Annotated in this window: 208 protein-coding genes, 4 tRNA genes, 3 rRNA genes, 3 pseudogenes, 1 CRISPR repeat array and 1 riboswitch (2 of these 220 cut by a window edge); of the genes and pseudogenes, 131 read left to right on the forward strand and 87 right to left on the reverse strand. The window is 41.1% G+C overall.

Annotated elements, in window-relative coordinates:
* The 8 genes from DRF63_RS00790 to mnmA all read left to right on the forward strand — a co-directional run.
* Positions 1–684, forward strand: the 3' portion of a protein-coding gene (locus DRF63_RS00790; RefSeq protein WP_005595864.1) for an NADH:ubiquinone reductase (Na(+)-transporting) subunit B. It extends 549 nt beyond the left edge of the window; the window shows 684 of its 1,233 coding nt (coding positions 550–1,233); its start codon lies off the left edge, out of view; it ends in the stop codon at positions 682–684.
* A gap of 2 nt (positions 685–686) precedes the next feature.
* Positions 687–1,460 (forward strand): Na(+)-translocating NADH-quinone reductase subunit C, encoded by a 774-nt coding sequence (locus tag DRF63_RS00795; RefSeq protein WP_005595866.1) that lies wholly within the window; start codon positions 687–689, stop codon positions 1,458–1,460.
* Positions 1,460–2,083 (forward strand): NADH:ubiquinone reductase (Na(+)-transporting) subunit D, encoded by a 624-nt coding sequence (locus DRF63_RS00800; protein ID WP_005595868.1) that lies wholly within the window; start codon positions 1,460–1,462, stop codon positions 2,081–2,083. The genes DRF63_RS00795 and DRF63_RS00800 overlap by 1 nt, the downstream gene beginning before the upstream one ends.
* Before the next feature lies 1 nt (position 2,084).
* Entirely contained in the window at positions 2,085–2,681 is a 597-nt protein-coding gene (gene nqrE, locus DRF63_RS00805; RefSeq protein WP_005595869.1) for an NADH:ubiquinone reductase (Na(+)-transporting) subunit E, read from the forward strand.
* Positions 2,682–2,691: 10 nt separating this feature from the next.
* Entirely contained in the window at positions 2,692–3,921 is a 1,230-nt protein-coding gene (nqrF, locus tag DRF63_RS00810; protein ID WP_005595870.1) for an NADH:ubiquinone reductase (Na(+)-transporting) subunit F, read from the forward strand.
* Positions 3,922–4,127: 206 nt separating this feature from the next.
* Positions 4,128–5,159, forward strand: a complete 1,032-nt coding sequence (locus tag DRF63_RS00815) for an FAD:protein FMN transferase (RefSeq protein ID WP_005595871.1) — start codon at positions 4,128–4,130, stop codon at positions 5,157–5,159.
* A 12-nt stretch (positions 5,160–5,171) separates the two neighbouring features.
* Complete coding sequence (gene nqrM / locus DRF63_RS00820; protein ID WP_005595875.1) at positions 5,172–5,417, forward strand: (Na+)-NQR maturation NqrM; 246 nt, start codon at positions 5,172–5,174, stop codon at positions 5,415–5,417.
* 228 nt (positions 5,418–5,645) lie between these two features.
* Complete coding sequence (gene mnmA, locus DRF63_RS00825; protein ID WP_005595877.1) at positions 5,646–6,815, forward strand: tRNA 2-thiouridine(34) synthase MnmA; 1,170 nt, start codon at positions 5,646–5,648, stop codon at positions 6,813–6,815.
* A gap of 72 nt (positions 6,816–6,887) precedes the next feature.
* Here the strand turns inward: mnmA and DRF63_RS00830 are convergent, their stop codons facing one another.
* Positions 6,888–8,042 carry a 3-phenylpropionate MFS transporter gene (locus DRF63_RS00830; protein WP_005595879.1) on the reverse strand — a complete coding sequence of 385 codons (1,155 nt, stop codon included), beginning with the start codon at positions 8,040–8,042 and terminating at the stop codon, positions 6,888–6,890.
* Entirely contained in the window at positions 8,039–8,857 is an 819-nt protein-coding gene (gene proC, locus DRF63_RS00835; RefSeq protein ID WP_005595881.1) for a pyrroline-5-carboxylate reductase, read from the reverse strand. Before proC ends, DRF63_RS00830 begins: the two co-directional genes overlap by 4 nt.
* A 173-nt stretch (positions 8,858–9,030) precedes the next feature.
* On the opposite strand from proC, the gene rdgC reads away from it, so the two are divergent.
* Together rdgC and DRF63_RS00845 are read left to right on the forward strand one after the other, a co-directional pair.
* Positions 9,031–9,939: a recombination-associated protein RdgC gene (rdgC, locus tag DRF63_RS00840; protein ID WP_043991710.1), complete on the forward strand. Its 909-nt coding sequence runs from the start codon at positions 9,031–9,033 to the stop codon at positions 9,937–9,939.
* A 9-nt stretch (positions 9,940–9,948) separates the two neighbouring features.
* Positions 9,949–10,554 carry a beta-phosphoglucomutase family hydrolase gene (locus DRF63_RS00845; protein WP_005595891.1) on the forward strand — a complete coding sequence of 202 codons (606 nt, stop codon included), beginning with the start codon at positions 9,949–9,951 and terminating at the stop codon, positions 10,552–10,554.
* Between the two features lie 254 nt (positions 10,555–10,808).
* Here DRF63_RS00845 and nrdD read toward each other — a convergent pair whose 3' ends face one another.
* Together nrdD and nrdG are read right to left on the reverse strand one after the other, a co-directional pair.
* Positions 10,809–12,590, reverse strand: a complete 1,782-nt coding sequence (nrdD, locus tag DRF63_RS00850) for an anaerobic ribonucleoside-triphosphate reductase (protein WP_005595892.1) — start codon at positions 12,588–12,590, stop codon at positions 10,809–10,811.
* A 4-nt stretch (positions 12,591–12,594) separates the two neighbouring features.
* Entirely contained in the window at positions 12,595–13,062 is a 468-nt protein-coding gene (nrdG, locus tag DRF63_RS00855; protein WP_005595893.1) for an anaerobic ribonucleoside-triphosphate reductase activating protein, read from the reverse strand.
* A 381-nt stretch (positions 13,063–13,443) separates the two neighbouring features.
* On the opposite strand from nrdG, the gene rsxA reads away from it, so the two are divergent.
* The 8 genes from rsxA to lpxM are packed head-to-tail and all read left to right on the forward strand — an operon-like array spanning position 13,444 to position 20,804.
* Positions 13,444–14,025, forward strand: coding sequence for an electron transport complex subunit RsxA (rsxA, locus tag DRF63_RS00860; protein WP_005595894.1), 582 nt, complete (start codon positions 13,444–13,446; stop codon positions 14,023–14,025).
* The gene (gene rsxB, locus DRF63_RS00865) at positions 14,025–14,636 is read left to right on the forward strand and encodes an electron transport complex subunit RsxB (RefSeq protein ID WP_005595899.1); all 612 of its coding nucleotides are present in this window, start codon (positions 14,025–14,027) and stop codon (positions 14,634–14,636) included. Before rsxA ends, rsxB begins: the two co-directional genes overlap by 1 nt.
* Positions 14,629–16,806: an electron transport complex subunit RsxC gene (gene rsxC / locus DRF63_RS00870; RefSeq protein WP_005595902.1), complete on the forward strand. Its 2,178-nt coding sequence runs from the start codon at positions 14,629–14,631 to the stop codon at positions 16,804–16,806. Before rsxB ends, rsxC begins: the two co-directional genes overlap by 8 nt.
* Positions 16,799–17,443, forward strand: coding sequence for a trimeric intracellular cation channel family protein (locus DRF63_RS00875; RefSeq protein WP_005595904.1), 645 nt, complete (start codon positions 16,799–16,801; stop codon positions 17,441–17,443). Before rsxC ends, DRF63_RS00875 begins: the two co-directional genes overlap by 8 nt.
* Before the next feature lie 19 nt (positions 17,444–17,462).
* Positions 17,463–18,509 (forward strand): electron transport complex subunit RsxD, encoded by a 1,047-nt coding sequence (gene rsxD, locus DRF63_RS00880; protein WP_005595906.1) that lies wholly within the window; start codon positions 17,463–17,465, stop codon positions 18,507–18,509.
* Complete coding sequence (gene rsxG / locus DRF63_RS00885; RefSeq protein WP_005595908.1) at positions 18,509–19,141, forward strand: electron transport complex subunit RsxG; 633 nt, start codon at positions 18,509–18,511, stop codon at positions 19,139–19,141. Before rsxD ends, rsxG begins: the two co-directional genes overlap by 1 nt.
* 11 nt (positions 19,142–19,152) lie before the next feature.
* Positions 19,153–19,839: an electron transport complex subunit E gene (locus DRF63_RS00890; protein ID WP_005595910.1), complete on the forward strand. Its 687-nt coding sequence runs from the start codon at positions 19,153–19,155 to the stop codon at positions 19,837–19,839.
* A gap of 8 nt (positions 19,840–19,847) precedes the next feature.
* Complete coding sequence (lpxM, locus tag DRF63_RS00895; protein WP_005620549.1) at positions 19,848–20,804, forward strand: lauroyl-Kdo(2)-lipid IV(A) myristoyltransferase; 957 nt, start codon at positions 19,848–19,850, stop codon at positions 20,802–20,804.
* A gap of 59 nt (positions 20,805–20,863) precedes the next feature.
* Here lpxM and DRF63_RS00900 read toward each other — a convergent pair whose 3' ends face one another.
* Positions 20,864–21,850, reverse strand: coding sequence for an amidohydrolase family protein (locus DRF63_RS00900; RefSeq protein WP_005595914.1), 987 nt, complete (start codon positions 21,848–21,850; stop codon positions 20,864–20,866).
* A gap of 276 nt (positions 21,851–22,126) precedes the next feature.
* Positions 22,127–22,223, forward strand: a riboswitch (TPP riboswitch).
* 68 nt (positions 22,224–22,291) lie between these two features.
* On the opposite strand from DRF63_RS00900, the gene thiB reads away from it, so the two are divergent.
* The 4 genes from thiB (at position 22,292) to folK (ending at position 26,128) form a co-directional block, all read left to right on the forward strand.
* The gene (gene thiB / locus DRF63_RS00905; protein WP_005595915.1) at positions 22,292–23,257 is read left to right on the forward strand and encodes a thiamine ABC transporter substrate binding subunit; all 966 of its coding nucleotides are present in this window, start codon (positions 22,292–22,294) and stop codon (positions 23,255–23,257) included.
* 206 nt (positions 23,258–23,463) lie between these two features.
* Positions 23,464–23,913 (forward strand): RNA polymerase-binding protein DksA, encoded by a 450-nt coding sequence (dksA, locus tag DRF63_RS00910; RefSeq protein ID WP_005595916.1) that lies wholly within the window; start codon positions 23,464–23,466, stop codon positions 23,911–23,913.
* Positions 23,914–24,055: 142 nt separating this feature from the next.
* Positions 24,056–25,588 (forward strand): polynucleotide adenylyltransferase PcnB, encoded by a 1,533-nt coding sequence (gene pcnB / locus DRF63_RS00915; RefSeq protein WP_005595917.1) that lies wholly within the window; start codon positions 24,056–24,058, stop codon positions 25,586–25,588.
* A 69-nt stretch (positions 25,589–25,657) separates the two neighbouring features.
* Positions 25,658–26,128 carry a 2-amino-4-hydroxy-6-hydroxymethyldihydropteridine diphosphokinase gene (gene folK / locus DRF63_RS00920; RefSeq protein WP_043991714.1) on the forward strand — a complete coding sequence of 157 codons (471 nt, stop codon included), beginning with the start codon at positions 25,658–25,660 and terminating at the stop codon, positions 26,126–26,128.
* Positions 26,129–26,162: 34 nt separating this feature from the next.
* Here folK and DRF63_RS00925 read toward each other — a convergent pair whose 3' ends face one another.
* From DRF63_RS00925 to DRF63_RS00935, 3 genes are read right to left on the reverse strand one after another with little or no spacing between them, the layout of a single operon-like run.
* Entirely contained in the window at positions 26,163–26,384 is a 222-nt protein-coding gene (locus DRF63_RS00925) for a YnbE family lipoprotein (RefSeq protein ID WP_005595920.1), read from the reverse strand.
* Complete coding sequence (locus tag DRF63_RS00930) at positions 26,381–29,110, reverse strand: YdbH family protein (RefSeq protein ID WP_043991716.1); 2,730 nt, start codon at positions 29,108–29,110, stop codon at positions 26,381–26,383. The genes DRF63_RS00925 and DRF63_RS00930 overlap by 4 nt, the downstream gene beginning before the upstream one ends.
* Positions 29,110–29,934, reverse strand: coding sequence for a hypothetical protein (locus tag DRF63_RS00935; protein WP_043991717.1), 825 nt, complete (start codon positions 29,932–29,934; stop codon positions 29,110–29,112). Before DRF63_RS00935 ends, DRF63_RS00930 begins: the two co-directional genes overlap by 1 nt.
* Before the next feature lie 93 nt (positions 29,935–30,027).
* Between DRF63_RS00935 and gloA the strand changes: the two genes are divergently transcribed.
* The gene (gene gloA, locus DRF63_RS00940) at positions 30,028–30,435 is read left to right on the forward strand and encodes a lactoylglutathione lyase (RefSeq protein ID WP_005606902.1); all 408 of its coding nucleotides are present in this window, start codon (positions 30,028–30,030) and stop codon (positions 30,433–30,435) included.
* Between the two features lie 139 nt (positions 30,436–30,574).
* On the forward strand, positions 30,575–31,231 hold the full coding sequence (rnt, locus tag DRF63_RS00945; protein WP_005595932.1) for a ribonuclease T: 657 nt from the start codon (positions 30,575–30,577) through the stop codon (positions 31,229–31,231).
* A 92-nt stretch (positions 31,232–31,323) separates the two neighbouring features.
* Here the strand turns inward: rnt and DRF63_RS00950 are convergent, their stop codons facing one another.
* From DRF63_RS00950 to pyk, 5 genes are all read right to left on the reverse strand, one after another.
* Positions 31,324–32,601: an NRAMP family divalent metal transporter gene (locus tag DRF63_RS00950; RefSeq protein ID WP_005595934.1), complete on the reverse strand. Its 1,278-nt coding sequence runs from the start codon at positions 32,599–32,601 to the stop codon at positions 31,324–31,326.
* 575 nt (positions 32,602–33,176) lie between these two features.
* Positions 33,177–34,298 (reverse strand): bifunctional chorismate mutase/prephenate dehydrogenase, encoded by a 1,122-nt coding sequence (gene tyrA, locus DRF63_RS00955; protein WP_005595936.1) that lies wholly within the window; start codon positions 34,296–34,298, stop codon positions 33,177–33,179.
* 112 nt (positions 34,299–34,410) lie between these two features.
* Positions 34,411–35,472, reverse strand: a complete 1,062-nt coding sequence (locus tag DRF63_RS00960) for a 3-deoxy-7-phosphoheptulonate synthase (RefSeq protein WP_005600235.1) — start codon at positions 35,470–35,472, stop codon at positions 34,411–34,413.
* A gap of 41 nt (positions 35,473–35,513) precedes the next feature.
* Positions 35,514–36,560: a glycosyltransferase family 9 protein gene (locus DRF63_RS00965; RefSeq protein WP_005595940.1), complete on the reverse strand. Its 1,047-nt coding sequence runs from the start codon at positions 36,558–36,560 to the stop codon at positions 35,514–35,516.
* Between the two features lie 87 nt (positions 36,561–36,647).
* Positions 36,648–38,087, reverse strand: a complete 1,440-nt coding sequence (gene pyk / locus DRF63_RS00970) for a pyruvate kinase (RefSeq protein WP_005618753.1) — start codon at positions 38,085–38,087, stop codon at positions 36,648–36,650.
* Positions 38,088–38,218: 131 nt separating this feature from the next.
* On the opposite strand from pyk, the gene sixA reads away from it, so the two are divergent.
* The 3 genes from sixA (at position 38,219) to fis (ending at position 40,219) form a co-directional block, all read left to right on the forward strand.
* The gene (gene sixA, locus DRF63_RS00975; protein WP_005595945.1) at positions 38,219–38,710 is read left to right on the forward strand and encodes a phosphohistidine phosphatase SixA; all 492 of its coding nucleotides are present in this window, start codon (positions 38,219–38,221) and stop codon (positions 38,708–38,710) included.
* 222 nt (positions 38,711–38,932) lie between these two features.
* The gene (gene dusB / locus DRF63_RS00980) at positions 38,933–39,895 is read left to right on the forward strand and encodes a tRNA dihydrouridine synthase DusB (protein WP_005595949.1); all 963 of its coding nucleotides are present in this window, start codon (positions 38,933–38,935) and stop codon (positions 39,893–39,895) included.
* A gap of 27 nt (positions 39,896–39,922) precedes the next feature.
* On the forward strand, positions 39,923–40,219 hold the full coding sequence (gene fis, locus DRF63_RS00985; protein ID WP_005595953.1) for a DNA-binding transcriptional regulator Fis: 297 nt from the start codon (positions 39,923–39,925) through the stop codon (positions 40,217–40,219).
* Between the two features lie 64 nt (positions 40,220–40,283).
* Here the strand turns inward: fis and DRF63_RS00990 are convergent, their stop codons facing one another.
* The 5 genes from DRF63_RS00990 to DRF63_RS01010 form a co-directional block, all read right to left on the reverse strand.
* A complete protein-coding gene (locus tag DRF63_RS00990) occupies positions 40,284–41,642 on the reverse strand; it encodes a sodium-dependent transporter (RefSeq protein WP_005595955.1) in 1,359 nt (452 codons plus the stop codon).
* Positions 41,643–41,706: 64 nt separating this feature from the next.
* Positions 41,707–42,540 carry a Dam family site-specific DNA-(adenine-N6)-methyltransferase gene (locus tag DRF63_RS00995; protein ID WP_005595957.1) on the reverse strand — a complete coding sequence of 278 codons (834 nt, stop codon included), beginning with the start codon at positions 42,538–42,540 and terminating at the stop codon, positions 41,707–41,709.
* Positions 42,533–43,633 (reverse strand): 3-dehydroquinate synthase, encoded by a 1,101-nt coding sequence (gene aroB / locus DRF63_RS01000; protein WP_005595959.1) that lies wholly within the window; start codon positions 43,631–43,633, stop codon positions 42,533–42,535. Before aroB ends, DRF63_RS00995 begins: the two co-directional genes overlap by 8 nt.
* A gap of 73 nt (positions 43,634–43,706) precedes the next feature.
* The gene (gene aroK / locus DRF63_RS01005; RefSeq protein ID WP_005618763.1) at positions 43,707–44,228 is read right to left on the reverse strand and encodes a shikimate kinase AroK; all 522 of its coding nucleotides are present in this window, start codon (positions 44,226–44,228) and stop codon (positions 43,707–43,709) included.
* Positions 44,229–44,489: 261 nt separating this feature from the next.
* Complete coding sequence (locus tag DRF63_RS01010; protein WP_005595965.1) at positions 44,490–47,057, reverse strand: penicillin-binding protein 1A; 2,568 nt, start codon at positions 47,055–47,057, stop codon at positions 44,490–44,492.
* A 138-nt stretch (positions 47,058–47,195) separates the two neighbouring features.
* Between DRF63_RS01010 and DRF63_RS01015 the strand changes: the two genes are divergently transcribed.
* The 9 genes from DRF63_RS01015 (at position 47,196) to DRF63_RS01055 (ending at position 53,306) form a co-directional block, all read left to right on the forward strand.
* Positions 47,196–47,876 carry a type IV pilus biogenesis protein PilM gene (locus DRF63_RS01015; protein WP_005595967.1) on the forward strand — a complete coding sequence of 227 codons (681 nt, stop codon included), beginning with the start codon at positions 47,196–47,198 and terminating at the stop codon, positions 47,874–47,876.
* Positions 47,858–48,379 carry a hypothetical protein gene (locus DRF63_RS01020; RefSeq protein ID WP_005595970.1) on the forward strand — a complete coding sequence of 174 codons (522 nt, stop codon included), beginning with the start codon at positions 47,858–47,860 and terminating at the stop codon, positions 48,377–48,379. Before DRF63_RS01015 ends, DRF63_RS01020 begins: the two co-directional genes overlap by 19 nt.
* 98 nt (positions 48,380–48,477) lie before the next feature.
* Positions 48,478–48,909: a hypothetical protein gene (locus tag DRF63_RS01025; protein WP_005595972.1), complete on the forward strand. Its 432-nt coding sequence runs from the start codon at positions 48,478–48,480 to the stop codon at positions 48,907–48,909.
* The gene (locus tag DRF63_RS01030; protein ID WP_005595974.1) at positions 48,902–49,306 is read left to right on the forward strand and encodes a hypothetical protein; all 405 of its coding nucleotides are present in this window, start codon (positions 48,902–48,904) and stop codon (positions 49,304–49,306) included. Before DRF63_RS01025 ends, DRF63_RS01030 begins: the two co-directional genes overlap by 8 nt.
* An 11-nt stretch (positions 49,307–49,317) precedes the next feature.
* Positions 49,318–50,616, forward strand: a complete 1,299-nt coding sequence (gene pilQ / locus DRF63_RS01035) for a type IV pilus secretin PilQ (RefSeq protein ID WP_043991718.1) — start codon at positions 49,318–49,320, stop codon at positions 50,614–50,616.
* A 125-nt stretch (positions 50,617–50,741) separates the two neighbouring features.
* Positions 50,742–51,155 (forward strand): transcription antitermination factor NusB, encoded by a 414-nt coding sequence (nusB, locus tag DRF63_RS01040; RefSeq protein WP_005595979.1) that lies wholly within the window; start codon positions 50,742–50,744, stop codon positions 51,153–51,155.
* A 64-nt stretch (positions 51,156–51,219) separates the two neighbouring features.
* The gene (gene thiL, locus DRF63_RS01045; RefSeq protein ID WP_043991719.1) at positions 51,220–52,185 is read left to right on the forward strand and encodes a thiamine-phosphate kinase; all 966 of its coding nucleotides are present in this window, start codon (positions 51,220–51,222) and stop codon (positions 52,183–52,185) included.
* 12 nt (positions 52,186–52,197) lie between these two features.
* Positions 52,198–52,671, forward strand: a complete 474-nt coding sequence (locus DRF63_RS01050) for a phosphatidylglycerophosphatase A family protein (protein WP_005595983.1) — start codon at positions 52,198–52,200, stop codon at positions 52,669–52,671.
* An 8-nt stretch (positions 52,672–52,679) separates the two neighbouring features.
* Positions 52,680–53,306 (forward strand): LysE family transporter, encoded by a 627-nt coding sequence (locus tag DRF63_RS01055; RefSeq protein WP_005595985.1) that lies wholly within the window; start codon positions 52,680–52,682, stop codon positions 53,304–53,306.
* Between the two features lie 58 nt (positions 53,307–53,364).
* Here the strand turns inward: DRF63_RS01055 and DRF63_RS01060 are convergent, their stop codons facing one another.
* Positions 53,365–54,402: a TrmH family RNA methyltransferase gene (locus DRF63_RS01060; protein WP_005595987.1), complete on the reverse strand. Its 1,038-nt coding sequence runs from the start codon at positions 54,400–54,402 to the stop codon at positions 53,365–53,367.
* Positions 54,403–54,567: 165 nt separating this feature from the next.
* On the opposite strand from DRF63_RS01060, the gene suhB reads away from it, so the two are divergent.
* Both suhB and dxs read left to right on the forward strand, forming a co-directional pair.
* A complete protein-coding gene (gene suhB, locus DRF63_RS01065; protein ID WP_005595989.1) occupies positions 54,568–55,380 on the forward strand; it encodes an inositol-1-monophosphatase in 813 nt (270 codons plus the stop codon).
* Between the two features lie 120 nt (positions 55,381–55,500).
* Positions 55,501–57,354, forward strand: coding sequence for a 1-deoxy-D-xylulose-5-phosphate synthase (gene dxs, locus DRF63_RS01070; RefSeq protein WP_005595991.1), 1,854 nt, complete (start codon positions 55,501–55,503; stop codon positions 57,352–57,354).
* Between the two features lie 44 nt (positions 57,355–57,398).
* On the opposite strand, the gene DRF63_RS01075 is transcribed toward dxs, so the two are convergent.
* The 9 genes from DRF63_RS01075 to csy1 all read right to left on the reverse strand — a co-directional run bounded on the left by DRF63_RS01075 (position 57,399) and on the right by csy1 (position 70,455).
* Positions 57,399–58,732, reverse strand: a protein-coding gene (locus tag DRF63_RS01075) for an IS3 family transposase (RefSeq protein ID WP_108744147.1) whose coding sequence is annotated in 2 segments (ribosomal slippage) — positions 57,399–58,279 and positions 58,279–58,732 — 1,335 coding nt in all. Because the reading frame shifts where the segments join, the coding sequence is not laid out codon by codon here.
* A gap of 88 nt (positions 58,733–58,820) precedes the next feature.
* The gene (glyA, locus tag DRF63_RS01080) at positions 58,821–60,086 is read right to left on the reverse strand and encodes a serine hydroxymethyltransferase (protein ID WP_005596003.1); all 1,266 of its coding nucleotides are present in this window, start codon (positions 60,084–60,086) and stop codon (positions 58,821–58,823) included.
* Positions 60,087–60,316: 230 nt separating this feature from the next.
* Positions 60,317–61,204, reverse strand: a complete 888-nt coding sequence (locus tag DRF63_RS01085) for an NAD(+) kinase (RefSeq protein WP_005596005.1) — start codon at positions 61,202–61,204, stop codon at positions 60,317–60,319.
* A 90-nt stretch (positions 61,205–61,294) separates the two neighbouring features.
* Positions 61,295–64,642: a type I-F CRISPR-associated helicase Cas3f gene (gene cas3f, locus DRF63_RS01090; protein WP_005596007.1), complete on the reverse strand. Its 3,348-nt coding sequence runs from the start codon at positions 64,640–64,642 to the stop codon at positions 61,295–61,297.
* Complete coding sequence (cas1f, locus tag DRF63_RS01095) at positions 64,639–65,595, reverse strand: type I-F CRISPR-associated endonuclease Cas1f (protein WP_005596010.1); 957 nt, start codon at positions 65,593–65,595, stop codon at positions 64,639–64,641. Before cas1f ends, cas3f begins: the two co-directional genes overlap by 4 nt.
* Before the next feature lie 36 nt (positions 65,596–65,631).
* Positions 65,632–66,439: a CRISPR direct-repeat array (repeat unit 28 nt; unit sequence TTTCTAAGCTGCCTATACGGCAGTGAAG).
* 141 nt (positions 66,440–66,580) lie between these two features.
* On the reverse strand, positions 66,581–67,150 hold the full coding sequence (gene cas6f, locus DRF63_RS01100) for a type I-F CRISPR-associated endoribonuclease Cas6/Csy4 (protein ID WP_005596012.1): 570 nt from the start codon (positions 67,148–67,150) through the stop codon (positions 66,581–66,583).
* Between the two features lie 2 nt (positions 67,151–67,152).
* A complete protein-coding gene (csy3, locus tag DRF63_RS01105) occupies positions 67,153–68,148 on the reverse strand; it encodes a type I-F CRISPR-associated protein Csy3 (RefSeq protein WP_005596014.1) in 996 nt (331 codons plus the stop codon).
* Position 68,149: 1 nt separating this feature from the next.
* Positions 68,150–69,109 carry a type I-F CRISPR-associated protein Csy2 gene (csy2, locus tag DRF63_RS01110; RefSeq protein ID WP_005596015.1) on the reverse strand — a complete coding sequence of 320 codons (960 nt, stop codon included), beginning with the start codon at positions 69,107–69,109 and terminating at the stop codon, positions 68,150–68,152.
* Complete coding sequence (gene csy1 / locus DRF63_RS01115; protein WP_005596018.1) at positions 69,106–70,455, reverse strand: type I-F CRISPR-associated protein Csy1; 1,350 nt, start codon at positions 70,453–70,455, stop codon at positions 69,106–69,108. Before csy1 ends, csy2 begins: the two co-directional genes overlap by 4 nt.
* A 406-nt stretch (positions 70,456–70,861) precedes the next feature.
* Between csy1 and thrS the strand changes: the two genes are divergently transcribed.
* Complete coding sequence (gene thrS, locus DRF63_RS01120) at positions 70,862–72,793, forward strand: threonine--tRNA ligase (protein WP_005596020.1); 1,932 nt, start codon at positions 70,862–70,864, stop codon at positions 72,791–72,793.
* 57 nt (positions 72,794–72,850) lie between these two features.
* Here the strand turns inward: thrS and DRF63_RS01125 are convergent.
* A protein-coding gene (locus DRF63_RS01125; protein ID WP_108744148.1) for an IS3 family transposase occupies positions 72,851–74,184 on the reverse strand; the annotation gives its coding sequence in 2 pieces (ribosomal slippage) (positions 72,851–73,731 and positions 73,731–74,184; 1,335 coding nt in all).
* Between the two features lie 171 nt (positions 74,185–74,355).
* On the opposite strand from DRF63_RS01125, the gene DRF63_RS01135 reads away from it, so the two are divergent.
* The 9 genes and pseudogenes from DRF63_RS01135 to DRF63_RS01175 all read left to right on the forward strand — a co-directional run bounded on the left by DRF63_RS01135 (position 74,356) and on the right by DRF63_RS01175 (position 80,005).
* Positions 74,356–75,030 (forward strand): CsgG/HfaB family protein, encoded by a 675-nt coding sequence (locus DRF63_RS01135; RefSeq protein WP_005596031.1) that lies wholly within the window; start codon positions 74,356–74,358, stop codon positions 75,028–75,030.
* A gap of 9 nt (positions 75,031–75,039) precedes the next feature.
* The gene (locus DRF63_RS01140; RefSeq protein WP_011848337.1) at positions 75,040–75,387 is read left to right on the forward strand and encodes a DUF4810 domain-containing protein; all 348 of its coding nucleotides are present in this window, start codon (positions 75,040–75,042) and stop codon (positions 75,385–75,387) included.
* An 11-nt stretch (positions 75,388–75,398) separates the two neighbouring features.
* Positions 75,399–76,058, forward strand: a complete 660-nt coding sequence (locus DRF63_RS01145) for a DUF799 domain-containing protein (RefSeq protein WP_005596036.1) — start codon at positions 75,399–75,401, stop codon at positions 76,056–76,058.
* Between the two features lie 214 nt (positions 76,059–76,272).
* A complete protein-coding gene (gene infC, locus DRF63_RS01150) occupies positions 76,273–76,815 on the forward strand; it encodes a translation initiation factor IF-3 (RefSeq protein WP_080515067.1) in 543 nt (180 codons plus the stop codon).
* Between the two features lie 248 nt (positions 76,816–77,063).
* Positions 77,064–77,261, forward strand: a complete 198-nt coding sequence (rpmI, locus tag DRF63_RS01155; protein WP_005596065.1) for a 50S ribosomal protein L35 — start codon at positions 77,064–77,066, stop codon at positions 77,259–77,261.
* A gap of 67 nt (positions 77,262–77,328) precedes the next feature.
* A complete protein-coding gene (gene rplT / locus DRF63_RS01160) occupies positions 77,329–77,682 on the forward strand; it encodes a 50S ribosomal protein L20 (protein WP_005596075.1) in 354 nt (117 codons plus the stop codon).
* Positions 77,683–77,730: 48 nt separating this feature from the next.
* Positions 77,731–78,267 carry a hypothetical protein gene (locus tag DRF63_RS01165; protein ID WP_005596077.1) on the forward strand — a complete coding sequence of 179 codons (537 nt, stop codon included), beginning with the start codon at positions 77,731–77,733 and terminating at the stop codon, positions 78,265–78,267.
* 32 nt (positions 78,268–78,299) lie between these two features.
* Positions 78,300–78,593 carry a hypothetical protein gene (locus tag DRF63_RS01170; protein ID WP_005596079.1) on the forward strand — a complete coding sequence of 98 codons (294 nt, stop codon included), beginning with the start codon at positions 78,300–78,302 and terminating at the stop codon, positions 78,591–78,593.
* Between the two features lie 78 nt (positions 78,594–78,671).
* Positions 78,672–80,005 (forward strand): annotated as a pseudogene (locus DRF63_RS01175) (IS3 family transposase).
* A gap of 47 nt (positions 80,006–80,052) precedes the next feature.
* Here the strand turns inward: DRF63_RS01175 and paeA are convergent.
* Both paeA and DRF63_RS01185 read right to left on the reverse strand, forming a co-directional pair.
* Positions 80,053–81,348: a polyamine export protein PaeA gene (paeA, locus tag DRF63_RS01180; RefSeq protein ID WP_005596081.1), complete on the reverse strand. Its 1,296-nt coding sequence runs from the start codon at positions 81,346–81,348 to the stop codon at positions 80,053–80,055.
* A 43-nt stretch (positions 81,349–81,391) separates the two neighbouring features.
* On the reverse strand, positions 81,392–82,042 hold the full coding sequence (locus DRF63_RS01185) for a TIGR01621 family pseudouridine synthase (RefSeq protein ID WP_005596082.1): 651 nt from the start codon (positions 82,040–82,042) through the stop codon (positions 81,392–81,394).
* Between the two features lie 49 nt (positions 82,043–82,091).
* On the opposite strand from DRF63_RS01185, the gene DRF63_RS01190 reads away from it, so the two are divergent.
* Complete coding sequence (locus tag DRF63_RS01190) at positions 82,092–82,724, forward strand: histidine phosphatase family protein (RefSeq protein WP_005596084.1); 633 nt, start codon at positions 82,092–82,094, stop codon at positions 82,722–82,724.
* Positions 82,725–82,790: 66 nt separating this feature from the next.
* Here DRF63_RS01190 and ruvX read toward each other — a convergent pair whose 3' ends face one another.
* From ruvX to DRF63_RS01210, 4 genes are all read right to left on the reverse strand, one after another.
* A complete protein-coding gene (gene ruvX / locus DRF63_RS01195) occupies positions 82,791–83,204 on the reverse strand; it encodes a Holliday junction resolvase RuvX (RefSeq protein ID WP_005596085.1) in 414 nt (137 codons plus the stop codon).
* A gap of 52 nt (positions 83,205–83,256) precedes the next feature.
* Positions 83,257–83,817, reverse strand: coding sequence for a YqgE/AlgH family protein (locus DRF63_RS01200; protein ID WP_005596086.1), 561 nt, complete (start codon positions 83,815–83,817; stop codon positions 83,257–83,259).
* Positions 83,817–84,548, reverse strand: a complete 732-nt coding sequence (rsmE, locus tag DRF63_RS01205; protein WP_005596087.1) for a 16S rRNA (uracil(1498)-N(3))-methyltransferase — start codon at positions 84,546–84,548, stop codon at positions 83,817–83,819. Before rsmE ends, DRF63_RS01200 begins: the two co-directional genes overlap by 1 nt.
* Positions 84,549–84,723: 175 nt before the next feature.
* Positions 84,724–85,314, reverse strand: a complete 591-nt coding sequence (locus DRF63_RS01210; protein WP_005596088.1) for a YajG family lipoprotein — start codon at positions 85,312–85,314, stop codon at positions 84,724–84,726.
* A 128-nt stretch (positions 85,315–85,442) separates the two neighbouring features.
* Here DRF63_RS01210 and DRF63_RS01215 point away from each other — a divergent pair, with 128 nt between their 5' ends.
* Both DRF63_RS01215 and DRF63_RS01220 read left to right on the forward strand, forming a co-directional pair.
* On the forward strand, positions 85,443–85,754 hold the full coding sequence (locus DRF63_RS01215) for a BolA family protein (RefSeq protein WP_005596090.1): 312 nt from the start codon (positions 85,443–85,445) through the stop codon (positions 85,752–85,754).
* Positions 85,755–85,865: 111 nt separating this feature from the next.
* Positions 85,866–85,955, forward strand: a tRNA-Ser gene (locus tag DRF63_RS01220).
* Between the two features lie 191 nt (positions 85,956–86,146).
* On the opposite strand, the gene DRF63_RS01225 is transcribed toward DRF63_RS01220, so the two are convergent.
* Both DRF63_RS01225 and DRF63_RS01230 read right to left on the reverse strand, forming a co-directional pair.
* On the reverse strand, positions 86,147–86,521 hold the full coding sequence (locus tag DRF63_RS01225) for a copper resistance protein NlpE (RefSeq protein ID WP_005596091.1): 375 nt from the start codon (positions 86,519–86,521) through the stop codon (positions 86,147–86,149).
* A gap of 19 nt (positions 86,522–86,540) precedes the next feature.
* Positions 86,541–86,849, reverse strand: coding sequence for a DciA family protein (locus DRF63_RS01230; protein WP_009875331.1), 309 nt, complete (start codon positions 86,847–86,849; stop codon positions 86,541–86,543).
* A gap of 102 nt (positions 86,850–86,951) precedes the next feature.
* Here DRF63_RS01230 and secM point away from each other — a divergent pair, with 102 nt between their 5' ends.
* The 9 genes from secM (at position 86,952) to DRF63_RS01275 (ending at position 99,801) form a co-directional block, all read left to right on the forward strand.
* On the forward strand, positions 86,952–87,278 hold the full coding sequence (secM, locus tag DRF63_RS01235; RefSeq protein WP_005596093.1) for a secA translation cis-regulator SecM: 327 nt from the start codon (positions 86,952–86,954) through the stop codon (positions 87,276–87,278).
* 108 nt (positions 87,279–87,386) lie between these two features.
* Positions 87,387–90,104, forward strand: coding sequence for a preprotein translocase subunit SecA (gene secA / locus DRF63_RS01240; RefSeq protein WP_005596094.1), 2,718 nt, complete (start codon positions 87,387–87,389; stop codon positions 90,102–90,104).
* A gap of 129 nt (positions 90,105–90,233) precedes the next feature.
* Positions 90,234–91,421 (forward strand): tetratricopeptide repeat protein, encoded by a 1,188-nt coding sequence (locus DRF63_RS01245; RefSeq protein WP_005596095.1) that lies wholly within the window; start codon positions 90,234–90,236, stop codon positions 91,419–91,421.
* A complete protein-coding gene (gene mutT / locus DRF63_RS01250; protein ID WP_005596097.1) occupies positions 91,418–91,816 on the forward strand; it encodes an 8-oxo-dGTP diphosphatase MutT in 399 nt (132 codons plus the stop codon). The genes DRF63_RS01245 and mutT overlap by 4 nt, the downstream gene beginning before the upstream one ends.
* A 234-nt stretch (positions 91,817–92,050) precedes the next feature.
* Positions 92,051–92,995, forward strand: a complete 945-nt coding sequence (gene argC / locus DRF63_RS01255) for an N-acetyl-gamma-glutamyl-phosphate reductase (protein ID WP_043991727.1) — start codon at positions 92,051–92,053, stop codon at positions 92,993–92,995.
* 29 nt (positions 92,996–93,024) lie between these two features.
* Positions 93,025–93,879 carry an acetylglutamate kinase gene (argB, locus tag DRF63_RS01260; RefSeq protein ID WP_005596099.1) on the forward strand — a complete coding sequence of 285 codons (855 nt, stop codon included), beginning with the start codon at positions 93,025–93,027 and terminating at the stop codon, positions 93,877–93,879.
* A gap of 13 nt (positions 93,880–93,892) precedes the next feature.
* Positions 93,893–95,074 (forward strand): aspartate aminotransferase family protein, encoded by a 1,182-nt coding sequence (locus tag DRF63_RS01265; RefSeq protein ID WP_005596100.1) that lies wholly within the window; start codon positions 93,893–93,895, stop codon positions 95,072–95,074.
* Between the two features lie 213 nt (positions 95,075–95,287).
* Positions 95,288–96,997, forward strand: a complete 1,710-nt coding sequence (locus tag DRF63_RS01270; RefSeq protein WP_005596101.1) for a transferrin-binding protein-like solute binding protein — start codon at positions 95,288–95,290, stop codon at positions 96,995–96,997.
* Between the two features lie 14 nt (positions 96,998–97,011).
* Positions 97,012–99,801: a lactoferrin/transferrin family TonB-dependent receptor gene (locus DRF63_RS01275; RefSeq protein ID WP_005596103.1), complete on the forward strand. Its 2,790-nt coding sequence runs from the start codon at positions 97,012–97,014 to the stop codon at positions 99,799–99,801.
* 47 nt (positions 99,802–99,848) lie between these two features.
* Here the strand turns inward: DRF63_RS01275 and rho are convergent, their stop codons facing one another.
* The 4 genes from rho to thrA all read right to left on the reverse strand — a co-directional run bounded on the left by rho (position 99,849) and on the right by thrA (position 105,877).
* Positions 99,849–101,111, reverse strand: a complete 1,263-nt coding sequence (gene rho / locus DRF63_RS01280) for a transcription termination factor Rho (protein WP_005596104.1) — start codon at positions 101,109–101,111, stop codon at positions 99,849–99,851.
* 197 nt (positions 101,112–101,308) lie between these two features.
* A complete protein-coding gene (gene cysK / locus DRF63_RS01285; RefSeq protein ID WP_005596105.1) occupies positions 101,309–102,259 on the reverse strand; it encodes a cysteine synthase A in 951 nt (316 codons plus the stop codon).
* 211 nt (positions 102,260–102,470) lie between these two features.
* Positions 102,471–103,421, reverse strand: coding sequence for a homoserine kinase (gene thrB, locus DRF63_RS01290; RefSeq protein WP_005596106.1), 951 nt, complete (start codon positions 103,419–103,421; stop codon positions 102,471–102,473).
* Entirely contained in the window at positions 103,421–105,877 is a 2,457-nt protein-coding gene (gene thrA, locus DRF63_RS01295) for a bifunctional aspartate kinase/homoserine dehydrogenase I (protein ID WP_005596107.1), read from the reverse strand. Before thrA ends, thrB begins: the two co-directional genes overlap by 1 nt.
* A 409-nt stretch (positions 105,878–106,286) precedes the next feature.
* Between thrA and sodA the strand changes: the two genes are divergently transcribed.
* Positions 106,287–106,928, forward strand: a complete 642-nt coding sequence (sodA, locus tag DRF63_RS01300; RefSeq protein ID WP_005596109.1) for a superoxide dismutase [Mn] — start codon at positions 106,287–106,289, stop codon at positions 106,926–106,928.
* A gap of 87 nt (positions 106,929–107,015) precedes the next feature.
* Here sodA and alr read toward each other — a convergent pair whose 3' ends face one another.
* Positions 107,016–108,140, reverse strand: coding sequence for an alanine racemase (alr, locus tag DRF63_RS01305; RefSeq protein ID WP_005600308.1), 1,125 nt, complete (start codon positions 108,138–108,140; stop codon positions 107,016–107,018).
* Positions 108,141–108,260: 120 nt separating this feature from the next.
* Here alr and recD point away from each other — a divergent pair, with 120 nt between their 5' ends.
* The 6 genes from recD to rrf all read left to right on the forward strand — a co-directional run bounded on the left by recD (position 108,261) and on the right by rrf (position 115,815).
* Positions 108,261–110,198 carry an exodeoxyribonuclease V subunit alpha gene (gene recD, locus DRF63_RS01310; protein WP_005596113.1) on the forward strand — a complete coding sequence of 646 codons (1,938 nt, stop codon included), beginning with the start codon at positions 108,261–108,263 and terminating at the stop codon, positions 110,196–110,198.
* 346 nt (positions 110,199–110,544) lie between these two features.
* A 16S ribosomal RNA gene (locus DRF63_RS01315) occupies positions 110,545–112,086 on the forward strand.
* Between the two features lie 82 nt (positions 112,087–112,168).
* Positions 112,169–112,245 (forward strand) — tRNA-Ile (locus DRF63_RS01320).
* Positions 112,246–112,296: 51 nt separating this feature from the next.
* A tRNA-Ala gene (locus tag DRF63_RS01325) sits at positions 112,297–112,372 on the forward strand.
* Between the two features lie 266 nt (positions 112,373–112,638).
* Positions 112,639–115,540 (forward strand): 23S ribosomal RNA (locus tag DRF63_RS01330).
* Between the two features lie 159 nt (positions 115,541–115,699).
* Positions 115,700–115,815, forward strand: a 5S ribosomal RNA gene (gene rrf, locus DRF63_RS01335).
* The 16S, 23S and 5S rRNA genes sit together here with 2 tRNA genes alongside, the layout of an rRNA operon.
* 357 nt (positions 115,816–116,172) lie before the next feature.
* Here the strand turns inward: rrf and DRF63_RS01340 are convergent.
* Positions 116,173–117,627, reverse strand: a complete 1,455-nt coding sequence (locus DRF63_RS01340; protein WP_005618992.1) for an aminoacyl-histidine dipeptidase — start codon at positions 117,625–117,627, stop codon at positions 116,173–116,175.
* Between the two features lie 172 nt (positions 117,628–117,799).
* Between DRF63_RS01340 and gpt the strand changes: the two genes are divergently transcribed.
* From gpt to tdeA, 3 genes are all read left to right on the forward strand, one after another.
* The gene (gene gpt / locus DRF63_RS01345) at positions 117,800–118,273 is read left to right on the forward strand and encodes a xanthine phosphoribosyltransferase (protein ID WP_005596130.1); all 474 of its coding nucleotides are present in this window, start codon (positions 117,800–117,802) and stop codon (positions 118,271–118,273) included.
* An 83-nt stretch (positions 118,274–118,356) separates the two neighbouring features.
* Positions 118,357–118,977 (forward strand): guanylate kinase, encoded by a 621-nt coding sequence (gmk, locus tag DRF63_RS01350; RefSeq protein WP_005596134.1) that lies wholly within the window; start codon positions 118,357–118,359, stop codon positions 118,975–118,977.
* A 101-nt stretch (positions 118,978–119,078) separates the two neighbouring features.
* Positions 119,079–120,473, forward strand: coding sequence for a toxin/drug exporter TdeA (gene tdeA / locus DRF63_RS01355; protein WP_005596137.1), 1,395 nt, complete (start codon positions 119,079–119,081; stop codon positions 120,471–120,473).
* 47 nt (positions 120,474–120,520) lie between these two features.
* On the opposite strand, the gene DRF63_RS01360 is transcribed toward tdeA, so the two are convergent.
* The 9 genes from DRF63_RS01360 to apt all read right to left on the reverse strand — a co-directional run bounded on the left by DRF63_RS01360 (position 120,521) and on the right by apt (position 128,281).
* Positions 120,521–120,850, reverse strand: coding sequence for an RnfH family protein (locus DRF63_RS01360; RefSeq protein WP_012478312.1), 330 nt, complete (start codon positions 120,848–120,850; stop codon positions 120,521–120,523).
* Positions 120,810–121,244 (reverse strand): type II toxin-antitoxin system RatA family toxin, encoded by a 435-nt coding sequence (locus DRF63_RS01365; protein ID WP_005596141.1) that lies wholly within the window; start codon positions 121,242–121,244, stop codon positions 120,810–120,812. The genes DRF63_RS01360 and DRF63_RS01365 overlap by 41 nt, the downstream gene beginning before the upstream one ends.
* 47 nt (positions 121,245–121,291) lie before the next feature.
* On the reverse strand, positions 121,292–122,347 hold the full coding sequence (modC, locus tag DRF63_RS01370) for a molybdenum ABC transporter ATP-binding protein ModC (RefSeq protein ID WP_005596143.1): 1,056 nt from the start codon (positions 122,345–122,347) through the stop codon (positions 121,292–121,294).
* 3 nt (positions 122,348–122,350) lie between these two features.
* Positions 122,351–123,040 (reverse strand): molybdate ABC transporter permease subunit, encoded by a 690-nt coding sequence (gene modB / locus DRF63_RS01375; protein WP_005596144.1) that lies wholly within the window; start codon positions 123,038–123,040, stop codon positions 122,351–122,353.
* Between the two features lie 59 nt (positions 123,041–123,099).
* Positions 123,100–123,858, reverse strand: a complete 759-nt coding sequence (gene modA, locus DRF63_RS01380) for a molybdate ABC transporter substrate-binding protein (protein ID WP_005596146.1) — start codon at positions 123,856–123,858, stop codon at positions 123,100–123,102.
* 95 nt (positions 123,859–123,953) lie between these two features.
* Positions 123,954–124,715 (reverse strand): ABC transporter permease, encoded by a 762-nt coding sequence (locus DRF63_RS01385; protein WP_005596149.1) that lies wholly within the window; start codon positions 124,713–124,715, stop codon positions 123,954–123,956.
* 3 nt (positions 124,716–124,718) lie between these two features.
* Positions 124,719–125,627: an ABC transporter ATP-binding protein gene (locus DRF63_RS01390; RefSeq protein ID WP_005596150.1), complete on the reverse strand. Its 909-nt coding sequence runs from the start codon at positions 125,625–125,627 to the stop codon at positions 124,719–124,721.
* Positions 125,627–127,693 carry a DNA polymerase III subunit gamma/tau gene (dnaX, locus tag DRF63_RS01395; RefSeq protein WP_005596152.1) on the reverse strand — a complete coding sequence of 689 codons (2,067 nt, stop codon included), beginning with the start codon at positions 127,691–127,693 and terminating at the stop codon, positions 125,627–125,629. The genes DRF63_RS01390 and dnaX overlap by 1 nt, the downstream gene beginning before the upstream one ends.
* A 48-nt stretch (positions 127,694–127,741) precedes the next feature.
* On the reverse strand, positions 127,742–128,281 hold the full coding sequence (apt, locus tag DRF63_RS01400; RefSeq protein ID WP_005596155.1) for an adenine phosphoribosyltransferase: 540 nt from the start codon (positions 128,279–128,281) through the stop codon (positions 127,742–127,744).
* 209 nt (positions 128,282–128,490) lie between these two features.
* Between apt and DRF63_RS01405 the strand changes: the two genes are divergently transcribed.
* The 4 genes from DRF63_RS01405 to DRF63_RS01420 are packed head-to-tail and all read left to right on the forward strand — an operon-like array spanning position 128,491 to position 131,096.
* A complete protein-coding gene (locus DRF63_RS01405; protein WP_005596157.1) occupies positions 128,491–129,123 on the forward strand; it encodes a helix-turn-helix transcriptional regulator in 633 nt (210 codons plus the stop codon).
* On the forward strand, positions 129,123–129,485 hold the full coding sequence (locus DRF63_RS01410) for a RidA family protein (protein ID WP_005596159.1): 363 nt from the start codon (positions 129,123–129,125) through the stop codon (positions 129,483–129,485). Before DRF63_RS01405 ends, DRF63_RS01410 begins: the two co-directional genes overlap by 1 nt.
* 10 nt (positions 129,486–129,495) lie before the next feature.
* Positions 129,496–130,590, forward strand: a complete 1,095-nt coding sequence (locus tag DRF63_RS01415) for a threonine synthase (RefSeq protein WP_005596161.1) — start codon at positions 129,496–129,498, stop codon at positions 130,588–130,590.
* Between the two features lie 14 nt (positions 130,591–130,604).
* Positions 130,605–131,096 carry a YbaK/prolyl-tRNA synthetase associated domain-containing protein gene (locus DRF63_RS01420; protein ID WP_005596163.1) on the forward strand — a complete coding sequence of 164 codons (492 nt, stop codon included), beginning with the start codon at positions 130,605–130,607 and terminating at the stop codon, positions 131,094–131,096.
* Positions 131,097–131,206: 110 nt separating this feature from the next.
* On the opposite strand, the gene DRF63_RS01425 is transcribed toward DRF63_RS01420, so the two are convergent.
* From DRF63_RS01425 to DRF63_RS01440, 4 genes are all read right to left on the reverse strand, one after another.
* Positions 131,207–131,962 (reverse strand): metal ABC transporter ATP-binding protein, encoded by a 756-nt coding sequence (locus tag DRF63_RS01425; protein ID WP_005596165.1) that lies wholly within the window; start codon positions 131,960–131,962, stop codon positions 131,207–131,209.
* Between the two features lies 1 nt (position 131,963).
* The gene (locus DRF63_RS01430; protein WP_005596167.1) at positions 131,964–132,860 is read right to left on the reverse strand and encodes a metal ABC transporter substrate-binding protein; all 897 of its coding nucleotides are present in this window, start codon (positions 132,858–132,860) and stop codon (positions 131,964–131,966) included.
* A 66-nt stretch (positions 132,861–132,926) separates the two neighbouring features.
* Positions 132,927–133,262, reverse strand: coding sequence for a TusE/DsrC/DsvC family sulfur relay protein (locus tag DRF63_RS01435; RefSeq protein ID WP_012478314.1), 336 nt, complete (start codon positions 133,260–133,262; stop codon positions 132,927–132,929).
* A gap of 51 nt (positions 133,263–133,313) precedes the next feature.
* Positions 133,314–133,979: a Bax inhibitor-1 family protein gene (locus tag DRF63_RS01440; RefSeq protein WP_005596172.1), complete on the reverse strand. Its 666-nt coding sequence runs from the start codon at positions 133,977–133,979 to the stop codon at positions 133,314–133,316.
* 181 nt (positions 133,980–134,160) lie between these two features.
* On the opposite strand from DRF63_RS01440, the gene pgsA reads away from it, so the two are divergent.
* The 4 genes from pgsA to DRF63_RS01460 all read left to right on the forward strand — a co-directional run bounded on the left by pgsA (position 134,161) and on the right by DRF63_RS01460 (position 139,608).
* Positions 134,161–134,712: a CDP-diacylglycerol--glycerol-3-phosphate 3-phosphatidyltransferase gene (pgsA, locus tag DRF63_RS01445; protein WP_005618995.1), complete on the forward strand. Its 552-nt coding sequence runs from the start codon at positions 134,161–134,163 to the stop codon at positions 134,710–134,712.
* 119 nt (positions 134,713–134,831) lie between these two features.
* Complete coding sequence (locus DRF63_RS01450) at positions 134,832–136,802, forward strand: TonB-dependent receptor domain-containing protein (protein WP_005596175.1); 1,971 nt, start codon at positions 134,832–134,834, stop codon at positions 136,800–136,802.
* Between the two features lie 152 nt (positions 136,803–136,954).
* Positions 136,955–138,787: an excinuclease ABC subunit UvrC gene (gene uvrC, locus DRF63_RS01455; protein WP_005596177.1), complete on the forward strand. Its 1,833-nt coding sequence runs from the start codon at positions 136,955–136,957 to the stop codon at positions 138,785–138,787.
* A 68-nt stretch (positions 138,788–138,855) separates the two neighbouring features.
* Positions 138,856–139,608, forward strand: a complete 753-nt coding sequence (locus DRF63_RS01460) for a TatD family hydrolase (RefSeq protein WP_005596181.1) — start codon at positions 138,856–138,858, stop codon at positions 139,606–139,608.
* 136 nt (positions 139,609–139,744) lie between these two features.
* On the opposite strand, the gene rep is transcribed toward DRF63_RS01460, so the two are convergent.
* Positions 139,745–141,763, reverse strand: coding sequence for a DNA helicase Rep (rep, locus tag DRF63_RS01465; RefSeq protein ID WP_005596184.1), 2,019 nt, complete (start codon positions 141,761–141,763; stop codon positions 139,745–139,747).
* Positions 141,764–142,096: 333 nt separating this feature from the next.
* Between rep and potA the strand changes: the two genes are divergently transcribed.
* The 5 genes from potA to ruvB all read left to right on the forward strand — a co-directional run bounded on the left by potA (position 142,097) and on the right by ruvB (position 146,597).
* Positions 142,097–143,212, forward strand: coding sequence for a spermidine/putrescine ABC transporter ATP-binding protein PotA (gene potA / locus DRF63_RS01470; RefSeq protein WP_005596185.1), 1,116 nt, complete (start codon positions 142,097–142,099; stop codon positions 143,210–143,212).
* On the forward strand, positions 143,199–144,065 hold the full coding sequence (gene potB, locus DRF63_RS01475) for a spermidine/putrescine ABC transporter permease PotB (protein ID WP_005596186.1): 867 nt from the start codon (positions 143,199–143,201) through the stop codon (positions 144,063–144,065). Before potA ends, potB begins: the two co-directional genes overlap by 14 nt.
* The gene (potC, locus tag DRF63_RS01480; RefSeq protein WP_043991733.1) at positions 144,065–144,832 is read left to right on the forward strand and encodes a spermidine/putrescine ABC transporter permease PotC; all 768 of its coding nucleotides are present in this window, start codon (positions 144,065–144,067) and stop codon (positions 144,830–144,832) included. Before potB ends, potC begins: the two co-directional genes overlap by 1 nt.
* A 136-nt stretch (positions 144,833–144,968) precedes the next feature.
* Complete coding sequence (ruvA, locus tag DRF63_RS01485) at positions 144,969–145,574, forward strand: Holliday junction branch migration protein RuvA (RefSeq protein ID WP_005596191.1); 606 nt, start codon at positions 144,969–144,971, stop codon at positions 145,572–145,574.
* An 18-nt stretch (positions 145,575–145,592) separates the two neighbouring features.
* Positions 145,593–146,597 (forward strand): Holliday junction branch migration DNA helicase RuvB, encoded by a 1,005-nt coding sequence (gene ruvB, locus DRF63_RS01490; protein WP_005596193.1) that lies wholly within the window; start codon positions 145,593–145,595, stop codon positions 146,595–146,597.
* Between the two features lie 56 nt (positions 146,598–146,653).
* Here the strand turns inward: ruvB and ubiG are convergent, their stop codons facing one another.
* A complete protein-coding gene (gene ubiG, locus DRF63_RS01495) occupies positions 146,654–147,358 on the reverse strand; it encodes a bifunctional 2-polyprenyl-6-hydroxyphenol methylase/3-demethylubiquinol 3-O-methyltransferase UbiG (protein WP_005596195.1) in 705 nt (234 codons plus the stop codon).
* Positions 147,359–147,537: 179 nt separating this feature from the next.
* On the opposite strand from ubiG, the gene gyrA reads away from it, so the two are divergent.
* The 9 genes and pseudogenes from gyrA to tcdA all read left to right on the forward strand — a co-directional run bounded on the left by gyrA (position 147,538) and on the right by tcdA (position 161,092).
* Positions 147,538–150,228 (forward strand): DNA topoisomerase (ATP-hydrolyzing) subunit A, encoded by a 2,691-nt coding sequence (gene gyrA, locus DRF63_RS01500; RefSeq protein ID WP_005596197.1) that lies wholly within the window; start codon positions 147,538–147,540, stop codon positions 150,226–150,228.
* Between the two features lie 97 nt (positions 150,229–150,325).
* A complete protein-coding gene (locus tag DRF63_RS01505; protein ID WP_005596198.1) occupies positions 150,326–151,873 on the forward strand; it encodes a type I restriction-modification system subunit M in 1,548 nt (515 codons plus the stop codon).
* 1 nt (position 151,874) lies between these two features.
* Positions 151,875–152,191: pseudogene (locus DRF63_RS11385) on the forward strand (BRO-N domain-containing protein); the annotation flags it as partial.
* A 168-nt stretch (positions 152,192–152,359) separates the two neighbouring features.
* Complete coding sequence (locus tag DRF63_RS01515; RefSeq protein ID WP_005596201.1) at positions 152,360–153,487, forward strand: restriction endonuclease subunit S; 1,128 nt, start codon at positions 152,360–152,362, stop codon at positions 153,485–153,487.
* Positions 153,488–153,637: 150 nt separating this feature from the next.
* Entirely contained in the window at positions 153,638–154,468 is an 831-nt protein-coding gene (locus DRF63_RS11430; protein ID WP_233432336.1) for an AlbA family DNA-binding domain-containing protein, read from the forward strand.
* On the forward strand, positions 154,440–155,096 hold the full coding sequence (locus tag DRF63_RS11435; protein ID WP_233432337.1) for an ATP-binding protein: 657 nt from the start codon (positions 154,440–154,442) through the stop codon (positions 155,094–155,096). The genes DRF63_RS11430 and DRF63_RS11435 overlap by 29 nt, the downstream gene beginning before the upstream one ends.
* Before the next feature lie 138 nt (positions 155,097–155,234).
* Positions 155,235–158,366 (forward strand): type I restriction endonuclease subunit R, encoded by a 3,132-nt coding sequence (locus tag DRF63_RS01525; RefSeq protein WP_005596202.1) that lies wholly within the window; start codon positions 155,235–155,237, stop codon positions 158,364–158,366.
* An 18-nt stretch (positions 158,367–158,384) separates the two neighbouring features.
* Positions 158,385–160,328, forward strand: coding sequence for an ABC transporter ATP-binding protein (locus tag DRF63_RS01530; RefSeq protein WP_005596203.1), 1,944 nt, complete (start codon positions 158,385–158,387; stop codon positions 160,326–160,328).
* Positions 160,328–161,092, forward strand: coding sequence for a tRNA cyclic N6-threonylcarbamoyladenosine(37) synthase TcdA (gene tcdA / locus DRF63_RS01535; RefSeq protein WP_005596204.1), 765 nt, complete (start codon positions 160,328–160,330; stop codon positions 161,090–161,092). Before DRF63_RS01530 ends, tcdA begins: the two co-directional genes overlap by 1 nt.
* Before the next feature lie 78 nt (positions 161,093–161,170).
* Here tcdA and DRF63_RS01540 read toward each other — a convergent pair whose 3' ends face one another.
* The gene (locus DRF63_RS01540; protein ID WP_005596205.1) at positions 161,171–161,503 is read right to left on the reverse strand and encodes a DUF5339 domain-containing protein; all 333 of its coding nucleotides are present in this window, start codon (positions 161,501–161,503) and stop codon (positions 161,171–161,173) included.
* Positions 161,504–161,958: 455 nt separating this feature from the next.
* Here DRF63_RS01540 and DRF63_RS01545 point away from each other — a divergent pair, with 455 nt between their 5' ends.
* From DRF63_RS01545 to DRF63_RS01610, 14 genes are all read left to right on the forward strand, one after another.
* On the forward strand, positions 161,959–163,509 hold the full coding sequence (locus DRF63_RS01545) for a cytochrome ubiquinol oxidase subunit I (RefSeq protein WP_005596207.1): 1,551 nt from the start codon (positions 161,959–161,961) through the stop codon (positions 163,507–163,509).
* Between the two features lie 13 nt (positions 163,510–163,522).
* The gene (gene cydB, locus DRF63_RS01550) at positions 163,523–164,659 is read left to right on the forward strand and encodes a cytochrome d ubiquinol oxidase subunit II (RefSeq protein ID WP_005596209.1); all 1,137 of its coding nucleotides are present in this window, start codon (positions 163,523–163,525) and stop codon (positions 164,657–164,659) included.
* 12 nt (positions 164,660–164,671) lie between these two features.
* Positions 164,672–164,770 carry a CydX/CbdX family cytochrome bd oxidase small subunit gene (locus DRF63_RS01555; RefSeq protein ID WP_005619000.1) on the forward strand — a complete coding sequence of 33 codons (99 nt, stop codon included), beginning with the start codon at positions 164,672–164,674 and terminating at the stop codon, positions 164,768–164,770.
* Between the two features lie 11 nt (positions 164,771–164,781).
* Positions 164,782–165,084, forward strand: a complete 303-nt coding sequence (gene ybgE / locus DRF63_RS01560; protein WP_042655083.1) for a cyd operon protein YbgE — start codon at positions 164,782–164,784, stop codon at positions 165,082–165,084.
* Between the two features lie 142 nt (positions 165,085–165,226).
* Positions 165,227–165,616 carry a tol-pal system-associated acyl-CoA thioesterase gene (gene ybgC / locus DRF63_RS01565; RefSeq protein WP_011848348.1) on the forward strand — a complete coding sequence of 130 codons (390 nt, stop codon included), beginning with the start codon at positions 165,227–165,229 and terminating at the stop codon, positions 165,614–165,616.
* 34 nt (positions 165,617–165,650) lie between these two features.
* Complete coding sequence (gene tolQ, locus DRF63_RS01570; RefSeq protein ID WP_005596212.1) at positions 165,651–166,331, forward strand: protein TolQ; 681 nt, start codon at positions 165,651–165,653, stop codon at positions 166,329–166,331.
* Positions 166,332–166,409: 78 nt separating this feature from the next.
* Positions 166,410–166,850 (forward strand): colicin uptake protein TolR, encoded by a 441-nt coding sequence (tolR, locus tag DRF63_RS01575; protein WP_005596213.1) that lies wholly within the window; start codon positions 166,410–166,412, stop codon positions 166,848–166,850.
* Positions 166,851–166,865: 15 nt separating this feature from the next.
* Complete coding sequence (gene tolA, locus DRF63_RS01580) at positions 166,866–168,137, forward strand: cell envelope integrity protein TolA (protein WP_043991735.1); 1,272 nt, start codon at positions 166,866–166,868, stop codon at positions 168,135–168,137.
* 17 nt (positions 168,138–168,154) lie between these two features.
* The gene (gene tolB, locus DRF63_RS01585; RefSeq protein WP_005596216.1) at positions 168,155–169,435 is read left to right on the forward strand and encodes a Tol-Pal system beta propeller repeat protein TolB; all 1,281 of its coding nucleotides are present in this window, start codon (positions 168,155–168,157) and stop codon (positions 169,433–169,435) included.
* Positions 169,436–169,461: 26 nt separating this feature from the next.
* Positions 169,462–169,920, forward strand: a complete 459-nt coding sequence (gene pal, locus DRF63_RS01590; protein WP_005596217.1) for a peptidoglycan-associated lipoprotein Pal — start codon at positions 169,462–169,464, stop codon at positions 169,918–169,920.
* A gap of 96 nt (positions 169,921–170,016) precedes the next feature.
* Positions 170,017–170,904 carry a DMT family transporter gene (locus DRF63_RS01595; RefSeq protein WP_005596218.1) on the forward strand — a complete coding sequence of 296 codons (888 nt, stop codon included), beginning with the start codon at positions 170,017–170,019 and terminating at the stop codon, positions 170,902–170,904.
* A 79-nt stretch (positions 170,905–170,983) separates the two neighbouring features.
* On the forward strand, positions 170,984–171,844 hold the full coding sequence (gene djlA / locus DRF63_RS01600; RefSeq protein ID WP_005596219.1) for a co-chaperone DjlA: 861 nt from the start codon (positions 170,984–170,986) through the stop codon (positions 171,842–171,844).
* Between the two features lie 84 nt (positions 171,845–171,928).
* Positions 171,929–172,891: a tRNA dihydrouridine(16) synthase DusC gene (dusC, locus tag DRF63_RS01605; protein WP_043991737.1), complete on the forward strand. Its 963-nt coding sequence runs from the start codon at positions 171,929–171,931 to the stop codon at positions 172,889–172,891.
* Between the two features lie 51 nt (positions 172,892–172,942).
* On the forward strand, positions 172,943–173,989 hold the full coding sequence (locus DRF63_RS01610; protein WP_043990870.1) for a YcjF family protein: 1,047 nt from the start codon (positions 172,943–172,945) through the stop codon (positions 173,987–173,989).
* A 196-nt stretch (positions 173,990–174,185) separates the two neighbouring features.
* Here the strand turns inward: DRF63_RS01610 and DRF63_RS01615 are convergent, their stop codons facing one another.
* Entirely contained in the window at positions 174,186–176,102 is a 1,917-nt protein-coding gene (locus tag DRF63_RS01615; RefSeq protein ID WP_005596224.1) for an ABC transporter ATP-binding protein, read from the reverse strand.
* A gap of 160 nt (positions 176,103–176,262) precedes the next feature.
* Between DRF63_RS01615 and DRF63_RS01620 the strand changes: the two genes are divergently transcribed.
* From DRF63_RS01620 to DRF63_RS01635, 5 genes are all read left to right on the forward strand, one after another.
* Entirely contained in the window at positions 176,263–176,505 is a 243-nt protein-coding gene (locus DRF63_RS01620; RefSeq protein ID WP_043991739.1) for a hypothetical protein, read from the forward strand.
* Complete coding sequence (locus tag DRF63_RS11340; RefSeq protein ID WP_005596226.1) at positions 176,505–176,627, forward strand: hypothetical protein; 123 nt, start codon at positions 176,505–176,507, stop codon at positions 176,625–176,627. The genes DRF63_RS01620 and DRF63_RS11340 overlap by 1 nt, the downstream gene beginning before the upstream one ends.
* Positions 176,628–176,692: 65 nt before the next feature.
* The gene (gene moeA / locus DRF63_RS01625; protein ID WP_005596228.1) at positions 176,693–177,934 is read left to right on the forward strand and encodes a molybdopterin molybdotransferase MoeA; all 1,242 of its coding nucleotides are present in this window, start codon (positions 176,693–176,695) and stop codon (positions 177,932–177,934) included.
* A gap of 9 nt (positions 177,935–177,943) precedes the next feature.
* On the forward strand, positions 177,944–178,690 hold the full coding sequence (gene moeB, locus DRF63_RS01630) for a molybdopterin-synthase adenylyltransferase MoeB (protein WP_005596230.1): 747 nt from the start codon (positions 177,944–177,946) through the stop codon (positions 178,688–178,690).
* A gap of 92 nt (positions 178,691–178,782) precedes the next feature.
* A tRNA-Asn gene (locus DRF63_RS01635) sits at positions 178,783–178,858 on the forward strand.
* 225 nt (positions 178,859–179,083) lie between these two features.
* Here the strand turns inward: DRF63_RS01635 and rlmD are convergent.
* Complete coding sequence (gene rlmD / locus DRF63_RS01640) at positions 179,084–180,412, reverse strand: 23S rRNA (uracil(1939)-C(5))-methyltransferase RlmD (protein ID WP_005596231.1); 1,329 nt, start codon at positions 180,410–180,412, stop codon at positions 179,084–179,086.
* 57 nt (positions 180,413–180,469) lie between these two features.
* Here rlmD and DRF63_RS01645 point away from each other — a divergent pair, with 57 nt between their 5' ends.
* The 3 genes from DRF63_RS01645 (at position 180,470) to rluA (ending at position 185,659) form a co-directional block, all read left to right on the forward strand.
* Entirely contained in the window at positions 180,470–181,795 is a 1,326-nt protein-coding gene (locus tag DRF63_RS01645; protein WP_005596233.1) for an anti-phage deoxyguanosine triphosphatase, read from the forward strand.
* Between the two features lie 171 nt (positions 181,796–181,966).
* Entirely contained in the window at positions 181,967–184,876 is a 2,910-nt protein-coding gene (gene rapA, locus DRF63_RS01650) for an RNA polymerase-associated protein RapA (protein ID WP_005596235.1), read from the forward strand.
* 114 nt (positions 184,877–184,990) lie between these two features.
* The gene (gene rluA, locus DRF63_RS01655) at positions 184,991–185,659 is read left to right on the forward strand and encodes a bifunctional tRNA pseudouridine(32) synthase/23S rRNA pseudouridine(746) synthase RluA (protein WP_005619004.1); all 669 of its coding nucleotides are present in this window, start codon (positions 184,991–184,993) and stop codon (positions 185,657–185,659) included.
* 195 nt (positions 185,660–185,854) lie between these two features.
* Here the strand turns inward: rluA and ampD are convergent, their stop codons facing one another.
* Positions 185,855–186,403: a 1,6-anhydro-N-acetylmuramyl-L-alanine amidase AmpD gene (gene ampD / locus DRF63_RS01660; protein WP_005596240.1), complete on the reverse strand. Its 549-nt coding sequence runs from the start codon at positions 186,401–186,403 to the stop codon at positions 185,855–185,857.
* 120 nt (positions 186,404–186,523) lie between these two features.
* On the opposite strand from ampD, the gene DRF63_RS01665 reads away from it, so the two are divergent.
* The 3 genes from DRF63_RS01665 to DRF63_RS01675 all read left to right on the forward strand — a co-directional run bounded on the left by DRF63_RS01665 (position 186,524) and on the right by DRF63_RS01675 (position 189,321).
* Positions 186,524–187,366 (forward strand): 23S rRNA (adenine(2030)-N(6))-methyltransferase RlmJ, encoded by an 843-nt coding sequence (locus tag DRF63_RS01665; RefSeq protein WP_005596243.1) that lies wholly within the window; start codon positions 186,524–186,526, stop codon positions 187,364–187,366.
* Between the two features lie 86 nt (positions 187,367–187,452).
* A complete protein-coding gene (gene pyrE / locus DRF63_RS01670) occupies positions 187,453–188,094 on the forward strand; it encodes an orotate phosphoribosyltransferase (RefSeq protein WP_005596245.1) in 642 nt (213 codons plus the stop codon).
* Between the two features lie 138 nt (positions 188,095–188,232).
* Positions 188,233–189,321: a 5-methyltetrahydropteroyltriglutamate--homocysteine S-methyltransferase gene (locus tag DRF63_RS01675; protein ID WP_005596247.1), complete on the forward strand. Its 1,089-nt coding sequence runs from the start codon at positions 188,233–188,235 to the stop codon at positions 189,319–189,321.
* 76 nt (positions 189,322–189,397) lie between these two features.
* Here the strand turns inward: DRF63_RS01675 and metC are convergent, their stop codons facing one another.
* The 3 genes from metC to nhaB form a co-directional block, all read right to left on the reverse strand.
* Positions 189,398–190,588: a cystathionine beta-lyase gene (gene metC / locus DRF63_RS01680; RefSeq protein WP_005596249.1), complete on the reverse strand. Its 1,191-nt coding sequence runs from the start codon at positions 190,586–190,588 to the stop codon at positions 189,398–189,400.
* 76 nt (positions 190,589–190,664) lie between these two features.
* Positions 190,665–191,204, reverse strand: a complete 540-nt coding sequence (gene dsbB, locus DRF63_RS01685) for a disulfide bond formation protein DsbB (RefSeq protein ID WP_005596251.1) — start codon at positions 191,202–191,204, stop codon at positions 190,665–190,667.
* Between the two features lie 95 nt (positions 191,205–191,299).
* Positions 191,300–192,841 (reverse strand): sodium/proton antiporter NhaB, encoded by a 1,542-nt coding sequence (nhaB, locus tag DRF63_RS01690; protein WP_005596253.1) that lies wholly within the window; start codon positions 192,839–192,841, stop codon positions 191,300–191,302.
* 164 nt (positions 192,842–193,005) lie between these two features.
* Here nhaB and fadR point away from each other — a divergent pair, with 164 nt between their 5' ends.
* Together fadR and DRF63_RS01700 are read left to right on the forward strand one after the other, a co-directional pair.
* The gene (gene fadR / locus DRF63_RS01695) at positions 193,006–193,734 is read left to right on the forward strand and encodes a fatty acid metabolism transcriptional regulator FadR (protein WP_005596254.1); all 729 of its coding nucleotides are present in this window, start codon (positions 193,006–193,008) and stop codon (positions 193,732–193,734) included.
* Positions 193,735–193,742: 8 nt separating this feature from the next.
* The gene (locus DRF63_RS01700; RefSeq protein WP_005596255.1) at positions 193,743–194,813 is read left to right on the forward strand and encodes a PhoH family protein; all 1,071 of its coding nucleotides are present in this window, start codon (positions 193,743–193,745) and stop codon (positions 194,811–194,813) included.
* Positions 194,814–194,862: 49 nt separating this feature from the next.
* Here the strand turns inward: DRF63_RS01700 and DRF63_RS01705 are convergent.
* The 3 genes from DRF63_RS01705 to prfB all read right to left on the reverse strand — a co-directional run bounded on the left by DRF63_RS01705 (position 194,863) and on the right by prfB (position 198,419).
* Positions 194,863–196,196 (reverse strand): IS3-like element ISApl3 family transposase gene (locus DRF63_RS01705; RefSeq protein ID WP_108744149.1). Its coding sequence is split into 2 segments (ribosomal slippage): positions 194,863–195,743 and positions 195,743–196,196, totalling 1,335 coding nucleotides; the frame shifts between segments, so codons are not numbered across the junction.
* Positions 196,197–196,273: 77 nt separating this feature from the next.
* On the reverse strand, positions 196,274–197,320 hold the full coding sequence (locus tag DRF63_RS01710; RefSeq protein ID WP_005596260.1) for an AEC family transporter: 1,047 nt from the start codon (positions 197,318–197,320) through the stop codon (positions 196,274–196,276).
* Positions 197,321–198,419, reverse strand: a protein-coding gene (gene prfB, locus DRF63_RS01715; RefSeq protein WP_100068066.1) for a peptide chain release factor 2 whose coding sequence is annotated in 2 segments (ribosomal slippage) — positions 197,321–198,343 and positions 198,345–198,419 — 1,098 coding nt in all. Because the reading frame shifts where the segments join, the coding sequence is not laid out codon by codon here.
* A gap of 133 nt (positions 198,420–198,552) precedes the next feature.
* Between prfB and DRF63_RS01720 the strand changes: the two genes are divergently transcribed.
* Positions 198,553–199,521, forward strand: a complete 969-nt coding sequence (locus tag DRF63_RS01720) for a helix-turn-helix transcriptional regulator (protein WP_005596262.1) — start codon at positions 198,553–198,555, stop codon at positions 199,519–199,521.
* A 59-nt stretch (positions 199,522–199,580) separates the two neighbouring features.
* On the opposite strand, the pseudogene DRF63_RS01725 reads toward DRF63_RS01720, so the two are convergent.
* Positions 199,581–200,563, reverse strand: a pseudogene (locus tag DRF63_RS01725) (virulence RhuM family protein/type II toxin-antitoxin system death-on-curing family toxin).
* A 239-nt stretch (positions 200,564–200,802) separates the two neighbouring features.
* Between DRF63_RS01725 and DRF63_RS01730 the strand changes: the two are divergent.
* The 3 genes from DRF63_RS01730 (at position 200,803) to DRF63_RS01740 (ending at position 202,952) form a co-directional block, all read left to right on the forward strand.
* A complete protein-coding gene (locus tag DRF63_RS01730) occupies positions 200,803–201,582 on the forward strand; it encodes a hypothetical protein (protein ID WP_005596266.1) in 780 nt (259 codons plus the stop codon).
* Between the two features lie 55 nt (positions 201,583–201,637).
* Positions 201,638–202,357 (forward strand): Sir2 family NAD+-dependent deacetylase, encoded by a 720-nt coding sequence (cobB, locus tag DRF63_RS01735; protein ID WP_005596268.1) that lies wholly within the window; start codon positions 201,638–201,640, stop codon positions 202,355–202,357.
* A gap of 85 nt (positions 202,358–202,442) precedes the next feature.
* Positions 202,443–202,952: a PP2C family protein-serine/threonine phosphatase gene (locus tag DRF63_RS01740; RefSeq protein WP_233432338.1), complete on the forward strand. Its 510-nt coding sequence runs from the start codon at positions 202,443–202,445 to the stop codon at positions 202,950–202,952.
* 58 nt (positions 202,953–203,010) lie between these two features.
* Here the strand turns inward: DRF63_RS01740 and DRF63_RS01745 are convergent, their stop codons facing one another.
* Entirely contained in the window at positions 203,011–203,865 is an 855-nt protein-coding gene (locus tag DRF63_RS01745) for an FtsZ/tubulin family protein (protein ID WP_233432339.1), read from the reverse strand.
* Between the two features lie 17 nt (positions 203,866–203,882).
* Complete coding sequence (locus tag DRF63_RS01750; protein ID WP_233432340.1) at positions 203,883–204,671, reverse strand: FtsZ/tubulin family protein; 789 nt, start codon at positions 204,669–204,671, stop codon at positions 203,883–203,885.
* A gap of 178 nt (positions 204,672–204,849) precedes the next feature.
* On the opposite strand from DRF63_RS01750, the gene selD reads away from it, so the two are divergent.
* From selD to ubiH, 3 genes are read left to right on the forward strand one after another with little or no spacing between them, the layout of a single operon-like run.
* A complete protein-coding gene (gene selD, locus DRF63_RS01755) occupies positions 204,850–205,893 on the forward strand; it encodes a selenide, water dikinase SelD (protein WP_080550252.1) in 1,044 nt (347 codons plus the stop codon).
* A 4-nt stretch (positions 205,894–205,897) separates the two neighbouring features.
* Positions 205,898–206,353 (forward strand): NUDIX hydrolase, encoded by a 456-nt coding sequence (locus DRF63_RS01760; RefSeq protein WP_005596278.1) that lies wholly within the window; start codon positions 205,898–205,900, stop codon positions 206,351–206,353.
* Positions 206,354–206,362: 9 nt separating this feature from the next.
* On the forward strand, positions 206,363–207,562 hold the full coding sequence (gene ubiH, locus DRF63_RS01765) for a 2-octaprenyl-6-methoxyphenyl hydroxylase (RefSeq protein WP_005619895.1): 1,200 nt from the start codon (positions 206,363–206,365) through the stop codon (positions 207,560–207,562).
* A 29-nt stretch (positions 207,563–207,591) separates the two neighbouring features.
* On the opposite strand, the gene DRF63_RS01770 is transcribed toward ubiH, so the two are convergent.
* The 13 genes from DRF63_RS01770 to DRF63_RS01830 all read right to left on the reverse strand — a co-directional run bounded on the left by DRF63_RS01770 (position 207,592) and on the right by DRF63_RS01830 (position 218,958).
* Positions 207,592–208,068, reverse strand: coding sequence for a hypothetical protein (locus DRF63_RS01770; RefSeq protein ID WP_005596280.1), 477 nt, complete (start codon positions 208,066–208,068; stop codon positions 207,592–207,594).
* Between the two features lie 56 nt (positions 208,069–208,124).
* Positions 208,125–208,742: a hypothetical protein gene (locus DRF63_RS01775; RefSeq protein WP_005596281.1), complete on the reverse strand. Its 618-nt coding sequence runs from the start codon at positions 208,740–208,742 to the stop codon at positions 208,125–208,127.
* 80 nt (positions 208,743–208,822) lie between these two features.
* Positions 208,823–209,302, reverse strand: coding sequence for a hypothetical protein (locus DRF63_RS01780; RefSeq protein WP_005596282.1), 480 nt, complete (start codon positions 209,300–209,302; stop codon positions 208,823–208,825).
* Between the two features lie 135 nt (positions 209,303–209,437).
* Entirely contained in the window at positions 209,438–210,619 is a 1,182-nt protein-coding gene (locus tag DRF63_RS01785) for an FAD-dependent 2-octaprenylphenol hydroxylase (RefSeq protein ID WP_005596283.1), read from the reverse strand.
* Positions 210,620–210,701: 82 nt separating this feature from the next.
* Complete coding sequence (rapZ, locus tag DRF63_RS01790; protein WP_005596285.1) at positions 210,702–211,568, reverse strand: RNase adapter RapZ; 867 nt, start codon at positions 211,566–211,568, stop codon at positions 210,702–210,704.
* A gap of 18 nt (positions 211,569–211,586) precedes the next feature.
* Complete coding sequence (locus DRF63_RS01795; protein WP_043991742.1) at positions 211,587–212,099, reverse strand: PTS sugar transporter subunit IIA; 513 nt, start codon at positions 212,097–212,099, stop codon at positions 211,587–211,589.
* 49 nt (positions 212,100–212,148) lie between these two features.
* Positions 212,149–212,874, reverse strand: a complete 726-nt coding sequence (gene lptB, locus DRF63_RS01800; RefSeq protein WP_009874654.1) for an LPS export ABC transporter ATP-binding protein — start codon at positions 212,872–212,874, stop codon at positions 212,149–212,151.
* 9 nt (positions 212,875–212,883) lie between these two features.
* Positions 212,884–213,387 carry a lipopolysaccharide transport periplasmic protein LptA gene (gene lptA, locus DRF63_RS01805; RefSeq protein ID WP_005596292.1) on the reverse strand — a complete coding sequence of 168 codons (504 nt, stop codon included), beginning with the start codon at positions 213,385–213,387 and terminating at the stop codon, positions 212,884–212,886.
* Between the two features lie 24 nt (positions 213,388–213,411).
* The gene (gene lptC / locus DRF63_RS01810; protein WP_005596294.1) at positions 213,412–214,008 is read right to left on the reverse strand and encodes an LPS export ABC transporter periplasmic protein LptC; all 597 of its coding nucleotides are present in this window, start codon (positions 214,006–214,008) and stop codon (positions 213,412–213,414) included.
* A gap of 159 nt (positions 214,009–214,167) precedes the next feature.
* Positions 214,168–216,807 (reverse strand): phosphoenolpyruvate carboxylase, encoded by a 2,640-nt coding sequence (gene ppc, locus DRF63_RS01815; protein WP_043991744.1) that lies wholly within the window; start codon positions 216,805–216,807, stop codon positions 214,168–214,170.
* 214 nt (positions 216,808–217,021) lie between these two features.
* Complete coding sequence (locus DRF63_RS01820; protein WP_005596299.1) at positions 217,022–217,861, reverse strand: TPM domain-containing protein; 840 nt, start codon at positions 217,859–217,861, stop codon at positions 217,022–217,024.
* A complete protein-coding gene (locus DRF63_RS01825) occupies positions 217,858–218,307 on the reverse strand; it encodes a TPM domain-containing protein (protein ID WP_043991746.1) in 450 nt (149 codons plus the stop codon). Before DRF63_RS01825 ends, DRF63_RS01820 begins: the two co-directional genes overlap by 4 nt.
* Positions 218,308–218,373: 66 nt before the next feature.
* Complete coding sequence (locus tag DRF63_RS01830) at positions 218,374–218,958, reverse strand: LemA family protein (RefSeq protein WP_005596303.1); 585 nt, start codon at positions 218,956–218,958, stop codon at positions 218,374–218,376.
* Positions 218,959–219,188: 230 nt separating this feature from the next.
* Between DRF63_RS01830 and DRF63_RS01835 the strand changes: the two genes are divergently transcribed.
* A complete protein-coding gene (locus DRF63_RS01835; RefSeq protein WP_005596306.1) occupies positions 219,189–219,509 on the forward strand; it encodes a hypothetical protein in 321 nt (106 codons plus the stop codon).
* 41 nt (positions 219,510–219,550) lie between these two features.
* Here the strand turns inward: DRF63_RS01835 and DRF63_RS01840 are convergent, their stop codons facing one another.
* From DRF63_RS01840 to fruB, 3 genes are all read right to left on the reverse strand, one after another.
* Positions 219,551–221,212 (reverse strand): fructose-specific PTS transporter subunit EIIC, encoded by a 1,662-nt coding sequence (locus tag DRF63_RS01840; protein ID WP_005596308.1) that lies wholly within the window; start codon positions 221,210–221,212, stop codon positions 219,551–219,553.
* An 81-nt stretch (positions 221,213–221,293) separates the two neighbouring features.
* Positions 221,294–222,241, reverse strand: coding sequence for a 1-phosphofructokinase (fruK, locus tag DRF63_RS01845; RefSeq protein ID WP_005596310.1), 948 nt, complete (start codon positions 222,239–222,241; stop codon positions 221,294–221,296).
* A gap of 14 nt (positions 222,242–222,255) precedes the next feature.
* On the reverse strand, positions 222,256–223,764 hold the full coding sequence (gene fruB, locus DRF63_RS01850) for a fused PTS fructose transporter subunit IIA/HPr protein (RefSeq protein WP_005596312.1): 1,509 nt from the start codon (positions 223,762–223,764) through the stop codon (positions 222,256–222,258).
* A gap of 260 nt (positions 223,765–224,024) precedes the next feature.
* Here fruB and glgB point away from each other — a divergent pair, with 260 nt between their 5' ends.
* The 4 genes from glgB to glgA all read left to right on the forward strand — a co-directional run.
* Positions 224,025–226,358 (forward strand): 1,4-alpha-glucan branching protein GlgB, encoded by a 2,334-nt coding sequence (gene glgB, locus DRF63_RS01855; RefSeq protein ID WP_005596314.1) that lies wholly within the window; start codon positions 224,025–224,027, stop codon positions 226,356–226,358.
* Positions 226,359–226,364: 6 nt separating this feature from the next.
* The gene (glgX, locus tag DRF63_RS01860) at positions 226,365–228,350 is read left to right on the forward strand and encodes a glycogen debranching protein GlgX (protein WP_005596316.1); all 1,986 of its coding nucleotides are present in this window, start codon (positions 226,365–226,367) and stop codon (positions 228,348–228,350) included.
* A gap of 15 nt (positions 228,351–228,365) precedes the next feature.
* On the forward strand, positions 228,366–229,682 hold the full coding sequence (gene glgC / locus DRF63_RS01865; RefSeq protein ID WP_005596318.1) for a glucose-1-phosphate adenylyltransferase: 1,317 nt from the start codon (positions 228,366–228,368) through the stop codon (positions 229,680–229,682).
* A 102-nt stretch (positions 229,683–229,784) separates the two neighbouring features.
* Positions 229,785–230,686: the 5' portion of a glycogen synthase GlgA gene (gene glgA, locus DRF63_RS01870; protein ID WP_005596321.1), read on the forward strand. It continues 535 nt past the right edge of the window; the window shows 902 of its 1,437 coding nt (coding positions 1–902); the start codon lies at positions 229,785–229,787; its stop codon lies off the right edge, out of view.

Genomic DNA, 230,686 nt, shown 5'->3' on the forward strand with positions numbered 1-230,686 from the left:
GTGGTAGTTGCAAAAGAAGTGTTCGGTGGCGTAGGTAAAAACTTTATGAACCCGGCATTAGCGGGTCGTGCGTTTTTATTCTTTGCTTATCCGGCACAGATTTCAGGCGATTTAGTGTGGACGGCCGCAGACGGTTTCTCCGGTGCAACGGCGCTTTCACAATGGGCGCAAGGCGGTCAAGGTGCGCTTAAACACGTGGTAACCGGTCAAGAAATTACTTGGATGGACGCATTCTTAGGTAACATTCCGGGTTCAATCGGCGAAGTATCGACATTAATGTTAATTATCGGTGCGGCGATTATCGTCTTTACACGTATCGCTTCATGGCGAATTATTGCCGGCGTGATGGTGGGTATGGCGGCAACGGCAACCGTATTCAACTTAATCGGTTCGGACACAAATCCGCTATTCTCAATGCCATGGCATTGGCACTTAGTGTTAGGCGGTTTCGCATTAGGTATGTTCTTTATGGCGACAGACCCCGTATCTGCGGCATTTACCAACAAAGGTAAATGGTGGTACGGTGCGTTAATCGGTGTGATGTGTGTTGTTATCCGTGTAGCAAACCCTGCATATCCGGAAGGTATGATGTTAGCAATTTTATTCGCTAACTTATTTGCTCCGATCTTCGACTACTTAGTAGTTCAAGGCAACATCAAACGTAGAAAAGCGAAGGCGGCATAAAAATGGCTAAATTTAATAAAGATAGCGTAAGCGGTACTTTAACCGTTGTTGTGTTATTAAGTTTAATCTGTTCTCTTATTGTAGCGGGTGCGGCAGTATTGCTTAAACCTACGCAAGATATTCAGAAAGTGCTTGATAAACAAAAAAATATTTTACAAGCGGCAGGTTTAATGCAGCCAAATACAAATGTGCAAGAAACCTATGCGAAATTCATCGAGCCGAAAATCGTTGATTTAGCGACCGGCGATTATGTTGAAGGTGTAAAAAACTTTGATGCGAAAGCAGCGGCGAAAGATCCTGCGCAAAACGTAGCGATCAATCCGGCTGACGATAAAGCGAATATCAAAGTACGAGCTAAATATGCGGAAGTTTATTTAGTAAAAGACGAAGCGGGCAAAGTAAACCAAGTGGTACTTCCTATGTACGGTAACGGCTTATGGTCTATTATGTACGGCTTTGTTGCGGTTCAACCTGACGCAAATACGGTAAACGGTATTACTTACTATGAACAAGGTGAAACGGCGGGTCTCGGTGGCGAAATCGCTAACCCTAACTGGCAGAAAAACTTTGTAGGTAAGAAATTATTCAATGCAAACAATGAAGTGGCATTAACCGTAGCTAAAGGTGCTTCGGAAGATAAAGATCACGGTATTGACGGTTTATCGGGTGCGACCTTAACGTCAAACGGTGTGGACGGCTCATTTAAATATTGGTTCGGTGCTAACGGCTTCGGTCCGTATTTAGCGAAATTTAAAGCAGCAATGGGAGCTAACTAATGGCGAGTAACAATCTTAAAAAGTTATTGTTATCTCCAATCGCGGATAACAACCCGATTGCATTGCAGATCTTGGGTATCTGTTCTGCATTAGCGGTAACTACTCAGTTACAAACAGCGGTAGTAATGGCGATTGCGGTAAGTTTAGTTACTGCTTTCTCCAGTATGTTTATTTCAATGATTCGGAACTATATTCCGAATAGTATCCGTATCATTGTACAAATGGCTATCATTGCATCACTTGTAATCTTAGTTGACCAAATTTTACGTGCGTATGCGTATGAACTGTCAAAACAGCTTTCTGTTTTCGTAGGTCTTATCATTACTAACTGTATCGTAATGGGGCGCGCGGAAGCGTTTGCAATGAAATCCGGTCCGGTAGAAAGTTTCGTTGACGGTATCGGTAACGGTTTAGGTTACGGTGCGATGTTAATTATCGTAGCGTTTTTACGTGAACTAATCGGTTCGGGTAAACTTTTCGGCGTAACTATCCTACAAACCGTTCAAGACGGCGGTTGGTATCAAGCAAACGGCTTATTCTTATTGGCACCAAGTGCGTTCTTCATTATCGGTTTTGTGATTTGGGGAATCCGTACCTGGAAACCGGAGCAAGTGGAGAAATAAGATGGAACATTATTTAAGTCTATTTGTTAAGTCCGTATTCATTGAGAATATGGCACTTTCTTTCTTCCTTGGTATGTGTACATTCCTTGCGGTGTCTAAGAAAGTTTCAACTGCTTTTGGTTTAGGTATTGCGGTAATCGTCGTATTAGGTATTGCGGTACCGGCTAACCAATTAGTTTATACTCACGTATTAAAAGACGGCGCACTTGTTGAAGGTGTGGATTTAAGTTTCTTAAACTTCATCACGTTCATCGGTGTGATTGCGGCGCTTGTTCAAATCTTAGAAATGATTTTGGATAAGTTCTTTCCGGCATTATATAGTGCATTAGGGATCTTCTTACCGTTGATTACCGTAAACTGTGCAATCTTCGGTGGCGTATCGTTTATGGTTCAACGTGAATATAACTTCACGGAATCGGTGGTTTACGGTCTCGGTGCCGGTACGGGTTGGATGTTAGCAATCGTTGCGCTTGCAGGTTTAACGGAAAAAATGAAATATTCTGACGTTCCGGCTGGTTTACGTGGTTTAGGTATTACCTTTATCACTGTAGGTTTAATGGCGTTAGGTTTCATGTCATTCTCGGGCATTCAATTATAAGGAGCGTATCGTGGATAGTAATTTTATTTTCGGTATTATCGCATTTACTGCTCTGGTATTAGTGCTTGCGGTGATCATTCTTTTCGCTAAATCAAAATTAGTCGATTCAGGTGATATTACCATCTCGATCAACAACGATCCGGAAAAAGGCATTACGCTTCCGGCGGGTGGTAAATTACTTGGTGCTTTAGCGAGCAAAGGTATTTTCGTATCGTCAGCTTGCGGCGGCGGCGGCTCATGCGGTCAATGTAAAGTACAAGTAAAATCCGGCGGCGGTGAAATTCTTCCAACCGAGTTATCGCACATTTCTAAGAAAGAAGCGAAAGAAGGTTGGCGTTTAGCGTGTCAGGTAAACGTGAAATCTTCAATGGATGTTGAACTTCCGGAAGAAATCTTTGGTGTGAAAAAATGGGAATGTACCGTTATTTCTAACGATAACAAAGCAACCTTCATCAAAGAGCTTAAACTTCAAATTCCTGAAGGCGAAGAAGTACCTTTCCGTGCGGGTGGTTATATCCAAATTGAAGCGGATCCGCATACGGTTAATTATAAAGACTTCGATATTCCGAAAGAATATCACGAAGACTGGGATAAATTTAACTTATGGCGTTATGTATCAAAAGTGGACGAGCATATTATTCGTGCTTATTCAATGGCTTCATATCCGGAAGAGAAAGGCATTATTATGTTAAATGTGCGTATTGCAACGCCTCCTCCACGTAACCCAGATGTTCCACCGGGTCAAATGTCTTCATACATTTGGTCATTAAAACCGGGTGATAAAGTAACGATTTCCGGTCCGTTCGGTGAATTCTTCGCGAAAGAAACCGACAACGAAATGGTGTTTATCGGTGGTGGTGCAGGTATGGCGCCAATGCGTTCGCATATCTTTGACCAATTAAAACGTTTAAAATCTAAACGTAAAATGTCATTCTGGTATGGTGCTCGTTCTAAACGTGAAATCTTCTACCAAGAAGACTTCGACCAATTAGCGGCCGAAAACGATAACTTCGTATGGCACGTAGCACTTTCAGATGCGTTACCGGAAGATAACTGGACAGGTTATACAGGCTTTATTCACAATGTACTTTATGAAAACTATCTGAAAAATCATGAAGCACCGGAAGACTGTGAATACTATATGTGTGGTCCACCGGTGATGAATGCAGCGGTAATCGGTATGCTGAAGAGCTTAGGTGTTGAAGACGAAAACATCTTATTAGATGATTTCGGTGGTTAATACCAAATAGAACAGAGGGTAAATGTACCCTGATTTACAAGCGGTGTGATTTGCAAAGTCTTTTGTAAATCACACCGCTTGAAGTGCTTTAAATTATTAGTGAAAAGGTTTGTTTTTACAGGCTTTTTCAATAGTAATTTTAATTTATAAGGGCGGGCAGATTGACTTGTTTAAAAATCTTACGCACTAAAATAAAGAGGTTTAATTTGAAACTTAAATCTATTTTAATTTTTGCAATATCGGCAATTTTTTTAACCGCTTGTAACAAAGCTCCGGAGCAAATTACCTTAAAAGGTAAAACGATGGGTACCACTTATACGGTTAAATATATTGATAACGGTGAGTTACAAAACCTTCAAAAACCTGAGGAAGTCCAAAAAACATTAGATGATTTGCTTAAGCAAGTTAATAATGAAATGTCCACTTATCAGCCGGATTCGCAAATCAGCCGATTTAATGCGATGCAAGAGGTAAATAAGGCAGTGCAAATTTCGCCTGATTTTGCTAAGGTTGTGCGTGAAGCTATTCGGTTAAATCGGGTAACTGAAGGTGCGTTGGATGTTACGGTTGGTAAGCTGGTCAATTTATGGGGATTCGGTCCGGATAAACGCTTAAATCAATCACCGAGTGCAGAACAGATTGCTGCTCTTGCACCGAGTGTAGGGATTGAGAAATTAAGTGTAAGTGATAACTCACTGATGAAATCAGTGCCTAATTTATATTTAGATCTGTCTTCTATTGCGAAAGGTTTTGGCGTAGATAAATTAGCGGAATATCTCGAAAGCCTCGGTTTAGCCAATTACTTAGTGGAAATCGGCGGCGAGTTGCGTGGTAAAGGGAAAAATTTACAAGGTGTCGATTGGCGTATTGCGATTGAGCAACCGACTTTAGCACAAGGGCAAGCGGCACAAATTACCGTTCCGTTACATAATTTGGGTATGGCGACTTCCGGTAATTACCGCAATTATTTTGAAGATGAACAAGGTAATCGTCTTTCGCACATTATTAATCCGAAAGAATTACGTCCGGTTATTCATAAATTGGCTTCGATTACCGTATTTGCCCCGACCACAATGACGGCGGACGGTTTATCAACCGGTTTATTCGTGTTAGGGCCGGAAAAAGCGTTAGAAGTGGCTGAACGTGAAAAGTTAGCAGTATTTCTGATTATCAAGAACGGCGAGGCATTTGAAACTAAAATGTCTCGTGAATTTGAAAAATTAATTAACCAAAAATAATTGGAGTAAACAATGGAAACATTATTAATTACTTTCGGCTTTTTTATTGCCGTAATTTTTGCGATGTCGATTGGTTTTATCGTAAAAGGAAAAACAATCAAAGGCAGCTGCGGTGGTATTACTGCTTTAGGGATGAAAAAAATGTGTGACTGCGAAGAGCCGTGCGACAATCTGAAAGCAAAAATGGCGGACGGTACGGCGGATCCTGAAGAGGTGGCACGCTTCAGTAAAGAACCGCAATTTTACGAAGTAAAATAATTTTAAAATCTCCCCCATCCCCTCTTTATTAAAGAGGGGCGTTTTCTTTGATTAATGATAGCTTTGTTATCTATTTATGCTCAGTTATAGTCCCCCTCTTTTGAAAAGAGGGGGTAGGGGAGATTCATAGCAAGCGGTGAAAAGCAAAAATTTTTAATTTTTTCACCGCTTGTATTTTATTTAATATTAACCAATGTGCTTCGCCTTAACCGAAGTTACGGGAGAATTATGACAAATCAAACTCAACTTAGCTCAAAAACTTATGATACTCACTTTGCTAAATTAACCGCTGAGCAATTAGCGGAGAATGCGAAAAAGAAAGTGATTATTGGAATGTCCGGTGGCGTAGATTCATCAGTATCTGCCTTTATTTTGCAACAGCAAGGCTATCAAGTTGAAGGCCTGTTTATGAAAAACTGGGAAGAAGATGATGATACCGATTACTGTACTGCTGCAGCGGATTTAGCCGATGCTCAAGCGGTGGCGGATAAATTAGATATGAAGCTGCACAAAATCAACTTTGCTGCAGAATATTGGGACAATGTTTTTGAGCATTTCTTAAATGAATATAAAGCGGGGCGTACGCCGAATCCGGATATTCTGTGTAATAAAGAAATCAAATTTAAAGCATTTTTAGAATATGCGGCGGAAGATTTAGGTGCGGATTATATTGCGACCGGCCATTACGTACGCCGTAGCGGAGATGACAATAACGCACAATTATTGCGTGGTTTAGATGCAAATAAAGATCAAAGTTATTTCCTTTACACACTAAGCCATAAGCAAGTAGGGCAGAGCTTGTTCCCGGTTGGGGATATTGAAAAGCCGATTGTTCGCCAAATTGCCGAAGATCTCGGTTTAGCCACAGCCAAGAAAAAAGATTCGACCGGCATTTGTTTTATCGGCGAACGTAAATTTAAAGATTTCTTAGCACGTTATTTACCGGCACAACCGGGCGAAATCAGAACGGTGGACGGTAAAGTTGTCGGTCGTCATGACGGTTTAATGTATCACACCCTCGGTCAGCGTAAAGGCTTAGGGATCGGTGGTGTGAAAGGCTTGAGCGAAGATCCGTTTTATGTGGTGGAAAAAGACCTGATTAATAATGTGTTAGTCGTAGCACAAGGTCATGATAATTCGGCATTACTTTCAAGCGGTTTAATCGCAACTCAGCTACACTGGGTGGATCGTCAGCCGATTCGTGAAAATCTACGTTGCACGGTAAAAACACGTTATCGCCAAACGGATATCGCGTGTGAAATTCAGCCGATAGATGATGATACGATTCGCGTGATTTTTGATGAACCGCAAATTGCGGTAACCCCGGGACAATCAGCAGTCTTCTATCAAGGCGAAGTGTGCTTAGGCGGCGGTGTTATCGAAGAACAATTAAAATAAGTGATTGTTTACAATACATAAGCGGTCGTTTTTTGTTAGTTTTTAGCAAAAAATGACCGCTTATTTTTTAGATTAACGTAATGTCGTATTAAATTTTTTCGGCACGATAAAAATTGCCGGCACCGCAATAATCGCCATCAGCCAGAAAGCAAAATTCGGCATATCTTGATAGAGCATACCTGATACGAAGGTAAAAATAGCGGTAAAGCCACAATTCGATAACGCAAAATATAAACCTTGTAATTTAGTGATTTTTTCCGGACTTTGGGCGGAAATATAACGAATCATCGCATAGTGCGCCATACCGAACGTGATGGCATGGAACGTTTGTGAGATCACTAATAAAGTAATTTCAGTGGTTGAAGCTAAAATTGACCAACGAATAATCGCTATAACGCTTGCAATCATCATCAAATGTGCAATACGCCATGATTTAAACAAGCGGTTGGAAAATAAGAAAAACAGAATTTCGGTACATACCGCAAAGCCCCATAACAAGCTGCTGGTTTGGGTGGAGATACCGGCAGCCGACCAGTGAATCGTACTATAAGTATAGTAAGCGGCATGTGAGCCAAGAATTAACGACACGGCAAGCATCATACGTAGCGTAGTCGGTTCTTTGAGTATTTGCCAATAGCTGAGATTTGATGAAGATTTCTTATCTTGTTGATTTTCAAAGCTAACTTTAGGTGTAAGTAATTGCCCACAACCTAATAAGATAAAGAAAGAGAACATAATCCAAATAATTGAACCTTCCCCTAGCCAACCGGTTAAATAGCCTGTGCTTAATGAACCGACCACAAAAGCAATTGAGCCGAATAAACGGGCTTTGCCGTAATCAATACCGACTTGTTGTTGCCAAAGCGAAGCGATACTGTCGCCGATTGGCATTGCACCGGCGTTAAAAATATGGAACAGCATTAGGGCAGGGAATAGTAACCAAATCGATTCCGCCGACCACACAATAACAACGATCACAATCAGATTCAGTAATGTGAGAATACGAGCCGTAGGGATTAATTGGTTGGGCGATTTCACTTGCTGTGAAGCTAACATTCCGCCGGCAAAGCGAAACAAATAACCGAAGGAGGCGAGTAAACCAATTATTTCAGTACTGTATCCATACTGTTTTAACCAGACTGGTAGGAATGGTAAAAATACCCCGTAGGCACAAAAGAAGCCGAAGAAATTAAATGCCGACCATTGGAACGGCGTTAGCTTGATCATAGCTGCTGCTCCATTTCCTCCGCACGCTGAATAGCCGCTTGCATTGCTTGATCGACCGTTTCGGTTAATTTGTGCCGTTCAAATACCGCTAAGGCTTGTGCCGTTGTTCCGCCTTTTGAGGTCACGTTCTCTCGTAGTATAGCAAGTGAAGTATTCGGATTTGCTTCGACTAATTTGGCAGCGCCTAACGCCGCTTGTTGCACCAACAAACGTGCATCCGCTTCACTAAACCCCATTTGCATTGCATTTTGTTGCATCGCTTCCATAAAACGGAAGAAATACGCCGGGCTTGAGCCTGTTACGGCAATAATATGATTGATTTGTTGCTCTTGTTCGACCCAATAGCATTTCCCGACTGCGGACATTAGGCTCTCGGCAAATTGACAAGCGGTCGAATTTACCGATTTTTTTGCAAATAACCCGGTCATTCCTTCGCCAATCAGCGAAGGTGTATTTGGCATGGTGCGGATAATATTTTTTGCTGTTGGTAAAAGCTGCTCTAAACGGGCAACTGAAATCCCCGCTGCGACAGAAATCACGGTTTTATTGGAAAAATCCACCGTTGAAAATTCACTACAAACTTCCGCCATCATTTGCGGTTTGACCGCTAACACTACGACTTCCGCCTGTTCAACTGCTTCACGATTGGTAAAATTTGTCGCAATTCCGACCGCTTGTAATTCCGCCCGGCGAGCTAAATTGCTTTTGTTGCAAGCGATAATTTGCGAGGCGGGATAATGGCTTTTGAGTAGGCCTTGAATGATGGCGTATGCCATATTGCCGGTGCCGATAAAGGCAAGTTTTTGATGATTCATTTTTACCCTCATAAAAATCTCCCCCAGCCCCTCTTTATAAAAGAGGGGAGCGGTTCTCCAATCAGCCCTAAAATTCCCTTTTTTAGAAAAAAGGAAGGGGAGATTTGATTAGAGCCCAAAAGAGAAATCTGTTAGAATTTTGCCCATTCTAACACTCTAAAAGGATCATAAAAATGTTCTGGTTCAAAAATGTCATGATTTATCGCCTGACTTCGCCGCTTTCGTTGGAAAGTAGTTCTCTGGAAGAGCAACTGCGACACACCAAATTTAGCCCTTGTTCGCAAAGCGATATGAGTAAATTCGGTTGGTCGAGTCCGCTTTCCGGCTCGGAATTATTACATTTTTCTCAGAGCAAACAGTTTTTGTTGGTTTCGCATAAAGAAGATAAGTTATTACCGGCGAATGTGATTAAAAAAGAAACGGAAGAGCGTATTGCCGTTTTAGAAGAAAAAGAAGCCCGTAAGCTCAAGAAAACCGAAAAACAGGCGATCAAAGATGATGTGGTGGCAGTGTTGTTGCCTCGAGCATTTAGTAAACATCAATTTACCGCAATTTGGTTGGATTTAGATGCCCAGCTCGTTTATGTTGATGCAGGCTCAAGCAAACGAGCGGAGGATACGCTCGCATTATTGCGTAAAACATTAGGATCGTTACCTGTTGTACCTATTTCATTTGCTTTATTGCCAAGTGAAGTGATGACGAACTGGATTGCCAAAGGACATACGCCGAATTGGTTAAATTTATTAGAAGAAGCCGAACTGAAATCGTTTGACACAGACAGCGTAATTCGTTGCAAACGCCAAGATCTGGAAAGCGAAGAGATCGCTCAACATTTACAAGCGGGCAAATTTGTCACAAAACTTGCAATTGATTGGGAGAACCATTTCTCGTGCGTATTAAATGAAGATGCTACGCTTTCCCGTGTGAAATTTGCCGATGAAGTGCGTGAGAAAAATGACGATATTTTAAAAGAAGATATTGCTCAACGTTTCGATGCGGACTTCTTGTTAATGACCGAAGAACTTAAATTATTTACGCAAAAAATGATTGAAGAATTTGGCGGTATTAAAGAACGTATTTAGGAGAAAGCGATGTTAGTCAGTACAGAAATTTTGGATCAGTATCAGGCTCTTATCTTTGATATGGACGGCACTATTATTGATACGATGCCAAGCCATGCGAAGGCGTGGGAGATTACCGGCGAACATTTTGGCTATCAAGTGGATAGCTCGGTAATGTACGAGCTAGGCGGTGCAACCACTTACACCATCGGACGTGAAATTATGCAACGAGCAAATATGCCGATGGAATTGCTGGAAGAAGTGGTGCAAATGAAGCGTAAAATTGCGATGGATCTCACCTATGAACATTCTTCATTGCTACCCGCATTTGAAATTATCCAACACTATTCGGGCAAAAAGCCATTGGCGGTCGGCACCGGCGCTCACCGTATTCAGGCGTATAAATTACTCGATAAATTTAACCTCCGCCCGTATTTTAATGCGATTGTTGATGCGGATGATGTGAAAGAACATAAACCGTCTCCGGAAACTTTTTTACTCTGTGCCGAGCGTTTAGGCGTAGCACCGAAACATTGTCTTGTATTTGAAGACGCAGATCTCGGTATCCAAGCCGCCCTCGCTGGCGGAATGGATGTGTTTGATGTGAGAACCAACCAGATTACAAAAGCACGATAATTTTTTTTCTTATCAAATCTCCCCTAACCCCTCTTTGCTAAGGAGGGGGAATTGTATAAGTATCTCGTTTGTATTATTTCCTCTTAAGCGGTGTTAAGCTTCAAAAAGAAAAGGCACTAGTGAGGACACTGGTGCCAGCATTTCAGTTTTATTTAGTCTTTTGATATTTGTTCGACTATTTCAATAGAAAACACTCTCTCCCCTTGTGGGAGAGAGACAGTAAAAATTGCGTCAGGCAATTTTTGCAGAGAGGGTTAAGCCGCTTCTCTATGATAAAAACGCAAGCTATGTTCTTTTTGTCGGGCGGAGCTGAAGGCGGATACTCGTTTTAAGTAGCCGATCACGCGTGTGCCGTAGTCGATATTTTGTGAACCGCATTTTGAGCAGCTGCATAAGGTGCGTTTATCAATATGTGAACATTCGTTACAAATTGTAATTTTCACGTTGATACAGAAGTAGTTACAGCCGGTTTTTGCTGCAATATCAAGTAATGAGCGATAGCCACTTTGAGTAAGTGCTTCATCTAAATTAAGGTGTAGCGCTGAGCCGCCATCTAGCCACTCAATGAGTTCTTTCCCGTGCAGTAAGAATTTATCCAAAGCATTGGTGTTTTCGTCTTCAACCACATAGAAATAAGAGTTGTAGCAATCACGAGGTACAAAATAGCCGTCCGCTTTATCCCATTTCGCATTTTTTACCCCGAGATTTTCCGCCGGTACAAATTCGGTATTGAATTTCACACCATATTTTTTGGAAGCGGTCTGATTTGCTTCAAAAATGACTTTTAAACGGCTTTGTACAAACCGCATATAATCCGGATTATAACCGACAGTTAGCCCTTGTGATTCGGCTGCTTCCGCCATTCCGTTAATACCGATCGTGAGGAATTGTTTATCTAAAGAAATAAATCCCGCATCATAAACCGGTAGCATTCCCGCTGCTAAATATTCTTCCATTAATTTACGATAAGCGTATTGATATTTATGAATTTTGCCGACTTCTTCTTCTAAGTCACGCCCATCTTGCACTAAACGGTTCATATTAATAGTAATGACGTTAATCGAACCGGTCGCCACACCGCCTGCACCTAATGAATAAGAGAAGGTATGATCTGAAATCTCATTACGTAAACGGCAGCAAGAAGCAAGTGAATCGGGATTATCCGATTGATAAATAAAGAATGAATTACCCTGTGACAACTCTTCCGCCATTTGATCGGCAAATTCGTTGTCTTTGCATTTGCCGTTTTCAGTCAGCATTGCCGCCGTAACCACAGGGAAGGTTAAAATCGCTTTAGTACGCTCTTGGTTAAACCATTTCATAAAGAAAATTTGTAATGCCGCAGTGGTTTCCCAATTCGGGCGTTCAAAATCAGGGAACACAAAATTACCGAACATCGCTTCAAAATAGTGTTTGTCATATAGTGAAATATTCCAAAACACGCTTTGGTAACCACGAGCCGCAGCCGGTTGGTTAATGCTGTAAACCACTTGTTGTAGGTGGTTTTCGATTTCACTGCGGTGGGTTTCGAGATAGTTATCACCAAAATCTTTACGTGCGAAATAGTCGAAATACGTAAGAAATTCAACGGTGGCAACCGCACCAGCAAATTGTGAGCTGACCGCAAACACGAAATTCACAAACGAACCGCAGAATGATGCGAGATGTTTTGGTGCTTTAGATTCACCGCCTAACTTTGTTAAGCCATCACGCAAGAAAGGATACATCGTAACCGATACGCAATAAGGTTTTAGACTGGTTTCATCGTGTACATAAATTTCGTGCGATTCAATTTGGCGTAGATATTCGCCTGCAAGTTCTTCATCAAATAATTCCGCAATTTTATTGCTCACTTTGGCACGATTAATTTGCACAAAGAAGTCTTTCATCATTTCGTTTTCCATTGTCGCAATATTTTTTTGCGTAACATTGGCATTCGCATCCATTTTGGAACCGTCCGCCGCATTTTTGGCGCGCAGATAATGATCGATAAAGCCTAATTTGTCTGAAAGTTGATTAGGTTGTAAGCGAATCATGTAATTAAACTCCCTTGATAAATAAGTGATTGAGATTTTCGCCGGTGCGTAAATCGATAAAACGTTGATTGGTGGTAAGACTGTTTAAACCGCCTCTTTCTGCAATCCAACGCCCTGTTTTTAGGTAGGTTAATTGCGAGAGTAACTCTGCGGAAAGTTCATCTCGTTCAAGCCCGGTATAAAGGCAAGTCTGTAGCCCTCTTTGTTTGCAGTAACTCAGTAGCGGAATCAGTTGTTCGGGTAGCCATTCGCCGCCCATAAAAAGTACGCAGCTGATTAAGCCTTGGTATTTATTTAATTGCTCGGCGAGGTAATTTTTTGTCAAAATTTGACCGCTTCCGACCTTCCAGCTTTCTGTACTATGGCAGCCTTTACAACCTAACGGGCAGCCGGTAATTAAGAAGGCGAGTGAGGTTTCGTGCGGCACTTCTTGCCAAACAATTTGTTCCGAGCAAAATCTGAGGTTTTTCATTTGTTATAAAAATGTTACTATATGTTGTGTCTGTATTTTTTAAATAACACAATATATTGTGAATATTAATTTATTTTTAAAAAAAGAAAATAGAAAAATTTAACGTGAGGGGATTGTAATTTGCTAAGTCACGGAAAAATAAAGCGGATATCGGATTGTAAATTTTTGTGGACCTTGTGCAGATAATTTTCAGTACGGATTCGCTTAGAAAAGTCCATATACCTAATATTTTTTATTGTTAGAACGGCTAAAAAACAGGATAATAACCATCATTTTTATAAATAATTTCTAAAGAATAAGCGGTAGGATTTTGCGGAATTCTTGCAAAATTTTCACTAAAAACAACCGCTTATTTTTATTTTGTCTTTTATTGTGGATACTATGGTCGATTACATTCTTTTAATTATCAGTACCGCACTCATAAATAACTTTGTCCTAGTAAAATTCTTAGGGCTTTGTCCGTTTATGGGGGTGTCTAAAAAAGTGGAAACCGCGATTGGTATGGGGATGGCGACCACTTTCGTGCTGACCGTCGCTTCGTTGTCGGCATATCTCGTCGAAACTTACGTATTAATTCCTTTAGAGGCGCAATTTTTACGTACATTGGTGTTTATTTTAGTTATTGCGGTGATTGTGCAATTAACGGAAATGATCGTCCACAAAACCAGTCCGACTTTATACCGTCTGCTCGGTATTTATCTGCCGTTAATCACGACTAACTGCGCGGTACTCGGTGTTGCGTTATTAAACGTAAATCTTTCCAATAATCTGGTTGAATCGGTACTTTACGGCTTTGGTGCGGCGTTAGGCTTTTCTTTGGTATTGGTTTTATTTGCCGCATTGCGTGAGCGTTTGGCGGCGGCGGACGTACCGCGTCCGTTCCAAGGCGCTTCCATCGCTTTAATTACGGCGGGGCTTATGTCGCTTGCCTTTATGGGCTTCACCGGTTTGGTAAAAATCTAATGTTAGCATTTCCTATTATTGTATATATCCTGATTGCGATTGCCGTGATCGCACTGATTTTCGGTGCGATTTTGGGCTATTCGTCGATCAAATTAAAAGTTGAAGCCGATCCTATCGTCGAGCAAATTGATGCGTTGTTACCGCAAAGCCAATGCGGGCAATGCGGTTATCCGGGATGCAAACCCTATGCGGAAGCGATAGCAAACGGTGATCAAATTACCAAATGTGTGCCGGGCGGTCAGCCGCTGGTGGTAAAAATTGCGGATCTATTGGGTGTCGAAGTACCGGCGATGGACGGCGTTGCCGAGCCGGAAGTAAAGGTGGCGTTAATCCACGAAGATATGTGTATCGGCTGTACCAAATGTATTCAAGCCTGTCCGGTTGATGCGATTATCGGTACCAATAAAGCGATGCACACGGTCATTCCCGATTTATGTACCGGTTGCGAATTATGTGTCGCGCCTTGCCCGACAAATTGTATTGAAATGGTAAAACAACAAACGACAACCAAAACGTGGAATTGGCAATTTGACGAGAATTTAGTCATTCCGGTGGTAAATACGACAGAGTTACAGAAAAAATTGGTGATTGGCGGAGGTAAAAATGAGTAATGCGATAGCAGTATTGGATCGTATTCGCCAAGGCAACCGATCCGGAGAATTATGGCAATTCCCGGGCGGGATTCACCCGATGCAAAATAAAAAGCAATCGAATCAAAAACCGATTCGCAGTTTGCATTTGCCTAAATTTTTCTATGTACCGGTTGTGCAACATTCGGGTTGGGCGGGCGAACTTTTGGTTAAAGTCGGTGATAACGTATTAAAAGGACAGCCGCTGACCAAAGGCGATAACTATCGCCAGTTACCGGTACACGCACCGACATCGGGCACGGTTATCGGTATCGAGCCTTATGTGTCGGCACATCCGTCCGGTTTACCCGAGATTACCGTGATTATTGAAACGGACGGTAAAGACGAATGGATTGAACGCCGACCGATTGACGATTTTTTAACGCTGACAAGCGGTCAAATTATCGAAAAAGTTTACCAATACGGCATTGCCGGTTTGGGCGGTGCGGTATTCCCGACCGCTTCAAAACTCAGCCTAGCGGATAAGCGTTGCAAAGTATTGATTATCAACGGTGCGGAGTGCGAGCCGTATATTACTTGTGACGACCGTTTAATGCAGGATTATACCCACGAGTTTCTTGAGGGGATTCGTATTTTGCGTTACGTGCTACGTCCGGAAGAAGTGGTGTTAGCGATTGAGGATAATAAACCGCAGGCGATCCAAGCGGTAGAAAAAGCCTTAAAAGGTTCGAACGATATTACGTTACGAGTCATCCCGACTATTTATCCGTCCGGTGCAAGCGATCAATTAGTTCAGGTTTTAACCGGTTTGGAAATTCCGCAAGGCAAACGTTCGATTGAAATGGGCATTGTGATGCACAATGTCGGAACGGTGTTTGCGGTTAAACGTGCGGTAATGGACGATGAACCGTTAATTGAACGCGTGGTAACACTAACCGGCGATAAAATTCGCAATAAAGGCAATGTGTGGGCAAGACTCGGAACGCCGATTCAACATTTATTGGAGCAGGTCGATTATCAAGCGGACAGCCGTTTTCCGGTGTTTTTAGGCGGACCGATGACCGGTTTTATTTTGCAATCCTTACAAGCGCCGATTACCAAAACGGCAAACTGTATTATTGCGCCGGATCATTTTGAATACGCGCCGCCGGAGCCTGAGCGCAGTTGTATTCGTTGTTCGAGTTGCTCGGATGCTTGTCCGGTCGGGTTACTGCCGCAACAGCTTTACTGGTATGCACGCTCGGAAGATCACGATAAGTCAAAAGAATACCATTTGGATGCCTGTATCGAATGCGGTGTCTGCGCTTACGTTTGCCCAAGTTATATTCCGCTGATTCAATATTTTCGCCAAGAAAAGGCAAAAATAACGGAAATCGAAGAAAAAGCGAAAAAAGCGGAAGAGGCGAAAGCTCGTTTTGAAGCGAGAGAAGCTCGCTTGCAAAAAGAAAAAGACGCTCGAACCGCACGTATCGCACAAGCGGCGGATAAACGCCGAGAAGAAATAGCAAATTCTGCCGGTGAAGATCCGGTAGCCGCCGCTTTGGCTCGAATCAAAGCAAAAAAAGCGGAAGCACAAACTGCAGAGCCTGTACAAGCTAAAGCAAACGGCGAGCCGGATAATAGCGAATTAATGGCACAACGCCGAGCAAGACGTTTGGCAAAACAGGCTGAAGTTAAAAATGAAGTAAATGACAATCTTTCTATCAATACTGTGCAGCAAGTAGAAGAGACTGATCCTAAGAAAGCTGCGGTTGCTGCCGCATTAGCGCGTGCAAGAGCGAAAAAAGCAGCCCAAGCGCCGGAACAAGCGGTCGAAAATACCGAAAAAGTTGCAACTGCAACAGAAGCGGAAGATCCGCGTAAAGCGGCGGTCGCGGCAGCATTAGCCAGAGCCAAAGCGAAAAAAGCGGCACAACAAGCCGATCAGCAAGAACAGGCGCAAGCGGTTGAAAATACCGGAAAAGTTGCAACCGCAACAGAAACGGAAGACCCGCGTAAAGCAGCGGTCGCAGCAGCATTAGCCAGAGCTAAAGCGAAAAAAGCAACTCAGCAAGAACAGCTACAAGCGGTCGAAAATGCCGAAAAAGTTGTAACGGCAACGGAAGCGGAAGACCCACGTAAGGCGACAGTCGCCGCGGCAATTGCTAGAGCGAAAGCGAAAAAAATGAGTCAAGGGTTATCAAATGACTAACTTATTCGACAGCTTATTGCCGCCTTTTCCTTGGTCATTCTTATTTATTCAAGATTTGATCGGCACGATCGTATTTGCCGTATCCGGGGCAATCGCGGCTCGACAACATAAAATGGATATTTTCGGTATGTTCATTTTAGCGTTTGTGACCGGTGTAGGCGGCGGTACGTTGCGTGATGTGATGATCGGCAGTACGCCGGTTTTTTGGATGAAGCAACCGATTTATGTTTTGATGATCACTCTTGCGGTAATTATCACTGCGGTTTTTAAAAATAATTTCAGTAAAAAAGAGTGGCAAACCGGTTTACTGATTTTCGATGCGATTGGTTTGGGCGTGTTTACCGTTATTGGTGTGCAAAAAGGCTTGGATTTCGGCTTACATCCGTTGATTGCGATTGCATTAGGCGGAATGACCGGATGTTTCGGTGGGGTTATTCGAGATATTTTGCGTAACGAAGTGCCGATTGTGTTACAAAAAGAAGTGTATGTCACGGCAAGTCTTATCGGCGGTGTGATTTTTGTGTTGTTCTATTCCGCCGGCGTTGAAAGCCGCTGGGTGGATATTGCCACGGTCGCTACCGTGATTGTGATACGTTTATTAGCGATTCGATTTAATCTAAATTTACCGAGAATTTAAACGGGAAAGGAATGATTTGATGTTTAAAATGGTGAGTTCTCCCCATACCCATTCGTCCAATTTAACGGCGAAATTTATGCTATGGGTTATGGTTGCAATGTTACCCGCGTTGGGGATGCAAGCGTATTTTTTCGGTTATGGTGTTTTTATTCAAGTTTTTATCGCACTGTTGTTGGCGGTAGCAATTGAAATCGCTATTGCAAAATTGCGTCGAAAACCGACCGCTTTTTATGTTGCGGATTTAAGCGGTGTATTAACTGCGCTGATTTTAGCCATATCGATTCCGCCTTATGCGCCTTATTGGATCATTGTAATCGGGATCATTGTGGCGCTATTACTGGCGAAGCATTCCTACGGCGGTTTAGGGCAGAATTTATTTAATCCGGCAATGGTTGCTTATGCGTTATTATTGGTTTCGTTTCCGGTACAAATGACCGGCTGGCTTGTACCGATTGATTTATTAAACGAACCGCCGACATTCGGCGATGCTATTTCGTTAGTGTTTTCCGGCGTAACCAGTGACGGCTTTAGCGTACATCAATTACTGGGCAGTGTGGACGGTATCGCACAAGCCACGCCGCTCGACAGCGCCAAAACCAGTATGCAGAAATTAGGCGTAGAAGGCGTATTACAATCGCCGATTTTTAGCGGCTTGTTCGCAAACGGTTGGTGGCAAATTAATTTGGCGTTTCTTGCCGGCGGTTTGTTGCTAATTTATAAACGCATTATTCACTGGCAAATTCCGGCGGCGATGTTAGGGATGTTTGCTTTATTGAGCGGGCTAACCGATTTATTGTTACCGCATACTCACTTAAATGTCGTTAGCCAGCTTTTTAGCGGTGCAATGATGTTCGGCGCTTTCTTTATTGCAACAGATCCGGTTACTGCTTCGATTACGCCTCGCGGTAAATTGATTTTCGGCGGTTTAATCGGTTTATTTGTGTACTTAATCCGTTATTACGGCAATTATCCGGATGCGGTGGCGTTTTCGGTATTATTGGCAAATATTTGCGTGCCGTTAATTGACCATTACACTCAACCACGATTATATGGAAGCGGAAGATAATGAATACCTCAAAAATTACCGTTAAGTATGCGTTATTATTAGGCGCGATTGCGCTTATTTGCACTGCCGTTTCGACCGGTGTTTATTTGCTTACTAAAGGGCGGATTGATGAAGTTACGGCGGCTCAACAGCGCCAATTCTTACAAGAAGTTGTGCCTGCGAGCCATTTTGATAATGATTTGCTAGGCTCTTGTAAAATAGTGAACTTACCGAACGCACCTTATTTAAATCGCATTTATATTGCAAAAAAATCGGAAAATTTGACCGCTTATGCCATTCAAGCGACGGCACCGGACGGTTATTCAGGTAATATTGTTTTATTGATGGGCGTTCAACCGGACGGCAAAGTGCTTGGTGTACGAACGTTAGAACATAAAGAAACGCCGGGATTGGGCGATAAAATTGAAACACGTGTTTCAAATTGGATTTTGTCGTTTAGCGGCAAGTTATTTAGCCTAGAAAATGAATCGTTATGGGCGGTAAAAAAAGACGGCGGTCAGTTTGACCAATTTACCGGTGCGACTATTACTCCTCGTGCGGTAGTGAATAATGTGCGCCAAAGTGCAAAATGGGTCGTCACGGAATTAGCAAAATCTCCCGAACAATTAGAAACTTTTGCAAGCTGTAAATAAGAAAGAATTGTATGAATACTGAGAATCAAATTCCGGTGACGGAAATCGATACTACAACGCCGGCGGAACCGTCAATTTGGCGTAATTTACTTGCTGAAGGCGTGTGGAAAAATAACGGTGCTTTAGTGCAGCTGTTAGGGCTTTGTCCGTTATTGGCGGTATCAAATAATGTGACTAATGCGCTCGGACTCGGTTTGGCGACCTTATTAGTGCTGGTTTGTACGAATACTATGGTGTCGTTATTCCGTAAATTTACTCCGAACGATATTCGTATTCCGATTTATGTGATGGTGATTGCCACCGTGGTAACGGCGGTTCAATTATTAATGAATGCCTTTGCTTATTCGGTTTATCAATCGCTTGGGATTTTTATTCCGTTGATTGTGACTAACTGTATCGTCATCGGACGGGCGGAAGCTTTTGCGTCTAAAAACTCGGTAGCGCATTCCGCTTTTGACGGCTTTGCCATGGGGCTTGGCATGACGTTAAGCCTTGTGGCGTTAGGCGCAATGCGTGAACTGATTGGTAACGGTACGTTATTTGACGGCTTGGATTTATTACTGGGCGATTGGGCGAAATCTTTACGAATTGATGTGTTACACTTAGACTCGGGTTTATTACTGGCAATTTTACCTCCCGGTGCATTTATTGGGCTTGGGGTCATTTTGGCTGTGAAGAATTTGATTGATAAGAAATAGAGAACCGAATGACAGAGCGAATTACAGCCCGAGAAGGGTATGAACATAAATTTTTAAAGGAATTTTTGTATCCGAAATATTGGGGCGTATGGCTTGGCGTTTTGGCGCTGGTCGTTCTGGCTTATGTGCCGGCTCGTTTACGTGATAAATTAGCCGTTTTTGTCGGAAGAGTAGTCAAAAATTACTTAAAGAAAAAAGGCAAAAAGCAATATCATCGTGCGGATACAAACTTACGTTATTGCTTTCCGAATTGGTCCGAACAGCAGCGTGAACAAGTGATTGAGCGAATGTTTATTACCGTAACACAAACTATGCTGGGGATTGGTGAAATCGCAATTCGTTCGGTAAAACATTTACAACGGCGTAGTGAATTTTTAGGTTTAGCGCATCTGCAACAAGCTAAACAAGACGGTAAGAATATTATTTTGCTTGTGCCGCATACGTGGGCGATTGACGCTTCAGGTATTATTCTGCATACACACGGAATGCCAATGGTTTCAATGTACAATCCGCACCGTAATGCATTAGTTGATTGGCTTTGGAATGCAACGCGCGAACGTTTTGGTGGCAAAATGCATACTCGTCAAAACGGTATTAAACCGTTTCTAAACGATGTGCGTAAAGGAAATATGGGCTATTTTTTACCTGATGAGGATTTCGGCGAAGAATTAAGCGTTTATGCCGATTTCTTTGCGACGGAAAAAGCCACCCTACCGGGGCTGAATAAAATGGCTCGTGTCGCTAATGCGGAAGTGATTCCGATGTTTCCGATTTACAATGCGGAAAAGAGCCTGTATCAAATGGAAATTTTGCCGGCGTTGGAATTTTCCGGTGACCCGGTGCAATCCGCCCGAGAAATGAATAAAGTGATTGAGTATTTTGTGACGAAAAATCCGGAGCAATACGTATGGATTTTACGTTTACTCAAAACTCGCCGAAACGGTGAAGATATTTATAAACGCTAGTATTGAACGATGATAAAAAACCGAGCGTTTTCGCTCGGTTTTTTTGTCGTATGAGAGGGTTAGAGTAAACCTAATACTTTTCTGCCGTTAATTGAAGCGATATTCGCCATTTCCTCTAAGTTGGTAAAGCGGCAACCGGCGGAAAGTAAGCTCAGTTCTTGCCACATATCGCCTTCACATAACGGCACCATATAGTCGCAGATATTATCGGTACCGATTGCTACGGTAATGCCTTCCGGAATTAATTCGTCCGCCGGTGTAAGTGCGTTGTGGAACGGTTGTAAGTCTTCTTTACGGCCGCTATCAATCCACGCCATAGGGCAAGCGATGACCATCATTTGCGAATCGCGCATTTTTTGGTAGAGCATTTTGCGGTATTCTTTCGGGTGAGCACCGATAGAAATACCGTGAATTGCAACCACTCGACCTTGCATACCGTGTTCAATCGCCTTATCGCATAATTGTTCGGTTTCTTTTTCTTTCGGCGTGTTAAATTGGTCTACATGCACGTGTAACATTTTACCGAGCGATTTGGCTTTATCCATTAAGATATCCATCGCTTCCAAGCCTTTGCCGTAATCCAATTCGTCACGATAAGGTAAACCGCCGATCATATCCACCATTTCGGAACCGATATCAAACCATTTTTTAGCGGTAGGCTCGATAACCCCTTTTAAAGTTTGGTTGGCAAATTTTAAAGCGATATCACTTTTATATACTTCGCGCGCTTTGTGTGCGGCGATAATCGCACGGTCTTCACATACGCCGTCGATATCCACAAAAGTACCGAATGCGGTTACCCCTTGTGAAATCATCAATTCGATAGCTTGAGAAAAACGACGGTAATAGTCATCAACCGTCGAGTTACGTTTCACTTCATCCACTAAGTCCCATTTTTGCTGAAGGTTGGCATTTTGATAAATCGCAATTTTTTCCGGCGTCATAGTAAATGCGCGGTCAGCATGGGCATGAGAATTTACCCAACCGCCTTTTTTAATAATTTCGTCACGAATATGGCTTTTAAGCGTACGAATTAATTGGCTCATGTTAATTTATTCCTCTTTACGACTTGTTTAATTTAGGTAAAAAAAAGATCTCTAGCGAGGAGATCTGTTAAAAATTGAAATGCCAAAAAAAGAGCCAAGCACCATAGCGATATGATGTTTGGCCTAAATGAGTGTTTAAGTATGTTGTAAAGTATTGCATATAAATCTATCTAGTTCCTTTCTGGCACTAGGACTATAGTATAGTCCTTTTATCGGAAGAAAGCAAACGTTTGCCTTTTGAATTTGCATTATGTTTACGCTTGACTTACAATTGATTCGTTCTCATTGGGGTGCTTTACGAAGCTGAGAAATACCATACCCGTAGAACCTGATCTGATTAGTATCAGCGTAGGGATTTGAGATACTTTGATTCTACTTTCTTACAGAAAAAGTATATTTCGCTCAAATCCTTCTATATTATCCGAATTTAGAAGGACATCTATGAAACTCGCCAAAATAGCCGCATTATCGGCTTTCGTTACCGGTGTCACTTATGCGCAACAACCTACTTTAGTCGTTTATACTTACGATTCGTTTTCATCGGATTGGGGACCTGCTCCTAAATTAGAACCGTTATTTGAAGCGCAATGCCAATGTGATGTGAAATTTATGCCGTTTGAAGACGGTATTACCATGCTAAACCGTATTCGTTTGGAAGGAAAAAAAACAAAAGCGGACGTAATGTTGGGCATTGATAATTTCACGATGGCGGAAGCGGAAAAAACCGGTTTGTTTGCAATGCACGATTTAAACCTAGCTCCATTAAATTGGGAGAATAAAACTTTTTATCCGTATGATTATAGCGAGTATGCGTTTGTTTACGATAAAGAAAAATTAGCGAATCCGCCGAAATCGTTAAAAGAATTGGTGGAACGTCAAGATTTGAAAGTGATTTACCAAGATCCTCGTACCAGTACGGTCGGACGCGGTTTATTATTTTGGCTAAATACGGTATATGGCGAGCAAGCCGAACAAGCATGGCAAACCTTAGCCAAACATACGGTAACGGTCGGAAAAGGCTGGTCGGAAACTTATAGTGCCTTTTTAAAAGGGGAGTCGGATTTAGTGTTAAGCTATTCGACTTCTCCGCTTTATCATCAATGGCATGATAAAACCGATAAATACGTTGCCGCTCAATTTGACGAAGGGCATTTGGTGCAAACGGAAGTCGCCGCCATTTTGAATAGCAGTAAACAAAAAGCATTGGCGAAACAATTTTTAGCTTTCTTACACCAGCCGGAAGCGCAGAAAGTTATTTCGTATCATAATGTGATGAAACCGGTGGTTGGATCAGTACCGGATTCCGCTTTTGATAAATTGCCGGCTTATAAGCCGTTAGCCTTTAAAATGCCTGATGCTACGCAGGTAAAAAGCTGGTTGGCGACTTGGACGAAAAGCTGGCAATAAAAGAATTATTCATCTTTTTTCATGGCTAAAGGAATCTTTAGCCATTTTTCTTGTCTGCTAAGCGGTGAAAATTATAAAAATTTTTGCAAATTCTAATTGCCAAAAGGGATTACATTTGCTATTTATACGCCCTTTTAAATTAGCGTAAAAATTTTAGTTTGAATTTACTGAATTTAGGATGAACTCATCCAACAAGGAGTGAAATTATGTCTCAAGTGGCAAACACCACTTCATTAGGTTTATTAGCTTTAGCGGGCGTAACACCTTACCAACCGAAGAAAGATGAAGAATATATGAATGATGCGCAAAAAGAGCATTTTCGTAAAATTCTTCGTGCATGGCATGTGCAAATTATGGACGAAGCTGAGCGTACAAAAAACCAAATGCAGGAAGAAGTCGCTAATTTCGCCGATCCTGCGGACCGCGCCACTCAGGAAGAAGAATTCAGTCTTGAATTAAGAAACCGTGACCGTGAGCGTAAATTGCTTAAGAAGATTGAGCAAACGTTAAATAGCATTGCCGAAGACGAATACGGCTATTGCGAAACTTGCGGTGTTGAAATCGGTTTACGTCGTTTAGAAGCGCGCCCGACCGCGGATATGTGTATCGATTGCAAAACACTTGCGGAAATCCGTGAAAAGCAAATGGGCTTATAAGCTTAATTAAGAATGGATAAACGGCAATGAATATGGACAATGTTACATTGTCCATTATTTTTATGATCATTTAGTTAGTGTCGTTTATCAATCGATTAATTTTATTCCCTTGAGGTGGATTATTTTTAACTATATTAAGTCGTTGTTTTCTCGACAAAAAAAATCAAAAAAACAACCGCTTGCCGAACAAGAAACGCTTAGTGCTAAGCAAGAAAGAAAAGTTAAAGCGGTAGAATTACAACCTAAATCCAAGCGTCCCGCTCCGGCTTTTAACGAACAGTCGGAACGTTCTACGAAGAAACCGAAAAAGCACTCGGATCTTCCTTCCCATTTATTGCACAAAAAATTTACAGTAAATGCCGGACATTATGATATTACGCCGAAAGATTTCCCTAAAAATGCGTTAGCGATTGTTGAAAAATTACAACGTGCCGGTTTTGAAGCTTATGTGGTTGGCGGCTGTATTCGAGATTTATTGCTAGGGCATAAGCCGAAAGATTTTGATGTTGCGACCAATGCAAAACCGGAAGAAATTCAAAAAATATTCGGTCGTCAATGCCGTTTAATCGGACGTCGTTTTCGTTTGGCACATATCGTATTCGGACGTGATATTTATGAAGTGGCGACTTTCCGTGCCGATCACGCCAGCCATAATAGCGATAAGATTTCTAAAGTAAGCGAAGAAGGAATGTTGTTGCGCGATAATGTGTACGGTACCTTACGCGAAGATGCGCAACGCCGTGATTTTAGCGTGAATTCGCTCTATTATGATCCGAAACATAACTTGATTTTCGACTTCTTCGACGGTATTACGGATCTGAAAGCGGGAAAACTGCGTTTAATCGGTGATCCGGTGGTGCGTTATCAAGAAGATCCGGTAAGAATGTTACGCGCGGTTCGTTTTATGGCAAAATTGGATATGTTTTTGGATAAACCGAGCGATACGCCGATTCGTGAATTGGCGCATTTATTGAAAAACATTCCGGCGGCGCGTTTATTTGACGAATCGTTGAAATTATTTCAATCGGGACAAGGTTTTAAAACCTATCAATTAATGCGTCAATACGGCTTATTCGAGCAGTTATTTCCGGTACTTACGCCGTTTTTTACCGAACGTAACGATTCGAATGCGGAGCGTATGTTAAGTAAAGCGCTGAATTCGACCGATGATCGTATCCGTGATAATTTACGGGTGAATCCGGCGTTTTTATTCGCCGCTCTTCTTTGGTATCCGTTACGTGAGAAAATGGAAGTGCTGAAAAACGAAGGCGGTTTAAATAGTCATGATGCGATGATGCTGGCGGCGAATGACGTGTTAGCCGAAAGTTGTAAAGCGATTGCATTACATCGCCGTCATACCTCTGTGATTCGTGATATTTGGGCGTTACAGTTCCAAATGGCCAAACGTTCGGGCAAACGTCCGCAACAGACCTTAGAACACGTAAAATTCCGTGCGGGTTTCGATTTGTTAGTGATGCGTGCCGAGATTGAAGGCGGCGATTTAGTCGAGCTGTCCGCTTGGTGGCACGAATATCAATTCAGTAATGACGCACAACGTGCGGAAATGCTAAAAGCGGTCAGAAATGTGCCGAATTTTGCAGGCGAAGAAAAGAAAAAACGTCGCCGTAAAACATTTAGAAAGAAAAAGCCGGCGAAGAAAGCCTCGGCTGAATAAATTGAAGTATGGCGCAAGTGAGAGCTTGTGCCTTTTCTTTTAGCAAGTTTGACAGAAACGGATATGATGATGAAAACGGTTTATATTGCTTTAGGTTCCAATTTGGATAACCCGCTTGCGCAAGTTAAACAAGCGGTCGAATCTTTAAAAACATTTGCAATTAATTTTGAAATTAGCCCGTTCTACGGTAGTAAGCCGGTCGGGCCGCAAGATCAGCCGGATTATGTGAATGCGGTGGCAAAATTCGATACCGATTTAACGGCGCTGGAATTGCTGGATAAATTACAAAGCATTGAAAACGCCCAAGGAAGAGTGCGAATTCGCCGTTGGGGCGAACGTACGCTGGATTTGGATATTATCTTATACGGCGATGAACGGATTCACAACGAACGTTTAATCGTACCGCATATTGAAATGCAAAATCGTGAGTTTGTGATTGTGCCTATGTATGATCTTAACCCCGATTTAGTGCTGCCAAGCGGTCAAAAATTAGCGGAAATTTACCAACGCTTTAAACATCATCAAATGGTCACATTCTAAGTAAAATGCACGGCAATCCGTGCATTTTTTTAACCTATTCTATCGGAGCTTCAACCACCGCTTCCGATTTCGCCGCTTTATTGTCCGAGGTTTGCAATACGGTGCGCGACTTTTCATCAAATTTCACATCAATGCGGTGATCAACTACCACATTCATATTAATCGTAATTCCTTCCGCCGGTGTTTCAAGCTGTACTTTCGGCGTACAAGCGGTCAAATTCAGGCAAAAAATTGCAAAAAGTAGGCTTTTTCTCATTTTCTTTTATCCAGTTGCTGATAAATAGAATTCTCAAGATTTTGTTCGACATAGGAACCCGAGTTGATCATATGCCAAAGGTTAAAGATATTCTCTTTATGATTATAATTAAAGTTGATTTTAGCTTTTTCTTGTTGATTGAGCTGCATTTTTAATTTGGCGTCCAATACCATTTCGCCGGTTGAACCGACGTTTATTAAACCGCGTAAATCGGTAATTTTCGTATCGTTCAATAGATAAAGCAATAACCGTTCCGAATAACCGCTGGTTTGCGAAATTGCCTTCATTAATTCGGGCTGAATTTTTAAATTGGACTCGACTGCTTGGCTGAGTAAGCCGTCACATACATAGCAAGGTTTACCCTCCAGCCAAAACGGTAAAGTGGCATTCGCTTTGCCTTTTAATTCAATTTGCTGATATTGCACCAATTCCAGAATCTGCTCGAAGTTGATATTCGCCAGTTTTAAATAAGCGATTTGCGTTTGCGGCAAGGCAAATCGCTCGACATTCAATTCTCCGTCTAATAAATTCATCGAAAGCTGTTGGAGCATTAACGGCTTTTTACGGCTATATGGATAATGCCCGAATACTTTTACCCGAATCTTCTCAATCGGTAAGCCAAGATTTAACTGCCCGATTTTGAGATCAATCGGTTGCTTCAAACCGAAGTCGAATTCATTGTCTTGTAAGCGATAGGGCAGGTTAAATTCAATCGCTTTCGCTTCACCGTTCGGCATAGAAAGCGAGGCGTTGCGAATGGCAAAATGCCCGCCGGCAATAATACCTTTTTCAATGCCTGCGCTGAAAGCGGTTTCACCTCGTACCGTGCCGTCGGTAATTAGCCAATGTCGGCGAAACGGAATCAACGGTTGGAACACTTTTGCCGATTGTTCTCGCCAATAGAGTCGCCCGATTAATTCGCTTGCCGTTTTAGCCAGTTTACGGCGGGCAAATAATTTAATCGGCTCGATCTTATCCGCTTGCAGTTCGCCTTTTAGATTTAAGTTTTCAATTTCGCCGTTTACTTGTAATTTTGCCGACGGCGAGGGAATAATACCGCCGTAATCAAAACGCATTTCCGGCGATTTAATTTGGACGCCGCCGTCCAATTGCCATTTTTGATAGGCGAATTTAACCGGCTCAAGCAAGCTTAATTCGGTTTTGGGTATATAGACGCCTTGTTGATGAATTTTGCCTAATTCACCGTTTAATTCGTTGAGTCGGACTAAATTCCGATGCCAATCGCCCCGTCCGCTGATCTTGAGTTTACCGGCGATCGTATGGATATTGGTATCGCCCCAAACTTTCCATTGCCACAGATCTTTGACCGCATTGTTATCCGGCGCATCTTCAAAAAAGTCTAATTGTCCGATTTTGAAGTGCTTCGCAAAACCGTCCAAATGTAGATTGATATTTTTAAAATCGGGGCTTTCGCCTTTGAATACCGCATGCAACCGCCCGTTTACCCCATATTTGTTAATCTGAATACCGGCAAGCGGGAAACGTAAATCGTGGATTGCCAGTAAGCGTTGTTTACCGACTAAACGTAATAATGACTTAGGCTGAAACTTGACATTCAGATCATTAAATTTACCGCTAAATGCCACCGGCACGGTGCTGTACAAAATAAAATCGTCATATTTCACGTTACCGGTAATTTGAAACGGCATATTTAAGCCGTCGGCTTGCAATTCGCCGTCACGACTTTCCAACACGATATTCCCCTTACCGGCGGTTTTACTTTGCGATAACAAGTTAAAACGGAGATAGGTTTTGAGCGGGTAATAATCGCCGTTTGCAAAGCTGTTCGGTGTGAGTTTGGCATTGATAAAACCTTGTAGCGGAAAGTCTTCCAACCAATCCCAATAGAATTTACCCTGTTTAATTTCAAGGGTTTGTCCATCAAAACGGAATGGAAAATTTAAACGATTTTGCGGAGCCGTTTCGGAGGCGAAAGCCCAATCGCCGATCAAGTGATTTTGTTCATCGGTTTGCCAACTAAGTAAAGAACTGCCTTCTCGAATCACTTCATTTGCGATCATTTCTTTCGGTAGAATCCAATGATAATCGCCTTCAAATTGTGACGGAATCGCAAGTAAATCTTTCGGGTTCAAGTGAGTGGAAAACAGTAGATTGTGTTTTTCCTGTTCGCTCGGTTGATAGCTTAAATTGCCGGAAAGCCTTTGATTGGCAAATTCCGCAGTTAATTCGACCGCTTGTTGGCGGACGGAAGCGGTCAATTTTTGCTGAAAAAAGGTAAATTTGCCGTAGCTTGGTGTTTCTAATAATTGAGAGAAGCGAGGATGAAGATCATTGGGTAAATTCAGCCAATGTAACGCTTTAATTTCCGCCTCACCTTCCGGTAACAAAGCTAAAATCGGGGCGAGCGAGAATTTAGAGGGTGATTCGTCCGAAGGGGGTAATTGAGTTAAACATTGATAATTAAGGGTCGCTTTATCAATTGAGACTTGATGCTGACTATGCCAATACACAGCAAGATTATCGACCGTAATTAACGGGCAGTTTTGATAGGTAAGTGAAAATTTGGCTAAATGGGCATTTTCCAAATTCGCTTGAATACCGCCGGCGGGTGTTTGAATTTGCCAGCCGTCCGGTAGAAACCAGTTGCTTACCGTTGCAAGTTGCTTACCTGAAAACAGCGTTGCACCGCCGACAATCAGCAGTGCAACCAAAGTCCCTATAACAAGTAAGCTACGTTTTAGCATTAGATCATATTAGTGAATGGATAAAGCATTGCCAATAAGGTGGCTAACGTCCAACCGAGCGGGTTTTTAATCTGTTTTTCGCCTTTGCCGAGTAATAGCCAAGCGAGCAATGCGAAAATCACAAATTGCACGATAAAATAAACTGCATAAGGCAATAACGCCATATCCGGCATAATTTGCAATTGTTGGTAAAGTACGAAAGCACTCCATAGGTAATTGAATACCAATACGATAAGTGCAAGCTGTACTAATAATTTGAAAAAGACGTCAAGACGGCTTTTCGCCAACATTAAATACCAACCGGCAAGTAAAATACCGAGTAACAGTTGAGCGAAATTATTCGCTCGAATCCCGTTAAACAAAGACGGAAGTTCAATCCAGTAAATGGCCAAATACTGAATCATACCGACTGCCAGAATACCGAAAGCACAGTAAATTAACGTATTTATCGGTTTTTCACGGGCGGTAAACAACCAATAAAAAAGACTAAGCATCAAAGATGCCACGCCGGCAAGTGCCATTGGGTTATGTTTCGGCGTAAAGCCGATTGAATAAATAAAATTGCCGAGAGAAAACAGCATAAAAAATTTCAAGACAAACAACAGCCTACCGGTTTGTCCCAGGCAAATTTCTCCTTTCCATAACACAAAAAAGATAATGAAGTTAGTAATGAAAAAGGCGAGTAAATACGGCGAAATAAAAATAGCGTTTTGCGGGGCAAAATAGTGATTAAGAAACATTTGCACAAACAGCATTAATACCATTGGTAAAAGTGCATGTGTGGCAACCTCATATTTTTTTTCGGAATTGTGATCGTGTGACATAAATTAAACGGATAAGTTAAATTGGAAAATGATTTTGATGTGGAATTATGCCATAATACACGCAGTTTTTTAACTTAAATAAGGAATGAAACTATGCGAATTTTACATACCATGTTACGCGTGGGCGATTTAGAACGTTCAATTAAATTTTATACCGAAGTGTTAGGTATGCGTTTACTTCGTACCAGCGAAAACCCTCAATATAAATATTCATTAGCATTTGTCGGTTATGCGGACGAAAGTGAAAGTGCGGTAATCGAATTAACTTATAACTGGGGCGTAGAAAGTTATGAGTTAGGTACGGCATTCGGTCACGTGGCGTTAGGCGTGGATGACATTTATGCAACGATCGAAAGCGTACGTGCGGCGGGCGGTAAAATTACCCGTGAGCCGGGTCCGGTATTAGGCGGAACAACGGTCATCGCGTTTGCCGAAGATCCGGACGGTTATAAAATCGAGTTTATCGAAAATAAAAATGCACAGGCTGCATTAGGTAACTAATCGTATTTGCCGAAAAATAGAAATCCCTAACTATTTTTATGGCGTAAGCGGTCAAATTTTGAGGAAATTTTGCAAATTCTCTTTAAAATCCGACCGCTTTTTCTTTAGACGGATAGAGATTGTCCGTAATGAACAGACAATGACAGAACAAGTAACAGACTATAATTTCTTAAAAAATCGTTTTCGCGGCTATTTACCGGTCATTATTGATGTGGAAACCGCCGGATTGAATGCGCAAACTGACGCTTTATTGGAACTGGCGGCAATCACGGTCAAAATGGATGAGAACGGTTATTTGGTGCCGGATCAAAAATGCCATTTTCATATTCAGCCGTTTGAAGGGGCGAATATCAATCCCGATTCGCTAAAATTTAACGGCATTGATATTGATAACCCGTTGCGCGGTGCGGTGCCGGAAAATATTGCGATTCCCGAAATGTTTAAAATGGTACGCCGTGCAATGAAAGAGCAAGGTTGCCAGCGCGCGGTGATTGTGGCGCATAATGCAGCCTTTGATCAGGCGTTCGTACAAGCGGCGGTAAAGCGTATCAATGCGAAGCGTGATCCGTTCCATCCGTTTGCAATGTTTGATACCGCAACGCTTGCCGGTTTTATGTTCGGGCAAACCGTCTTAGTCAAAGCCTGCCAAATGGCAAAAATTCCGTTTGACGGCAAACAGGCGCATTCCGCTTTATACGACACAGAAAAAACCACCGAGTTATTCTGTGCGATGGTGAATCGCTTAAAAGGTTTGGGCGGCTTTCCGTTAGTCAGCGATAGCGAATCAAACGTATAATATATTTAAAAAAACAAGCGGTCTATTTTCCTTATTGCTTTGCAAAAAAATCGGAAAATAGACCGCTTGTGTATTTCTATCTGATTTATAACTTAAGAGAGCATACCTAGCTGGTAAGCGATAAATAATAAAGTGAAAGCAGAAAGATAAATTAAACCGACGATAGATAACCAGAACAACCCGCCTTTTACTTTATGCTCGCCTTTCAATACGAGAGAAAGATTTAATGCGGCAAATATCGGGGTTGAAGCGAATGAACAAATCATTGCAAACGAAAGCATTTTTGCTACGTCACTCATAAATACCGTGATGATTAAAATCCCGATTGCAGCGGTAACCGTCATCCAAATGCTCAAACTTGCCACAGAACTTTCTTTTCTATTCAGTAATAAACGTAACGCTTCGTTATTAGCGCGTGAATAACCGTCGATCACGGTAATGGTTGTGCCGAACATACACATAAAAGCGATGAATGCGATCAATAATTTAGACCAATCGCCGATAGCAAACGAGTACATTTTTATTAATTGTGCAATATATTTTACCCCAGCCTGTTCAACCGCTTCGCCCGAGCCGTATTGCACTAACGCACCTAATGCCAAGAATACTAAAGCAAGAATTGCCGTGCCGATAAAACCAACGTTGAAATCGAAAATACCGTCTTCATAGCTGACTTTATTTAAACGACGTTTTGCCACTACCCACATTGAGTTGATTGCCGAAATCTCAATCGGTGCCGGCATCCAACCCATTAACGCCACAATAAAACCGAGTGAGGCTAAATTCCAAGGGCTTGGTTCAATAAAATCCGGTGCGACCTGTATGCCGCCCTTTAACGCCGCCACAATAACGGCGGTTACGGTGGAAACCGTTAGCGCAATCATAATGCCTTTAGAAAGGGTATCTAAAAAGCGATATTTACCTAATAACAGAATGCCCCAAGTAACCGCGATAATAACGGTACTGGCAACCGGAATACTTAGATCAAATTGGATGCCGAGTGCCGAGAAGATAAATTTTAAAATTGCCGCCGTTACAATACCTACTGCCGCCGTGTTGATCATTGCCGCAATCACGTTAAGAATAAAGAATATCCATAAGTAGATTTTGCCTTTTTCTTGATAGCCTTCTAATAAGGTTTTATTCGAACTTAACGTATATTGCACGCCGAAACGGAAAAACGGGTATTTAAATAAATTCGCTAAAATAATAATTAATGCCAATTGCCAACCGTAAATCGCCCCTGCTTGAGTTGAAGCAACAATATGCGAACCGCCTACCGCTGCGGACGCCATTAATATCCCCGGTCCCATTGCTTTTAATTTTGATTGCCAGTTCGAAGCCGGCTCAATTTGTTGTGTTTGTGTCATGTTTTCTTTCCCTTTATTGTATAAAATTTAGTACGGTTTTAGGCATTGTATGCTTAAGTTCCGAATGAAAACAATCGCTTTTTTTCGATTAATTTATTTCGTGAAAAAAATGATAAAAATTTTGTAAGCCGAAATACTTTGTTTAAAGCATAATCGTATAAGGGTGATATGAATTTGGTCATTTATGCTAAATGTTACTTGTTTTAAAGTTTTTTATAAAATTTTAAAAAATAAGAATGATTGTTCGATTATTGTGCTGAATATTGGAATATATTAGGGGTATGGAACTTTTTATAGGAAGGATAGGAGATATGTATTTTTTAGAAAATACTATCGCCTTTTCTAAAGACGGAATTTGATTCACCGTATTTAAGAGAGATATATTTACTGAAGATAAAGATGTCATTCAGCCCGACTACGTTATTTATCCCCAAGTAAATGAAGTATTAAGCGTTCAATTAAATGTACTGAAAACGATACAAAGGCTCCGATAACGGAGCCTTTCGCTTTGCTTTATAAGCGGCCTAATTTTTATTTCTTTTCGCAAAAAAGTATGGAAATTAGACCGCTTGTTATTATTTCCGATTGTCATTTGCTTGTTGCAGTAGGATTCGGCTTTCTTTTAAAAATTGTTCCGAATAATCACCGAACCAATGATGAACGTCTTCAAATGCTTGGATAAAGCCTGCTTTATCGTTGTTTTTAAAGAAATCCAGGCTGCTGGTAAAAGTCTCTTTCAGCGATTCGATCACGGCAAGATTTTCCGGCTTATCCGAAATAATATCCGCATATAAACCGCCGTCTTGTGCAAATAAACGCCCGATCATTGCCAATTCTAACCGGTAAATCGGTGAAGACAGAGCCAAAAGTTGCGATAATTTGACCGATTGTCGAGATAAGTGCAAACCGAAAGTGAAAGTCGAGAAGTGGCGCAATGCTTGAATGTAAGTCATTGCATGATCGTGTTCGTGAGCATCGATTACCTCGATTTTTGCACCCCAAATTTTAATTTGTTCGATAAGCCATTCGTATTTTTCGGAAAAACGTCCGTGGCAGCAGGCTACCACTTGCTTTGCCATTGAAGCGATATCCGGTCCGAACATCGGATGTAAACCGACCACCGGGCCGCTATGCACTTCCAACATTTTTTCAAGCGGTTGCGCTTTAACCGATGTTAAATCCGCTAAGATCATATTTTCGGTTAAAAACGGTTGTAAACGTTCGATCGTTTCCAACGTTTTAACAATCGGTACGCAAACAATAACCAAATCACAATCGCTAAGAATGTGTTCCGCTTGTTCCCAATCTTGACTGCCTAACGTTTCTACTCGATAGCCCGAAAGTGTTAGAAAACGTGCAAATAATCCGCCCAATTTCCCTTTACCGCCGACAATTACGATTTTATGAATATGCGGATTCGTGGTTTTAAAACCGTGTTTGTTTTCATTCACATAAGATTCACGCATTACTCGTCTTAATACGTCTTCGATTAAGTCGGCGGGAACGCCTTGCTTTTCCGCTTCTTGACGGCGGGCGGCTATCATCGCCGTTTCGCGTTCCGGCGCATAAACGGGAATACCGTGTTCCGATTTAACTTTTCCCACCTCGGCGACTAATTTTAAACGTTCGGCAAACAGTCGGATTAATTGTTGATCAACTTGATCGATTTGTTCTCGTAAAGGATTGAGCGGATTCATATAAGGGTCCTTTATGCTATCGAAAGATTCATAAAATAAGCGGTCAAATTTTTAAATTTTTTGGCAAAATGTGCCCGCTTATTCGTTTTATATCGAACCTTTTAGGCTGGTGTTAAGCTCTTAATTTTTCAGCAAAATCGGTTAAGAGATTTTCTGTCGTTTGCCAATCGATACAAGCGTCGGTAATGGATACGCCGTATTGCATTTGATTGAAAGCCTGATCAGAAGATTGGTTACCGGCATTTAAGTGGCTTTCGATCATTAAACCGATAATGGAAGTATTGCCGGCTAATAATTGTGACAAGGCATCTTCCGCAACAAGCGGTTGGCGACGGTAATCTTTATTCGAGTTACCGTGGCTACAGTCAATCATAATCGCTTCCGCTAAACCGGCTTTACGTAGTGCGGCTTCACATTCTTCCACATATTGTTTTTCAAAATTAGGTGTTTTTCCGCCGCGTAGAATCACATGGCTATCCGGATTACCCTTAGTATGCAATAAATTCACCTGACCTTTTTGGTTGATGCCGATAAAGCTATGGCTTTGTGCGGCGGATTGCATTGCATTAATCGCTACGGATAAACTGCCGTCCGTGCCGTTTTTAAAACCGACCGCCATAGATAAACCGGAAGCCAATTCTCGGTGTGTTTGCGATTCGGTCGTTCTGGCACCAATCGCCGACCAACTGAAGAGATCAGCCAAATACTGCGGCGTCATCGGATCAAGTGCTTCGGTTGCTAACGGTAAACCTAATTCGGCGAGGTCCAAACAGAGCTTACGCCCGACACGTAAGCCGGTTTCGACATCGAAAGTCCCGTCAATTTTCGGATCGTTAATCAGCCCCTTCCAGCCCACGGTAGTACGCGGTTTTTCAAAATATACACGCATGACGATGTAAAGTTTATCCGACACGGTATCGGCTAACGCCTTTAATTTTTTGCCGTATTCGATGGCGGCAATCGGATCATGAATAGAACAAGGACCAATCACAATTAATTTACGCTGATCACGTTTATGGATAATATCCGAGATTTCTCGACGCGATGTTTCAATTTGTTTACGTAGATATTCGGGCAAAGGTAATTCGGCTTTTAGCTCGGCCGGGGTGAGTAATACTTTTTCATCAACAATATTCACATTATGCAAACTATCCTGATTAACTACGGTGTTCATTTTTATTTCCTTGTCTGTAAAATTTTAAATACAGTGTTACTTTACAATTTTACAGCAAGCGTTTCAACTATTTTTTTCTTCACATCTTCGACAGAGATTCGTTCCATTAATTTTTCGCCGGATTTACTCTTGGCTTTGGTTGCCCAAGGCAGTTCATACCACGGTTTTCCGTAATAATCTAAGACCGCTTGATCATAAACCGAAACAACATTGTGCCGATCATTATAAGGCGCAGTACGACGAGGATTGTGAATCGCATATAAGCCGATAACCGGCGTGCCTTGCGTAGTCGCAATATGTGCCGCACCGGTATCCGGCGAGATAACCAAATCAACTTGCTTAATTAATGCGGCAAGCTGTTTTAAGCTGGTTTTCCCGGCAATATTGATACAATTCGGCGTAAGTTGTTGAATTTTAGCTGCGGTTTCCGTTTCATAAGCGGAAGGCGAGCCGGCAATAAGCACATTGATATTTTGTGCGGCAAGCCATTTGGCGATTTCCGCATTGTGTTCCGCTCCCCAATCTTTTTCCTGTTTACTGGAACAAGGCGCAATCAGTACGTTTTTCTTGCTTTTATCAATAAAAGCGGCACTGTAATCCAGATCGGACTGACTTACAGGTAGCGACCAACGAGGCGTTAAATCGGTTACACCGATTGCTTTGGCGAACATCATTTGCCCGTCCAAAACGTGCGGAGAAGCGGTCATTTCCACTTTTTCATTAGTAAAAAGCCATTGCATTTCACGCGCGCGATCTCGATTAAAACCGATTTTCTTCGTCGCTTTAATACCTAACGAAATTATTGAGGCACGAAAAGCGGTTTGCATGTTTAGCAAAAAATCGAACCGCTTGTTGGCTAATGTTTTCCAAAGTGTAAATATTCCTTTCCAGCCTGTTTTTTTATCATAAGGAATCAGCTCGATATTTTCCAAACCTTGCATTAGCATTGCTTCGGTTTTACCGATAATCCAACTGATTTTGGCGTCGGGATATTGACGTTGAATCGCCTGTACGACGGCAAGAGTGTGGCATACGTCACCAATGGCGGACAGACGTAAAATACAGATATTAAGCGGTTGTTTTTTCATTAGAATTAGCGATCTTTAAAGTAATTCATTGATAGCGAATAGTAAAAACCCACGCTTTTGCGTGGGTTCGGTCTGATTAAAAAGTGCTTATTCAACTTTTAATAAACGGCTGGTGTTCGTACCGCCTTCTTTTAACTCGTCACCTTGAGTTAATAATACTAAATCGCCAGACATTAAATAGCCTTTCTCTTTTAATAGAGCGATAGCTTTTTTCGCACCTTCGAAAGTACGGCTTTCTTCATCATAGAATACCGGTGTTACGCCGCGATAAAGCGCGGTACGATTTAATGCTTGTTGATTACGAGATAACGCATAAATCGGTAAACCTGAACTGATACGACTCATTAATTTCGCCGTTTCGCCCGAGTGGGTTAAAGCGATAAGCGCAGATACGCCTTCCAAGTGGTTAGCGGTGTACATCGCAGACATAGCAACCGCTTCATCAATCGTTGCGAATGTACCTTCCATACGGTGACGAGAGATGTTGATGCTCGGCATCGTTTCCGCACCTAAACAGACTTCCGCCATTGATTTAACCGTTTCAACCGGATAATCGCCGTTTGCCGTTTCACCGGAAAGCATTACTGCATCCGTACCGTCTAATACCGCATTCGCTACGTCCATAACTTCGGCACGTGTCGGCATCGGTTTTTTGATCATCGATTCCATCATTTGGGTAGCGGTAATGACTACGCGGTTTAATTTACGAGCACGACGAATTAAACGTTTTTGTACGCCGACTAACGCCGCATCACCGATTTCAACACCTAAGTCGCCACGTGCAACCATTACCACGTCAGAACCTAAAATAATGTCATCCATCGCTTCTTCGGTTGCAACGGTTTCCGCACGTTCCACTTTCGCCACGATTTTCGCTTCTAATCCCGCTTCACGTGCCAATTGACGCGCATAGTCTAAATCCGCACTTGATTGCGGGAATGATACCGCTAAGTAATCCACACCGATTTTAGCCGCAAGTTTAATGTCTTCTTTATCTTTTTCCGTTAATGCCGGTGCAGATAAACCGCCGCCTAACTTATTGATACCTTTGTTATTCGATAACGGACCACCGACAGTCACTTCCGTATGCACTTTCACGCCTTCAACCGAAAGAACTTTTAATTGTACGTTACCGTCATCTAATAAAAGAATATCACCCGGTACGACATCGTTCGGTAAGTTTTTATAGTCTAAACCGACCGCATCTTGATGACCTTCACCACGCGGTAAATCCGCATCTAAAGTGAATTTGTCACCGATATTTAAGAAAATTTTACCGTCTTTGAATGTAGAAACACGAATTTTAGGACCCTGTAAATCGCCTAAAATCGCTACAGTTTTACCTAATCTAGCTGCAATTTCACGCACTTTATTTGCACGTTCGATATGATCTTCCGGCACACCGTGCGAGAAGTTCATACGAACCATATTCGCACCTGCAGCGATAACTTTTTCTAAATTATTACCACGATCGGTAGCTGGACCCATTGTACAAACAATTTTTGTTCTTCTGAGTTTTCTAGACATTGATTAGACTCCGTAATTATTGATTATTTAGAAATTGAAAATTCTTTTCATCGGCGGTATTTTAACGCCTTAAACGCAGAGTATTATACGCTTAAATCGTGTTGGTTTAAATACAGTAATGAGGTTTTCCTATGAATATTTGGATTATGCGCCACGGCGAAGCCGGGTTTAATGCGACGACGGATAGCGAGCGCCCTTTAACGGAAAACGGGCGAAAAACGGCTTATAAACAGGGTCAATGGTTGGCAAAACGTTTTCTTGAGCAAAGTATCGTATCGGATAAAGTGATTGTGAGTCCGTATCTGCGTGCGCAACAGACTTTCGAGGCTTTGAACGAAGGGATGCAAGCGGTCGATTTTAAGCGAAATTTGGTAAATTCGTCGATAGAAATTTGGGAAGGCGTTACGCCCGGCGGAGATCCGGAGAACGTTAAAAACTATTTGGATTTCTTACGTGAAGAAGGGGCGAAGAATATTCTAATCATATCGCATTTACCGTTAGTGTATGACTTGGTCGTCAGTTTGACGCAACACCAAGATAGCGTACATTTTTATCCGGCGGTAATTGCGGAAATCGATTGGAAAACAGACTTTGGTAAAGTTTCAGCAATTGAATATCCTTAAATGATAGGTTTTAGGGGGATAAAAAAATTATTTTTATTTTTTTAGAAATTGTCCAATAAATAGGCTTCCCAATTATGTAAAAAGTGCGTATCATACGCACCTCAAAATCAGCTGAAGCTGACATAGATTGATTAAAGAGTACGGTTTTTTAGCCGTACTTTTTATTTGGATAGTTATCTCGTTAAATTTGTTTTAAATTTAATCACTTACGGAAGAAAAAGTATGCGTATAGGACAATATGAATTAAAAAACCGTATTTTCCTCGCGCCGATGGCAGGTATTACCGACCAACCTTTCCGCCGTTTGTGTACTAAACTTGGAGCAAGTTTGACTTTTTCGGAGATGATGTCCACAAACCCTGAGGTATGGCATACGGAAAAATCTCGTTTGAGGCTTGCGCATCATGAGGAGATTGGCATCAATGCCGTACAAATTGCAGGGTCGGATCCAGCGGAAATGGCAATGGCGGCTAAAGTCAATGTTGAGTACGGAGCGCAAATTATTGATATTAATATGGGCTGTCCGGCTAAAAAGGTAAACAAGAAAATGGCGGGATCCGCACTTTTACGCGAACCCGAATTAGTCGCTCAAATTTTAGATGCGGTAGTCAATGCTGTGGATGTGCCTGTAACATTAAAAATTAGAACAGGTTGGGATCAGGAAAATAGAAACTGTTTGGAGATTGCAAAAATTGCCGAAAAGGCAGGTATCTCCGCTTTAACGATTCACGGTCGTACGCGTCATTGCCTTTTTGAAGGTAATGCCGAATACGACAGTATTAAAGCCGTTAAACAAGCGGTTTCTATTCCGATTATTGCTAACGGCGATATAACCTCCGCAGAGAAAGCGAAGTATGTGTTAGATTATACGCAAGCGGATGCGGTTATGATCGGTAGAGGCAGTTTCGGTCGCCCTTGGTTGTTTAAGGAAGTTGAACAATTTTTAGAGAACGGTCGCCTTTTGGATTTGCCTTTGGATGAAAAATGCCGGCTCATGTTTAAGCATATCGAAGACCTTCATCGGTTTTACGGTGAACAAAAAGGTTATCGTATCGCACGTAAACATGTCGGTTGGTATGCGGATCAATTGTCGCCAGACTTAACTTTTAAACGTACTTTCAATGCGTTGGATTCGACAAAAGAACAATTACTCGCATTGGAAGATTTTATGAAATCGATTCGGTAGAATCCTATTTTAGTTGGATAGAGGACAATGTTAGAACAACAACCTGTACAAAACCCATTAACGGTATCAATGTTAAATGCCCAAGCACAACAAGTGAACAAACCACTTCGTGATAATGTAAAAGCGGCATTAAAAAATTATTTATCTCAATTAAACGGTGAAGATCCGACAGAATTATACGAGTTAGTATTATCTGAAATCGAACACCCGATGTTAGATATGGTTATGCAATATACTCGCGGTAACCAAACACGTGCGGCAACCATGTTAGGTATTAACCGCGGTACGTTACGCAAAAAATTAAAAAAATACGGTATGGGTTAATTTTTAACTCATATTTTTTCCATAAAAAAGGCTATTCCGTTGAATAGCCTTTTTTGTATTTTGTTTATAACGAATTAAAGAAAATCACTAAGATAATAACCGGAATCACGAATTTAACGTAATTGAACCAAATATTCGTGAAGACTTTTCCCGCACCCAATTCTTTTTTCGCTTCATCTTTTAACACAAATCCCACAAAAATCGCACTGCCTAATGCGGTAAGAATAAACAGAATATTGCCGCTGATATAGTCGAAAGCGTCAAAAATACTTTTATCCATAATACGAATATGTTGCCAGAGATTGTCGCCTAAGACCGACGGAATATTGCCAATCACAAAAATCGTAGATAACGTAACCGCAATCGCCTTTTTACGGCTCATTTTGGTTTTTTCTTGTAAAGCGGTAATAATTACTTCATAAATCGTTAAGGACGTCGTAAGTGCCGCTACAACGAGTAAACTGAAGAAAATAATGGCAAAAAGTGTTCCGCCCCACATATTAGAGAAGACAATCGGCAAACTTTGGAAAACCAACGTAGGGCCTGAATTCGGTGCCACGCCAAAACTAAATAATGACGGGAAAATCATAAAACCGGCGAGTACCGCAATCAAGGTATTCATAATACCGGTAATGGTAGCGGTTTTAACTAAATTCTCATTTTTATCCAAATAGCTGGAAAGTGTGATTAATACACCGAAACCGAGGCTTAACGCAAAGAATACTTGCCCCAATACGAATACGAAAAGTTTCGGTGTAATTTTAGAAAAATCGGGCATTAGATAAAATGCGATCCCTTCCGCCGCTCCCGGTAGGGTAACATTGCGAATAACCATGACAAGTAAGAAGACAAAGAGTAACGGCATAAGGTATTTAACCGAACGTTCAATACCGTCCACGATCCCTTTACTCAAAATAAAATAGTTTACCAAGACGAATAAAGCGGTATAACCGATAATCGCCATCGGGCTGTTTTGGATGCTTTCCTTATAGTAAGATGCGGTTGTTTCAACCGTAACCGGAGTGGAAAGATCTAAAGTACCGCTAATTAAACTGCTGATATAATTTAATACCCAACCGCCCAGTACCATATAGTAGGCTAAGATACCGAAAGCACCGAGTAAGCCCATATAACCGAGAATTTTCCAACCCGAAGCAATTTTTTTATCGTTTGCCATTCCACCGAAAGCATCGATTGCATTGACTTTAATACGACGACCGATAACGTTTTCAACCAAAATCATCGGAATACCGATCACAATCATCGCAATACAAAATAAAAATACATAGGCACCGCCGCCGTTTTCTCCGACTAAATAAGGAAAACGCCAAGTCGCCCCGAAACCGACGGTCGCCCCTGCAACCGTCATCACATAAGCCAATCTATTTGACCAAGATTGGCGTTCTACAGATTTATTCGCCATTATTACTCCTAAGTTAGGCTATTTCCGCAAAGCAAGCGGTAAGATTTTAAGAAATTTTTGCAAATTATAAGAAGAGTGCAAGCAGTTCATCTACTTTAATACGAGAATCGGCTCGCTGCCCGATAGAACGTTGAACTTTAATTTTTTTGATTTTTGCACCATGGTAGATTTGTCGGGTAAACGCCGTGTCATGGTTTGAAATCAATACGGGAATATTATTTGTCTGCGCCTGTCTTGCGAGCTGAGCTAATTTTTCCTGCTGCACGAGGCTGAACCCGCCGCCGGCATAGTGAGTAAAATTAGTATCTTGTTGCAAGGGGGCGTACGGCGGATCGCAATAAACAATATAATTGTCGGGAGCTTGATACAAGCGGGCAAAAACCTGTTCAAAATCGGCACAGATAAATTCGGCTTTTTGCGCTTTTTCAGCGAAAAAACGTAATTCGTTTTCAGGAAAATAGTGCGTTTTATAAGCTCCGAACGGTACGTTATATTCATGTTTTTGGTTATAGCGGCATAAGCCGTTAAAGCCGAAACGATTCAAATAAAGAAACAGTACCGAGCGCCTGAACTTATCGGACGAACGATTAAATTCTTGGCGGCGAGCGTAATAAAAAGAGGCGGTATTCGCTTCGGAAGCTAAAAAAAGCGTTTTGGTTTCTTTAATATAATGTTCGACATCATGTTTGATGATATTGAATAAATTAATTAAATCGGGGTTAATGTCCGCAAGTAGATAACGTTCGTAATCCGTATTTAAAAAGACGGAACCGGCTCCAACGAAAGGTTCAACGAAACAAGCCCCCTGAGCAGACTTAGGGGGCAAATGTTTACGAATTTCGGTCGTTAAGCGGTATTTTCCTCCCGCCCACTTGAGAAAGGCTCTTTTATTACTCATGAAACTCACGTTGTGTAAATCTTTCAATCGCAGACAAGACTTGTTGCTCCGACGCTTGTGCCGTAACGTAGGCTTTCCCCAGTGATTTTAACAAGACAAGACGTAATTGACCGCCCAGTACTTTTTTATCGCGCCACATATAAGGCAAATATTCGCTAGGTTCCATTCCGTCCGGCGATATTGTCGGCAGTACGGCTTGTGCCAGTAATCTTTCCAGACGAGAAACATCTTGAGCGGATAAATCGCCTAAGATGCGGGATAATTCCGCCGCCTCCAACATCCCTACCGAAACGGCTTCACCGTGTAACCAATTTCCGTATCCGAGATGAGCTTCAATCGCATGACCGAACGTATGCCCTAAGTTGAGTAAGGCTCGGTCACCCTTTTCCGTTTCGTCACGCGCCACCACATCGGCTTTTAACTGGCAACAACGTTGAATACAGTATTCCAATTCATTTTGTTTTAATGCGACTAAATGATGGATATTACTTTCCAACCATTCAAAGAAATGAATATCAAAGATCGCACCGTACTTAATGACTTCGGCAAGTCCCGCACTCACTTCTCGTTTAGGAAGGGTTTGTAAGGTATTCGTATCAATAATCACAGAAATCGGCTGATAGAACGCTCCGATCATATTTTTGCCGAGCGGATGATTAACCGCCGTTTTGCCGCCGACCGACGAATCGACCTGAGCCAGTAATGTCGTTGGGATTTGGATAAAACGAATACCGCGTTGATAAGATGCCGCCGCATAACCCGCAACATCGCCGATCACACCGCCGCCTAAAGCGATAAGCGTGGTGTCTCTGTTATGATTTTTTTCCAATAATGCGGTAAAAATCATATTGAGCGAATCTAAGGTCTTATATTTTTCTCCGTCAGGAATGAGTACGGAATCAACACTACAACCTAATCCGTTAAGCGTATTTGTTACTGTTGCAAGATAATGTGCGGCGACGGTAGGATTTGAAACAATCATCACCTTATCTCCCGCTTTCAGCGAAGAATAGCTGTTCGGATCACCGAGTAAACCCGCTCCGATGGTTATCGGATAACGACGCTCTTTTAATTCGACATTGACTTGCAACATATTTTACTTCCTCATCTCGACACATTTAATGATGTGCGAATTATATTTATAGGGGCGTTTAATCCCGGGTAACTTATTGAAGATTATCAATCAGTTCAATGATGTGTGTCGCAACCAGTTTAGCGCTTTGCTCATCGGTTTGTAGCGTAATGTCCGCAATTTCTTCATAGAGCGGATTGCGTACTTTTGCCAGTGCTTCCAGCGTTTCACGAGGATTCTCCGTTTGCAGCAACGGACGTTTTTTATCGCGTTGCGTTCTCTCGAATTGTTTATCCACCGTAGTTTCAAGGTAGATAACGATACCGCGAGCGGACAAGACGTTGCGATTTTCTTTGGATAACACCGAACCGCCGCCGGTTGATAATACAACACCTTGGTTTTGCGTAAGCTCGTTAATAATACGTTCTTCACGCTTACGAAAACCGGTTTCACCTTCAAGGTCAAAAATCCAATCGATATCTGCACCGGCACGTTCTTCAATTACTGCGTCAGAATCAATAAATTCCATTCCTAGCATTTGAGCGAGCTGACGACCAATGGTGCTTTTACCCGCACCCATAGGACCTATAAGGAAAATATTACGTTTTTCTGCCATCGTTTGTTCTTCTTTTATTTCAATATTATGTGACAAATTCAATTTGTGGAAAAAAACGACCGCTAATGCTCAATTGCTTCGTGTTTTTAGCAACGGCAAGCGGTCTGTTTTACGAAAAATTTTGCAAATGTTTTTTCGATTATGTTTAGTATAAGAAATACCACAAATTGCCCAAAATAATTGGGTATGATTATCGCAAGAAACCATACCCGATTCAACCTCATAGGGAGATAATCCCTAAAATATTTCATAAATTATTTTTTAGAATAACTCGAAGCTACCCGGTGAATTTAATAATTCTTTCGGCGGTAAGCCCAGTCGTTGTTCTAAATGCGGTTTCGCCTCTTGAGGTAATTTATAGGCTTTTTCTACGATATATTTTTTCGTCGGTTCGGTTCCTTTAATAAAGTATTCGGTTAAGTTATTACCGAGGAAACCGCTTACGCTATCGATTTTAGTTTCGATAATATTCGGTGGCATTACCGGCGTTCTTTCTTTTTTATCCGCTAACGCCACTTTCATATATTTAATCCAAGCCGGCATTGCGGTTCTGGCTCCCGCTTCGCCTTTACCCAAATCACGTTTATTATCGTCGAAGCCGACATAGACCGTGGTCACGATATTCGCACCGAAACCGGCATACCAAGTGACTTTCGAATTATTGGTCGTACCGGTTTTTCCGCCGATATCTTTACGTTTAAATTCATTTGCAAGCGCTTTACTGGTTCCGTTCCACGCTTGTCCCGGTTCGCCGTAAATCGCACTGTTTAATGCGCTACGCATCAGGAAGGCGAGTTCGCCGCTGATAACGCGCGGCGCATAACGGGTTTCCGTACCGTTTTGTGCCGCTTCGGTCATTAAACTCGGCGCATCGGATTTTACCGCCGGTTTAATTTCGAGCTCATCGTCATTCTCTGCCGAAGTATCGTTACTTTCATCATTTTCCGAGATTTCCGAGTTTCCTTGTAATTGCGTTTCATCATGAATCTTCACGCCGTCGAAATAGGTCGGTTCAGGATATTTAACGCCGATATTACAATCCATACAAGCAATCGCCGGATTCGCTTTAAATAATTCGTTACCCTGATTATCTAAAATACGTTCAATAATATAAGGTTCGATTAAGTAACCGCCGTTATCAAACACGGCATAACCTCTTGCCATTTCCAGCGGAGTAAATGAAGCTGCGCCTAAAGCGAGCGCTTCGGTCGCTACAAATTGATCTCGATTGAAACCGAAACGTTCAAGATATTCCGCAACGTAATCTACACCCGCCATCTGTAATGTGCGAATGGCAATCATATTTTTAGACTTACCGAGTGCGACACGTAAGCGTAACGGGCCTTCATAACGATTATCCGCATTTTTAGGCGTCCACGGTTTTTGTCCTTTTTTAGTAATGGTAATCGGCGAGTCGCTTAGTGTCGTGGAAAGACTTAAACCTTTATTCATAGCCGCCGCATAAATAAACGGTTTAATCGATGAACCGACTTGCACGAGCGATTGTGTCGCTCGATTAAAACGACTTTGTTCAAAACTAAAACCGCCGACAATCGCTTCAATCGCACCGTTATCGCTGTTTAACGAAACTAATGCCGAATTCACTTCAGGAATCTGACCGAGTTGCCAATCTTTACCGTTTTTATGTTTACGAACCCAAATTTGTTCGCCTACGTTGAGCTTGATTTGTTTGCCGAATACGGCGTTCGATTTTTGTAATTCCTCTTTATCGCCGTTAGGTAACATAATGGTATAGCCGTTTTTTCCGACCGCCATAACAGCCGCACCGATAAACGGATCGGAATTCGGCAATTTACTTAGATGGTCGATAATTTTCTCGTCGTCCCAAGCCTCTTTACCGCTCCAAAGTTTTTCGGCCCCGCGCCAACCGTGACGGCGATCATAATTAATCAAGTTCTCGCTTAATGCGTCTTGCGCCGCTTTTTGGTCGGTTGAAAGCACGGTCGCATACACTTTAAAACCTTTATTATATGCCACGTCCTCACCGTAACGTTTAACCATTTCTTGGCGAACCATTTCGGTAACGTAATCGGCTCGGAATTCCAAAGCGGTACCGTAAAACGTCGCTTTTACCGTTTCCGCTTTCGCTTGATCATATTGCTGTTGAGTAATTTTACCGACTTCTAACATTCGACCCAATACCACATTACGGCGCGCTTCAGCACGTTTTACCGAATAAAGCGGGTTCATGGTCGATGGTGCTTTCGGTAAGCCGGCAATAATCGCCATTTCACCTAAAGTCAGTTGATCGAGGTTCTTACCAAAATAGGTTTTGGCTGCGGCGGCAACGCCGTGTGAACGATAACCTAGATAAATTTTATTGAGGTAAAGCTCAAGAATTTCGTCTTTCGTTAGTACTTTCTCGATTTCAAGCGCAAGAATCGCTTCTTTGAGCTTACGTTCCAAATTACGTTCCGGCGTTAAGAAAAAGTTACGAGCCAACTGTTGGGTAATGGTACTTGCACCTTGGGTATCGCCTTGACTGGAACGCCAAATCGCTCGAACGATCCCTTTCGGATCAATACCTTTATGGTCATAAAAGCGCACGTCTTCGGTCGCAATTACCGCATCAATCAGTGTTTGCGGAATTTCGGCTAATTTCACTGGGATACGACGTTGTTCGCCGACTTCACCGATTAATTTGCCGTCTGCAGTAAAGATCTGCATCGGCTGCTGCAACTCAACCGTTTTTAAGCTAGACACATTCGGCAAACTGTCTCTGATATGTATATAAGCTAAGCCGGCGGCGATGCCACCTAAAATAATAAGTGAAAGTAAGGCACTTAATATTATTTTTGCGATCTTCATCGAAAAATTCTCTTCTGGTAAATGACGGAAATAAAAGTTATTGCCAAGATATAGTTACATTAAAAATATAAGTATAAGCCAAAAATGTTAAAAAAACCGCTTAAAAATCGAATAAAGTTGATTTAAGGAATTAAAATTGTGAAAAAATTCGCCGAATCGTTCAAAAAAGAATCTAAAAATTATTCGATTGGAATCAGTGAAAATCAGGCTTATCGATGCTTTTCCTTTGAATATCAGGAGCAAAGGGAAACTTATTGGCAACTCAAAACGGATGACAATCGCTTTACTTTACCGCAAGCGGTTGAATGTCTTAAAAATCCTGTTTTTATTCGATCCGTTCCTTTTCAATATATTTGGCGAAAATATCTGTTCTTACCGATTAATTATGATCAAGCCATGATTTATCGACAGATTTTACAAGTTTTGCGCCAAGAATTACCGCTTGCAATTGAAGAAGTTTATTTCGATTACCAATGCTTTCCTCTACCGAATGACAATTTAGTTCGAGTAATTATTTATGCATTACGTAAAAATTATGCTGACTCCCTTTTCATTCAACCGAATACGATTCTTGATTGTGAGCTTTATTGCTTTGTTCGCGGTTTCAACTATTTATCAAGTTCGGAATCGGCGCAACAAGACAGAATTTATGCGTTAGAAAATAAAACTTTTAAATTGACGCCTAAAGGCGTTGAATTTAATACGGATCTTACACAAGCAAATTGCCATTTAAAGCAGCTGGAATTACCGGATTCGATAACGGATCCTGTTTTATATTTAACCTCATTAGGGGCGAGTTTATGGAATGGCGAGGAATAAATTTAACCGATTTTCGAGTAAGACAATGGAAAAGTAAGATCTATAAACAATTTTGTTGTTTAGTTTTAATCGTGAGCGTTGCGATAGGTCTTGCCGTCCATTTGCAATTAGCCGCTTTACAAATAAATCAACAAAACAGGCCGCTTGCAAAACAAAATCAGCAATTGAAAACGGAGCGGGATAATTTGCATAGAAAGTTGGAGCAATATCGAAGTTCACCGATACGAGATACCGTTCAAACCTTTACTAAGAGCCAAGTCGGCGCATTTTTAAATCTGTTACAAAGTTTGCCGTTACCGCAAGGCGGGGTAGAAGAAGCTATTTTTGAATATGATGATATGCCAATTATGAAGATAGTCGGGGTTTTAATCAATTCCGATCAATTTGAACGATTAGAAAAATATTTATCCGAGCAAAAGACATTTAAATATTCCTTAGTCAGTTTTCAACTGAATGAACAACAAGAAATCGAATTTGTTTTTAATATTATGTTACGAGAATAATGATGTTGTCACTTAATAGACTTTATTTATTACCTAATAATTATTTGTTTCGTGTTTTATCTTTTATACAAACTTATTTTAAAACCGTTTGCTTAATTATGTTTATTTTAATAATCAGTTATCCGTTATATCGATATTTATACGAGTCTTATTCTCACCAAGAGTTATTACTTAACCGACAACGATTAACGGAAGAAGTCGAACAAGAATATAGGCTTTATCAAAGCGTTTCACAATATCATCAACAGTTGGCGGAGAAAGAACAATACGTTAGCCTGCTTAATCAGCAACTACAAATTATCTTTACAGATAATCAAGTAAAACCGGAACAGCTGCAATGGGAACTGGAACAGGAAAAATCAATTTATTTTTCAGTCACTCATCAAGTGTCGAATATATTTAAATTAATTAGAATACTATCCGAAAATAGTTTGTTAAAGTTTAAAACTATTCATTTGATTAAATTAAAACAAGATAAACAATTACAGTTAAAGGCGAATGTTATCGTAACGGAGGATAAAAATGAGTAAATATATTTGGATCTTATTTATATTCTCATCAATAAGTGTTGCCGATCCGTTTTACGGTGAGAAATTAGCGAGAGAAAACCCAACGTTTTCAGCAGATACGGAAATTGCAATGAATACGGAAAATTTGACCGCTTGTAATATCTCATTACCACAAATTTCCCGTTACTTGCCCGCGAAACTCACGCAGTTAAAATTTATCGGCGTGTTGAAAAAAGAGGATAAATATAAAGCGATTTTGATGGATGCTCAAAAGCAACTGTTTGATTTACAAGTGAATGATTGGCTGGCAGATGAATTAATCCAGATTATAGACATTGATTTAAAATCTATTCGTTATATTAATTGGCAAACAGAGAAAAATTGTGAGTCTCCGACCCCGGTTATCTTAAAATTATAGGTGGAACAAGAATGCGAAAAATGATTTGGTTGCTCCTGTTTATATTAACGCCGGTTATGGCAAATACTTTTTCTCTCTCGCTGAAAAATGCGCCGACTGCGGAAATTTTAAGTTATTTAGCCGAAGAATACGGTAAAAATATCGTGTTAAGCGACAATATTGAGACAAATACTACATTAAGAATTGAAAATAGTGATTTTGACAGCGTATTAAAAAGTATTACTCGGGCGAATAAACTCACGAGTGCATACGAAAAACAGATCTATTTTATCGGGCATAAAAAAGATGAGAAAGCGGCTACGGCAATAGGCGTAAATTCTGATTTATTGAAACCTAAATTGATCACTAAGACAATAAAATTAGATTATGCGAAGGCGGCGGAAGTGATTGAATCTTTAACTAAAGGAAGCGGCCATTTTTTATCGGAAAACGGCTATTTGCATTTTGATGATCGTAGTAACAGTTTGATTATTAAAGACAGTCCGGAATCGATGAAAAATATCGTGCAATTAATCAGAAACTTAGATAAACCGACCGAACAGATTGCAATTGAAGCCAGAATTGTCACGATAAGCAGTGAGAATTTACAAGAATTAGGTGTGCGTTGGGGGATATTTGCTCCTACAAACGGACACCATAAAATTGCCGGTTCGCTTGAAGCGAACGGATTACCGAATACTAATCGTTTAAACGTAAATTTTCCGGTAAATAATGCCGCTTCTATTGCACTACAAGTGGCGAAAATTAATGGGCGAGTGCTTGATTTGGAACTTACCGCTTTGGAACAAGAAAATAATGTTGAGATTATCGCCAGCCCTCGTTTATTAACCACCAATAAGAAGCCGGCAAGCATTAAGCAAGGAACGGAAGTTCCTTATGTGCTGTATAGCCGTAAAGACGAAGTGAAAAATATCGAATTTAAAGAAGCGGTTTTAGGTTTACAAGTGACGCCGCATATTTCAAACGATAAGCAAATTTTGCTCGATTTGGTAGTCACCCAAAACTCACCTAATTCGACCGGTTCAACCCTACAAGGCTTAGTGACGATTGATAAGCAGGAACTGAATACGCAAGTATTTGCTCAGCATGGCGAAACGATTGTGCTAGGCGGTATTTTTCAGCATTTAACCGCAAAAGGTGAGGACAGAGTGCCGATTTTAGGTTCGATTCCGGTACTTAAAAAGTTATTTAGCCATTCTAGTGATAAAATTAGTAAGCGTGAACTAGTGATTTTTGTGACGCCTTACATTGTTAAAAACGGACAACCGCAAATTTCCTCACATTCTTCACAGAAATTAGCGCCAAAATAGAATAACTTGTGCTAAAATCTCTCCTTTAAATTGTAATAAGTTATTTAGTAATTGCATACGAATTTTTATGTGGCGGTTGATTAAAATACCGCCATTTTGCTCTTTATAATAAACTCAGAGGTTTTATGAAAGTTTCTCCACGTCGCCGTGCCAGAGAGTGTGCGGTTCAGGCTCTTTATTCTTGGTATGTTTCGCAAAACAGTGTAGAAGAAGTCGAATTATCATTTGTCACGGACCAAGATATGAACGGTGTTGATTTGCCTTATTTCCGTAAATTATTACGCGGTACGGTTTTATATGTAGAAGCGATTGATAATGATCTTCGTCCGTTTTTAGACCGTGCGGAAGATGAGGTGGATCCGATTGAACGGACCATCTTACGTCTTTCGGCATACGAATTAAAATATGAACTTGATGTACCTTATAAGGTGGTCATCAATGAAGGTATTGAAGTGGCGAAAGTATTCGGTTCGGACGATAGCCATAAGTATATCAACGGTATTTTAGATAAATTAGCACCGGCTTTAGGTCGTAAATAATTTATGGATAAAAAGAAGGTGAGCGTAGGTTTGCCTTCTTTTTTTGTGCTGTTACGGAGGAAAAATGATGGAATTTGAAGTTATTGCACAATATTTTAAACGTAAGAATTTACGTTCGGATGTAGATTTATCCGTAGGAGATGATTGTGCAGTCACCACCTTAAAACCGAATGAGCGTTTAGCCGTTACTACCGATACATTGGTATCGGGAACCCATTTTCTTCCGTCTATTTCCGCTGCGGATCTAGCCTATAAAACTTTAGCGGTCAATTTGAGTGATTTGGCTGCAATGGGAGCTGCTCCTGCATGGGTTTCTTTAGCTTTAACTTTACCGAAAGTTGATCATCAGTGGCTTGCCGAATTTAGCCAAAGTCTATTTGCTGTGTTAGATCGTTATCATGTGGATTTGATCGGTGGTGATACTACCGGTGGGCCGCTTTCGCTAACGCTTACCGCACAAGGTATTTTACCGCAAGATCAGGGATTGTTTCGACATCAAGCGCAAGTCGGTGACTGGATTTTTGTGTCCGGCAGTCTTGGCGATAGTGCGGCAGGTTTATCGCTATTGTTGGATAATTGCAAAATTTCGGATGAATCCGACCGCTATTTGGTACAACGCCATTTACGACCTACACCAAGAGTCGAATTGGGGCTTGCTCTACGAGCGTTTTCCTGTTGTGCGATCGACATTTCTGACGGTTTATTAGCGGATTTAGTTCATATTTTGGAACGCAGTCAAGTTGGTGCCGAAATCGAATTGGATAATATACCGCTTTCTACGCATTTAACGACTAAATATAGTGAGAAAGAAGCGCTTCATTTTGCTTTGACCGGTGGCGAAGATTATGAATTATGTTTTACGGTATCGGATGACAAGCGGTCGGAAATGGAGCGAATTTTACGTTCTCAAGGGATTAAGGTGAGCTGTATCGGTAGGATTACGCCGGCAGCAAGCGGTCTGATTTTACGCCAAAATGGCAAACAGGTTCCGTTACCAACTCAATCCGGTTTTGATCATTTCAAGTCATAATAAAAAATAACGATGAAAAATTTTAACTTAAAAAATCCGATTCATTTATTCGCTTGCGGTTTCGGCTCCGGTTTATTAAAGCCGGCTCCGGGAACTTGGGGTTCGCTTGCCGGTGTTTTGATTGCCGTTTTATTGTGGAATTTGACCGAGAGTTCTCTGTTTTTTATCGGTTTAACTCTTGTGAGCTTTATTGCCGGCTGCCATATTTGCGAAAAAACCAGTCGTGATTTAAACGTGCATGATGACGGCCGTATCGTGTGGGATGAAATTGTGGCAATCTTTCTGATGTTTGCATTTTTGCCTGAATATAATGGGTTAGCTTATACACTAACATTTATTTGTTTCCGTTTTTTTGATGTCTTAAAACCTTATCCGATTCGTTATTTTGATGAAAAATTAGAAACCGGTTTAGGTATTATGTTTGACGATATTCTTGCCGCAATTTATGCGCTAATTGCTTTACATTTCATTTATTGGTTAATTTAGGAGAGTATATGCTTACCATTCTGTTGGTTCATCTAGCAGGCTTAGCCAGCCCCGGTCCGGATTTTTTTTATGTAGTACGCCAATCCGCAAGTCATTCAACTAAAGCGGGCATTTTAGCGGCAATCGGGATTTCATTAGGGATTATTTTTTGGGCGAGTTTTGCCATTTTCGGTTTGGCTTGGTTGAGTAATACGATTGGTACAGTGTTCCAATTTTTAATTATGGTGATTGGCGGCATCTATTTATCTTATATCGGTTCACTTATGGTAAGGGTTACAAAAAATGCAACATTCACGAATGAGCCAACGAATCTTAGAGTACTAGATAATGTGACTGAAATTAAAAAAGGCTTATTGATCAATATCTTTAATGCAAAGGCTGGTGTTTATTTTACAAGTGTTGTTTCAGCATTCCTTGCTCAATTTACTCAAACTTCTGATCTATTTCTTTTATTATTTTTGTTTGTATTTTCAACGCTAATTTATTTTATATTAGTGGCATTGCTGTTTTCTCGCCGACCGATACAAGAATTTTATACAAAATATAGCCGCTATATTGATAATGTTGCCGGTGTGATTTTTATTTTATTCGGGATGATTTTAATTTTTGACGGAATAAAAGGGCTAATAAGCTAACAAAGATCTAAAGTAAAACAGGCTTACGTTTTTGCGTAAGCCTGTTTTAGTTTCGAGATTAGATGATATTCGCTTGATACCATTGGTTAAGTAGGATACCTGTGCTTACCGCCACATTTAAGCCGCTGTTTAACGGGTTTTCAAAAGAAAGCTGTACGGTGGTATCTTCCGGATATTCAATGTCTTGTGCCGGAATTTCACTTAATACGAATACTGTTTTTGCAGCTAATTTGGTTTTTGCCAGTGGCGCAGCTTGTTTATTTCGAGTTAAATGGACGACTTGATAGCCGGCATTACGTAATTGCGTTAGTGCGATTTGTTTATTTTTCGTTTCGAGCGGGCGAACAAATTCTAAACCGCCTTCGGCAACACGTGCCGCAGCGCTTGAATTAAGCGTATCGGCACTTTCGACAATCACACCGTTTACGCCATAGAAAGCACAAGTGCGAATAATACCGCCTACGTTTTGTGCATTGTTTACCGCATCCAGTAAGACTAAACAATCACGTTTACGCGGTACTTGTAAATAGCCTTCTAATGAGAACGGCACAGCTTTTTTGACTAATAAACAGACATCACCGTGGTGTTCCGTGCCGGTGACACGTTCCATTTCGGCACGATCTACCACATGATAAGCTTTTTTGTGTTCGGCTAGGTAGCTAAGCATATCGCCTAACTTTTTCGCGCCTTCTACGGTTGCCCATAAGCGAACAATCGCATCCGGTCTTTGTTTAAACAATGCAATACAAGCGTTTTCGCCGTACACTTTCATTTCTTCCGCACGATTTTTCTTAATTTTCTCCGGTGCGCGAGGAGAAAGCGGGCCGGTTTTTTTCTCTTTCATTGTGTTATTGCCGCCCTTTACGCTAATTTGTACGTTGCCTTCGCCAGCGGCTTTTTTACCGATTGTCGGGTAAATCGCTTCACGAGCCTCTTGGTGATCTTTACGATCAAAGCATGCTTTGTCGCCGCCGAATTTCGGTTTATCAAAACGAGGTTTATCTTCGAATCGGTTTGATTTTGTTTGGAATTTGTTATCTCGGCGCTCTTCAACGGTTTGAAAGCGAGGTTTATTTTCATTAAATTTTGGTTTCATACTATTGTTCCTTAGGGAAAATTTCGGGCTATTATAGTTTATTCGCCTAGTAAAATATCACTTTTTGCAAAAAATTTTGCGAATCGGACCGCTTGTTATTTCTTTATTTATCGAGTTTCTTTATAATCGGTTGTCTTTTTATGTTCTTTAAAATCCGGTGGAATTATGAACCCAATGTTAAACATTGCTATTCGTGCTGCACGAAAAGCAGGCAATATTATTGCGAAAGGCTATGAGCAAGCCGCGAGTGAAATCGAAGTGGCTCAAAAAGGTACAAACGATTACGTAACGGCAATTGATAAAGCGGCGGAAGCGGCGATTATCGAAGTAATCCGTAAATCTTATCCTGATCATGCGATTGTCGGCGAAGAGTCAGGTATTTTGGCAGGCGAAAACGAAAATGTGCAATGGGTGATTGATCCATTAGACGGTACAACTAACTTCGTAAAACGTTTGCCTCATTTTGCAGTATCTATCGCAGTGCGTGAAAACGGTCGTACCACGGTGGGAGTGGTTTACGATCCAATTCGTAACGAACTTTTCACCGCCGTACGCGGCGAAGGTGCAAAACTTAACGAATTCCGCTTACGTGTAGAAACGGAACGTCGCGATTTAAACGGTACCGTACTTGCAACCGGTTTTCCTTTCAAAGCGGCTAAACATCGTCCGGCGCATTTAAATATGCTCGAAGGCTTAATGAATAACGGCGTGGCGGATTTCCGTCGTACCGGTTCCGCGGCACTTGATTTGGCTTATGTTGCGGCAAATCGTGTGGACGGTTACTTTGAAATCGGTTTAAAACCGTGGGATTGTGCGGCGGGTGATTTAATTGTGCGTGAAGCGGGTGCAATCGTGACGAATTTTGTCGGCGGTACGGACTACTTAAAATCAGGTAATGTCGTAGCAGGTCAGGCTCGTGTGGTAAAAGAAATCCTAAATGCGATTCAACCGACATTAACCGAAGATCTTAAAAACTAATTTAAAATTTAAACCATAGATTACACGGATAAGGCAAGTAAGCGGTCGAATTTTCCGCTTATTTTGCAATATCCGTGTTAATTCGTGTGGGACGTGGGTTAAATTAAAAAAGAAAACATTATGCAAAACAAATATCCTCTGTTAAGCCAAATCAATTCTCCGGAAGATTTGCGTTTGCTTGCAAAAGAGCAATTACAGTCTGTGGCGGATGAGCTTCGCGCTTATTTACTCGAATCGGTTAGCCAAACAAGCGGTCATTTAGCCTCCGGTTTAGGCGTGGTGGAACTTACGGTGGCTTTGCATTATGTTTATCAAACCCCTTTTGACCAATTGATTTGGGATGTCGGTCATCAGGCCTATCCGCATAAAATTCTTACCGGTCGTCGTGACCAAATGCATACCATTCGCCAAAAAAACGGTATCCATCCTTTCCCTTGGCGTGAAGAAAGTCTTTATGATGTGTTAAGTGTCGGTCATTCTTCTACTTCAATCAGTGCCGGTGTCGGCATTGCCGTCGCGGCGGAAAAAGAGAATGCCGGGCGTAAAACCGTATGCGTAATCGGCGACGGTGCAATTACCGCCGGTATGGCGTTTGAAGCAATGAATCATGCCGGTGCGTTGCATACGGATATGTTAGTTATTTTAAATGATAACGAAATGTCGATTTCCGAGAATGTCGGTGCGTTAAATAATCACTTAGCACGTATTTTCTCCGGTTCAATCTATACAACTGTGCGTGACGGCAGCAAAAAAGTCCTAGATAAAGTCCCTACCATTAAAAACTTCATGAAGAAAAGTGAAGAGCATATGAAAGGGGTGATCTCGCCGGAAAGCACCCTGTTTGAAGAGCTTGGTTTTAACTATATCGGTCCGATTGACGGTCATAATATTGACGAGTTGGTAAAAACGTTAAGCAATATGCGTGAGTTGAAAGGTCCGCAGTTCTTACATATTCGTACCAAAAAAGGTAAAGGCTACGAACCGGCGGAAAATGATCCGATCGGTTATCACGGCGTACCTAAATTTGACCCGACGTGCGGACAATTACCGAAATCAAAAACGATTCCGACCTATTCGGATATTTTCGGTAATTGGTTATGCGAAATGGCAGAGCAAGACAGCAAGTTAATCGGGATTACACCGGCAATGCGCGAAGGTTCGGGTATGGTTGAATTTTCAAAACGCTTCCCGGAACAATACTTTGATGTTGCGATTGCCGAACAGCATGCGGTCACTTTCGGCGCCGGTTTGGCGATTGCCGGTTATAAGCCGGTGGTGGCGATTTATTCGAGTTTCTTGCAACGTGCTTATGATCAGCTGATTCACGATGTGGCGATTCAAAATTTACCGGTGATCTTTGCGATTGACCGAGCCGGGATTGTCGGTGCGGACGGGCAGACTCACCAAGGTGCGTTTGACGTGAGTTTTATGCGCTGTATCCCGAATATGACGATTATGTGTCCGTCGGACGAAAATGAAATGCGTCAAATGCTTTATACGGCTTATCGTATGAATACGCCGACAGCGGTACGTTATCCGAGAGGTAATGCTCAAGGCGTGGCGTTAGCACCGATGCAAGCGCTTGAAGTCGGTAAAGGTAAACTGATTCAGCAAGGGCAAAAAGTGGCGATCCTAAATTTTGGTCCATTGCTAAATGAAGCGCGTATCGTGGCGGAAAAACATAACTATACGCTGGCAGATATGCGTTTTGTAAAACCGCTTGATGAACAATTGGTAGCGGAATTAGCGGATTCGCATGAATTATTGGTGACTTTGGAAGAAAACGCGATTCAAGGCGGCGCAGGCAGTGCGGTAAATGAATATTTACAAAAAATCGGTAAAATTCGACCGCTTGTTATGCTTGGTATTCCTGATTTCTTCGTGCCACAAGCGACCCAAGCGGAAAGCTATGCGGATTTAGGCTTAGATGCGGCAGGCATTGAGCAGAGAATTCAAGCGGTAGTCAATCAATAAACAAAAAAGCTCATCTTATGATCTGACCCCAAAAGTTAGACTGTTTAATTTAAGGACTGAGTTCTGTATTGTACAGGGCTCAGTCCTTTTAATTTCACTTGAATACGCTCATTGTTGTAATAATGAATGTACTCGTGAATCACTTTCTCAAGTTGTTCGAAAGTTTCAAATCGCTTACCAAAGTAACATTCCGTTTTCAATCGCCCAAAAAAACTTTCCATTGCCCCATTATCCAAGCAATTCGCTTTTCTCGACATACTTTGTTTAATATGATGTTTTCTCAGCATTTCTTGATAGCCTGCCATCCGGTATTGCCAGCCTTGGTCGGAATGTAAAATCGGTTTAGCGTCCTTAGGCAGTTTTGCGACCGCTTGCTTTAGCATCCGCATCACTTGCTCAAAGTTAGGGCTTCTTGCTAAATCATAAGCAAGAATTTCACTATTAAACAAGTCCTTAATAGGCGATAAATAGAGCTTACCTTCCGCACATTTAAACTCGGTGATATCCGTGACGAGCTTTTCATTTGGCGCCGTTGCGTGAAAATCCCGTTGCAATACATTCTCGGCAATTTTACCCACTTCACCTTGATAAGAACGATATTTCCTCTGTTTACATTTCCCTTTTAAATCAAGCTGTTGCATTATCCTTTGAATACGCTTATGGTTAATCGCACCCAAAAAATCACGTAACTTTAACGTAATACGACGATAGCCGTAATTGCCATCATTATCTTGATAAATCTCAATCACTTTCTGCCTAATCACTGCATTTTTATCGATTTTAGGCGGTAAGTGATAAAAGAACGTACTACGTTTTAAACCAGTCAAAGGGAGGAGGATTTCTAAGGGAAAATCCACTCTCAACGTTTTTACGATGGCTGCTTTTGCCGCATTTTTTGTTGGTTGAACTCCCGCAACTTTTTTAGGTAAGCGACCTCCGCTTCCAGCTCTAAAATACGATAACGTAAGCGTTCTTCCTCGGTTTTAGGTGGGGGAGGCATTTTGGGGTATTTCGGTTTCATTGTCGGACGACCTTTGGGCTTGGGTAATAAGCCGTTTATACCTTGTTCTTCAAAGATGTGCAACCATTGGCTAATCGAACCTGAATTAGCAATGCCAAAATGAAGGGAGGCGCTTTCCGCAGAAAATTGCCCCTTTTTGACCGCTTGTATGACGGTTAATTTGAATTCGGGGGAATATTTTTGCTTCTTACCTATCACCGCTAGCCCATTGATTCCGTTATGATTAAATTGAGCAATCCATCGAGTTAAGGTTTTCTTGGATAATTGAAAATGTCGTTGAGTGAATAAACGGTTTTTGTCATTTTGAAGATAAAACTCGATGACTTGTTGTTTGAATAGCGAGTTATATTTAGTCATAAAAAATCTGCACCTTAATCCGTTGGAGGTTTAGTCCAACTTTTGGGGTGCAGATCATTAGCTCGGGGCTTGGTGTTTGTTAGAAATCTTATTTGGCATATACCGGCAAGCGAGCGCAAATATCAAGCACTTTCGCTTTGGTTTCCGCAATTACTTGTTCGTGATTGTCTTTACCGATGCTGTCCAATACGTCGCACATCCAGCCGGCAAGGGCTTGAACGTCCGCTTCTTTGAAACCGCGACGAGTAACGGCAGGCGTACCGATGCGAATACCGGAAGTAATAAACGGTTTTTGCGGATCATTCGGCACGGAATTTTTATTCACGGTGATATTCGCTTGACCCAACGCCGCATCCGCCGCTTTACCGGTTAAGCCTTGTTTTACAAAGCTGACTAAGAATAAGTGGTTTTCGGTACCGTTTGAAATTACTTCATAGCCGCGTTGTTTGAATACTTCTACCATTGCTTTCGCGTTTTTAACTACATTTTGTTGATAGATTTTATATTCAGGCTCAAGCGCTTCTTTAAAGCAAACCGCTTTCGCCGCAATAATATGCACTAACGGCCCCCCTTGGTTTGCCGGGAAAACCGAAGATTGTAGTTTTTTATAAATTTCTTCATCGCCACAAGCGGAAAGAATTAAACCGCCGCGCGGACCGCCTAAAGTTTTATGAGTTGTGGTCGTTACAACGTGAGCGTAAGGAAGCGGGCTTGGGTAAACGCCTGCCGCAATTAAACCGGCAACGTGTGCCATATCGACAAATAAATAAGCACCGACTTCATCGGCGATTTCACGCATTTTCGCCCAATCTACGATTTGAGAATAAGCGGAAAAGCCGGCTACAATCATTTTCGGTTTACATTCTAACGCTTTTTGACGTACATCTTCATAATCAATTAAGCCTTCGGCGGTGATGCCGTAGAGGACAGAATTATAAATTTTGCCTGAGAAGCTCACTTTTGCTCCGTGCGTTAAATGGCCGCCATGTGCTAAGTCCATACCTAAAATGGTATCGTTCGGTTGAATTAATGCGCCGTAAACAGCTGCATTCGCTTGTGAGCCTGAATGCGGTTGGACGTTTACATAGTCTGCACCGAATAACTGTTTCGCACGATCAATCGCTAATTGCTCGACAATATCCGCATATTCGCAACCGCCGTAATAGCGTTTTCCCGGATAACCTTCGGCATATTTATTAGTAAATTGCGAACCTTGCGCCTGCATCACTCGAGGGCTTGCATAGTTTTCCGAAGCAATCAGCTCAATATGTTCTTCTTGACGGCGATTTTCGTTTTCAATCGCCTGCCATAAAATAGGGTCGTAATCTTGAATGTTCATATTTGCTGTAAACATATGGAAGTCCTCTGTTTGATGATAAATAAAGTTGCGCAAACGTTTGCGCAAATGAGTTTAACTGCATTCTACACATTTATTAAACATGATGGTAGCTCTTTTTCGGATAAAATAGCAGCATATTAATTGATAGGAATAATGAAAAAAATTAATTGAAGGGTAAGCGGTTGAATTTTGTGGAATATTTACCGACAAAAGGCACTCGGACAGAGTGCCTAAGCGAAAAGAAATTAAAATAATTTACTTGACCAACCGAGTTTAGAACCCAGCACGGTAAAATAGTTATAATCTTTTAAATGCAGAAGACGTAATTTATTCGGGCTTTTCTCTACAATAATGCGGTCTTCCGGTGTAAAGGGTAAATCGTATTGACCGTCGCAGCTCACTTCCAAGCTAGGCTGATTATATTGTGCGAAACGCAAAGAAATCTGGCTGTCGCCGTCAATGACCAAAGGACGGGATGACAGCGTATGAGGGTGCATCGGCACAAGCGCAATCGCATTCATATTCGGCGTTAAAATCGGACCGCCGGCAGAGAGCGAATAAGCGGTAGAACCGGTCGGCGTACTAATAATTAAGCCGTCCGAACGCTGAGAAAATGCGAATTTACCGTCGATATAAACCTCGAATTCAATAATACGAGCCACTTGAGTCGGATGAATCACCACTTCGTTTAACGCATTATTGGTTGCAATAATTTTACCGTTACGCTCAATACGTGCTTCAAGTAAAAAACGTTCTTCAATCACAAATTCGCCTCGCTCGATACAATTGTGTAATTGTTCAAAAGTAGAATGCGGCGCAATATCGGTTAAAAAGCCTAGGTTACCACGATTAATACCGATAAGCGGCACTTGATATTCGGCTAAACGGCGCGCCATACCTAACATATTACCGTCCCCGCCGATCACAATAACCAAATTCGTTTGTTGTCCGATTTCCTCTAGGCTTCTTGCTTCGGGCAGATTTAATTGCTGTGCGATACTTTTTTCGACTAACACACGATAATGGCGGTCTTTTAACCAATTATAAACCGCCAAATGTGTTTCCAACGCAATCTCATGCCGAGGCTTACCGACAATCGCAATACATTCAAAAAATCGTTCTTCAGGTTTCATCTTTTTCTACTCTCAAAATAAGAATTATTGAATTCTATCCTTTTTTTCATTGATAAGATATGTAAAAAATTCATAAAAAATGACCGCTTGTTATGGCTGCCAAAAACCCAATGTTTCATTAAACTTCCAAATAGGTAATGTTTTGCCGTAATGCTGCAAAGAAACGGTTGCAAAACGTAGCGCCGCTTGAGTTTGATCCGCTTCATCAAGTTGTTCGCATAGCTCGGAAAGCGCTTGGTTTAAAGGTGTGGTAAGCCACGGTGTAATCCAAGGCGATTCACAATTCAGTTTTTGATAGCTTATCTCCGCTAAATAATCATTTTCAAAATATGGGTCTTCCCACGCCTTCTCGCTGGATTTAAACATAAATTCCCAGTGGCTTTCTTCGCTAGGTAAACATACTACCTCTGTTTGCCATTTCCCTTCATTTTTTCTAAAAGAGGTAATCAGCGGCAAGTTGGCATTTAATCTATTCGTTAAATTGTCTTGCCAGTAAGCGTTTACCCGATTAATACCTTTGTTATTTAATAAATCTCCAATCACTTTATGTTCTAAGTCCGCTAAATTAGTTTCAGCTTGTAGCACTAACGGTTTGATAATACGAGGTATTGCGGTGATACTTGCTAAATGTTCTTGCTTGATTAAATCTACCGTTTTATGACTCGTTAATTTATTGGATTGATCTTCAAAACCCGGGCGGCAGAATATCGGTTCCGAGCCGTTATTTTTTGTTTGTAAACCGCGCCAGTTTGTCGGTAGCAATAAAATATTTGCCTGTGTGGCAATTTTTTCAGGACGATGGCGCCATACACGTCCCGCTAGCTGAATAATTGAACGCATTGAAGACGGATCAACAATTGCCCAATCATAATCATGATCTCGCCCGACTTCGGTCACCGGACTGCCCAACACAATAAAAATATGATGAACGGCTTTGTCTTGTGTGAGTGCGCTCATTATTTCCGGCTGGGAAAATAGCGCCTCAGGCTCGCTACGATTCAATATTCTGTCGAGTTTTTCCTCGAGTTTGGAGCGTAATAGCAATAACTGGCGAGAATGGTAACAGCATAAATGAATTTTATAGTCGCTAAATTGGGTATTTAAAGGCGTTTTAAATAAGGTTTCAACGAGCGGAATCATTGGTTTGATATTTGCAAAACGGATTAACCCCATACTGACGAATTTCTTAGAAATAGGATCTTGCTGTGCATATCTTTGGTGTAAAGTAATGGCTTGTTCAATTAAAGAATCGGCAAGCATCGTATAGTTAATGTCTTGATTTTCTACGGAGCTAAAGGGCGGTAACTGGATAATTTCCGCTTTATGTCGAATAGGCGATTGCATTAACTTTTCAGCACGGGATGACGTAAACTGGGCATGGTACTGTTCAAATTCTTTTACTGTTGGGCATTTTTGTTGTTGCTGTTTATATTCATCAATCCAAGCGCAACAAATCGGTAATTCAGGGTTGATACCTTGATGACGATTATAAATCTTACGCCCCGCTTGATAAGCATTAAATAAACCGCTGATCAGATCCGGTGTGAGCGTTGCCGAGGAGAGTAATACTTTACTACCGAACATCCCCGCCAAATGTACTAAACGGCTCAATGCCGGTAGATCACTTTGACTAAAATCATCTGGCTCGTCTAATACCAGATCAGATGTCAATAAACGTAGCAGCGGCACAATATGCTTACCGCCACGGATTGTTTCCGTTGCTTGAATCATATGGTCTAACGTACAACTTACGATAGGTGCATAGAGTAATTTTTTCGCTTTATTATCTGCTAATAAGGTACCGAATTCTTCTTCCGCTATGCCGCTTTCAAGGAAATTCATCCCATAAACTTCATTACCTTCGAACCATTCTTGAACGCTTTCACTACCACTTTGTGCTGATTCATTTTGTAACTCAAATAATTGCTTAGTTGCCGAACCGCCGACTAAAACCGCAAGTTGTTCAGACGATAGCATAAGCTTTTGGCGAAGTGCTAAACCTGTTTGTAGCGTAAGTACACGTAAACCAAGCGCGATAGTAAAGCGTGCTCCGTCCTGGTTGCTCAAGCCGTACATAATTTTGGCATTAGCGAGTGTTTTTCCACATCCTGTACTCGCCATATTTACCCCAAAGAAGCCGGCTTGTTCACTTTCCGATTGCACACTTCGTGCTAACTCAAAGGCACGATTTTGCCATTTAAAGCGATCAAGATTGGTACGTTTAGTAAAAGGGCGATGTTGTTGAATATGCGGTAGTTCTTTTGCAAGTTTAGGAAGCAAGCGGGCAAATTTTGCGCTGGTTTTACAAACACCAAGCAAATGTTCGTCTAATGCTTGTTTCGGCTGTTTGGTTTTTTTATCCGTATTCGCAATTAATTTTTCGAAGAAATTGAGATCTCCCAATTGGCGATCCGCAGGGGCAGAAGAGTAATTATGATCGCCGACAATCAAACACAAACGTGACAAGATCAGTAAGAACGGATCATTTATCGTTTTGTTTAATTGAGATAATTCGCGTAAAGGAGCATGGTTTAAGGCTTTGTTAGCCCAACGCTGCATAGCTTTTTGCCAAGCTTTGCTTTCCATCACTAATGTTTTAAATTGCCAGAAGTTTTCCGGTTGAGGATGCTCACTTTGATTCATGACCCAATGTTCTACCGGTGCTAAAAATCGATAGAATGGTTCTACAGCTGTTTTGAGCATAAAATGTTCACGTAAAATACGTTCCTGATCACTATGACAATCGAGCGTTTTTTGGGTAAAAGGTAATTTGTGATGTGAAAGAATGAGCCACAGTACTACTTTAGCAAGCGGTGGAAAATGAGAAAAATTATGCGGATGATCGCTTTTATCTGCAATCAGAGTTAGGTTCAGTAGCCAATCCGGATTCTCTTCAATGTAATTTTGCCAATTCGCTAAACGAGCGAGCCATTGCTCATCCGTATCGCAGCCGGCGATCATAGCTTCAAACAAACGAGTGGAAATCCACTCATGTCGATAACAATCAGGAAAAAATTTCGCTTTAGGTTTTAGTTTTTGCTGAAATGCGATATTCGCTTTACCAATATCATGTAGCAATGCCGCAATAGCGGTTAAAATTTGAATGGAATATGCGCTTAGCCAACCGTTTTCATCATCGGCACGTAAAATATTACGTTGAGTACGATTAGTCGGTACACGTCCTTCGGCGTTAAATTGACTTTTATCTCCGACAATCCAAAGCAATTCGGTTAAATTTTTACCATGTGTCCAATAACAAGCAACCGCCGTATTTTTACGTGCCGTTTGACGTAACATATTGTGTAGTGTTTCTAGTCCGGCTTGGGTAATGGCGGTTTGCCAGCAACGATCACCACAACGTTCGGCAAATTGATCCAATATACGTCTAGTTTCGGTCAGGGCATTTTTATTGCATTGGCTAATCAATAAGATATTCATATATTGGCACCTTCAGAAGCAAGTTGTTTAAGCGTATTGATGATAATATCCAGCGCTTCAAAGCGAACAAGATTATTAATACAAGCTTGGCGGAATTGTTTCTCATTATCCCCATTCTGTGCGGAAATAAATGCTTGCGGGAGAATAATAGCATCTTTAATAATATCTGCCGCATCAAATACCAAACCGCCACGCCGTGTTTTCCCGTGTAATATCGCCAAACCATGCGGTAAACCGAGCACCCAACAAGCTGTTGCACCTAAACCATAGGCTAAATAATTACCGTGATCCAAAAATTGATTTGCGCCTTCTTTACCGCTTTCTCTTTTAAAACTTTCGTCGTTAAGCGTTGCTTGGTTGGCTAATGCGTATAGTTTTGCGGTTAAACGACCTTCTGCAGCTAATAAAGATTGACTGTCTTTCACATTAGTAAATTCTTCCTGATAATGTTGTACTAATGCCGTTAATTTATCTTGAGCATATTCCCAATCAAACTTATTCCAAGTTCGAAGTAGTAATTGTAACCGTGCCAATTGTAAAGTTTTTGCCGAATTTAACCGCTTGTTATCATCAAACCAAAATCGACACCATTGTTGTAGATATTCGACCGGACGATATTCACTTTGAGGGCTAAAAAAATCACAACCGATTTCCGCTTCCGTCCCATTAAATAGCGGTGTTCCTCCACCACTACAGAAACCGACCATAACCCCTGCTTTTGATAACTCTCGCATTGCCGCTTGAGTTATCGAAGTACCACTTCCCAATAGTAAACAGATGGTATTGGCAATAGGAATATTCCAATAGAGTGATTCATTGCCTTTATCAGTAACATATTCTACACGCCCGCCGTTTAATAATATTCGGCAGTGTTCTAAGTAATAAATATTCGCCCGCTTAGAATGTAAAATCGTCTTTAAATCCGAAGACGGAATATAAGGTGTTTTTTTCATATTATTTTCTCCGATGTTATTTATGGAATACAGTTGATTTGTGGCTGCCTATACGGCAGTGAAGGGGATCTTTAACGTATTTTGCGATATTGGCAATTTCTAAGCTGCCTATACGGCAGTGAAGAGTGGCAAAACTAAGGAAGAGGTTATCGGATATTTCTAAGCTGCCTATACGGCAGTGAAGATTGTCAAGGTTTGGCGTAGCCAACCCGTAAGTTTCTAAGCTGCCTATACGGCAGTGAAGGGATAGATGGCGCTAATTATTTACTGCTTGGATTTCTAAGCTGCCTATACGGCAGTGAAGCGCTTTCCGCCACCTGATTTAGCAACAAACCGTTTCTAAGCTGCCTATACGGCAGTGAAGTGCAAGATATTGTAGAGCGATTGATTTATTGTTTTCTAAGCTGCCTATACGGCAGTGAAGGCAAAGGAGAAGGGGATAAAGAAGACGCTAACTTTCTAAGCTACCTATACGGCAGTGAAGCCTTACAAAATGTATTTTCTGCCCCTTTAAATTTTCTAAGCTGCCTATACGGCAGTGAAGTTATTTCTTTAAGAGTCATTTTATCAGCATAATTTCTAAGCTGCCTATACGGCAGTGAAGCTAAAGCAGGCATACAATTTGCAAGGGAACAGTTTCTAAGCTGCCTATACGGCAGTGAAGATGAACGATGGTTTTGATGTATTTTATCGCTATTTCTAAGCTGCCTATACGGCAGTGAAGTGCAAACGCTTGAGCAATCCGCCAAGGCACAATTTCTAAGCTGCCTATACGGCAGTGAAGTTTACCACCCTCAAAAACAACTAAAGCACCTGTTTCTAAGCTGCCTATACGGCAGTGAAGTCGTTATTTTACTTTAGAATGTTAGATATACCAAGTTGTTAAAGAGCTTTTAATCAAAAAATCCCTTTTTTGAAAGATTTTTATAACCCTTTGTTTCTAAAGGAAAAATAAATTCTCTTGAAAAAAAGGTTATAAAAGAGGTTAGAAATGTGGGACGGTTGCTATTTTGCTTAATCCATATGCGTTAAATAGGCCGGAAACAGGCTCTGCTAAACGAAGCTGTCGTATCGCTAATACAAAATGCTGTTTAGTGCTACCACTCTTGAGTTTTACGTACGGAAATACTTTTTGATTCTGCTGATGTATTAACATCTCTTGGCGAATTTCTTCAGTCCATTTTCCTTGTTGAACTAAGAATTTCTCGGTACGGCGAATAGCACTTTGACCTTTTCTATGCACTCTTTGGTAACGGCGATGCTCGGCTATCTCTTCCGGAATAGGGGTTACCGATGTAATAAGAGCATAGTCTTGTAAGCCCTCTGCAGTTAATTGCACTTTTATTTGGGCACAATGCTGTTCATTTCCAAAAACTCGAATGATTCCGCCAAGAGTTCGTCCTAAGCCGTAAGCGGGAAAGCTTAACCCGATTTCGCCTTGATAAAGCGGTAGAAATTTATGCAAAATTTGCAAGCCATGTGCAATTACATCCGTTTGAAGTATATCTACTTGGGGAATTGCTTTTAGCTCAATGTAATGTGTTAATTCACTCATATTTATTCCTTACCGCTTGCACCAAATACGCCACCTCGAATTAATACGCTAATAACGTAGTGCTGTTGTTCAAGTTCCGGTGCTACGTCTTTTAATACCCAGTTATCGAATAGTGTATAGAAATCGATTTTTTCTTTTGGCTGGCGGAACGCCGTACCAAGATTAGTGACTGCGCCATAAGGTTCGACTGCAATCGGGAAAGGGGCATTTTCTGCATACCAAGTATCAATGGTACGAATCGCATTGCCGATTTTTTGGGAATGCATTCCGGCTTTATGATTGATTTCATACAAAATTTTACTTTTGCGAGTTCCGGTATCTAACACCAATTCTTGCGATGGATATACTTCCTGACCACGTCCCATTTTGGCTTGGGCTTCAACTTCCAAAATGATGAATTCTTCTCCTTTTAAACCTTTTTCAATATAACTTGCAATTTTTTGAAGTTTTTCATCCGCTTGTTCAAAGCTGTTAAGCGGCAGTTGTTTGGCATTTTCGAAAACAATCACATCATCTGCGACCTTTATACTGACTTGGATAGTTTCTGCGCTGATACGATTACGCCATAACCAACGCGCATTTGCCAAATTAGTCGCATATCTTTTGGCTAATTCCGACATGCCGTGAGCGGTTAAGTAATTTTGAATGGTTGATAACAGTTTCGCTTGATATTCAGGATCATTACAAACATTAGGTTTACCTTCAAAAGGTAAAACTTTACAGGTAAATCTGGCAACTAAGGTATCGTAGTCATCATTTAGTGTTGCGACATCAACGCGCTGTAAATTGGCTTTTTCAATTTCAGCATCTAATTTGGCAGGATCATTGGCTAAGGCATTTTTTAAGCGATTTGAAATAGTTCCTCTTACCGATTTTTCTCGAATCGTAACCGCAATTTCAGGTGCGTCACTCATGCTATTTTTCTGGGTAAAAGTGGCATCGGAAATATCAAGTTTACGCTCAAAGGCTAGAACTGATGCAGTAGTTAATTTTGTCATATTATGCTCCTTGGGTAATTAAATAGAGATTATCTTGCGGGGTGTTGTAGTGCCAAAAACATTGCGATAAATCATCGGGTAAACTAAAAGGGAAAACCCATTTTCCTAAGCTGTAAACCGTTTCAACATATTGGCTCGGGTATTCAGTCGTACGGCAATTTTGCATTTCACCGGCAGTAAATAGCGGTGAAATAGCTTGGTAACCGACAGGAATCGGTACTAGCCATCCTTTTCCTTGATTGACATTAAAGGTTTCCCATTCTTGGGAAGTTGCGTGTTCGGATAATGGAATATGGTGTAATGTCGCTACCTCAAGTAACGCATCCAGCGCATTCGCATTTGGAGTTGCTGGATAAATCATTATTTCATTATTTGAGATTCCGTTTTGTAATGACTGAGTAATATCCGTTAAAATTTGCTTTGCATCCATGAGAACGAAAGCAGGCATCAGTGCGAGCTTTATTTCTGATTCTTCACTTAAATTAAACAGCTCAACATTCTCAATTTGAAAAACACTACCACCGGCAATTCGCTGTTGCATAAGCAATTTTTTACAATGTTCAAGAAATTGTGTTTTCTGTTCCGAGTCCTGACTATTTAATGCATAGTAAAACTCCGGATCTTTAACTTCCATTTCAACGACTAATGAAATATCCAAGTGAATTTTTCCTTCCTCGATAATGGAAGGCGAATCGCCATTTTTTTTGAGAGGGTTACGTGTTTGATTAAAGGTTAAATCTGAGAAATCACTATGTTTATAACCTAATATTTGATAATCATGACAAGCAATCATCACGCCGCCTAATTCCACTTGTTGGGAAAACAGTTTACGGCTAAGTGCATGAATCGCACCGGTAAAACCGGTGAGTGCAGGAAAACCATACGTGATCGGGCTGGAAATCGTGTTTGCCGCTTGAATTTCAACATGATCAAACAGCAGATAAAAGTTTGGATAATTCATAATACCTCCTTATATAAGCAGCGTAATTGTCGATGTAATTTTTTTCGGAAATATTTACGCCATTCGTTATATTCCGTAGCGGTAAAATCGTCCTGATGTTTTGGAAAACGTTTTTTGAGCAACGCATTGAGCCAAGCGGCAAAGCGTTGTTCTACTTCAGAAATCCAGTCTTGTTGAGTTAAAGCCGAATGGAATTGTTCTTCTCCATTTAGCTTAGCGCGTTGAGGATCAAGCCAATATTTTTCGCACCAAGCCAGTTGGTAGTCTCGGCTCCAACCGGCGGTACGTTTCTGTAACTTATAAGCTTGTTGCAGTACCATTTGAACAATTAAGTTTACGGCTTCGGCACGCGGAACTCGAACAATATAATTCTTCCTAGAATCTGCAACTGCTTGATATAGCTGGTATAAACCGGCACGACAGACATAGGCTAAGCGATCGTTGAAAATCGTATCTTGTGCATTAGTTAAGCGAAGTTCGCCTTTGGTAAAAATGGGAGGAAGAGAGGGAAGTAAATAGTTTCTGCCACCTTGTTTGCTGGTTAATAAACTAACGTTCTGCGGCTTTGTTCCACCTAGTTTTGTGGCCGCTAAATGGGGAATAGATATATAGGGATTTTGTGCTTTATTTTTATAACGATTTTCCCTTGCTTGTTTATTTTCCTCAGAAAAACGGGCTTGATTCAGCTTATTATAAATGGCATGAGTGAAGGAAGATGGATAAAGCGGAATTAGGCAAGTATAGTGATTATCCTCAATAGCCGAGCTGCTGTTTACCCATAAAACTTGCTTATTTCGCTCATGTGTTTCCGGCGAGTTTAAATTACCTTTTAATGCCATTTGAAAAGCGATTTTATATTGTACCGAAAGCGAATGATCATCACTAAAACAACCGTCCAAACAAGGCTCATCTGTTAGCAATAGGTCTTTTAAAGTCCGTTTATGTACTTCATCAACCATAATATCGAAAAATGCAGCGAGAGGGAGTGCTGCAGCATTACCGTTAGCATCTAAAACAAGTTTATCGATCAATTGAGAACCAACTAAAGTCGCAGGGAGATTCAAATTAGCCCGAAAGTTTATGTTATTGCCTTTAGCATCGGGGTGGATTCCTTTAGCAATATGAGTACCAAATTTTAGTTGCTTTGCCATTTCGGTTGCTGCGGTATGAAGCCAAGTATCTAGCCGATACTTTTCTTCGCTTTTGCTAATTTCAGCCTTTATTTTGGCAATTTCTTCCGGTTCGGTCGCCTTTTCTAGTTTTTTATAATCATTTTCAGATTTTTTAAGGTGTTGAGCTTGTAGGAAATCAATGATTTTAGCCCTAATTTGTAAAGGAGTTATCATAGTTTGACCTCTTTTGTTTTTAATTTGCCTATAAGTATATTGCTTGATTAAAAATTCTCAATTTAATTAAAAGATTAAAATTAAATAGCTGATACTTATGGATAATTGCAGAAATAGAGATAAAAGGTTTTTTCCGTACTTATCGGTATCTAGCCCTATTTACCGAAGATCGTTAGCTTATACAAGCGGTCTATTTTCAGAGAAATTTTGCAAATTGAGCGAGAAATCAGACCGCTTGTTGAGATTTTGTGATAAAATTCGCCCGTTTTGCTATTTATCCATGGTTGGGGTGATGTAAAACAAATTGTAAAAAAAAGATTCAAATCAGACCGCTTGTCAGCGGTTTTTATTTTTAAACCAACAAGTCACCTCTCGTATGGGTGACCACTGTAACAAGGATATAAAAATGCCTATTATCACTTTACCAGACGGCTCACAACGCCAATTCGATAATCCTGTTTCTGTAATGGAAGTCGCTCAATCAATCGGTGCAGGCTTAGCAAAGGCTACGATTGCCGGTCGTGTAAACGGCGAACGCCGTGATGCGTGTGACATCATTTCTGAAGATAGCTCACTTGAAATTATTACCGCAAAAGATGAAGACGGTTTAGAGATCATTCGTCACTCATGTGCGCACTTATTAGGTCACGCGATCAAACAATTATTCCCGGATGTAAAAATGGCGATTGGCCCGACAATCGACAACGGTTTCTATTATGATGTGGATTTAGATCGCTCACTCACACAAGAAGATTTAGATGCGATTGAAAAGCGTATGCTTGAGCTGGCTAAAACCAACTATGACGTAGTGAAAAAACGTGTGAGCTGGCAAGAAGCGCGTGATACGTTTGAAAAACGTGGCGAGCCGTACAAAATGGCGATTTTAGATGAAAATATCGAACGTACTGCAACGCCAGCGTTATATCATCACGAAGAATATATCGATATGTGTCGTGGCCCGCACGTACCGAATATGCGTTTCTGCCACCACTTCAAATTACAGAAAGTAGCGGGTGCATACTGGCGTGGCGACAGCAAAAACAAAATGCTGCAACGTATTTACGGCACGGCTTGGGCGGATAAAAAACAATTAGCGGAATACTTAACCCGTTTAGAAGAAGCGGCAAAACGTGACCACCGCCGTATCGGTAAAGCGTTAGACTTATACCATATGCAAGAAGAAGCGCCGGGTTTGGTGTTCTGGCACAATGACGGTTGGACGATTTTCCGTGAACTTGAGACTTTCGTACGTACTAAATTAAAAGAGTACGATTACCAAGAAGTAAAAGGTCCGTTTATGATGGACAGAGTGCTTTGGGAACGTACCGGTCACTGGCAAAACTATGCGGATTTAATGTTCACGACTCAATCTGAAAACCGTGAATATGCAATCAAACCGATGAACTGCCCGGGTCACGTTCAAATCTTCAATCAAGGTTTAAAATCATACCGTGACTTACCAATCCGTATGGCGGAATTCGGTTCATGCCACCGTAACGAGCCGTCTGGTTCATTACACGGCTTAATGCGTGTACGTGGTTTTACCCAAGATGATGCGCATATTTTCTGTACCGAAGATCAAATTGAAAGCGAAGTAACTAGCTGTATCCGTATGGTTTACGATATCTACAGCACTTTTGGTTTCAGCAACATTCAAGTGAAACTTTCAACTCGTCCAGAAAACCGTATCGGCGATGATGCAATGTGGGATCGTGCGGAAGACGGCTTAGCAAAAGCATTAACGGCAAACGGCCTAAGCTATGAAATCCAAGAAGGCGAAGGCGCATTCTACGGTCCGAAAATTGAGTTTGCATTACGTGACTGTTTAGATCGTGAATGGCAATGCGGTACGATTCAATTAGACTTCGCATTACCGGGTCGCTTAGATGCGTCTTATGTAGCGGAAGATAACGGTCGCCGTACACCGGTTATGATTCACCGTGCGATTTTAGGTTCTATCGAACGCTTTATCGGTATCATTACCGAAGAATACGCAGGTTTCTTCCCAACGTGGTTAGCACCGACTCAAGCAGTGGTAATGAATATTACCGATAGCCAAGCGGACTATGTACAGAAAGTAACGAAAGCGTTATCTGATGCGGGTATCCGTGTGAAATCAGACTTACGTAACGAAAAAGTCGGCTTTAAAGTACGTGAACACACCTTACGTCGAGTACCTTATATGCTTGTGTGTGGCGATAAAGAAATCGAAGCAGGCAAAGTATCGGTGCGTACCCGTAAAGGTGCGGATTTAGGCACATTCACCATTGATGAATTTGTTGAAATCCTTAAAAACCAAGTGAAAGCTCGTGGACTTAAATTATTAGGCGAAGAGTAATTTCATTATTTGTAAAAAAGCGGTCAAATTTGATCTGACCCCAAAAAGTTAGACTGTTTAATTTAAGGACTGAGTTCTGTATTGTACAGGGCTCAGTCCTTTTAATTTCACTTGAATACGCTCATTGTTGTAATAATGAATGTACTCGTGAATCACTTTCTCAAGTTGTTCGAAAGTTTCAAATCGCTTACCAAAGTAACATTCCGTTTTCAATCGCCCAAAAAAACTTTCCATTGCCCCATTATCCAAGCAATTCGCTTTTCTCGACATACTTTGTTTAATATGATGTTTTCTCAGCATGTCTTGATAGTCTGCCATCTGGTATTGCCAGCCTTGGTCGGAATGTAAAATCGGTTTAGCGCCCTTAGGCAGTTTTGCGACTGCTTGCTTTAGCATCCGCATCACTTGCTCAAAGTTAGGGCTTCTTGCTAAATCATAAGCAAGAATTTCACTATTAAACAAGTCCTTAATAGGCGATAAATAGAGCTTGCCTTCCGCACATTTAAACTCGGTGATATCCGTGACGAGCTTTTCATTTGGCGCCGTTGCGTGAAAATCCCGTTGCAATACATTCTCGGCAATTTTACCCACTTCACCTTGATAAGAACGATATTTCCTCTGTTTACATTTCCCTTTTAAATCAAGCTGTTGCATTATCCTTTGAATACGCTTATGGTTAATCGCACCCAAAAAATCACGTAACTTTAACGTAATACGACGATAGCTGTAATTGCCATCATTATCTTGATAAATCTCAATCACTTTCTGCCTAATCACTGCATTTTTATCGATTTTAGGCGGTAAGTGATAAAAGAGCGTACTACGTTTTAAACCAGTCAAAGGGAGGAGGATTTCTAAGGGAAAATCCACTCTCAACGTTTTTACGATGGCTGCTTTTGCCGCATTTTTTGTTGGTTGAACTCCCGCAACTTTTTTAGGTAAGCGACCTCCGCTTCCAGCTCTAAAATACGATAACGTAAGCGTTCTTCCTCGGTTTTAGGTGGGGGAGGCATTTTGGGGTATTTCGGTTTCATTGTCGGACGACCTTTGGGCTTGGGTAATAAGCCGTTTATACCTTGTTCTTCAAAGATGTGCAACCATTGGCTAATCGAACCTGAATTAGCAATGCCAAAATGAAGGGAGGCGCTTTCCGCAGAAAATTGCCCCTTTTTGACCGCTTGTATGACGGTTAATTTGAATTCGGGGGAATATTTTTGCTTCTTACCTATCACCGCTAGCCCATTGATTCCGTTATGATTAAATTGAGCAATCCATCGAGTTAAGGTTTTCTTGGATAATTGAAAATGTCGTTGAGTGAATAAACGGTTTTTGTCATTTTGAAGATAAAACTCGATGACTTGTTGTTTGAATAGCGAGTTATATTTAGTCATAAAAAATCTGCACCTTAATCCGTTGGAGGTTTAGTCCAACTTTTGGGGGGCAGATCAATTTGACCGCTTTTTTGTTTATGTATAAGTAAAGTCAATTTTGTATGTTTTAAAAATATTCTTTACATGTTATAATTTGAACTGTGTTTTATTTAAGCAAAAGGGAAGTTCTAAATGAAAAAATTACTTATGACTACGTTATGTGTTACGGCATTAGGTTTAGCAGGTTGTGCAACTGAAGGTTCTAGAGCTATTGCACCGACAGTAACACAAGCAGCCAGTACGGCTACAAATTATCACGGTGTAAAATCGGCTATTTCGGTTGGTAAGTTTGATAATAAATCTAGCTTCCAAAACGGCGTGTTTTCAGATGGGCAAGATCAGCTCGGTAATCAATCAAAAACTATTCTCGTTTCTCACTTACAGCAAACCGGGCGTTTTTCAGTACTTGATCGAACCAATATGAGCGAAGCAGCCGCCGAAGCAAAAATTAAAGGACAAAAACAAAACCTCAAAGGTGCGACTTATGTGATTACGGGGGATGTTACGGAATTTGGTCGTAAGACTGTTGGCGATCACCAATTATTCGGTATTTTAGGACGAGGCAAAGAGCAAGTCGCTTATGCGAAAGTGACTCTTAATGTTGTGAATGTAAATACGTCGGAAGTGGTTTATTCGGTGCAAGGCGCAGGCGAATATAATCTATCGAATCGCGAAGTTTTAGGATTTGGCGGCACTGCAGGTTATGACTCAACCTTAAATGGCAAAGTACTGGATTTAGCTATTCGAGAAGCGGTAAATAACTTAGTAAACGGTATTGAAGCCGGACATTGGACTCCTGCTAAATAAGGGACAGGCATGAAGAAAATAAACATAATAATGTTTGCTTTAATAACGGTAGTTTTATCCGCTTGTTCTTCAAGGTCTGTCGATACCAATACATATTATTGGGGTAATTACTCGGATCTTATATACAGTTATTACAATGAGCCGGGGGATTTTACGAAGCAAGAAAACGGTTTTAATGAAATCATCAAAATGGCAAAAGATGCGCAGAAACCTGTCGCACCCGGCGTATACGGGCATTTGGGGCTTGTCTTATTAAAACAAGGTAAAACGGCGGAAGCGCAAAATGCTTTTCTTCAAGAGCAACAATTGTTCCCTGAAAGTAAAACGTTCATGCAGTATTTACAGCGTAAGAAATAAGGACAAGTAGAATGAAAAAATTACTAATTTTACTTTCGGGTATTTTATTCTTATCCGGATGCGCTCAACAGCAGAAACCGTCTTATGATTATAGTGCCTTGAAAGAAAGTAAGCCGAAATCGATTTTAGTGTTACTACCGGTGAATAATTCTGTTGATGTAAAGGCCGATACCAGCGTATTAGCGAGAGTGACTTATCCTCTAGCCGAATTAGGGTATTATGTTTATCCGGTCGCCCTTGTGGATGAAGTGTTTAAACAAAACGGCTTAACGGACGGTAATGCCATTAGGAGTGCGAACATTAAGAAAATCTATGATATTTTCGGTGCCGATAGTATTTTATATCTAAATGTAGATAAATACGGTACCAGCTATAAAGTTTTCGATAGTGTGACGGAAGTAGAGCTTGAAGGAAAATTAATTGACCTTAAAACAGGCAAAACACTTTGGGACGGTACAGGTCGTTTTGCCGAAGGATCTACACATAGTAATGACGGTGCATTAGTTGCTTTAGTAAAAGCGGCTGTTAGCCAAGTTGTAGATACGACGAAAGATAAAGGTTATGAAGTTTCCGCTTCTGCAATGAGTTCTTTAGTTCATGTCGGAAAAAACGGCGGTTTGTTAGTCGGTCCTCGCCATTCTTTATATGGAAAAGAAGACGTTAAAAAATAGCTGTATATTATATAAGCTCTTAACTTATTAGGGGCTTATTTTAACTTAGGTTCACTAAGCGAATATCGATTATTTTCGGGCGTGCTATTGCATAAAAAGCCAATATCTTTTAGAATCCAAACGTTTGCCCTTTAATTAATTTAGGGCTTTAAGGATTTTAGTCTGCTGCTCAGCGGTCGATTTTAGAGTAAAACTTACAAGAAGGAATAATACTATTAAACCTGTAAAACGTGTTCAGACAAATCGCGCACATCGTCTTAATGATGAAATTCGTGGCGTGAAGGAAGTTCGCTTAACTGATGAGAATGGCGAACAAGTTGGTATCGTATCAATTCAAGATGCTTTGGCGAGAGCGGAAGATGCTGAATTAGATTTAGTTGAAATCAGCCCTAATGCAGAACCGCCGGTTTGTCGTATTATGAACTACGGTAAGTTCATCTACGAAAAAGAAAAAGCTGCAAAAGAGCAGAAGAAAAAACAAAAAGTCGTACAAGTGAAGGAAATTAAATTCCGTCCGGGTACAGACGAAGGCGATTATCAAATTAAGTTACGTAGCATTTTACGTTTCTTGGAAGACGGCGATAAAGTTAAAATTACCGTACGTTTCCGTGGTCGTGAAATGGCTCACCAAGATATCGGTTTAGACGTTTTGGATCGCGTTAAAACGGATACGGCTGAAGTGGCGGTTGTTGAATCGGCACCAGGCAAACTGGAAGGTCGTCAAGCGGTAATGGTCATTGCACCGAAGAAAAAATAATTTATTCTTGCATAAAACGGGCGGATCTTATAAAATCCGTCCGTTTTCTCTTTTGTAAAAAAGAGAAACAAAAGCAATCTACAGGCACATTTCGCAGCCTGATTTGCTTTTTAGCCGTAAAGGGCTATGAGCGGTAACGCTCTGTTCGAGATAATTAGTGCTTTGCAAGTAAAAAGACGGTTAGCGATAAGCGTATTTTTCGCCTGATTATTATGTATTAGATAAAACAATGCGGAGTTTATAAAACAATGCCTAAAATTAAAACAGTACGTGGTGCTGCTAAGCGTTTCAAGAAAACAGCTTCAGGCGGTTTCAAACGTAAACAATCTCACTTACGTCATATTTTGACTAAGAAAACCACTAAACGTAAACGTCACTTACGCCACAAATCAATGGTAGCGAAAGCAGACCAAGTATTAGTAGTAGCGTGCTTACCATACGCATAAGCGTTGAGTCAAGTTAAAACGTACTTTAGTGAATTTTAGTTAATTATATACATTAGGAGATTTAATAATGGCTCGTGTAAAACGTGGTGTTATTGCAAGAGCACGCCATAAGAAAGTTCTTAAGGCTGCTAAAGGTTATTATGGTGCGCGTTCACGTGTTTATCGCGTTGCGTTCCAAGCTGTAATTAAAGCTGGTCAATATGCTTACCGTGACCGTCGTCAACGTAAACGTCAATTCCGTCAATTATGGATTGCACGTATCAACGCTGCAGCACGTCAAAACGGTTTATCTTACAGCAAATTCATCAACGGCTTGAAAAAAGCTTCTGTTGAAATCGACCGTAAGATTTTAGCTGACATCGCTGTATTCGACAAAGTTGCATTCGCAGCTTTAGTTGAAAAAGCAAAATCTGCTCTTTAATTTTAAAGAATAGAGATTAGGACGCCTTCGGGCGTCCTTTTTTATAGGATGCGAAAATTAATCGTTATTCGAGGGCATTCCGGCTCGGGTAAATCTACTTTTGCCAAACAAAAAATAGCGGAATTTGAGCAGCATTTTCCGAGCGGTAAAGTTTTTCATATAGAGCATGACCAATTTCTATATGAAAACGGCGAATATATTTGGACGAAAGAAAGGTTCCAATCCGCTAAAATATTAGCGAAGCAGAAATTAGCGTTGGCTTGGGAATTTGCAAAAAATCATCCGCAAGTGCCGATATTGATTGTGATTAGTAATGTGAATATCGCTTTGCAAGCGGTCGAAAAATACCAAAATATTGCAAATTCGTTACGGATGAAGATAGAAAAGTATCGATTGATGAATTTCTTTAAGAATCAACACGATGTTGATGTCTATACGGTATTAAATATGTATTTAATGCTAGAACAGCAGCCGTTAGCGGACGAAATTATCATACAACCGATCAAGCAAATGCCTTATTTTATGCGTATAATTTTAGAAAAAATGCGTAAGCGTAGGGATAAAAAAGACATACAAGCGGTCTAACTTTCGCTTATTTTTACAAAGAGGAAAAAATAATGAAAAAATTAATGTTACTTGCGTTATCTTTAGTGACGGTAGCTTGTTCCGCACCCGAGCAACAAAGTACGGTTCCGATGGATATGCAGGCGGTAGCCGAATATCAACAACGAGTGACGAGCGGTAATACCGTTTCGGAAAAACAAAAACAACGCGTGGCGCAACAAATTGAGCCGGACGAACCGCTTAATCAAAGCGATAAGCGTCCGAAAGTCGTCAGACAGGTGGTAAGAGAACCGGTAATTTATCCAAGCATTGGTGTCGGTTACGGTTATCATAGACACCATTGGTAAAAGCACAAAGCTCCGATTAAGTGATCTGCCCCCCAAAAGTTGGACTAAACCTCCAACGGATTAAGGTGCAGATTTTTTATGACTAAATATAACTCGCTATTCAAACAACAAGTCATCGAGTTTTATCTTCAAAATGACAAAAACCGTTTATTCACTCAACGACATTTTCAATTATCCAAGAAAACCTTAACTCGATGGATTGCTCAATTTAATCATAACGGAATCAATGGGCTAGCGGTGATAGGTAAGAAGCAAAAATATTCCCCCGAATTCAAATTAACCGTCATACAAGCGGTCAAAAAGGGGCAATTTTCTGCGGAAAGCGCCTCCCTTCATTTTGGCATTGCTAATTCAGGTTCGATTAGCCAATGGTTGCACATCTTTGAAGAACAAGGTATAAACGGCTTATTACCCAAGCCCAAAGGTCGTCCGACAATGAAACCGAAATACCCCAAAATGCCTCCCCCACCTAAAACCGAGGAAGAACGCTTACGTTATCGTATTTTAGAGCTGGAAGCGGAGGTCGCTTACCTAAAAAAGTTGCGGGAGTTCAACCAACAAAAAATGCGGCAAAAGCAGCCATCGTAAAAACGTTGCGAGTGGATTTTCCCTTAGAAATCCTCCTCCCTTTGACTGGTTTAAAACGTAGTACGTTCTTTTATCACTTACCGCCTAAAATCGATAAAAATGCAGTGATTAGGCAGAAAGTGATTGAGATTTATCAAGATAATGATGGCAATTACGGCTATCGTCGTATTACATTAAAATTAAGCGATTTTTTTTGGTGCGATTAACCATAAGCGTGTTCAAAGGATAATGCAACAGCTTGATTTAAAAGGGAAATGTAAGCAGAGGAAATATCGTTCTTATCAAGGTGAAGTGGGTAAAATTGCCGAGAATGTATTGCAACGGGATTTTCACGCAACGGCGCCAAATGAAAAGCTCGTCACGGATATCACCGAGTTTAAATGTGCGGAAGGCAAGCTCTATTTATCGCCTATTAAGGATTTGTTTAATAGTGAAATTCTTGCTTATGATTTAGCAAGAAGCCCTAACTTTGAGCAAGTGATGCGGATGCTAAAGCAAGCGGTCGCAAAACTGCCTAAGGACGCTAAACCGATTTTACATTCCGACCAAGGCTGGCAATACCGGATGGCAGGCTATCAAGAAATGCTGAGAAAACATCATATTAAACAAAGTATGTCGAGAAAAGCGAATTGCTTGGATAATGGGGCAATGGAAAGTTTTTTGGGCGATTGAAAACGGAATGTTACTTTGGTAAGCGATTTGAAACTTTCGAACAACTTGAGAAAGTGATTCACGAGTACATTCATTATTACAACAATGAGCGTATTCAAGTGAAATTAAAAGGACTCAGCCCTGTACAATACAGAACTCAGTCCTTAAATTAAACAGTCTAACTTTTTGGGGTCAGATCAAAGTCGGAGCTTTTTCTATGCTAATTCGAAATATCTTTGCGGAAAGAAACCATTAATTGGTCGATTTTAAAATTCTCGGTATCAATAATTTCAAATTTATACTGATCATAGAGAACAAAATCGGTTTTTTTGGGGATTTTGCGTAACATATACATCATAAAACCGCCGATGGTTTCATAGTTTTCCGCATTCGGGAAACTTTCGATTTCTAACGCTTTCATCACGTCTTCAAGCGGAGTCGCACCGTCAATCAGCCACGAATCTTCATCTCGGCGGACAATTTGTTCCTCTTCGGTGGAAACCAATTCGCCCATCACGATACTCATTACGTCATTGAGGGTTAGAATCCCCACTACTAATGCGTATTCGTTTACAATAACCGCAAAATCTTCGCCGGCGGATTTAAACAGCTCCAAAACTTCGTACAGCGAGAGCGTATCCGGAATAAAAAGCGACTTTTTCAGTAATTTCGCATCCGTTAGCGACACGTTATCGTTTTTTAGGTACTGTGTCAGGAGATCGTGGGTTTCGATATAACCTAAGATTTTATCTAGTCCGTCATCACAAATCAGCACTTTGGAATAGGGATCTTCGCCTAATGTTTCCAATACTTTTTCACGGTTGTCTGTGCGGTTTAAAAAAACGATATGCTCACGCGTGGTCATGGTTGAGGTCACACGACGTTCTTGCATTTCAAACACATTTTCAATTAAGTAATGTTCTTGCGCTTTTAAAATGCCGGCTTTTGCTCCCGCATCAACCACCGCAACAATATCTTCGGAGGTCATATTGTCTTGGCGTACGGTAGAAACGTGGAAAAACTTAAATAACGTATTGGCGATCCAATCGAAAAATAGTACGAGCGGTTTAAATAAGGCGATACAAAACATCATAACGCCGATGGTGCGCACTGCTACTTTTTCTGGGTATGTCATCGCAATACGCTTCGGCATTAAGTCTGCAAAGAGCACGAATGCAGAGGTAACGATGATAAAGGCAATCCAAGAGGCGGCACTATTAACCCATTCCGCTTGCGTATATTTGGAAAGTAATTCACTAAAGTAAGGATTAATTGCACTTTCTCCGACCACACCGCCGAGAATTGCCACCATATTTAAGCCGATTTGCACCACGGTAATAAAACGTCCAGGCTGCTCTTGAAGTTTTAAGACTTTTTCGGCACGGAGGTCGCCTTCGTTGATCATTGATTGCAGTTTCAATTTCCTTGCGCCGGCAAGTGAGATTTCTGCCGAAGAAATTACCGCACTGGTAACAATTAATAATAAGATAATTAAGCTTGCTTCAAATAAGCTCATAAAATCCTCTGGTTGATAAGTTTGAATGTATAAAATTATAACATTAAATGTTTTTTAGATGCTCGGCATTGCCAAGTTTTGCCCAAAATCGACCGCTTGTCGGCTGGCTTTGGATACAAAAAGATTCGCCTTGATAGTCAAATTTTAGCTGATAAGCGTGTAAGTAAACCCGATCCGCTGCCGTGCCGGCATAGCGTTGATCGCCTAAAATCGGGCTACCTAAGCTTTTCATTGCCACTCTTAATTGATGTGTTTTGCCGGTTTTCGGTTGCAAAATAAAATGGCGTAAGTTCGGTTCAAGCGAATGCGAAACAAATTGGGTCACAGCCGGATTTTGTTTGCTATGGAATAGTTTCCACGCACCGTTACGACTTTTTTGCATATCACCGCTAATTTTACCTTGTTTCTTTTTCGGTTTTTGATCGCTCAACGCCCAATAGGTTTTCTCGATCTTATGCTGTTCAAATAGGTGGTAAAAGTGTACGGCAGCTTGTTTGTTCAAGGCGAAAATCAATAAGCCGGATGTGACTTTATCTAAGCGATGTACCAGCCATACTTGTTCCGCTTGTAATTGTTCGGCGAGGTTTTCGGTTAATCCGATCGCTTCCTCGTCTTTGTGTACACTCACGCCGACCGGTTTATCAATCACAACAAAGTCGTGATGTTGGAAGCAAATAGTCAATTTTTCAGTCATTTTTTGCTATACTCCGATAAATTTTGTCTATTTTAACAGGGAATTGAATATGGCACTCAACATTTATTTAGTCCGCCACGGGAAAACCGTCTGGAATTTGGAAGGGCGTTTGCAAGGCTCCGGCGATTCACCTTTGGTTGAAGAAGGTATTGAAGGGGCAAAAAAAGTGGGGAGAGCGTTAAAAGCGGTTAAATTTGCCGCCGCTTATTCCAGTATGCAAAAACGAGCGCAAGATACCGCAAATTATATTTTGGCGGAAAATAATGATAAGAACATTCCGCACTTTCACCACTTCGGTTTGAACGAGTTCGATTTTGGGCTTTGGGAAGGTACGAAATCGGTAGATTTATATTCAAATGATGAATATTGGACGATGAAAAAAACACCGGCGGAATATCGTGCGGAAACGAATGGCGGTGAAACTTATGAAGATCTTTATAGCCGTGTGATTAAAGTGTTTAATCAAATTGCACAGTTACATCAAGATAATGAAAACATATTAATTGTTGCACATGGTATGACATTAACTGTTCTCACAGCGGTATTACGAGGCTTGCATTGGTCGGAATGTCGTGACGAAACTAAACACAGTTTTGTGATTAACACCGCGATAAACCGAGCGGTTGTAGAGAAGGGTAAGGCTGAATTAGTTGAGTTTAACCGCACGGAACATTTGGCTTAGATTTGCAAAAAATCCAAAAATAAGACCGCTTATTTGCGTTGTTCAAATTAGCGGTCTTATTCTTTTTTATTGGGCTTCAAACCAGCTTTCTAAAATTAAACAGGCGGAAATCGAATCCACTTTATCTTTTTTTAAGGCTTTGTAACCGCCTCGTTCAAAAATTTCCGCTTTTGCTGACACTGTTGTAAGGCGTTCGTCTTGTAACTCAACCGGCAAATTAAAGCGTCCGTTTAAGCGATTCGCAAATTTTTTCGCTCGTTGAGTAAGTGGCTGTTCGCTGCCGTCCATATTGAGCGGTAAGCCGACCACTAAGCGTTCCGGCTGCCATTCTTTGATCACTTTTTCAATTTGATCCCAGTTCGGAATCCCGTCTTGCGCTTTAAAAGAAGGAAGTCCCTGTGCAGTGCCGGTAATATCTTGTCCGACCGCACAACCGATGCTGTAAGTACCGAAATCAAATGCGAGAATTGTTCTTGCCATATTATCCTTTTGCAAAAAATGGTTTGTTTTTGACCGGCTGCTTAAGCCGTCATTAGGCTCTGCCGGCGCGGGCTAATACACCTGAAATACCGAGCATTTCATTCGCTTCTACCCAACGTTCTAAATAACCGGTTTCGAATAAGGTTTTGTCGTTCGCTTCGGAAATCAGCCAGTAATTACGTGCGATTTCTTGTTCGAGTTGTTCCGGTTTCCACGTAGCACAACCTAAGCAGACAATAAATTTTTCCGGCGCTTCCGGTTTGCCGAGGCTATCCAGCACATCGCCGGAAGTGGTCAGTAAAATATTATCGGTAACACGATAGCTGTGTAAAAATTCCTGTTCGGTTTTGGTGTGAATAATAAAACCGCGATCTTGGCTGACAGGCCCGCCGCTTAAGACCATTTGATCTTTATGATAATTACGTTGATTCGCCATTTGGAAATCCATACGGGTAATCAATTCCAACACGGATAAATCGGTCGGCGTGTTAATCACTAATCCCATCGCACCATTACTGTTATGTTCGCAAATATAAATTACCGTGCGATCAAAGTAATCGTCATCAATTTCCGGCGTTGCAATCAAAAATTTGCCTTGTAAATTTTCTAACATTAAATATCTCCAAAACAAACCTGTAGGGCTGTAATTGCTGCGAGTGAGGCGGTTTCCGTACGCAAGACTCGTTTGCCGAGTAAAACTTCGGTAAAGCCTTGGGTTTCGGTCATCTCGATTTCTTCAGCGGATAAGCCGCCTTCCGAACCGATTAATAAACGCACACCGGCTTCAGGCACATTCGGTAACTGGCGAATAGTATATTTCGCTCGAGGATGCAGATTTAATTTCAGCATATCGTCTTGTTCTTTACACCAGTCGGTCAGTTTCATAATCGGGCGAATTTCAGGAATCTCATTACGTCCGCATTGTTCGCAAGCGGCAATCGCAATTTTTTGCCATTGCTGTAGTTTTTTGTCTTGGCGTTCATCGTTCAGTTTCACCCCGCAACGTTCAGACCAAAGCGGAGTAATGGTTTTTACGCCTAGCTCAACCGATTTTTGAATGGTAAATTCCATCCGATCGCCGCGAGAAATCACCTGCCCTAAGTGAATCGGTAAATTGGATTCACGATTATCCAATTCGCTACCATCAATTTTTGCAATAATTTGCTTTTTCCCGACCGCTTGTAATGTGGCGTGGAAAATATGGTTTGAGCCGTCAAATAAAATAATTTGCTCACCTTCCGTCATTCGTAATACTCGACCGACGTGATTGGTCGCATCTTCACTTAAAATACAATCGGTTCGGTTTGCTAATAATTCGGGATGATAGATTCTTGGAATACGCATAAGATGTTCTTTAATCAACAATCATTAGTGACTATTATTATGAAAATGACTTGTGAAATAAACGCTGGATAACAATTTAAATTGAGAAGAGAATTATCTCTCATATTAAACAAGCGGTCGGATTTACAAGATTTTTTGCAAAATATTACCGAAATCAGACCGCTTGTATTATCGCTTATTTAAACTGGTGAATTGCATTTGAGATTTCATTGTCGTTGTAGATCGCTTTAACGACATCATCGTACGCTTGACCTAACACTTTTTTAATATCGTCGTTATCCGTAGTGACGGCTGCGCCTTCATAGCCTCGGGTTGCATTAAAGTTTTTGCTGAAGTTGCCTTTCGAGCCTTTCACCGCAACTTCAACGCCTACCGCCGCATTGACTTTATATAATAAGTTGCCTTGTTCAACCGTTGCAAAGAATTTGCGAACGCTCACAATTACATTGGCATTCGCTGCGCCTTGTACCAATTGGAAACCTTTGGCGTTTAAATCTTGTTGCACCGCTTGTTGGAACATTAAACCGACTTCCGGGCTTGAGGTTAAATAAGTTATTTGACCGTTTTTCGTATAACTTGCCACCTCACGAGAAGTTCGTAGGTCTTGTGTTAAAACACTCACCGCCGCCGTTTGGTTATTCGTGTTAAACGTTGCGGTCGGACTCGGCGTAGTAAAGTTTAAGACGTTTGATTGCGATTGGCAGCCCGTTAATACGGCTGTTGCTAACGTAGTTGCGATAAGTAAAACTTTTTTTGATAATTTCATAAGAGATCCTTTTAATTGATAATTCGTTATTGATAATGGATAATGCACTTAATAAGACAATAGCGCGACAACATTGTTACGCAATTATTACTTATCAACTGTTAATTGGCAATTCATAAGGAATAAAAATGTTGATAGAACAGGCCATTCGAGATAAATTAACGGCGCAGTTTTCTCCCGTTTTTCTCAATATTGAAAACGAAAGTTATATGCACAGTTCGGGCAGAGGGGCGGAATCGCATTTTAAAGTGACGTTAGTCAGCGAAACTTTCGAGGGAATAAGAACGGTGGCTTGTCACCGAGCGATTTATACTTGTCTTGCGGATGAGTTGGAAAACGGCGTTCATGCGCTGGCATTACATACTTATACGCCGACGGAATGGGCGGAGAATAACGGTATGGTGCCGAAATCGCCGAATTGTGCGGGTGTCGGTTTATAAATTGCTGATAATTAATTTATTTTATAAATAAAATGCTTGCTTAGTCCGGTAAAAATCGGTATAGTTCCACTATCTTTCAAATATATTTTAATGTATATTTTTTAGTAATTCGGTGAGATGTCCGAGTGGTTGAAGGAGCACGCCTGGAAAGCGTGTATATGCGAAAGTGTATCGGGGGTTCGAATCCCCCTCTCACCGCCATTATTAATTGAGAAAGATTCCTTACTGTTTTCATAGATATTTCCTTGGTTAAGTTAAAGTAATTAATTACTTTTTTAATTATTATTTTCATCCCCGGTTTTTCCGGGGATTTTTTTATCCGGCGTATTGGCGTTCGATATGAAAAAGCCCGTAACATCGAATGCTACGGGCTTGGTTTTATCGGTTGTTTCTTATTTCACTTTGTGTAATACGTACGGACTATTGGCGATTTTTGCCGAGTTGCCGTTGGCATCACAAATTTCGGCTTGCATATCATTAACTTTAAATGCAAGCGAACCCGAATCTCTTTCTAAACGAATCACGCCTCGTTTATTTTGTTCCCACGTATAAGTGCCTTTATCGGTAAACGGATATTCTTTGCCGTTTTTGACATAAACGGTGTTATATTGATAGCTGTTATTATTACCTAAAATTAATTCGGCTTTGATTCGCTCGCAATCGGCACAAGGTAAATTGCCTTGGAACGTGCCTACGACGGATTTTTGAGGTAATAATGAGCATGCGCCTAATGTCATACTCAATGCAATGAAAGCAATTTTTTTCATACCGTTTTCCTTCTACAAATTAAAAATGTTTAAAACTCGGACTCACTCTGAATTGAAGCTCGGTCACGTTCGGAAAATCCGTTTGAATGAGTTCGAGTAATAAGGTTCTTTGCAACAGTAATCCTTGACGTATCGTTGCATTTTGCACCTCAAAGATAAGACAATTATCAACTAAATTTACAATACGGTAAAGACCGTGATACTGTCTTGGTAATAATTTTTGAATTTTTTGATTCAATAAGTTCAGCTCGTTAGCCCGTTGGACAATGCGAGATAAACTTGAGTTCTGTAAAACCTCTGTGATATTTCGTATTGTTGAATTTTTCATCTTTCTTCAAGCTACTGTCTTGATTTTACTTAAATTGACCCCATAATGCCTCCATTCTACTGGAATTTAGCGTATAATTAATATAATTTAATTGATTCATTGATGTTTTTAATGACTTTATTTCGACATTTTCATAAAACCCCTTTTTGGTCGCAACTTGTATTCGGACTTGTTGCGATTTTTGCGTTACCCGAAATTCAAGCGACGCTGAATCGTGAAAATGAACAAAATACCGTTATTAATCAATTAGTCACACAATATACTCAAGTAACGGAAGACGGCGAACAACAAACGCTTTTTATTGCAGAGCGCCATTTGGCGCAGATGAATACGACATCGCAAGCGGTTGTTTTTTGCAAAATTCTTACCAAATCCTACCGCTTTGATGGCGATGACAATCATCCTATCCGAGCCGGACCTATTGCCTAATCATTCGATTTTATTCGCTACGGAACACAAAGAGAGAAGCGTTTCTTCGTATCGTTGTGCGTATTCCGTATTTCTCACATTAAAAATAATCAGATTAGGACAAAAATAATGATTTCAAAAATTATCACTTCGATTTTCGGTTCAAGCAACGATCGTACTTTAAAACGTTTAAGAAAGCGCGTGGCGCAAATTAATAAACTTGAACCGGCATTTGAAAAATTAACCGATGAAGAATTACAATCGAAAACGGCGGAGTTTAAGCAGCGCTTAGCTGACGGTGCCAGCCTTGACAGTTTATTGCACGAAGCGTTTGCAACCGTGCGTGAGGCAAGCCGCCGTGTAATGGGAATGCGCCATTTTGACGTGCAATTAATCGGCGGTATGGTATTAACTAACCGTAATATCGCCGAGATGCGTACTGGTGAAGGTAAAACTTTAACCGCAACATTGCCTTGCTACTTAAATGCACTGACAGGTAAAGGCGTTCACGTTGTAACGGTGAACGATTATCTCGCACGCCGTGATGCGGAAACCAACCGCCCGTTATTTGAGTTTTTAGGTTTAAGCGTAGCGGTAAACGTGCCGGGGCTTCCGAATGAAGTAAAACGTGAAGCCTATAAAGCGGATATTACTTATTCAACCAATAGTGAGTTGGGTTTCGATTACTTACGCGATAACCTTGCGCACGCCAAAGAAGACCGTTTCCAACGCGAATTACACTATGCGTTGGTGGACGAGGTGGACTCGATCTTAATTGATGAAGCGCGTACGCCGTTAATTATTTCCGGTCCGGCGGAAGATGCGACGCAAATCTATCAAGCGATCGATACGATTATTCCGCACTTGGTTCAGCAAGATAAAGAAGACACCGAAGAATATACCGGTGAAGGCGATTTCACTTTAGATCTAAAAAATAAACAAGCGCATTTAACCGAACGCGGTATGGTGAAAGTGGAAGGTATTTTGACCGAAATGGGCTTAATGCAAGAGGGCGAAACGCTTTATCATCCGGCCCGTATCGCTTTATTACACCACGTTTATGCGGCGTTACGTGCGCATAAATTATTTGAATTAAACGTGGACTACATTGTAAAAGACGGTGAAGTGGTGATCATCGACGAACATACCGGTCGTACTATGGCGGGTCGCCGTTGGTCTGACGGCTTACACCAAGCGATTGAAGCGAAAGAAAAAGTTAATATTCAAGGTGAGAACCAAACGGTTGCGTCTATCACTTACCAAAACTATTTCCGTCTATACGAAAAATTAGCCGGTATGACCGGTACGGCGGATACGGAAGCGTTTGAATTCCAACAAATTTACGGTTTGGATACGATTGTGATTCCGACCAATAAACCGGTAATTCGTGACGACCGTACCGACTTAATGTTTAAGAGCGAACCGGAAAAATTTGCCGCAATTATCAAAGATATTCAAGAATGTATGGCTCGCCAACAACCGGTATTGGTCGGTACCGCATCGGTTGAGAAATCAGAACTTTTATCGGCGGAATTAACCAAAGCCGGTATCGCTCATAACGTATTAAATGCGAAATTCCACGCACAAGAAGCGGAAATCGTAGCCGAAGCCGGCGCGCCGGGTGCGGTAACCATAGCAACCAATATGGCGGGGCGTGGTACGGATATCGTGTTAGGCGGTAACTGGAAAGCGGAAATTGCGAAGTTGGAAAATCCGACCGAAGAGCAAATCGAAGCGATTAAAGCGGCATGGAAAGAACGTTATGACATTGTGATGAAGGCGGGCGGTTTACATATTATCGGTACCGAGCGTCACGAATCTCGCCGTATTGACAATCAGTTGCGCGGTCGTTCCGGTCGTCAAGGCGATCCGGGTTCATCACGTTTCTACCTGTCTTTAGACGATGCGTTAATGCGTATTTACCTGAATGAGGGTAAATTGAATATGATGCGTAAAGCCTTCTCTGAAGAAGGTGAGGCGATGGAGTCAAAATTACTGACTAAAGTGATCGCATCTGCACAAGCGAAAGTGGAAGCGCACAACTTTGACGGTCGTAAAAACTTATTACAATACGACGATGTTGCGAACGAACAGCGTAAAGCGATTTACGAACAGCGTAATTACTTGCTTGAAACCGAAGATATTTCCGCCATGATTGAAACCATTCGCGGCGATGTGTTCAATCGTGTTATCGACCAATTTATTCCACCGCAATCTATCGAAGAAATGTGGGATGTTGCCGGTTTAGAAGAAGCGTTAAAACGTCAATTCGGTATGGAACTGCCTATCCAGCATTGGTTAGAGCAAGAAAATGACTTACACGAAGAAACGTTACGTGAGCGTATTATTGATATTGCGGCACAAGAGTACCACGCAAAAGAAGAGAAAGTCGGCTCGGAAGTGATGCGCAACTTCGAAAAAGGCGTGATGTTACAAAACTTGGATGAGCTTTGGAAAGAACATCTTTCGGCAATGGATTATTTACGTAAAGGGATTCACTTACGCGGTTATGCACAAAAAGATCCGAAACAAGAGTATAAGAAAGAATCATTTGAAATGTTTACTAATATGCTCGATTTGTTGAAATCTAACGTAATTAGCGTGTTAAGCCGTATTCAAGTACGCAGTCAAGAAGAAATCGAAGAAGCGCAACGTCAGCAAGAAGCGATGGCGCAAGCGGAGTCGGAAAACTATCGTACGGCTGATCATCAGGCGGAAGCTCAACAATCGGAGTCTTTGACCGAAGAGCAGTTAGCAAATTTGGATATCGGTCGCAATGATCCTTGCCCTTGCGGCTCCGGCAAAAAATACAAACATTGCCACGGCAGTAAAGCAAGATATGCGTAATTAGTCTAAGCGGTCGTTTTTTCTGAATTTTTGCAAAATTTCCTGAAAAAATGACCGCTTTTCTTTTATGAGGTATCAATTCGAGCCGGTTTCTCTTTATTATGAAGGTTGTCGCAATGAGAAGTTGTTATGTCTGAAATAACGTTTGAACAATATCTCGCTTTATTAGTAGAAGAGCAGGACAGCGCAGCAACGCCATTTGAATGGCTGACGATTTTAAGAAAATACGATGAAATTATCCGCTTATTGCCGGACAAAGCGGTGCTATACCACAATCGTTGCACGGTATTGCAAAATTTGGGGCTCTACCAATTAGCGTTAAAAGATATAAATAAAGCGGTCGAACTTGCACCAAATTATGCGATTGCGTGGTGTAATAAAGCGATGTTACATAACTTGTTGGGCGATTATTCGCAGGGTTGGCAAGCTTACGAATGGCGTTGGCAAACGGGTTTACCGGCTTTTGAACCGTTGGAAATTAATATTCCGCAATGGCAGGGAGAAAATATCGGTAATGCCAAAATCTTGTTTCATGTAGAACAAGGATTCGGCGACAATATTCAGTTTGTGCGTTACGCCTTGGAGATGAAACGTCAGGGTTTAAATGTGGTGGTGCTTAATCATAGCGGTATCGAAAATTTGCTTAACGATAATTTAGCGCAACACGGTATTGAAACCATGCGAAACGGCGGACGAGTTTCGGGGTTGGCGTACCATTTGCCGATGCTAAGTGCGCCTTTGGTGTTTGGCTGTACGCTTGAAAATATTCCTTATTCAAACGGTTATTTGCAAGCTCAGCCGGAGTTCTTAGCAAAATGGCAAGAAAAAATCACCGCTTGCAGTAAACGACAACGTTTGAAAATCGGTGTGGTTTGGGCGGGGTCGGCAAAGCACAATCGGAATGCTTCTCGCAGCTTGCCTTTTGAGTTGTTTTCGCAGTTATTTGCGTTAGACGCTGATTTCCATTGTTTGCAAAAAGAGCTAAACGAGACGGATTACAAGCGGTCCGATTTATTCGAAAATTTGCATATTTGGCAGCAAGATATCGGTGATTTTTCGGATACCGCCGCATTAATTGCCCAAATGGATCTTGTGATCAGCGTTGATACTTCCGTTGCACATTTAGCGGCGGCAATGAGCAAACCGACTTGGGTCATGTTAAGTTATCACCCTGATTTCCGTTGGCTTTTAACTCGTCAAGACAGCCCGTGGTATGACAGCGTGAAACTTTTTCGCCAAGACGCTAGTCTGAATTGGCAATCCGTGATAAAAAATATTCAACAACAACTACAACACATACTCAAGGAAAATACATGAATAAACCCGTAATCCAAGTTGCAGCCGGTATTATCCGTAATGAATTTGGACAGATTTATTTAACGCAAAGGCTTGAAGGACAAGATTTTGCACAAGCGTTAGAATTCCCCGGCGGTAAAGTCGATGCGGGAGAAACGCCGGAAGAAGCGTTAAAACGCGAGCTGGAAGAAGAAATCGGTATTCACATATTAAGTGCGTTTCCCTATGAATCGTTCCGATTTGATTATCCGACCAAAGTAATTGAGTTTTTCTTTTATTTAGTGGAAGAATGGGTTGGCGAACCCTTTGGGCGTGAAGGTCAAGAAGGCTTTTGGGTGGCTCAAGCCGATTTGGACGAGAGCGAATTTCCGCCGGCGAATAGCCGTTTAATCCAGCGTTTAAAATCCGAAGTTTAAAAATGAACGGCATTTTATTAGAAATGCCGTTTTTTATGTCATAAAAAAATTTAAATTATCATTAATAAGAAATACTTGGAAAAGTATAAATTCTTTTTAAGATCAAGCCATATTACATTTACTTACTTTTGATTAATTATTCACTTTATGTGAATTTTTATTCTGTTTTGTGTTTGATATTGTGTCTGAATAAGAGTAAGATGTCTAACGTTTTAACAGCAATAAGGATTTATGATGAGTAAATATAAAATTTTTGTGGACGGAGCAGTCGGTACGACCGGTTTACGTATTTTTGGCCGTCTAGCCAGTGCGGAAGATATTGAATTATTAAGCTTGCCGGAAGAATTACGTAAAGATCTTAATGCTAGAGTGGCAAAAGTCGCGGAAGCGGATTTGACTTTCCTCTGTTTACCGGACGAAGCCTCTAAAGAATTAGTGGCTCATGCACCGGCGGATGCAAGAATTTGCGATACTTCAACCGCTCATCGTGTTAATCCGAACTGGACCTATGGCTTTGCAGAATTTTCCGGGCAGTTTGAAAAAATTCAAAATGCGAATCGGGTCGCCGTACCGGGTTGTCACGCCACAGGTTATATTGCTTTAGTTCGTCCTCTTATTGAAAAAGGTGCATTGAGTGCCGATTATCCACTTTCTTGCCATTCGCTCACCGGCTATTCCGGCGGCGGTAAAGCGATGATCGCCGAATATCAAAATCCGGATCGCGAACAAAAATTTAGTGCGCCTCGTGTCTACGGATTGGCTCTCAAACATAAACATTTACCGGAAATGCAAGCGCTTACCGGTTCAAATCATCCTCCTATTTTCACTCCGGTTGTTGCCGACTATTACAGCGGAATGTTGGTGACTGTACCGCTCCCTGTTTCCGCTCTTTCACAAGCGGTCAATTCTGCCGAAAAAATTGCAAATTTATTCAGCGAATATTACCAAAACTCAAAATTGATTACGGTTCATCCCGCTTGCTCGCTACCTGAAGACGGAATGTTGGCGGCGAATACATTTAGCGGCAAAGACAGCCTTGAAATCTTTGTTTACGGCAACGAAACGCAGCTGTTATTGTGTGCACGTTTTGATAATTTAGGCAAAGGGGCATCCGGTGCGGCGGTACAATGTATGAATATTATGCTAGGTCGTGAAGAAACAGCCGGACTAGACGTGTAGTCAGCGTGAGATATTATTTGGGGTTTAGAATGTTACAAAACGAAGTTGAAAATTTTGCAAATCTGTTAGAACAAGCGACCGTTTATCTTGCTCCGTATCAAGAAAAAATTATTGTGGTGAAGTACGGCGGCAATGCGATGATCAATGAAGATCTTAAAAAATTGGTAATGCAAGACATTTTATTGCTGAACCAATTAGGCGTGAAAGTGGTATTAGTGCATGGCGGCGGGCCGGAAATTTCACAGGGGGTGAAGTTACTCGGCAAAGAACCGCAATTTATCAATGGCTTACGAGTTACCGATCAAGATACGATTAATGTGGTATTACAAATGCTCGCTGGTAAAGTGAATAAAAGTTTGGTGGCGCTATTAAAAGGTAAAGGCGTTGGCTTATGCGGTATTGATGCGAATATGTTGCAATGCGAAAAGTTACAAGCTGAAGTAGATTACGGCTTTGTCGGTGAGATTGTGAAAGTAAATACTCAATTATTGGAACTTGCGTTAAGTGCAAATTTAATTCCGGTGATTTCTACGGTTGGCGTAGATGATCAAGGCGTAGCTTATAATATCAATGCGGATACAGTAGCGAGTGAAATTGCCATGGCACTAGGAGCGGCGAAACTTGTGAGTATGACGGACATCGCCGGCTTATTACGCGATCGTTTTGATGAGAGTACGCTGATTCCTGAAGTTGAGGTCAGCGAGGTGCAAGGCTTAATTGATCAAGGCATTATTGCCGGCGGTATGATTCCGAAAATCGCCTGCTGTACCGATTTTATTAACGCCGGTGGCATTGAAGCGAATATCATTGACGGACGAGTACCGCATGCCATTTTAGTCTCATTATTCGGCGGTAAAAACGGTACGCTTTTTTATAAAAAATAATTAGGAAGACAATATGAACAGCAACGACATCAAACAATTAGATGCGGATTATATCGCACAAACTTACGGTAGATTTAACCTCGCCCTTTCACACGGAAAAGGTTGTGACGTATGGGATTTTGAAGGCAATCAGTATTTAGATTTTACTAGCGGTATCGGGACAAACAGCCTTGGCTGGGCGGATGACGGTTGGCTGGCGGCGGTAACTACGCAAGCAGGCAAATTACAGCATACTTCAAATATATTTTTTACCGAGCCGTCTGCTGTACTGGCTAAAAGTTTGGTTGAAGCAAGCGGTCTAAAACGTGTGTTTTTTTGCAACTCGGGGGCGGAAGCGAATGAAGGAGCGATTAAAACCGCACGTAAATATAGCCATGATAAATACGGTAAGGGCAGAGCGACCGTACTCAGTTTAGTCAATTCATTCCACGGACGTACGATTTCAACCCTTGCCGCAACAGGACAAGATGTGTTTCATCAACATTTCTTCCCATTTACACAAGGTTTTGAACATACGCCGGCGAACGATTTAGATGCCTTACATGCACGTCTTGAACAAGATGACGTGTGTGCGATTATTTTAGAAATCGTACAGGGTGAGGGTGGTGTTTGTGCATTAGATACTGAATATTTACAAGGCGTACAAGCGATTTGCCAAGCCAAAGATATCATTTTGATTATTGATGAGGTACAAACCGGTATCGGGCGCACCGGAAAATTGTTTGCTTATCAGCATTTCGGTTTACAGCCGGATATTATCACGCTTGCCAAAGGCTTAGGCGGCGGTTTACCGATCGGTGCTTTCGTATTAGGTGACAAATGCCAAAATACACTCGGTAAAAGCGATCACGGCTCAACCTTCGGAGCAAATCCGGTCTGTTGTGCGGCGGCGAATGCGGTATTAGCGAAAATAGATGAAAAATTCTTAGCGGATGTAGCGGCTAAAGGCGAAAAATTACGTGCGGCATTGCTTACCTTACCAAAAGTAAAATCGGTTTCCGGCTTAGGTTTAATGCTGGGTATTGAATTTGAGGATGGGGTAAAAGCCGCTGATGTGGTGGCGAAAGCAATAGAGAAAGGTGTATTAACACTTACTGCTAAAACCAAATTACGTTTATTACCACCGTTAGTGATTTCCGAACGACAAATCGATCACGGTGTCGCAGTGTTAAGAGAGGTTTTGGAAAGCCTGTAAGCGGTTAGATTTTAGCAATTTTTTGCAAATAACGTTTAAAAAATTTAAGACGAACGAATCCCCTTAAGTGAATCACTTAGGGGGATTTTTTTATTATGTTTAATCTATGCTATTGTAAATAAAGAGATATTTATACAATTTCTTACAAAATAATTAAAAATATTTGCTTTAATTTAAATGATAATTATTTTTATTTATAAAAGGAGAACTTAAATGAATGTGAAAAAATCACAAATTGCGATAGTAATAGCCGCAACATTACTGACCGCCTGTTCAGGTGGTAAAGGTGGTTTTGGCTTAGATAACACTCAAGAACAAATACCGAGGTATGATCCTAAAAAGACTAAACTTATAGAGTTTGGAGATGACGTTACCGAAGCGAAACCTTACGAGCAGTTACCGGAATTTTTACAACCGACTTTAGGTTCAGAAATTGCGATACCAAGACGTATTATCGGTCCTAAGGCGGAAGAACGAGTGGAACTTTCTCCGGATAACATTAAGCGTTTAGGCGGTAGTCTAGATGAAATTCCACATGCAAAAGAAATTGAAGATCACTCGGCTGTTAAAAAGTCAGGAGAGAAATTTTCCTTAGTTTATTCTCATGATAATAAATCCCCGCAACGTACAAGAAATATGGACTATGTTCGTTCCGGTTTTGTTTTTGCGCTAGGCGGATTTTCGACCAAGAAAAATGAGAAACAAGAGAATGTATATCGGTCAGGTAAAATCGGATATGTGTTTTATAAAGGAATAAATCCGTCTAAAGCATTACCGGTCGATAAAATTGTGAAATATGAAGGCACATGGGATTTCACTACCGATGCGGTAAATAAACGAAGAGCGCAAGGCTTTGAAGAGTCTTATATCGGAGATCGCTATGGTGCGATTTCCTATGATGAACCTATTAATAATGATAAATACGGAGCAGTCGGACATTCAAGTGAGTTTGTCGTGAATTTCGGTAAAAAGGAATTGACCGGTCAGCTATATCGAAATCATCCTATCCGTAAAGAGAATACTCAAGAAAAAACCAAACGCTACGATATTAATGCCAAATTATTTGGCAACCGTTTCCGCGGTAGTGCAAAAGCAACCGATCCGAAAGATCGTTATTTCGGCAAAGATGCCAATAATTCTTTAGAAGGAGGATTCTACGGACCGAATGCGGAAGAATTGGCAGGGAAATTCTTATCTAATGATAAATCGTTATTCGGTGTATTCGCTGCGAAGCAAAAAGGTCAGAAAGCCGAAACGGAAACGAAGTTCGATGCACGACAAATCGACCTAAAAGACTTTAAGCAAAGTGAGATGGATTCGTTCGGGCAGGCGAATTTACTTGTGATTGACGGGCATATTATTCCGTTACTCAAACAAAATTTTGATCATCAATTGGCAAATAAATCGGTAAAAGTAACCGCTTGTTGTGAGAACTTGGCAGATGTTAAATTCGGTACTTTTGACGTGGCAGGCGAAGGGCCAAAACTATATTTAACCGGAGAACGCACCGCCGTAGATGCCATTCCGAAATCGGGAGTATTTGCTTATAAAGGTAGCTGGCAAGGGCAAATCAGTAGCCAAGACGGTACGAAATGGCAAACACCGGAAAACAGTGCGGCATATTTACAAGTGGATTTTGATAATAAGAGAGTAAACGGTGGTTTTGGTAGCGGACCGACTAGCGGTACCGTATTGTCGCTTCAAGAAGGCGTAATAGATAAAAACGGTTTTTCCGGCGTCGTAAAAACACTTAAAGACGGTTTTAGCGCAAATGGAAAAACATTCCATGTTGATGGCAAAGTATCAGGTGGTTTTTATGGTAAGACGGCTTCAGAGATCGGTGGTAGTTTGTTAAGTACTGAGCAAAGTCAAGATAAGGCTGCCGGTGTATTCGGTGCAAAACGTCAAGTCGAGAAGAAATAGGGGAGAGCTAGAGAGTGAAGCAATTTAAATTAAGTTTAAGTTATATCGCAATCCAATCCGCTTTCCTGATTTTATCCGCACAAACTTATGCGAAGCAAAATGAAACGGAATTAGATACCGTTACAGTCAAAGCAAAAACGGAGATACACCGCCGACAAAACGAAGTAACAGGTTTGGGTAAAGTGACTAAAATCAGTAAAGATCTTGATAAAGAGCAGGTACAAAATATTCGTGATCTGACCCGTTATGATCCCGGTATTTCGGTAGTTGAGCAAGGAAGAGGCGCAAGTAGCGGCTATTCGATTCGCGGGGTAGATCGCAATCGTGTGGCATTACTAGTAGACGGGCTACCGCAAATTCAGTCCTATAAAAGTCTTTCTCTGTTTGCACAAAGCGGAGCAATTAATGAAATCGAATATGAAAATATTCGTTCGATTGAATTTAGTAAAGGAGCCAGTTCACAAGAATACGGTAGCGGTGCCTTAGGCGGTGCCGTCGGCTTCCGTACTAAAAATCCCGACGATGTGATTAAAGAAGGACAAAATTGGGGATTAGACAGTAAAACTGCGTATTCGAGTAAAAATAAGCAATTTAGCGAATCGCTTAGTTTTGCAGGTCGTTCCGGCGGATTTGAAGCATTGGTGCAATATACGCATCGAAAGGGCAAAGAAACGGAAATTCATAAAGATGCGACTAAGGTAAGGCAGTCCTTCTACCGTCTCGTGCCAAGAGAACTTAATTGGGATAAAAATCAAAGAGATAACTGGTTTGTCTTTGAAGACGAATGCCCGACCGGGCAAGGAAGTAATCCCGGCTGTGTTCCGCGTCCGATTTTACGAGGGGCGAAAGTGATAAAAGATTCGACTAATGCGAAAGATTACACAGGAGACGGGCGTATTGCACCGAATCCTATGAAATATCAGTCGGGGTCTTGGTTATTTAAATTAGCCTACCATTTCTCACCGCAACATTCGGTAAACGCCGTATTTGAACAAACTAAGCAACGCTATGATATACAGGATATGGCACAAGCCAAATATTCAAATTTATTACCGAATAATAAAGGAGAGCCGGATCGTAAAAAAACCGAAGTGGAATATTCGCTATTCGGTAGAAATTTCTATCCGGATGATCCTTCTCAAGCAATAGGTTATGGAAATACGCTTAATCCTAGTTTAGTGCGAAGTGCTTATTGGAGCAGAGCGAGATTTTTTGACGAACGGCATACGAAACGCCGCTTAGGGTTTGGTTATCAGTATAAGTCTGAAAATGATAAAGGCATTTTTGATCGTCTAAATCTCAATTTGGATCAACAAGATATTCGATTACTGACCAAGTTACACAGCCTAAGTTGTAGTAGGTACCCATATTTCGATAAAAATTGTAAGATAACGCCGGATAAGCGAGATGCGAATGCTACTTATGAACGGAATATTTATAAGGAACGTCATAAACAAGTACAGCTTTCTTTTGAAAAGGATTTAGCAATCGGGAAAACCCAGCACTTATTTAATTTATCCATGAGTTATGATCGTATGCGTTCCAACCATAAGCGAGATCAATTCGAACGCGTTTATTTAGTTTATTCTAAGGAAGATGAATCGGAGCATCCGTATTATGATGTCGGAAATCGAGATAAAGATGTCGGTTATTACAATAGCGGTACTTATAAATACCCGAGAATTATCGGTAAAAGACAAGCAATAGTCGCTCATAATAATTATTGTAAGTTTGATATGCATTATGGAAAACGCAAAGATTTTAGCGATTGTTCGGCACATATTACCAAAGGGCAGCATTATGCGATTGGCTTATCGGATCGTATTTTCTTCGGCGATAAGCTGGATCTAGGTTTGGGTGTACGGTATGACTATCATCGTTTTAAATCGGATGATGATTGGGTCAATACCGGTACACACAAGAATTTCTCTTGGAATACCGGACTGACGATTCGACCGAGAGAATATATCGCTTTATCTTACCGAGCTTCCAGCGGTTTTAGAGTACCGTCATTTGTTGAAATGTTCGGTCGTCGAGTTCCCGGTGCCGCAGATAACAAATATTGGCGTAGAGACTTACTTAAGAAAAAATTAACTTCGGAAAAAGCACTTAACCAAGAAGTCGGAGTGGCGTTTAACGGCAATTTAGGAGCATTGGAAGTCAGTTATTTTGATAACCGTTATCGAGACTTGATTGTCAGTGCGAAAGAAAAAGGGATTGACGGAATAGCGGGTTTCTATAATCTCCAATCGATTAATCTTAATGGGGTAAACCTATTGGGTAAACTCAATTGGCACGGTATTTGGTCGGCTTTACCGGACGGCTTATATTCAAATCTTGCTTATAACCGTATTAAAGTGAAAAACGTCGATACGAAGCCGAATTACGTGTTTGTACGTAGCCCGGTATTGGATGCGATACAGCCAGAACGCTATGTCGCCAGCTTAGGTTATGACGAGCCGAACGGTAAGTGGGGTGTGAATTATATTCTAACTTACTCTAAAGCGAAAAAAGCCAGTGAATTAATCGGTACGACGACTTACTATACCGGAGATGTGGTAAAAGGTGTGACGAATCAACGTACTCGACCTTGGTATATTTATGATGTTATTGGTTATTACACCTTTGCGAAACATTTTACCGTACGAGGTGGTATTTATAACCTAACCAATCGTAAATACAGTATGTGGGAAGCGGTTCGCCAAACTGCCGAAACCAATGTGATTCCGATTTATAATCGAGGCCATGCGAGTTATGCCGCACCGGGCAGAAACTATGTACTAAGTGTAGAAGCTAAATTCTAGCGAAGGAATAGATATAATAAAGGCACTCAACAGAGTGCCTTTATTTTTTATGAACGTTTCATTAATTCGAAGAATTCTTCGTTGGTTTTGGCTACGCCGAGTTTATCGATTAACCATTCCATTGCCGCTACTTCATCCATCGGATTCAGTACTTTACGTAACATCCACGCATTACGATGCTCTTCCGGCGACATTAATAAGTCATCTTTACGTGTACCCGAACGGTTAAACTCAATCGCAGGGAATACGCGGCGTTCCGCAATTTTACGAGAAAGGTGTAATTCCATATTACCGGTACCTTTAAACTCTTCAAAGATAACTTCATCCATTTTCGAACCGGTATCAACTAATGCCGTCGCGATAATGGTTAAGCTACCGCCTTCTTCTACGTTACGTGCCGCACCGAAGAAACGTTTCGGGCGATGTAATGCGTTTGCATCCACACCACCGGAAAGGATTTTACCGGAAACAGGCGTCACGGTATTGTAAGCGCGGGCAAGACGAGTGATTGAGTCTAATAGAATAACCACGTCTTTTTTATGTTCTACCGAACGTTTCGCTTTTTCGATTACCATTTCCGCAACTTGTACGTGACGTGTCGCCGGCTCGTCAAAGGTGGAAGCAATCACTTCACCGCGTACGGTACGTTGCATTTCCGTTACCTCTTCCGGACGTTCGTCAATCAGTAACACGATCAATTCACATTCGGGGTGATTATGGGTAATGCTTTGTGCGATATTTTGCAGAAGCACGGTTTTACCTGCTTTTGGCGGTGCAACGATCAGACCACGCTGACCTTTACCGATAGGGGCTGCTAAATCAAGAATACGAGCGGTTAAATCTTCGGTTGAGCCGTTTCCGCGTTCCATACGTAAACGTGAATTGGCGTGTAAAGGGGTTAAGTTTTCAAATAAGATTTTGCTGCGAGAAACTTCAGGTTTGTCATCATTGACGAGATCAACTTTTAATAGAGCGAAATAGCGTTCGCCTTCTTTCGGCGGACGAATTTTACCTTCGATTTTATCACCGGTTTGTAAGTTGAAACGACGAATTTGGCTTGGCGAAACATAAATATCGTCAGGGCCGGCAAGATATGAACTGTCAGCCGAACGTAAGAAGCCGAAGCCGTCCGGCAAGATCTCTAAGATACCTTGACCGAAAATATCTTCACCGCTTTTAGCGTGTTGCTTGAGAATAGCGAAAATAATATCTTGTTTACGTAAACGAGCTAAATTTTCTAAGCCCATTTGACCTTCACCGAGCGCAACAAGATCCGATACAGGAGTGTTTTTTAATTGAGTAAGATGCATAAGAAATAATTCTTGATAATTGTAAGATTGGATTAATTTAAGAATAAATAGATACGGATAATACCGTAAAAAGACGTGGCGAATAATACAGCAAAATCATCCAAATTGCAAATTCTTTGCAAAAATAGACCGCTTACGAGCATTTCTAAACGAAAAATGCCGGCGTTATACCGGCATTTTAAAAAAAGAAGAGAAAATTAAACTTCTACACCTTCAAATAATAAGGTGCTTAAATAACGTTCAGAAGCGGACGGTAAAATCGCTACGATCTGTTTATCGGCAAATTCCGGTAACTTCGCTAAACGATCCGCCGCTGCTACCGCTGCACCGGACGAGATACCGACTAAGATACCTTCTTCCGCCATAATTCGGCGTGCGGTTGCAATCGCTTCTTCGCTGGAAACTTGTTCTACACGGTCGATTAAACTTAAGTCTAAGTTTTTCGGAATAAAACCTGCGCCAATACCTTGGATTTTATGCGGACCCGGTTTAACTTCTTCGCCGTTTAAGGTTTGTGTAATAACCGGTGATTCTTTCGGTTCAACCGCAACGGAAATAATCTGTTTGCCTTGATCTTGTTTAATATAGCGAGAAATACCGGTAATCGTACCGCCAGTTCCCACGCCTGCTACGATCACATCCACTTTACCTTCGGTCGCATTCCAAATTTCCGGACCGGTTGTTTGTTGGTGAATTGCCGGGTTCGCCGGATTTTCAAACTGTTTTAAAATCACATAACGGTTCGGATCGCTTGCGACGATTTCTTCCGCTTTAGAGATCGCCCCTTTCATCCCTTTCGAGCCTTCGGTTAAAACCAAGTTTACACCTAAACCGCGTAATAAACGTTTACGTTCGGTACTCATCGTTTCCGGCATAGTTAGGGTAATTTTATACCCATGAGCCGCTGCCACGTAAGCAAGAGCGATACCGGTATTACCGCTGGTCGCATCTACGATTTCTTTGCCTTTGGTCAGAATACCGTCTTTTTCCGCTTGCCATACCATATTGGCACCAATGCGGCATTTCACGCTAAAACTTGGGTTACGAGATTCGATTTTTACTAATAAGTTGCCGTTTTGACCGAAGTTTTTTAAACGAACAATCGGGGTATTACCGATAGTATATGAGTTGTCTGCATAGATTGTCATAGGGTTGTTCCTTTAGTTTGAATTAAGATTTCTTAGCAAGCATACGATATTTTTCCGAAAGATGTTAGTGGCGAAAAATCATTTAATATAACGGAAAGGAATATGAAATTGACTTGTTCAAAAGACGAGGAGAATCACACTAAAAAAGCGGTCGGATTTTACAATTTTTTTGCAAAATCCGACCGCTTGTATAGGCTAAATACACTGCGAATTATTTCAATTCACGCGCGCCTTGGTTATCGACTTTACAGATATGAATAAAGCCTTCGTTGTTTTGTAGATACTCTTTTTCAAGATAAGCGGCCAGTTTTTGAGCGTGTTCCAAATCCGGCGCAATGGCAAACATTGTCGGGCCCGAACCGGAAATACCTACTGATAATGCGCCGAGATCTTTACAGCCTTGGCGAACTTCGGCAAAGTTCGGCAATAGATTTTCACGATACGGCTCGGCAATTAAATCCTTCATCATTGTCGCCGCTAAGATATCTTGATGCGTATGACAAGCGTGTACGAACGAACCGAGGTAACGCGCCTGTTGAATCATATCTTGACGAGTATAGTTTTTCGGTAAAATCGCTCGAGCTTCCGCCGTTGAAACTTCAACGCCCGGATAAGCGAGTACCCAATACCATTCGTCAAAGAACGGAATGGTTTGGCAAATATTACCGAGCGATTGCGTCATTAACTGCAAACCGCCTAAATAGCAAGGTGCGACGTTGTCGTAGTGGATTGAGCCGGAAATTCGTCCTTCCAATTCGCCCATCATTTCCAATAATTCCATTTTAGAAAACGGTTCGTCATGGAATTTATTCAGTGCAACCAATGCCGCTACGATTGAACAGGCGCTTGAACCTAAACCGGAACCAATCGGCATATTTTTTTCAAGGGTAAGACGTAAGTTTTTGACTGAACCGCCGCGTAATTTCAAGCGTTCGCTAAATAATACGTAGGCTTGATAAACAATATTTTTTTGCGGCTCTTTTGGTAATTTACGCACGAAATAACCGGCGCTTTCCAGCTCAAAAGCGGTTTCGCAATCTTCAATTTGTACTACGTCACCGAGTAACGAGCCGTCAATCGGTGAAATCGCCGCACCTAACGAGTCAAAACCGACACTTAGATTGGCACTTGATGCCGGAGCATAAATTCGTAATGTCGTCATTAGTTTGAACCTCCGTGTAATGTACGCAGAATATCGGCAAAAATACCGGCGGCAGTTACGTCCGTACCTGCACCGTAACCTCTTAATAAGAGCGGAATCGGGCTATAGTAACGGGTTAAGAATGCCAGCGCATTTTCACCGTCTTTTACTTTATAAAGCGGGTGATTTTCATCTACCGCTTCAATAGCAACACGACATTTATCGCCGGTAATCGAACCGACATAGCGTAATACTTTACCTTCCGCTTTAGCCGCTTGAACTCGTTCATTAAACTGTGCGTCGATTTCCGGCAAGACTTTTAAGAATTCTTCTTTACTCATACCGTCCGAGAAGCCCTTCGGTAGTACGCCTTCCACTTCAATATCGTCGAATTCCAGTGCCAAACCGGTTTCGCGCGCAAGAATCAATAGTTTACGAGCGACATCCGCACCTGAAAGGTCATCACGCGGATCCGGCTCGGTAAAGCCTTTTTCTTTTGCGATTAACGTTGCTTCCGAAAGGCTTAAACCTTCGTCTAATTTACCGAAAATAAATGAAAGCGAGCCGGATAAAATCCCCTCGAATTTTTCCACTTCGTCACCGGCAGCCAACAAGTTTTGTAAGTTTTCAATAACCGGTAAGCCTGCGCCTACGTTCGTTTCGTATAAGAATTTATGCTGACCTTGGCGAGCAGCTTCACGTAATTCTTGGTAATATCGGTAACTACCGGTATTGGCTTTCTTGTTTGGGGTAACAACGTGGAAACCTTCTTTTAACGCTCGGGTATAAAGGTTTGCTACCGATTGCGCCGCGGTACAATCGACAAATACCGGATTTACTACGTGGTGTAACTTAATAAACGAGAGTAAAACGTCGAAATCGGACGGTTGGGTTGCCGTTTCTAAATCGCTTTTCCAATTATCTAAATTTAAACCGTTTTCGTTGAGGAGCATTTTATCCGCATTCGCCAATGCGCATACACGGATTTCAATATCCTTCTTTGCTAAAAATTCTTTTTGTTGTTTGATTTGATCGATAAGTTCGCTTCCGACTCCGCCTACACCGACTAGAAAGACTTCAATCGATTTTTTATTGCTGAATAAACCTTGATGGGTCGCTTTAACCGCTTCAATCGCTTTATTCATCGGCACTACCGCTGAAATTGAACGCTCGGACGAACCTTGTGCAATGGCAACGATGCTGATATTAGCTTGTGCCAGTGAAGAGAAGAAACGAGCGGCAATTCCCTTTGCGGTACGCATACCGTCACCGACTACCGAGATGATAGAAAGCTCACGGATCATATCAATCGGATCCAAATCGCCTTTACTTAACTCTTGAGCAAATTCCGCATTTAAGCAAGCGGTCGCTTTTTCCTCAAATTTTGCAGGTACGCAGAAACTGATACTGTATTCGGAAGAAGATTGAGTAATTAGAATGACCGAAATGCCGGCTTTCGACATAGTCGAGAATACGCGAGCCGCCATACCGACCATACCTTGCATACCGGCACCGGATACGTTAAACATTGCAACATTATCAAGATTAGTAATGCCTTTTACTTTTAAACCGTCAGTCGCTACGTTGCCGTCGATTAATGTGCCTTTCGCATCAGGATTTGCGGTATTTTTAATTAAACATGGAATATTTAACGGCACTAACGGACCGATAGTACGAGGGTGAATGACTTTCGCACCGAAGTAAGAAAGCTCCATCGCTTCTTGATAACTCATTGATTCTAAACAAATCGCTTCAGGCACTAAGCGAGGGTCACAAGTATAAACACCGTCCACATCCGTCCAAATTTCGCAACAATCCGCTTTTAAACAAGCGGCTAAACATGCTGCCGAATAGTCGGAACCGTTACGACCGAGTAAGACCAGTTCACCGTTTTCATTACCAGCGGTAAAACCTGCCATTAATACGACATTTTTCTTTGGAATCGAATTAGCATCGACACGTTTGGTTGATTCGGCAATATCGACGGAGGATTCTAAATAACTGCCGTGCGCTAATAATTTTTCGACAGGATCAATACGAGTAACTTCATAACCTTTTGCTTCAAACCACGCTTGCATCATTGCAATCGATAGTTTTTCGCCACGGCAGTGAATCGTCGCCGCAACACTATCCGGTAATGATTTGCTTTTTGCCGCTTCACTTGCCACACTTTGAATTTGTGCGAGTTCCGCTTCTACTAAAGCTAATAAGCCTTCACGATCAACCTTATTATTGATTGCGTATAATCCGTTGATGATATTGTGGAAAATTTCGGTGGCTTCTTTTAGGTTGGATTCGAATGATTCGCCTGCAATCGCTTTATCGACAATTGCAACAAGGTGGTTGGTGATTTTTGCCGGTGCGGAAAGTACGCCTGCGGCTTGATCTTTCAAATGCGCCTTTTCAATAATATCCGCCGCTTGGATAAAACGCTCCGGGTTTGCAAGGGATGTACCGCCAAATTTAAGAACTCGCATAATTTCTCCTGATGATTTTAGATATTGGTATTTGCAAATTTGGATATAAAAAAACCCGCTTGCTAGCGGGTTCCGTTTGTTTCTTGCCGTTTTACTGGTACACACCCCCGCACTATGCCTTACACATAATGGTCATAATGCCGTCGGTGGTAATCATTGTAAAACGCGCCATAATCCTTGTTACTCTGTATATTGTTGAATCAATATTTCAATGGTTTGAGAGAATGGGGGAAAGCGTTTGGTTTGTCAATGGTTTTTTTTAGAAATAAAAGCTTGAGATAAAAATAGTTTTATCAAGCGATAGAAAAATTCTATTTTTTTGATTTAGATTAAAAAATTATGTCTTCTTAAGTCTATTTTTGGTATATTTGATACGATTTTTATTCACCTAACAAAAAGGACCCTAAAAATGGCATATCAATTACCAGAGTTAGGCTACGCTTATGATGCGTTAGAGCCACATTTCGATAAAGCAACGATGGAAATCCATCATACTAAACACCACCAAACCTACGTAAATAATGCAAATGCGGCGTTAGAAGCTCATCCGGAGCTTTTAGAAAAATGCCCGGGTGCGTTAATTAAAGATTTAAGCCAAGTGCCTGCTGAGAAACGTACTGCGGTACGTAACAATGTCGGCGGTCACGTAAACCACACGCTTTTCTGGAAAGGCTTGAAAACTGGTACGACTTTACAAGGCGCATTAAAAGATGCGATCGTACGTGATTTCGGTTCGGTAGAAGCGTTCCAAGCGGAATTTGAAAAAGCGGCGGCAACGCGTTTCGGTTCAGGTTGGGCATGGTTAGTGGTTGAAGGCGGTAAATTAGCGGTTGTTTCAACGGCAAACCAAGATAACCCGATTATGGGTAAAGAAGTTGCGGGCGTTTCAGGTTTCCCTATTTTAGCTTTAGACGTTTGGGAACACGCTTACTACTTACATTACCAAAACCGCCGTCCGGACTACATCAAAGCGTTCTGGAACGTGGTAAACTGGGACGAAGCGGCTCGTCGTTTTGAAGAACACGCTTCACACTGCGGTTGTGCAAAATAATTAAGATTGAGTTTTCTTAATCTAAGCGAATAAATAAGCGGTCGTTTTTGCAAATTTTCTTGTAAAAACGACCGCTTTTTATATGAATTATTCGTATTCAAAAATTACCCGTGGGGTAAGTTTGGTAATCAATTCATAGCTGATTACCCCGATATGTTGTGCGACTTCCTCAATTAACAGATCTTTGCCCCAAAAAATCACTTCATCACCGACTTTATCTTGACTGTCTGCTCCGAGATCAACGGTCAGCATATCCATCGAAACACGACCGACAATCGGTACGATTCGTCCGTTTACTAAAACCGGCGTGCCTTCCGGCGCATTGCGCGGATAGCCGTCACCGTAACCCATTGCCACCACACCTAATTTAGTGTCTTTATCACTTACCCAAGCACCGCCGTATCCGACCGGTTCGCCCGCTTTATGCGTTCTGACCGCAATTAAGGAAGACGCGAGCGTCATTACCGGTTTGAAGCCTAAATCGGTAATCGGCGTATAGTGCGGAGAAATACCGTGCATAATAATACCGGGACGAACCCAGTCATAATGCGCCTGTTTCCAATATAAAATACCGCTCGAAGCGGAAATACTGCGTTCGTGTGTAGGATAAGGAGAGGTCGCCGCTTCAAATACGGCGATTTGTTTTTCGGTATAACCGCAATCCGGTTCGTCCGCTCGGCTAAAATGGCTGACAAAGCTAATACTTTCCACTAACGGACAGGCCTTTAAGCGTTGATAGAACATATCAACTTTTTCGGGATGTACGCCGAGGCGGTGCATACCGGTATCAATTTTTAACCAAACATTAATCGGAAAATAAATTTTCGCCTTGCGTTTCCAAAAGCCTTTTTGTTGTTCTTGTTGCCATTCTTTGGCAACTTGTTCGAGAAGTTCAAGTTGTTCTTGGCAATGTATAACGGTATCGAATCGTCTGGAAAGGGTCTTCAGTAATTCTTCTCGATCAAAGAATCCTTCGATTAATAAAATCTTGCCGGTGTAACCGGTTTCTTGAATTTCGAGCGCTTCCCTTAAACGTGCGACCCCGAATCCTTCAACCAAATCGGCGAGCGTGTCGGCGGCAGGCAATAATCCTTGCCCGTAAGCATTCGCTTTGATCATGGCAAGCAGTTTTTGTTGAGGTGCGAAGGTTTTTATCAGTTCTATATTATGGCGGAGAGCCTCTCGGCTAATAGTTGCTGTTGCTGGTTTCATTACTTTTTTTGATGATTTCATTTGAAAGTAAAGATAATTATACGCTCGATGAGAATAAATGGACAATGAATAATGAACATCGGATAATTCTAAGCAGATTAAGTTTAGAGGATTTTATTTATGCTGACGCTTTTATATGAGTTAAAAGAAACGAATGTGATTTCCGAATTGGATTATCAATTCGCTAAAATGATTGATCGTAAACAGCAAAGTTATCCCTATACCGAACAACAAAAAAACTTGGCGGTATTGCTTGCCGCATTAGTTTCTTTTCACGTAATGCAAGGTCATGCGGCTATTCGTTTGGATTCTCAAGCCTCACGGTTTTTTTTCGGTTTATCAAATCGAAATGAGGAAAAGGCGCTTAATGATGAAATTTTGCAAAAAATCGGCGGAATCACGCCGCTTGAATGGCAGGGCGTATTACAAAATCATATTGCCTTTAGTTCGGATCCTATACAAGTTGCACCGATGCTGTTTCAGCATGGACTACTTTATTTTTATCGTTACTGGCAGGCGGAAAATAATATCGCGAATTACTTAGTCAAAGCGGTCGAATTTTCGCAAGAAATTGCAAATGCGGAATTAGATAAACAGATTATTGAAAAATTATTTGAAAAATCCGATGAAATAAATTGGCAAAAAGTGGCGGTTGCTACCGCAATCAAGAAAAAGTTTAGTGTCATTTCCGGCGGGCCGGGAACCGGTAAAACTACAACGGTCGCCAAATTATTAGCTGCGTTGCAAGAAAAACAGCTACGTAGCGGTAAAGCAATGTTGAATGTTGCGCTTGTTGCACCGACAGGAAAAGCGGCGGCACGTTTAAAAGAGTCAATCACATTAAGTTTAAGCGTGCTTAATTTGAATTTTGAAATTCCAACGACCGCCTCGACAATTCATCGTTTGTTAGGAATACGTCCGCAAAGTGATGAGCCTCGTTATCACTCAAAAAATCCGTTACATATTGATCTTTTAGTGGTGGATGAAGCGTCTATGATTGATCTTTTCTTAATGGAAAAATTAATGGCGGCATTAAAACCGAATACCCGATTAATTATTTTAGGCGATAAAGATCAGCTTGCGTCGGTTGAAGCCGGAGCGATTATGGGAGAACTCGGAGCGTTTCTTCAACAGGGATATAGCCGGAAACATTGCGATTATTTGAATCAAGTTACCAAGTATCAATTAGTTCCGAAAGAAAAATCATTACCTATTTGCGATTCGTTATGTCATTTGAAAAAAAGTTATCGTTTTGACGCTAATTCCGGAATCGGTCAGTTGGCGAAACTGGTTAATGAAAAGCAAGCGGTTGAATCTTGGCAACTTTTTGCAAAAGGCTCAGCGGATTTATCTTTGATCGAATATGCACACACTTCGGATTTCCCGGAAAAACAGCAGTGGATTCAAAATTGCGTGAAACAAATAACAGATAAAGCGGTCGAACTTTATAAGGAATATCTAACGCTTGTTAAACAACGTTACAATAATCCGACGAAAGTGTCGGTAAATGAAATTTTCGAGGTTTTTCAAAAAGTAAGATTCTTATCCGCATTGCGTATAAGTGAATTGGGCGTAGAGCAATTAAATAAAAGGATAGAAACGGCATTAGCGACGGCAAAACTGATTTCTTTAGAACAAAGTAAAAATTACTATATCGGTAAACCGTTACTCATTACACAGAACTCGCCGCAAAATCATATTTATAGCGGCGATATAGGGATTATCTTACCGGATGAGAACGGAATATCGAGAGTTTATTTTGATACGAAAATTGACGATGGATATTTAAGTCTTTCTCTGAATAGACTTCCCGAATTTGAACCGGCTTATGTAATGACGGTTCATAAGTCGCAAGGTTCTGAATTCGAACATACCTTACTGATAACGCCATTGCACTTTGCACCGGTTATGAGTAAAGAATTAATTTATACGGCGATTACCCGAGCTAAAAAGCATTTTACTTTATTCGGAGAAAAACAAGTTTGGTTACAGGCGGTGAATAATAATCTTCAGCGTCAAAGCGGATTAAAAGCACAATTAATGCACTTGTTCAGTTAAAATAATATGCGAATTGTATTAAATCTGTTCTTTCAATCACTTTTTCAAGATTTTTTTGCAAAAAGAACTTGCAAGGAATTCAGATTTCTCTATAATGCATCCCACACAACGACGCACTGTTGTGAATGAGAAGTAAATGCAGTGCGTCGTTCTTTTTTGTTCTTTAACAACTTATCAGACAATCTGTGTGGGCACTTGTTGATTGACTTGATTTAAAAAATATTTTTAATTTTGAAGTCTTAATAGGTGCTTAAACTAGAAATTCATATTTTTCAGTTTTCTTAACGTTGAGTTAGGAAAGCGAAGTGAACTTAGCTAAGCAGAATATTGAGCGATTAAACTTTTTGAATTGAAGAGTTTGATCATGGCTCAGATTGAACGCTGGCGGCAGGCTTAACACATGCAAGTCGAACGGTAACGGGAAGGGAGCTTGCTTTCTTTGCCGACGAGTGGCGGACGGGTGAGTAATGCTTGGGAATCTGGCTTATGGAGGGGGATAACTACGGGAAACTGTAGCTAATACCGCGTAATATCTATGGATTAAAGGGTGGGACTTTCGGGCCACCTGCCATAAGATGAGCCCAAGTGGGATTAGGTAGTTGGTTAGGTAAAGGCTGACCAAGCCGACGATCTCTAGCTGGTCTGAGAGGATGACCAGCCACACTGGAACTGAGACACGGTCCAGACTCCTACGGGAGGCAGCAGTGGGGAATATTGCACAATGGGGGGAACCCTGATGCAGCCATGCCGCGTGAATGAAGAAGGCCTTCGGGTTGTAAAGTTCTTTCGGTAGCGAGGAAGGTATCAAATTTAATAGATTTGGTAATTGACGTTAACTACAGAAGAAGCACCGGCTAACTCCGTGCCAGCAGCCGCGGTAATACGGAGGGTGCGAGCGTTAATCGGAATAACTGGGCGTAAAGGGCACGCAGGCGGTTGATTAAGTGAGATGTGAAAGCCCCGGGCTTAACCTGGGAATTGCATTTCATACTGGTCAACTAGAGTACTTTAGGGAGGGGTAGAATTCCACGTGTAGCGGTGAAATGCGTAGAGATGTGGAGGAATACCGAAGGCGAAGGCAGCCCCTTGGGAATGTACTGACGCTCATGTGCGAAAGCGTGGGGAGCAAACAGGATTAGATACCCTGGTAGTCCACGCTGTAAACGCTGTCGATTTGGGGATTGGGCTTTAAGTCTGGTGCCCGAAGCTAACGTGATAAATCGACCGCCTGGGGAGTACGGCCGCAAGGTTAAAACTCAAATGAATTGACGGGGGCCCGCACAAGCGGTGGAGCATGTGGTTTAATTCGATGCAACGCGAAGAACCTTACCTACTCTTGACATCCATGGAATCTTATAGAGATACGAGAGTGCCTTCGGGAACCATGAGACAGGTGCTGCATGGCTGTCGTCAGCTCGTGTTGTGAAATGTTGGGTTAAGTCCCGCAACGAGCGCAACCCTTATCCTTTGTTGCCAGCGATTAGGTCGGGAACTCAAAGGAGACTGCCGGTGATAAACCGGAGGAAGGTGGGGATGACGTCAAGTCATCATGGCCCTTACGAGTAGGGCTACACACGTGCTACAATGGCGTATACAGAGGGAAGCAAGATGGCGACATGGAGCAAATCTCACAAAGTACGTCTAAGTCCGGATTGGAGTCTGCAACTCGACTCCATGAAGTCGGAATCGCTAGTAATCGCAAATCAGAATGTTGCGGTGAATACGTTCCCGGGCCTTGTACACACCGCCCGTCACACCATGGGAGTGGGTTGTACCAGAAGTAGATAGCTTAACCGAAAGGGGGGCGTTTACCACGGTATGATTCATGACTGGGGTGAAGTCGTAACAAGGTAACCGTAGGGGAACCTGCGGTTGGATCACCTCCTTACCAGAAATTGAGCGACAGCGAGTGTTCACACAGATTGTTTGATAGAAAGAAGACGAAAACGGATATAATCCGGCATCCTTTTGGGTCTGTAGCTCAGGTGGTTAGAGCGCACCCCTGATAAGGGTGAGGTCGGTGGTTCAAGTCCACTCAGACCCACCACTCAAAACGAGTGAAAGCTGAAAGGTGTGATTATATTGAGTTATGATGTATGGGGATATAGCTCAGCTGGGAGAGCGCCTGCCTTGCACGCAGGAGGTCAGCGGTTCGATCCCGCTTATCTCCACCAATCATCATGACTAAGTGAATAAGTGAAAGATTTGTTTATTTAGTCATGATGATAAGTCAAATTATTGTCTTAAATTGTTCTTTAAAAAATTGGAAACAAGCTGAAAACTGAGAGATTTTCGAAAGAAAGTCTGAGTAGTAAAAGATAAGTAATTATCTTGAAAATCTTAGCTGAACAAAAGCAGCTAAGTGTTTAGTTGAATAAAGTATCGCGTTGAATGCGTTCAAATAAAATTTGAAAATATTTGAAAACATTTGAGGTTGTATAGTTAAGTGACTAAGCGTACACGGTGGATGCCTTGGCAATCAGAGGCGAAGAAGGACGTGCTAATCTGCGAAAAGCTTGGATGAGTTGATAAGAAGCGTTTAATCCAAGATATCCGAATGGGGAAACCCAGTAGATGAAGAATCTACTATTATTAAGTGAATACATAGCTTAATAAGGCAAACCGGGAGAACTGAAACATCTAAGTACCCCGAGGAAAAGAAATCAACCGAGATTCTGTAAGTAGCGGCGAGCGAAAGCGGAAGAGCCTGTTAGTGATAATGGTTTTGTTAGGAGAATGAGCTGGGAAGCTCAATCGTAGAGGGTGATAATCCCGTATCCGAAAACATTATTATGGTACTAAGCTAACGACAAGTAGGGCGGGACACGAGAAATCCTGTTTGAAGATGGGGGGACCATCCTCCAAGGCTAAATACTCCTGATTGACCGATAGTGAACCAGTACTGTGAAGGAAAGGCGAAAAGAACCCCAGTGAGGGGAGTGAAATAGAACCTGAAACCGTGTACGTACAAGCAGTGGGAGCAAGAGAAATCTTGTGACTGCGTACCTTTTGTATAATGGGTCAGCGACTTATATTTTGTAGCGAGGTTAACTGAATAAGGGAGCCGAAGGGAAACCGAGTCTTAACTGGGCGATTGAGTTGCAAGGTATAGACCCGAAACCCGGTGATCTAGCCATGGGCAGGTTGAAGATTGGGTAACACTAATTGGAGGACCGAACCGACTAATGTTGAAAAATTAGCGGATGACTTGTGGCTGGGGGTGAAAGGCCAATCAAACCGGGAGATAGCTGGTTCTCCCCGAAATCTATTTAGGTAGAGCCTTGAGCGGACACCTTCGGGGGTAGAGCACTGTTTCGGCTAGGGGTCCATCCCGGATTACCAACCCGATGCAAACTGCGAATACCGAAGAGTGATACTCAGGAGACACACGGCGGGTGCTAACGTCCGTCGTGGAGAGGGAAACAACCCAGACCGCCAGCTAAGGTCCCAAAGTACTAGTTAAGTGGGAAACGAAGTGGGAAGGCTTAGACAGCTAGGATGTTGGCTTAGAAGCAGCCATCATTTAAAGAAAGCGTAATAGCTCACTAGTCGAGTCGGCCTGCGCGGAAGATGTAACGGGGCTAAAACTAGTCACCGAAGCTGCGGCATCAATGGAAACATTGTTGGGTAGGGGAGCGTTCTGTAAGCGGACGAAGGTGAATCGAGAGGTTTGCTGGACGTATCAGAAGTGCGAATGCTGACATAAGTAACGATAAAACGAGTGAAAAACTCGTTCGCCGGAAGACCAAGGGTTCCTGTCCAACGTTAATCGGGGCAGGGTGAGTCGGCCCCTAAGGCGAGGCTGAAAAGCGTAGTCGATGGGAAACGGGTTAATATTCCCGTACTTGGTATAACTGCGATGTGGGGACGGAGAAGGTTAGGTTATCGCACTGTTGGATGTGCGTTTAAGCCGGTAGGTGGGTGTTTTAGGCAAATCCGGAACACCATTCAACACCGAGAAGTGATGACGAGGTTCTACGGAACTGAAGTAACCGATACCACGCTTCCAGGAAAAGCCACTAAGCTTCAGGTTATACTAAACCGTACTATAAACCGACACAGGTGGTCAGGTAGAGAATACTCAGGCGCTTGAGAGAACTCGGGTGAAGGAACTAGGCAAAATAGCACCGTAACTTCGGGAGAAGGTGCGCCGGCGTAGATTGTAGTGATTTACTCACGAAGGTTGAACCGGTCGAAGATACCAGCTGGCTGCAACTGTTTATTAAAAACACAGCACTCTGCAAACACGAAAGTGGACGTATAGGGTGTGATGCCTGCCCGGTGCTGGAAGGTTAATTGATGGTGTTATCGAAAGAGAAGCTCCTGATCGAAGCCCCAGTAAACGGCGGCCGTAACTATAACGGTCCTAAGGTAGCGAAATTCCTTGTCGGGTAAGTTCCGACCTGCACGAATGGCATAATGATGGCCAGGCTGTCTCCACCCGAGACTCAGTGAAATTGAAATCGCCGTGAAGATGCGGTGTACCCGCGGCTAGACGGAAAGACCCCGTGAACCTTTACTATAGCTTGACACTGAACATTGAATTTTGATGTGTAGGATAGGTGGGAGCCTTTGAAGATGACACGCCAGTGTTGTTGGAGGCGTCCTTGAAATACCACCCTTTAACGTTTGATGTTCTAACGAAGATTGCGGAACGCGGTCTCGGACAGTGTCTGGTGGGTAGTTTGACTGGGGCGGTCTCCTCCCAAAGCGTAACGGAGGAGCACGAAGGTTTGCTAATCACGGTCGGACATCGTGAGGTTAGTGCAATGGTATAAGCAAGCTTAACTGCGAGACGGACAAGTCGAGCAGGTGCGAAAGCAGGTCATAGTGATCCGGTGGTTCTGAATGGAAGGGCCATCGCTCAACGGATAAAAGGTACTCCGGGGATAACAGGCTGATACCGCCCAAGAGTTCATATCGACGGCGGTGTTTGGCACCTCGATGTCGGCTCATCACATCCTGGGGCTGAAGTAGGTCCCAAGGGTATGGCTGTTCGCCATTTAAAGTGGTACGCGAGCTGGGTTTAGAACGTCGTGAGACAGTTCGGTCCCTATCTGCCGTGGGCGTTGGAGAATTGAGAGGGGCTGCTCCTAGTACGAGAGGACCGGAGTGGACGCATCACTGGTGTACCAGTTGTCTCGCCAGAGGCACTGCTGGGTAGCTACATGCGGAAGAGATAAGTGCTGAAAGCATCTAAGCACGAAACTTGCCTTAAGATGAGTTCTCCCAGTCTATAAGACTGTAAGGGTTGTTGGAGACTACGACGTAGATAGGTGTGGTGTGTAAGCGTAGTGATACGTTGAGCTAACACATACTAATTGCCCGAGAGGCTTAACTATACAACGCTCAAGTGTTTTTGGGCGTGAAGCGAAGTTAAATGCTAACAAGAACTAAAGAAGACAAAAAACGAAAAAATCAGTGACGGCTTGTTTCGAATTTAAGAAGAAAAGAACAAAGGGAAAGACAGATAAAGAAGACGAAAGACATCAACAGAATATTCTGGCGACCAGAGTGCTGTGGCTCTACCTGACTCCATTCCGAACTCAGAAGTAAAACGCAGTAACGCCGATGGTAGTGTGGGGTTTCCCCATGTGAGAGTAGGGCATCGCCAGATTGAATTTAGCGCGAAAGCGAAAACGAAGCAAGAAACCCTGTGGTTAGCGATAACTACGGGGTTTTTGCTTTTTTACAATAGTTTTAACAGAATCATTCTTTGTTCATTCATTCTTCATTTTTTCTTTAGTTTCTTTGTTTCTTCCTTTTGACCTACCTTTTATAAATTTCCTAAGCTTATAATTCCCCAGTGATAGACTATTTTAGTCAAACGGCTCCAACTAGGGTATTTGTAAAACAACAAAGAAATTTGACCGCTTATAGTTTAAATGTATTAAAGAAGATTATGGTAGAGAAATAAGATAGAAAGAAAAACGGCTAGAAGTAAAATTCTAGCCGTTCTGCATTTTTTTAGTAATTATTTTACCGGAGCCTGAGCAAGTAATTTAGTGAGCAATTTCCAATAAATTTCAACTGCGGGGATATGCACTTTTTCATCCGGAGAATGGGCGTTTTGGATTGTCGGTCCGATAGAAACCAAATCCATATTAGGATAAACCTTTTTGATTAGTCCACATTCTAATCCGGCATGAATAACTTTAACTTGAGCTTCATAACCTAATACTTCATCATAAATTGCTTTGGTTAATGGCGTAATTCGTGACTGAGTATCGGGTTCCCAACCCGGATAATTTCCGGAGAATGCTACTTTTGCGCCCGTTAATGCGGCAAGAGAATTGATTTTTCCTCTCACATCTTCTTTTCCGCTTTCGATTAATGAACGAGCTAAAATCGTTGCGGTGAGCTGTTGTTCCTCAATTTTGACTAAGCCGATACTTAATGAGGTTTCTACCACATCTTTGACAACATCACTATTACGGATAATGCCGTTTGGCAATACATTAAGTAAATGGATTACTTTTTGAGTTGATTCAATGGTTAATGATTGATTCGGTAATTGACTCGGCTCAATTTCAAGTTTCAAATTAGCTTCCGCTAATCTCAGTTCGTTTTGAATTTTCTTCGCTAATTCGGTTAAATAAGCGATTACATTTTGTTGATGATTTGCAGCAACAGTTAAGGTTACTTGAGCTTCACGTGGAATCGCATTACGTACAGAGCCGCCTTTTAAAGCAGAAATTTGAATCGGATAATGTGTTTGTATCTCCGCTAAGATTCTTGCCATTAATTTGATAGCGTTAGCTCTCGTTGTATGGATATCACAGCCGGAATGTCCGCCTTGTAAGCCTTTTAAAGTAATTTGCAATGCAGAATCGTGAGCATTTGTTTCATATTGAAGCGGAAGTGATAAGTTGATATTTTCACCACCGGCACAACCAATATAAATTTCGCCGTTTTCTTCGGTATCGGTATTAATCATGATATCTGATTTTAACCAATTCGGACGTAAGCCTAAAACCCCTTCCATACCGACTTCTTCACTCATCGTCAGTAAGATTTCAAGAGCCGGATGGGCAATATCGTCAGCCTCTAATACGGCTAGGCAAGAAGCAAGCCCGATGCCGTTATCGGCACCGAGAGTCGTGCCTTTGGCTTTGACCCATTCTCCGTCAATGTAAGGTTGAATAGGATCTTTGAGAAAGTCGTGCTGTGCTGCGGCATTTGCTTGCGGAACCATATCCAAATGAGCTTGAAGTGCGATAGTACAGCGATTTTCCATACCTTGCGTAGCCGGTTTACGAATTAATACGTTGCCAGCTTCATCGCGTTCGGCAAATAAATTTTTAGATTTTGCCCAATCAACGATAAATTCCGCCAGTTGATTTTCATGGTATGAAGGATGAGGAATTGCGCAGATTTTATCAAACCATTGCCATAATAAGGTTGGAGAAAGTTTTGTGATTTCAGACATATTTACCTCTAATAACTTATAGGCGGTCAAAATTTCGTAAAATTTTGCAAAAATTAGACCGCTATTGTTGAAGAATAATGGAAATGATAGCACGAATGCGCATTTTAGGTTAGAATAACGCAATTTTTTTATTCGGTGCCTTGACACCGCTTTTTTTTATCTAGGACTTTGTATGAGTGAAAAATACACAAACGAAAAATATGTTGTAACTTGGGATATGTTCCATATGCACGCCCGTAAATTAGCGGAACGTCTTTTACCCGCATCACAATGGAAAGGGATTATTGCGGTAAGTCGCGGAGGTTTGTTCCCGGCGGCGGTATTAGCGCGTGAATTAAGTATCCGTCATGTTGAAACCGTATGTATTTCCAGCTATGACCATGATGAACAAGGCGAATTAAAAGTATTACACGCGGCGCAAACAGACGGCGAAGGTTTCATTGTTGTGGACGATTTGGTTGATACCGGTAATACGGCAAAAGAAATTCGCAAAATGTATCCTAAAGCGAAATTCGTAACCGTATTCGCTAAACCGGCAGGTACACCGTTAGTGGACGATTATGTAATTGATATTCCTCAAGAAACGTGGATTGAACAACCTTGGGACTTAGGCATCACATTTGTTCCGCCTCTCGCACGTAAGTAATTCGTGAATAATGGAGAACTGATTAAAAAAATTGGTTCTCCATTTTCAATGGTAACTTTTTCATTTAAATAATAAATAATGTTATGTTAGGTAATCTTTACATTCTTTCCGCACCAAGCGGTGCCGGTAAATCCTCATTGATTAATGCGTTATTAGCGGATTTACCTCGTTCGGAAGTTCAACTTTCTGTTTCGCATACTACGCGTAATCCTCGTCCGGGAGAGGAACATGCGGTACATTATTATTTTACTCATCATGCGGAATTCGAATCGTTAATCGAGCAAGGGCATTTTTTAGAATGGGCTGAAGTATTCGGTAATTATTACGGTACATCTTTGCCGATGATAGAAAAGAGTTTAGAGAACGGCATTGATGTCTTTTTAGATATCGACTGGCAAGGTGCACGTCAAATTCGTAATAAAGTTCCGAATGTAAAGACTATTTTTATTTTACCGCCTTCTCGTGAGGAATTGGAAAAACGTTTAATCGGAAGAGGTCAAGATTCGGCAGAAACAATCGGTAAAAGAATGGCCGAGGCCGTATCGGAAATGTCTCATTATAATGAGTTTGACTATGTGATCGTAAATGATGATTTCCAAACCGCATTAAGTGAGTTAAAAAGTATTTTAACTTCCGAGCGTTTAAAACAAGCTTCTCAAGCGGTTCGATATGAAAAATTAATTCGTCAATTACTTTCGAAATAAGCGGTCTGAATTGAGAAAAAATTTACCCGAATAAACTATATTTTATTCTAAATCGGCTGAGTTATTCTTTCCCCGATTGATAGCAGTTTGTAGGAAACAATATGAAACTTTCAAAATTAGCTTTAACACTCTCCGTTGTACTTGCCTTATCGGCTTGTTCAACCACAAAATTAAGTGCGGACGGTTCGCTTGAACAAGCGCAGGCGACATATCAACAATATGAAGAAATTACCAAACAGTTCCAAATTAATGAGCAATGGTGGCAAGGTTATAATGACAGCCAGTTAAATTCGTTAGTTGAGCAAGCGATTGCCAATAACTTGGATTTAGCTAAAAGCGCCATTGCAGTAAACCGAGCGCTTTATAATGCGAATTTAGTCGGCGCGAATCTAGTACCGACGTTTAGCGGATCAGGTTCTTCATCTGCAGCGAAAGGTGTCGGTTCCACATCGAATCAAATTTCAACCGGCATATCGACTATTTCACATACGGCAAGTTTTAAGTTAAGTTATACGCTTGATTTATGGCAACGTTTGGCTGATGCGGCAAGTGCGGCGGAATGGGAGCATAAAGCTACGGTTGAAGATTTAAAAGCGACACGTCTTTCATTATTAAATTCGGTCGTTTCTACTTACTACCAAATTGCTTATTATAAAGATGCCATCGCAGTGATTGAGCGTACCATTAATAATTATCAGCAAATCTCAACGATTTTAAATAATAAATATGCCGCAGGTGCAATCGATCGTTTAGCGGTGGAACAAGCTCAGCAGGCAACGTTAAACGCGCGTAATAGTTTAATTTCGGAGCGTACCAATCTTAAAACGGCAGAGCAGACATTGCGTAATTTGTTAAATTTAAAACCGAATCAAGCGTTACCTACTCGTTATCCGAGTATTTTAGGTGTTAAATTGCAAGGAATCGATTTAAATGTACCGGTATCGGCAATCGCAAATCGCCCGGATGTTGTAGCCCGTTTAAACCGTTTACAAAGCGCATTTAAATCGCTTACCGCAACAGAAAAAAGTTGGTTCCCGACAGTTACGCTTGGCGGTTCGATTTCGGCAAGCGCCTCAAAAGTCGCAAATATTAGCGATAATCCGGTCGGTAACGGTGTGATTTCATTTGATTTACCGTTTTTAGATTGGAATCGTGTGAAAAATAACGTGAAAATTTCCGAGTCGGATTATATGACGGCGAAATTAAATTATGAACAGACGGTGACCAGCGCATTAAATGAAATTGATCAGCACTACTACGCTTATCAACAATCACTCAGCAGTTATGCGACCCTACAACAAGCATACGAGCATGATAAACGTATCAGTAACTATTATAAAAATCGTTATGAACAAGGCGTATCCGAGTTCCGTGAATGGATTAGCGCACTAAATACGGAATTAAATTCCCAGCTTTCCATTTTGAATCAGAAATATATGATTCTATCGAATGAAAATACGGTTTATCAGTCTATGGCGGGTAAATATAGAAGATAGTATTGCGCTAACAAAAAAGCACGAAATAAAAGTTTCGTGCTTTTTTACTATTTTTTATTTTGTTCGGCGGCTCGTTTACGGCGAATTTCTTTCGGATCGGCAATTAACGGACGATAAATCTCAATACGATCACCGTTTTCCACCATATCGGTAAGTTTAACCGGACGGCTAAAAATACCGACCTTGTTCGTTCGTAAATCAATTTCGGTATATTTTTCTAGAATGCCGGATTGTAAAATCACATTTTGTACACTAGTAGGCGCATCTAATGTGATTTTTTTTAAAAAATGTTTATTCGGATAGGCAAAAAGCACTTCTACTTCGATTTTCTCTATATCAGACACCGTACACCTCTTTTGCGCGTTGTTTAAAAGCATTGACCATTTTTAATGTCAGCTCATTAAATATTTTGCCGAATACCATTCCCACGACAGGATTTGAAAATTCAAATTCTAAATAAAGCGATATTTTACAGCTTTGCTCGTCAAACGGCTGAAAGTTCCAAGCGCCTTGCAATTGTCGAAACGGACCATTAACCAATTTCATTTCGATCCGTTCGTTAGGGAGCATTTTATTATGTGTGCTAAAACTTTGACTGATACCTAACTTTTGAATTTGTAATTCGGCTTCAAGCTCATTATTTCCGCGACTAATGGTTTTGGCACCGATACAGCCGGATAAAAACTGCGGATATTTTTCGTAATCGTTTACGAGTTGATACATTTGCTCGGCGCTATAAGGCACAAGCGAAGATTGATTGACAATAGGCATATTCTTTCTCTTTGTAAGCGGTCTTATTTTACTAAATTTTTGTATTGCTATAAAGAAACGCTTTTGATTTGAAGGTATACATTTTGCCCGTTTTTTAATGCCAATTCATCGAATGACCATAAACTGATACTCGCCCATATTATGTGACTATCAACTAATACGGCAATATCCATTCGATCCGAATGCGGAATAATCTCCGTAATTTTCCCTGTCAATATATTACGAATCGAACTTGGATTCGGTTCTTCTAAACTGATCGAAACGTCTTTGCTGGCAATTATCAGGCGTAACTTATCGCCGATGTGATAATGCAGCGTTTCATTTATCCAAATTTTTTGCGAACCGAGTGCCAAACTGAGCATCTTATAAGTCGATTGATACGAGCTAATCGGTAATTCTAATAAACTGACTTTTTGCGAATCCGGTTGCCAAGCCGTAAAAGCCGGATGGTGCCACACGTTAGCCACACTATCGAAAAGCGTAACTTTACCTTGTTCGAGCAGAATAAGATTATCGGCTAAGCGAATAATTTCATCTAGGCTATGACTGACATATAAAATCGGAATTTCAATTTGAGCGGCAAGTTTACTCAAATAATTCATTAATTCTTGTTTGCGAGGTAAATCTAAAGCCGACAATGGTTCGTCCATTAGCAATAATTGCGGTTCGCTTAATAATGCCCTGCCAATCGCAACACGCTGCTTTTCGCCGCCGGAAAGACTCGCCGGAAAGCGTGTGAGTAAATGCTCGATTCCCAGTAATTGTACGATTTGCAAAAAATGAGCGGAATCCGACCGCTTGTAGCCGTATTTGAGATTATTTTCCACCGTATAATGCGGGAAAAGTCGATGTTCTTGAAACACATAGCCGATTTTTCGCTTTTCCGGTGCGAGATTAATCCGCTGTTCGCTATCAAATAAAGTTTGTTGATTAAGCCGGATATAACCTTTCTGCGGTGTAGATAAGCCGGCGATTAGATTGATTAAACTGGATTTACCGGCTCCGGAACGTCCGAAAATCGCGGTAACGCCTTTATTTGGAATATCTAACTTTACCGCTAATTTAAGTTGTCCGAGTGTTTGATGTAGATTTAATTGAAGCATAAGTTAATTCAGTAAGCGTTTTTGCTTTTCCGCAAACCATTCGGAAGCAAATAGTGCAATTAAGGAAATCATAATCGAAACGGCACATAAGCGTGCGGCAGCCAGTTCGCCGTCCGGCGTTTCAATAAAGGTAAAGAGTGCGGACGGAATGGTTTGAGTTTGATTCGGAATATTGGAAACAAAGGTAATTGTCGCACCGAATTCACCGAGCGAACGAGCAAAGCCGAGTACCGCACCGGCGATAATCCCCGAATAGGAAAGCGGTAACGTAAGAGTAAAAAACACTTTTAACGGTGGTGCGCCTAAGGTTCTGGCGGCTTGTTCCAATTTCGGATCGACCGCATCTAAGGTCAGGCGAATCGATCTGACCATTAACGGAAATGCCATCACCATTGAAGCAAGCACTGCTCCTTTCCAAGAAAAACTGAACGAAAATTCAAACCATTGCCATAAATACTGACCGATTACGCCTTTTTTCGCCATTGAAACTAATAACAGATAACCAATCACGACCGGCGGTAAAACCAGAGGTAAATGCACGATGCCGTTTAATAAATTTTTGCCCCAAAATTGCTTACGGGAGAGCAACCATGCGGTAAAAATCGCTAACGGTAATGATAAAGCCACTGCTAATAAAGCGACTTTCAAACTTAAGAAAATGGCATCAAGTTCTTGAGGGGTAAAATTAAACATGATTTACCAACCGTTGATAAGAAGAAAAGGAATAACTTTTGGCTATCCCTTTTGTAAGATTAATTAATCGGATAAAAACCGGCAGCTTTAAATTTCGCTTTGGCTTCCGGTGAATAAAGGAAATCTAAAAATGCTTTGGCTTGTGCTTTATCACTGAGAGTTGCCGCAGGATAAACGATTTCTCCGTAACTTTCGGTCGGGAAAATCGCAATTACTTTGACTTTATCGGATATTTTCGCATCGGTAGAATACACGATACCTAGCGGTGATTCCCCACGTTCGACAAACGAAAGTGCATCTCGCACATTTTTTGCTCGAGCAAGTTTTGGCTCGACTTGTTGCCATAAGCCGTAATGTTCCAAGGCTTTTTTGGCATATTTGCCTGCAGGTACGTGAGCCGGATCGCCGACCGATAAATAGCTGTTTGCTAAAATTTTGGTGAAATCGACCGCTTGTATATCGCTTGTCGTTAATGAACTGTCTTTCGGCGCAATCAAAACAAGATCATTTTTAACGAGATGACGGATATTTTGAGTTTTGGCGGGTTGTTTTTCTTTTAGATATTCCATCCATTTTAGATCCGCGGAAACAAATACGTCCGCCGGCGCATCTTGTTCAATTTGTTTGGCGAGTACCGAACTGGAGGCGAAAGAAAAAATCACTTTATCATTCGGGTATTGCTTAGCAAAATCTTGATTAATTTCTTGCAATACATTGCTCATTGATGAGGCGGCAAAAACGGTAATGTTTTGAGCGAAAGCAAAAGCCGATGAAAGCGCCGATATTCCGATAAGTAAAGTTTTAGATAATCGTTTCATATTGAAATTCCTTTAAAACGTTTAACACGAGAGCAAGCGGTCGGTTTTTCGCTGACTTTAGCAAATATCTCTCGTGTTATCCTTGGCAAAGAAAATCAGCTACGAAGCCCGACGCCCTTCTCAATCAATGAAAAGGCGATATAGTATAGCACGGTAATAAATGAGATTAACACCACAAACGTATAGGACACCGACACATCACTAATACCTAAAAAACCGTAACGGAAGCCGTTAATCATATACACAATCGGATTGAATTTGGAGACGGTTTGCCAAAACTCCGGTAAAAGTGAAATAGAGTAAAAAACACCGCCTAAATAAGTGAGCGGTGTAAGTACGAAAGTCGGAATTAAGCCGACATCATCAAAGGATTTGGCATATACCGCATTAATTAATCCGCCGAGCGCAAAAGCCACGGTTGTCATTAACAAGGTCAGTAAAATAATCGTCCACGAGTGAATATCAAACGAAACGAAGCAAAGCGCGACTAACATGACTAAGATGCCGGCTAAGCCGCCTCGTACGATACTCCCCATCACATAACCCCAAATAATATTATGTGTAGAGAGCGGAGAAACCAGTAATTCTTCAAAATTACGGGTAAATTTACTGAGGAAAAAAGACGAAGCGGTATTCACGTAAGAAGCGGTAATCGCATTCATCATAACTAGTCCCGGTGCAATAAATTGCATATAACTTACGCCATTCATTTCGCCGATACGACCGCCGATCAGTTTACCGAAAATCAGAAAATAGAGTGTGGTGGTAATAATCGGCGGAACAAGCGTTTGTCGCCAAATACGAATAATGCGGCGAGATTCCTTGGCGGAAAGGGTAAAAAATCCAGTTAAATTCATATATTAATTTGCCATTTTCATAAAGAGTTCTTCAAGACGGTTAGACTTGTTGCGCATACTAAGCACTTCGACATCTTGTTGTGCGATTTGATGGAACAGATTGGTTAAACCTTGTTCTCGTTTTACTTCGACTTCCAACGTATTTTCATCTAACCATTGAGTCGGGTAACCTTTTATTTCAAGCGGTTGGTTTTCCGATTTTTTTTGCAAATCCAACACGAAGGTTTCCGTTTCCAATTTGGAAAGCAAGGCTTTCATCGAGGTATTTTCAACCAATAAGCCGTTTTGAATAATGCCGATATGACGACAAAGATTCTCGGCTTCTTCTAAATAGTGAGTAGTTAAAATAATAGTCGTACCTTGTTGATTCAATTCACGTAAAAAGTCCCATAAACTGCGACGTAACTCAATATCGACTCCGGCGGTAGGTTCGTCTAAAATCAGTAATTTCGGATTGTGCATTAAAGCACGAGCAATCATAACTCGGCGTTTCATACCGCCTGAAAGCTCTCGAGTGAGATGATGACGTTTTTCCCAAAGATCGAGTTTTTTCAACCAAGTTTCGGCGCTAACCGTCGCTTCTTTCTGAGAAATACCGTAATAACCGGCTTGTTGAGTTAATACGTCAATCACTTTTTCAAACTGATTGAAGTTAAATTCTTGCGGTACAAGCCCGATTTGCTGTTTGAGCTGAATTTTTTGCGTATCGAGATCGTAACCAAAGACTTTTACGCTACCGCTCGTTTTATTTACCAGAGAACTGATAATTCCGATAGTCGTCGATTTACCCGCACCGTTATGTCCAAGTAGTGCGTAAAAATCGCCCTGTTCTACGATGAGATCGATTCCTTTTACCGCTTGCACGCCGGTCGGGTAGGTTTTAATAAGATTGGTAATTTCTAAAGCGTTCATTATTCTTTATTCTCTGCAACGGCTCGAATCGTACTTTCATCGATTTCCGCATCAAAAGTTTGGCGTAACAGCATTAATTTTTCATCATGAGTAAGTGCTTTTTTCGCTTCGAGCGTTAAATTTTCAAAAATGGCGCGACGAATTTCAAGCGGTGTTTTATGTTCCGCACTTTTGCCGATACTCAATTCATAGCTAAAGCCTTTTTCTTGCAAGGCGGTTGCTAGGCTTTGACGAGATTCGGCATTGTCCAAGTGTGCCATTGCCGGTTTAAGAATGAGCTTAAGCCGTTCACCTTGTTTTTCGGCTAAATAGCTGTTTAACGCCACTTGGCGAGATAAGCCGCCGAGCTTTAACTCATTTACAATTTTGCACCATTCGTCTTGCTCGCAAGATAATGCAATGGTTTTTGCGACTAATTCCGGCGTACGTTCTTGTAGGATTGCTTGCTTGATATCGGACGGTTTGGTACTTTCGTTTTGGGTTTCTAATTCGGGATTGAGCCACGTCCAACGATAATCTTCATCACTTAGCGGTTTTGCCGCTTGCTGTGTCGGTTGAGGCCGAGATTGTGCCTGTTGCTCGGTTGCCAAATTCATAAAACGCTCTTGTAAACTTGGCGTTTTTTGTGGATTCGCTCGGCTTGCGGGTAGAGTAGCCGGTTTAACTAACTCAGGCTTTTTTTTTTCGTTTTGAGCCAGTTGTGCCTGAGTTTGCTGTAATTGCTTACGGGCTTGCATTGCCGCAAGAGCGGGTGATACCGGTGTAGAACCGCTTTCAGTCGTATTTACGGCTGGTTGTTGGTAAGCGGTTGGATTTTCCGGCATTTTTGCAACAGGTTGTGTTGCAACATTTTGGACAGAATTAACCGCTTGTTGCGTATGATTCTGGTTTAAACGAGCTTTGAGCTGTTCAATATTCTGTTGAGGTGTATGAGGTTGCGCGCTTGTTGCTTTCGCCGCTTCCATTACCGGATGACGATTGAGCTCTTCGGTACGTTTCGGATGGAAAGCCAATGCTCGTAAAATGGTCATTTCCACACCGGCACGTTGTTCCGGTGCGAATTCCAATTCTTTCTTACCGTTAAGCATTAATTGGTAGAAAAACTGTACGTCTTCAGGCGCAATTTGTTTCGCTAAAAAATGTAGCTGAGTTTGTTCCTGCCCGTTATTTTTGAGCAACTGAAGCATCGCAATTTGGTGCAAAGTTTGAGCTATATCAGAGAGTAATTGCGACCAATCAATCCCTTTTTCCGCCACAGATTGAATAACCGCCATCGCTTTTTCACCGTCTGCTTGAGCAAGTGCGGTAACTAATTCGATTGGCTGATGATCATCAATTAAACCGAGCATTTGTTGCACGATAGGTAAACTAATATTAGCGTTACTTACCGCAATAGCTTGGTCGGTTAAACTTAATGAGTCACGAATACTGCCTTGAGCGGCTTTTGCCAATTTTTCAATGGCGGCTGACTCGTAGGGGATATTTTCCTGTTGCAGGATAAATTCGAGATGGTTTGCGATCTGAGCTTGATCTAATGCACGCAAATGGAATTGCATACAACGGGATAAGATCGTGATCGGAAGTTTTTGCGGATCTGTTGTCGCCAGTAGGAACTTCACGTATTCCGGCGGTTCTTCAAGCGTTTTAAGTAACGCATTGAAACTGTGACGAGAGAGCATATGCACTTCGTCAATCAGGTAAACTTTAAAGCGTCCGACGGTCGGTTTGTATTGAACGTTATCAAGCAGTTCACGAGTGTCTTCGACTTTGGTGCGTGAAGCCGCATCAATTTCAATCAGATCAATAAAGCGACCTTCTTCGATAGCTTTACAATTTGCACATTCACCACAGGGAGTTGCGGTGATACCGGTTTCGCAGTTTAAGCCTTTTGCAAATAGACGTGCAATTGAGGTTTTACCTACTCCGCGCGTACCGGAAAACAGGTAGGCGTGATGAAGTCTGCCTTCTCGCAGACCATTTTCTAGTGCGGATAAAACGTGTTGCTGTCCGACAACTTCCGAAAAACGTTGCGGACGCCATTTACGGGCTAAAACTTGATAACTCATTGCGACTCTTATTTAGCACGGAATGCACGCACTCCGTGCTAACAAATATTAATGACCGGCAAACTCAACTAATGTGAATGAGTTGATACCTTCTTTTTCTAAACGTTCTTTACCGCCTAAATCCGGTAACCAAATCACAAAGGCGGCGTGTTCTACTTTACCGCCTAAACGACGAATTAATTTTGCCGTTGCATCAATCGTACCGCCGGTGGCTAATAAATCGTCCACCATTAATACGTTATCGTTTTCTTTTACTGAATCTAAGTGGATTTCCAGCGTATCTTCACCGTATTCTAGAGCGTAAGATTGTGAAATCACTGCACGAGGTAATTTTTTCGGTTTACGCACTAATACAAACGGTACGCCTAATGCAAGCGCTACCGGTGCGCCGAAGATAAAGCCGCGAGACTCGGTTCCGACTACTTTAGTAATGCCTTTATCTTTAAATTCGGCAACGATGGCATCTACGGTGGCTTTGAATGCTTCCGGCACTTCTAATAATGAGGTAATGTCACGGAAAATAATACCTGCTTTCGGATAGTCAGGAATCGATTTGATGGAAGATTTGATTAAATCTAATTGGTTCATGTGGTTCATGGTTAGACCTTAAAAAATAGCAAAATAACCTGAAGAATTTAGCAAAATTGAGCAAAATTACAAGGAAAATTTAAGGGAAATCAGTAATTCGGCATCATTTTCAATGTGATTAGTCTATTTTTTATATAAAAAATTATACAAATTTATTGATTGCATAGAATATTTTATATATTCTGTATAAAAAATTCTACGGAGATACTATGAACCAAATTCTTATCCCTTATATTTCGATGGCAGAGATGTTAGTTGAAACGTTTGGCAAAAGTTGTGAAGTTGTTTTACATGATTTAAACCGCCCTGAGCATTCGGTTGTGTATGTTGCCGGCGATGTTACACATCGTAAACCGGGGCAGAATTTTGACCATTTGGTTAAGGAAGTGATGTTATCGGATAAGCTGAATAATAACTATGTAGCCAATTACTATTTTGAAGTCAAGGGTAAACTTATTCGTTCATCCACTCAACTGATTTTTGACCAAAACCAACAGCTGGTTGGTGCTTTATGTATCAACATTGACACAACACCGATTACTGAGCAAATCGCTTACTTAAATACCTTATTGCCTAACCTAAATCAAATAAAACAAACTGAGAAAACGCTAGAAACAGAAGAACTTCCGCTCTCTGCAATGGTAGAAAATTTAATGGATAAAATTTTAAACGGGCAATCTGTTCAGACGATGTCTCGGGATGAAAAAATTGAAAAGATTCGTTTTATGGAACAAAAAGGCTTGTTTTTAATGAAAGGCAGTATTGAGAAAGCTGCTGAAAAATTAGGCGTGAATAAAGTGACTATTTATAGTTATTTAGATGAAGTAAGAGGAAAACGTTAATGGAAATTATTCTACCGAATCAAAGTAAAGGACATTATTCACCGGCAATAAAATCCAATGGTATGTTGTATGTATCGGGACAACTTCCATTTAATACCGAAGGAAAAATTGTTGGTAATATTGCCGCTCAAACCAAACAAGCTCTCGCTAATTTAGCTCAAGTACTTTCTGCTGCCAAGCTTAGTACCAATGATGTAGTGCAATGCCGTGTGTATATTCCCGATGTAGCTTATTGGGATACGGTAAATCAAGTTTATGCCGATTTTTTCGGCTCACATAAACCGGCTCGTACTGTTGTACCTTGTGGTAATTTGCATTACAACGCACTTATCGAAATTGACGCGGTTGCCGAATTTGCTTAGGAGAATTAATATGAAATTTATCTGTAATCAATGCCAACAAACCGCATCGGTATCTACTCGCCAAGCAAAATGTCAATGTGGCGGGTTATGGTCATTAGATTATCAGCCGCCTAAATTTGATCTCAATCAGGTTGATCGCCATGAGTGGAGCTTATTTCGTTATCGAAAATTTATTGCTTTGCAAGATGAAAGTTGGCGTGATATTTCCTTGGGCGAAGGAATGACGCCGATAGTTCGCTTTGATGAAAATGTATTATTAAAAATGGATTATTTTATGCCAACGCTTTCCTTTAAAGACCGCGGTGCGGCGGTACTTATCAGTCATTGTAAGTCGATTGGTGTTGAATCGGTGGTACAAGATAGTAGTGGTAACGCAGGCAATAGTGTTTCAGCCTATTGCGCTAAAGCGGGTATTCAATGTGAAATTTTTGTACCGGAAGGAACATCGCCGAAAAAAATTAATATGATTGAGGCACATGGTGCTAAAGCTAATGTGATTAAAGGTAGCCGTGATCATTGTGCAGATGTATGTCGTGCTAAGGTTGAAAATGAGGGCGTTTATTATGCTAATCACGTGTATAACCCCTTCTTCTACGAAGGTACGAAAACCTATATTTATGAAACGTTTGAACAGCTCGGGCGGATTCCAAAACATATTGTCGTTCCGGTTGGAAACGATACTTTGTTTATTGGTGTCATTAAAGGACTAGAACATTTGTTGGAAAGTGGCGTTATTGATGAAATGCCAACGATTATTGCATTACAAAGCGAATATTGTGATCCATTATTGCAAGCGGTCAAAAAAGGGCAAAAATTTGCAGAACAGGTTGAGATTAAGCCGACTATCGCCGAAGGTATTGCCATTGGACAGCCTATGCGAGCAAGTGAAATTTTAGCTTATGCGGAAAAATATGCGATTCGTTTTGTTCATGCACCGGAAGATAAAATTATTGCGGCACGAAACGCTTTGGCCAAAAAAGGGATTTATTGTGAACACACTACCGCAGCCAACTATGCGGCTTATCTTCACTACTGTGAGCTATATGGTGCAGTAGAAGATTGCTTAATTACGATGTGTGGTACCGGACTCAAATCGGATCATTAACTAAGGAAAATAATATGTCGGAAAAAACATTCGAAAATTTGACCGCACTTTTAGACCAATATCAAGCTCGTTATCGAGTAGTCCATCATACTAGTGCCGGTAAATCGGAAGAGGTTGCGAAAATTCGTGGTACGGAAATCGGGCAAGGGGCAAAAGCCTTGGTGTGTAAAATCAAAGGAAATGGTATAAAACAAGCGGTACTGGCTATTTTACCAGCCGATGAGCAGGCGGATTTAAATCAAATCGCCCAATACTTAGGCGGTACAAAGGCGTCTCTTGCCAGCCCTAAAGAAGTTGATGAACTTACGGATTGTGTATTTGGTGCGATTCCACCTTTTAGCTTTCATCCGGATCTTAAACTTATTGCAGATCCTAGTTTACTTGAACGCTACGATGAGATTGCTTTTAACGCCGGCACATTAGAACGTTCAATTATTTTAAATACGCAAGATTATGCACGTATTGTGCAGCCGACATTAGTCTGTTTTGTGAAAAGAGAGATATAGAAGCCACTCGGTTTTAGATAAAATTTAATCGCTTTTATGTAACTAATTACATAATGTTAAAAAATACGAAAAAAAGACCGCTTGTTTTTGGCGGTCTTTATCAATCTAATCTATCCAATATCTTTAGCGAGATAATGCAGTACGCCGCCAAAGACCTTTTCCAGATTTTCGGTCGTAAAGGTGGTTTCGGTTTTACCTGCAGCGAGTAAGGTGCGGTTTATCATCAATACTTGATCACAAAAGCTCGGTACGCTGTTTAAATTGTGCGTTGAAACTAAAATTAAATGCCCTTCGCTACGTAACTGTTGCAATAATTCCACAATGGCATTTTCGGTTTTTACATCAACACCGGTAAACGGCTCGTCAAGCAAAATAATTTGGCTTTCTTGCGCTAATGCTCGAGCAAGAAACACGCGTTTTTTCTGCCCGCCGGAAAGTTCACCGATTTGGCGATGCTGCAAGTGGCAAATATCCACTCGTTCCATCGCTTGCATCACTTTTTGTTTATCAAGAGATGAAGGACGGCGTAGCAATCCCATATAACCGTAACGTCCCATCATAACGACATCGTAAACGGAAACCGGAAATTGCCAATCGACCTCTTCACTTTGCGGTACATAAGACACCAGATTTTGTTTCAATGCTTGTTGAATCGGCATTCGGTTTAACAGAATTGTACCGGTTTGAGGTTTAACTAATCCCATTAAACTTTTAAATAGTGTGGATTTACCGCCGCCGTTTACGCCGATTAGGGCGCAAATCGTACCGTTTTGCAGTTGGAAGGATACGTCATATAAGGCTAAATGCCCGTTATTATAACGGACACTTAGCTTTTCAACGGAAATAGAAGTAGGAATGGATACCATGTTATTTTTTACTTTTTTCAAAACCGTCCACAATTGTACTTATAGTGACTTTTAATAGATCTAAATAAGTTGGAACAGCACCATCCTTAGTTGAAAGTGAATCAACATATAACACACCGCCGTATAATGCACCGGTTTCTTTAGCAACTTGTTTAGCCGGTTTATCCGATACGGTGCTTTCGCTGAAAACAACAGGGATATTGTTGGCTTTTACACCGTCAATTACTTTTTTCACTTGTTGCGGCGAGCCTTGCTCTTCAGCATTAATTGCCCAGAGATAAAGCTCTTTTAATTGATAGTCCTGTGCTAAATAACTGAATGCACCTTCACTGGTTACTAACCAACGTTGTGCTTCCGGAATAACGGATAGACGTTGGCGTAACGGTTCGGCAATTGCTTTTACTTTTTCTGCATAAACTTTAGCATTTTGGTTATAGCTTTCGGCATTTTTCGGATCGTATTTCACTAATGCGGCACGAATATTTTCAATATATTGCAATGCATTAGCCGATGACATCCAAGCATGCGGGTTCGGTAAGTTTTTATATTCACCTTCGGTAATTGCAATTGGTGTGATGCCTTCGGTTACCACAACGGCCGGTTTACCTTTTACATTTTCAAAGAAACGTTCGAACCAACGTTCTAAATTCATACCGTTCCATAAGATAAGATCCGCTTTTTGTGCTTTAGCAATATCTTTCGGTGTCGGTTGGTAATCATGAATTTCCGCACCTGGCTTAGTTATGGATTCGACAACCGCTTTATCACCGGCAACATTTTGCGCAATATCTTGGATCACGGTAAATGTTGTGACGACTTTGAATGGCGCAGCCATAGCGAGTGTTGCGCTTAAACCTAATGCAACCACAAATACTTGTTTTAAAAATGAAAGTTTCATAGTTTCTCCTTTTAATCATGAATTTCATTCTGAATGAAATTGAGAATAAATCTCAATTAATAATAATTATAAACATTTTATGGGTTTAGGTAAACCGGCAATTTTGGTTGCTTGTTTTGCTGGGCCGTCAGGAAATAAACGCTGCAAATAACGGCTATTTCCTTTCTCTTCGCCGAATTTTTGCGCCATCGCTTTAACTAGCATTCGGATTGCCGGAGACGTTTTGTATTCTTGATAGAAATCACGGACTAGAAAGATAATTTCCCAGTGTTCATCAGTGAGTTCAATTTGTTCTTTCTTGGCAATTTCAATTGCAAGCGCTTCCGACCAATCTTCAAGATGAGTTAAATAGCCTGAAGCATCGGTTGGATATTTTTTTTCGTTTAATTCAATGTAATGCATATAAATAAAAAGTGCCACGGACGTGGCACTTACTCTCAAATTTGTTTTAGATTAATCGTCACTACTTAATACACCGAAGATTTGTAATAGGCTTAAGAACAAGTTGTAAATAGATACGTATAAATCCACTGTCGCACGGATATAATTGGTTTCACCGCCGTGAATAATATTGCTGGTACCCAGTAAAATCGCACCGCTTGAGAACACGACAAATAATGCGCTCATTGCAAGACTTAATGCCGGAATCGCTAAGAAGATGTTAGCAATAATCCCAACGAGTAACACCACAAATAATGCCATCATCATACCGGATAAGAATGACATATCTTTTTTGGTCGTCAGCACGTAAGCCGAACAAGCAAAGAATACTAATGCGGTTGAACCCAATGCAAGAGCGACAACATCGCCTAAACCCGCGCCGATATAGCGGTTTAAAATAGGTCCTAAGGTGTAACCTAAAAAGCCGGTTAAAGCAAATACGCTTAAGATACCCGCACCGCTGTTTGCAGTAGCATTAGTAAGAAATAATAAACCGTAGAAACCGATTAATAATCCCCACCACGGTAGCGCAGGTGTGTTCATTGACATTGCCGCAAAAGCAATAACGGCCGAGAAAGCCAATGTCATTGAAAGTAATAAATAAGTATTACGTAATACTTTGTGGGTACTAAGTAACGATTCGTTACCCGCCGCACCGCTAATTACACGATTTTCCATATTGTTTCCTTTAAGTTGAACAAAACTTTTATTTATATATGGACAGACTTCCATAAATCAAGTGTAAATTAGCGACAAATTTAGCCAAAGTCAATTGACTTTATCTATACAATAGTTAAAAATTTTCTTATGAGTGTGATACACTTAGATAACCGAACGTTTACTTTGCAAATGCCACTATATGAAACTAAATTTTCCTACCTATTTAACCTTATTTCGGGTTGTACTCATTCCTCTGTTTGTGATTGCCTTTTACTTGCCTGCCGATTGGTATGCCGCTGAAATTTCAACGCTGATTTTTTTTATTGCGTCCATTACCGATGCTTTTGACGGTTATTTGGCAAGAAAGTGGAATCAAACTACTCAATTAGGTGCGTTTTTAGATCCGGTTGCAGATAAAGTATTGGTTGCGGTGGCATTAGTATGTGTAGTGGAATATTACCATACGTGGTGGATTTCTATTCCGGCGGCAATTATGATTGCGAGAGAAATTATTATTTCGGCATTGAGAGAATGGATGGCGGAATTAGGCGAACGCGCCAGTGTAGCGGTTTCTATGTGGGGAAAATTTAAAACCACCGCACAAATGTTGGCGCTTGGCGGAATGTTGTGGCGGTTTAATTTTGCGATGGAAGTGCTTGCTTGGATTTTACTGTATATTGCCGCCGGTTTAACGCTCTGGTCAATGATGCAATATTTAAATGCGGCAAAAGGCAGTTTATTAAAATCGTAATTAAAGAGAACCGAAACGATATAAGCGAGATAATATCTCGCTTTTTTTATGCGTAAAATAAATTGAAATGACAATTGTTTTTATTTAAACTTAAGACCTTTTTTAAAAGGAGACTCATAATGCATAAAAAAACAATATTTAAATTAAGCTTAATTAGTTTAGCCGTCGCCGGCTATGCGGAAGCTAATCAAGCTACACTTGATACGGTGAAGGTTCAAGCTCAACCTACGGTGAATCATACTAGAAATATCAGTAACCTGCGCGAATTACTGGCTAATCGTACGGACATTAACGTCGGTGGAGGTAGCGTGTCCGCACAATACATTTCGATTCGCGGATCAGGACAAGATCGTATCGGTATGATTGTCGATAATACTTCGACAAATACTCAACAGTGGTATCACCAAGGTCGTTTCCAACTGGATCCGTCTATGGTGAAATCGATTAAAATCGATAAGGGCGCCGGTTCCGCCAGTGCCGGTATCGGTATAACGGACGGTGTAATCCGTGCGGAAACGGTATCGGCAAAAGATTTATTGAAAGACGGCAGATCATTCGGTGCGCGTATCGGTTCCGAATATAACAGTAATCGCGGCATTAACGATTCGCTTTCACTCTATGGACAAGCGAATAATCTGGATGTATTGCTATTAGGCAGTTGGGGAGACGATAAAAACTATAAGGCGGGTAAAGGTTATTCGGATGCGGTGAATAAAAATAGCCGAGTAGTGAATAATACCGCTCGTCGTCAAGGTAATTATTTGGCGAAATTCGGCTATGATATTACCGATAAACAGCGTATCGGCTTAAGTTTCCGTCAAGAGTCGTTTTATGGTGCGGGACAAGATCGTTTCGAGATGATTTTTAATAGCCGCCCGGTAAATGCGAACACGACCAAACGTACCTACAACCTTGAGTATGATGCGAAAGACATCGGCTTTGCTCGAGACGTTAAAGCGAATGTGTTCCATATTTTAGGGACGGATAAGCGAGAAGATTATCAGCAAAATAAATTAACCGGTTATCAACGTAGTTCTAAAACCAAAACAACGGGGGCTAATTTAGGCTTTACCAGCGAATTTGGCGGAGAGCATCTGTTTAAATATGGTGTGAATCTGCGTAAAGAGCAGACAGGTAGTCAGAATTCGTTCGGCAATATTAAAGGCGAACAAAAATTCGAATACGGATTATATGCCGAAGGGATTTGGTCTTTAGGTAAAGTGCTGACCTTAACCACAGGGTTACGTTATGATTACTATGATTTGGATACAGCGGGTAAAGTGGATAAAAACGGTAAACCGCTTGCCGGTAATAAATCGGTATCCGATAAAAGATTAAATCCGAGTTTCGGATTGATTTGGGACATTACACCGAATTTTGCTTTGAATGCTAAATTAAATTATGCAAGTCGCAGCCCTATTTTAGCTTCGGCAAATACCATAACCGATAACCGCGGTTCATTAGATAAAGCCAGAGGCTTACGTTTTATCGATCCTAAATTGAAAACCGAAGACGTACGTTTGGCGGAAGTCGGTTTTGAATGGAAATATGCCGATTTTAATTTAAAAGGCAGCGTGTTCGAGCAAAGAGTTAAAAACTTCTATCAAACGACCAACAGTATCATTAGCAATGCGGGAACCTTAAAAACGAAAGGTTATGAAGCCGAGTTGGATTATCAATGGAACGCATTAAAATTAACCGCCGGTGTGGCGTATGCCGATCCGAAAGCGGACTTTGCGCTTTCTAATGATCCGCTGAATGTTATTCCGCAAGGTCGTCAATGGAGTACCGGTGTTTCGTATAAATTTGTTGAACCGAATTTAGAGATCGGTTGGTTAGGTCGCTATGCTCAGTCTAAAGAGTATAAAACGGGCGCTGCGCCGAAAGTCGAAACGAGAAGACGTATCGGATACGGCGTACATGATATTTTCGTAAACTGGCAGCCGCTTAATCAAGACAACTTCAATGTGAATTTCACGGTAAAAAACATCGGTAATAAATTCTATCGTAGCCACAGCCAAAGAAATCTTGAAGTCACGCCGCCAAGCCCGGGACGTGAGTTTAAAATCGGTATGAACTATAGTTTCTAATGGCGGTTTAACCGAATAATTTTGCAAAAGCGGTTGTTTTTACGACCGCTTTTTGTTTATGCACGGCAGGCTTTGAGAGGGAAGTACACTAATGATTAAATATTGGTTATCATAGAGTTAATTTCTATTTAATCGGATACTCAATTTTATTTATGTTTGATGCCAAAGCCTTTCTTGCCGATGTTCCTCATCTCCCCGGTGTTTACCGTATGTATGATGCGAAAAATACTATTATCTATGTCGGTAAAGCCAAAGATCTTAAAAAACGCTTATCCAGTTATTTTCGTAGCCAACTTGCCAGTAAGAAAACCGAGGCGTTAGTCGCTAACATTCATCATATCGAAACCACGATTACCCATTCGGAAACGGAAGCGTTACTACTTGAACATAATTACATTAAAGAGAATCAGCCGAAGTACAACGTGCTTTTGCGTGACGATAAATCCTATCCGTATATTTTACTCACAAAGCATCAACATCCCCGAATTACTTCGTTTCGTGGTAGTAAAAAAGTTGCCGGTGAATATTTTGGCCCGTATCCGAATGCAGGTGCAGTGCGTGAAACGCTAAACTTGCTGCAAAAACTGTTTCCGATTCGCCAATGTGAAGACAGCTACTATAAAAATCGTTCTCGCCCTTGTTTGCAATACCAAATTGGGCGTTGTCTTGCCCCTTGTGTAGAAGGTTATTACTCACAAGCGGAATATGATAACCAAGTAAATTTAGTCCGTTTGTTTTTACAAGGTAAAGACGGACAAGTGGTTGAGCATTTGGTACAAAAAATGGAAAACGCTGCGCAAGAGCTGGATTTTGAAGCGGCGGCTCGTTTTCGCGATCAGATCCAATCGGTACGAGCGGTGCAAGAAAAACAATTTGTCTCTAACGAACGTTTGGATGATTTGGATATTATTTCGATCGCTTATCAACACGGTATTGCTTGCGTACATATTTTATTTGTGCGTCACGGTAAGGTATTGGGTAATCGTTCCTATTTTCCTAAAGTGCCGAACAATACCGATTTAAGCGAGTTGGCGGATACCTTTGTCGGTCAGTTTTATTTACAAATGAACCAACATCGCACGATACCGAATCAAATTATTATCGATCAGTCGTTAAGTGAAGTGACTGCATTAGCTAATGTGCTGTCCGAACAAGCGGGGCATAAAGTCAGTATTGCCGATAAAAATATTCGTGGCGATAAAAGCCGCTATTTGGCATTAGCAAAAACCAATGCGGAAGCCGCGCTTACTTTGCAACTTAAACAAGATACGCATATTCGTCAGCGTTATGATTCGCTCAAGGCATTACTCAATTTAGCGGAAATCAAGCGAATGGAGTGTTTCGATATTTCTCACACAATGGGTAATCAAACGGTAGCTTCTTGTGTCGTATTTGATAAAAATGGGCCGCTAAAATCGGATTACCGCCGTTTTAATATTGAAGGTATTACCGGTGGTGATGACTATGCGGCAATAGAACAAGCCTTATTAAAACGTTATGACCGCAATTTAGAAGAAGAAAAAATTCCGGATATTATTTTTATTGATGGTGGGAAAGGTCAGCTGAATCGAGCGTTGGAAACCTTTACTTCGTTAAATGTCAGTTGGGATAAGCGCAAACCGTTGTTAGTTGGTGTGGCGAAAGGAGTAGAGCGAAAAGCCGGTTTAGAAACTTTATTGATCAGCAAATGGGATAAGGAAATTCACTTACCGCCGGACAGTCCCGCACTACATTTGATTCAACATATTCGTGACGAATCGCATAATCACGCAATAACCGGACACCGTAAAAAGCGCCAAAAAGCCTTTACGGAAAGTGGCTTAGAATCAATCGCCGGTGTTGGAGCAAAACGTCGCCAAGCGTTACTGAAATACCTCGGCGGAATGCAGGGCGTGAAAGCCGCAACTTTAGAAGAAATTCAATCCGTACCTGGTATTTCAAAGCAACTTGCCGAAGTGATTTTTGATACGTTACAGCATAGCTAAGTGACAAGCGGTCGAATTTACAGCATTTTTTGTAAATTCGACCGCTTGTAAATAGAGATGAGAAAGAGATGTTTGATAGCCATATTCATTTAGATCAACTCGATTCAAACCAAATAGATCGAATTGTTCGCGATCCTTTATTGCAAAGCGTATTAGCGGTCAGTACCGATTTAGCCAGTGCGGAAAGGTTACTCGCATTAAAACGGGTGTTTCCGAAAATTCAAATGGCAGCGGGATTTCATCCTGAGCAGACGTTAATTGATGATAAACAGCAACAAACGTTATTTGATTGGATCGTAAAAAATCGAGCGAATTTGACCGCTATCGGTGAAGTAGGATTACCGCATTATCTAAAACGACAGAATCCTAAGCTGGATTATCGGCCCTATCTTGCCTTATTGGAACAATTTGTTGCATTAAGCAAGCGGTTAAATTTACCGCTAAATTTGCATATCGTGCATGATGATGTGGCGATAATGCTGGATTTGCTGGAAAAATACCAAATTCAACACGCTCATTTTCATTGGTTTAAAACCGATGATGATTCGTTTGAACGTTTTCTTCGTATCCCTTATTTCGCTAGTGTTACACCGGATATTTTATGGAATCCGAAAACGCAAAAAATTGCCAAAAAATTACCGCTTGATCGCTTACTGATTGAAACCGATAGCCCGTGGCGACACGAAAGTTTGGAAAATGCGAGTATTTCACAGCAATTACAAGCAATATTGACACAATTAGCGAAATTAAGAGTAGAGTCAGAGAGCATGATTCGCTCGCAAATTAGGCGGAATTATCAGCAGTTATATGGGATAATATAAAGCCAAGGAATGTTTGGACTGCACAGAAAAAGCGGAGCGGTTTTGTTTAGGTAGGGGCGAATAGTATTCGCTCGAATAATTCACTATTAATAAGGGCTAACGCGGTTAGCCCCTATATAAAAATGTGAGGAAAATCTTACTTTTTATTTGCCTTTAGCATCGCCATTAGGTTGGCGATATTGGCTGAGGTTTTTTCGACTTTCTGTTCTTCGGTCATTTTCGGTTTTTCACTTTCCCAAACTAAATCGTCTTGCGGTAATTCAAGTAAGAAGCGGCTTGGTTCCGGTTTGATAATTTCACCGTACTGGCGGCGTTCTTTACAGAGTGAAAAGGTTAGCGTTTGTTGCGCTCGAGTAATGCCTACGTAAGCAAGACGGCGTTCTTCCTCGACATTATCTTCATCCAGACTGGTTTGGTGCGGCAGAATACCTTCTTCCATCCCGACTAAGAAAACGTGCGGAAACTCCAAACCTTTTGAAGCGTGCAGCGTCATTAATTGCACTTGGTCCGCTTCATCATCATCTTCACCACGTTCTAACATATCACGCAACGTCAAGCGGTTTACCACTTGCACTAACGTCATCGGTTCTTCAATTTCATCGCCTTCCAGCATACCTTGCACCCATTCAAACAACGTTTGCACGTTACGGCTTTGCATTTCAGCCGCTTTCGGCGAAGTGGCGGTTTCGTACAAATAGGCTTCGTATTGAATTTTTGCCAATAAATCTTTTACCGCTTCAATCGGATCAGAGCGTTCCGCTTGGTCGGCAATTTCGACAATCCAACGGGCAAAATCTTGCAATGCTTGATAGGGTTTGGGTGTCAGACGTTGAATCAATTCAAAATCGAAAATCGCTTCAAACAAGCTGACCTGTTTCTCATTGGCAAGTAAGCCTAATTTTTCCAGCGTTACCGCACCAATTTCTCGTTTTGGCGTATTAACGATACGCAAAAATGCCGCATCATCGTCTTGATTAACTACTAAACGCAAGTAAGCCATCATATCTTTAATTTCGGCACGGGCGAAAAATGACGTTCCCCCGGAAATTTTGTAGGGGATACGATTTTGCATCAGCAATTTTTCCAACAAGCGAGATTGATGATTACCACGATATAAAATCGCATAATCTTTGTATTTAGTTTTGTTAGAAAAACGGTGGGCAATCAATTCCCCGACAATACGTTCCGCTTCATGTTCTTCATTTTTGGCTTCGATAACATTTAATTTTTCGCCTTCACTTAAATTTGAAAATAAGCGTTTTTGGAAAATATGATCGTTGTTATCAATCAAAATATTGGCACAATGCAGAATACGTTGGCTGGAACGGTAATTTTGCTCCAGTTTAATCACTTTCAAATCGAAATCTTCACGCAAACGTTGCATATTTTCCGGTTTTGCACCACGCCATGAATAGATCGATTGGTCATCATCACCTACCACAGTGAAATTTGCTTCACCGCCTACTAATAATTTAATCAGCTCGTATTGGCTGGTATTGGTATCTTGGTATTCATCCACCAGTAGATAATGGACTTTCTGCTGCCAACGGGTTTTCGCTTCCGGAAATTGGCGGAACAGCAATACCGGCAGCATAATTAAATCGTCAAAATCAAGCGCATTATAGGCTTTTAGCTGATTTTGGTAGAGCCGATAAAAATGCGAAAACACACGTTCACGTTCATCTCGCACACGTGTTAATACCATTTCGGGCGAAAGCAGATCGTTTTTCCAGTTGGAAATAGTAGAAATCAATGCTTTGAGTAAATCTTTATCTTCCGCCGCATTTTCCGGTAACAAATGTTTGAGTAATGCGAGTTGATCGTGTTCATCAAACAACGTCATACCGGATTTGAAACCCAGTAATTTATACTCACGTTTTAAAATTTCAAAACCAAGCGTGTGGAAAGTCGAAATGGTTAGCCCTTTGCTGTTTTCCTTACCGATGGAATGGGCAACACGCTCACGCATTTCACGTGCCGCTTTGTTGGTAAAGGTTACCGCTGCGATTTGCTTTGGCGAGTAACCGCAATGCGCAATCAGATGAGCGATTTTATTAATGATGACACGAGTTTTGCCCGAGCCGGCTCCTGCTAACACGAGGCAAGCGCCCGTTACATATTCCACCGCTTGTTGTTGTTGATCATTTAATTTCATTTTATCTACTTTTATTTACTTTATCTTCAGTCACTTTTTAAACCGCAATATTTTAGCCGAAAGACAACAAGCGGTCGAATTTCTTTAAAATTTTGCGATCTGTATCGAAGAATTGAAACTAATTTAACATTACAAAAAATCAGCGAAATTTAACCGCTTATTTAGTGGCTCTCGACCGAAATAAATGCCTTAAAAATCAAATTTTTGCTTTTAAAATTGAGCTGTTCGCTATATCATTAGCAGTTAATTTTATGCGTATAGTTACGCACTCGCTCTGAAAATAATTCAGATTTTGCATTTTCATTTTATGCCCTAGGGGGAAGACAAAAGTAGATGGAACAGTTAGAACAAAAACCAATCATCGAACTACGCAATGTGACGAAAAGCTATGGTAGCAAAACGATTCTTAAAAATTTAAATTTAACCATTAATGACGGTGAGTTTTTAACTATTTTAGGTCCTTCAGGCTGCGGTAAGACAACAGCGTTACGTTTAATTGCGGGTTTTGAAGACTTGACGGAAGGTTCGATCATTCTTGACGGTCAAGATGTATCTAACGTTCCGGCCGAACAACGTCCGGTCAATACGGTTTTCCAAAGTTATGCGTTATTCCCGCATATGACGATTTTTGAAAACGTGGCGTTCGGTTTACGTATGCAAAAAGTGCCGAATGATCAAATCAAACCTCGCGTAATGGAAGCATTGCGTATGGTGCGTTTGGAAGATAGAGCGGAACAAAAACCGGCTCAGCTTTCGGGCGGTCAGCAACAACGTATTGCCATTGCTCGTGCGGTAGTAAATAAGCCGAAAGTATTATTATTGGACGAATCGCTTTCTGCACTTGATTATAAATTGCGTAAAGAAATGCAGAACGAGTTAAAAGCATTACAACGTCAGTTAGGCATTACCTTTATTTTCGTTACGCACGATCAAGAAGAGGCATTAACCATGTCTGATCGTATTATCGTTATGAACGGCGGTAAAATTGCGCAAGACGGTACGCCTCGTGAAATCTATGAAGAACCAAGTAATTTATTTGTCGCTCGTTTTATCGGCGAAATCAACGTGTTTGATGCAACCGTGATTGAACGTGTTGATGCGCGTAATGTAAAAGCGAATGTAGAAGGTCGTATCTGTAATATTAAAGTGGAAGATATGGACGTTCAGCCGAATCAAAAACTGAAAGTATTGTTACGTCCGGAAGATATTTTGATCGAAGAGTTGGACGAAAACGAAAGCTCTAAAGCGATTGTCGGTCATATTTTAGATCGTAATTATAAAGGTATGACGTTAGAATCAAGCGTGAAACTTGATCATAACGGTATGACGGTATTGGTAAGTGAATTCTTTAACGAAGATGATCCGAATATCGATCACGAGGTCGGTCAAAAAGTGGCATTAACTTGGTATGAAGGTTGGGAGGTTGTACTCAACGATGAAGATTGCTAACAACAAATTCCAAGCCGGAACGGTTTCGGTTATCTTCGGTTGGTTGTTGCTTTTTGTACTCGTACCGAACGTATTGGTACTGTTAATCAGCTTTTTAACCGAAAACCGCCAAAGCGCATACTTTGTAGATTTCATCTTTAGCCTTGACGCATATACGCAGTTGTTCAACGATACCTATGCAACGGTATTGTGGAACTCGTTTAAAATATCGGCGATAGCAACGTTTTTCTGTTTAATCATCGGTTATCCGTTTGCGTTTATTATCGCTAAAATGCCGGCGAAGATTCGCCCGATTTTACTGTTTTTAGTGGTATTGCCATTCTGGACAAACTCACTGATCCGTATCTACGGCATTAAAATTTTCTTAGGCGTGAAGGGGGTATTAAACGAGGCGTTATTGGCAATCGGCTTAATTGACGAACCGCTTCGTTTATTAAACTCCGAATTGGCGATTATTATCGGTTTAGTATATATCCTGTTACCGTTTATGATTTTACCGCTTTATTCTTCTATCGAGAAAATTGACGGTCGTTTATTAGAGGCGGCAAAAGATTTAGGTGCGAATGCTTTCCAACGTTTTGTGCGTGTAACCATTCCACTGACAATGCCGGGGATTGTAGCAGGCTGTTTATTAGTATTATTACCGGCAATGGGAATGTTCTATGTTGCCGACTTATTAGGCGGCGGTAAAACACCGTTAATCGGTAATATTATTAAGAGCTTGTTCTTAAATACCAACCAGTTTGCATTAGGTTCGGCGGTTAGTATCGCCCTTACCGTGTTAATGGCGTTAATGTTATATGTTTATTACCGTGCAAATAAATTATTAAATAAAAAGGTGGAGCTTGAATAATGAAAAAGACCTTAAGAAACTTTTTTATGTTCGTGGTGTTTGCCTACCTTTATATTCCGATTATTATTTTGGTGGTAAACTCATTTAACGAAGACCGTTACGGCTTACAATGGAAAGGATTCAGTTGGAACTGGTATGAGCGTTTATTCGCTAATGATACGTTAGTGCAAGTGACGATGAACTCATTAACGATTGCGTTTTTTGCCGCAACATTTTCAACCATTTTAGGGGCATTAACTTCGATTGCGCTATACCGCTATAAATTCCGTGGTAAGCAAATGGTCGGTGGTTTACTGTTTATCGTGATGATGTCGCCGGATATCGTAATGGCAGTTTCATTATTAGTGCTATTTATGATTTTAGGTGTGCAACTCGGTTTTATTTCGCTATTAATTGCGCATATTACTTTCTGTTTGCCTTATGTGGTTATTACTATTTCATCTCGTTTAAGCGATTTTGACGGTAAGATGTTGGAAGCGGCAAAAGATTTAGGTGCAAGCGAAGTAACGATTTTACGTAAAATTATTTTACCGTTGGCATTACCATCGATTATTTCCGGTTGGTTATTAAGCTTTACCATTTCGTTGGATGACGTAGTGGTTTCATCATTCGTTACCAGCCCAAGTTATGAAGTATTACCGTTAAAAATCTTCTCGCTGGTGAAAACGGGTGTAACGCCGGAAGTCAATGCGTTAGCAACGATTATGATTATTTTCTCATTAACATTGGTGGTCTTAAGCCAATTAGTGGTAAGAAAAAAAGCATAATTTGATTAAAAATGGCTCGCTGATTAGCGGGCTATTTTTTTGCAAAAAATTAGCCAAAATAGACCGCTTGTTAGCCTGTTATTCTATACAGTTTTCTGTTATGCTAAGGCAAATTTTTTAGTTTGGAATAAAATCAATGATCGGAAGATTACACGGTAAAATTATTGAAAAACAACCGCCTGAAATGGTAATTGATGTTCAAGGTGTCGGATATGAAGTGCTATTGCCGATGACGAGCTTTTACAGCTTGCCACAAGTAGGTGAAGAAGCCACAATCTTTACGCATTTAGTCGTACGTGAAGATGCACATTTATTATTTGGTTTTGCACAAAAGCAAGACAGAACACTATTTCGTGAATTGATTAAAACCAACGGTGTTGGGCCTAAATTAGCCCTTGCGATTTTATCGGCGATGTCAGTTTCACAATTTGCGAATGCGGTAGAACATGAAGAATTAGCTAAATTAACTAAAATTCCGGGCATTGGGCGTAAGACAGCCGAGCGTTTATTAGTAGAACTCAAAGGCAAATTCAAAGGTGTGGCACAAAGTGATTTCTTTGAAGAACATTCGGTTGAAACGATTGTTGCAACACATTCGCACGATCCGGCAGATGAAGCCCGTGATGCCTTAGTGGCGTTAGGCTATAAACTCGCTGATGCTGAGAAGATGATTAAGAAAGTGAATAAAGCGGGTGCAACCAGCGAACAATTAATTCGTGAAGCATTAAAAGCCTCTCTTTAAAAAGTAAAAATACCTTAAATGATTGAAGCAGATAGAATAATTAGTGCCTCGCCGAAGCGTGAGGAGGAAGTGATTGATCGTGCGATTCGTCCTAAATTATTGGCGGATTATGTCGGTCAGCCGTCTGTACGAGAGCAGATGGAGATCTTTATTAAAGCGGCAAAATTGCGTGATGAGGCGCTAGATCACTTATTAATTTTTGGTCCGCCGGGATTGGGTAAAACCACCTTAGCTAATATTGTTGCCAACGAAATGGGCGTGAATATTCGTACCACTTCCGGACCGGTGCTGGAGAAAGCGGGCGATTTGGCGGCAATGTTGACTAATTTAGAGCCTTATGACGTGTTATTTATTGATGAGATCCACCGCTTATCACCGGCAATTGAAGAAGTGCTGTATCCGGCGATGGAAGATTATCAGCTGGATATTATGATTGGCGAAGGACCGGCGGCACGTTCAATTAAACTGGATTTACCGCCGTTTACCTTAGTGGGGGCAACCACCCGTGCCGGCTCACTGACTTCTCCGTTACGTGACCGCTTTGGTATTGTACAGCGTTTAGAGTTTTACTCGGTGGATGATTTAACCTCGATCGTAAAACGCAGTGCCGATTGCTTAAACTTAAATTTATCGCCGAATGCTGCTTATGAAGTGGCTCGCCGTTCACGAGGCACACCACGTATTGCCAATCGTTTATTACGCCGTGTGCGAGATTATGCCGATGTACGTAATAACGGCGTGATTACCTCTGATATTGCCAAACAAGCGTTAGCAATGCTTGATGTAGATTCCGAAGGCTTTGATTTTATGGATATCAAGTTACTGCAAGCGATTGTGGAACGTTTTGACGGAGGCCCGGTCGGCTTAGATAACTTAGCCGCAGCAATTGGTGAGGAGCGAGATACGATTGAAGACGTGCTTGAACCTTATTTGATTCAGCAGGGTTTTTTGCAACGAACACCGCGAGGACGTATTGCCACCAGCCGAACTTATGCGCATTTAGGCATTGCGAAGTTAGATTAAATACAAGCGGTTATTTTTGTAAAATTTTAGGCAAAAATAACCGCTTGTTTCCTATACTATTTTAACATTGCAATATAATTGCAACTGACATCATTATTCAGCCAAAACTTTTCGGTTAGCGGATTAAAATGATAACCTTTCATTTCTTGGCAGCGTAAATTCGCCATATCACACCAATTTAATAATTCCGCCGGTTTAATAAATTTTTCAAATTCGTGCGTGCCTTTCGGCAACATTTTAAGCACGTATTCCGCCCCGATGATAACTAACATATAGGCTTTAAGCGTACGGTTAATGGTGGAGAAAAACAGCACTCCATCCGGTTTGAGTAACGCCTTGCAGCTTTGAATAATCGAAAGCGGATCCGGTACGTGTTCCAACATTTCCATACAGGTAATCACATCAAATTTTTCAGCGTGACAAGCGGTCTGATTTTGCACAAAATCTTCAATCGTGGTTTGGCGGTAATCAATGGTTAATCCGCTTTCTTCGGCGTGTTTACGTGCAACGTCAAGCGGTTCGGTTGTCATATCAATACCCGTAACATTTGCACCGGCTTTTGCCATCGCTTCGCTTAGAATGCCTCCGCCACAGCCGACATCCAAGACTTTTTTGCCGAATAAGCCGTTCGATTTTTGCTGAATATAGTCTAGACGTAACGGATTAAGTAAGTGAATCGGTTTAAAACTGCCGTTCGGATCCCACCAAGTGGCTGCCATTTTTTCAAATTTATCGAGTTCTGTTTGATCAATGTTATTCATAGAAAATTGTCTTAAGTAAGTAAAAAAGGTCAAATTGCAAAATATTCTCTTAATTTAACCGCTTGTGTTCATTTTCAACTTTCAAAATCCAACTTTCAACTGTTTTTTGTGCTATAATTGAATAAATTTTTCGCCCTAATGGATAGGGCTACTTCTTTAAACGTGATTAGGAAATTTCAATGAGCGAATTAGCCAAAGATATTACCCCCGTCAGTATCGAAGACGAGTTAAAAACGTCTTATCTCGACTATGCGATGTCTGTGATTGTCGGACGTGCGCTTCCCGATGTGCGTGATGGTTTAAAACCGGTGCACCGCCGCGTGTTATTCTCAATGGATCAAAACAGCAATACCTTTAACCGCCCGCACGTAAAATCTGCACGTGTGGTGGGCGACGTAATCGGTAAATATCACCCGCACGGTGACTCCGCTGTGTATGACACCATTGTACGTATGGCACAGCCGTTCTCACTTCGTTATATGTTGGTTGACGGTCAAGGTAACTTTGGTTCGATTGACGGCGATGCGCCGGCGGCGATGCGTTATACCGAAGTGCGTATGCAAAAAATTACGCAGGAATTATTAACGGACTTAGATAAAGAAACCGTGGATTACTCGCCGAACTATGACGGCAAAGAGATGATTCCTGATGTATTACCGACCAAAATCCCAGCGTTATTGGTCAACGGTTCATCCGGTATTGCGGTGGGTATGGCGACTAATATTCCGCCGCATAACTTAAATGAAGTGTTGGACGGTTGCTTAGCCTACATTGAAAACGAGCAAATCGGCATTGAAGAATTAATGCGTTTTATCCCTGGTCCGGATTTCCCAACAGGGGCGATTATTAACGGTCGTAAAGGGATTGAAGAAGCGTATCGTACCGGTCGTGGTAAAGTTTACGTGCGTGCTAAAGCAAGTGTAGAAACCACGGAAAAAGGGCGTGAGCAAATTGTGGTAACTGAGCTTCCGTACCAAGTAAACAAAGCGAAGTTGATCGAGAAAATTGCCGAATTAGTGAAAGATAAGAAAATCGAAGGCATTAGCGGTATTCAAGATCACTCGGATAAAAAAGGTATCTCAATCGTTATCGAAGTAAAACGTGATGCAGTGGGTGAAGTGGTATTAAATCACCTTTACTCATTAACTCAAATGCAAGTCACGTTTGGTATCAATATGGTTGCGCTTGATCACGGTCAGCCGAAAGTATTGAACTTAAAACAAATTATCGAAGCGTTCGTAAAACACCGCCGTGAAGTGGTGACACGCCGTACCATTTTTGAATTACGTAAAGCGCGTGAGCGTGCGCATATCTTAGAAGGTTTGGCGATTGCGTTAGCCAATATCGATCCGGTTATCGAATTAATCCGTAACTCAAAAACAGCGGACGAAGCGCGTGAAGGTTTATTAGCTCGTGCGTGGGCATTGGGTAATGTCGCACCAATGTTGGAAGCTGCCGGTGTTGATGCGTCACGTCCAGAAGATTTACCGGAAAACTTAGGTGTACGTGACGGTCAATACTATCTTTCCGAAGCGCAAGCACGTGCAATTTTAGAATTACGTTTACACCGTTTAACCGGTTTAGAGCATGAAAAAATTGTGGATGAATACAAAGCATTGCTCACTGAAATCGGCGAATTGTTACGTATTCTAAGCAGTGCAGAACGCTTAATGGAAGTGATTCGTGAAGAATTAGAAAAAGTGAAAGCAGAATTCGGTGACGAACGTCGTACCGAAATTACAGCGGCTTCGGGCGATATTAATATGGAAGATTTAATCGCTCAAGAAGACGTGGTAGTCACACTTTCTCATGCTGGCTATGTGAAATACCAACCGCTTTCAGATTACGAAGCACAACGTCGTGGCGGTAAAGGTAAATCGGCGACTAAGATGAAAGAAGACGATTTCATCGAGAAATTATTAGTAGCAAACACGCACGATACGATTTTATGTTTCTCAAGCCGTGGTCGTTTATATCAATTGAAAGTGTATCAATTACCGCAAGCAAGTCGTGGCGCACGTGGTACGCCAATCGTGAACATTCTGCCGTTAGTGAAAGAAGAAAACGAGCGTATTACGGCGATTCTACCGATTCCGAACGGTGAATTTAGTGCGGATAAATTTATCTTTATGGCAACCGCAAGCGGTGTGGTGAAGAAAGTGAGTTTAGATGCGTTCAGCAACGTGCGTTCAAGCGGTCTAATTGCATTAAAACTTCGCGAAGGCGATGAGTTAATCGGCGTTGATATTACTGATGGCGAGAGCGAGATTATGTTATTCTCGGCACAAGGTCGAGTAGTACGTTTTGCAGAAAAAGCCGTGCGTGCAATGGGACGTACCGCAACCGGTGTTCGAGGCATTAAACTTGCTACGACAGACATTTCAAGTGAAGAAATTGAAGAAGCGGAGATCGTAGAAATTGAAAACGAGGAAGCGGATGAGTCTTCAGTAAGTCTTGATACCGACCGTGTGGTTTCACTTGTGATTCCTCGTACGGAAGGCGATATTCTAACTGTAACGCAAAACGGTTTCGGTAAACGTACCGTGATTGGCGAATATCCGGTTAAATCTCGTGCAACCAAAGGTGTGGTTTCTATCAAAGTGAATGAGCGTAACGGTAAAGTAGTTGCGGCAGTTCAAGTTGAAGAAGCGGATCAAATTATGTTGATTACCGATGCCGGAACGCTAGTACGAACCCGAGTTGCAGAAGTTAGCCTCGTTGGTCGTAACACCCAAGGCGTCCGCATTATCCGCACCGCAGATGATGAAAGCGTAGTAAGCGTAGAACGAGTTTGCGAACCTGATGATGAAGACGAAAACGGCGAAGCGTTAGATAACGTAGAAAGCACAGAAACTTCAACAGAAGCCTAAACAAAGGGCGTAAGACCCTAAACAAGCGGTCGGATTTTGGTAAAATTTTGCAAAAATCCGACCGCTTTTGATTATAAGCAAAGAGAGGAAAGATAAGATGACAGCAATTCAACAAAGAGCGGAACTTCAACGCCGTATTTGGCAAATTGCAAATGAAGTACGTGGTTCGGTTGATGGTTGGGATTTCAAACAATATGTGCTTGGCACATTGTTTTACCGTTTTATTAGCGAACATTTTGTGAATTATATCGAAGGTGGCGATGAGAGCATAAAATATGCGGCTTGGTCGGACGATGATGAAAATATCAAATTAGGCAAAGAACACGTTATTAAAGAAAAAGGCTATTTTATCTACCCAAGTCAGCTGTTTGAAAACGTGGTAAAAAACGCCCATAGCAACCCAAATTTAAATACTGAACTCAAAGAAATTTTTACCGCTATCGAAAGCTCTGCTACAGGCTACGATTCTGAAAATGACATTAAGGAGTTGTTTGCCGATTTTGACACCACTTCTAACCGCTTGGGTAACACAGTGGAAGATAAAAACAAGCGTTTGACAGCGGTACTGCAAGGCGTAGCTGGACTACCTTTTGGGCGTTTTGAAGATAACCAAATTGACCTGTTTGGCGACGCATATGAATTTTTGATTTCTAACTATGCGGCAAATGCGGGGAAATCGGGCGGTGAATTTTTCACGCCACAAAATGTGTCGAAATTGATTGCACAACTTGCTTTGCACGGTCAAAAAGCGGTAAACAAAATTTATGACCCTGCTTGTGGTTCAGGCTCACTCTTGTTGCAAGCGAAAAAACAATTTGATGATCACATCATCGAAGAAGGGTTTTTCGGTCAGGAAATCAATCACACCACCTATAACCTTGCTCGTATGAATATGTTTTTGCATAACATTAACTACGACAAATTCGACATCACGCTTGGCGATACATTACTCAAACCGCAATTTGGCGACAGCAAGCCGTTTGACGCAATCGTTTCTAACCCTCCGTATTCAGTGAAATGGGTGGGCGATGGCGACCCAACACTGATTAACGATGAACGTTTTGCCCCTGCTGGCGTGCTTGCCCCAAAATCTAAAGCCGATTTTGCCTTTATTTTGCACGCATTGAGCTACCTTTCGGCTCGTGGACGTGCAGCAATTGTTACTTTCCCGGGCATTTTCTACCGTGGTGGAGCAGAGCAAAAAATCCGTCAGTATTTGGTGGATAACAATTTTGTAGAAACCGTGATTTCTCTTGCTCCAAACCTGTTTTTCGGCACAAGTATTGCGGTAAATATTTTGGTGTTATCGAAAAATAAAACCGACAGCAAAACTCAATTTATTGATGCAAGCGGTATTTTTAAGAAAGAAACCAACAATAACGTTTTAACCGATGAGCATATCGCTGAAATTCTGAAATTGTTTGGCGACAAAGCCGATGTTGATCATTTAGTTAAAATGGTGGACAACCAAGCCATTGCCGATAACGATTACAACCTTGCAGTCAGTTCTTACGTTGAGGCAAAAGATGAGCGAGAAGTGATTAACATCAGCGAACTTAATGCCGAAATTAGCGAAACTGTGGAAAAAATCGACCGCTTGCGTACCGAAATCGACAGCATTATTGCGGAGATTGAGGGGAAGTAAAATGAACGAACTCAAACTTTTTGAAAACCGTCAAATCCGCTCAACTTGGGACGATGAAAAAGAAGAATGGTTTTTTAGCATTGTGGATATTGTGGGAGCATTGACGGAAAGTAGCAATCCACGCCGCTATTGGAGTGATTTGAAACGAAAAATCATCGATGAGTAGGCGGAATTGAGTTGTACGAAAAAATCGTACAACTGAAAATGCAGTCTTCCGATGGCAAATTTTATAGCACGGATGCCGCTGATATGGCAGGCATTTTCCGCATTATTCAATCCATTCCGAGCCCCAAAGCCGAGCCGTTCAAACTCTGGCTTTGATTGAAGATATGGCAAAGAAAAAATAACAAAAAGTAGTAAAAGTAGGATGGGCTTTAACCCATCAAATTGGTTTGTGTGGGTAGGCGAATGATGGGCTAAAATCCATCCTACAAGAGATAAAGAGCGGTCAAATTTTAATGAATTTTTGCAAATGGGAAATAAACAATGAACATTTTCGAACTGATTAAAGATTGTAAAGTGGAATGGAAAAGTTTGGGGGAGATTTTAATCCGTACAAAAGGCACAAAAATAACTGCGGGACAAATGAAAGAATTGCATAAAGAAAATGCCCCTGTAAAAATCTTTGCAGGCGGAAGAACAGTTGCTTTTGTTGATTTTAATGATATTCCCCAAAAAGATATCAATAATGAACCGTCAATTATTGTAAAATCACGGGGAATTATTGAATTTGAATATTATGACAAGTCATTTTCTCATAAAAATGAAATGTGGTCATATCATAGTAAAAATGAAAATATTAATATTAAATTTGTTTATTATTTTCTAAAACAAAATGAACCGCACTTTCAGAATATCGGTTCAAAAATGCAAATGCCACAAATTGCAACTCCAGATACGGATAAATATAAAATCCCAATCCCCCCTCTAGAAATTCAAGAAAAAATCGTAAAAACACTTGACATTTTTACGAAGCTGGAAGCTACGCTGGAAGCTACGCTGGAAGCTGAATTATCGCTGCGTGTCAAGCAATATGATTATTATCGTAATGAGTTATTAACTTTTGACGATGATGTGGAGTTTATAACACTGGATAAAATTTCCGAAAATTTAAACTCAATGAGAAAACCTATAAAAAGTGGTTTGCGTGAGAAAGGTCGTATTCCATATTATGGAGCATCTGGAATTGTAGATTATGTAGAAGATTATATTTTTGATGATGAAATATTATTAATTTCAGAAGATGGTGCAAATTTGATTGCAAGAAATACACCTATTGCATTTAGTGTGCTTGGTAAATGTTGGGTTAATAATCATGCTCACGTTTTAAAATTTAAAACAGATGTTGAACGTAAATTTGTTGAGTTTTATTTAAACAACTTAGATTTAAGTCCTTTTATTTCAGGTGCAGCCCAGCCTAAGCTAAATAAACAAAATCTCAATAAAATACCTATTCCTAATATTACATTTGCCACTCAGCAAAAAATCGTGGATATTTTGGATAAATTTGACCGCTTGACGAACTCTATTTCAGACGGTTTACCAAAAGAAATTGAACTTAGACGTAAGCAGTATGAGTATTATAGAGAGCAGTTGTTGGGGTTTAAGCAGTAGTACAAAATTATCTAGTTGATGGGTATTTTACGGTAGTAAGCAATTTTTGACGTAGTTTAAGTAAGGTAAAGGTTGTTTTCTAACATTATTGAAAAATAAAAATTTATTTTTGCTAAGCAAGATTTGAGAGAAAATAAGCAAGGAAAAAAGATGGAATCTATATCAAAAATTAACAGTATCGTGACTAAGGATTACTTAGTGACACAGCCAGAAAATCAGTATTTTGAGCGTGAAGGGTTGGGTGAAAAAGATATTAAACCCACTAAAATTGCCGAAGAGTTAATCGGTATGTTGAATGCTGATGGTGGAATTTTAGCTTTTGGCGTATCAGATGCAGGAGAGATACAAGATTTACGCCAGATTGCAGATAAATTAGATGATTATCGTAAGCTCGTTTTTGATTTTATTAAGCCGCCTTGCCATATTCAGTTGGAAGAAATTGAAATAGATGAAAAACTTATTTTTCTATTTCACGTTGAGCAAGATTTAGAGCGTATTTATTGTCGTAAAGATAACGAAAAATTTTATTTGCGTGTTGCTGATAGCAATAGAGAGCTTAATCAAGAGCAAATTAAAAAGTTGGAATATGATAAAAATATTCGTTTATTTGAAGATGAAGTTGTTGTTGATTTTGATATGGATGATCTTGATCAAGAATTGCTACAAACCTATAAAGAGAAGGTAAATTTCACAAAAGGTGATGTATTTCAGTTATTGTATAATCGTAATTTAGTATCTAAAAAAGAGGGTGAATATCAGCTTAAAAAATCTGCAATTTTACTCTTTTGTAAAAATCCTGAACGTTATATTCCTTCGGCTTCCGTCCGTTATATTCGTTATGATGGAATGATTGCAAAGGTGGGGACAGAGCATAATGTCATTAAAGATCAACGTTTTGAAAATAATATTCCTAAACTGATTGACGAAGTGGCTTATTTTTTTACGAGCTTCGTTGAGAGATTATTATTTTTTAGATATTGAAACAGGTAAATTTAGGAAAGTCCCTGAATATCCCGAAGAGGCGTGGTTAGAAGGTGTGGTAAATGCTTTATGTCATCGTTCTTATAATGTTTCTGGTAATGCCATTTATATTAAACATTTTGATGACAGGCTAGAAATTAGCAATAGCGGTCCATTACCTGCACAAGTAACGATTGAAAATATTAAAACGGAGCGTTTTGCAAGAAATCCTAGAATTGCAAGGGCTTTGGAGGATTTTGGTTATGTTCGCCAACTAAATGAGGGTGTCTCTCGAATTTATGAGTCAATGGAAAAATCAATGCTCACTCAACCAGAGTACCGAGAACAAAATGGTAATGTCTATTTAACATTGAGAAATCGGATCAGGTTACACGAGAAAACTATATCAACGGAACTTATGGTTCTTATTGAAGAAAATTGGTTAGCTTACAATGAAACACAAAGAAAAATTCTTACTTATCTATTTTTAAATAATGTGGCAACATTAACCGAGTTAGTTGAACATACAAATATTAATGCTAACTCAATACGAGCTTATTTAAATAGTTTTATTGACAGTCGTATTATTGAGCGCCATAGCTTAAAACAGCGTGATGTTAATGCAACATATACGTTTAAAAAGGGTTAAGCAAGTTCTAACACATTTTAAGCAAGTTTAGCATTAAGTGATAACTTTTTGAAAAATAATTGTTTTTATGTATTAAGCAAGATTTAAAAGAAAATAAGCAAGTTTTTATTTTTCTTTCCAGTATCAGGTATAGGCAAAATGATTGAAACCACCCCCATTACCGAAACCAATAAATTTATCGTTTTAGATAAATATGAGCGATTAGAGCAAGGCTCAAGCTACCAAACGGAAAGCGATTTGGAACGTGAATTGATTGCGGATTTGCAAAATCAAGGTTATGAATATCGTACTGATCTAAATAGTCAAGAGACGTTATTGCAAAATGTAAGAAAACAATTAGAAACGCTGAATAATGTGCAGTTTTTAGATTCGGAATGGCAACGTTTTTTGACGGAATATTTAGATAAACCGTCTGAAAATATCATTGATAAAACTCGCAAAATTCATCACGACCATATTTATGATTTTGTGTTTGATAATGGGCGGATTCAAAATATTTATTTGGTGGATAAAAAGCAGGTCGCTCGCAATAAGGTGCAAGTCATTAACCAATTTGAACAGACTGGCACGCACGCTAATCGCTATGACGTTACTATTTTGGTCAATGGTTTGCCATTGGTGCAGATTGAGCTGAAAAAGCGTGGCGTGGCAATTCGTGAAGCCTTTAACCAAATTCATCGTTATAGCAAAGAGAGCTTTAATTCTGAACATTCGTTATTTAAATTTTTGCAAATTTTTGTGATTTCGAACGGCACGGATACTCGCTATTTTGCCAATACCACTAAGCGAGATAAAAACAGCTTTGATTTCACGATGAATTGGGCGAGATCGGATAATACTTTAATTAAAGATCTGAAAGATTTTACTGCCACATTTTTCCAAAAAAATACCTTGCTTAATGTGCTTTTGACTTACTCGGTGTTTGATGTGAGTGATACACTTTTGATTATGCGTCCCTATCAAATTGCAGCAACGGAGCGAATTTTATGGAAAATTCGCAGTTCACATTTGGCGAATAATTGGTGTAATACGGAGAGTGGTGGCTATGTTTGGCATACGACAGGGTCAGGAAAAACGCTGACCAGCTTTAAGGCGGCTCGCCTTGCTACTGAATTAGATTTTATTGATAAAGTATTTTTCGTGGTGGATAGAAAAGATTTGGACTATCAGACGATGAAAGAATACCAACGTTTTTCGCCTGATAGTGTGAATGGTTCGGACAGTACTGCAGGGTTAAAAAGTAACATTGAAAAAGATGATAATAAAATCATCGTAACCACCATTCAAAAACTCAATAACTTGATGAAAAGTGAAGATAAATTGGCGATTTATCAACAGCCTGTTGTCTTTATTTTTGACGAATGCCACCGCTCACAGTTTGGCGAAGCTCAGAAAAATCTGCATAAGAAATTCAAAAAATTCTGCCAGTTTGGTTTTACAGGAACGCCAATTTTTCCTGAAAATGCGTTAGGAACTGAAACAACCGCGAGTGTATTTGGGCGAGAGTTGCATTCTTATGTGATTACCGATGCGATTCGAGATGAAAAAGTGCTGAAATTTAAGGTGGATTATAATGATGTTCGCCCGAAATTCCGTGATATTGAAACTGAGCAAAATCTTGATAAATTAACCGCACTTGAAACCAAAGAAGCGTTATTGCACCCAGAACGTATTAAGGAAATTACCCAATATATTTTGAGTCATTTCAAGCAAAAAACACACCGCTTGAATGCAACAGGCAAGGGCTTTAATGCGATGTTTGCGGTAAGTAGTGTGGAGGCTGCAAAGCATTATTACGAGCAATTCAAATTACAGCAACAAGCGGTTGACAAAACGCAAAGCGTTTTGAACGTTGGCTTTGCCAACGGCTCCGAAGGAGTGAGAAATCTGTCACAACAGATTTCGAATAAAAAACCATTAAAAGTTGCAACGATTTTCTCTTTTGCGGCAAATGAAGAGCAGAATGCGATTGGCGAAATTGAAGATGAGGGTTTTGAACCAACGGCAATGAATAGCTCGGCAAAAGAGTTTTTAGAAGTTGCTATTGATGATTACAATCAAATGTTTCGCACCAATTTTGGTGTAGATAGTAAAGCGTTCCAGAATTATTACCGTGATTTAGCCAAGCGAGTTAAGAATCAAGAGGTTGATTTACTAATTGTGGTAGGAATGTTTCTGACTGGTTTTGATGCTCCAACACTAAACACTCTATTTGTAGATAAAAACTTGCGTTATCACGGCTTGATGCAGGCTTTTTCTCGTACGAACCGCATTTTTGATGCAACCAAAACATTTGGTAACATTGTTACCTTTCGTGATTTGGAGCAAGCAACGATTGATGCGATCACTTTATTTGGTGATACGAATACTCGTAATGTTGTACTTGAGCGAAGCTACCAAGACCATATGCATGGTTATGAAGATTCGTCAGGCAAGAAACATCGTGGTTATTTAGAGGTCGTTAAAGAATTACAAGAAAAATTCCCGGAACCAAATAATCTTAAAACAGAAGAAGATAAGAAGGCATTTACTAAGTTGTTTGGTGAGTATTTACGCTTAGAAAATGTGCTACAAAATTATGATGAGTTTCACGAATTAGTTAAATCAGGACAAGATAATCAGGTTTGTGAAACACCAGCTATTTATGGCAGCAATGCACTAGAAACGCTTACGGAGCGTCAAGTTCAAGATTATCGTTCGGCTTATAATGATATTCGAGATTGGCAACGACGTGAACGAGATAACACTGAATCAAAATCTTCCGTTGATTGGAGCGACGTTATTTTCGAGGTTGATTTACTAAAATCACAGGAAATCAATCTAGATTACATTCTTGAACTGATTTTTGAACATAATAAGAAAATCAAGAATAAAGATGAGTTGGTTGATGAAGTTCGCCGAATGATTCGTTCAAGTATTGGGAATCGAGCGAAAGAAAGTTTGGTGGTAGATTTTATTCATCAAACAGATCTGAACAGTATCCCTGATAAAGCAAGCGTGATAGACGCCTTTTTCCAATTTGCCCAAAAAGAGCAAAGAAGAGAAGCAGAAGATCTGATTCAATCCGAAAAATTAAACGAAGAAGCGGCAAAACGTTATATTAGTAGCTCACTAAAACGCGAATATGCCAGTGAAAACGGCACGGATTTGGTGAGTATGTTACCAAAAATGAACCCACTAGATCCTAAACGTCATAAGAAAAAGGAAACGGTTTTCCAAAAAATTGTTTCATTTATTGAGAAGTTTAAGGGTGTAGGTGGAAGTATTTAATTTAGAATTAGGATAAGAATGGCACTACTAAATTTATCCAATGCCTATTTAGGTTTTGGCGATCATCCGTTATTGGATCATACGGAATTACATATTGAACCTAGCGAGCGAGTTTGCTTGGTTGGACGCAACGGGGCGGGTAAGTCCACGCTGATGAAAGTCTTGGCGGGCGAAGTTCAGTTAGATGACGGTAAGCTGATTTTTGAAAAAGATATTGTGGTGACTCGCCTTGAGCAAGATCCGCCTCGTCATATTCAAGATACCGTTTTTGATTATGTGGCGGAAGGCATTGCACATCTTAGCGACTTATTAAAGCAATATCACTCCATTTCGCAACAAATGCAGACGGATTATAGCGATGAGCTATTATCAAAATTATCGAATGTACAGGCGCAACTTGAGCATAATAACGGTTGGCAGTTTGAGAATCGTATTCAAGATACCCTTAAATTATTGGAATTGGATCCGGATAAACGTTTATGCGAATTATCAGGCGGTTGGGTTCGCCGTGCGGCATTAGCTCGTGCATTGGTAGCGGATCCGGATATTTTGTTATTAGATGAACCGACCAACCATTTGGACGTGGAAGCAATTACTTGGCTTGAGGATTTATTGCTCAATTTCAAAGGCTCGATCATCTTTATTTCACACGACCGTTCGTTTATCCGTAAGATGGCAACTCGCATTGTCGATCTTGACCGAGGTAAGCTAGTTTCTTATCCAAGTAATTACGATGTGTATTTAGAAACTAAAGCGGAAGATTTGCGTGTTGAAGCATTACAAAATGAGCTGTTTGATAAAAAATTAGCACAGGAAGAAGTGTGGATTCGTCAAGGCATCAAAGCTCGCCGTACCCGTAATGAAGGGCGTGTGCGAGCATTAAAAGCCTTACGTGAAGAACGCCGTAATCGCCGAGAAGTACAGGGTACGGCTAAAATTCAAATCGATCAAACCGCACGTTCCGGCAAAATCGTATTTGAAGTGGAAAATGCAAGTTATGAAATTGAAGGTAAAACTTTACTGAAAAATTTCACAACTACCATTCAACGAGGCGATAAGATTGCGTTAGTTGGGGCGAACGGCTGCGGTAAAACCACCTTTATCAAATTGTTATTAGGCGAGTTACAACCGACTTCAGGCTCAATTCGTTGCGGTACAAAACTGGAAGTGGCTTACTTCGACCAATATCGTGCCGAGCTTGATCTTGAGAAAACGGTAATGGATAACGTAGCAGACGGCAAACAAGACGTTGAAGTAAACGGGGTAAAACGCCATGTGTTAGGTTATCTACAAGATTTCTTGTTCCCTCCAAAACGTGCGATGACACCGGTAAAAGCCTTGTCGGGCGGTGAGCGTAACCGTTTATTGTTGGCTAAATTATTGCTTAAGCCGAATAACTTGTTGATTCTGGACGAACCAACCAATGACTTGGACGTTGAAACCCTTGAGTTATTGGAAGATCTATTGGCGGATTATCAAGGCACATTGCTGATTGTGAGCCACGACCGTCAATTTATAGACAATACCGTAACGGAATGTTATTTCTTTGAAGGTAACGGCGTATTAAATAAATACGTAGGCGGTTATTTTGATGCGAAACAGCAACAAGAAAATTACCACGCAAATATTACGCAGAACCAGCCGAACAAGCGGTCAAATTCTGCAGAAAATTTGCAAAAAACAGAAGAAAAACAACCGCTTGTAGTGAAGTCGGAACCGGCTAAAAAAGTAAAACTTTCTTATAAAGAGCAAAGAGAACTTGAAGAGTTGCCAGCCAAAATGGAAGCCCTAGAAGCGGAAATGGAAAGTTTGCAGGCAGAAGTAAATAGTGCGGACTTTTTCAGTAAAGCTCCAAGCTATACGCAAGCACAGCTACAAAAATTGGCAGATGCGGAAATGGCATTAGAAGCTGCTTTTGAGCGTTGGGAAGCGTTAGAAAATATCAAAAATGGGAATTCGTAATGGCGAGAGTGGATAATTATGAACAACGTTTTGGCGGAATCGGGCGACTTTATACGCCGGAAGGTTTAGCAAAACTACGTCAGTCACATATTTGTGTGATTGGGATTGGCGGTGTCGGTTCGTGGGCGGTGGAAGCGCTGGCTCGTTCGGGGATCGGTAAAATTACTATGATTGATATGGACGATATTTGCGTAACTAATATCAACCGCCAAATTCATGCGATGACCGGTACGATTGCTCAATTAAAAACCGAAGCGATGAAAGAACGTATTGAACGGATTAATCCTGAATGTGTGGTAGAAATTATCGATGATTTCATCACACCGGAGAATATCCCCGAATATCTGAATCGTGGTTATGATTATGTGATTGATGCGATTGATTCTGTCAAAACCAAAGCGGCTCTGATTGCCTATTGCAAACGTAACAAAATTAAAATGATTACTACCGGCGGAGCAGGCGGGCAGACCGATCCGACCCAAATTCAAATTACCGATTTAAGTAAAACGATTCAAGATCCGTTGGCGTCTAAAGTGCGCTCGTTATTGCGTAAGGAATATAACTTTAGTCAAAATCCAAAGCGTAAGTTTGGTATTGATTGTGTTTTCTCAACGCAACCGCTCATCTTTCCGAAAATGGGCGAGGGCTGTGAGGTATCGGCAACGATGAATTGCGCAAACGGTTTCGGTGCGGTAACGATGGTAACCGCAACTTTCGGCTTTTTTGCGGTAAGTAGAGTGATTGACAAGTTATTGAAATCGTAATAAGCGGTCGGATTTTATTAAAGTTTTGGAAAATAAAAGCCTCTGAAAAATCTTCAGAGGCTTTTATATAAATGAATATTAATGTTTTTGTTTCAAAGTATTAAGTGCGGTCAAACCTTTATTACAACTTTTTTCTTGCATTTCGGTTTCCATTTTTAAGATTTCTTCTTTAGTGGAAGATAACTTATTTTTCATCTTTTGCACTTGGGTATGCGTACCGGGTTGCTTTTCCGCATCCGAAACAAGTTTATGCGCAACACTAAACATTTGTTGGCATTGAGACGGTAAATGTTTACTGACCGAAGGTTTCGCCATAGAAAGTGAAGATGTTTTCATCTCGGCTACAGCATTTTGAATAGTAGAAATAAACATCACACTAACAATACCGGAAGTGATAAATTTTTTTAACATTATGGTTTTACCTTTTTTTGTTATAGATGAAAACTATCATTAAAATAGTAGATATCTTTTCGATTATATCAGATAGGAAATAAAAGTCATCCTAAAATGTGACACTTATTGATCTTTTTGGATCTCTTTATTTGATTTATGTCAATTTTTATATCCGAGTAAATTTTGAATATTTGAACGAATAAGAATTTTAATAAAGAAAAATAAACATTTTTTTAAACAAAAATATTCAATATTTTAACAAGTAGTAAAACTTTTATCCGAAATGTGATTGATGTAACAAATTGGCTATTTTTAAATTTTAAATTTAAGGTTAGAATAGCAAACGGATTCTAAAAAAATTAAATACCTATTTGGTATTAGGTATTTGTTTTAGATCAAAATTCTGTTGGGTGATTATTTGTTGTTCTAAATAATCAATAATAATAAATATTGTACTTTATAAGAGGTCTGAGATGTTAGACGTTGTTGAACTCTCTCGCTTGCAGTTTGCTTTAACTGCTCTCTATCACTTCTTATTCGTGCCGTTAACATTAGGTCTTTCTTTTGTTCTTGTAGTAATGGAAACTCTTTATGTAACGACAGGAAAAGAAGTTTATAAAGATATGACTAAATTCTGGGGTAAGTTATTCGGTATTAACTTTGCCTTAGGGGTAACGACTGGTATTACGATGGAATTCCAGTTTGGTATGAACTGGTCATATTATTCTCACTATGTAGGTGACATCTTTGGTGCTCCGTTAGCAATCGAAGGCTTAATGGCGTTCTTCTTAGAATCAACCTTCATCGGTTTATTCTTCTTCGGTTGGGATCGTTTATCTAAAGGTAAACACTTATTAGCGACTTATGCGGTGGCATTCGGTTCTAACTTATCCGCTTTATGGATCCTTGTTGCAAACGGTTGGATGCAAAATCCGGTCGGTTCAGAGTTTAACTTCGAAACAATGCGAATGGAGCTTGTGAGCTTCTCCGAGCTTGTATTAAATCCGGTAACGCAATCTAAATTCTTACATACGGTAACGGCAGGTTATACTTGCGGTGCGGTATTTGTGTTAGGTATTAGTGCTTACTATATTTTAAAAGGTCAAGATCTCGGTTTCGCAAAACGATCATTCTCTGTCGGTGCAAGTTTCGGTTTAGTCGCTATTATTGCCGTAGCTATTATGGGTGACGAATCCGGTTATGAAATCGGTAAAGCGCAACCGACTAAGTTAGCTGCAATGGAAGGTGAGTTTGAAACTCAACCGGCTCCGGCTGCATGGAACGTAGTTGTACTTCCGAATACGGCGGAAATGAAAAACGAGTTCTCAATCCATATTCCGTATATGGCGGGTATTATTGCAACACGTTCTTTTGATACCGAAATTAAAGGTTTAAAAGACATTCGTGCAATCAACGAACAACGTGTTCGTACCGGTATCCAAGCCTATGCATTACTCGAAAAATTACGTACGGGTAATTATACGGCAGAAGATAAAGCGGCATTCCAAGCGGTTCAAAAAGATCTAGGTTTTGGGTTATTGCTTAAACAATATACGCCGAATGTGGTTGATGCGACCGAAGAACAAATTCAAAAAGCGGCGGCAAGTACGATTCCTAACGTAGGTCCTACGTTCTGGGCATTCCGTATTATGATGGCGTCAGGCGGATTAATGCTTCTCTTAATCGGTTTCGCATTCTTCCAAAATATGCGCGGTACGGTTGGTAAAAGCCGTTTATTCCTAAAAGCAATGTTGTGGGGTATTCCGCTTCCGTGGATTGCGATTGAATCCGGTTGGTTCTTAGCCGAATACGGTCGTCAGCCGTGGGCAATTTATGAAATGTTACCGACAGGCGTATCTAATTCTGCATTAACTACAACGGATCTTTGGATCGCTATCGGCTTGTTATGCGGTTTATATACACTATTCCTTGTAGTTGAAATGTACTTAATGTTCAAATACGGCAGACTTGGTCCAAGCGCACTAAAAACAGGTCGTTACCATTTTGAACAATCTGCGAAATAATAAGGAGTGAACAATGATCGATTATGAAATTCTCCGCTTTATTTGGTGGATTCTTATTGTCGTACTACTAATCGGTTTTGCGGTTACCGACGGCTTCGATATGGGCGTATTAACGTTATTGCCGGTAATCGGTAAAAGTAATGTTGAACGTCGAGTAATGATCAATACCATTGCGCCTCACTGGGACGGTAACCAAGTATGGTTATTAACTGCCGGCGGTGCAATCTTTGCCGCATGGCCGACGGTTTATGCAACATCGTTTTCCGGTTTCTTCTTAGCAATGATTTTAGTACTTGCCGCACTTTTCTTCCGTCCGGTAGGTTTTGAGTATCGTGCTAAAATTGATAGCCCGAAATGGCGTAATGCTTGGGACTGGGGATTATTTATCGGTGGTTTTGTTCCGTCGTTAATTTTCGGTGTAGCATTCGGTAATCTATTACAAGGCGTACCGTTCGAATTTAATAACATTAACCAAGTGGTATATACCGGCTCGTTCTTCAGTTTATTAAATCCGTTCGCATTATTATGCGGTGTAGTAAGTTTAATGATGCTGACTACACAAGGTGCGACATGGTTACAAATGAAAACTACAGGTGATCTTCGTAATCGTGCGAGAGCAACGGCACAATTAACGGCAGCGATTGTATTAGTGGCATTCGTATTAGCCGGTGTTTGGCTATCATTTAAAGACGGTTTTGTGATTACAAGCGATTTAGATCACAATGCACAATCTTTCCTAACCAATAAAACGGTAGCGGTTGAAAGTGCGGCATGGTTTAGAAACTTTGCTGAAATGCCGGTATTATGGGTAGTTCCTGCATTAGCGGTAGTAGGTGCATTACTAACGATCGTTGCTTCTAAAGCGAATCGTTCCGGTTTTGCATTCTTCTCTTCATCAATTATGCTTGTTGGTGTAATCACGACTGCGGCAGTATCAATGTTCCCATTCATTATGCCGTCAATTTCTCATCCGGAAATGAGTTTAACGGTTTGGGATTCAACAGCTAGTCAATATACATTAATGGTAATGTTAGTTGTTGCGTGTATTTTTGTGCCTTTAGTATTAGCTTATACTACGTGGTCATATTTCAAAATGTATGGTCGCTTAGATGCTAAATACTTAGAAGATAACAAAGCAAGCGCATACTAAGGAGATAAACAGATGTTTTATGTAACTTGGGTATTAGGCGTTTTACTTGCGATTCTTTTTGCCACGGTAATTACTGTTAGCATTGAGAAAACAGGCAAATTTGACGAATAAGGTTATAGTGAATGATTCATTCGCTCTATGACATAACAAGAAAGGGCTGGTTAAAAGCCCTTTCTTTCATATTGGCTTGTGTTATGTTTGTAATGATTATGATGAATTCAAATCTATTTGCACAACATTTTGGCGGCCATGCGGTATATCGAGCTATTATCACTTTTTATGGTATGACAATCCTGTGGATTCATGGCATTGGCTTTGAAATCAGACATTCGTTTTGGAAAACGGTTTTCCTTCCTCTAGTAGGCTACTTACTTGTTTTTAGTTCGTTAGTATATTTAATTTCTTTACGATTATATGGGCAATAAGCCCATATTATTCTATTATTTTCTTTTCAAAAAATATTTTCATTTTCCTATTGCACAACGATTTTTCTCTCTCTAAAATAGTCTGCAATTTACGCCTAATTTTTGGGCGTTTTTCATTTTGGCGAATTTTTTTGGAAGCATCATGAATTTCCCAATTAGAGTGTATTACGAAGATACGGATGCAGGTGGTGTTGTTTACCATGCAAATTACGTTTGTTTCTTCGAACGCGCACGTACCGAATTTTTACGTCAAGCCGGTTTTTCTCAACAAGAATTATTAAGTAAGTCATTTGCCTTTGTGGTTAAAAAGTTAGAAGTCGATTATAAAGTGCCGGCTCGACTTGATGATTTACTGAATGTTGAAACGACTGTGCTTGAGTTAAAAAAAGCAACAATTGTTTTTCGGCAACAATTATGGAAAGGCGATATTTGTTTAAGCTCGGCTATCGTTACTGTTGCCAGTGTTGATTTAACCAAAATGAAGCCTGTAGCCATTCCTGCCGAGATCAGGCAAGTTCTACAAGCGGTCTAATTTTTAGCAAATTATTTACTTGGAGTTTTACTAAATGGAAACTGAATTTAATCTTGTCTCGTTATTTATGCAGGCAAGTATCGTGGTTAAAATTGTTATCTTAATTTTAATCAGCTTTTCAATTTTATCTTGGGCTGTGATTATTCAACGCAGCAGAGTATTAACGGAAGCGAAGAAAAACGCTTTGGCATTTGAAAATAAATTCTGGTCGGGTGAAGATCTACATCGTTTACATGAAGGCTTAGAAAATCGTCGTGACGGTTTAAACGGTTCCGAACAAATTTTCTATGCCGGTTTTAAAGAATATATGCGTTTACAACAAGTAAACCCGGATGCGCCTGAAGCAACGATGAAAGGCTCTAGCCGAGCAATGAATTTGGCACTTAATCGTGAAGTGGAAAATTTAGAAAGTTATATTCCGTTCTTAGGTACGGTAGGCTCGATTAGTCCGTATATCGGTTTATTCGGTACCGTATGGGGTATTATGCACTCGTTTATGGGATTAAGCGCGGTAAAACAAGCGACATTACAATCGGTTGCGCCGGGGATTGCGGAAGCGCTTATTGCAACGGCAATCGGTTTATTTGCAGCGATCCCTGCCGTTATGGCGTATAACCGTTTAAGCTTACGTGTAAATAAATTAGAGCAAGATTACGCAAACTTTATCGATGAGTTTACGACGATCTTACATCGTCAAGCATTCTCTAAGAAATAAAAGCGCTTGTTGAGTAATCATAAGTAGATCCGAATATATGTTCGGATCTTATATCCCACTAATATATAAGAGGAAAATATGTCTTACCGTCGTAAACGTAATGACATTAAATCTGAAATCAATATTGTCCCTTTTTTGGACGTATTGCTTGTGCTATTGCTTATCTTTATGGCAACGGCTCCGGTCATCAGCCAAAGTGTTGAGGTTAATCTACCGGAAGATAAGCATAGTCAATCGGTATCTAATGAAGATAAAACTCCCGTTATTTTACAAGTCGCCGATGTCGGTTTATATAAACTGAAAATTGACGGTAACTTTGTTCAAGGCAGTAGCGGTCAAGAAGATCTCGGCGAACAAGAAGTTATAGCATATGCCGGAGAGGCATTTCAAAAAGACCCTAATACACTCTTCCTTGTCGCTGCGGAAAAAAATATTCCTTATGAAGAAGTGATTAAAGGAATCGTACTTTTAAAAGATGCGGGTATTAAGAACGCAGGGTTAATGACCCAGGGCAAATAGTAGCAAGGATTATGTGTGAAATCTAAAAACGACAGACTGGAACTGGCGGTTATAGTTTCAATTCTATTACATGCATTGTTGATCGGATTGCTTATACTCGGTTCATTTTTTACGAAAACTACGTTGGAAGAAGCTGCCGGCGGTAGCGGTGGAACCGGAGAAGAATTTGAAGCGGTGATGGTTGATACCGGGCAGGTTGCTGCCGAGTATGGGCGTTTAAAATCCGATAAAAAGGGTAATGCTAAACCGAAGGTAGAGGAAAAAGAAGAGCCGAAACCGGAGGAAGTAGTAGAGGACGAACCTACACCTCAAGAAATTGCCGAAGAACAGGCGAAAGAACAACAACGCATTGCAATGATTGAAGAGCAGAAAAAGCAAGAAGAGCAACGCAAAGAAGAACAGCGTAAAAAGGCTGAAGAAAAACGTCAGCAAGAGATTGAAAAGCAAGAACAACTTAAAAAAGAGCAAGCGGAAGAAGCTACACGTAAGAAAGCTGCCGAAGCCGCTCGTTTAAAAGCTGAAGCGGAAGCTAAGAATTTAGAAGCTGCGGCAAAAGCGGCGGAAGAAGAGAAAAAAGCAAAAGAAGCTCAGAAAAAACTTGAACAGCAAAAGAAACTTGAAGAGCAAAAACAAGCTGAGAAAGAAGCGAAATTAAAAGCTGAAAAAGAGGCTAAAGAAAAGGCTGAAAAAGAAGCTAAAGCTAAGGCTGAGAAAGAGGCTAAAGAAAAAGCGGAAAAAGAAGCGAAATTAAAAGCTGAAAAAGAAGCGAAACTAAAAGCTGAGAAAGATGCGAAGGCTAAAGCTGAGAAAGAAGCTAAAGCGAAGGCGGCGGCAGAAGCGAAAGCCAAAGCGGATGCGGCGGCTAAGGCTGCTCAAGCTAAGAATAACAAAGCGCTTGATGATTTCTTAAGCGACGGCGATATTGGCGGCGGTTCCAGCAAGGGCGGCAATAAAAATACGGCGGGTTCTCAAGGAAGCGGTAATGCTAAGGGAATAGGAGACGGAAGAGGTACCGCCGATACGGGATATGCTCAGTTAATTAAGAAAAAATTAGCGCGAACCTATCGTGTAGATCCGAGTTTCAGCGGGCGTGAATGCCAAGTCAAGATCTTTATTGATCCGGCAGGTAATATTACTAACCACCAAGTATTATCGGGTCCTGACGACATTTGTCGTGCTGCAGTAACGGCGATTACTTCGGCAAGAAATGTTCCGAGAGCGCCAAATGAAGAGACTTATAACAAATATAAGTCTCCGATTATTAAATTCGGTTTAAAAGTTTTATAACAACCAAGAGGTTAAAAATGAAATTAAAATCTCGTTTTACGAGTATTATCGGCGTTATCACCCTCTTTTTCAGCCAAACGGTAACGGCTGAATCAGATGTAGTAATTTCTGTTGATGAAGGTGTAAGTATGGCGCAACCTATTGCGGTTGTTCCTTTTAAAGCAAACGGCGGTGTGCCGGCTGACGTAGGACAAATTATTGCCGACGACTTACGTAATAGCGGCAAGTTTACTCCCGTAGAACGTTCTAAATTACCTGCACAGCCGGGTTCTGCTGCGGAAGTAAATTCACAACAATGGACGGATATCGGCGTCGATTCGGTTGTTGTAGGGCAAGTGACGCCAACCGGCGGCGGTTACAATGTTGCTTATCAGTTAGTAGATACGTTAAGTAATCCGGCAACCGTACTGGCTCAAGGCGCATTTAACGTACCTGCGGCGCAAATTCGTCAAGGCGCGCATACGGTAAGTGACCAAGTATTTGAGAAAATTACACAAATTCGAGGTGCATTCAGAACAAAAATTGCATATGTAGTGCAACGTGGTGTATCATCATACGAATTGAGAGTATCCGATTACGACGGTTATAATGCGTTCACGGTTGTGAAGAGTAAAGAGCCGTTGATGTCGCCAGAATGGTCTCCGGACGGTAGTCGTTTAGCTTATGTAACATTTGAAAATAAAAAGGCACAAGTTGTCGTCCACGATTTACGTTCGGGTTCTCGTCGTGTCGTAGCGGCGTTACGCGGACATAACGGTGCGCCGGCGTTCTCTCCGGACGGTTCTCGTATTGCGTTCGCATCGAATCAAGACGGTGAGTTGGATATTTATGTTGTCGGCGCGAATGGCGGTAAACCGTCGAAATTAACTGCAAATGCGGGTAATAATACCGAACCGAGTTGGTCTCCGGACGGAAGTACGATTTACTTCACTTCGGATCGTGCAGGTTCTCCGCAAGTATATAGAATGGGTTCATCAGGCGGCGGAGCAAGCCCTATGGGCGGTAGCGGTAGCTATAACGCTAAAGTATCGTCTGATGGTAAGAATTTAATCATGATTGCCGGTGATAAAGTAGTAAAACGCGATCTCGCTTCGGGTGGCACGGAAGTATTGAGTTCAACGTTCTTAGATGAAAGTCCAAGTATTTCGCCAAATGGTATTATGGTTATTTATAGCTCTACCAAAGGTACGAGCAAAGTGCTACAATTGGTGTCCGCAGATGGCCGTTTCAAAGCTAACTTGCCGGGAGCAGGTGGACAATTTAAGTTTCCTGCTTGGTCACCGTATTTGACTAAATAAAATAAAATTCTTTTTAGGAGCAACAAATGAAAAAACTAGCTAAAGTATTGATGATTGCGGCACCAGCATTCGTATTAGCAGCTTGCAGCAGCTCATCAGACAATGCTAACGCAAATGCTAACGCAAACGCAGGTCAATTCGGCGGTATGACTGCTGAAGACTTACAAACTCGTTACAACACTGTGTACTTCGGTTTCGATAGCTACGCAGTTGAAGGTGAGTACCAACAACTTTTAGATGCACACGCTGCATACTTAACATCTGCAAACGGTAAAGTAACTGTTGCTGGTCACGCTGACGAACGTGGTACTCCAGAGTACAACATCGCATTAGGTCAACGTCGTGCAGACGCAGTTAAAAACTACTTAGCAACTAAAGGTGCTAACCAAGTTTCAACTGTTTCTTACGGTGAAGAAAAACCGGCTGTGTTAGGTCACACTGAAGCTGACTACGCTAAAAACCGTCGTGCAGTATTAGAATACTAATTTGTATTTAGTTACTGAATAGACAATGAAGCCCTGATTTTTCAGGGCTTTATTTCTTTATAAGCGGTTAAATTTTTACATTTATCTGTAATTATAATGATAAATTTTTGGAATCATATTTCTCCGTTAATGAAGGGAATTATTTGTATTTTATTATCGGCGTTAGGCTTTTCTCTGATGGCGCTTTTTATGCGTTTAGCCGGAGAACTGCCGTTAGCCGAGAAAGCGATTTTCCGTAACGCAATCACGGCATTGATTAGCGGTTACATTATTTGGCGAAATAAACAATCGTTTTTAGGCCAAGCGGAAAACAGAACGTTATTATTACTGCGTTCTATTACCGGATTGCTTGGTATTTTATGCGGCGTTTATATTATCGATCACTTAGTATTAAGCGATGTAGATATGATCGGCAAGCTCACTTCTTTTATTTTAATCGTCTTTTCAGCCGTTTTTCTAAAGGAAAAAGCTTCTTACGTACAATGGGGATTGTGTTTGTCGGCATTTGTCGGTGCGCTATTTATTATTAAACCGGCATTTGAGATAAAGTTTTTCCCTTATGTCATCGGGATAATCGGTGCGGTTTTTGCGGCATTGGCTTATCTTTGCTTGCGTCTTCTCGGTAAAAGAGCTAAACCTGAAACCTCAAATACGATCGTTTTTTTCTTCTCCGCATTTTCCACTATCGTATTATTACCCTTTGTTTTTTTAGATTTCGTCCCCATAACTGCAATTCAATTTAATTATTTACTATTATCCGGAATCACCGCAACCGTCGGACAGTTTTGTGTGACATTGGCATATAAATATGCGGCGGCTAAAGATATTTCCATTTATAGTTATGCTTCGGTATTATTCAGCGCGTTTCTTGGCGCAACTATATTTGAACAATTTCCGGACGGTTGGAGCGTTTTAGGCTATTTAATTATCTTTAGCTCAGGTTTTCTGATGTTTATGTTCACGCGAACAAAGAGAAAGATTTAATTATTTTTTCAGCTTTTTAAGCTAAAATATTATCACTTGTAGTGAATATTCTTTTTATAAATGGAAATTAAGGAATCATATGCAATTTATTGGAAAAATTATCGGTTTTTTTATCGGGTATAAGTTATTCGGCGGTATTTTCGGCGGTTTACTCGGCGTATTTATCGGACATTTGGCGGATAAGAAACTTTATGAATTAGGTTCGGTTCGTTCGTCAATTTTCGGTAAGAATTTGACTCGTCAATCCTTATTTACCCAAACGACCTTTGCGGTATTAGGGCATATTGCGAAAGCAAAAGGCAGAGTAACGGAAGACGATATTCATTTGGCTCGTTTGCTTATGGCTCGCCTTAAATTGGATGCGAATGCACAGCAACTTGCTCAACAAGCGTTTACACTGGGTAAAGAAGCGGATTTCCCGTTACGCCAAGTTATTCAAGAGTTTAGAGAGGCTTGCGGTCAGCGTGCCGATTTATTGCGTTTCTTTGTCGAAGTACAAATGCAAGCGGCGTTACAAGACGGGCAGTTAGATTCAAATGAGCAGCAGATTCTATTTACCATTGCCGAAACAATGGGAATGAGTCGTTTCCAATTCGAGCAAATGATCGCAATGGTGATGGCGGCGCAACAATTCCGTTCCGGCGGTTTTTATCAACAATCTCAACAACAAAGCGGTTCATATCATCAATCTCAGGGTAATTACGGCGGCTACCGCCCAAGTGGCCCGAATGTTAAAGATGCCTACACGGTATTAGGCGTGACGGAAAACGATGATCAAAATACGGTTAAACGTGCATATCGTAAGTTAATGAACGAACATCACCCGGATAAATTGGCGGCGAAAGGTTTACCGGATGAAATGATGGAATTAGCGAAAGAAAAAGCACAGCAAATTCAGGCGGCTTACGATTTGATTTGTAAGACGAAAGGTTGGAAATAATAAAAACATCTCAAGCGGTCGTTTTTGGTAAAAATTTTGCAAAAATCGACCGCTTACTTTTTGAATCGAATAAGTAAAAATTGAATGATAAATAATATACCCAAAGTGATTTTAGCACCGATGCAAGGTGTGCTTGATCCTTTTGTCCGTAAATTACTCACTGCCGTAAATGATTACGATCTCTGTATTTCTGAATTTGTACGAGTGGTGGATCAAAAATTGCCGAAGAAAGCGTTTTATCGCCGTGCCCCTGAATTGTTGCAAGGCGGTTTAACCGATTCGGGAACGCCTGTGAGAGTGCAGCTATTGGGGCAACATCCGCAATGGCTGGCGGAGAATGCCCGCTTGGCGATAGAGTTGGGATCACAGGGAGTGGATTTGAATTGCGGTTGTCCGTCTAAAACGGTAAACGGTAGTAATGGCGGCGCATCATTGTTAAAAGATCCGGATTTAATTTATCGTGCAACCAAAGCAATGCGAGAAGCGGTTCCACAGGATCAGATCGTTTCGGTGAAAGTACGTTTGGGCTGGGATTCTGCGGATCAAAGTTTTGAAATTGCCGATGCGGTGGCACAAGGCGGTGCAAATGAAATTACCGTACACGGTCGCACTAAACAAGACGGCTATCGAGCGGAACGAATTAATTGGCAGGCAATCGGCGAAATTCAAAAACGCCTTTCGATTCCTGTGATCGCCAATGGTGAAATTTGGGATTTTGAATCGGCAAAAAACTGTCAAAATACGACCGCTTGTTCGAGCCTTATGATTGGACGAGGCGCATTAAACACACCGAACCTCAGCCGAGTGGTGAAATTTAATCAGCCAAAAATAGCGTGGAATGAAGTGCTGCAATTACTGTTTCAATATGTGAATATGGAAAATGAGCATGACTCGGGCTTTTATCATGTGGCGAGAATTAAGCAATGGCTACATTATTTGGATAAAGAATATCCGCAAGCGAAAGATTTGTTCCAGATACTGAAAACGGAACACGGCTATGACGGTCTAAAAACGCATATTGAACGAGCGGTAAATCAAGAGTTTTAAGCACGGAAAACACTATTAGCATTATCCGTGCTTAATTGAAAAGAGAAAATGATGAAGAAACAAATATTTAGTGAGCAAGAGATCACAACAGAGCAGCAATTTGTCGCCAAGCAAGAATTTGAGGCTTCGGACGATATTCAAATTGAAGAAGAATATCAAGAAGTTGAGGCGGAATTAATTGTTGAAGAAAGCCTAAAACCTTCACGTTTTTGGGTAAGAGTATTACTGTTTGCGTTAGGGCTGTTTAGTGTTGCCGTGATTGCACAAAGCGTACAATGGTTGATTGACACCTTCCAAGCTCGTCAATGGATTTATTTTGCGTTTGCGATTGTGTTCGCCTTAATCAGTTTAACCGGTGTAGTTGCGATTATCGGTGAATGGCGGAAGTTAGTTTTTTTACGTCATCACCAGCAACAACAGCAAGTAAGCGAACAATTACTTTTAGAAGAACTTTCAACGACAAGCGGTGAAAAAGCGGTAAATTTTTGCAATGAGGTTGTAGCTAATTTAAAAAATGTGCCAAGTGTACAACATTCGCAACAGCGTTGGCAAAGCCAATTAAATGAGGCTTACAACGCAAAAGAAGTGCTTTATCTATTTAGTGAAACAGTGCTCACACCGCTTGATAAGCAAGTGAAAAAAATGATTTCAAAAAGTGCGACTGAAAATGCCGTTATTGTAGCGGTTAGCCCGTTAGCGGTGGTCGATGTGTTGATGGTCGCTTGGCGAAATATTGCGTTGGTCAATAAAATTAGCAAAACCTACGGTATGCAATTAGGTTATTTCAGCCGTTTGAAATTATTCAAAATGGTATTAACAAATATGGTGTTTGCCGGTGCAACCGAAGTGGTGAGCGATGTCGGTATGGAATTTTTCTCGCAGAATCTAACCGCTAAACTTTCACTGCGTGCCGCACAAGGGATTGGGGTTGGCTTATTAACCGCAAGATTGGGCATTAAAGCGATGGAGTTTTGCCGTCCGGTGGCTTTCCAAGCGGGCGAAAAACCGAAACTTTCTGCAATTCGCCAACAATTATTAACTTCGGTTAAAAACACGATTTTTGCGAAAACTGAAGAAAAGGCGAGTGAGAAAGTATAGATATTCTGTGGCTTAGTGTTTTAATCACCACGGAATACACGGAGAACACAGAAAAGAAAATAAGCGGTGGGATTTGCAAAAAAAGTTGCAAATCCTACCGCTTGTTATTTGGAATTGCCAACCCTAGCAGGGCTGCATTCTGCTTAACCTAGTACGGATCGTGCTAGGATTTCGGAAATACGCCAAGGAAGCAGAATTAGCTGAGCAATGCCTCAAGCTGTTCTTGGCAATCCAGCCATTCCATTTCGATTTCTTCAACGGCTTTTTTCGCTTCGATTTGCTTCGCGAGCGTTTCGGTTAGTTGCGCTTTATTTTCCGCTTCATAGATCTCGCTTGACGCCAGTAGTGCTTCGAGTTGATTTAGCTTTTCACTCGCTTTTTCAAGATCTTTCTCTAGCTGGGTGATCTTTTTACGTAACGGTGCGGTTTGTTGCCGTAACTCTGCCTCTAAACGCTTCTGCTCCTTACGATTTGCCGCACTGTTATCCGCTTTTTCTTCCGTACAAGCGGTCGAATTGGCCGAATTTTTTGCAGCTTCAAGCGCATTTTGTTCGTTTAGCCATTTTTGGTAATCATCCAGATCGCCTTTGAATTCTTCCACTTTTTTATCATGCACTAGATAAAATTCATTCACCGTACTACGTAATAAATGACGATCATGCGAAACCACTACTAGCGAGCCTTCATAGTAAGTGAGCGCATCGGTGAGTGCCTGACGCATTTCCAGATCTAAATGGTTGGTCGGTTCGTCCAATAACAGTAAATTTGGACGTTGCCATACGATTAACGCTAACACTAAACGGGCTTTTTCCCCGCCGGAAAACGAGCCGACGTTTTGTTTCACTTTATCGCCTTTAAAATCAAAGCCGCCTAAATAATTGCGTACTTCTTGTTCCGTTAATTCCGGCGCAATTTTTTGTAAATGCCATAACGGGCTTTCATCAAAGCGTAACGTATCTACTTGATGTTGAGCGAAATAACCTAATTGCACTCCCTTAGCTAATTGAATATGCCCTGTTTGCGGAGCTAATTCGCCGGCGAGTAATTTAATCAGCGTGGATTTACCCGCACCGTTTCGCCCGAGTAAACCGATACGTGAGCCGGGCACTAAATTCAACTTAACCGATTCCAAAATGGTTTTGTTACCATAACCTGCACCGGCTTTTTCCATCATTAATAACGGGCTTGGCAAAGCGAGCGGCGGACGGAATTCAAATTCAAACGGGCTATCCGCATAAGCCGGTGCAATCAGTTCCATTTTTTCCAACGCTTTGATACGGCTTTGTGCTTGTTTCGCTTTGGTTGCTTTGGCTTTAAAACGGTCGATAAAGCTCTGTAAATGAGCAACTTTGCGCTGTTGTTGTGCATAAGCGGCATTTTGTTGCGAGATTTTGGTGGCACGCTGAATTTCAAACGAGGTGTAGTTACCGGTGTAATCATTCAGCTGCTGATTTTCGATATGAATCACACGATCAATAATCGGATCAAGAAAATCTCGGTCATGGGAGATTAATAATAGCGTGCCACGATAATTGGTCAGCCATTTCTCCAACCAAATTACCGCATCTAAATCCAAATGGTTAGTCGGTTCATCGAGGAGTAATAAATCAGAACGGCAGATCAGCGCTTGCGCTAAATTTAAACGCATACGCCAACCACCCGAGAACGATTTCACCGGTAAAGAAAGTTGTTCGTTAGAGAAGCCCAAGCCGTTTAATAAAGTTGCTGCACGGGCTTGAATCGTCCATGCGTCTATCGTATCCAGTTGAGTATGAATCATCGCAATTTGGTTGCCGTTGTTTTCTTGATTGGCTTTTTCCAGCTGGTTCATCAAACCGGTATATTCGCGATCGCCTTGAATCGCATAATCCAATGCGGAAATTTCCAGTGCAGGCGTTTCTTGATTTACCCAAGAAATCGCCCAGTTTTTCGGCAGAGAAACATCGCCGCCTTCCGGTTGTAATTCACCTTTCACTAAAGCGAAAAGTGAAGATTTACCACAACCGTTTTTGCCGACCAGCCCAACTTTTTGCCCGGTATGAATGGTAGCGGAGGTATTTTCTAAAAGGACGGATTGTCCACGTTTTAAGATAAGATCAGTGAAAAAAATCATTATAAGCGGTCTGTTTTGATGAGAAGTTTACAAAATTCGGTTATTTTACCTTATTTTATACCGTTTGTGAGTTTTGCGATTTTGATTGCAAAAGAGATCTGAAATACTGGCATTTTATTCATCTTCTTTTTACATTTGCCACGATGAAAAAGGAGAAATTATGTGGAATTTATTTTGTTTTCCAACCAAAAAAGAAGCGATAGAGGCTTGGGCGAAAATGTTGGAGGATTTTGCTAAAGTTGCTGTTTTAGCTATCCCGGTATTACTTTTTGGAAAGGAGGGATTTATATGCAAAAGCATAAATACAGTAGTCTTGCTTTTTATTGCTTATTGGTGTCTAATCGTAGCTAAGATCATCCGTGAAAAAATATGTGAATTATCAATAATAGAGGAGGATAAGTGATGAATTATGAATTTATTGGTTTATTATTAATTGCAAGTTGCGCTCTTATCTATTTTAGCCACTATTTGAAAAAAGAAGCGGATCGAATTTCTAAACTTAGAGAGCAATCGAAAGAACATTAGATATTTAAAAGGGCGTATTTACGCCCTTTATCGTTTTATACATTTTAAGGTACTTATAAATAGTTATGGCATTACTTCCTTTATCCGAAGCGTTAGCCAATATGTTGGCACGCTTACCTTCCCCGACTAAAATCGAAAACTTACCGCTTAATCAATGTGCCAATCGTATTTTGGCGGAAGATATTTTTTCTCCGATTAATGTGCCGAGTTTCGATAATTCGGCAATGGACGGCTATGCGTTTCGTTTAGCCGATCTGGTGCAATTCGAGCGTTTAATCGTTGCCGGTAAATCGTTTGCCGGTAATCCGTTTATCGGCGAAGTAAAAGCCGGCGAATGTATTCGCATTATGACCGGTGCGATGGTGCCGGCAGATTGTGATGTGGTGGTAATGCAAGAAGAAGCGGAAGCGGAAACACTTGCAAGCGGTCAAATTTCAGTGAAATTTTGCAAAACGCCGAAGCTCGGACAAAACATTCGCCGAATCGGTGAAGATGTAAAACAAGGCGCATTGGTATTGGCGAAAGGCAGCTTATTAAATGTAACTACTTTGCCGTTATTAGCCTCGTTAGGCGTTGCACAAGTGCCGGTATTTAGCCGTTTAAAAGTCGCCATTCTTTCCACCGGTGATGAACTGACTTCGGTTGGTCAGGCGCTCGAGCAAGGCAAAATTTATGATACCAACCGTTTTGCTGTGCGTTTAATGTTAGAAAAACTCAATTGTGATATTTTGGATTTTGGTATTCTACCGGATGATCCGGCAGTGTTTGAACAAACATTCACTCAAGCGCAACAGCAAGCGGACGTATTAATTACCAGCGGCGGAGTGTCGGTAGGAGAAGCGGATTTCACTAAAGAGGTGTTAGAAAAACTGGGCGAAATCGGCTTTTGGAAAATTGCGATGAAACCGGGCAAACCGTTCGCTTTTGGGAAATTGCAACACGCGTGGTTCTTCGGTTTACCGGGTAATCCGGTTTCCGCGTTAGTGACCTTTTACCAACTGGTGCAACCGGCATTAGCTAAATTAGCCGGTGTGAATGCGGAGCGTATTGCAAATTTTACTCAAAATTTAACCGCTATTGCCGATACGAATTTGAAAAAAGCGGTAGGTCGCCAAGATTTCCAGCGTGGCTTCTATTATGTGAATGAGCAAGGCGAAGTCGCGGTACGTCCGGTCGGCTTGCAAGGTTCTCATCTGTTTAGCGCATTTTATGAAAGCAACTGTTTTATTGTGTTGGAAGCGGAACGAGGCAATGTGGATGCCGGTGAAAAAGTGACGATTCAGCCGTTTAACAGTTTATTGAGATAGTGAGTGAATATGGAACTTAGCGATCAGGAAATGTTGCGCTATAACCGTCAAATTATTTTAAAAAGTGTTGATTTTGACGGGCAAGAAAAACTAAAAGCCAGCCGAGTATTAATTGTCGGTTTGGGCGGTTTGGGGTGTAGTGCGGCGCAATATTTAGCTTCAGCCGGTGTCGGCCATTTGATCTTGGTTGATTTTGATGAAGTGTCGTTGTCAAACTTGCAGCGCCAAATTTTGCATACGGATGCGAATATCGGTCAGCCGAAAGTAGAGTCGGCAAAGGTGCGTTTAAGCCAAATTAATCCGCATATTCAGCTTGAAGCGATTAATAAACAATGTAGCGATGCGGAATTTGCCGAGCTGATTGAGCGAGTGGATTTAGTCGTGGATTGCACCGATAACGTCACGGTTAGAAATCAGCTGAATTTGCAATGTTTTGCGCAAAAACGACCGCTTGTTTCCGGTTCGGCGATTCGCTTTGAGGGGCAAATTTCAGTATTTACCTATGCTGAAAATAAGCCTTGTTATAACTGTTTAAGCCGATTATTCGGTGACGGCACTTTAAGCTGTGTGGAAGCCGGTGTAATTGCGCCGATTGTCGGCGTAGTCGGCAGTTTACAAGCGTTGGAAGCGATTAAATTATTGCTGAATATCGGCAAAAGCCTTTCCGGAAAACTGTTGATGATTGACGGTTTATATTTTTCAGTGAGAGAAATGAATCTCCCGAAACTTCAGGATTGTGAAATTTGTTGTCAATAAAAAGTTAAAGTTCAAGAATTGCAAAGAATTGACAAGTTAGGTTATAGCATTTGACGCTAAAACGGTTTAGCGATATTATTTTTTCGTATTGTTCCTCCTTAGTTCAGTCGGTAGAACGGTGGACTGTTAATCCATATGTCGCAGGTTCGAGTCCCGCAGGAGGAGCCACTAATTTCCTTTAGTTTTGCTTTTGTTCTTGTTTTATTTGTCTCCTTTTATAAAACAGTGATTCATACCTCCAGAATTAGAAAAAAAGAAACCCCGTAGGTTTTCTACGGGGTTTCTTTTTTTCTATATCTTGTCAAAACAATTCTTATTTCTTCAAGATTATCATCACAGAATATCCTAAGTATAAATCAACCTAATTCGGTTTATGCTGTGATGATGTGTTCATTATTTAGTAAATAACGAAAGAGATTCCAAATGTCCGGTATGTGGGAACATATCGATCATTGCCGCTTTTTGCAGTTTATAACCGGCTTGAATCAGTTTTTCCGCATCTCGGACTAAGGTAGCGGGATTACAAGAAACATAAACGATCGTTCCGGGATTCAATGCGGCTAAATGATCTAAACAGAAAAATGCGCCGTTACGCGCCGGATCTAATAACACTTTGTTAAACGGTTCGCTTGCCCACGGTTTATCGGCAAAAGGTTCGTCTAGGTTGGTTTGGTAAAATGCTACGTTTTTTAGACCGCTTGTATCACGATTCTGCTTGGCTTGTGCAACCATCGGCTCAACGCCTTCCACCCCCACAACAAAGCCGGCTTGCTTGGCAATCGGCAAAGTGAAGTTTCCCATACCGCAGAATAAATCCAGTACTCGATCTTGTGCGGAAAGATCAAGCCATTCCAACGCTTTATCTACCATCTTTTCATTTAAGTCGCCGTTTACTTGAATGAAATCACGAATCGAAAAGCCCAGTTTAACGCCGTGAATTTGATAATACGGCGCTTCACCGCTTAAGTGAGTAATGTCATTTTCAGCGGTCATCACATACAATGAAAGTGAATGCCGTTCGGCAAATTGTTGCAAGTTTCGGCTGTCTTGCGGATGGAATTGTCCTACGTTACGTATCAACATCGTAATGGTATCATCCGCTTGAACCAGTTCAATATGCCCAAGCGTCTTTTTGTTCTGCCAAGTGTTAAATAGGCTTTGTAGCGGTTTGATAAGCTGAGAAAGCGGCTCGACCAACACTCCACACTGCTCAAGCGGTATGATTTGGTTTGAATTTTGCATTCTAAAACCAATCGCTAACTGATTATTTTGTAACGCAATACTGAGTTTTGCTCGGCGGCGATAGCCTTTATCGTTACCGATGATCATCGGTTGAAAATCAATCGGCTGTGATTGCAGTTTTTGTAAGCGTTGAAAAAGTGCCTGTTGTTTGGCTTCACGCTGTAAATCCAGCGGAATATGCTGCATTTGGCAGCCGCCGCATTTGCCGTAGAGAGCACAACTCGGCTGTTGGCGTGCGGCGGATTGCTTTAAAATTTTAACCGCTTTTGCTCGCCCGTATTGGCGTTTTTCTTCCAACACTTGGATTTCAACTTGTTCGTTAGGTAAGGCATTTTCGATAAACCACGTTTTACCGTTAATTTTCGCCACGCCTAAACCTTGGTAATCCAAAGATTGAATGGTAACCGGCGGACAAGCGGTCACTTTTGCCGATTTTTTTGCTTGCTGTTTTGCAGCTTTTTCAGAGTAGAACAGTGCCATTTTTAGTGTAAAATCAAATTCGTAAAGTCAGTTATTATATATGAAAAAGGGGGAAAGATGATTTCCAATGTTTGGACCGAACGTTTTTTGGCGGATAAACAGCGGGAGCAAGACCACCGCTCGCCGTTTCAGCGAGATCGCGCGAGAATTTTACATTCCGAAGCCTTTCGTTGCCTACAAGCTAAAACACAAATTCATGCGGTTGGCGAAGACGATTTTTATCGTACGCGTTTGACTCATTCGCTCGAAGTGGCACAGATTGGCAGTAGTATCTGTGCCAAATTATTGCAAGACACACAAGGTTTTCAAGCGGTCGTTTCCGAGCAAAAATTTGCAAATTTTGCTGAAAATCTGACCGCTTTATTGCCGTCTCGCAGTTTGATTGAATCGCTTTGTTTCGCTCACGACATCGGGCATCCGCCGTTCGGACACGGCGGCGAAATGGCACTCAATTATAAAATGCGTGCGCATGGCGGTTTCGAAGGTAACGCCCAGTCGTTTCGGATCGTTACCCAACTTGAGCCTTATACGCCGCAACACGGTATGAACCTCACGCGCAGAACCTTGTTAGGCATTATTAAATATCCGGCACTGCTTGAAGAAACCGAACCGCAAGCACGCCCGCAATTTGCCGAGTCGCCTTATATCAACTTGCACCAATTCAAAACCTGTAAGGGTATATTTAGCGATGATCAAACCTTTTTTGATTGGGTATTGGCGCCGTTAAGCGAGCAAGATCGTAAGTTGCTACGTACGATAAGTTTCAGCGAAGATCCGTTTGAACCGCATAAAACGCAATATAAATCGCTGGATTGCAGCATTATGGAACTTGCCGATGACATTGCCTACGGCGTACACGATTTGGAAGATGCGATTGCCGGCGGAATGGTCACGCCGCAATCGTGGCAACAGGCGGAGCAACAATTAGCACAATATTCTTCAAGTTGGATTCAAACGATTTTACCGACCCTTAGTCAAAAATTATTTTCACAACATCGTTATGAACGGAAAGATGTGATCGGAGCGTTAGTCAATTATTTTGTGACCAATGTCCAATGGCGTGAGCAACCGGGTTTTGATGAGCCGTTATTACGTTTTAATGCTTATTTGCCGGACGATGTGAAATGTGTGTTGGAAATTTTAAAACGCTTTGTTTACCAATATGTGATTTGCGATGTGAAAACGCAGAGAGTGGAATATAAAGGGCAGCGAATTTTAATGGCGTTGTTTGATATGTTAAGCACCGATCCGGAGCGTTTATTACCACAAAATGTCGCATTACGTTGGCAACAATCGACACCGTCAAAACGCCCTCGGGTAATTTGCGATTATCTGGCAGGTATGTCGGACGGACAGGCATTTAAGCTTTATCAAAGTTTATAAGCCGGTAATTTATCGGCTCGAAAATCCGAATTGTTTATTCGATAGCCGCTTTATTTATAAAGCGGTTTCTTTTCGCTGAAAATTTGCAAAATCACGTAAGAATCCGACCGCTTGAAGTGTGAAATTTGCTAGAATAGATAATAATTTATAAATAGGAGAAATAACCCCAAAATGTTCGTAGTAGGTCAGCGCTGGATTAGCGAATCAGAAAATAATTTAGGCTTAGGTATCGTAACGGCAAGTGATAATCGTACCGTTACCATTCAATTTCCTGCCGCAGAAGAAGAGCGTATTTATGCGCTTTCGGTCGCCCCTTTAACAAGAGTACAATTTCAAAAAGGCGATCGTATTAATAGCGTGGAAGGTTGGCAGTTAGATGTTGAAGAGGTAGTCGAAAACCAAGGTTTTATTATCTATTTAGGTAAGCGAGCGGATTCCGGTGAAGAAGCCGTATTGCCCGAAATGCAGTTAGACCATAAAGTGAGTTTCAGCAAGCCGCAAGACCGTTTATTTTCAGCACAAATCGACCGTTCCGATCGCTTTGCTTTACGTTATCGAGCATTACAACATCAACAAGCCCAATTTCAATCGCCGCTACGAGGAATGCGAGGCATTCGTGCAAGTTTAATTCCGCATCAATTACATATTGCCAAAGAAGTCGGTCAGCGTGTTGCGCCTCGTGTATTATTGGCGGATGAAGTCGGTTTAGGTAAAACCATTGAAGCCGGTATGATTTTGCAACAACAGCTTTTCTCCGGCAGAGTCGAGCGTGTATTGGTGCTGGTGCCGGAAAGTTTGCAACATCAATGGCTAGTTGAAATGTTACGTCGTTTCAACTTGAAATTTTCATTATTTGATGAAGAACGTTGTGCCGATTTCGATAAAGCGGATGAAGACGGTAATGATGTCAGCGAAAATCCATTTGATAGCGAAGCGTTAGTGATTGCCTCAATCGACTGGTTGGAAAGCTCGCCGAATCGTGCTAAACAAGTATTGGCAAGTAATTGGGATATGCTCATCGTTGATGAAGCTCATCATTTGGAATGGTCGGAAAACGAGCCGAGTGTCGGCTATCAATTTGTTGAGCGTTTATCAAAACAAACTCCGGCAGTATTGCTTCTCACCGCAACGCCTGAGCAACTCGGACAAGAAAGTCATTTTGCCCGTTTAGCATTATTGGATGCGGATCGATTCTATGATTACAACAGCTTTGTTGCCGAACAAAAAGATTACAAACCGGTGACGGATGCGGTGGCGACTTTACTAAATGACAAGCCGTTAAGTAATGATGAGCAAAATAGCATTGCGGATCTGTTGAGTGAGAAAGACACCGAGCCGATGTTTAAGGTCATCAATAGCGAAAAATCGAAAGAAAATGACCGCTTGCAAGTACGTCAAGAATTGATTCGTGAGCTGATTGATCGCCACGGTACCAGCCGTGTGTTATTCCGCAATACGCGTCAAGGTGTGAAAGGCTTCCCGCACCGTGTTTATCATCAAATTACTTTGGAAATGCCAAGCCAATATACCAATGCGTTAAAAGTGATGGGTATGATGGGCGGTGTAACCAAAGATGATCAGCTTTATCCGGAACGTTTATTCCAACGTATGAATCCGGCGGCAAAATGGGCGGATTTTGACCCTCGTATCGAATGGTTGATTACGTTCTTGAAAAATCACCGTGACGAGAAAATCTTGGTGATTTGTAAGCAAGCGGATACGGCGATTGCGCTTGAACAAATCTTACGTGAACGTGAAGCGATTCGTTCGGCGGTGTTCCACGAAAAAATGTCGATTGTAGAACGAGACAGAGCTTCCGCTTACTTTGCCCAAATGGAAGAGGGTGCTCAGGTCTTGATTAGTTCGAGTATCGGCTCGGAAGGGCGTAACTTCCAATTTGCCAGCAATTTAGTGTTGTTCAATTTACCGGATAATCCGGACTTGTTGGAACAAAGTATCGGACGTTTAGACCGTATCGGTCAGAAAAATGATATTCAGATTCATGTACCGTGTTTTGAAAATTCAATGCAGATGATATTAGCGACTTGGTATCATCAGGGCTTAAATGCGTTTGAAGAAACCTGTCCGATGGGCGCTGCGTTATTCCGTGAATTCGGCGAAGAATTGGAAGGCTTCTTGAAGAACCCGCAAGCGGTCGGATTTGACGAATTTCTTGCAAGAACCTTTAAACGTCAGCAACAGTTGAAGGCAGAATTAGAGCAAGGTCGAGATCGTTTGCTTGAGCTCAATTCAAATGGCGGTGAAGTGGCACAAGCGTTGGCTGAAGCGATCGCGAAAGAAGATAATAATCCGCACTTAGTCAATTTTGCGTTGAGTTTATTTGATGTTATCGGCTTAGAGCAGGAAGATTTAGGCGAGCAATCTATCGTGATTAGCCCGACCGGTCATATGTTAGTGCCGGACTTTCCGGGCATTGCCGAAGACGGCACGACTGTGACTTTTGATCGCCAGCTTGCACTCATGCGAGAAGACGTTGAGTTTTTAACTTGGGATCACCCAATGATTCGTAACGGTATTGACTTGATTACTTCCGGATATATCGGTAAATCGGCAATTTCGTTACTGATTAATAAAAACTTACCGGCAGGCACTTTATTGCTTGAAGCGATTTATATGGTGGAAACTCAAGCTCCGAAAGGTTTAAATTTAACGCGTTTCCTACCGCCGACACCGGTGCGTATCTTATTAGATAATAAAGGTAACGATATGGCGGCCCAGGTGTCGTTTGCAGGGCTTGAGAAGCAGTTAAAACCGCTGAATAAACAAATGGCAAATAAAATTGCGAAAATGGCGCAAGCGGATATTAAAAAATTAATCGGTATCAGCGAGCAAAAAATCGCAGCTAAATTACCGGAATTAATCGAAAAGGCCAGCCAAGATGCGGATAGTACATTAAGTGCGGAATTGCATCGTTTAACCTCGTTACAAGCGGTGAATAAAAATATTCGTTCTGATGAAATTGAAGCATTGGAACAACAACGCATTGAATCGCTTAAGCAAATTGCATTAGCGAATTGGCGTTTAGACAGCTTACGTGTGGTTGTAAGTAATAAAGAATAGAGTATTTATCACGGAATAGACGGAAACACGGCAAGCGTGAATTTACAGAAAAACTTCAAAATTCACCGCTTGTTTATTGTATTTGTCCATTCCGTGTTTTTTATGGTAAGAAATATGGCATTAATTGAATATCATCCTCCACTTGAACCGTTTTTAACGGAAGTCTATCGTGACAATCATATTTTAGTGATTAATAAACCGAGCGGTTTGCTTTCCGTGCCGGGCAATCGCCCTGAGTATTATGACAGTGCAATGACACGTGTCCAGCAGAAATACGGCTTTACCGAACCGGCACATCGTCTGGATATGGCAACCAGCGGTATTCTGTTATTTGCCCTCAGCAAAGCGGCGGAAAAAGAGCTGAAGCGTCAGTTTCGTGACAGGGAACCGAAAAAGCATTATATCGCTTTGCTTTGGGGCAAATTAGGCGAAAAGGTCGGTGATACCGGCGAAATGAATTTTCCGCTGATTTGTGACTGGGAAAATCGTCCTCGTCAAAAAATTTGTTATGAACGAGGTAAAAAGGCGATTACGCATTATGAAGTATTGGCGCATTTACCGAATAATACCACTCGAGTAAAACTCACCCCGATTACCGGTCGCTCACATCAGCTAAGAGTACATTCGCTTGCGTTAGGGCATCCGATTCTCGGCGATAAATTTTATGCTAGTCCGTTAGCTAAAAGTTTATCGCCTCGTTTGTGTTTGCATGCGGAATCGTTATCCATTACGCATCCGATAACCGGTGAAGCGATGACTTTTACCGCTCAAACGGAATTCTAATGAAGTTAATTTAAATTATTTTACAAAAATGCTTTACATAAATTAATTTATTATTTACAATGTTTTCGTTCTATGACAAACCACCCTTGTTATAGAACGGGTCATCATCCAAATGACTTAGAAAATTTTATTCATTCCTAATATATTGGCTAGGATTTATTCCTAGCCGTTTTTTATGCCAAACGAGCTAAATCGTTAAGCAATCAGTGTTTTATAATAACCCCAATCGAAATATTGTCCGGGATCGATTTTACGTTCCGGTGCAATATCGCAATGTCCGGCGATACGTTGTAAGGTGATTTCAGGATATTCCGTCATCAGTGCTTGAGTTAAGTGCGCCAAGGATTGGTATTGCGCTTCGGTAAACGGCTGATGATTACTGCCTTCCAGCTCAATCCCAATCGAATATTCATTACATTTATCTCGCCCGTTAAATTCGGAAAGTCCGGCGTGCCATGCCATATCGTTAAAATTGACATATTGAGTAATTTCGCCTTTACGGTTAATTAAGCAGTGTGCCGAAACGCGTAAGTCTTTGATTTCTTCAAAATAAGGATGAACGGTCGGATCTAAATTACCTTGGAAAAATTGGTCGATAAAATTACCGCCGAACTGTTCCGGAGGCAGGCTGATATAGTGAATCACTAACAGTGAAATATCGTTCGCTATCGGGCGAGCGTTAAAGTGAGGAGAAGGAACTTGTTTTTGATGAATAAGTATGCCGTTTTGTATCGTGAGATCCATATATTTCCTTTCTGTTTCTATTGAGCCGGTGAATGATAACTTATGCTATTTTCCGTGTTTTCCGCTTTGTTCCGTGTTAAAATCACAATTCATAACATATTGAAAAAATAGAGAGAATTTATGCTCAGCTATCGCCATAGTTTCCATGCCGGCAATCATGCGGATGTGGTAAAACATATTGTTCAGCTTTTGATTTTACAATCATTAAAACAGAAAGATAAAGGCTTTCTTTATTTGGATACGCATTCCGGTGTCGGGCGTTATAGCTTATTAAGCGCGGAATCGGAGAAAACCGGCGAATATCTGGAAGGTGTTGCCCGTTTGTGGGAGCGAACGGATTTGCCGGAAGAAGTCGCGTTATACATTAATGAACTGAAAAAAATTAATAAAGGCGAGAAATTACGCTATTACGCCGGCTCGCCGTTATTGGCGGTTAATCAGTTACGTCCGCAAGATCGTGCGATTTTAACCGAATTACATCCGAACGATTTCCCGTTATTACGCCAAGAGTTTGCGAAGAAAGATAATGTCGTTACCAAGCGTGAAAACGGTTTTCAGCAATTAAAATCCGCATTACCGCCGAAAGAGCGTCGTGGTTTTGTGTTAATCGATCCGCCGTACGAATTAAAAGAAGATTATGAATTGGTGGTGAAAGCGATAGAGGAAGGCTATAAACGTTTTGCCACGGGTATTTATGCGATTTGGTATCCGGTGGTATTACGCCAGCACACTAAACGTATTGTACGCGGTTTGGCGGATAGCGGTATTCGTAAAATTTTACAAATTGAATTGGCGGTACGTCCGGATTCCGATCAACGTGGTATGACGGCAAGCGGTATGATTGTGATTAATCCGCCTTGGCAATTAGAAAGCCAGATGAAAAAAGTGCTTCCGTATCTTGCCGAAGTGCTGGTTCCGGAAGGAACGGCATCTTGGACGGTGAGTTGGATCACGCCGGAATAATTTGATTAGCCGCAGATAACGCAGATAAACGGAAGTTTCCGTGAAAATTGGCGTTATCTGTGGTTTTTTTTATATAAGGAAACAATATGGAACAATATAAACACGATTTTATTGAATTTGCATTAAGCCGTAACGTTTTAAAATTCGGCGAATTTACCCTGAAATCAGGCAGAAAAAGCCCGTATTTCTTTAATGCGGGTTTATTTAATACCGGTAGAGATCTTGCCAAACTCGGTGAGTTTTATGCGCAGGCGATTCAAGCAAGCGGTCTAAATTTCGACGTACTTTTCGGACCGGCTTATAAAGGTATCCCGATTGCAACGACGGTTGCGGTTGCGTTAGTTAATCAATTTGATGTGGATAAGCCTTGTTGCTTTAACCGTAAAGAAGCGAAAGATCACGGCGAGGGCGGTAATCTTATCGGTTCGCCGTTGAAAGGCAGAATCTTATTAGTTGATGACGTGATTACCGCCGGTACGGCAATCCGTGAATCGATGGAAATCATTAATGCGAATCAAGCGGAATTAGCAGGCGTATTGATTGCGTTAAATCGTAAAGAAAAGGGCAAAGGCGAGCTTTCCGCAATTCAAGAAGTCGAACGTGATTACGGCTGCCAAGTTTTCTCGATTATCGATTTTGACGATTTAATTCAATTTATTGAAAAATCGGAACAATACGCACCGTATTTAGCTTCAATGCGTGCCTATCGCGAGCAGTACGGCGTGTAAGAATCTCGAAATTGATTATGAATTAATTTCATAAAAAATCGAAAAAGTTTCACATTAATTTGAATGATTTCCCTTGAGTGATGCAGTTCGTTCGCTTACGATAACTACGAAATATCACATTAACGGAGTACCCTAGTTATGGCAGCAAAAAATTTACCTTTTCATGCGGATACGGTCGGTTCGTATTTAAGAACGGATGCGTGGAAAAAAGCACATGCGGATTATAAAGCCGGCACGATTTCACTTGAAGCGCGCGATGCGATTGTTGAAGAAGAAGTAAAAAAATTAGTACAAGCACAATTAGATGCCGGTATTCAAGTGGTAACAGACGGTGAGTTCCATCGTTCTTGGTGGCACATCGATTTCTTAGAGAATTTAAACGGTATCGAAGGTTATGTACCGGAGAAAGCGTATGCGTTTAAAGGCGTAGCGGTACGTCCGTACAACACGCGTTGTTGCGGTAAAGTTTCTTGGAATCCGAATCATCCGTTCCTTGAGCATTTCAAAAAATTTAATGCGATTGTCGCCGGTAGAGCGGTAGCAAAATTTACTATTCCAAGCCCGAACCAGTTAATGTATCCGGTACAATGGGATCACGGTATCTATGCAACCCGTGAAGAATTTGCCAAAGATGTACAACAGGCTTATAAAGATGCGATTAAAGCGTTCTATGATGCGGGGTGTCGCTACTTACAGATTGATGACGTATATTGGGGATCACTCTGCAATAATTACCAACAACCGACCTTTGAAGCGGATAAAGCGCAAGCGGTTGCCAATATTCAAGCGATTTTAGCGGACAAACCGGCTGATTTAACCATCACGACTCACGTTTGTCGCGGTAACTATAAATCTTCTTATTTATTAGAAGGCGCTTATGACCCGATTGCGGACGGTTTATTCGGTCAAACCAATTATGACGGTTACTTCTTAGAATATGATGATGAACGTTCAGGCGGTTTCGAGCCGTTAAAACATTTTGCGAATAATAAAGGTCGCGTGGTGTTAGGTTTAATCAGTTCTAAATTCCCAGAATTGGAAGATAAAGAAGCGATTAAAGCACGTATCGCTGAAGCGGCGAAATATGTACCGCTTGAGCAGCTTTGTTTAAGCCCACAATGCGGTTTTGCTTCAACCGAAGAAGGCAATGTGATGACCGAAGAGCAGCAATGGGCAAAAGTGCGTCACGTTGAAGAAATTGCGAAAGAAGTGTGGGGCGAAGATTAATTTCATTTAGTCTGAATAACGAGATAAAAGTGAATTAGGTGCAACCCTAATTCACTTTTTTGTTACTTAAGCGAAGTTATTTTAAACGTGAAAAGCCTTTTTCTAAATCGGCAATCAAATCCTCGACCGCTTCTAAGCCGACGTGAATACGGATCAGTGTGCCGCTGAGTTTTCTTTCGATTGCAGGACGGATACGAGCGATTTCTTCCGGTTGGTTAGCGAGAATGAGCGATTCAAAACCGCCCCAAGAATATGCCATGGTAAATAATTCGAAATGATCTAAAAAGTTAGCTAATTGTTCGTCGTTTAACTTTTGGTTAAGTTCGAATGAAAACAGACCGCTTGCCCCTTTAAAATCACGTTTGAAAAATTCGTGTCCCGGACAGCTTGGAAGTGCAGGGTGGAAGACCGCTTTCACTTCCGGACGTTGTGCCAGCCATTGCGCCACTTGAATAGAGCGTTCTTGGTGTTCTTTCAATCGAATACCGAGCGTACGTAAACCTCTCGCCGTAGTATAAGCGGAATCGGCATCAATCATTTGACCCATTAAATACGAACGTTCGCGAAGTTGATCCCAACAACGCGCATTGGATACCGCCGTACCGATCATCACATCGGAATGGCCGACTAAATATTTTGTGCCGGCTTGAATCGAAATATCAATCCCGAATTCAAGCGCAGGGAATAACACACCGCCCGCCCAAGTATTATCAATCATAATCACCATATTCGGATTGACTTCACGAGCAATGCGCACCAAGGTCGGAATATCCGGCACTTCCATTGTCAGTGAACTTGGCGATTCTAAAAATAGCACTTTAGTATTCGGTCGAATAAGTGCACGAATGCCTTCACCGATGAGCGGATCGTAATAAGTGGTGCTTACCCCGATATTTTTTAAGATAACGTTACAAAAATCTTGGGTCGGCTCATAAGCCGCACCGGTCATTAATACGTGATCGCCTTGTGATACGAAAGCTAAAATGGAATTAGTCACGGCCGCCGCACCGCACGGATAAAGATAGCAACCGGCTCCGCCTTCTAGTTCACACATCGCGTCTTGTAGAGCGAAGTGGGTGAGCGTGCCTCGTCTGCCGTAAAATAATTCGCCTTTATAGCGGTTGCGAGTGGCATGCTTTTTTTGTGATACCGATTCAAATACTAAAGATGAAGCGCGTTGTACGACAGGATTAACGGAACCTTGGGTATAACGCGATTTACGTCCGGCATGAACTAATTTAGTTTCTAATTGAGATAAGTTTGACATTGTATTTCCTTATTATAGTTATAAAAAAGCGGTCGGATTTCAGCAAAATTTTGCAAAAATTCGACCGCTTGTAAGATTATCTGAATACGCTACGGTACTGAGGTTTTGCTCGTTTAAATTGACTAAGCAATACGATAACGAACATAAGAGCAAAAATAGAAAATGCGAGGATAAGCCATTCCGGCATACCAAGTCCGAACATTTCCCATTGTTTTTCGCTGCAATTGACCGGACCCGGGGCAAAGATGCTTGGGAACCACTGATCAAACGGCATCGTTTGCGGGAATTCGGGTTTAAACTCGCATTGGTTCCAAGGGGAAGGATTCGCTTGGTAATCATGATGTTTGATTGCAAGAGCAAGTCCTTTGAAGGCACTAAATCCCCAAAGTAATAATGCTAACCAGCGTGTTAGGAAAAAACGAGGTGAAATGGCACCGACTAACCCAGCGATAAGTAATCCGAAAATTGCCAAACGTTCATAAACGCACATTACGCAAGGCACTAATCCCATTCCGTATTGAAAATAAATGGCACTTGCTTCAAGTGCGAAAGCAACAAAAGCAAGCAGTAACCATGCAGTTCGATTTAATGAGAGTTCTTTAAAGTAACTGAGCATAATAGGCACCTCTGGTCTGAATAATTTTTACATTGTACCTGATTTTGTTCGGTTTTCGTAAAAAATCTCCCCACTTTTAGGGGAGATTCTTTGAATTATCGAGTAATGATCCAACCCCAGTTAGACATTAGCTCTGTAAGCGGCGGGAGTAAAAACTCTAATGATAAGAAGCCGATAATAGAAAGTACGATCGTATAAGGCAATGCCATATATAACATTTTACCGTATGAAAGTCGGATTAACGGTGCAAACGGTGAAGTAAGCAAGAATAGGAACGCCGCTTGTCCGTTTGGTGTTGCGACAGACGGTAAGTTCGTGCCGGTATTGATTGCCACCGCAATTAAATCGAATTGTTCACGACTAATAATTGCCGATTCGAGTGCGGTTTTCGCTTCGTTAATATACACCGTACCGACGAATACGTTATCCGAAATCATCGATAATAAGCCGTTAAATACATAGAACAATGCCAATTGAGAATGAGGATCGGCAGAAAGCACGTAACTGATAATCGGCTCGAATAATTTCAGATCGACAATGACGGCAACAACCGTAAAGAAGACTACGATTAACGCGGTAAACGGCATCGGTTCTTGGAATGAACGACCGATTGCGTGTTCATCGGTGATACCGCAGAATGCCGTACAGATAATGATGATAGTTAAACCGATAATACCGACATCGGCAAGATGGAGCGCCAGACCGACAATCAACCAAATCCCCGCTAACGCTTGGATGCCCATTTTGACACGATCTTGTTGAGTCATACGTTGCTCTTTTAATAAATTATAACGAGCAAGTACGCCCCATACGCGGCGAGGTAAACGCGCCCCATAACCGAAAATTTTAAAGTGTTCTAACAATAAGCAAGTAATTACACCGCAAATTAAAACCGGTAAACTAACGGGTAATACACGTAATAAGAACTCAATGAAGCCCCATTCCGCTTGACCGGCGATAATTAAGTTTTGCGGCTCGCCAACCATGGTCATTACACCGCCTAAAGCACTACCGACGGCAGCATGCATTAAAAGACTACGTAAGAAGGCACGGAATTGTTCGAGAATTTCTTTATTCGTAATAATTTTTTCGTCATTACTAATATCCGTCGAATCTTCGAAACTATTACCGGAAGCGACTTTATGATAAACACCGTAGAAACCGGTACCGACACTAATAATTACGGCAATTACGGTTAATGCGTCTAAGAATGCGGAGAGGAAGGTCGCACTTAAACAAAACGCAAGAGAAAGAATTTTCTTAGAATGGATAACAATTAACAATTTGGTAAATACATATAAAAGCAATTGCTTCATAAAATAAATACCGGCAACCATGAACATTAATAATAAAATTACTTCAAAGTTAGCCATGATCTCTTCTTTAACGTGATGAGCGGAGGTCATCCCGATGAAAACCGCTTCAATTGCTAACAGACCGCCGGGTTGTAACGGATAGCATTTTAATGCCATGGATAAGGTAAAGATGAATTCTGCGACTAATGCCCAGCCGGCAACGAAAGGGCTAATAAAAAAGTAAATTAACGGATTAATAACTAAAAAAGCGATAATACAGATTTTGTACCATTCGGGAGCTTTACCTAAAAAGCTTTTAAATATAGCGTTCGAGCTATCCATTAAGAACCTCCATTAAAATAATAAGTTTTGTTAATTGTAATCCAGTTTAGATTAAAGGATAATAGCCTTTATCTCATTTTTTACGAGATTTTTTTTGATTTTGAATAAAAATTGTTTCTTTTTTTAAATTTTGGGTCACTTTTGCGGAGCAGGGAATTTTATACATGGACAACTCTTATATTTTAAAAGCTCAAAGTCCTGCGGCACTGGCGGAAGAATATATTGTCAGAAGTATTTGGAATAATAAATTTCCGGCGGGGACGGATTTGCCTGCCGAACGTGAGTTGGCGGATAAAATCGGAGTAACCAGAACAACATTACGAGAAGTGTTACAAAGACTGGCGCGTGACGGTTGGTTACATATTCAGCATGGAAAACCGACCCGAGTGAATGACGTGTGGGAAACGGCAGGGCCGAATATAATCAGCACGATTATTAAATTAGATAGATCATACCTTCCGGTTATTATTGCGAATGTAGTTTCACTACGAACTCGTATGGCGGAATCTTATATTCCGGAGGCGGTAAGATTAAATGCGGAAGCATGTGTCGCATTTTTTAATCAATTGGATGAATTGGAAGATACGGCGGATGCATTTGCCACTTTTGATTATAAACTGTTTAGACAATTTACTTTTACCGCAAATAAACCGGTATATGCCTTGATTTTAAACAGCTTTAAAGGTATGTATCATCAAGTCGCAAGTATTTTCTTTGCCGATCCCGTTTGCCGTCAGCTGACATTAAAATTTTATCGTGACTTATTAAATGCGTGTGTAGAAAAAGATCATGAGAAAACCTCATTGATTATGGCGCAAAATCGCCAATCAAGCAGCGAAATTTGGGGAAAACTTTTACAAAGTATTCCGGAAAATTTCGGTGAATTAAAATAGGATATGTTTTGAACGAAATTCTCTTCACTTTAGAACCACAGGATAACGCTCGTTTACAATCGCTTTGCGGCGCATTTGACGAGCATTTAACTTTAATTGAAAAAAGTTTTAATCTGGTTATTGCCCGTAACGGTTTTTCTTTTTCTATTCAATCGGCTGAAGACAGTCATTATTCGGCGACTTTAATTCAAAATGCGGCAAAGTTATTAAAACGACTTTATACCGATACCGCACCGATTAAAGGCAAAATTAAAGAACTTGATTTGGAAGATATTCATTTGGCGATTCAGGAAAGCCGAATGTTATTGCAAAATCAATGGGTATCCGGTTCACAAGGCGAGATTTCGATTAAAACGAAACGCGGTGTAATTAAACCGCGCGGCGAACACCAACAAGCCTATTTAAGAAATATTCTTAGCCACGATATTAGTTTCGGTATCGGACCGGCGGGAACGGGCAAAACCTTTCTTGCGGTGGCGGCAGCGGTAGAATCGCTTGAACGGCAAGAAATTCGTCGAATTTTACTGACTCGCCCAGCGGTTGAAGCGGGTGAAAAATTAGGTTTTTTACCCGGTGATCTCGGGCAAAAAATCGAACCCTATTTAAGACCGTTATATGATGCGTTATTTGAAATGTTAGGTTTTGAAAAAGCGCAAAAATTGATGGAACGCAATGTGATTGAAATCGCACCGCTTGCTTATATGCGCGGGCGTACGCTAAATGATGCGTTTATTATTTTAGACGAAAGCCAAAATACCACGACGGAACAGATGAAGATGTTCTTAACCCGTATCGGCTTTAATTCAAAAGCGGTCATTACGGGCGATATTACTCAAGTCGATTTACCTCGTAGCCAAAAATCGGGTTTAAAACATGCCATGGAAGTGTTGAAAGATGTGCCTGATCTAAGTTTTAACTATTTCGACAGTCATGATATTGTGCGCCATCCGGTAGTAGCTAAAATCGTACAGGCTTATGATGTTTGGGAAGCGGAAGACGAACAGCGGCGCGAGCAACGCCGTTTGGAAAAATTGGCTTTGGAACAGCAGAAAATTTTAGAACAAGCGGAACAACTTTAAAATTGAAAAAAGCAGCGTTTTTTGATCTGACCCCAAAAAGTTAGACTGTTTAATTTAAGGACTGAGTTCTGTATTGTACAGGGCTCAGTCCTTTTAATTTCACTTGAATACGCTCATTGTTGTAATAATGAATGTACTCGTGAATCACTTTCTCAAGTTGTTCGAAAGTTTCAAATCGCTTACCAAAGTAACATTCCGTTTTCAATCGCCCAAAAAAACTTTCCATTGCCCCATTATCCAAGCAATTCGCTTTTCTCGACATACTTTGTTTAATATGATGTTTTCTCAGCATGTCTTGATAGTCTGCCATCTGGTATTGCCAGCCTTGGTCGGAATGTAAAATCGGTTTAGCGCCCTTAGGCAGTTTTGCGACTGCTTGCTTTAGCATCCGCATCACTTGCTCAAAGTTAGGGCTTCTTGCTAAATCATAAGCAAGAATTTCACTATTAAACAAGTCCTTAATAGGCGATAAATAGAGCTTGCCTTCCGCACATTTAAACTCGGTGATATCCGTGACGAGCTTTTCATTTGGCGCCGTTGCGTGAAAATCCCGTTGCAATACATTCTCGGCAATTTTACCCACTTCACCTTGATAAGAGCGATATTTCCTCTGCTTACATTTCCCTTTTAAATCAAGCTGTTGCATTATCCTTTGAATACGCTTATGGTTAATCGCACCCAAAAAATCACGTAACTTTAACGTAATACGACGATAGCCGTAATTGCCATCATTATCTTGATAAATCTCAATCACTTTCTGCCTAATCACTGCATTTTTATCGATTTTAGGCGGTAAGTGATAAAAGAGCGTACTACGTTTTAAACCAGTCAAAGGGAGGAGGATTTCTAAGGGAAAATCCACTCTCAACGTTTTTACGATGGCTGCTTTAGCCGCATTTTTTGTTGGTTGAACTCCCGCAACTTTTTTAGGTAAGCATTCTCCGCTTCCAGCTCTAAAATACGATAACGTAAGCGTTCTTCTTCAGTTTTAGGTGGAGGAGGCATTTTGGGGTATTTCGGTTTCATTGTCGGACGACCTTTGGGCTTGGGTAATAAGCCGTTTATACCTTGTTCTTCAAAGATGTGCAACCATTGGCTAATCGAACCTGAATTAGCAATGCCAAAATGAAGGGAGGCGCTTTCCGCAGAAAATTGCCCCTTTTTGACCGCTTGTATGACGGTTAATTTGAATTCGGGGGAATATTTTTGCTTCTTACCTATCACCGCTAGCCCATTGATTCCGTTATGATTAAATTGAGCAATCCATCGAGTTAAGGTTTTCTTGGATAATTGAAAATGTCGTTGAGTGAATAAACGGTTTTTGTCATTTTGAAGATAAAACTCGATGACTTGTTGTTTGAATAGCGAGTTATATTTAGTCATAAAAAATCTGCACCTTAATCCGTTGGAGGTTTAGTCCAACTTTTGGGGGGCAGATCATTTTATACGCTGCTTTTTACTTATATCCAACCTAAATGATGTAGGACAAATAACCCGAGACTGGCGGTAAATATAGAACCGATAGTCGTGATACCGATCAAATTCGCCGCCCCTTTACCGTTTCCGCCATAGGCTCGTACCATTGCATAAGTGGCGGCGGCAACCGGTGCGGTAGCGGTTAAAAATAGAATACCGAGTTGCATCGGGTTGAGCGCAAAGACCCATTTACCTAAGATAAATAAGAACAGCGGAGCCAATATTAAGCGCGAAAAGGACGCATAAAGCACCACGCGAGTGAGCTCGCTTTCCGCCGTTTGTTGGCGAAATTGGCTTAACGCTTTAAAATCTAAGGTTGCACCGATACAGATTAATGCCATCGGCAAAGTAATATTAGCGAGAGATTGTGCCGTTTGCATTAAGGACTTAGGAATCCGAATCTGTAAGTAATTGACTACGATTCCTAATACTATTGCCTGAATAAGAGGGTTTTTCGCTACTGCGGCAGCAAGTCTGGCGGCACTAGGCTTTTGATCGCTTAATGAATTTAAAATGGTAATGACGCTTAATACATTAAATAAAATGACCAATGAAGCGGTATAAATTGAAACGGTAGCTAGTCCGGCTTCGCCGTAAGCATTAATAGTGAGAGCAAGCCCTAGAATCGCCGCATTCGTACGAAAGACGCCTTGCGTAAAAATACAACGATAACCCCGCTCACGGATATATTTTGCCGCCCACCATTCCGCTATCAGATAAATAATTAGCGTACCGCTTAGACCGGCAAAAATGAGGTTAAGATCTTTGGAATAGTCCAACGGACTTTTTACCACATTTAAAAATAACATCGTCGGTAATGCGAAATTAAACATCACTTTTGAGGCGGTATTACAAAAGTCGTCATCCACAAATTTGCGACGGCGCAAAAAAATCCCTAATAACATCAAAAGAATGGTCGGTAGCATTACTCCTATACTAAATTGCAAAGATTCGAAAAACATAATCCGGCTCCCGAGTAAAAAATAAGCGGTCAAATTTGCAATATTTTTTACAAATTTAACCGCTTGCAACTAAAGCCCCGCTTTAAGGCTGGCTTCTATAAATTTATCTAAATCACCGTCAAGTACCGCTTGCGTATTGCGGTTTTCAACACCGGTACGCAAATCTTTGATACGAGAGTCGTCTAACACATACGAACGAATTTGGCTGCCCCAACCGATATCCGATTTACTTTCTTCCATCGCTTGTTTTTCCGCATTCTTCTTCATCATTTCCATCTCGTATAATTTTGCTTTAAGCTGCTTCATACATTGATCTTTGTTTTGGTGTTGCGAACGACCGTTCTGACATTGCACCACAATACCGGATGGAATATGAGTAATACGCACCGCCGATTCGGTTTTATTGACGTGCTGACCTCCCGCACCGGACGCTCGATACACGTCAATACGTAAATCCGCCGGATTGATTTCGATATCAATATCATCATCAATTTCCGGATAAACGAAAGCAGCCGCAAATGAAGTATGGCGGCGGTTATTCGAATCAAATGGCGATTTACGCACCAAACGGTGAATACCGGTTTCGGTACGCAACCAGCCAAACGCATATTCGCCGGTGATTTTAACGGTTGCCGATTTTAAACCGGCAACATCACCATCCGACACCTCGATTAATTCAGTTTTAAAGCCTTTGCTTTCTGCCCAACGTAAATACATACGTAGCAACATTTCCGTCCAGTCTTGCGCTTCCGTACCGCCTGAGCCGGCTTGTAAATCGACATAACAATCAGCTGCATCGTGCTGACCGCTAAACATACGTTGGAATTCAAGTTTCGCTAATTTTTCTTCTAATTCGTTTGCTTCAGCTTGTGCTTCGTTAAACGTATCCTCGTCTTCCGCTTCTACGGCTAATTCGATTAAGCCTTCAACATCCTCCACACCTTGATCTAATGTACGGATCGTATTGACCACCATTTCTAACGCAGAGCGTTCTTTACCTAACGCTTGTGCTTTTTCCGGCGTATTCCAAATTTCTGGTTGTTCTAATTCAGCATTGACTTCTTCTAAACGCTCGACTTTGGCATCAAAGTCAAAGATACCCCCGAAGTACATTAGTACGCTCGGTTAAATCGGCTAATTGAGTTTTAATCGGATTTAGTTCAAACATTATTTTTCCCTCTTTTAAAATTGATCAAGAATTATAGCTCAAGCGGTCGTTTTTTTGGGGATTTTTGCAAAAAATTGCGCAGATTTGACCGCCTGACATTGCTATAATAAATAAAAAAACAAAGGAATAAATTATGCCTAAACGCCCCCAAAATATTCATAATACCCTTTTCCAATTGGAAATCTTACGTCGTATTCCAAAGGGAAAAGGGCGTTACATTACTGCAAAGCAATTACATTCCCAATTAGAAGAACTCGGTTTCGATAAAGATATTCGTACCGTACAGAGAACATTAAATATTTTATGTGAACATTTTGATATTGAAAAAGATGATCGTGATATTCAGCACGCTTATCGTTGGAAAGAACAAGCGAAAGGACTGGCAATTTCTACGTTAACGGCTCACGAATCTTTATTATTAATGTTGGCGGAGGAACATTTAAAGAATCTGTTGCCGGCGAATTTAATGAAATCCCTCAAACCGTTTTTTGATGAAGCACGTTATCAAAAACAATTTGGTAAAGAAACGCTTGAATATAAATGGTTGGATAAAGTTAGCAGCGTACCGACCAGCCAGCCATTACTTCCTGCGAAAGTTTCTCCTGATATTTTTGAAGCGGTCAGTTCGGCATTATTTGAAAATAAATTACTGAATGTTGAATATCAAAATCAGCACGGTAAGAAAAATAAAGCGCAAGTGATGCCGCTGGCTTTGGTTCAACAAGGTGGTGCAATGTATTTAGTTGTGCAATATGAGGGGTTTGAAAATTATCGTCATCTTGCCTTACATCGTATTAAAAAAGCAGCAGTTTCGACTTTCAGTTTTGAATATCCGAAAGATTTTAATCTTAAACACTATCAAGAACAGGGGAGTTTCGGTTTCGGTGATGGCAGTATGGTTAAATTGACTTTCTCCATCTCTCATTCTGCAGGCTTCCACTTAACCGAAACACCGCTTTCAAAAGATCAGCAAATTTTGCAAGAAACCGAAGCGTTTTACCGAATCCAAGCCACTGTTCCTGACAATGAAATGCTAACTTGGTGGATTCGTAAATTTGGAACGGATATTTGGGATATTAAAAGAGAAGCAATTTCAGAGTAATTAAGAATAAATCAAGCGGTAAGATTTATAATAAATCTTGTGAATCTTACCGTCTAACTTTAACGTTTTAACATATGCATTATCAATCTAATTAAGATTTCTTTCTGCTTTGGATCGGATTCAGCAACTAATAATGTGAGTGCAGCAAGCCCGGTGTCGTTAATAATCGGGAGATTGTTTTGATTAAATAAGCGTTGATTTCTATGTAGAAAATCCACAAATAAGAAAGCTCCACTTCGTTTATTTCCATCAGCAAATGGGTGATTTTTGACGACAAAGTAGAGTAAATGTGCTGCTTTTGCTTCAATACCTGGATAAGCTGGTTCACCAAATACAGTTTGTTCGATATTACCTAAAATAGCAGAAAGTCCGTTATCTCTCTCAAGCCCGAATAACTCGGAGGCTTCTCCTCGAACCATTAATTGTCGCTTTAATTCGTGTAATGCTTGTTTAGCTTGTTCAATGGTCGGTAATTTCCCTCCGGCTTGAACTTTGGGTTCGATTAGCAAACCCTCATCATATTGTTACAACCACAAAAACGTATGAGTATAACGGCTGACAATATCAACCAAACCTCGTTCGCTTTCGATTGTTAGTTCTGAAGAATTTGCTGTTTTTTGAATTAGAACTAAGGCTTGCTCTAATTCATTGGCATTTTGTTGCAGACGTTTTTGATTAATTGCATAACCTTTCGTCAAATAATCTTTTAAACGACTGGTCGCCCAGATACGAAATTGGGTAGCTGATTTGGACTTTACTCGATAGCCAACAGAAATAACCGCATCAAGATTATAGTGTTTGACCTGTCTGGTAACTTTACGATTACCTTCTAATCGAACTACCGAGAAATCCTTGGTAGTTGGAATTTCTTCTAGTTCTTTCTCATTAAAAATATTCTTTAAATGTAAACTAATATTATCTGTTGAGGTTTCAAAAATCTTCGCCATTTGAGCTTGTGAAAGCCAAACGCTTTCATTTTCAACCGAACTTCAACTTGAGTTGAGCCGTCTTCAGCTTGATAGATTTCGATTGGATTTGTCATATTTTTCTCCTTTTATTGACATCATTACCTTAGTGGAATATGCAGAAAAATATTTGAATAGTTTTGCGATGTAGATCGAGGATTTACAAAAATTAATAAAATTTCTTTCTTTGTTGTAAGAGATTAGAATTTATATTATTCTTGAATAAAATATTATTTAATACGACACAATGTGTCGTGGTGATGAGTATAATAATTTCAATGTTTTTTATGGTAGGTATTTAGTTAAGGGCATTTTTATGAAATACGAAGAAGATTTATTTCTTAGAGAAAAGTTAGAAAATCGTTATGCTACGATTTTAGAAAATCACGTTTCTTTGGTGGAAAAGATCCGTTCTTCAGGGAATTGGTCTAATATTCATTTAGGTTTTGTACCGGATGGGTATTCTAACGTGCCAGAAAATCATCGTATTTTAGTTATTGGAAGAGAAACAAGAGGTTGGTTTTCTGAAAGAGACTATCAAAAATATGGTTTAGCTGAAGTTAAATATATGCTTGATAAGAGTAAAGAGTATTTTAATAAGACGGCGGATCCGCATAAAACTGGAAAAGGAAAGACATTTTTCCACTTTATCCGTAAATTAACGAGGAATTTTAATGAGAAAGGTATTCTATGGGGGAATTTATACGCTTTTGATTTTAAAAAAGGTGATCCTAAAAAGAATAATGAGGGAATTTCCATTTTAGAATTAGAAAAGTTGTCAGCTGAATTATTAAAAGCTCAAATTGAAATTTTAAAACCTCGTATTATTATTTTTGCTACAGGTAACGGTGGAGTAGATTCCAGAAAACGTATGTTTAATTTAGATTTTTCAGGCAAAGATGAGTTTTATGATAAGTCGGGGAATCTTTTACCTAAAAAATATGTAGAATTTTTTAAATTTTCCGAGCAAGCAGAACATAATGAAATTTATTCAACCATAGACGGTTATCGAATTAGACATCCTAGCTCAAGATATAAAAAAGATAGTTCTGCAAGGGACAGTTTGGTTAAGCACTTGCTGAATAAAAATTGTTAGTAAGATTTATAAAAATGTTGTACTACATTTTTAAATTAAAGCTTGGGAGTAAATAATGAATAAAAATTTACCAAAAGTGGTGGTTTTAACCGGGGCGGGGATTTCTGCGGAATCTGGGATTGAAACATTCCGAGCGAGCACGGGATTATGGGAAAATCATAAAGTCGATGATGTTGCAACGCCTGAAGGATTTATGCGTAATCCTGAATTAGTACAACGTTTTTATAATGCACGTCGGGCAAGGTTATTTGATGCAGATGTGCAACCTAATGCAGCACATTTAGCCTTAGCAGAACTAGAAGAAAAGCTAGACGATAATTTCTTATTAGTCACGCAAAATGTAGATAATTTACACGAACGTGCGGGCAGTAAACGTATTGTACATATGCACGGAGAACTGCTTAAAGTACGTTGTGTAAGAAAGGGAACGGTATATGACTGGCAAGAAGATATTACGGATGAGAGCCTGTGCCAATGCTGCCAGCCTCCTCAAAAATTACGCCCACATATCGTTTGGTTTGGGGAAATGCCACTACAAATGAATCGTATTGAAGATGCTTTATGGGAATGTGATTACTTTATCTCGATTGGTACTTCCGGTAATGTTTATCCGGCAGCAGGCTTTGTGAATATTGCGGATCGAGCCGGTGCTGTGACGGTGGAGCTGAATTTAGAACCGAGTGAAAAACATTCCTCATTTCATAGTTGTCATCAGGGAAAAGCAACTGAGATTGTGCCAAAATGTGTGAGAGAATTATTGGATAAATATGTTTAATATTTATTTTACCCAACAATCGGCTAAACATAAAAAAGTCAACTAAGATGCATTATTTAATGGCATTGAAGTTTACCAATATATTTTGAAATTAGCAGACGTGGTAACGTTACGGCAAGAATCAGTAATAATCGGTATTGCTGATGGTGTTTCTCATAGTCCAAACTCCCAGTTAGCAAGCCGATTTTTTATGAATCAATTAAAAACTTGCGAAAATCTTTCAGCTTCTTGGTTACGTTATCAACATAAATTATTTTGTGAAATCTATTCAGAAAAATATTTAGGTAGTGCGACTACATTCGTAGCTTGCCAAATCGATAATGATGGATTAGTTAATTTAATTAATGTTGGCAATAGTCGAGCATATAAAATCTCAGAGAATGGAAAATGGCAACAGATAAGCCAAGATCATACTTTAATTTCAATATTAAAAGCAGATGGAATCGCAATAGAGGATGTGGAGTATTCAGGGCTATATAATGGTTTGGAATCTTGCTTAATTGCGGATTTTGAAGAAAAAATTACCGCTTATAGAAAGTATGTAAAACGACAAAGATTTAATGATGATTTCTCAGTGATTGTGTGTAGAAGATAAGCCCTCTTTTGAGGGCTTTGTTTTGCAAAAAATTTAGTATTTTTAACCGCTTGTTTTACTAGCAAAAACAAGCAAAAATCCCCATAACAGTAAGAGTTTCCGAGTCTGATTCGGATATTGATGTACCGAAAATTATCGTACCGGCTTCATTGCTTATCGAATGAATTCCATCCAGAATTAGATTAATTTCGTTAAGTTCAAGATTTAAACCTGATTGTATATCGATAAGAACGGCATTAACTTGAAAGAAATGTCTAAATTTAGCCAGCTCAATAAATTTCTTTATAATTAATTCTGCTCTATTTTTCCCAGAGGCAGATGCCATGATAAAAAATGCATTATTCGCTCCCCAAAGGATTGAACAAACATCTTGAATATCAATATTAATGAACCCCGGACAGGACACTATATTTGGTAGGTGTGAAAATTGAATTAATCTTTGTTCAAGATGATTTTTCGCTTCTTGCTCAGCTAATTGATAAATTTCACATTCTTTCTGTAAGTCAAAATGTACTATGCAACTGTGATCAGTATGGAGTTTTTTTGTACGTTCAATAATTTGAGTATTTTCTTGTAAATATTGGGTAGCAATCACTACAAGCGTGTTATTGCTTGTTTGAATCAATGCTTGAGCAATATTAAAGTCTTCTTCATTCTCAATATCAACATAGATCAGTAAGAAATCGACACTTTTGAGTAATTCTATCGCTTTTTGTTGCTGTTCTGCCGAGGTTACAAGTAATTTATGATGTGTCATCACTTTGCTTAAACGCTGTTCATTGTAATCAATGGCAATATAAAATACATTTTCAGCGGGATTTCTTATCATTTTCTGAATAAGTTTGCCGCCTGATTCGCCAATACCGATAAGGCGAATAATTAGATTATTTGGTTCTTGCATTGGAACAAACATATTTCCTCCAAGGAGACTTATGGTTTATAGATACTGATGTGAAACGGGCGTTTAGCTGTAAGTCCTAGATAATGCTTAATGCGTTGAATAATGAGAGCATTTTGTGTTTGAATTGCACTTTCCATTGTGATTGTATCTGCCAGCCTTAATAAATCATTGTTATTAAACAGTTCACAAATATCACAAGCGGTTGCTAATTTCTGTTTGGCGAAATAGACCAATCGGCTACGTTTATTACCCTCAAAATAAAAAGGAGTGACGATAAATGCCAAAACTTGACAGCCTTGTGCTTTAGCTAAACGAGCTATTTCCGGAGCAATACCCGTACCATTTCCTCCACCTAAACCACAAAATAAAACGATAATATCTTGTCCGGTGACTGCTTCGATAAGTTGCGGTTCACTTATCTTCACCGCTTCTTGAGCAAGTAACGGATCAGGTCCGCAACCAATGGGAGAATTGCCTATATGTAGCGTATTAAACGATGATTTACGTAGAGAAATCAGATTGGTATTGATTAACAGATAATCCTGTTCGGGTAAAACATTTGCCACTTCCATTAAGATATTTTGTCCTGCACTACCAATACCAATAAAGCGAATCTTACTTTCAGGTGTAACGGTTATACGATTATTTTTGGGTGTAATTAAAGAGGGTTTTAGGGTAATGAGCGGATAACGTTTTTTATATTTTTTAGGCAATGTTGTAACTTGGGGGGATTTACTATATTGCGGTTGTGAAACAATTTTAGTTTGTGGGGTTTTCCGATTAAAACGTTTGAAAAGAGAACAAATTTTGCTAAACATACTGATTTTCCTATATAAGAATAAGAACACTTAATTTTTTGAATATTAATAGTAACCAATAGGTGCGACATTTCGTGTCGTGCTAGCGTTCATTATGGGTTTTTGCAAAAAATTTCTCAAATCTGACCGCTTGTTGGCGTACAATAACCGAATTCAGAGATAGATTACGAGGTATAAAATGGCGGAAGAACCGATTCGTTTGACGCAATACAGTCACGGTGCCGGTTGAGGCTGTAAAATTTCTCCTAAGGTGTTAGGGACAATTTTACAAAGTCAGCTGGACAAATTTATTGATCCGAATTTATTAGTGGGGAATGAAACTGCCGATGATGCCGCTGTTTATGATATCGGTAATGGCATTGGTATTATCAGTACCACGGACTTTTTTATGCCGATTGTGGACGATCCGTTTGATTTCGGATGCATTGCGGCGGCAAATGCGTTAAGTGATGTGTTTGCGATGGGCGGTAAGCCGATTATGGCGATTGCAATTTTGGGCTTTCCGGTAAACAAATTGCCGGCGGAAGTGGCGCAAAAAATTGTGGAAGGCGGGCGTTTTGCTTGTCAGCAAGCCGGTATTGCCTTAGCCGGCGGTCATTCGATTGATTCGCCTGAACCGATTTTCGGGCTGGCGGTAACCGGAACGGTTAGTACCGAGCAAGTGAAAAAGAATGCTTCGGCACAAGCCGGTTGCGAACTGTTTTTAACTAAACCGCTCGGTATCGGCGTATTAACAACCGCTGAGAAAAAAGGTTTATTAAAGGTGGAACATCAGAATCTTGCACGTGATGTAATGTGTCAGATTAATTTGATTGGTGCACAATTTTCACAATTAGCAGATGTGACGGCAATGACGGATGTAACCGGTTTCGGTTTATTAGGACATTTAAGTGAAATCTGCCAAGGCTCTAATGTACGTGCCGAAGTGAATTTTGCTGAAATTCATACGTTAGACGGTGTAAAAGACTATATCGCTCAAGGTGCTGTACCGGGCGGAACGAACCGTAATTTTGACAGTTATGGACATTTGATTTCAGCTATGACCGATGAGCAAAAGGCGATTTTATGTGATCCGCAAACATCAGGTGGTTTGTTAATTGCGGTACGCTCACAAGCAGTCGATAATGTGAAACAAATTGCAAAACAAGCTAATGTGCCTTTATTTAGAGTTGGTCGTTTACTTGAAGCGGACACTATGAAGCCGTTAATCGAGGTTATTTAAGGGTATGCATAAACCGAATATCACTTTAGCCTGTGTGGTGCATTGCAAAGGTAAATTTTTATTTGTGGAAGAAATCGAATACGGTAAACGAACCTTAAACCAACCGGCAGGGCATTTGGAAGCAAATGAAACGTTGTTGGAAGGGGCGAGTAGAGAGTTATTTGAGGAAACAGGGATTCGTGCCAAAGTCCAACGCTTAATTAAGATTTATCAATGGCACGCACCTCGTTCACAGACCGATTATTTACGTTTTGTATTTGCGGTTGAGTTAGACGATTTTGTGCCGATTGCTCCGCAGGATAGCGATATTACTCAAGGATTTTGGTTGAGTTTGGAGGAGTTTAAACACTTTATTCAGCAAGATGGGCAATGTGAGCGAAATCCGTTAGTCACTCAATCACTCGAAGATTATTTGAGCGGTGAGAGCTATCCGCTTGATGTATTACGTGTATTTGAATAAGAGGTGGAAATGGCAGAGCAATTTGATGTGGTTATTGTTGGCGGTGCGGTGACCGGTTCGGTACTGGCATTGGCGTTAAGTAGCTTGTCGCAGCATAAAATGCGGATTGCGATCGTTGAAAAACAGTTGCCTGATTATGCGCAACAAGGCGGTTTTGATGCACGTAGTATTGCGTTGGCACAAGGCAGTTTGCAAAAATTTGCGCAAATTCGACCGCTTGCCGGCAGCTCACTTGCCGAACAAATTCAGCAAATTGCAACGCCAATCCAACAGATTCAGGTGTCAGACCTCGGTCATTTCGGTAAAACGACATTAAAAGCAAGTGAACTGAATTTAGCACAATTAGGTGTCGTGGTGGAGCTGGCAAAATTAGGCAAAAATTTGACCGCTTGTATTGAGCAGCAGCCGAATATCCATTGGTTTTGTCCGAATCAAATAGTTCATTTCGAACGTTTACAAACTGAAGTTTTGCTTAGATTGCAAAACGGTGAGCGGCTTCGCACGCAATTAATGGTAGCGGCAGATGGGATCCAATCCAAAATTGCTCTGCAGTGTGGCGTTGAAACTGAGCTATTAAAGGATTATCAACAATCGGCTTTGATTGCCAATGTTGAAATTAGTGAACCGCATCAAGGGCAAGCTTTTGAGCGTTTTACGACGCAAGGGCCGTTAGCCTTATTGCCGTTAAGTGATAATCGAATGTCGTTAGTTTGGTGTGTGAAACAAGCGGAAGATTTGCAGAGCCTTACCGATGAAGATTTTCTTTCGCAATTACAGCTGCAATTCGGTTGGACATTAGGAAAGTTTGAGCGAGTCAGCAAGCGGTTTGTTTATCCGCTCACTTCGCAAAAAGCGCAATCGCATATTCATCATCGCTTGGCAATTGTGGGGAATGCCGCACAGTTATTGCACCCGGTCGCCGGGCAGGGCTTTAATCTTGGAATGCGAGATCTGTTTACTCTTGCACAGCTGTTAGCCAAAGCCTTTGCACAAGGAAAAGATTTAGGTGCGTTCGCATTGCTTAATCAATTCGAGCAAGCAAGAAAGCAAGATCAAGCGCAGATTATTTCTCTAACAAGCGGTTTAATTTCACTGTTTTCTTGCGATTTATTACCGCTACAAGCGGTCAGAAATTTAGGCTTATTTGCGATTTCGCATAGCAAATTGCTTCGAGAAAATATTGCGAATAAGGCTTTAGGTTGGCAATAAAATTAAAAGGACGCACTGGGCGTCCTTTTTTATAGTTGATATTTTTTCATTAATTTTAATTTTTCATGCGAGATTTCATTACCTAGTTGAGTAATTATTTTCCCTTTATCTTGTACCGATTGAGCCAAGGCTTCGTTAGGTTGCGATTCTAATTTAATCATATCTCTGAACGTTTCTTGGCTTAATTGTAACGCTCTTAAGCCGATATTTTTAATCGGTAAAATTTCATCGTTTTGGATATCCAAATAATCTAGCGAGGCTTGGATTGTATCCACTTCTTCTAGATAGTTCTGTATCGCATCAATTCTGGAGGGCGTATTTTTTGCCACTTCCAGACTGTGCATCGTCAGTAACGTCGCTTGTATATAGTCGTTGCCATACACTTCATCCCAATGATAAAAACGCTGAAAATCCGCTTGGGGAGAATGGTTTTCTCGTATATTCGAGCAACCGATAAGACCTAAAACAATAGGAAAAGAAAGGGTAATTTTTATAATTTTAAACATTATGATGTCGTTATTGGAGATAAAAACGGCTAGAAAATCCTAGCCGCCAAGTTATACTATTTTTGAGCTGGAGCTGGAGCTGGAGCTGGAGCTGGAGCTGGAGCTGGAGCTGGACCGTATTTGGTTGCTAATTCGGCTTCAATTTTTTGCCCTTCCGCCGCAATTTTATCTAATTGCGCTTGTAACTCGCCGAATGCTTTATGTGCATCGGGTGTAGGGTTTTTCGCAAGTTTGTCATTTTCGGTAATCATTTTTGCACCTAATGCCATCGCTTCAAGCGCTTTGTCTTTAAGTGCATTAACTTGCGCATCTTTAATATCTAAAGTCGCCGCACTTTTTTGAATATTTTCGATTTGAGCAAGAATCGCTTTATTCATTGTATCTTGAACTACTGCCGGATCTTTCGATTTTTCACCTAATTTTTCAATTTCGGTGTTAATTGCGTTACCGATAGATTTTTCTTGCACTTGTTGCCATTCTTGGAATTTCTTGTAATCTTCCGCACCGGTATCGACAACCGGTTCAGCCGGTTTGGCCGCTTCAGTTTGCGCTTGAGCCGCCGGAGCCGGTGTTGCCGCCGCTTGCTCTGCCGCAGGCTTATTTGCCGGTTTATCGCAAGCGGTTAAAAATAAAGCGAATAATGCGGTTGCACTAATTTTTGTGAATTTTGTCATTTTCTTACCTGTTTATGATGTGGAAAAAGGTTAGAACCTTTCCGTTCTAACCTTTGTTATATTTTAACTTATCAGCCGAATTATTTTTCAAATTTCGCTTTTAAATCGGCTTGTAATTTTTGAAGCTCTTGCGCCGCTTGGTTTAATTGAGTCGCTTTCGCTTGAATAGCTTGTTGCGCTTCCGCAGTAGGTGCCGCCATCACTTTTACTTGTTCGGAAATTACTTCGTTTGATAAACCTAAAACCGCTTTAGTTTTATCTTTTAACGCTTTAATTTCCGCACTTTTCACATCAACCGCGTCTAAACTTTTTAACGTTTCTTGTACTTTACCTGCGAAAGTGTTTAACACCGCTTCTAATGCTTTAGGGTCTTTTTGAGCTTGGCTCATTACTTCGGTTAATTGTTTTTGTAATTCGGCTTGAGCGGTCGCTTGGGTTTGCTCTTGAACTTGGTACCATTCTTGGAATTTTTTGTAATCCGCTGCAGGATCCGCTTTGTTACATGCCGTTACGCTAAACGCTAAAAGTGCAACCGCACCGATTGTTGCTAATTTTTTCATTCGTTGTCCTTAAAAATAAGATGAAAAATTCCCTTTATAGGGCGTAGTCTATTGTACTGATAATAGACTGTTTCTGAAAAGGATAGTTCAGTAAAAATCTATCGGTTAATATTATCTGACTAAAAAACAGACAAGTCAAATACCCACCGCCTGAGCAATCAATAATTTCTTTAATACCGGTAGTTGATTGGTTGCGGATAAACCTACGCCTCGTATCAGTTTTTTGACGGGGTGACTTCCCTGAAACAGCTGTTTTAAGCCTTCCATCGCAGCCAGTAATTTTATTGCTTCCGTTTTACGTATTCGTTCAAAACGACGTAAATGACGATATTCGCCGATATCATGGTCGAGCGTTAAATGTTGTTTGATCTCTTGGGCAAGGGTGATCGCATCGGCAAAACCTAAGTTCACGCCTAAACCGGCAAGCGGATGAATCGTATGCGCCGCATCCCCGATTAAAGCAAAGCGAGGTTGAGCGAAATCTCTCGCATAGCGTGCGGTAAGCGGGTAAATCGCTCGTTCGCTTTGTAATTCGATTAAGCCTAAGCGGTTGTCAAAAGCAATGGTGAGCTCCCGATTAAATTGTTGCACTTCGCAATGTTGTAATTGTTGCGCTTTTTCCGGCGGTAAAGACCAGACGATAGAGCATAAATTTTCATCGGCTAACGGTAAAAATGCCAAAATGCTCTTCGGAGAGAAAATTTGGCGAGCGATATTATGATGAGGTTCAACGGTTTTGACATTACATACTAATGCGGTTTGCTCGTAATCTTTGCTTACAAGCGGAATATGCATTTGTCGGCGAAGCCAAGAATTGGCACCGTCCGCCCCGACCACTAATTTAGCGGAAATCATTTCATTATTCGCAAAGGTCAGAAAAGCACCATTTTCGTTGATGCCGACGGTTTTCGGCTCGCTTAAGATAATTTCTACATTATCTTGTCGGCTTACTTGTTGCCATAGTGCCGATTGAATTTGATTATTTTCAATAATAAATCCCAGTTGAGATAAACTGAGTTGCCGAATACTCGGATCGCTATTATCAAACTCAATGTGAGCAAAACTGTCTTGTTCCCATACCGACATTTTTTGATAAGGCGATAAACGCTCGGTTTGAATAAGCTGCAATGCACCGACTTGCTCAAGCATTTTTTCACTGGTTGCATTAATCGCACTGACTCGATTTGAAAAAGTTTTCGTGGTTTGCGGTACTTGTTTTTCAATAATCTTAATTTGACTCTCGGTATTTTTTAGTAGTGCCGCAAATGCCAGCCCGACCATACCGCCGCCAATAATGACAATATCTGCTGATTTCATATCAATATCGTTTATAAATGAGAAGCGGTCAGATTTTCCGATAAATTTGTAAAAATTTATCTAAATTTGATCGCTTGACGGATTAACTTATTTTTTTGTGGTGTTTTTCTAGACTACGATGGCGAATTTGCACGTCTTTATCTCGACTTTGGAAATATTTCGCTAATTGTTCGGCAATAAAGACGGAACGATGTTTTCCACCGGTACAACCGATAGCAATTGTCAGATAGCTACGGTTATTTTTTTCTAACATCGGCAACCACATTTCTAAATAATTGCGTGTTTGATAGATAAAATTATGCACTTCGGTTTGACGTTCAAGGAAGTCGATAACCGGTTGTTCTAAGCCTGTCATCGGGCGTAATTCCGGATTCCAATGCGGATTCGGTAAGAAACGTACGTCAAATACATAATCGGCATCCGCAGGTAAACCGTATTTAAAGCCGAAAGACTCAAAGACGATTTTAAGCGCTTTATTGGTTGAGCCTCGTAAAATGCCGCGCAGATTTTCCGCCAATTCGTGCGAGGAAATATTGGTCGTATCAATAATATAGTTAGCTTGTTGATAGAGCGGCTCAAGCAAGGTATTTTCCAAATCAATCGCACTTTCTAACGAGAGATCTTTGTTTGATAAAGGATGTAAACGACGCGTGTCGCTATAACGACGGATTAACGTATTGCGTTCGCAATCCAAGAAGATGATTTTGGTTTGAATCGTCAGTTTTGATAATTGCTCCAACAAGGCTTCAATGCTTTCGGGATTTTCGGGAATATTACGAATATCAAGACTGACGACGGCGGAACGATCTGAGTTGGATAAGAAACCGGCTAATTCCGGAATAAGCGGAAGCGGGAGATTATCCACACAATAATATCCCACATCTTCTAATGCTCTGAGCGCAACGGATTTACCGGAACCGGAGCGCCCGCTGATAATGATTAATTCCATAGGTTTCCTCAAAAACAATTATTCTTGCTCAAGAATTTGGTTATCCGCATAAACCAATAATTGCCAGATTTCTTCGGCGTTATTTGCGGAACGTAGCTGTTTCGTTAAAGTTTTATCGTTTAAACGTTGGGCGACTTCTTGCAACCCGTTTTTATATTGTTCACAGCAACTGCTTGGGATCATGATCGCGTAAACGAGATCAACTTCTTTATTATCGTGCGCTTCGTAATCAATCGGTTTTTCCAGCTGAATAAAAGCGGCTATCGGTTTATCGACGGCTAGAGCAATCGAATCGGGGAATTTCGCATGCGGCAATGCAATACCGTTAATACCGGTCGAGCCTAATTTTTCCCGTTTAAATAAATTTCCGAAACATTCTATCGGGCAAAGCCCCTCATCGTCAGCACAAGCGGTGGATTTATTCGCCGCTTCCGCAATGATTTTTCCGGCTAACTCAAGCACTCTTTTTTTACTTGAAACAAGCACGCCCTGACGAATATTTTCCGGGGTGAGAAATTCGGTTAATTTCATATTATTCACATTCAAACGGATATTCTGCCGAATTATCCGCTTAATCAGCTTAAAGCTTAAATTGATCGCCTAAATAAACTCGTTTTACATCAGCGTTATTTAAGACTTCTTCCGGTGTTCCGCTTGCAATCATTTGCCCGCTACCTACGATATAAGCTCGTTCGCAAACATCGAGCGTTTCACGTACGTTGTGATCGGTAATGAGAACGCCTAATCCGCGTTCTTTTAAATTCACGATAATCTTTTTAATATCGATAACCGAAATCGGATCCACACCGGCAAACGGCTCGTCCAATAAAATAAATTGCGGGTTAGCGGCAAGCGCGCGGGCGATCTCAACACGGCGACGTTCACCGCCGGAAAGCGATTGCCCGAGGCTGTTACGAATATGTTCGATATGAAACTCATTGATTAATTCGTCCGCACGGGCTTTGCGCTGTTGCGTAGTTAAATCTTTACGTACTTGAAGCACCGCCATTAAATTGTCATAAACCGTTAAACGGCGGAAAATGGACGCTTCTTGCGGTAAATAGCCGATTCCCTGTTTAGCACGATCGTGCATAGGTAACAGGCTGATATCTTGATCATCAATACGAATTTGACCTTGATCGTGACGTACTAAACCGACCACCATATAAAAGGTTGTCGTTTTACCGGCTCCGTTAGGACCGAGCAGTCCCACGATTTCACCGGCTTTAACATTTAAGCTGACGTCTTTTACCACTTGGCGATTTTTATAGCTTTTCGCTAAATGTTCGGCATAAAGCGTTGGCATTGGCATTACCTATTTTTTCTTATCGTTTAATTCATTCGGAATAAGTATCGTTTTGACACGAGATTTATTTCCGCTGTTAGCTTTAAGTTGTTGTTTTTTCACATCATAAGTAATTTTACTGGCTTTGATAAAACTACCTTGCTGTTTTAATTCCGCATTACCGACTAAGGTTAAAAATTCGGAATTTAAATCATAGTGAACGCTATTACCTTTTCCGTTTACCGGTTTACCGTTATCCAACGTTTGTTGGAAAGTGACCGGAGAACCGCTTGCTTCGAGGGTCTCTTTTTTGCCCTCTTGACGAATAATCGTTACTTTATCTGCGGTAACTTTAATCGAACCTTGAGTAATGACGACATTATCGCTAAATGTCACGACATTACTATTCATATCAAGCGATTGGCTACCCGAATCGATATTAATCGGTTGGTCGGTATCGCCTTTGAGTGCATAGGACGAGAGGCTGGTACTTAATAAAGCCGTAAACACCATAGATTTAATTGCAAATTTCATTATGTATCCTTCAGAGAAAATGCTCTAATTTTTTTGTTCGTCGTTAGATTGTTTAATGATTGTCGGTTCAAGATACGTTTTTACATCTTTAGTAATCGTTGCCACCTGCCGTTTTAAATTACCTTTTAAACCCGTACCGGTCGTACTGATGCCTAATCCGACGGATTTTACTACGCTCTCGGTAGAAATATCTTGCGTATTTAAATCGATACGAAGTTTATCGGTTTCAATTTTTTGTAAACGCGCATTCTTATCCAGCGCTTGAAGTTTTACGTTACCGTCGAGATTCAGTATTTTTTCTTTGGTAATTTCTGCGTAATCCGCACTGACTTTCCATTGCTTAAGCGCGGTTTCCGCATCGAATAATTCCACCAAGGGCTGAATGAATTCGGTCAGTTCGGTATTTTGATAACGTTTGATTTCTTTTGCTTCGGCAAAATATTGCGGCTTACCTTTTAGATCATAAACAGAAGTCGTAATACGATTGCCCGTATAATCCGGATTTCCTTCTTTTTTAATTAATTGATCCAAGCCGTCATTTTCCGGTTTTTGTTGGCTGACATACCAACCAGCCAAAGCCGCTACAATAATTAATAAAATGATATTTAGGCGGATATTCATAAAAATCTAAATGAGTAAAAAGGATTGATAATACTAACACAATTTTTGGAAGGGATATAGCAATGGGAAGTGAGAAATCGCGTAAGAGTGCGTAAACTTTCAGTGAAATCAGACCGCTTGCTTAACGTAAGCGGTCCGATTTTTTCGTAATTTTACAAGCTAACCGGTATTACGCATACCCGCCGCAATGCCGGTAATTGTGATCATTAAGGCTTGTTCCAATTGCGGATCTCTTACCTCACCTTGGCTACGTAAACGTTGCAGCAGTTCTACTTGCAGTAAATTGAGCGGGTCGGTATAGACGTTACGTAAGGCGATAGATTCGGCAATCCAAGGTAAATCCGCCATAAGCTGTCCGTCGTGCGCAAGTGTCAATACCGTTTGAATGTCCGCCGATAATTGCGCACGAAGCGTTTTACCTAAACGGTGTAACTCTTTTGCCACCAAACGTTGGTCGTAATGTTCCGCAAGCCATAAATCCGCTTTCGAGAACACCATTTCTAACATACCGATACGGGTAGAGAAGAACGGCCATTCGTTACACATTTCTTTAAGCGTACTTTCTTCGCCTTGTTCAATCATCTGGCGTAGTGCTGCACCCGCACCAAGCCAAGCCGGTAACATCAAACGGTTTTGCATCCAAGCGAAAATCCAAGGAATGGCACGTAAACTTTCTACGCCTCCGTTCGGATTACGTTTTGAAGGACGAGAGCCGAGCGGTAATTTCCCTAATTCTTGCTCCGGGGTCGCACTGCGGAAATACGGGACAAAATCCGGTTCGCCGCGAACAACGCCGCGATAAATTTCACAAGAAATTGCCGCGCCTTTATCCATAATATCTCGCCACTTTTGTTTCGGTTCCGGCGGCGGTAATAAGTTGGCTTCTAAAATCGCACTTGCATAGAGATTTAACGTTTCGACCGCAACAGCGGGTAAGCCGAGTTTGAAGCGGATCATCTCGCCTTGTTCGGTGACGCGTAAACCGGATTTTAGCGAGCGAGGCGGTTGTGATAGTAATGCAGCGTGTGCCGGCGCACCGCCGCGACCGACCGTACCGCCGCGCCCGTGGAATAAAACGAGTTCAATATGATATTTTTCCGCTAAATTAACCAATGCTTCTTGCGCGCGATATTGCGCCCAGCTGGCGGCAAGCATACCGGCGTCTTTAGCCGAATCGGAATAACCGATCATCACCATTTGATAATTGTTGATCACACCGCGATACCAACCGATATTAAATAAATCGGTCATCACTTTTTCACTATGATCCAAGTCGTCCAACGTTTCAAATAACGGTGCGACCGGTAGGGTATAATTGCAACCGGCTTCTTTTAATAATAAATGTACCGCTAATACGTCGGAAGCTTCGCGTGCCATAGAAATCACATAAGCGGAAATCGTCCCTTCAGGTTGTTGGGCTACCACTTTGCAAGTGTCTAAAATTTCTTGGGTTTCAGGACTTGGCGTCCAGTTGGTCGGTACTAACGGACGACGAGAACTTAGTTCACGCACTAAAAACGCTTGTTTATCGTCTTCCGTCCATTGTGCGTAATCGCCTAAGCCGATATAGCGAGTGATTTCGGCAATTGCCGTTTCGTGGCGGGAGCTTTCTTGACGAACATCCAAACGAGATAAACCTAAGCCGAAGCAACGAATACGGCGTAAGCAGTCCAACAGACTACCGTTAGCGATAATACGCATACCGCAAGCGTGCAACGATTGATAGCAATCATAGAGCGGTTCCCATAAATCATTATCGCAAGTGATAATTTCGCTCGGATCAACAGTGGTCGGTTTCGCTTCAATCAATTCGCCGAAGTAAGTTAAAGTTTTTTGTAATTTGCTACGTAAACCTTTAACCACAACGCGATACGGCTCGATATGATCGCCGTATTTCTCACGAAATTCGGGCGTACACTGTACGATAGAAAGTTCTTCGACCAAGTCGCTAACATCGTTTAAAAATAATTCCGCCGCTTTCCAACGGTTCATTCTTAATACTTTTTGTGTGATTTCGGCAGTCACAAACGGGTTGCCGTCACGGTCGCCGCCCATCCAAGAAGAAAAGCGTACCGGCGAAAGTGCGACTTCATACTGTACGTCAAAATGTTTTTCTAATTGAAAGTTCAGTTCACGGCAAAAATCAGGTACGGCTTTCCATAAGCTGTTTTCAATAATCGCCATTCCCCATTTCGCTTCATCCACCGGCGTCGGACGTGCCGCACGGATTTCATTGGTATGCCATGCAAGCGCAATCAGCTGCATTAAACGGCGTTTAAGTTTGGTTTGCTCCGCCTCGGTTAAATCGTCGTGTTCCAATTGCCCTAAACATTTATTGATTTCAACGTGTTTATGTACTAACGAACGGCGAGTTACTTCGGTCGGGTGAGCGGTTAAGACTAATTCGATTAATAACTTCTCAACGGTTTTGATGACGGTTTTAACCGGTGTGTTTTGTGCTTTCAGACGAGCAAATAAAGCACTTAATGAACGATTGCCGAGAGATTCGTCCTGATGATGACGAGAGATGGTTTGATATTGTTCGGCAATATTGGTGAGATTTAAGAATTGACTGAAAGCACGTGCAACGGGCAGTACGTTTTCGGTAGAAATATTAGCGAGTTTATCCAGTAATTGTTCACGTGCTTTTTCATTGCCGGCACGAGAATCTCTTGAAAGTACTCGGATACTTTCAATTAATTCCAATATTTCATTGCCTTGGGCTTCTCGAATGGTTTCGCCTAAAAAATCACCAAGCATATGGATATTGTTACGCATAGCGGAGTATGGCTGATTCATAATTTTTTCCTATGTATTACATAAATTTAACTAGGGGTAGATATACCTAAAGCGAGTCAAAATAGCAATAAGGGATTAATTAATTTTATAAAATAATGATAAAACGCAATAAATAAAGGTATTTATTTTAAATAAAAAAATAAGCGGTTAAATTTTGGAAGTTTTTTGCAAAGACTTTCCGAAATTTAACCGCTTGTTATCGGCTTAAAAGTGTTTACCAGCTACCGCCTGCGCCGCCGCCGCCGGAAGAACCGCCGCCGAAGCTATCGCCGCTGCCTCGACTTCCTCCGCCAAAGCCTCCGCCGAATCCACCGGAAGAACCGCCGCCAAAGCCGCCCCCGAATCCTCCGCCAAAACCGCCTCTACGGCGAGAAGAATTGATGATAATTCTGCCTAATTGATCCGCTGCACTCGGGCTGATGTATTGGTCGTTTCTGCCCGGTCGGAAGATTAAGAAAATCACGATACCGGCAACCAAGAAGAACAGTAAACCGTCGATTTGATCTAGCGATTCTTCACCGCTATTTTCACCATAACTGTCATAAGCGGCATATTCACCGTTAATTGCCGCCATAATCGCAGACAAGCCGCTGGCAATCCCTTCCGCATATAAGTTTTGTTTGAAGTATGGTGTAATGTTGTGGCGAATAATGGTTGAAGCAATCGCATCAGGCAATGCGCCTTCCAAGCCCCTGCCGGTTGCAATAAATAGTTTTCGATCGTTTTTGGCAATCAGTAATAATATGCCGTTATTTTCATTATTTTTAGTACGCCCGATTCCCCATTTATTAAATAAATTATGCGAATAGCTTGCGACATCCTCGCCATTGGTGGAAGGCACAATCACCACAATAATTTGTGAACTGGTTTTCGCTCGGTTGGCAATTAGTGTATCTTCTAAGGTTCGCCATTCTTGTTGAGTTAGTGTTTTAGTGTAATCGGTCACATAATAAAAAGGATTCGGTGCGGCAGGGTAATTGTCCGCAGCCGTTGCTTTTAATGTGAAAAATGCCAATAAGATAAACCAAAACGGCTTAAAAAACGCTTTTATCATTTAATCACTACCTCATTTGACAACTCATTCATATCATTATCACGACGAGGGAAATAAGTGGCTAACTGCACTTCCACTTGTTTAATGCCTTCACAAATCGCTTGAGTATAATCCGCTTGTCGGCATTGCTGTTTCATCGCATCATAAACCGATTGCCAAAAAACTTGGCCGACTTTTTCATGAATCGCTTTATCACCGACAATCGCTAAATTATGCGGTTTGAAAGAGAGATAAATCAGCACACCGTTGCGTTCCGCCGTTTCTCGCATTTTTAATTCATCAAAGAGCTGATTCGCTCGTGCCATAGTATCGGCTTTTCCTTTGGCTTTACGCTCGACCACGACACGTAATTCGGCGGAGGTTTGCTGCTCTAAATGCGAAATTGCCTGTTCGATTCGCTGAGTATCGACAGGCAATTTATTTGAAAGAAAAGAAAATAATTTCATAGAGTTATCACTAAATTCACAAAAACACGGAATATTTTTAAACATTCCGTGTTTTTGTGTAAGAGATTAATTAAAGTTTACGCTTGGTGCTTTTTCCGAGCCTGCTTCAGCTTTGAATTGCGGTTTAGCTTTAAAACCCATAATCATTGCGGCAAGTTTAGTCGGGAATTCTCGCACTTGTTTGTTGTATTCTTTCACCGCAGCGTTGAAGTTATTACGCTCGACATTGATACGGTTTTCCGTACCTTCTAACTGTGCTTGAAGATTTAAGAAACCTTCGTGCGCTTTTAATTCGGGATATTTTTCAACTGAAACTAATAAGCGAGAAAGTGCTGAATTTACGCCTTGTTGCGCTTCTTGGAATTTTGCCATTTGTTCTTCAGTCGCATTATTCGGATCAATGGTTACCGCCGTTGCTTTAGCTCGCGCTTCAATCACGGATGTTAAGGTTTCTTTTTCAAAGTTGGCTTGACCTTTTACCGTATTTACTAAGCTAGGAATTAAGTCCGCACGGCGTTGATAAGCGGATTCTACATTTCCCCACACTGAGTTGATGTCTTCTTCCGCACGCATTAAATCGTTATATTTGGTTAAAGAGAAACCGCCGATCGCAACTACGGCAATCACTAAGATCCAAAAAATTTTTTTCATATTAAAAAGTCCTATTTAGGGTTAAAAAACGGGCGGATTTTATAAGCAAGCGGTCTAATTTCCTAGCAAACTTACAAAAGTTTTCAGATAGAAACATAAATTACTTGCATAAATAACCAGTATCGGATAATCTTTCCTCGTGGTGGTAGAGACGCCCCACGTAAAAAACTAAAAGACCAAATGAAATCACACCCACTTTTATAGTGGGTGTTTTCGTATAGGAGACTACGATGCCAAAGGCAATAGAATTTTATAAACTAACAGAACAATTTTATATTGATAATAAAGATAATACGCAAATTTTATTTAATAAAGGCGGGAGAGGTTACGGGGTTATTCTCGTTAAAATTCTAGGTTGTGATTTTGCAATACCTCTTCATTCTAATATTAAGAAAGGATTTATATTAGGGATCAACCAAGAAACGGGTATTAAGCACGGATTGGATTATCTGAAAGCGATACGGGAACAAAATCAGAATATTCTAAGGACAAATTATCGTAATACTACGTTAGTTTATTATCATCATTTATTAGGCATTACTACTAAATAAAAACGGAGCCAACAAGCTCCGTTTTTTTATCATCAAGAAAATTATTCTGATGCTTTTTGTTTGATAGTTGCATAAATCACACCGGTTACCACTGAGCCGATTGCGATTGCCGCTAAATACATTAACGGTTGTGAAACGAACGGAATCACAAATAAACCGCCGTGCGGTGCTTGAAGCGTAATACCGAATGCCATTGAAATTGCACCTGCTGTCGCACCGCCAATAATAGAGGTTGCAATTACACGAACCGGATCCGCCGCTACAAATGGTAACGCACCTTCCGAAATAAAGCATAAACCTAATACGAACGAGGCTTTACCTGCATCACGTTGGTTAGTGGTAAATTTATTACGTGCGATTAAGGTTGCAATCGCCATACCGATAGGCGGAACCATACCCGCCGCCATCACTGCTGCCATTGGCGTATATTGTTGCGAAGCGATTAAACCGACACCGAATGTATATGCCGCTTTATTTACCGGACCGCCCATATCGATACACATCATAGCACCAAGGATTGCACCTAAGATAATCGCATTCGCTTGACCCATTGAATTTAACCATTCAACTAAAGCGTCCATGATGCCTTTTACCGGTGGGTTGATGAGGTAAATCATCGCTAAGCCAACAATTGCAGAACCTAATAACGGTAGAATCAAAATCGGTTTAAGCGAAGTTAAACTTGCCGGTAATTGAATCACGCCGTTTAAGAATTTTACGGTATAACCCGCAAGGAAACCGGCTACGATACCGCCTAAAATCCCCGCACCGGCTGTGGTTGCCAACATACCGCCGATTAAACCGACCGCTAACCCCGGACGGTCAGCGATAGAGAAAGCAACATAACCGGCAAATACGGCGATCATTAAGTGGAATGCCGCACCGCCACCGATATCCATTAATGCTTTTGGTAAGCCGCCGGCGATGGTTTCGTCTTTGAACGCTTCAATACCGAACATAAATGAAATCGCAATTAATAAACCACCGGCAACCACTAACGGTAACATATGAGAAACACCGGTCATTAAGTGTTTATATAAACCTTTTTTCTCACCGCTTGCCGAACTTTCAGTTTGTTGCGAAGTCGTTGTACCACCTTGATAAACGGTTGCTTGTGCAAAAGCTTTTTCAAATTCTTGTGCGGTTTTCTTCAAGGCTAAACCGGTTGAGGTACGGTACATCGGTTTACCTTTGAATTTGTCCAAATCCACGTCAATATCCGCCGCCACAAAGACTAAGTCTGCCGCTGCAATTTCTTCCGCAGAAATCGGATTACCCGCACCAACCTGACCACGAGTTTCAACTTTAACGTTCCAACCTTGTGCTTTAGCATAGTTTTCAATAGCTTCCGCAGACATAAAGGTATGTGCCACACCGGTCGGGCAAGCGGTTACTGCGACGATGTTTTTTACACCTGAATTTGATGCGCTAGAAACGGTTGCATTTGCAAAAGTTTTTGCATTTTCGACCGCTTGTTTAAGCGTCGCTTCCGGTTGAGTAAAGGCTTGGTCTAAATTCACCACCGCACCTTGTTTGCCGGCAGCAATAGTCGGAATTTCATCGTTAAATAACACAACAAAATCAGCTTGTTCAGCGTTTACAACTTGATGGCCTTGTTGCTTGGCTGCCGCCGATAATACTTCATTCACGAGGAAAGCACGGGCTTTACCTAATGATTGAGGGAATACAAAGGAAATATTCATTTTGAGATCCTTATAAGTTTGAGAAAATTTATTCCCCCCTCTTTAGTAAAGAGGGGTAGGGGGAGATTTGATGACAAATTATTAGCTTAATCGGGTTAATTTCACCTGCGCCACAATCTCATCTAGGGCGTTTCGGTCACTGATACCGACATTGCTTTGTGATACTGCTAATGCCGATGTACCACTTGCGAAGGCGAGAGTTTTCGCTTTATCCCAACCTTGAGCAAGCCCATAAATTAAGCCTGCCACCATCGAATCGCCGGCACCGACCGTACTCACAACATTTTGGCAACGAGGCGGTTGAGCTTGAACCACTCCTTCGCTGTTAAGCCATACAGAGCCGTCTGCGCCCATTGAAATAATTACGTTTTCAATACCACCGGCACGCAATTCTTGTGCCGCCGCAATCACTTCTTCTAAGCTGTTTAACGGACGATTCGCCCAAACTTCTAACTCACGACGATTCGGTTTTACTAACCATGGATGGGCTTTTAAACCTTCGGTTAATGCCGCATTGCTGCTGTCTAATACCACTTTTAAGCCTTGTTGGTGGAGTGATTCCAACCATTGTGCAAATTGTTGTGCCGTTACACCGCGAGGGAGCGAACCGCATACCGCCACCAAATCAAACTCTTTTGCCCATTGCTGTGATTGAGCGGTAAAGTTTGCCCAATCTTCGGCACTAATTTCAAAGCCTAAGAAGTTTAAGTCGGTCACGTCCGCTTCGGTTTCGGTAATTTTCACGTTAATACGCGTTTTACCGTCAATACGATAGAATTGATCGTCCACACCGTTTTGTTTAAACGATTGAACGAAATCGCCTTGATTTTCAGCGCCTAAAAAACCGCTAACCGCTAATTTAACGCCAAGATCCGCCAATACTTTCGCAACGTTGATGCCCTTACCGGCAGGATATAAACCTAAGGTTTCAACCGTGTTTACTTCGCCCACTTCAATACGTTGGAGGCGGCCGACTAAATCGAATGCCGGATTTAAGGTTACGGTTGCAATTCGTAATTGTTGTGTCATTGTTTGTTCCTCAATTACTCGCCTAAACCTGCAGCAATCGCTGCACCGATACCGTCAATCGCTTTTTGAGCGTCGTCACCGGTTGCTACGAAACGTAAGCGATGACCTTTTACGACGCCAAGTGCTACAATTTTCATTAAGCTTTTCGCACTGACTAATTGAGTATTACGGTCTAAGTTTTGTACAACGATAGTCGCGTTATATTTTTTTACCTCATTGACTAACACCGCACTTGGGCGGGCGTGTAAACCGTGTTCGTTTTGAATCACGAACGTGCCTTCCACTTGACCTTCCACCGTAGGCTCGGAAGCGGTCGGATTTGCAGAATTTTTTGCAGATTCAACCGCTTGCGGTTGTGCCGCACCTTCAATCGTATCTTCAACCGCAGGTACGAATGAAACGCTTTCGCCTAAGCCTTCTACGAATGCTTTTGCCAACGCTTCGATCGCCTGTTGAGCGTCTTCACCTTCCGCTACAAAACGTAAACGGTGTGCTTGGCTTGCTCCTAACGCTACCACTTTCATCGTGCTTTTCGCATTCGCCGGCGCCGTACCGCGATCTAAGTTTTCAACGGTTACTTTTGCCGCAAACGGTTTTAAGGTTTGTACTAAAACCGCACTTGGACGAGCGTGTAAGCCGTTGTCGTTACGTACGGTGAAAGTACCGATAACCTGACCTGTTGCAAGATTTACGCAAGCGGTGGTATTTTGAGCGGAATTTACAATGCTTTCACCGTTAAAAAACGCAATAATTTGTTCTGCGGAAGCGGTTGAGAATTGGCTACGAATATCGCCGTTTAATAAGTAAGCCAGATGGCTTTGTAGATGCTCGTCGGTTGCTGCAACGGTAATGACCGTTTGACCTGACATGTTACGTGCAACGGCGATACCGTTTGATTGGTTGCCTTGAGCGGCATCGGCAAGATAAACGTCGTTGCCTAAATTAAGCGGCTGATTTGAAATCGCTTCGCTGATAAATGTCTGATTAACATAACCGTTTTCTTGCAGTTTTGCGGCATTAATCGCAGAAAGCGTAATAAGGCTCGGAGAATCGATATTTAATGAAATGAGGGTATCGGTCAAACTCGGTAAGGATTTTTTACCGCTCAGCACGCTGATAAATTCGTCCGTATCTTGCGTAGTTGCGAGTAATTCCGCCGCCGCTTCGTCGCTTAATACGCCGGTTAATTGACGCAATAGTGTTAAATGCTCGTCGGATTTTGCCGCAATACCAATCACAACATAGGCTTTATTGCCTTCACCCCACTCCACACCTTGCGGGAACTGATAAATTTGTACACCGGTATTTTGTACAAGGTGGCGGGTATCCAATGTGCCGTGCGGAATTGCAATACCGTTACCTAGAAAAGTAGAGGTTTGCGTTTCGCGCGCAAGCATTCCGGCTTCATAACCTTCCGCAACATTACCGTTTGCCGTTAAGCCGGCGGCAACAAGTTTAATCGCTTCATCTTTATTGTTTACCGAGCTATTTAAGCAGATATTTTTTGCCGATAAATTTAGCATCGTAACTCCTTATCAGATTTAATTTTAAAAATAAAAATATTGTCCGATATTGTAACCTATATTCTGCTAAATCGTTCTAGCAAGCCGAAAAAAATATCAGAAAGTGTGATCTGGTTCGCATATCTCAAGAGAAAAACATGATTTAAATCACAAAAATGAACAATGCTTCGCCGAAGACCATTAGAAAATGTTATGATGCAAACGTTTTCGTAGTCAGGAAGAAAATAGTCAAAAGTGTGAAAAGCGAGGATGGTTATAGCATGAAAACATATACGTATTCTAAACAAGATTTATCTTTTATTGAGCAACTTTCTCAAGCGTATTGTAAAGATCCTTTCTCTTATCTCGGCTTACATCAAGCGGGTGATGTGAGCGTAATTCGTGTTTTTCTACCGGAAGCAACGACGGTTAAAATTCTGAGTGCAGACGGTCAAATACTTTCCGAAGCTTTGAAAATAGACGACTCAGGCTTATTTGTAGCGCAATTGGCGCAGCAGTATTCTTCCTTAAATTATCGTTTAAGAGTCGGTTATTCTTTAGCGGAAATCGACCTTGAAGATCCCTATCGTTTTACTTCTTCGCTTCTACCGATGGATAACTGGTTATTGGCGGAAGGAACTCATCTTCGTCCATACGAAACCTTAGGTGCGCATTTGAAAACGCAAGAAGGCGTTTCCGGCGTACATTTTTCCGTTTGGGCGCCGAATGCCCGTCGTGTATCGGTTGTCGGCGATTTCAACTATTGGGACGGGCGAGTAAACCCGATGCGTTTCCATTCGGAAAGCGGTATTTGGGATATTTTCCTACCTAATGTTGAGAAAGGTGCATTATATAAATTCGAAATTTTAGATAGCAACGGTAACATTCGTTTGAAATCCGACCCTTATGCGTTCGCATCGCAATTCAGACCGGATACGGCATCCGTAGTAACGGGTTTACCGGAAAAAATCGAAGTGGATGCGAAACTACGTCATGCGAATGATCCCGACCAGCCGATTTCAATTTATGAAGTGCATCTCGGTTCGTGGCGTCGCCATCTTGAGAATAATTATTGGCTGAATTATGAAGAAATTGCCAACGAATTAATTCCTTATGTTAAAGATATGGGGTTCACTCATATCGAATTGTTACCGATTACCGAATATCCGTTCGACGGTTCTTGGGGTTATCAACCGACCGGACTTTATTCTCCGACCAGCCGATTCGGTTCGCCGGACGATTTACGTACCTTGATTCGTAAAGCGCATGAAGCGGGTATTAATGTGATTCTTGACTGGGTAGTCGGGCATTTTCCGACCGATTCGCACGGTTTAACCGAGTTTGACGGCTCGCATTTGTATGAACATCAAGATCCGCGAGAAGGTTATCATCAAGATTGGAATACTTTAATTTTTAATTACGGTCGTCACGAGGTGTTTAATTATCTTTCTAGTAACGCCTTATATTGGACGGAGAGATTCGGTATCGACGGTTTACGAGTCGATGCGGTTTCTTCCATGATTTACCGTGATTATTCTCGTAAAGACGGCGAGTGGATTCCGAATCAATACGGCGGACGAGAAAATTTAGAAGCGCTTGATTTCCTTCGTAGAACCAATCGTATGTTGAAAAAAGAAGGAAATGGAGCGGTTGTGATTGCGGAGGAATCCACTTCATTTGCCGGTATTACGCATAGTCCGGAGGAAAACGGGGTCGGTTTCGACTATAAATGGAATATGGGCTGGATGAACGATACCTTACGTTATATGTCGCTCGATCCGATTTATCGTCAATATCATCACGATTGGATGACCTTCGGGATGATGTATCAATATAGCGAAAAATTCGTATTACCGCTTTCACACGATGAAGTGGTGCATGGCAAATGTTCCATTCTCGGAAAAATGTCCGGCGATTGTTGGCAAAAATTTGCGAACTTAAGAGCCTATTACGGTTATATGTGGGGCTATCCGGGTAAAAAATTACTGTTTATGGGTAATGAATTCGCCCAAGGTCGTGAATGGAATTACAACGAAAGCCTCGATTGGTTCCTGTTAGGCGAACAAGGCGGCGGTTGGCATAAAGGCGTGCTGAATTGGGTGAGAGATTTGAACCGTACTTACCAAAAATATCCGGCGCTTTATCAATTGGATTACGATCCTGCCGGTTTTGAATGGTTAGTAGTCGATGACTGGCAACAATCGGTATTTGCTTTTGAACGTAAAGCCAAAAACGGCGAGAGTGTGATCGTAGTCAGTAACTTTACGCCGGTCGTTCGCCATAATTATCGTATCGGCGTGCGTCAAGACGGCACTTATACTGAAATCCTCAATTCGGATGCGGCTTACTATGAAGGAAGTAACGTAGGCAATTACGGCGAGATTGAATGCGAAGCAATCGAATCGCACGGTAAACCGTTCTCTATTGAACTTTCGATTCCGCCGTTATCAACCATTTTTATTGCTTGTCAGCCTAAGCCTAAAGAAGCGGTTGAAGCCGAACAAGATATTGTGAAAATGGCGGAAGTTGCGATGCAAAAAGCATTAAAACCCACTAAAAAAACGGTAAGCGTAAAAGCTAAAGCACATAAAAAAGCTCATAAAAATAAGAAGTAACAAAATATGAAAGTGACAGCGGGAAGTCCTTTTCCATTAGGTGCGCAAGCGGTCGAAAACGGCACGAATTTTGCAATTTTTTCAGAAAATGCGACCGCTATCGAACTCTGTTTATTTAAGCAATCGCAAGAACAACGTTTTGCGATGCGACGTACCGGTGATGTATGGCATTTATTCGTTGAAAATATCGGAGAAGGCATCGAATACGGTTTCCGTGTCGCAGGGATTACCGATAAGCAAAAAGGCGCGTTATTTAATCCGCAAAAGTTATTACTTGATCCTTATGCGAAACGTATCGTCGGTACGGTATCGGCGCATACGGCGGATGAAATTAAGTATTTTCAATGGGATGATAAACGTGATAACGCTCATTTAGCGCCTAAATCGGTAGTGGTTACGCCGGATAATTTCGATTGGGAAGATGACGAACGCCCGCATTACCCGTGGAGAGAAACCATTATTTACGAGCTTCATGTAAAGGGTTTCAGTCGGTTAAATCAACAGATTCCCGAACCGTTACGCGGGACTTATGCAGGTCTTGCACATCCGGCTTCTATTGCGTATCTGAAGCGTTTAGGCGTCACGACCATAGAATTGCAACCGGTCAGCCATCATATTGATGAAGTGCACTTGCAGAAAATGGGGAAAACCAATTATTGGGGATACAATGTTATCGGACATTCTGCAGTTGAGCCGGTGCTTGCTTGGGATCAAGAAGACCCGATTACCGAATTTAAATATTTGGTTAAAACATTACATAAACACGGTTTTGAAGTCATTTTAGATTTGGTTTATAACCATACCGCAGAGGGCGGTACGGACAGTTTAACGCTATGTCAAAGAGGCATTGATAACCAAAATTATTATTGGCTGAATCAGCAAGGGGAATATGAGAATTGGGCGGGATGCGGTAATGCGTTAAATTTAAGCCATCCGAGAGTGTGCCAGTGGGCGATAGACAGCTTGGTTTACTGGGTAAGTGAATGCCATATCGATGGATTCCGTTTCGATTTGGCAACCACATTAGGACGAACCCCCGAATTTGATCAATTATCGCCGTTTTTTGAAAAAATTAAGCAAACGCCTGAATTAGAACATATTAAATTAATCGCCGAGCCTTGGGATATTGGTCCGAACGGTTATCAAGTCGGCAGATTTCCGATTCAGTTTGCGGAATGGAATGATAAATACCGTACCACGATGCGAGAATTCTTTTTAGGCGAGAGTGGCAATCTAGGCGAGTTTGCTCGTCGTTTAGCCGGTAGCGATGACCTTTATTGGCAATATTCTCCGGCAAAAAGTATCAACTATTTTGCTTCACACGACGGTTTTACTCTACAAGATCTCGTGAGTTATAACAAAAAGCATAATGAAGCAAACGGTGAAAATAATCGTGACGGTGAAAACACTAATCATAGTAATAACCACGGTGTTGAAGGCGAAACCGATAACGAATTTGTAAATATTTTGCGAGATCAGACCGCTTGTAGCTTATTGGCGACCTTATTTCTCTCAAACGGCGTACCTATGCTACGTGCCGGTGATGAGTTGGGGCATTCGCAAAAGGGTAATAACAACGCTTATTGCCAAGATAATGAGATAGCTTGGATTGACTGGCAAAATGCAAATGAATCAAGAATTGAGTATGTAGCAAAATGGATAGCCTTACGTAAACGTATTGCCTTACTCTCTCACCAAAACCACTGGTGGACGGAGAATGACGTTCAATGGTTTTCATCGCAAGGGAAAGTGATGGAGATTGAAGATTGGCATAATACGGAGTCCAAAGCGTTACAAATTCTACTGCAAGATCATTGGCTGATCTTAATAAATGCCAAAAAAACCACCCAGCAATTTTTCCTACCGACAGGTAAATGGCATATTTGTCTCGGTAAGAATATTGCGACTTTGATAGCGAATACGCAATCGGTTGCTCTTCAGTTCGAACAGATGGGAGTGTGCGTGCTTCAAAGAAAATTAAGTTCATATTAATACCGGAGAAATCACATGCTTACACAAGAAAAAAACGACCTAAATAAATCTGGTCTCGATATTACTAACGATACGTTAGTACTTATTTTAGCGGGTGGTCGAGGTTCACGCCTTTATGAATTAACCGATAGACGTGCGAAACCGGCCGTATATTTCGGCGGATGTCGTCGTATTATTGACTTCGCACTTTCAAACTGTATTAACTCCAATTTATTAAAAATCGGCGTGATTACGCAATACGCCGCACACTCGTTACTTCGCCATTTACAACGCGGTTGGTCGTTCCTTCCTTATGAGCGCAATCAATATATCGATATGCTTCCGGCTCGTCAGCAATTGGATGAAAATACTTGGTATCGCGGTACGGCGGATGCGGTTTATCAAAATATGTCGATGATGAAATCGCATTATCGTCCTAAATACGTAGTGATTTTAGCCGGCGACCATATTTATAAAATGGACTATACCCAAATGTTACGTGACCACGTAGAAAGCGGAGCGAAATGTACGGTAGGTTGTATCGAGGTACCTCGTGAGCAAGCGGTCGAATTCGGCGTAATGGCGGTCAATGACAAATTAAAAGTAAAAGAGTTTGTGGAAAAACCCGCTGATCCGCCTGCAATGCCGGGACGTCCTGATTCCTCATTAGCTTCAATGGGAATTTACGTATTTGATGCGGATTATCTCTACAAAATGTTAGAGCAAGAAGCAGCGGTTCCCGGAACTTCACATGACTTCGGTAAAGATATTATTCCGAAAGCGGTGGAAGAAGGCGTGTTATATGCTCATCCGTTTGAACGTTCATGTAAAGGTCGAAACGCAACAGGCGCAATCTACTGGCGTGATGTCGGTACGATTGACAGCTATTGGGCGGCGCATATGGATTTGGTTTCGGAAGAACCGCAATTGGATTTATATGACGAATCTTGGCCTATCCACGGACGTCCGCAACAAACTGCACCGGCTCGATTCTATTACAATAAACAAAGACAACGTACCTTAGATAACTCGCTTATCGCCGGCGGTTGTGTAATTACCGATGCGGAAATCAGTAATTCGGTCTTATTTAACCGTGTACATGTGGCGGAAGAAACCATCATCGAACATACCGTGATTTTACCTCAGGTAAGTATCGGTAAAAATTGTGTGATTAAACGAGCGGTAATCGATCGTCATTGTGTGATTCCGGACGGCTTACAAATCGGTGTAAATCCGGAAGAAGATGCGAAACATTTCCGAGTGAGTAAAGGCGGAATCGTACTTGTTACGCAAGGTATGTTGGATAAATTACAAGGTATTACCTCCAATATTAAATTACACCATACCATTTAATTAATCTGTTTAGCCGAGGACGCACATTGTGCGTCCTTTAGGCGTTTTTATAAGCGGTCATATTTCTCTATTTTTTTACAAATTAACAAAACGGGCGATTATATGAAAATTTTACATATCTGTTCGGAAATGTATCCTTTGATCAAAACAGGCGGCTTGGCTGATGTGATGGGAGCACTTCCTTACGCGCAACAACAATCGGGCAATGACGTCAGAGTTCTGATTCCGTTATATCCTCAAGTGGCGGAAAAAATTGGCGAAACCAATGAAGTGGCGACCATCGGTACTTTTGCCGGTTTAGTGACCATTCGTTTTACTTATTTTAACGGACTCGGCGTTTATGTGATTGATGCGCCGCATTTATTCCAGCGTTCGGGTAATCCTTATCATGATTCGGGTTATGCGGATTATCCGGATAATTATAAACGTTTTGCACTTTTAGGTTATTTAGGTGCGCAGCTTTCGGAAGGATTGGATCAATGGTGGGGTAAGGCGGATATCTTGCATGCGCATGATTGGCAGGGCGGTTTAGCTTGTGCTTACCTTAAAAGTTGGAATAGTCCGGTAAAAAGCGTATTTACTATTCATAATATCGCTTATCCGGGACGTTTCCATTCTTACCACTTACATGAGCTCGGTTTACCTTGGCATTTCTTCCAAGCGGAAGGTTTAGAGTTTTACGGTGAAATTTCTTATCTTAAAGCCGGTTTATATTTTGCGGATAAAATTACAACGGTAAGTCCGACTTACGCATTGGAAATTACCGAAGAAATTGCCGGTGGCGGTATGCACGGTTTATTACAAACTCGCAAAGCGCAAGGTCGATTACACGGGGTGTTAAACGGCGTGGACGATACGGTGTGGAATCCGGAAACCGACACGAATATCGTTGCAACCTATAAGCCGAGTTATATGCAAGGTAAATCGAAGAATAAAGCGGAATTACAACAAATGTTCCACTTACCGGAAGATAAAGATGCGATGCTTATGGTGATGGTTACCCG

Source organism: Actinobacillus pleuropneumoniae, assembly GCF_003290385.1.
Taxonomy (GTDB): domain Bacteria; phylum Pseudomonadota; class Gammaproteobacteria; order Enterobacterales; family Pasteurellaceae; genus Actinobacillus; species Actinobacillus lignieresii.

Excerpts from the sequence above, each read along its gene's own strand:
- DRF63_RS00795 (WP_005595866.1), top strand. The coding sequence starts at position 687 with ATGGCTAAATTTAATAAAGATAGCGTAAGCGGTACTTTAACCGTTGTT.
- DRF63_RS00800 (WP_005595868.1), top strand. The coding sequence starts at position 1,460 with ATGGCGAGTAACAATCTTAAAAAGTTATTGTTATCTCCAATCGCGGAT.
- nqrE (WP_005595869.1), top strand. The coding sequence starts at position 2,085 with ATGGAACATTATTTAAGTCTATTTGTTAAGTCCGTATTCATTGAGAAT.
- nqrM (WP_005595875.1), top strand. The coding sequence starts at position 5,172 with ATGGAAACATTATTAATTACTTTCGGCTTTTTTATTGCCGTAATTTTT.
- mnmA (WP_005595877.1), top strand. The coding sequence starts at position 5,646 with ATGACAAATCAAACTCAACTTAGCTCAAAAACTTATGATACTCACTTT.
- DRF63_RS00830 (WP_005595879.1), bottom strand. The coding sequence starts at position 8,042 with ATGATCAAGCTAACGCCGTTCCAATGGTCGGCATTTAATTTCTTCGGC.
- proC (WP_005595881.1), bottom strand. The coding sequence starts at position 8,857 with ATGAATCATCAAAAACTTGCCTTTATCGGCACCGGCAATATGGCATAC.
- rdgC (WP_043991710.1), top strand. The coding sequence starts at position 9,031 with ATGTTCTGGTTCAAAAATGTCATGATTTATCGCCTGACTTCGCCGCTT.
- DRF63_RS00845 (WP_005595891.1), top strand. The coding sequence starts at position 9,949 with ATGTTAGTCAGTACAGAAATTTTGGATCAGTATCAGGCTCTTATCTTT.
- nrdD (WP_005595892.1), bottom strand. The coding sequence starts at position 12,590 with ATGATTCGCTTACAACCTAATCAACTTTCAGACAAATTAGGCTTTATC.
- nrdG (WP_005595893.1), bottom strand. The coding sequence starts at position 13,062 with ATGAAAAACCTCAGATTTTGCTCGGAACAAATTGTTTGGCAAGAAGTG.
- rsxA (WP_005595894.1), top strand. The coding sequence starts at position 13,444 with ATGGTCGATTACATTCTTTTAATTATCAGTACCGCACTCATAAATAAC.
- rsxB (WP_005595899.1), top strand. The coding sequence starts at position 14,025 with ATGTTAGCATTTCCTATTATTGTATATATCCTGATTGCGATTGCCGTG.
- rsxC (WP_005595902.1), top strand. The coding sequence starts at position 14,629 with ATGAGTAATGCGATAGCAGTATTGGATCGTATTCGCCAAGGCAACCGA.
- DRF63_RS00875 (WP_005595904.1), top strand. The coding sequence starts at position 16,799 with ATGACTAACTTATTCGACAGCTTATTGCCGCCTTTTCCTTGGTCATTC.
- rsxD (WP_005595906.1), top strand. The coding sequence starts at position 17,463 with ATGTTTAAAATGGTGAGTTCTCCCCATACCCATTCGTCCAATTTAACG.
- rsxG (WP_005595908.1), top strand. The coding sequence starts at position 18,509 with ATGAATACCTCAAAAATTACCGTTAAGTATGCGTTATTATTAGGCGCG.
- DRF63_RS00890 (WP_005595910.1), top strand. The coding sequence starts at position 19,153 with ATGAATACTGAGAATCAAATTCCGGTGACGGAAATCGATACTACAACG.
- lpxM (WP_005620549.1), top strand. The coding sequence starts at position 19,848 with ATGACAGAGCGAATTACAGCCCGAGAAGGGTATGAACATAAATTTTTA.
- DRF63_RS00900 (WP_005595914.1), bottom strand. The coding sequence starts at position 21,850 with ATGAGCCAATTAATTCGTACGCTTAAAAGCCATATTCGTGACGAAATT.
- thiB (WP_005595915.1), top strand. The coding sequence starts at position 22,292 with ATGAAACTCGCCAAAATAGCCGCATTATCGGCTTTCGTTACCGGTGTC.
- dksA (WP_005595916.1), top strand. The coding sequence starts at position 23,464 with ATGTCTCAAGTGGCAAACACCACTTCATTAGGTTTATTAGCTTTAGCG.
- folK (WP_043991714.1), top strand. The coding sequence starts at position 25,658 with ATGAAAACGGTTTATATTGCTTTAGGTTCCAATTTGGATAACCCGCTT.
- DRF63_RS00925 (WP_005595920.1), bottom strand. The coding sequence starts at position 26,384 with ATGAGAAAAAGCCTACTTTTTGCAATTTTTTGCCTGAATTTGACCGCT.
- DRF63_RS00930 (WP_043991716.1), bottom strand. The coding sequence starts at position 29,110 with ATGCTAAAACGTAGCTTACTTGTTATAGGGACTTTGGTTGCACTGCTG.
- DRF63_RS00935 (WP_043991717.1), bottom strand. The coding sequence starts at position 29,934 with ATGTCACACGATCACAATTCCGAAAAAAAATATGAGGTTGCCACACAT.
- gloA (WP_005606902.1), top strand. The coding sequence starts at position 30,028 with ATGCGAATTTTACATACCATGTTACGCGTGGGCGATTTAGAACGTTCA.
- rnt (WP_005595932.1), top strand. The coding sequence starts at position 30,575 with ATGACAGAACAAGTAACAGACTATAATTTCTTAAAAAATCGTTTTCGC.
- DRF63_RS00950 (WP_005595934.1), bottom strand. The coding sequence starts at position 32,601 with ATGACACAAACACAACAAATTGAGCCGGCTTCGAACTGGCAATCAAAA.
- tyrA (WP_005595936.1), bottom strand. The coding sequence starts at position 34,298 with ATGAATCCGCTCAATCCTTTACGAGAACAAATCGATCAAGTTGATCAA.
- DRF63_RS00960 (WP_005600235.1), bottom strand. The coding sequence starts at position 35,472 with ATGAACACCGTAGTTAATCAGGATAGTTTGCATAATGTGAATATTGTT.
- DRF63_RS00965 (WP_005595940.1), bottom strand. The coding sequence starts at position 36,560 with ATGAAAAAACAACCGCTTAATATCTGTATTTTACGTCTGTCCGCCATT.
- pyk (WP_005618753.1), bottom strand. The coding sequence starts at position 38,087 with ATGTCTAGAAAACTCAGAAGAACAAAAATTGTTTGTACAATGGGTCCA.
- sixA (WP_005595945.1), top strand. The coding sequence starts at position 38,219 with ATGAATATTTGGATTATGCGCCACGGCGAAGCCGGGTTTAATGCGACG.
- dusB (WP_005595949.1), top strand. The coding sequence starts at position 38,933 with ATGCGTATAGGACAATATGAATTAAAAAACCGTATTTTCCTCGCGCCG.
- fis (WP_005595953.1), top strand. The coding sequence starts at position 39,923 with ATGTTAGAACAACAACCTGTACAAAACCCATTAACGGTATCAATGTTA.
- DRF63_RS00990 (WP_005595955.1), bottom strand. The coding sequence starts at position 41,642 with ATGGCGAATAAATCTGTAGAACGCCAATCTTGGTCAAATAGATTGGCT.
- DRF63_RS00995 (WP_005595957.1), bottom strand. The coding sequence starts at position 42,540 with ATGAGTAATAAAAGAGCCTTTCTCAAGTGGGCGGGAGGAAAATACCGC.
- aroB (WP_005595959.1), bottom strand. The coding sequence starts at position 43,633 with ATGTTGCAAGTCAATGTCGAATTAAAAGAGCGTCGTTATCCGATAACC.
- aroK (WP_005618763.1), bottom strand. The coding sequence starts at position 44,228 with ATGGCAGAAAAACGTAATATTTTCCTTATAGGTCCTATGGGTGCGGGT.
- DRF63_RS01010 (WP_005595965.1), bottom strand. The coding sequence starts at position 47,057 with ATGAAGATCGCAAAAATAATATTAAGTGCCTTACTTTCACTTATTATT.
- DRF63_RS01020 (WP_005595970.1), top strand. The coding sequence starts at position 47,858 with ATGGAATGGCGAGGAATAAATTTAACCGATTTTCGAGTAAGACAATGG.
- DRF63_RS01025 (WP_005595972.1), top strand. The coding sequence starts at position 48,478 with ATGTTTATTTTAATAATCAGTTATCCGTTATATCGATATTTATACGAG.
- DRF63_RS01030 (WP_005595974.1), top strand. The coding sequence starts at position 48,902 with ATGAGTAAATATATTTGGATCTTATTTATATTCTCATCAATAAGTGTT.
- pilQ (WP_043991718.1), top strand. The coding sequence starts at position 49,318 with ATGCGAAAAATGATTTGGTTGCTCCTGTTTATATTAACGCCGGTTATG.
- nusB (WP_005595979.1), top strand. The coding sequence starts at position 50,742 with ATGAAAGTTTCTCCACGTCGCCGTGCCAGAGAGTGTGCGGTTCAGGCT.
- thiL (WP_043991719.1), top strand. The coding sequence starts at position 51,220 with ATGATGGAATTTGAAGTTATTGCACAATATTTTAAACGTAAGAATTTA.
- DRF63_RS01050 (WP_005595983.1), top strand. The coding sequence starts at position 52,198 with ATGAAAAATTTTAACTTAAAAAATCCGATTCATTTATTCGCTTGCGGT.
- DRF63_RS01055 (WP_005595985.1), top strand. The coding sequence starts at position 52,680 with ATGCTTACCATTCTGTTGGTTCATCTAGCAGGCTTAGCCAGCCCCGGT.
- DRF63_RS01060 (WP_005595987.1), bottom strand. The coding sequence starts at position 54,402 with ATGAAACCAAAATTTAATGAAAATAAACCTCGCTTTCAAACCGTTGAA.
- suhB (WP_005595989.1), top strand. The coding sequence starts at position 54,568 with ATGAACCCAATGTTAAACATTGCTATTCGTGCTGCACGAAAAGCAGGC.
- dxs (WP_005595991.1), top strand. The coding sequence starts at position 55,501 with ATGCAAAACAAATATCCTCTGTTAAGCCAAATCAATTCTCCGGAAGAT.
- glyA (WP_005596003.1), bottom strand. The coding sequence starts at position 60,086 with ATGTTTACAGCAAATATGAACATTCAAGATTACGACCCTATTTTATGG.
- DRF63_RS01085 (WP_005596005.1), bottom strand. The coding sequence starts at position 61,204 with ATGAAACCTGAAGAACGATTTTTTGAATGTATTGCGATTGTCGGTAAG.
- cas3f (WP_005596007.1), bottom strand. The coding sequence starts at position 64,642 with ATGAATATCTTATTGATTAGCCAATGCAATAAAAATGCCCTGACCGAA.
- cas1f (WP_005596010.1), bottom strand. The coding sequence starts at position 65,595 with ATGAAAAAAACACCTTATATTCCGTCTTCGGATTTAAAGACGATTTTA.
- cas6f (WP_005596012.1), bottom strand. The coding sequence starts at position 67,150 with ATGAGTGAATTAACACATTACATTGAGCTAAAAGCAATTCCCCAAGTA.
- csy3 (WP_005596014.1), bottom strand. The coding sequence starts at position 68,148 with ATGACAAAATTAACTACTGCATCAGTTCTAGCCTTTGAGCGTAAACTT.
- csy2 (WP_005596015.1), bottom strand. The coding sequence starts at position 69,109 with ATGAATTATCCAAACTTTTATCTGCTGTTTGATCATGTTGAAATTCAA.
- csy1 (WP_005596018.1), bottom strand. The coding sequence starts at position 70,455 with ATGATAACTCCTTTACAAATTAGGGCTAAAATCATTGATTTCCTACAA.
- thrS (WP_005596020.1), top strand. The coding sequence starts at position 70,862 with ATGCCTATTATCACTTTACCAGACGGCTCACAACGCCAATTCGATAAT.
- DRF63_RS01135 (WP_005596031.1), top strand. The coding sequence starts at position 74,356 with ATGAAAAAATTACTTATGACTACGTTATGTGTTACGGCATTAGGTTTA.
- DRF63_RS01140 (WP_011848337.1), top strand. The coding sequence starts at position 75,040 with ATGAAGAAAATAAACATAATAATGTTTGCTTTAATAACGGTAGTTTTA.
- DRF63_RS01145 (WP_005596036.1), top strand. The coding sequence starts at position 75,399 with ATGAAAAAATTACTAATTTTACTTTCGGGTATTTTATTCTTATCCGGA.
- rpmI (WP_005596065.1), top strand. The coding sequence starts at position 77,064 with ATGCCTAAAATTAAAACAGTACGTGGTGCTGCTAAGCGTTTCAAGAAA.
- rplT (WP_005596075.1), top strand. The coding sequence starts at position 77,329 with ATGGCTCGTGTAAAACGTGGTGTTATTGCAAGAGCACGCCATAAGAAA.
- DRF63_RS01165 (WP_005596077.1), top strand. The coding sequence starts at position 77,731 with ATGCGAAAATTAATCGTTATTCGAGGGCATTCCGGCTCGGGTAAATCT.
- DRF63_RS01170 (WP_005596079.1), top strand. The coding sequence starts at position 78,300 with ATGAAAAAATTAATGTTACTTGCGTTATCTTTAGTGACGGTAGCTTGT.
- paeA (WP_005596081.1), bottom strand. The coding sequence starts at position 81,348 with ATGAGCTTATTTGAAGCAAGCTTAATTATCTTATTATTAATTGTTACC.
- DRF63_RS01185 (WP_005596082.1), bottom strand. The coding sequence starts at position 82,042 with ATGACTGAAAAATTGACTATTTGCTTCCAACATCACGACTTTGTTGTG.
- DRF63_RS01190 (WP_005596084.1), top strand. The coding sequence starts at position 82,092 with ATGGCACTCAACATTTATTTAGTCCGCCACGGGAAAACCGTCTGGAAT.
- ruvX (WP_005596085.1), bottom strand. The coding sequence starts at position 83,204 with ATGGCAAGAACAATTCTCGCATTTGATTTCGGTACTTACAGCATCGGT.
- DRF63_RS01200 (WP_005596086.1), bottom strand. The coding sequence starts at position 83,817 with ATGTTAGAAAATTTACAAGGCAAATTTTTGATTGCAACGCCGGAAATT.
- rsmE (WP_005596087.1), bottom strand. The coding sequence starts at position 84,548 with ATGCGTATTCCAAGAATCTATCATCCCGAATTATTAGCAAACCGAACC.
- DRF63_RS01210 (WP_005596088.1), bottom strand. The coding sequence starts at position 85,314 with ATGAAATTATCAAAAAAAGTTTTACTTATCGCAACTACGTTAGCAACA.
- DRF63_RS01215 (WP_005596090.1), top strand. The coding sequence starts at position 85,443 with ATGTTGATAGAACAGGCCATTCGAGATAAATTAACGGCGCAGTTTTCT.
- DRF63_RS01225 (WP_005596091.1), bottom strand. The coding sequence starts at position 86,521 with ATGAAAAAAATTGCTTTCATTGCATTGAGTATGACATTAGGCGCATGC.
- DRF63_RS01230 (WP_009875331.1), bottom strand. The coding sequence starts at position 86,849 with ATGAAAAATTCAACAATACGAAATATCACAGAGGTTTTACAGAACTCA.
- secM (WP_005596093.1), top strand. The coding sequence starts at position 86,952 with ATGTTTTTAATGACTTTATTTCGACATTTTCATAAAACCCCTTTTTGG.
- secA (WP_005596094.1), top strand. The coding sequence starts at position 87,387 with ATGATTTCAAAAATTATCACTTCGATTTTCGGTTCAAGCAACGATCGT.
- DRF63_RS01245 (WP_005596095.1), top strand. The coding sequence starts at position 90,234 with ATGTCTGAAATAACGTTTGAACAATATCTCGCTTTATTAGTAGAAGAG.
- mutT (WP_005596097.1), top strand. The coding sequence starts at position 91,418 with ATGAATAAACCCGTAATCCAAGTTGCAGCCGGTATTATCCGTAATGAA.
- argC (WP_043991727.1), top strand. The coding sequence starts at position 92,051 with ATGAGTAAATATAAAATTTTTGTGGACGGAGCAGTCGGTACGACCGGT.
- argB (WP_005596099.1), top strand. The coding sequence starts at position 93,025 with ATGTTACAAAACGAAGTTGAAAATTTTGCAAATCTGTTAGAACAAGCG.
- DRF63_RS01265 (WP_005596100.1), top strand. The coding sequence starts at position 93,893 with ATGAACAGCAACGACATCAAACAATTAGATGCGGATTATATCGCACAA.
- DRF63_RS01270 (WP_005596101.1), top strand. The coding sequence starts at position 95,288 with ATGAATGTGAAAAAATCACAAATTGCGATAGTAATAGCCGCAACATTA.
- rho (WP_005596104.1), bottom strand. The coding sequence starts at position 101,111 with ATGCATCTTACTCAATTAAAAAACACTCCTGTATCGGATCTTGTTGCG.
- cysK (WP_005596105.1), bottom strand. The coding sequence starts at position 102,259 with ATGACAATCTATGCAGACAACTCATATACTATCGGTAATACCCCGATT.
- thrB (WP_005596106.1), bottom strand. The coding sequence starts at position 103,421 with ATGACGACATTACGAATTTATGCTCCGGCATCAAGTGCCAATCTAAGT.
- thrA (WP_005596107.1), bottom strand. The coding sequence starts at position 105,877 with ATGCGAGTTCTTAAATTTGGCGGTACATCCCTTGCAAACCCGGAGCGT.
- sodA (WP_005596109.1), top strand. The coding sequence starts at position 106,287 with ATGGCATATCAATTACCAGAGTTAGGCTACGCTTATGATGCGTTAGAG.
- alr (WP_005600308.1), bottom strand. The coding sequence starts at position 108,140 with ATGAAACCAGCAACAGCAACTATTAGCCGAGAGGCTCTCCGCCATAAT.
- recD (WP_005596113.1), top strand. The coding sequence starts at position 108,261 with ATGCTGACGCTTTTATATGAGTTAAAAGAAACGAATGTGATTTCCGAA.
- DRF63_RS01340 (WP_005618992.1), bottom strand. The coding sequence starts at position 117,627 with ATGTCTGAAATCACAAAACTTTCTCCAACCTTATTATGGCAATGGTTT.
- gpt (WP_005596130.1), top strand. The coding sequence starts at position 117,800 with ATGAGTGAAAAATACACAAACGAAAAATATGTTGTAACTTGGGATATG.
- gmk (WP_005596134.1), top strand. The coding sequence starts at position 118,357 with ATGTTAGGTAATCTTTACATTCTTTCCGCACCAAGCGGTGCCGGTAAA.
- tdeA (WP_005596137.1), top strand. The coding sequence starts at position 119,079 with ATGAAACTTTCAAAATTAGCTTTAACACTCTCCGTTGTACTTGCCTTA.
- DRF63_RS01360 (WP_012478312.1), bottom strand. The coding sequence starts at position 120,850 with ATGCTTTTAAACAACGCGCAAAAGAGGTGTACGGTGTCTGATATAGAG.
- DRF63_RS01365 (WP_005596141.1), bottom strand. The coding sequence starts at position 121,244 with ATGCCTATTGTCAATCAATCTTCGCTTGTGCCTTATAGCGCCGAGCAA.
- modC (WP_005596143.1), bottom strand. The coding sequence starts at position 122,347 with ATGCTTCAATTAAATCTACATCAAACACTCGGACAACTTAAATTAGCG.
- modB (WP_005596144.1), bottom strand. The coding sequence starts at position 123,040 with ATGTTTAATTTTACCCCTCAAGAACTTGATGCCATTTTCTTAAGTTTG.
- modA (WP_005596146.1), bottom strand. The coding sequence starts at position 123,858 with ATGAAACGATTATCTAAAACTTTACTTATCGGAATATCGGCGCTTTCA.
- DRF63_RS01385 (WP_005596149.1), bottom strand. The coding sequence starts at position 124,715 with ATGAATTTAACTGGATTTTTTACCCTTTCCGCCAAGGAATCTCGCCGC.
- DRF63_RS01390 (WP_005596150.1), bottom strand. The coding sequence starts at position 125,627 with ATGAACGCTTTAGAAATTACCAATCTTATTAAAACCTACCCGACCGGC.
- dnaX (WP_005596152.1), bottom strand. The coding sequence starts at position 127,693 with ATGAGTTATCAAGTTTTAGCCCGTAAATGGCGTCCGCAACGTTTTTCG.
- apt (WP_005596155.1), bottom strand. The coding sequence starts at position 128,281 with ATGAACCAATTAGATTTAATCAAATCTTCCATCAAATCGATTCCTGAC.
- DRF63_RS01405 (WP_005596157.1), top strand. The coding sequence starts at position 128,491 with ATGAACCAAATTCTTATCCCTTATATTTCGATGGCAGAGATGTTAGTT.
- DRF63_RS01410 (WP_005596159.1), top strand. The coding sequence starts at position 129,123 with ATGGAAATTATTCTACCGAATCAAAGTAAAGGACATTATTCACCGGCA.
- DRF63_RS01415 (WP_005596161.1), top strand. The coding sequence starts at position 129,496 with ATGAAATTTATCTGTAATCAATGCCAACAAACCGCATCGGTATCTACT.
- DRF63_RS01420 (WP_005596163.1), top strand. The coding sequence starts at position 130,605 with ATGTCGGAAAAAACATTCGAAAATTTGACCGCACTTTTAGACCAATAT.
- DRF63_RS01425 (WP_005596165.1), bottom strand. The coding sequence starts at position 131,962 with ATGGTATCCATTCCTACTTCTATTTCCGTTGAAAAGCTAAGTGTCCGT.
- DRF63_RS01430 (WP_005596167.1), bottom strand. The coding sequence starts at position 132,860 with ATGAAACTTTCATTTTTAAAACAAGTATTTGTGGTTGCATTAGGTTTA.
- DRF63_RS01435 (WP_012478314.1), bottom strand. The coding sequence starts at position 133,262 with ATGCATTACATTGAATTAAACGAAAAAAAATATCCAACCGATGCTTCA.
- DRF63_RS01440 (WP_005596172.1), bottom strand. The coding sequence starts at position 133,979 with ATGGAAAATCGTGTAATTAGCGGTGCGGCGGGTAACGAATCGTTACTT.
- pgsA (WP_005618995.1), top strand. The coding sequence starts at position 134,161 with ATGAAACTAAATTTTCCTACCTATTTAACCTTATTTCGGGTTGTACTC.
- DRF63_RS01450 (WP_005596175.1), top strand. The coding sequence starts at position 134,832 with ATGCATAAAAAAACAATATTTAAATTAAGCTTAATTAGTTTAGCCGTC.
- uvrC (WP_005596177.1), top strand. The coding sequence starts at position 136,955 with ATGTTTGATGCCAAAGCCTTTCTTGCCGATGTTCCTCATCTCCCCGGT.
- DRF63_RS01460 (WP_005596181.1), top strand. The coding sequence starts at position 138,856 with ATGTTTGATAGCCATATTCATTTAGATCAACTCGATTCAAACCAAATA.
- rep (WP_005596184.1), bottom strand. The coding sequence starts at position 141,763 with ATGAAATTAAATGATCAACAACAACAAGCGGTGGAATATGTAACGGGC.
- potA (WP_005596185.1), top strand. The coding sequence starts at position 142,097 with ATGGAACAGTTAGAACAAAAACCAATCATCGAACTACGCAATGTGACG.
- potB (WP_005596186.1), top strand. The coding sequence starts at position 143,199 with ATGAAGATTGCTAACAACAAATTCCAAGCCGGAACGGTTTCGGTTATC.
- potC (WP_043991733.1), top strand. The coding sequence starts at position 144,065 with ATGAAAAAGACCTTAAGAAACTTTTTTATGTTCGTGGTGTTTGCCTAC.
- ruvA (WP_005596191.1), top strand. The coding sequence starts at position 144,969 with ATGATCGGAAGATTACACGGTAAAATTATTGAAAAACAACCGCCTGAA.
- ruvB (WP_005596193.1), top strand. The coding sequence starts at position 145,593 with ATGATTGAAGCAGATAGAATAATTAGTGCCTCGCCGAAGCGTGAGGAG.
- ubiG (WP_005596195.1), bottom strand. The coding sequence starts at position 147,358 with ATGAATAACATTGATCAAACAGAACTCGATAAATTTGAAAAAATGGCA.
- gyrA (WP_005596197.1), top strand. The coding sequence starts at position 147,538 with ATGAGCGAATTAGCCAAAGATATTACCCCCGTCAGTATCGAAGACGAG.
- DRF63_RS01505 (WP_005596198.1), top strand. The coding sequence starts at position 150,326 with ATGACAGCAATTCAACAAAGAGCGGAACTTCAACGCCGTATTTGGCAA.
- DRF63_RS01515 (WP_005596201.1), top strand. The coding sequence starts at position 152,360 with ATGAACATTTTCGAACTGATTAAAGATTGTAAAGTGGAATGGAAAAGT.
- DRF63_RS11430 (WP_233432336.1), top strand. The coding sequence starts at position 153,638 with ATGGAATCTATATCAAAAATTAACAGTATCGTGACTAAGGATTACTTA.
- DRF63_RS01525 (WP_005596202.1), top strand. The coding sequence starts at position 155,235 with ATGATTGAAACCACCCCCATTACCGAAACCAATAAATTTATCGTTTTA.
- DRF63_RS01530 (WP_005596203.1), top strand. The coding sequence starts at position 158,385 with ATGGCACTACTAAATTTATCCAATGCCTATTTAGGTTTTGGCGATCAT.
- tcdA (WP_005596204.1), top strand. The coding sequence starts at position 160,328 with ATGGCGAGAGTGGATAATTATGAACAACGTTTTGGCGGAATCGGGCGA.
- DRF63_RS01540 (WP_005596205.1), bottom strand. The coding sequence starts at position 161,503 with ATGTTAAAAAAATTTATCACTTCCGGTATTGTTAGTGTGATGTTTATT.
- DRF63_RS01545 (WP_005596207.1), top strand. The coding sequence starts at position 161,959 with ATGTTAGACGTTGTTGAACTCTCTCGCTTGCAGTTTGCTTTAACTGCT.
- cydB (WP_005596209.1), top strand. The coding sequence starts at position 163,523 with ATGATCGATTATGAAATTCTCCGCTTTATTTGGTGGATTCTTATTGTC.
- DRF63_RS01555 (WP_005619000.1), top strand. The coding sequence starts at position 164,672 with ATGTTTTATGTAACTTGGGTATTAGGCGTTTTACTTGCGATTCTTTTT.
- ybgE (WP_042655083.1), top strand. The coding sequence starts at position 164,782 with ATGATTCATTCGCTCTATGACATAACAAGAAAGGGCTGGTTAAAAGCC.
- ybgC (WP_011848348.1), top strand. The coding sequence starts at position 165,227 with ATGAATTTCCCAATTAGAGTGTATTACGAAGATACGGATGCAGGTGGT.
- tolQ (WP_005596212.1), top strand. The coding sequence starts at position 165,651 with ATGGAAACTGAATTTAATCTTGTCTCGTTATTTATGCAGGCAAGTATC.
- tolR (WP_005596213.1), top strand. The coding sequence starts at position 166,410 with ATGTCTTACCGTCGTAAACGTAATGACATTAAATCTGAAATCAATATT.
- tolB (WP_005596216.1), top strand. The coding sequence starts at position 168,155 with ATGAAATTAAAATCTCGTTTTACGAGTATTATCGGCGTTATCACCCTC.
- pal (WP_005596217.1), top strand. The coding sequence starts at position 169,462 with ATGAAAAAACTAGCTAAAGTATTGATGATTGCGGCACCAGCATTCGTA.
- DRF63_RS01595 (WP_005596218.1), top strand. The coding sequence starts at position 170,017 with ATGATAAATTTTTGGAATCATATTTCTCCGTTAATGAAGGGAATTATT.
- djlA (WP_005596219.1), top strand. The coding sequence starts at position 170,984 with ATGCAATTTATTGGAAAAATTATCGGTTTTTTTATCGGGTATAAGTTA.
- dusC (WP_043991737.1), top strand. The coding sequence starts at position 171,929 with ATGATAAATAATATACCCAAAGTGATTTTAGCACCGATGCAAGGTGTG.
- DRF63_RS01610 (WP_043990870.1), top strand. The coding sequence starts at position 172,943 with ATGAAGAAACAAATATTTAGTGAGCAAGAGATCACAACAGAGCAGCAA.
- DRF63_RS01615 (WP_005596224.1), bottom strand. The coding sequence starts at position 176,102 with ATGATTTTTTTCACTGATCTTATCTTAAAACGTGGACAATCCGTCCTT.
- DRF63_RS01620 (WP_043991739.1), top strand. The coding sequence starts at position 176,263 with ATGTGGAATTTATTTTGTTTTCCAACCAAAAAAGAAGCGATAGAGGCT.
- DRF63_RS11340 (WP_005596226.1), top strand. The coding sequence starts at position 176,505 with ATGAATTATGAATTTATTGGTTTATTATTAATTGCAAGTTGCGCTCTT.
- moeA (WP_005596228.1), top strand. The coding sequence starts at position 176,693 with ATGGCATTACTTCCTTTATCCGAAGCGTTAGCCAATATGTTGGCACGC.
- moeB (WP_005596230.1), top strand. The coding sequence starts at position 177,944 with ATGGAACTTAGCGATCAGGAAATGTTGCGCTATAACCGTCAAATTATT.
- rlmD (WP_005596231.1), bottom strand. The coding sequence starts at position 180,412 with ATGGCACTGTTCTACTCTGAAAAAGCTGCAAAACAGCAAGCAAAAAAA.
- DRF63_RS01645 (WP_005596233.1), top strand. The coding sequence starts at position 180,470 with ATGATTTCCAATGTTTGGACCGAACGTTTTTTGGCGGATAAACAGCGG.
- rapA (WP_005596235.1), top strand. The coding sequence starts at position 181,967 with ATGTTCGTAGTAGGTCAGCGCTGGATTAGCGAATCAGAAAATAATTTA.
- rluA (WP_005619004.1), top strand. The coding sequence starts at position 184,991 with ATGGCATTAATTGAATATCATCCTCCACTTGAACCGTTTTTAACGGAA.
- ampD (WP_005596240.1), bottom strand. The coding sequence starts at position 186,403 with ATGGATCTCACGATACAAAACGGCATACTTATTCATCAAAAACAAGTT.
- DRF63_RS01665 (WP_005596243.1), top strand. The coding sequence starts at position 186,524 with ATGCTCAGCTATCGCCATAGTTTCCATGCCGGCAATCATGCGGATGTG.
- pyrE (WP_005596245.1), top strand. The coding sequence starts at position 187,453 with ATGGAACAATATAAACACGATTTTATTGAATTTGCATTAAGCCGTAAC.
- DRF63_RS01675 (WP_005596247.1), top strand. The coding sequence starts at position 188,233 with ATGGCAGCAAAAAATTTACCTTTTCATGCGGATACGGTCGGTTCGTAT.
- metC (WP_005596249.1), bottom strand. The coding sequence starts at position 190,588 with ATGTCAAACTTATCTCAATTAGAAACTAAATTAGTTCATGCCGGACGT.
- dsbB (WP_005596251.1), bottom strand. The coding sequence starts at position 191,204 with ATGCTCAGTTACTTTAAAGAACTCTCATTAAATCGAACTGCATGGTTA.
- nhaB (WP_005596253.1), bottom strand. The coding sequence starts at position 192,841 with ATGGATAGCTCGAACGCTATATTTAAAAGCTTTTTAGGTAAAGCTCCC.
- fadR (WP_005596254.1), top strand. The coding sequence starts at position 193,006 with ATGGACAACTCTTATATTTTAAAAGCTCAAAGTCCTGCGGCACTGGCG.
- DRF63_RS01720 (WP_005596262.1), top strand. The coding sequence starts at position 198,553 with ATGCCTAAACGCCCCCAAAATATTCATAATACCCTTTTCCAATTGGAA.
- DRF63_RS01730 (WP_005596266.1), top strand. The coding sequence starts at position 200,803 with ATGAAATACGAAGAAGATTTATTTCTTAGAGAAAAGTTAGAAAATCGT.
- cobB (WP_005596268.1), top strand. The coding sequence starts at position 201,638 with ATGAATAAAAATTTACCAAAAGTGGTGGTTTTAACCGGGGCGGGGATT.
- DRF63_RS01745 (WP_233432339.1), bottom strand. The coding sequence starts at position 203,865 with ATGTTTGTTCCAATGCAAGAACCAAATAATCTAATTATTCGCCTTATC.
- DRF63_RS01750 (WP_233432340.1), bottom strand. The coding sequence starts at position 204,671 with ATGTTTAGCAAAATTTGTTCTCTTTTCAAACGTTTTAATCGGAAAACC.
- DRF63_RS01760 (WP_005596278.1), top strand. The coding sequence starts at position 205,898 with ATGCATAAACCGAATATCACTTTAGCCTGTGTGGTGCATTGCAAAGGT.
- ubiH (WP_005619895.1), top strand. The coding sequence starts at position 206,363 with ATGGCAGAGCAATTTGATGTGGTTATTGTTGGCGGTGCGGTGACCGGT.
- DRF63_RS01770 (WP_005596280.1), bottom strand. The coding sequence starts at position 208,068 with ATGTTTAAAATTATAAAAATTACCCTTTCTTTTCCTATTGTTTTAGGT.
- DRF63_RS01775 (WP_005596281.1), bottom strand. The coding sequence starts at position 208,742 with ATGACAAAATTCACAAAAATTAGTGCAACCGCATTATTCGCTTTATTT.
- DRF63_RS01780 (WP_005596282.1), bottom strand. The coding sequence starts at position 209,302 with ATGAAAAAATTAGCAACAATCGGTGCGGTTGCACTTTTAGCGTTTAGC.
- DRF63_RS01785 (WP_005596283.1), bottom strand. The coding sequence starts at position 210,619 with ATGAAATCAGCAGATATTGTCATTATTGGCGGCGGTATGGTCGGGCTG.
- rapZ (WP_005596285.1), bottom strand. The coding sequence starts at position 211,568 with ATGGAATTAATCATTATCAGCGGGCGCTCCGGTTCCGGTAAATCCGTT.
- DRF63_RS01795 (WP_043991742.1), bottom strand. The coding sequence starts at position 212,099 with ATGAAATTAACCGAATTTCTCACCCCGGAAAATATTCGTCAGGGCGTG.
- lptB (WP_009874654.1), bottom strand. The coding sequence starts at position 212,874 with ATGCCAACGCTTTATGCCGAACATTTAGCGAAAAGCTATAAAAATCGC.
- lptA (WP_005596292.1), bottom strand. The coding sequence starts at position 213,387 with ATGAAATTTGCAATTAAATCTATGGTGTTTACGGCTTTATTAAGTACC.
- lptC (WP_005596294.1), bottom strand. The coding sequence starts at position 214,008 with ATGAATATCCGCCTAAATATCATTTTATTAATTATTGTAGCGGCTTTG.
- ppc (WP_043991744.1), bottom strand. The coding sequence starts at position 216,807 with ATGAATCAGCCATACTCCGCTATGCGTAACAATATCCATATGCTTGGT.
- DRF63_RS01820 (WP_005596299.1), bottom strand. The coding sequence starts at position 217,861 with ATGATAAAAGCGTTTTTTAAGCCGTTTTGGTTTATCTTATTGGCATTT.
- DRF63_RS01825 (WP_043991746.1), bottom strand. The coding sequence starts at position 218,307 with ATGAAATTATTTTCTTTTCTTTCAAATAAATTGCCTGTCGATACTCAG.
- DRF63_RS01830 (WP_005596303.1), bottom strand. The coding sequence starts at position 218,958 with ATGAAAAAAATTTTTTGGATCTTAGTGATTGCCGTAGTTGCGATCGGC.
- DRF63_RS01835 (WP_005596306.1), top strand. The coding sequence starts at position 219,189 with ATGCCAAAGGCAATAGAATTTTATAAACTAACAGAACAATTTTATATT.
- DRF63_RS01840 (WP_005596308.1), bottom strand. The coding sequence starts at position 221,212 with ATGAATATTTCCTTTGTATTCCCTCAATCATTAGGTAAAGCCCGTGCT.
- fruK (WP_005596310.1), bottom strand. The coding sequence starts at position 222,241 with ATGACACAACAATTACGAATTGCAACCGTAACCTTAAATCCGGCATTC.
- fruB (WP_005596312.1), bottom strand. The coding sequence starts at position 223,764 with ATGCTAAATTTATCGGCAAAAAATATCTGCTTAAATAGCTCGGTAAAC.
- glgB (WP_005596314.1), top strand. The coding sequence starts at position 224,025 with ATGAAAACATATACGTATTCTAAACAAGATTTATCTTTTATTGAGCAA.
- glgX (WP_005596316.1), top strand. The coding sequence starts at position 226,365 with ATGAAAGTGACAGCGGGAAGTCCTTTTCCATTAGGTGCGCAAGCGGTC.
- glgC (WP_005596318.1), top strand. The coding sequence starts at position 228,366 with ATGCTTACACAAGAAAAAAACGACCTAAATAAATCTGGTCTCGATATT.